The organism is Flavobacterium sp. N1719 (assembly GCF_025947045.1).
Lineage (GTDB): Bacteria > Bacteroidota > Bacteroidia > Flavobacteriales > Flavobacteriaceae > Flavobacterium > Flavobacterium stagni.
The window spans coordinates 1-230,686 of the sequence record NZ_CP109993.1 but is presented as its reverse complement, the minus strand read 5'-3'; the positions used below and the strand labels follow the sequence as shown (position 1 = coordinate 230,686).

Annotated in this window: 159 protein-coding genes, 4 tRNA genes, 1 pseudogene and 1 riboswitch (1 of these 165 cut by a window edge); of the genes and pseudogenes, 117 read left to right on the top strand and 47 right to left on the bottom strand. The window is 40.5% G+C overall.

Translation table 11 applies throughout. From position 1 onward, the window contains the following. From OLM45_RS00825 to OLM45_RS00805, 5 genes are all read left to right on the top strand, one after another. On the top strand, window positions 1-718 hold the 3' portion of the coding sequence (locus tag OLM45_RS00825) for a carboxypeptidase-like regulatory domain-containing protein (protein WP_264511154.1). It extends 437 nt beyond the left edge of the window; the window shows 718 of its 1,155 coding nt (coding positions 438-1,155); its start codon lies beyond the left edge, outside the window; it ends in the stop codon at window positions 716-718. A 76-nt stretch (window positions 719-794) separates the two neighbouring features. Then, window positions 795-3,059 (top strand): family 20 glycosylhydrolase, encoded by a 2,265-nt coding sequence (locus OLM45_RS00820; RefSeq protein WP_264511153.1) that lies wholly within the window; start codon window positions 795-797, stop codon window positions 3,057-3,059. Further along, window positions 3,060-4,058 (top strand): isoaspartyl peptidase/L-asparaginase family protein, encoded by a 999-nt coding sequence (locus OLM45_RS00815; protein WP_264511151.1) that lies wholly within the window; start codon window positions 3,060-3,062, stop codon window positions 4,056-4,058. It begins immediately after the preceding gene. Next, on the top strand, window positions 4,055-4,726 hold the full coding sequence (locus tag OLM45_RS00810; RefSeq protein WP_264511149.1) for a copper homeostasis protein CutC: 672 nt from the start codon (window positions 4,055-4,057) through the stop codon (window positions 4,724-4,726). Before OLM45_RS00815 ends, OLM45_RS00810 begins: the two co-directional genes overlap by 4 nt. Then, window positions 4,719-7,184: a beta-mannosidase gene (locus tag OLM45_RS00805; protein ID WP_264511147.1), complete on the top strand. Its 2,466-nt coding sequence runs from the start codon at window positions 4,719-4,721 to the stop codon at window positions 7,182-7,184. The genes OLM45_RS00810 and OLM45_RS00805 overlap by 8 nt, the downstream gene beginning before the upstream one ends. Window positions 7,185-7,225: 41 nt before the next feature. On the opposite strand, the gene OLM45_RS00800 is transcribed toward OLM45_RS00805, so the two are convergent. Next, window positions 7,226-7,840: a deoxynucleoside kinase gene (locus tag OLM45_RS00800; RefSeq protein WP_129461697.1), complete on the bottom strand. Its 615-nt coding sequence runs from the start codon at window positions 7,838-7,840 to the stop codon at window positions 7,226-7,228. Then, window positions 7,840-8,628 (bottom strand): hypothetical protein, encoded by a 789-nt coding sequence (locus tag OLM45_RS00795; protein ID WP_264511146.1) that lies wholly within the window; start codon window positions 8,626-8,628, stop codon window positions 7,840-7,842. Before OLM45_RS00795 ends, OLM45_RS00800 begins: the two co-directional genes overlap by 1 nt. Before the next feature lie 121 nt (window positions 8,629-8,749). On the opposite strand from OLM45_RS00795, the gene OLM45_RS00790 reads away from it, so the two are divergent. Further along, complete coding sequence (locus OLM45_RS00790) at window positions 8,750-9,685, top strand: GLPGLI family protein (protein WP_264511144.1); 936 nt, start codon at window positions 8,750-8,752, stop codon at window positions 9,683-9,685. A gap of 24 nt (window positions 9,686-9,709) precedes the next feature. After that, complete coding sequence (locus OLM45_RS00785) at window positions 9,710-12,415, top strand: carboxypeptidase-like regulatory domain-containing protein (protein WP_264511142.1); 2,706 nt, start codon at window positions 9,710-9,712, stop codon at window positions 12,413-12,415. A gap of 57 nt (window positions 12,416-12,472) precedes the next feature. On the opposite strand, the gene metK is transcribed toward OLM45_RS00785, so the two are convergent. Next, window positions 12,473-13,723, bottom strand: coding sequence for a methionine adenosyltransferase (gene metK / locus OLM45_RS00780; protein WP_129461693.1), 1,251 nt, complete (start codon window positions 13,721-13,723; stop codon window positions 12,473-12,475). Between the two features lie 277 nt (window positions 13,724-14,000). Further along, a riboswitch (SAM riboswitch) is annotated at window positions 14,001-14,110 on the top strand. Window positions 14,111-14,159: 49 nt separating this feature from the next. Here metK and OLM45_RS00775 point away from each other — a divergent pair. The 6 genes from OLM45_RS00775 (at window position 14,160) to OLM45_RS00750 (ending at window position 23,080) form a co-directional block, all read left to right on the top strand. Further along, window positions 14,160-15,170 (top strand): homocysteine S-methyltransferase family protein, encoded by a 1,011-nt coding sequence (locus OLM45_RS00775; RefSeq protein WP_264511140.1) that lies wholly within the window; start codon window positions 14,160-14,162, stop codon window positions 15,168-15,170. Window positions 15,171-15,177: 7 nt separating this feature from the next. Then, window positions 15,178-17,886 (top strand): methionine synthase, encoded by a 2,709-nt coding sequence (metH, locus tag OLM45_RS00770; RefSeq protein ID WP_264511138.1) that lies wholly within the window; start codon window positions 15,178-15,180, stop codon window positions 17,884-17,886. 237 nt (window positions 17,887-18,123) lie between these two features. Then, window positions 18,124-19,080, top strand: coding sequence for a methylenetetrahydrofolate reductase [NAD(P)H] (gene metF, locus OLM45_RS00765; RefSeq protein WP_264511137.1), 957 nt, complete (start codon window positions 18,124-18,126; stop codon window positions 19,078-19,080). A gap of 178 nt (window positions 19,081-19,258) precedes the next feature. Beyond that, entirely contained in the window at window positions 19,259-20,845 is a 1,587-nt protein-coding gene (locus OLM45_RS00760; RefSeq protein WP_264511135.1) for a T9SS type A sorting domain-containing protein, read from the top strand. 401 nt (window positions 20,846-21,246) lie between these two features. Continuing rightward, a complete protein-coding gene (locus OLM45_RS00755) occupies window positions 21,247-22,335 on the top strand; it encodes an acyloxyacyl hydrolase (protein ID WP_264511133.1) in 1,089 nt (362 codons plus the stop codon). Between the two features lies 1 nt (window position 22,336). Next, window positions 22,337-23,080: a head GIN domain-containing protein gene (locus OLM45_RS00750; protein ID WP_264511131.1), complete on the top strand. Its 744-nt coding sequence runs from the start codon at window positions 22,337-22,339 to the stop codon at window positions 23,078-23,080. Here OLM45_RS00750 and gldA read toward each other — a convergent pair. After that, window positions 23,077-23,982: a gliding motility-associated ABC transporter ATP-binding subunit GldA gene (gene gldA / locus OLM45_RS00745; protein ID WP_264511129.1), complete on the bottom strand. Its 906-nt coding sequence runs from the start codon at window positions 23,980-23,982 to the stop codon at window positions 23,077-23,079. The two genes, OLM45_RS00750 and gldA, sit on opposite strands and share 4 nt — an antisense overlap. Before the next feature lie 346 nt (window positions 23,983-24,328). On the opposite strand from gldA, the gene OLM45_RS00740 reads away from it, so the two are divergent. From OLM45_RS00740 to OLM45_RS00660, 17 genes are all read left to right on the top strand, one after another. Continuing rightward, a complete protein-coding gene (locus OLM45_RS00740) occupies window positions 24,329-25,246 on the top strand; it encodes a M28 family metallopeptidase (protein WP_264511127.1) in 918 nt (305 codons plus the stop codon). A 232-nt stretch (window positions 25,247-25,478) separates the two neighbouring features. After that, a complete protein-coding gene (locus OLM45_RS00735; RefSeq protein ID WP_264511125.1) occupies window positions 25,479-26,303 on the top strand; it encodes a prephenate dehydratase in 825 nt (274 codons plus the stop codon). Then, window positions 26,300-27,448 carry a pyridoxal phosphate-dependent aminotransferase gene (locus OLM45_RS00730; RefSeq protein WP_264511123.1) on the top strand — a complete coding sequence of 383 codons (1,149 nt, stop codon included), beginning with the start codon at window positions 26,300-26,302 and terminating at the stop codon, window positions 27,446-27,448. The genes OLM45_RS00735 and OLM45_RS00730 overlap by 4 nt, the downstream gene beginning before the upstream one ends. Next, window positions 27,445-28,296, top strand: coding sequence for a prephenate dehydrogenase (locus OLM45_RS00725; protein ID WP_264511121.1), 852 nt, complete (start codon window positions 27,445-27,447; stop codon window positions 28,294-28,296). The genes OLM45_RS00730 and OLM45_RS00725 overlap by 4 nt, the downstream gene beginning before the upstream one ends. 5 nt (window positions 28,297-28,301) lie before the next feature. Further along, entirely contained in the window at window positions 28,302-29,387 is a 1,086-nt protein-coding gene (locus OLM45_RS00720; protein WP_264511119.1) for a bifunctional 3-deoxy-7-phosphoheptulonate synthase/chorismate mutase type II, read from the top strand. 82 nt (window positions 29,388-29,469) lie between these two features. Beyond that, window positions 29,470-31,131 (top strand): hypothetical protein, encoded by a 1,662-nt coding sequence (locus OLM45_RS00715; RefSeq protein WP_264511117.1) that lies wholly within the window; start codon window positions 29,470-29,472, stop codon window positions 31,129-31,131. A 67-nt stretch (window positions 31,132-31,198) separates the two neighbouring features. Next, window positions 31,199-32,164 carry a ribosome small subunit-dependent GTPase A gene (rsgA, locus tag OLM45_RS00710; protein ID WP_264511115.1) on the top strand — a complete coding sequence of 322 codons (966 nt, stop codon included), beginning with the start codon at window positions 31,199-31,201 and terminating at the stop codon, window positions 32,162-32,164. A 114-nt stretch (window positions 32,165-32,278) separates the two neighbouring features. Beyond that, the gene (dtd, locus tag OLM45_RS00705; protein ID WP_264511113.1) at window positions 32,279-32,731 is read left to right on the top strand and encodes a D-aminoacyl-tRNA deacylase; all 453 of its coding nucleotides are present in this window, start codon (window positions 32,279-32,281) and stop codon (window positions 32,729-32,731) included. A 47-nt stretch (window positions 32,732-32,778) separates the two neighbouring features. Beyond that, window positions 32,779-34,680: a DUF3857 domain-containing protein gene (locus OLM45_RS00700; RefSeq protein WP_264511111.1), complete on the top strand. Its 1,902-nt coding sequence runs from the start codon at window positions 32,779-32,781 to the stop codon at window positions 34,678-34,680. A gap of 5 nt (window positions 34,681-34,685) precedes the next feature. Further along, window positions 34,686-36,692 (top strand): DUF3857 domain-containing protein, encoded by a 2,007-nt coding sequence (locus OLM45_RS00695; RefSeq protein WP_264511109.1) that lies wholly within the window; start codon window positions 34,686-34,688, stop codon window positions 36,690-36,692. Window positions 36,693-36,695: 3 nt separating this feature from the next. Then, window positions 36,696-38,684, top strand: a complete 1,989-nt coding sequence (locus OLM45_RS00690; RefSeq protein ID WP_264511108.1) for a DUF3857 domain-containing protein — start codon at window positions 36,696-36,698, stop codon at window positions 38,682-38,684. A gap of 2 nt (window positions 38,685-38,686) precedes the next feature. Next, window positions 38,687-39,013, top strand: a complete 327-nt coding sequence (locus OLM45_RS00685; RefSeq protein WP_264511106.1) for a nucleotide pyrophosphohydrolase — start codon at window positions 38,687-38,689, stop codon at window positions 39,011-39,013. An 84-nt stretch (window positions 39,014-39,097) separates the two neighbouring features. Next, a complete protein-coding gene (locus OLM45_RS00680) occupies window positions 39,098-39,430 on the top strand; it encodes a DMT family transporter (RefSeq protein ID WP_264511104.1) in 333 nt (110 codons plus the stop codon). Next, a complete protein-coding gene (locus OLM45_RS00675; protein WP_264511102.1) occupies window positions 39,423-40,682 on the top strand; it encodes a 3-phosphoshikimate 1-carboxyvinyltransferase in 1,260 nt (419 codons plus the stop codon). Before OLM45_RS00680 ends, OLM45_RS00675 begins: the two co-directional genes overlap by 8 nt. A 92-nt stretch (window positions 40,683-40,774) precedes the next feature. Next, complete coding sequence (gene queA, locus OLM45_RS00670) at window positions 40,775-41,824, top strand: tRNA preQ1(34) S-adenosylmethionine ribosyltransferase-isomerase QueA (RefSeq protein WP_264511100.1); 1,050 nt, start codon at window positions 40,775-40,777, stop codon at window positions 41,822-41,824. Between the two features lie 186 nt (window positions 41,825-42,010). After that, window positions 42,011-43,294 carry a kynureninase gene (gene kynU / locus OLM45_RS00665; protein WP_264511098.1) on the top strand — a complete coding sequence of 428 codons (1,284 nt, stop codon included), beginning with the start codon at window positions 42,011-42,013 and terminating at the stop codon, window positions 43,292-43,294. Between the two features lie 262 nt (window positions 43,295-43,556). Next, the gene (locus OLM45_RS00660; RefSeq protein ID WP_264511095.1) at window positions 43,557-45,947 is read left to right on the top strand and encodes a penicillin acylase family protein; all 2,391 of its coding nucleotides are present in this window, start codon (window positions 43,557-43,559) and stop codon (window positions 45,945-45,947) included. 30 nt (window positions 45,948-45,977) lie between these two features. On the opposite strand, the gene OLM45_RS00655 is transcribed toward OLM45_RS00660, so the two are convergent. Genes OLM45_RS00655 through OLM45_RS00640 form a run of 4 tightly spaced genes read right to left on the bottom strand, consistent with a single transcriptional unit; the run spans window position 45,978 to window position 49,557 of the window. Beyond that, complete coding sequence (locus OLM45_RS00655) at window positions 45,978-47,516, bottom strand: cryptochrome/photolyase family protein (RefSeq protein ID WP_264511093.1); 1,539 nt, start codon at window positions 47,514-47,516, stop codon at window positions 45,978-45,980. After that, the gene (locus tag OLM45_RS00650; protein WP_264511091.1) at window positions 47,504-48,781 is read right to left on the bottom strand and encodes a DASH family cryptochrome; all 1,278 of its coding nucleotides are present in this window, start codon (window positions 48,779-48,781) and stop codon (window positions 47,504-47,506) included. The genes OLM45_RS00655 and OLM45_RS00650 overlap by 13 nt, the downstream gene beginning before the upstream one ends. A 1-nt stretch (window position 48,782) precedes the next feature. Beyond that, window positions 48,783-48,920 carry a DUF2256 domain-containing protein gene (locus OLM45_RS00645; protein WP_264511089.1) on the bottom strand — a complete coding sequence of 46 codons (138 nt, stop codon included), beginning with the start codon at window positions 48,918-48,920 and terminating at the stop codon, window positions 48,783-48,785. A gap of 1 nt (window position 48,921) precedes the next feature. Beyond that, window positions 48,922-49,557 (bottom strand): flavin reductase family protein, encoded by a 636-nt coding sequence (locus tag OLM45_RS00640; RefSeq protein ID WP_264511087.1) that lies wholly within the window; start codon window positions 49,555-49,557, stop codon window positions 48,922-48,924. Window positions 49,558-49,700: 143 nt separating this feature from the next. On the opposite strand from OLM45_RS00640, the gene OLM45_RS00635 reads away from it, so the two are divergent. Next, window positions 49,701-51,047 carry an FAD-dependent oxidoreductase gene (locus tag OLM45_RS00635; protein WP_264511084.1) on the top strand — a complete coding sequence of 449 codons (1,347 nt, stop codon included), beginning with the start codon at window positions 49,701-49,703 and terminating at the stop codon, window positions 51,045-51,047. A 137-nt stretch (window positions 51,048-51,184) separates the two neighbouring features. On the opposite strand, the gene OLM45_RS00630 is transcribed toward OLM45_RS00635, so the two are convergent. Genes OLM45_RS00630 through OLM45_RS00620 form a run of 3 tightly spaced genes read right to left on the bottom strand, consistent with a single transcriptional unit; the run spans window position 51,185 to window position 53,477 of the window. Continuing rightward, window positions 51,185-51,547, bottom strand: a complete 363-nt coding sequence (locus OLM45_RS00630; protein WP_264511082.1) for a cupin domain-containing protein — start codon at window positions 51,545-51,547, stop codon at window positions 51,185-51,187. Window positions 51,548-51,603: 56 nt separating this feature from the next. Continuing rightward, the gene (locus OLM45_RS00625; RefSeq protein WP_129461654.1) at window positions 51,604-51,972 is read right to left on the bottom strand and encodes a DMT family protein; all 369 of its coding nucleotides are present in this window, start codon (window positions 51,970-51,972) and stop codon (window positions 51,604-51,606) included. Further along, window positions 51,972-53,477 carry a DUF853 domain-containing protein gene (locus tag OLM45_RS00620; RefSeq protein ID WP_264511080.1) on the bottom strand — a complete coding sequence of 502 codons (1,506 nt, stop codon included), beginning with the start codon at window positions 53,475-53,477 and terminating at the stop codon, window positions 51,972-51,974. Before OLM45_RS00620 ends, OLM45_RS00625 begins: the two co-directional genes overlap by 1 nt. A 380-nt stretch (window positions 53,478-53,857) precedes the next feature. Between OLM45_RS00620 and OLM45_RS00615 the strand changes: the two genes are divergently transcribed. From OLM45_RS00615 to OLM45_RS00580, 7 genes are all read left to right on the top strand, one after another. After that, window positions 53,858-54,676, top strand: a complete 819-nt coding sequence (locus tag OLM45_RS00615) for a MotA/TolQ/ExbB proton channel family protein (protein ID WP_129461652.1) — start codon at window positions 53,858-53,860, stop codon at window positions 54,674-54,676. A 36-nt stretch (window positions 54,677-54,712) separates the two neighbouring features. After that, window positions 54,713-55,342 carry an ExbD/TolR family protein gene (locus tag OLM45_RS00610; RefSeq protein ID WP_129461651.1) on the top strand — a complete coding sequence of 210 codons (630 nt, stop codon included), beginning with the start codon at window positions 54,713-54,715 and terminating at the stop codon, window positions 55,340-55,342. Window positions 55,343-55,354: 12 nt separating this feature from the next. Then, window positions 55,355-55,921 (top strand): ExbD/TolR family protein, encoded by a 567-nt coding sequence (locus OLM45_RS00605; RefSeq protein ID WP_264511078.1) that lies wholly within the window; start codon window positions 55,355-55,357, stop codon window positions 55,919-55,921. A 32-nt stretch (window positions 55,922-55,953) separates the two neighbouring features. Then, window positions 55,954-56,757, top strand: coding sequence for an energy transducer TonB (locus OLM45_RS00600; RefSeq protein WP_264511076.1), 804 nt, complete (start codon window positions 55,954-55,956; stop codon window positions 56,755-56,757). A 229-nt stretch (window positions 56,758-56,986) separates the two neighbouring features. Beyond that, window positions 56,987-57,928, top strand: coding sequence for a PstS family phosphate ABC transporter substrate-binding protein (locus OLM45_RS00590; protein ID WP_264511074.1), 942 nt, complete (start codon window positions 56,987-56,989; stop codon window positions 57,926-57,928). A gap of 12 nt (window positions 57,929-57,940) precedes the next feature. Continuing rightward, a complete protein-coding gene (locus tag OLM45_RS00585; RefSeq protein ID WP_264511072.1) occupies window positions 57,941-59,602 on the top strand; it encodes a tetratricopeptide repeat protein in 1,662 nt (553 codons plus the stop codon). A gap of 135 nt (window positions 59,603-59,737) precedes the next feature. After that, on the top strand, window positions 59,738-62,521 hold the full coding sequence (locus OLM45_RS00580; RefSeq protein ID WP_264511070.1) for an outer membrane beta-barrel protein: 2,784 nt from the start codon (window positions 59,738-59,740) through the stop codon (window positions 62,519-62,521). A gap of 181 nt (window positions 62,522-62,702) precedes the next feature. Here OLM45_RS00580 and OLM45_RS00575 read toward each other — a convergent pair whose 3' ends face one another. The 6 genes from OLM45_RS00575 to OLM45_RS00550 are packed head-to-tail and all read right to left on the bottom strand — an operon-like array spanning window position 62,703 to window position 66,219. Next, window positions 62,703-63,503: a TPM domain-containing protein gene (locus OLM45_RS00575; protein WP_264511069.1), complete on the bottom strand. Its 801-nt coding sequence runs from the start codon at window positions 63,501-63,503 to the stop codon at window positions 62,703-62,705. Further along, window positions 63,500-63,937 carry a TPM domain-containing protein gene (locus OLM45_RS00570; protein WP_264511067.1) on the bottom strand — a complete coding sequence of 146 codons (438 nt, stop codon included), beginning with the start codon at window positions 63,935-63,937 and terminating at the stop codon, window positions 63,500-63,502. The genes OLM45_RS00575 and OLM45_RS00570 overlap by 4 nt, the downstream gene beginning before the upstream one ends. 9 nt (window positions 63,938-63,946) lie before the next feature. Then, the gene (locus OLM45_RS00565; protein ID WP_319799982.1) at window positions 63,947-64,549 is read right to left on the bottom strand and encodes a LemA family protein; all 603 of its coding nucleotides are present in this window, start codon (window positions 64,547-64,549) and stop codon (window positions 63,947-63,949) included. 52 nt (window positions 64,550-64,601) lie between these two features. Then, window positions 64,602-64,880 (bottom strand): hypothetical protein, encoded by a 279-nt coding sequence (locus tag OLM45_RS00560; RefSeq protein ID WP_264511065.1) that lies wholly within the window; start codon window positions 64,878-64,880, stop codon window positions 64,602-64,604. Window position 64,881: 1 nt separating this feature from the next. Then, window positions 64,882-65,214: a MerR family transcriptional regulator gene (locus tag OLM45_RS00555; RefSeq protein ID WP_264511063.1), complete on the bottom strand. Its 333-nt coding sequence runs from the start codon at window positions 65,212-65,214 to the stop codon at window positions 64,882-64,884. Between the two features lie 24 nt (window positions 65,215-65,238). Further along, window positions 65,239-66,219 carry a M23 family metallopeptidase gene (locus OLM45_RS00550; protein WP_129461640.1) on the bottom strand — a complete coding sequence of 327 codons (981 nt, stop codon included), beginning with the start codon at window positions 66,217-66,219 and terminating at the stop codon, window positions 65,239-65,241. Window positions 66,220-66,497: 278 nt separating this feature from the next. Here OLM45_RS00550 and alaS point away from each other — a divergent pair, with 278 nt between their 5' ends. The 8 genes from alaS (at window position 66,498) to OLM45_RS00510 (ending at window position 76,998) form a co-directional block, all read left to right on the top strand. Continuing rightward, entirely contained in the window at window positions 66,498-69,134 is a 2,637-nt protein-coding gene (gene alaS, locus OLM45_RS00545) for an alanine--tRNA ligase (protein WP_264511061.1), read from the top strand. Between the two features lie 63 nt (window positions 69,135-69,197). Then, complete coding sequence (locus OLM45_RS00540; protein ID WP_264511060.1) at window positions 69,198-70,142, top strand: GSCFA domain-containing protein; 945 nt, start codon at window positions 69,198-69,200, stop codon at window positions 70,140-70,142. An 81-nt stretch (window positions 70,143-70,223) separates the two neighbouring features. Then, the gene (locus OLM45_RS00535; protein WP_264511058.1) at window positions 70,224-70,595 is read left to right on the top strand and encodes a hypothetical protein; all 372 of its coding nucleotides are present in this window, start codon (window positions 70,224-70,226) and stop codon (window positions 70,593-70,595) included. Window positions 70,596-70,619: 24 nt separating this feature from the next. After that, window positions 70,620-72,422, top strand: coding sequence for a PQQ-like beta-propeller repeat protein (locus OLM45_RS00530; RefSeq protein ID WP_264511056.1), 1,803 nt, complete (start codon window positions 70,620-70,622; stop codon window positions 72,420-72,422). Between the two features lie 65 nt (window positions 72,423-72,487). Next, window positions 72,488-73,894, top strand: a complete 1,407-nt coding sequence (locus OLM45_RS00525) for a hypothetical protein (RefSeq protein ID WP_264511054.1) — start codon at window positions 72,488-72,490, stop codon at window positions 73,892-73,894. A gap of 68 nt (window positions 73,895-73,962) precedes the next feature. Then, window positions 73,963-74,226: a hypothetical protein gene (locus OLM45_RS00520; RefSeq protein WP_264511052.1), complete on the top strand. Its 264-nt coding sequence runs from the start codon at window positions 73,963-73,965 to the stop codon at window positions 74,224-74,226. Window positions 74,227-74,394: 168 nt separating this feature from the next. Then, entirely contained in the window at window positions 74,395-76,347 is a 1,953-nt protein-coding gene (locus OLM45_RS00515) for a sensor histidine kinase (RefSeq protein WP_264511050.1), read from the top strand. Between the two features lie 3 nt (window positions 76,348-76,350). After that, window positions 76,351-76,998: a response regulator gene (locus tag OLM45_RS00510; RefSeq protein ID WP_264511048.1), complete on the top strand. Its 648-nt coding sequence runs from the start codon at window positions 76,351-76,353 to the stop codon at window positions 76,996-76,998. Between the two features lie 34 nt (window positions 76,999-77,032). Here OLM45_RS00510 and OLM45_RS00505 read toward each other — a convergent pair whose 3' ends face one another. After that, a complete protein-coding gene (locus OLM45_RS00505; RefSeq protein WP_264511047.1) occupies window positions 77,033-77,344 on the bottom strand; it encodes a rhodanese-like domain-containing protein in 312 nt (103 codons plus the stop codon). Window positions 77,345-77,435: 91 nt separating this feature from the next. Between OLM45_RS00505 and OLM45_RS00500 the strand changes: the two genes are divergently transcribed. From OLM45_RS00500 to OLM45_RS00425, 16 genes are all read left to right on the top strand, one after another. Further along, complete coding sequence (locus OLM45_RS00500) at window positions 77,436-78,020, top strand: TetR/AcrR family transcriptional regulator (RefSeq protein WP_264511045.1); 585 nt, start codon at window positions 77,436-77,438, stop codon at window positions 78,018-78,020. 89 nt (window positions 78,021-78,109) lie between these two features. Next, the gene (paaE, locus tag OLM45_RS00495; RefSeq protein ID WP_264511043.1) at window positions 78,110-79,183 is read left to right on the top strand and encodes a 1,2-phenylacetyl-CoA epoxidase subunit PaaE; all 1,074 of its coding nucleotides are present in this window, start codon (window positions 78,110-78,112) and stop codon (window positions 79,181-79,183) included. Window positions 79,184-79,395: 212 nt separating this feature from the next. Then, complete coding sequence (paaA, locus tag OLM45_RS00490) at window positions 79,396-80,352, top strand: 1,2-phenylacetyl-CoA epoxidase subunit PaaA (RefSeq protein ID WP_129461618.1); 957 nt, start codon at window positions 79,396-79,398, stop codon at window positions 80,350-80,352. Between the two features lie 35 nt (window positions 80,353-80,387). Further along, a complete protein-coding gene (gene paaB / locus OLM45_RS00485) occupies window positions 80,388-80,669 on the top strand; it encodes a 1,2-phenylacetyl-CoA epoxidase subunit PaaB (RefSeq protein ID WP_073364158.1) in 282 nt (93 codons plus the stop codon). A gap of 77 nt (window positions 80,670-80,746) precedes the next feature. Beyond that, window positions 80,747-81,499, top strand: a complete 753-nt coding sequence (gene paaC, locus OLM45_RS00480) for a 1,2-phenylacetyl-CoA epoxidase subunit PaaC (protein WP_264511041.1) — start codon at window positions 80,747-80,749, stop codon at window positions 81,497-81,499. A gap of 16 nt (window positions 81,500-81,515) precedes the next feature. After that, window positions 81,516-82,004: a 1,2-phenylacetyl-CoA epoxidase subunit PaaD gene (gene paaD / locus OLM45_RS00475; RefSeq protein WP_264511039.1), complete on the top strand. Its 489-nt coding sequence runs from the start codon at window positions 81,516-81,518 to the stop codon at window positions 82,002-82,004. A gap of 84 nt (window positions 82,005-82,088) precedes the next feature. After that, on the top strand, window positions 82,089-82,874 hold the full coding sequence (locus tag OLM45_RS00470) for an enoyl-CoA hydratase-related protein (protein WP_264511037.1): 786 nt from the start codon (window positions 82,089-82,091) through the stop codon (window positions 82,872-82,874). 61 nt (window positions 82,875-82,935) lie between these two features. Beyond that, complete coding sequence (locus OLM45_RS00465) at window positions 82,936-84,156, top strand: 3-hydroxyacyl-CoA dehydrogenase NAD-binding domain-containing protein (protein ID WP_264511035.1); 1,221 nt, start codon at window positions 82,936-82,938, stop codon at window positions 84,154-84,156. Between the two features lie 74 nt (window positions 84,157-84,230). Beyond that, complete coding sequence (locus OLM45_RS00460) at window positions 84,231-84,605, top strand: hotdog fold thioesterase (protein ID WP_264511034.1); 375 nt, start codon at window positions 84,231-84,233, stop codon at window positions 84,603-84,605. Between the two features lie 144 nt (window positions 84,606-84,749). Continuing rightward, entirely contained in the window at window positions 84,750-85,952 is a 1,203-nt protein-coding gene (pcaF, locus tag OLM45_RS00455) for a 3-oxoadipyl-CoA thiolase (RefSeq protein WP_264511032.1), read from the top strand. 157 nt (window positions 85,953-86,109) lie between these two features. Next, window positions 86,110-88,608 carry a phenylacetic acid degradation bifunctional protein PaaZ gene (gene paaZ / locus OLM45_RS00450; RefSeq protein WP_264511029.1) on the top strand — a complete coding sequence of 833 codons (2,499 nt, stop codon included), beginning with the start codon at window positions 86,110-86,112 and terminating at the stop codon, window positions 88,606-88,608. A gap of 146 nt (window positions 88,609-88,754) precedes the next feature. Next, window positions 88,755-89,504 (top strand): enoyl-CoA hydratase/isomerase family protein, encoded by a 750-nt coding sequence (locus OLM45_RS00445; RefSeq protein ID WP_264511027.1) that lies wholly within the window; start codon window positions 88,755-88,757, stop codon window positions 89,502-89,504. Window positions 89,505-89,623: 119 nt separating this feature from the next. Next, entirely contained in the window at window positions 89,624-90,220 is a 597-nt protein-coding gene (locus tag OLM45_RS00440) for a transferase hexapeptide repeat family protein (protein WP_073364173.1), read from the top strand. An 81-nt stretch (window positions 90,221-90,301) separates the two neighbouring features. Continuing rightward, the gene (locus OLM45_RS00435; protein WP_264511025.1) at window positions 90,302-91,597 is read left to right on the top strand and encodes a dihydrolipoamide acetyltransferase family protein; all 1,296 of its coding nucleotides are present in this window, start codon (window positions 90,302-90,304) and stop codon (window positions 91,595-91,597) included. A 16-nt stretch (window positions 91,598-91,613) separates the two neighbouring features. Beyond that, window positions 91,614-92,669, top strand: coding sequence for a branched-chain amino acid aminotransferase (locus OLM45_RS00430; protein WP_264511023.1), 1,056 nt, complete (start codon window positions 91,614-91,616; stop codon window positions 92,667-92,669). Between the two features lie 25 nt (window positions 92,670-92,694). Beyond that, entirely contained in the window at window positions 92,695-94,740 is a 2,046-nt protein-coding gene (locus tag OLM45_RS00425; RefSeq protein WP_413614189.1) for a thiamine pyrophosphate-dependent enzyme, read from the top strand. 430 nt (window positions 94,741-95,170) lie between these two features. On the opposite strand, the gene OLM45_RS00420 is transcribed toward OLM45_RS00425, so the two are convergent. From OLM45_RS00420 to OLM45_RS00365, 12 genes are all read right to left on the bottom strand, one after another. After that, the gene (locus OLM45_RS00420) at window positions 95,171-95,860 is read right to left on the bottom strand and encodes an NYN domain-containing protein (protein ID WP_264511021.1); all 690 of its coding nucleotides are present in this window, start codon (window positions 95,858-95,860) and stop codon (window positions 95,171-95,173) included. Between the two features lie 980 nt (window positions 95,861-96,840). Then, complete coding sequence (locus OLM45_RS00415; protein WP_264511019.1) at window positions 96,841-97,419, bottom strand: hypothetical protein; 579 nt, start codon at window positions 97,417-97,419, stop codon at window positions 96,841-96,843. A gap of 323 nt (window positions 97,420-97,742) precedes the next feature. Continuing rightward, window positions 97,743-98,573: a hypothetical protein gene (locus tag OLM45_RS00410; protein ID WP_264511018.1), complete on the bottom strand. Its 831-nt coding sequence runs from the start codon at window positions 98,571-98,573 to the stop codon at window positions 97,743-97,745. 77 nt (window positions 98,574-98,650) lie between these two features. Then, window positions 98,651-99,418 (bottom strand): hypothetical protein, encoded by a 768-nt coding sequence (locus OLM45_RS00405; protein WP_264511016.1) that lies wholly within the window; start codon window positions 99,416-99,418, stop codon window positions 98,651-98,653. Further along, entirely contained in the window at window positions 99,411-100,343 is a 933-nt protein-coding gene (locus tag OLM45_RS00400; protein ID WP_264511014.1) for an ATP-grasp domain-containing protein, read from the bottom strand. The genes OLM45_RS00405 and OLM45_RS00400 overlap by 8 nt, the downstream gene beginning before the upstream one ends. After that, window positions 100,343-100,546, bottom strand: coding sequence for a hypothetical protein (locus OLM45_RS00395; protein WP_264511013.1), 204 nt, complete (start codon window positions 100,544-100,546; stop codon window positions 100,343-100,345). The genes OLM45_RS00400 and OLM45_RS00395 overlap by 1 nt, the downstream gene beginning before the upstream one ends. A gap of 12 nt (window positions 100,547-100,558) precedes the next feature. Then, window positions 100,559-100,762 carry a hypothetical protein gene (locus OLM45_RS00390; RefSeq protein WP_264511011.1) on the bottom strand — a complete coding sequence of 68 codons (204 nt, stop codon included), beginning with the start codon at window positions 100,760-100,762 and terminating at the stop codon, window positions 100,559-100,561. 288 nt (window positions 100,763-101,050) lie between these two features. Beyond that, window positions 101,051-101,614, bottom strand: coding sequence for a tetratricopeptide repeat protein (locus tag OLM45_RS00385; RefSeq protein WP_264511009.1), 564 nt, complete (start codon window positions 101,612-101,614; stop codon window positions 101,051-101,053). A gap of 116 nt (window positions 101,615-101,730) precedes the next feature. Then, window positions 101,731-102,441: a polysaccharide deacetylase family protein gene (locus tag OLM45_RS00380; protein ID WP_264511007.1), complete on the bottom strand. Its 711-nt coding sequence runs from the start codon at window positions 102,439-102,441 to the stop codon at window positions 101,731-101,733. Between the two features lie 135 nt (window positions 102,442-102,576). Beyond that, window positions 102,577-103,116 carry a DUF4136 domain-containing protein gene (locus OLM45_RS00375; RefSeq protein ID WP_264511005.1) on the bottom strand — a complete coding sequence of 180 codons (540 nt, stop codon included), beginning with the start codon at window positions 103,114-103,116 and terminating at the stop codon, window positions 102,577-102,579. A gap of 45 nt (window positions 103,117-103,161) precedes the next feature. After that, window positions 103,162-105,147 carry a urocanate hydratase gene (locus OLM45_RS00370; RefSeq protein ID WP_264511003.1) on the bottom strand — a complete coding sequence of 662 codons (1,986 nt, stop codon included), beginning with the start codon at window positions 105,145-105,147 and terminating at the stop codon, window positions 103,162-103,164. Between the two features lies 1 nt (window position 105,148). After that, the gene (locus OLM45_RS00365) at window positions 105,149-105,349 is read right to left on the bottom strand and encodes a DUF5522 domain-containing protein (protein ID WP_073364196.1); all 201 of its coding nucleotides are present in this window, start codon (window positions 105,347-105,349) and stop codon (window positions 105,149-105,151) included. Between the two features lie 27 nt (window positions 105,350-105,376). On the opposite strand from OLM45_RS00365, the gene OLM45_RS00360 reads away from it, so the two are divergent. Then, window positions 105,377-105,703, top strand: a complete 327-nt coding sequence (locus OLM45_RS00360) for a hypothetical protein (protein ID WP_129461600.1) — start codon at window positions 105,377-105,379, stop codon at window positions 105,701-105,703. Here the strand turns inward: OLM45_RS00360 and OLM45_RS00355 are convergent. Then, on the bottom strand, window positions 105,700-110,448 hold the full coding sequence (locus OLM45_RS00355; RefSeq protein ID WP_264511001.1) for a pre-peptidase C-terminal domain-containing protein: 4,749 nt from the start codon (window positions 110,446-110,448) through the stop codon (window positions 105,700-105,702). The genes OLM45_RS00360 and OLM45_RS00355 overlap by 4 nt on opposite strands. A 157-nt stretch (window positions 110,449-110,605) precedes the next feature. After that, window positions 110,606-115,363 (bottom strand): T9SS sorting signal type C domain-containing protein, encoded by a 4,758-nt coding sequence (locus tag OLM45_RS00350; RefSeq protein WP_264511000.1) that lies wholly within the window; start codon window positions 115,361-115,363, stop codon window positions 110,606-110,608. Window positions 115,364-115,828: 465 nt separating this feature from the next. Here OLM45_RS00350 and OLM45_RS00345 point away from each other — a divergent pair, with 465 nt between their 5' ends. The 4 genes from OLM45_RS00345 to hemL are packed head-to-tail and all read left to right on the top strand — an operon-like array spanning window position 115,829 to window position 120,862. Beyond that, entirely contained in the window at window positions 115,829-117,658 is a 1,830-nt protein-coding gene (locus tag OLM45_RS00345) for a T9SS type A sorting domain-containing protein (protein WP_264510999.1), read from the top strand. Between the two features lie 46 nt (window positions 117,659-117,704). Further along, complete coding sequence (locus OLM45_RS00340; RefSeq protein WP_264510998.1) at window positions 117,705-118,598, top strand: 1-aminocyclopropane-1-carboxylate deaminase/D-cysteine desulfhydrase; 894 nt, start codon at window positions 117,705-117,707, stop codon at window positions 118,596-118,598. Beyond that, entirely contained in the window at window positions 118,591-119,574 is a 984-nt protein-coding gene (locus tag OLM45_RS00335) for a glucosaminidase domain-containing protein (RefSeq protein WP_264510997.1), read from the top strand. The genes OLM45_RS00340 and OLM45_RS00335 overlap by 8 nt, the downstream gene beginning before the upstream one ends. A 1-nt stretch (window position 119,575) precedes the next feature. Then, window positions 119,576-120,862, top strand: a complete 1,287-nt coding sequence (gene hemL, locus OLM45_RS00330; protein ID WP_264510996.1) for a glutamate-1-semialdehyde 2,1-aminomutase — start codon at window positions 119,576-119,578, stop codon at window positions 120,860-120,862. A 54-nt stretch (window positions 120,863-120,916) separates the two neighbouring features. Here hemL and OLM45_RS00325 read toward each other — a convergent pair whose 3' ends face one another. Beyond that, the gene (locus OLM45_RS00325) at window positions 120,917-121,270 is read right to left on the bottom strand and encodes a hypothetical protein (protein WP_264510995.1); all 354 of its coding nucleotides are present in this window, start codon (window positions 121,268-121,270) and stop codon (window positions 120,917-120,919) included. A gap of 71 nt (window positions 121,271-121,341) precedes the next feature. Further along, window positions 121,342-121,782, bottom strand: a complete 441-nt coding sequence (locus OLM45_RS00320; protein WP_264510994.1) for a hypothetical protein — start codon at window positions 121,780-121,782, stop codon at window positions 121,342-121,344. Window positions 121,783-121,845: 63 nt separating this feature from the next. Here OLM45_RS00320 and OLM45_RS00315 point away from each other — a divergent pair, with 63 nt between their 5' ends. The 4 genes from OLM45_RS00315 (at window position 121,846) to OLM45_RS00300 (ending at window position 125,174) form a co-directional block, all read left to right on the top strand. Continuing rightward, a complete protein-coding gene (locus OLM45_RS00315) occupies window positions 121,846-122,229 on the top strand; it encodes a hypothetical protein (protein WP_264510993.1) in 384 nt (127 codons plus the stop codon). Between the two features lie 106 nt (window positions 122,230-122,335). After that, window positions 122,336-123,136: an MbnP family protein gene (locus OLM45_RS00310; protein ID WP_264510992.1), complete on the top strand. Its 801-nt coding sequence runs from the start codon at window positions 122,336-122,338 to the stop codon at window positions 123,134-123,136. Between the two features lie 47 nt (window positions 123,137-123,183). Then, the gene (locus tag OLM45_RS00305; protein ID WP_264510990.1) at window positions 123,184-124,215 is read left to right on the top strand and encodes a cytochrome-c peroxidase; all 1,032 of its coding nucleotides are present in this window, start codon (window positions 123,184-123,186) and stop codon (window positions 124,213-124,215) included. 2 nt (window positions 124,216-124,217) lie between these two features. Then, on the top strand, window positions 124,218-125,174 hold the full coding sequence (locus OLM45_RS00300) for a transporter (RefSeq protein WP_264510988.1): 957 nt from the start codon (window positions 124,218-124,220) through the stop codon (window positions 125,172-125,174). A gap of 29 nt (window positions 125,175-125,203) precedes the next feature. On the opposite strand, the gene OLM45_RS00295 is transcribed toward OLM45_RS00300, so the two are convergent. Both OLM45_RS00295 and lysS read right to left on the bottom strand, forming a co-directional pair. Further along, complete coding sequence (locus tag OLM45_RS00295) at window positions 125,204-125,539, bottom strand: hypothetical protein (RefSeq protein ID WP_129461588.1); 336 nt, start codon at window positions 125,537-125,539, stop codon at window positions 125,204-125,206. A 64-nt stretch (window positions 125,540-125,603) separates the two neighbouring features. Beyond that, window positions 125,604-127,292, bottom strand: coding sequence for a lysine--tRNA ligase (gene lysS / locus OLM45_RS00290; RefSeq protein WP_264510986.1), 1,689 nt, complete (start codon window positions 127,290-127,292; stop codon window positions 125,604-125,606). A 153-nt stretch (window positions 127,293-127,445) separates the two neighbouring features. Between lysS and lipB the strand changes: the two genes are divergently transcribed. Beyond that, window positions 127,446-128,141 (top strand): lipoyl(octanoyl) transferase LipB, encoded by a 696-nt coding sequence (lipB, locus tag OLM45_RS00285; RefSeq protein ID WP_264510984.1) that lies wholly within the window; start codon window positions 127,446-127,448, stop codon window positions 128,139-128,141. Here lipB and OLM45_RS00280 read toward each other — a convergent pair. Further along, window positions 128,138-128,743, bottom strand: a complete 606-nt coding sequence (locus tag OLM45_RS00280) for a ribonuclease HII (RefSeq protein WP_264510982.1) — start codon at window positions 128,741-128,743, stop codon at window positions 128,138-128,140. The two genes, lipB and OLM45_RS00280, sit on opposite strands and share 4 nt — an antisense overlap. A gap of 200 nt (window positions 128,744-128,943) precedes the next feature. On the opposite strand from OLM45_RS00280, the gene OLM45_RS00275 reads away from it, so the two are divergent. From OLM45_RS00275 to OLM45_RS00255, 5 genes are all read left to right on the top strand, one after another. Continuing rightward, the gene (locus OLM45_RS00275) at window positions 128,944-131,991 is read left to right on the top strand and encodes a SusC/RagA family TonB-linked outer membrane protein (protein WP_264510980.1); all 3,048 of its coding nucleotides are present in this window, start codon (window positions 128,944-128,946) and stop codon (window positions 131,989-131,991) included. A gap of 12 nt (window positions 131,992-132,003) precedes the next feature. Further along, on the top strand, window positions 132,004-133,599 hold the full coding sequence (locus OLM45_RS00270; protein ID WP_264510977.1) for a RagB/SusD family nutrient uptake outer membrane protein: 1,596 nt from the start codon (window positions 132,004-132,006) through the stop codon (window positions 133,597-133,599). Between the two features lie 109 nt (window positions 133,600-133,708). Next, complete coding sequence (locus tag OLM45_RS00265; protein ID WP_264510975.1) at window positions 133,709-135,568, top strand: S8 family peptidase; 1,860 nt, start codon at window positions 133,709-133,711, stop codon at window positions 135,566-135,568. A 211-nt stretch (window positions 135,569-135,779) separates the two neighbouring features. After that, window positions 135,780-137,645 (top strand): putative porin, encoded by a 1,866-nt coding sequence (locus OLM45_RS00260; protein ID WP_264510973.1) that lies wholly within the window; start codon window positions 135,780-135,782, stop codon window positions 137,643-137,645. A 156-nt stretch (window positions 137,646-137,801) separates the two neighbouring features. Continuing rightward, entirely contained in the window at window positions 137,802-139,163 is a 1,362-nt protein-coding gene (locus tag OLM45_RS00255) for a pyridoxal-phosphate dependent enzyme (protein WP_264510971.1), read from the top strand. A gap of 31 nt (window positions 139,164-139,194) precedes the next feature. On the opposite strand, the gene OLM45_RS00250 is transcribed toward OLM45_RS00255, so the two are convergent. Then, complete coding sequence (locus tag OLM45_RS00250) at window positions 139,195-140,847, bottom strand: PNGase F N-terminal domain-containing protein (RefSeq protein WP_264510969.1); 1,653 nt, start codon at window positions 140,845-140,847, stop codon at window positions 139,195-139,197. Between the two features lie 93 nt (window positions 140,848-140,940). On the opposite strand from OLM45_RS00250, the gene OLM45_RS00245 reads away from it, so the two are divergent. The 30 genes from OLM45_RS00245 (at window position 140,941) to OLM45_RS00100 (ending at window position 210,142) form a co-directional block, all read left to right on the top strand. Further along, entirely contained in the window at window positions 140,941-142,212 is a 1,272-nt protein-coding gene (locus OLM45_RS00245) for a DUF2851 family protein (RefSeq protein ID WP_264510967.1), read from the top strand. 28 nt (window positions 142,213-142,240) lie between these two features. Further along, complete coding sequence (locus OLM45_RS00240) at window positions 142,241-142,462, top strand: PspC domain-containing protein (RefSeq protein WP_129461579.1); 222 nt, start codon at window positions 142,241-142,243, stop codon at window positions 142,460-142,462. A gap of 4 nt (window positions 142,463-142,466) precedes the next feature. Further along, window positions 142,467-143,339: a ComEA family DNA-binding protein gene (locus OLM45_RS00235; protein WP_264510965.1), complete on the top strand. Its 873-nt coding sequence runs from the start codon at window positions 142,467-142,469 to the stop codon at window positions 143,337-143,339. 27 nt (window positions 143,340-143,366) lie between these two features. Next, window positions 143,367-144,539, top strand: a complete 1,173-nt coding sequence (locus OLM45_RS00230) for an acyl-CoA dehydrogenase family protein (RefSeq protein WP_129461577.1) — start codon at window positions 143,367-143,369, stop codon at window positions 144,537-144,539. A 209-nt stretch (window positions 144,540-144,748) separates the two neighbouring features. Beyond that, window positions 144,749-144,943 (top strand): 30S ribosomal protein S21, encoded by a 195-nt coding sequence (gene rpsU / locus OLM45_RS00225; RefSeq protein ID WP_073364309.1) that lies wholly within the window; start codon window positions 144,749-144,751, stop codon window positions 144,941-144,943. Window positions 144,944-145,012: 69 nt separating this feature from the next. Further along, on the top strand, window positions 145,013-145,906 hold the full coding sequence (locus OLM45_RS00220) for a tyrosine-type recombinase/integrase (RefSeq protein WP_264510963.1): 894 nt from the start codon (window positions 145,013-145,015) through the stop codon (window positions 145,904-145,906). Between the two features lie 30 nt (window positions 145,907-145,936). Continuing rightward, on the top strand, window positions 145,937-146,239 hold the full coding sequence (hpf, locus tag OLM45_RS00215) for a ribosome hibernation-promoting factor, HPF/YfiA family (protein ID WP_129461575.1): 303 nt from the start codon (window positions 145,937-145,939) through the stop codon (window positions 146,237-146,239). 91 nt (window positions 146,240-146,330) lie between these two features. After that, window positions 146,331-146,404 (top strand) — tRNA-Thr (locus OLM45_RS00210). 48 nt (window positions 146,405-146,452) lie between these two features. Beyond that, window positions 146,453-146,537 (top strand) — tRNA-Tyr (locus OLM45_RS00205). Window positions 146,538-146,610: 73 nt separating this feature from the next. Continuing rightward, window positions 146,611-146,682, top strand: a tRNA-Thr gene (locus tag OLM45_RS00200). A 55-nt stretch (window positions 146,683-146,737) separates the two neighbouring features. Further along, window positions 146,738-147,925 carry an elongation factor Tu gene (gene tuf, locus OLM45_RS00195; protein WP_129461574.1) on the top strand — a complete coding sequence of 396 codons (1,188 nt, stop codon included), beginning with the start codon at window positions 146,738-146,740 and terminating at the stop codon, window positions 147,923-147,925. A 65-nt stretch (window positions 147,926-147,990) separates the two neighbouring features. Next, window positions 147,991-148,061 (top strand) — tRNA-Trp (locus OLM45_RS00190). A gap of 18 nt (window positions 148,062-148,079) precedes the next feature. Beyond that, window positions 148,080-148,274, top strand: a complete 195-nt coding sequence (gene secE, locus OLM45_RS00185) for a preprotein translocase subunit SecE (protein ID WP_129461573.1) — start codon at window positions 148,080-148,082, stop codon at window positions 148,272-148,274. A gap of 13 nt (window positions 148,275-148,287) precedes the next feature. Continuing rightward, entirely contained in the window at window positions 148,288-148,839 is a 552-nt protein-coding gene (gene nusG, locus OLM45_RS00180) for a transcription termination/antitermination protein NusG (protein WP_264510961.1), read from the top strand. Between the two features lie 64 nt (window positions 148,840-148,903). Next, entirely contained in the window at window positions 148,904-149,347 is a 444-nt protein-coding gene (gene rplK, locus OLM45_RS00175) for a 50S ribosomal protein L11 (RefSeq protein WP_129461571.1), read from the top strand. 6 nt (window positions 149,348-149,353) lie between these two features. Then, a complete protein-coding gene (rplA, locus tag OLM45_RS00170; protein ID WP_129461570.1) occupies window positions 149,354-150,043 on the top strand; it encodes a 50S ribosomal protein L1 in 690 nt (229 codons plus the stop codon). Between the two features lie 23 nt (window positions 150,044-150,066). Next, window positions 150,067-150,567, top strand: a complete 501-nt coding sequence (rplJ, locus tag OLM45_RS00165; protein ID WP_264510959.1) for a 50S ribosomal protein L10 — start codon at window positions 150,067-150,069, stop codon at window positions 150,565-150,567. A 54-nt stretch (window positions 150,568-150,621) separates the two neighbouring features. Then, window positions 150,622-150,993 carry a 50S ribosomal protein L7/L12 gene (gene rplL / locus OLM45_RS00160; RefSeq protein WP_073364273.1) on the top strand — a complete coding sequence of 124 codons (372 nt, stop codon included), beginning with the start codon at window positions 150,622-150,624 and terminating at the stop codon, window positions 150,991-150,993. 267 nt (window positions 150,994-151,260) lie between these two features. Next, window positions 151,261-155,073 (top strand): DNA-directed RNA polymerase subunit beta, encoded by a 3,813-nt coding sequence (gene rpoB, locus OLM45_RS00155; protein ID WP_264510957.1) that lies wholly within the window; start codon window positions 151,261-151,263, stop codon window positions 155,071-155,073. Window positions 155,074-155,144: 71 nt separating this feature from the next. Further along, on the top strand, window positions 155,145-159,446 hold the full coding sequence (gene rpoC, locus OLM45_RS00150; RefSeq protein WP_264510955.1) for a DNA-directed RNA polymerase subunit beta': 4,302 nt from the start codon (window positions 155,145-155,147) through the stop codon (window positions 159,444-159,446). 2 nt (window positions 159,447-159,448) lie between these two features. Continuing rightward, window positions 159,449-159,757 carry a DUF3467 domain-containing protein gene (locus tag OLM45_RS00145; RefSeq protein WP_129461566.1) on the top strand — a complete coding sequence of 103 codons (309 nt, stop codon included), beginning with the start codon at window positions 159,449-159,451 and terminating at the stop codon, window positions 159,755-159,757. A gap of 180 nt (window positions 159,758-159,937) precedes the next feature. Further along, on the top strand, window positions 159,938-166,105 hold the full coding sequence (locus OLM45_RS00140; protein WP_264510953.1) for a YDG domain-containing protein: 6,168 nt from the start codon (window positions 159,938-159,940) through the stop codon (window positions 166,103-166,105). Window positions 166,106-166,260: 155 nt separating this feature from the next. After that, window positions 166,261-170,076: a T9SS type A sorting domain-containing protein gene (locus tag OLM45_RS00135; protein WP_264510951.1), complete on the top strand. Its 3,816-nt coding sequence runs from the start codon at window positions 166,261-166,263 to the stop codon at window positions 170,074-170,076. A gap of 952 nt (window positions 170,077-171,028) precedes the next feature. Beyond that, complete coding sequence (locus tag OLM45_RS00130) at window positions 171,029-180,745, top strand: fibronectin type III domain-containing protein (protein WP_264510949.1); 9,717 nt, start codon at window positions 171,029-171,031, stop codon at window positions 180,743-180,745. Window positions 180,746-181,193: 448 nt separating this feature from the next. After that, on the top strand, window positions 181,194-185,345 hold the full coding sequence (locus tag OLM45_RS00125) for a T9SS sorting signal type C domain-containing protein (protein ID WP_264510947.1): 4,152 nt from the start codon (window positions 181,194-181,196) through the stop codon (window positions 185,343-185,345). A gap of 301 nt (window positions 185,346-185,646) precedes the next feature. After that, entirely contained in the window at window positions 185,647-189,267 is a 3,621-nt protein-coding gene (locus tag OLM45_RS00120) for a T9SS type A sorting domain-containing protein (protein WP_264510945.1), read from the top strand. Window positions 189,268-189,463: 196 nt separating this feature from the next. After that, window positions 189,464-195,277 carry a fibronectin type III domain-containing protein gene (locus tag OLM45_RS00115; RefSeq protein WP_264510943.1) on the top strand — a complete coding sequence of 1,938 codons (5,814 nt, stop codon included), beginning with the start codon at window positions 189,464-189,466 and terminating at the stop codon, window positions 195,275-195,277. Window positions 195,278-195,480: 203 nt separating this feature from the next. Beyond that, window positions 195,481-195,792, top strand: coding sequence for a hypothetical protein (locus tag OLM45_RS00110; protein ID WP_264510941.1), 312 nt, complete (start codon window positions 195,481-195,483; stop codon window positions 195,790-195,792). Window positions 195,793-196,099: 307 nt separating this feature from the next. Beyond that, window positions 196,100-201,460, top strand: coding sequence for a beta strand repeat-containing protein (locus OLM45_RS00105; protein WP_264510939.1), 5,361 nt, complete (start codon window positions 196,100-196,102; stop codon window positions 201,458-201,460). Window positions 201,461-201,613: 153 nt separating this feature from the next. Beyond that, complete coding sequence (locus tag OLM45_RS00100) at window positions 201,614-210,142, top strand: GEVED domain-containing protein (protein WP_264510936.1); 8,529 nt, start codon at window positions 201,614-201,616, stop codon at window positions 210,140-210,142. 148 nt (window positions 210,143-210,290) lie between these two features. On the opposite strand, the gene OLM45_RS00095 is transcribed toward OLM45_RS00100, so the two are convergent. Both OLM45_RS00095 and OLM45_RS00090 read right to left on the bottom strand, forming a co-directional pair. Then, the gene (locus OLM45_RS00095) at window positions 210,291-210,509 is read right to left on the bottom strand and encodes a hypothetical protein (protein WP_264510934.1); all 219 of its coding nucleotides are present in this window, start codon (window positions 210,507-210,509) and stop codon (window positions 210,291-210,293) included. Between the two features lie 117 nt (window positions 210,510-210,626). Further along, entirely contained in the window at window positions 210,627-212,216 is a 1,590-nt protein-coding gene (locus tag OLM45_RS00090) for a peptide chain release factor 3 (protein ID WP_129461332.1), read from the bottom strand. 205 nt (window positions 212,217-212,421) lie between these two features. Between OLM45_RS00090 and OLM45_RS00085 the strand changes: the two genes are divergently transcribed. The 5 genes from OLM45_RS00085 to OLM45_RS00065 all read left to right on the top strand — a co-directional run bounded on the left by OLM45_RS00085 (window position 212,422) and on the right by OLM45_RS00065 (window position 219,598). Then, window positions 212,422-214,389: a peptidylprolyl isomerase gene (locus OLM45_RS00085; RefSeq protein WP_264510932.1), complete on the top strand. Its 1,968-nt coding sequence runs from the start codon at window positions 212,422-212,424 to the stop codon at window positions 214,387-214,389. Between the two features lie 5 nt (window positions 214,390-214,394). Further along, window positions 214,395-215,795, top strand: coding sequence for a peptidylprolyl isomerase (locus OLM45_RS00080; protein WP_264510930.1), 1,401 nt, complete (start codon window positions 214,395-214,397; stop codon window positions 215,793-215,795). A gap of 25 nt (window positions 215,796-215,820) precedes the next feature. Next, the gene (locus OLM45_RS00075) at window positions 215,821-216,774 is read left to right on the top strand and encodes an AAA family ATPase (RefSeq protein WP_129461335.1); all 954 of its coding nucleotides are present in this window, start codon (window positions 215,821-215,823) and stop codon (window positions 216,772-216,774) included. Beyond that, complete coding sequence (locus tag OLM45_RS00070; protein WP_264510928.1) at window positions 216,774-217,133, top strand: hypothetical protein; 360 nt, start codon at window positions 216,774-216,776, stop codon at window positions 217,131-217,133. The genes OLM45_RS00075 and OLM45_RS00070 overlap by 1 nt, the downstream gene beginning before the upstream one ends. A 197-nt stretch (window positions 217,134-217,330) precedes the next feature. Beyond that, window positions 217,331-219,598: an aconitate hydratase gene (locus OLM45_RS00065; protein WP_264510925.1), complete on the top strand. Its 2,268-nt coding sequence runs from the start codon at window positions 217,331-217,333 to the stop codon at window positions 219,596-219,598. Between the two features lie 92 nt (window positions 219,599-219,690). Here the strand turns inward: OLM45_RS00065 and OLM45_RS00060 are convergent, their stop codons facing one another. The 4 genes from OLM45_RS00060 to OLM45_RS00045 all read right to left on the bottom strand — a co-directional run bounded on the left by OLM45_RS00060 (window position 219,691) and on the right by OLM45_RS00045 (window position 223,864). Next, window positions 219,691-220,107 carry a hypothetical protein gene (locus OLM45_RS00060; RefSeq protein WP_264510923.1) on the bottom strand — a complete coding sequence of 139 codons (417 nt, stop codon included), beginning with the start codon at window positions 220,105-220,107 and terminating at the stop codon, window positions 219,691-219,693. A gap of 219 nt (window positions 220,108-220,326) precedes the next feature. Further along, window positions 220,327-220,722 (bottom strand): hypothetical protein, encoded by a 396-nt coding sequence (locus OLM45_RS00055; protein WP_264510921.1) that lies wholly within the window; start codon window positions 220,720-220,722, stop codon window positions 220,327-220,329. A 152-nt stretch (window positions 220,723-220,874) separates the two neighbouring features. Further along, window positions 220,875-222,323 (bottom strand): glyceraldehyde-3-phosphate dehydrogenase, encoded by a 1,449-nt coding sequence (locus OLM45_RS00050; RefSeq protein WP_129461340.1) that lies wholly within the window; start codon window positions 222,321-222,323, stop codon window positions 220,875-220,877. A gap of 152 nt (window positions 222,324-222,475) precedes the next feature. After that, window positions 222,476-223,864, bottom strand: a complete 1,389-nt coding sequence (locus OLM45_RS00045) for a S1C family serine protease (RefSeq protein WP_264510919.1) — start codon at window positions 223,862-223,864, stop codon at window positions 222,476-222,478. Between the two features lie 134 nt (window positions 223,865-223,998). Here OLM45_RS00045 and dapF point away from each other — a divergent pair. From dapF to OLM45_RS00020, 5 genes and pseudogenes are all read left to right on the top strand, one after another. Next, a pseudogene (gene dapF / locus OLM45_RS00040) lies at window positions 223,999-224,782 on the top strand (diaminopimelate epimerase). After that, the gene (locus tag OLM45_RS00035) at window positions 224,782-225,309 is read left to right on the top strand and encodes a GNAT family N-acetyltransferase (RefSeq protein ID WP_264510917.1); all 528 of its coding nucleotides are present in this window, start codon (window positions 224,782-224,784) and stop codon (window positions 225,307-225,309) included. The pseudogene dapF and the gene OLM45_RS00035 overlap by 1 nt, the downstream one beginning before the upstream one ends. Before the next feature lie 10 nt (window positions 225,310-225,319). Further along, window positions 225,320-226,354, top strand: a complete 1,035-nt coding sequence (gene mltG / locus OLM45_RS00030) for an endolytic transglycosylase MltG (protein WP_264510915.1) — start codon at window positions 225,320-225,322, stop codon at window positions 226,352-226,354. 3 nt (window positions 226,355-226,357) lie between these two features. Continuing rightward, window positions 226,358-227,266, top strand: a complete 909-nt coding sequence (locus tag OLM45_RS00025; RefSeq protein WP_264510913.1) for a YfiM family protein — start codon at window positions 226,358-226,360, stop codon at window positions 227,264-227,266. A 98-nt stretch (window positions 227,267-227,364) separates the two neighbouring features. After that, window positions 227,365-228,000: a lytic transglycosylase domain-containing protein gene (locus OLM45_RS00020; RefSeq protein ID WP_264510911.1), complete on the top strand. Its 636-nt coding sequence runs from the start codon at window positions 227,365-227,367 to the stop codon at window positions 227,998-228,000. Between the two features lie 28 nt (window positions 228,001-228,028). On the opposite strand, the gene OLM45_RS00015 is transcribed toward OLM45_RS00020, so the two are convergent. From OLM45_RS00015 to dnaA, 3 genes are read right to left on the bottom strand one after another with little or no spacing between them, the layout of a single operon-like run. Then, entirely contained in the window at window positions 228,029-228,751 is a 723-nt protein-coding gene (locus OLM45_RS00015) for an SAM-dependent methyltransferase (RefSeq protein ID WP_264510909.1), read from the bottom strand. Continuing rightward, window positions 228,751-229,212 (bottom strand): low molecular weight protein-tyrosine-phosphatase, encoded by a 462-nt coding sequence (locus OLM45_RS00010; RefSeq protein ID WP_264510907.1) that lies wholly within the window; start codon window positions 229,210-229,212, stop codon window positions 228,751-228,753. The genes OLM45_RS00015 and OLM45_RS00010 overlap by 1 nt, the downstream gene beginning before the upstream one ends. A gap of 46 nt (window positions 229,213-229,258) precedes the next feature. Next, window positions 229,259-230,686, bottom strand: a complete 1,428-nt coding sequence (gene dnaA / locus OLM45_RS00005; protein ID WP_129461349.1) for a chromosomal replication initiator protein DnaA — start codon at window positions 230,684-230,686, stop codon at window positions 229,259-229,261.

Genomic DNA, 230,686 nt, shown 5'->3' with positions numbered 1-230,686 from the left:
ATCCATTACACATAACGATCTAGCCAATTATGCCACCATTTCACAATACGATATTATCTTTTTGAATTGTGGGGGCAAACAAAATACACTTAATGCACAAATTGATACGAATCTTGCCAATTTTGTAACCAATGGTGGTAGTTTGTATGCTTCCGATTGGGCTGTTGCTTATTTAACCGGTGGTGGCACCAATTCCAATTCGTGTAACTTACCTTTTGGATTTATCTCCGATGATAAAATGTGTGCCATCAATAACGGAGCTTCAGGGTTCGTCAATGGTGCCACCATTCCCGATGCAAACTTAGCAGCAGCCATCGGATTTTCAACATTAAATATTGATTACGATCTCGGAAGTTGGGAACAAATCAATGCTTATGACCCTTCATTTTGGGAAGCTTTGGTGATGAATCCTTCCAATAACCAACCTTTAATGGTTCGCAATTCGGATTTCTCGGGTGGAGCCGTAGGTACACCTGTTGGTGGCGACGATACGGGTTGGGTAACCATCTGCCATCACGATGAGGCGACAAATTCTAATGTAACAATCACCATTAGTGCTTCAGCTTGGGCAGCTCATCAAGCCCACGGTGATACACTCGGACCTTGTCAAGGGAATGCCAATAGTGGAACCATTTATTATACAACTTTCCATAATCATGCTTCTGGAAATATCGGAAACACTTCCTATATCTTGGAATATGTGATTTTGAATTTATAATCGTATTTGATTTCAAATAGGCCTCACTTCGGTGGGGCTTTTTTTTTATATTTACCTAAACAATATAAACTAAAAAATGCGTACGCAACTTTCTTTGCTTTTTGTTCTTCTAGCCTCATGGGTATGGTCTCAAACCAATTATCCTTTGATACCAAAACCGAATTATGTCGAATTTCACGATGGTTTTTTTACGGTTAAAGAAACCCTAATCATTTCGGCTCCTATGGACATGGATGCCGAAGCCGAACCGTTAATGAAGGAAATTCGTCTGCGAAAAAAAGCATTGTACATCACCAACAAAGCGGGAATTGTAGAAGATGCCATTGTCGTGCAAATCGAACCTAAATTAGCTCCTGAAGCCTACGAAATTCAGATCAACCCCAAAGTTATTTTTCTAAAAGCAGCTGATTATACCGGCGTGCAATACGGATTTCAAACCTTAACCCAACTACTCATTAATGTTCCGAAAGATCAGTTGCAATTTCCTTGCGGAATTATTCAAGATGCCCCCAAATTTAAATGGCGCGGTATGCACCTTGATGTGAGTAGGCATTTCTCTCCAAAAGAAGCCATCTTTAAATACATCGATTACCTCGCGGCCTACAAATACAATACGTTTCATTGGCACCTCACCGATGACCAAGGTTGGCGAATCGAAATTAAAAAGTATCCCAAACTTACCGAAGTAGGTGCGTGGCGCAACGGTTCGATGGTGGGTCATTACAACGATCAAAAGTTTGATACCGAACGTTATGGCGGCTATTACACCGAAGCTGATGTTCGCGATGTGGTCGATTATGCGCGTATCCGACATATCACGATTGTACCCGAAATTGAAATGCCCGGACATGCACGTGCTGCTTTAGCGGCCTATCCGCAGTATTCATGTACGGGCGGACCTTTTGAAGTGGCCCAAGAATGGGGCGTACTCGAGGATGTTTTTTGTCCCAAAGAAGAAACCTTCACTTTTTTACAAGATGTATTGACAGAGGTCATGAATTTATTCCCCGGACAATTTATCCATATTGGTGGTGACGAATGTCCGAAAACCCGTTGGAAAGCCTGTCCCAATTGCCAAAAACGGATGAAGGAAAATAACCTAAAAGACGAACACGAATTACAGAGTTATTTTATCCAACGTATTGAGAAATTTGTCAATGCTAAAGGCAAAAAAATCATCGGTTGGGACGAAATTCTCGAAGGTGGTTTAGCCCCGAATGCAGCCGTGATGAGTTGGCGGGGAACCGAAGGCGGAATCGCTGCCGCAAAACAAAAACATCAAGTAGTGATGACGCCCGGCTCACATTGTTATTTTGATCATTATCAGGGCGAACCCAAAAATGAACCCTTGGCGATAGGCGGGTATACACCGTTGGAAAAAGTGTACAGCTATCAACCCATTCCTACCGAACTCAATGCGGACGAAGCACAATATATTTTAGGCGCACAAGCGAATGTTTGGACGGAATATATTCCCACCTTTGAACAGGTAGAATACATGATTTTCCCAAGGATGACGGCACTTGCTGAGGTGTTGTGGGGAACGGCTAATGCTAAAGATTACTCCAATTACTTTAACCGTGTGACCCAACATTTTAAAGAATGGGAAACCAAAAAAATCAACTTCAGTAAAGCAGTATTCGAAATTACTGCGGAGGTCATGCCAAATCCCGGTGGTGAAAATGGTGTATTGTATGTGTTGAAATCCAACCAAAACCAAGCTAATATTCATTATACGGTGGACGGGAGTCAGCCCACTGCACAATCGCCAACTTTTTCCAATGCGCTAACTGTAAAGCAATCCCAAACCGTGAAAGCGGCCTATTTTGAAGAAACTACCCAAAAAAGTGCGCTTTCTGAACAAGCCTTCACCATACATAAAGCTACCAGTTGTTTGGTCAATCTTCAAAATCAACCCGATAAACGCTACAGTGCTGGAGGTGGTTTTGCTTTAGTGAATGGTATCAAAGGCGATACCCAAAAGTTCGGTCGCGATTGGTTAGGGTTTTGGGAAAAAGATATGGTAGCTCTTATCGATTTGAGTAAAAAACAAACCATCACGCACTTGAATGTTGGGACACTCGAGAGTCCGTCAAGCTGGATATATTTTCCCAATGAAGTTGTTTTCGAAGTGTCTACTGATGGTATTAAATACGAAACTATTCAAACTTTTTCCCAATCAGATATTCAACAAGCCAAAGGGAATGTGGATTGGAAAGGGAAAAAAGTAAAAGCACAATTCGTGAAAGTAACGGCCAAAAATAAGGGTAAAATTCAAGACGGAAAGCCCGGTGCCGGCAATGGTTCTTGGCTTTTTGTGGACGAAATAATCGTGGAATAAATGGAAAATACACGTCGTAAATTTTTAAAATCAGCCGCGCTGGGAACGGTTGGCTTATCGCTAACTTCTTGGCAAATTGAGGCTGCTGAACGGTCCAATAATCCTTCTTTAGTAGGAACAAAACCCATCGTACTCTCTACGTGGAATTTTGGTTTACAAGCCAACGAAGCCGCTTGGGAAATTTTAGCTAAAAAAGGTCGCGCCCTCGATGCTGTGGAAGCCGGTGTGCGCATTCCTGAGGGTGATCCCAACGAACGCAGTGTGGGATATGGCGGTCGTCCCGATCGCGATGGTAAAGTGACCCTCGATGCCTGTATCATGGACGAATTATCCAATATCGGTTCGGTTGCGTGTCTCGAACATATCAAACATCCTATTTCCGTTGCGCGTGCCGTTATGGAAAAAACGCCGCATGTGATGTTGGTCGGACAAGGAGCGTTGGATTTTGCTTTGTCGCAAGGATTCAAAAAAGAGAATTTATTAGTCGAAGCCTCTGAAAAAGAATGGAAAGAGTGGCTGAAAACAAGTCAGTACCAACCCAAAGTCAATATTGAAAACCACGATACGATTGGCATGATCGCTCTTGATGCGGCCGGAAATCTATCAGGCGCTTGTACCACGAGTGGTATGGCCTATAAAATGCACGGTCGTGTAGGGGATTCGCCGATTATTGGCGCCGGACTCTATGTCGATAACGAAATTGGTGCTGCTACAGCTACCGGACATGGTGAAGAAGTGATTCGAATTGCTGGATGTCATTTGGTGGTCGAACTCATGCGCCAAGGGAAGTCGCCGCAACAAGCTTGTGAAGAAGCCGTGATGCGCATCGTGAAACTGACCCAAAACCGGAAAAAGAATTTAAAAGATATTCAAGTGGGATTCATCGCGCTGGACAAACAAGGAAATTACGGTTCCTATTGCGTGCAAGGGGGATTCAATTATGCCGTGCATGACAACACTGGTAACCGTTTGGTTGACGCTAATTTTTATTTAAAATGATCCAACTCGAAATCGCTTGCTTTAATCCCGAATCGGCTATTATCGCTGCACAAGCCGGTGCCGATCGCATCGAATTGTGTGACGGAATCGAAGTAGGAGGAACTACTCCCGATTTAGAAACCACACAAAAAGTCCTGACCCAAGTGCCCATTACTGTTTATGTGATGGTGCGGCCAAGAGGCGGTGATTTTGTATATACCGATGCAGAATTTCAGGCTATGAAAGACAGTATTGCGGATTTTAAAAAACTGCAAGTCCATGGTTTGGTATTCGGAATTTTAAAGGAAGATGATACGCTGGACGAAGAGCGCAACCGACTATTAGTCGCACTAGCGCATCCCATTCCGTGTACGTTTCACCGTGCTTTTGACCGTATGTCCAATTGGGAAACCGCCTTGGAACAAATCATTGATTGTGGTTTTACAACAATACTCACTTCAGGAACAAAAGCCAATGTGGTAGATGGAATACACGAACTCCAAGCAATGCAACAAAAAGCAGCGGATCGTATTACCATCATGCCTGGTGGCGGACTCCGTTCTTCCAATGTTCGCCAAATTGTAAATACAACAGGTGTGCATTTTGTACATTCTTCAGCAATTACGGATGGAGGAACTGTTGCTAATCCTGAAGAAGTTATAGCTTTAAAAAAGGAATCGAATGCATAAAAAGTGGTTGTTTTTTCTTCTTTGGTCAATCGGACTCACCGCTCAAGTACTGGAAAAAGACTTGAGTCAGTTGTCATGGACAGTTCATCAATGGGGGAAGAATGAAAAATTAAAAGCGACGGTTCCTGGAACTATTCATACCGACTTGCTCGCCAACCAACGTATTCCCGATCCTTTTTTGCAATCCAATGAAAAAGAGGTGCAGTGGATTGAAAACGAAGATTGGGTGTATGAAACCGAATTTGTATTGACCCCTGCCGAACTCCAAAACGAGCATATCGAACTCCTATTTGAAGGTCTCGATACCTATGCCTCGGTTTTTTTAAATGGCCAATCCTTGCTCGATGCGGATAATATGTTTCGCACCTGGCGTGTGGATATAAAACCTTTCGCGAAAGCGCAAAATCATTTAAAAATCCAGTTTAAATCAGCAGTGCAACGTACCAATGCATTAGCCAAAAAAATACCCTATCAACTCCCGGATGATAATCGCGTTTTTGCTAGAAAAGCGCCCTATCAATTCGGTTGGGATTGGGGACCGCGCTTGGTAACTTGTGGCATTTGGAAGCCTGTCAAATTGCAGTTGTGGGACGATGTGCGCATCCAACATGTATTTCACGAACAAAAAAACATCACTCAAGAACAAGCGGAAGTTATTGTTCACGTAGCATTGGAAGCAAGCAAAGCAACCACAGTGTCGCTCTTGGTTAATCATCAAAAACGTAAGGTTCACGTGCAGCCCGGAACTACGGTTGTTGATTTTCCTATAACTATTGAAAATCCCAAATTATGGTGGTGCAACGGTTTGGGTACGCCCCATTTATATTCCTTTCCGATTTCCCTTGAACAAAAAAGAAAAACACGCGATAGTCGTGAACTTAAAATAGGTATCCGCACGATCGAACTCGTTCAAGAACCCGATGCCCAAGGGAAAAGTTTCTACTTCAAACTCAATGGGCAACCCGTTTTTATGAAGGGTTCGAATGTGATTCCTCCCGATAGTTTTGTGCCGCGCACGACTACCGCACAATGGGAAGCTTTGGTAGAGAATGCCCGACTTTCCAATCAAAACATGCTGCGCGTTTGGGGTGGAGGCGTCTATGCCGATGATGCATTTTATGCCGCTTGTGATGAAAAAGGGATTTTGGTATGGCAAGATTTTATGTTTGCTTGCGCCATGTATCCGGGTGATGAACCCTTTCTCCAATCGGTTGAAAAGGAAGTCGAAGATCAGGTCAAACGTTTGCAAAACCATCCCTCACTAGTTTTGTGGTGTGGTAATAACGAAAGCGACGAAGGATGGCACAATTGGGGTTGGCAAAAACAATACAAGTATACTTCTCAAGATTCTGCCCGTATTTGGAAGGATTATCAGCAGTTGTTTCACCAACGAATTCCTAATACGTTAAGTCGATTATTGCCTTCAAATGAAAATCGGTATTGGCCATCCTCGCCGTCTATCGGTTGGGGAAAAAAGGAGAGTCTGACTCAAGGTGATTCCCATTATTGGGGCGTGTGGTGGGGATTGGAACCTTTTGTAAGGTATGATACAAAAGTGGGCCGATTCATGAGCGAATATGGTTTTCAAGGGATGCCTTCACTTCAAACATTACGCATTTTATCGGATGGAGAACCGTTAGCACTAACCTCAAATGCCATTCGTCACCATCAAAAACATCGGACAGGTTTTGAAACTATTGAAACTTACCTAAAGCGGGATTACCAAAACCCCAATTCATTTGAAAATTACGTTTATGTTTCACAACTTTTGCAAGCTTACGGTTTGCAACTAGCCATTGAAGCCCATCGACGCAACCGCCCCTATTGCATGGGAAGTTTGTATTGGCAATTGAACGATTGTTGGCCGGTGACTTCGTGGAGTTCGATGGATTATTTTGGCCATTGGAAAGCCGCGCAGTATCAAGTGAAACGAAGTTTTGCTCCGCAATTGATTGTGCCAAAATGGAAAGACAATGCATTAGAAATTAATTTGATTAATGATGCAAATACTGTTCATGAGGGAGAAGTCCAACTCAAATGGTTCTCGATGCGTGGTGTGCTGTTAAAAGAGAAACGACTAAACGCGACAATGTCGGCCAGTGGTGTCAATACAATACCTTTAGAAAAAGAAACCGATTGGCCAAAATTAGACGGAACGGTCGTTTTACAAATTAATTTCAAAGCGCCTGAAATGCAACTAAATGCAATTGATACCGGAGTTGCTCCCAAAGATTTGCAATTGCAAAAACCTCGAATTTCGTTAGAAAAAATCAATGCCACTACGATTGCCATTCAAACCGATGTGTTTGCGAAAAATGTAGCATTAATCAGTTCCGAAAAAGTGCTATTTAGCGATAATTATTTTGATTTGCTTCCCAGGGAAACCAAGTACATTACGCTTGACAAACCACTTTCTTCTTCGGTGATAGTGAAAAGTCTTTGGGATACCTTGCCATAAAAAAACCTGCCGTGAAGCAGGTTGGGTGTATTTTTTTGGTTTTAGAATAAACCGTTGATTTCAGCGTCAATGCGGTTGAGAATTGTCCCCAAATCTTCGGGATTATTCACAAAATCAATGTTGTCTACATCAATAATCAATAATTTTCCTTTGTCATAAGTTTGAATCCAAGCTTCATAGCGTTCATTCAAACGGCTGAGGTAATCAATGGAAATGGTGTTTTCGTAGTCACGACCGCGCATGTGGATTTGTTTCACCAAATTCGGAATCGAACTGCGCAAATAAATCATCAAATCCGGTGCTTTCACCAAGGCTTCCATTAATTCAAACAACGAACTGTAGTTTTCGAAATCGCGATTGGTCATCAAACCCATCGCGTGTAAGTTGGGCGCGAAAATATGTGCATCTTCGTAAATGGTACGGTCTTGTATGATTTTTTTACCGCTTTCGCGAATTTGTAAAATCTGACGAAAACGACTATTCAAGAAGTAAATTTGAAGGTTGAACGACCAACGCTCCATTTGGTGGTAAAAGTCGTCCAAATAGGGATTGTCAACTACATCTTCATAGTGAGGTTCCCATTTATAATGTTTCGCTAAATAACGCGTCAACGTCGTTTTTCCAGCGCCAATATTTCCTGCTACAGCAATATGCATTACGGTAATGTTATTTTATAGTTTGTGATTCCTTTGTCCGTAAAAATAGATAAAATTTGTTCTTTACAATATATTTTTTTGATGGATTTCTCAACAATTTCGACCTTGTAGGTTTTGTTTGTTTCGAAGGATTTATAGTACAGTTGATCCGCTTCAATATAAAAGAAGTTTTTTCCTTCTATAAATTGAACGAGTCCTTTGGGAACAACACCATAATCAGCAATTTGACCATAAATCGAGACACTTTTCCAATGGTTTTTCGCGTCAATCCATTGCAAGGTATTGAACGAAAATTGGGCATAAAGCCAAATGCCTTGCATCGGATTTCCAATTGGTGTAAAGGTGTTAGTTGTCAAGCTAAACAAGCCTATTTGCTGTTGCAAGCTATCGTATACCCACAAACGGTTTTGATTCGACATGCCCACTGCATTCACAACCAGCGGTGGAGTCGTATTTGAAAAATTAATCGTTTGGATTTCATTCAAATAATTGTCCAAAATCACCACCGTATTGAACTGTTCGTAAAAAACTACGGGTCGCAACGGGTTGGTTAAGTCCACCGATTTTACAGGGCCCAGAGGTAAATTTTGGTATTGAATTTTTGAAGTGCCGTTGTCTTTATAGACAATAGTGTTGGTGCTGTAAAAGTAATTTCCCAATCCGTCAAATCCCCAATATTGATCCGCTGTAAGGGTTCGTTCATCCAATTTCTCAACAGTAATTGTAAGTTCCTGACTCCAATTGGAGAAAGGGAAAAGAAAAAAGACAACGATGAGGTGACGTAACATACGGCTAAGATACTTTAAACCATTTGATAATAAAAATGTCCAAAGGTTGAATTTAACAAAACCTTGGTAACAAATTGGCGGGTATTTCGTCATATTTGTTTTCCTTAAAACAACTATAATAATGAAACAGTTTTTTCTTTTTGCATCACTTCTTTTTTGTTCTACAACTATTTGGGCACAAAAAGATTTTCAAGGAATGGCGGTGTACGAATCCAAAACAAGTACAGCCGATTTCAAATCCCGTTTTGAAGGGAATAAAAACATTACCCCAGAAATGCAAAAAATGATTGAAGAGCGCATGAAAAAGATGTTTGAAAAAACATTTGTGCTTAATTTCGATCGTCAAGCATCCATTTATAAAGAAGAAGAAAAATTAGACGCACCCGGACAAGGCAATGGCGGTTTCCGTATGATGGCCTCTGTGATGGGCGGCGGAGGAACGTATTATAAAAATGTCAAAGACCAAATGTATACCGTAGATAAAGAGTTTATGGGGAAAGAGTTTTTGGTGAAAGATACCTTGACTCATTACAAGTGGCAAATGACCGGGGAAACCAAACAAATTGGTGGTTATAATTGCATGAAAGCGACTTGTGTGATTCCCGCAAGCAAAACCGATTTCCGCAATTTCCGACCCCGTCGCAATGCAGAGAAAAAAGAAGGAGAAGCCAAATCTGAAGAAAAAGAAACTCCAAAAACAGAAACAGCTTCTGCGGAGAAGAAAGAAACCCGTACTAATTTTATGGAGGATTTTGATCTTCCCAAAGACATCACCATCACGGCTTGGTACACCCCCGAAATCCCTATTAATCAAGGTCCGGAAGGCTACTGGGGCCTGCCCGGTTTGATTTTAGAAGTGAATGATGGAAAGACGATTGTATTGTGTTCTAAAATTGTATTGAACTCCAAAGACAAAGTTGAAATCAAAGCCCCTACCAATGGAAAAGAGGTGAAACAAAAAGAATACGACGATATTGTACTTAAAAAAATGGAGGAAATGCGTGAGATGAATAGCGGCCCTGGAGGAAACCGTATGGAATTCAGAATGGGACGATAATTTTTATTCATTTCAAAGACAAACATGAAAAATATATACTACCTCTTACTACTTTGTAGTTCTGGAATCCTTTTTGCGCAAAACATTCGTGTTGAAGGAACGGTTACTGAATCGGGAAAAACACCTTTGGAAATGGCCAACATTATGGCTGTCAATCAAGAAACCAAAGGCGTCGATTCCTATGCCATTACCAATGATAAAGGGAAATTTGCCTTGACTTTAAAAGCCAATACGACTTATGTACTCAAATTGAGTTACATCGGGATGCAAAACAAAGAAATCACTTTGCAAACCAAGGCTGAGAACATGACCCAAAACGTGGCCATGGAACCCGGCGGAATTCAGTTGGATGGCGTGGAAATCATCAAAGAAATGCCCGTTTCCATCAAAGGTGATACCATCATGTATAACGCCGATTCGTTTAAAAACGGTACGGAACGCAAGTTGGAAGATGTCTTGAAAAAGCTCCCCGGTGTTGAAGTCAATGCCGACGGAGAAGTGGAAGTGGAAGGAAAAAAAGTAACTAAATTAATGGTGGAAGGCAAAGATTTCTTTGACGGAGATACTAAACTTGGGGTGAAAAACATTCCCGCCGATGCCATTGATAAAGTACAAGTGTTACGCAATTACAATGAAAATTCGATTCTTAAAGGCGTAGAAAACAACCAAGACAATGTGGCGATGAACATCAAATTGAAAGAAGGTAAGAAAAACTTCTGGTTTGGTGATGTAACGGCTGCAGGCGGGTTCCAACCCCAAACGAAGTTCGATCGCTACAACGTCAATCCGAAGTTGTTTTATTACAATCCCAAATACAGCATTAATGTGATTACCAATATCAATAATATTGGGGAATTGCCCTTGACCATTCAAGATTATTTTAAAATGACAGGAGGCTTTCGAAACATGATGTCCAAAGGCGGAAGTAGCTTTAATGTGGGTTCGAATGACCTCGGAATTGCCATGTTGCGCAACAACCGTGCTAAAAGTATAGACACTAAATTTGGCGCCGTGAATTTTGCCATCAATCCTTCTAAAGCATGGACCATAAGTGGTTTCGGAATTTATTCAGGTTCGAAAACAGAAATGCTAACCCAAACCAATACGACCAATTTTGCCAACAATACCATCGCTAATACCACCGATTTATCCAAGCAAAACAGCAAATTTGGGTTGATGAAAGGAAGTGCAAGCTACAAGCCAAGCACCAAATTTCAAATGGATTATGATATTTTGGCAAAGCGTTCCGACCAACTTGAAAATGGGAATTTGAATCGGAATACCGTATCGGGAACATTTTCTTTTGATGAAAATATTAATACAGCCAAAAACCAACAGCCGACTTCCGTAAATCAGAATTTTGCCATTTACAGTACGCCCTCTGAAAAGCACGTGATTGCCTTTGAATTACAGCATTTGTATCAAAATGAAGATCCGTTTTACAATGCTAATTTGGCCACACAACCCTTTGCATTGAATGGCTATATTCCGCAAACTCGTAACGATTACAATCAGAACCGTTTGGTAAAAACCAATAAAGTGGATGCCAAAGTGGATTACTATTATATGGTTACCCCAAAAGCGAATTTGAATCTAACTCTTGGTAACACGTATTCGTACCAAAGTTTCAATTCGGCGATTTATCAAATTTTGGATAACGGTTCAGTCAATAATTTAACAGCGCCCGAGAATAACAATAACGTGACCTACAATTTCAACGATGTATTTTTAGGGGTGCATTATAAAATGTTGTACAAAAAATTCACGTTCAATCCGGGGGTAAGTTTCCATTATTACAACATGAATAATGTGCAGTTGGGTTCCGATTATAAGCAAAATTTTACGCGTATCTTACCTGATTTCTTCGCCCTTTACCAAATCAAAAAGGCAGAAACGCTAACTTATAATTTTGCCATTACCAATACATTTACGGATATTTCAAGATTGGCTGAAGGCTATATATTAAACAATTACAGCAGTTTGTCAAGTGGGAACCGTCGTTTGGAAAATGCCATGGCGCAAACCCATTCCTTGCGGTATTTCAAATACAACATGTTCAATTTCGAAAATATTTCGGGCTTTATTAACTACACTCGAAGTATTGATGCGATTAAATCACAAACGGTATTTAGTGGCGTGAATCAAATTTCGTCCCCGTTGAACAATTACAATTATGTGGATGAAACCTTAAGTGGAGCGGGTTCTTACGGTCGTTCGTTTTATAAATACTACAAAGCGTCTTTTTCAACCAATGTTAACTGGTCGAAGTTTTATAATTTCTTAGGAGGAACAAGTGCGTTATCGAAAAGTATCGCTCAAAACCACACGATTAAATTGGCAACCAATTACAAAAAAGTGCCCAATTTAGAAATTGGTTACACTTATTCAATTAGCGAATTTGAAAATCCCCGCAGCAAAACCAAATTCTTTACCGACAAACCTTTTGTGCGTTTGGAATACTATTTCTTGGATGCGTTCTCTTTGGTGTCAGAATATGAATTCTATCATTATTACAACGGCGATAAAACCGTCGATAATGAATACGATTTCTTGTCGGCCAGTTTCACCTACCAAAAGAAAGACAGCAAATGGGAATATAAAGTTTCAGCAACGAATATCTTGAACACCAAGGCGCTAAATGATAACTCGTTTGACCAATTCCGAGTGACCAATTCGCAATATTTCGTACAGCCACGTTATGTAATGCTTACGTTGAAATACAACTTATAAAAACAAAAAACCTGACTTGAAAGAGTCAGGTTTTTTTATGAACGTAATAACTAAGTGTTATAAATTAAAAGCCGCTTTTACTTTTTCAACGTGGTCTAATTTTTCCCAAGTAAACAATTCAACTTCTACGGTTTTCGATTGTCCATCAGGCGATTTGAAGGTTTTAGTCACCACTTCAGGCGTGCGTCCCATGTGACCATAGGCAGCCGTCTCACTGTAAATTGGGTTACGCAATTTCAAACGTTGTTCGATGTAGTACGGACGCATATCGAAAATCGTTTCTACAATTTTGCTAATGTCACCGTCTTTTAAGTCAACTTTAGCCGTACCGTAAGTGTTTACATTGATAGAGGTTGGTTTCGCTACACCAATCGCATACGATACTTGTACCAAAACTTCATCACACAATCCAGCAGCTACCAAGTTTTTTGCAATATGACGCGTAGCATACGCTGCAGAACGGTCTACTTTACTTGGGTCTTTTCCAGAGAATGCGCCACCACCGTGTGCCCCTTTTCCACCGTAAGTATCTACGATGATTTTACGACCTGTTAATCCCGTATCTCCGTGAGGTCCACCGATAACGAATTTACCCGTAGGGTTGATGTGGTACGTAATGTCGTCGTTGAATAAATGAGCGTATTGTGGGTATTTTGCTTTCACACGTGGAATCAAGATTTCAATCATGTCTTTCTTGATTTTTGCTAACATCGCTTCTTCTTGATCGAAGTCGTCGTGTTGGGTCGAAATCACAATCGCGTCAATACGTTGGGGTTTGTTATCGTCTGAATATTCCAAAGTTACTTGCGACTTTGCATCCGGACGTAAATACGTAATTTCATTGTTCTCGCGACGTAAATTTGCTAATTCGATCAACAAAGCATGCGATAAATCCAACGCCAACGGCATGTAATTGTTGGTTTCGTTTGTCGCATAACCAAACATCATCCCTTGGTCACCAGCCCCTTGCTCTTCTTTCGTCGCACGGTCTACCCCTTGGTTGATGTCAGCCGATTGTTCGTGAATGGCAGATAAAACCCCGCAAGAATTGGCTTCAAACATGTATTCGCTTTTGGTGTAACCAATTTTTTTGATCACATCACGAGCGATTTGTTGAACGTCTAAATAGGTGTTTGATTTTACTTCACCGGCTAAGATTACCTGTCCGGTCGTTACCAAAGTTTCACAAGCTACTTTGGATTCAGCATCAAATGCCAAAAAGTTGTCGATTAATGCGTCAGAAATCTGATCGGCTACTTTGTCTGGGTGTCCTTCACTTACCGACTCAGAAGTAAATAAATAAGCCATAATTATAACTTTAAAATTTTGTTTTATTAAGCTAAGAAGGGAAGGAAATGCGGTTGCAACAACTAAAGAAGGATCACTGCTTTAGCATTTTTTTACGAGGTTGCAATCAGATCAAATTTCTCCTCTTCTGTTTTTCGACTGCAAATTTATGAAAATCAATTTCAATAAATCTAAATATATCTTTAAATTTTTCGCAAACGTTTGCGCTTTTTTTCAAATTTTTATTTTGAAATCCCCGATTTCTTGTCTTACCTTTGCGATGTTCTTAATAATAATGGCGTTATCACGAAAGCGGGAGGGAATAGACCCTATGAACGCTTAGCAACCCCTCATTCCCTGAGGAAGGTGCTACATTCTATTCTGACCATGTTCAGAAAAAGATAACTTTGGAAATACCTCTCTTTCCTGATAACGCAATACAAGATTAGTTATCAGTATGCGTGTAAATATTAATGAAATTCTAAAACAGCGAATCCTCGTCCTCGATGGCGCCATGGGTACGATGTTACAACGCAATCAATTTGAGGAAGCCGACTTCCGAGGTGAGCGTTTCAAAGATTTTCCTCATCCTTTGAAAGGGAATAACGACTTGCTTTCCATTACCCAACCCGAGGCGGTAAAAGCCGTGCATCGTGCTTATTTTGAGGCCGGTGCCGACATCGTGGAAACCAATACCTTTTCGGGAACGACTATCGGGATGGCCGATTACCACATGGAAGATTTAGTCTACGAACTCAATTACCAATCCGCTAAAATAGCACGTGAGGTTGCCGATGAGTTTACCGATAAACCGCGTTTTGTGGCAGGTTCTATCGGTCCGACCAACCGTACTGCCAGTATGAGTCCGGATGTCAACGACCCTGGCTATCGTGCCGTAACCTTCGACGATTTGCGAATGGCTTACCGCCAACAAGTGGAAGCACTTATGGATGGGGGAGCCGACCTACTTTTGGTCGAAACCATATTTGATACACTGAACGCGAAAGCCGCCTTATTTGCTATCGAAGAAGTAAAAGAAGAACGCCAATCCGACATTCCCGTAATGGTTTCTGGAACCATTACCGATGCCTCAGGACGAACGTTGTCCGGGCAAACGGTGGAAGCGTTTTTGATATCGATTGCACACATTCCTTTGTTGAGTGTAGGCTTCAATTGTGCACTCGGAGCTGATCAATTGAAACCGTATTTAAAACGCTTGGGCCAACATACCCAACTCAATATTTCGGCGCATCCCAATGCCGGTTTGCCCAACGCTTTCGGTCAGTATGATCAAACACCCGAAGAAATGCAAGCTTTAATTCGCGAGTATTTGAATGAAAACTTGGTGAACATTATCGGTGGCTGTTGTGGGACTACCCCTGAGCATATTCGTGCGATTGCACAAGTGGCTGCCGAATTTAAACCGAGAACCGAGAGCAGTTTACAGTCATCAGTAGCCCGTTTATAAGTGCATTATGAGTAAGGAGATACCGACAACCGACAACCGACAACCGATAACCCAATATTTGCAATTATCCGGGTTAGAACCACTAATCATCACTCCAGAAACCAACTTTGTGAACGTAGGGGAACGGACCAATGTGACGGGTTCGCGTAAGTTTTTACGTTTGATTAAAGAAGGGAATTATGAAGCCGCCGTAGATATCGCACGCGCCCAAGTAGAAGGTGGTGCGCAAATCATCGACGTCAACATGGACGAAGGAATGCTTGATGGGGTAGAAGCCATGACCAAATTCCTAAATTTAATTGCCGCCGAACCCGATATTGCACGTGTTCCCGTGATGATCGACAGTTCGAAATGGGAAATTATTGAAGCCGGACTCAAAGTCATTCAAGGAAAAGGCGTCGTGAATTCGATTTCCTTGAAAGAAGGGGAAGCTGCTTTTATCCATCATGCCAAATTGATTAAACGTTACGGCGCTGCCGTGATTGTCATGGCTTTTGATGAGGTGGGACAAGCGGATACTTACGAACGTCGAATCGAAATCTGTAAACGCAGCTACGATATCTTGGTGCATCAAGTGGGTTTTCCGGCTACCGATATCATTTTTGATCCCAATATTTTTCCCGTTGCTACCGGTATGGAAGAACACCGCCGCAATGCGTTGGATTTCTTTTTAGCGACAAAATGGATTCGTGAAAATCTGCCTTATGCCCATGTTTCGGGTGGGGTGAGTAACGTGTCGTTTTCCTTCCGTGGGAATGACAAAGTGCGTGAAGCCATGCACTCGGCCTTTCTTTACCATGCCATCCAACACGGCATGACGATGGGTATTGTGAATCCGGAAATGCTGGAGATTTATGACGAAATTGACCCCGATTTACTCACCTATGTTGAAGATGTTTTGCTCGACCGTCGTGACGATGCGACAGAACGTTTGCTTGACTACGCCGAAAACTTAAAATCGGATACCAAAACCACGGATAAGATTGTTCAAGAATGGCGCAACGGTTCAGTACAAGAACGCCTTACGCATTCTTTAGTGAAAGGTTTGGACGAATTTATAGAGCAGGATGTGGAAGAAGCACGTCATTTGGTTGATAAACCCATCCAAGTCATCGAACAACATTTGATGAATGGGATGAATGTAGTCGGCGATTTGTTTGGATCGGGAAAAATGTTCTTGCCGCAAGTGGTGAAATCGGCTCGAGTCATGAAAAAAGCTGTAGCCTATTTGTTGCCATTTATTGAAGCCAGCAAAGACGGTCAGTCGGCAGGGGCTGGAAAAGTGCTCATGGCTACTGTAAAAGGCGACGTACACGATATCGGAAAAAACATCGTATCGGTGGTGTTGGCCTGTAATAACTTTGAAATTATCGACTTGGGGGTGATGGTACCGCCTGAGAAAATTATACAAACTGCTGTCGCTGAAAATGTAGACATCATCGGATTGAGTGGTTTGATTACACCGTCTTTGGACGAAATGGTCTATCTCGCCAAAGAGATGGAGCGCTTGAATATTTCCATCCCGATTATGATTGGAGGCGCAACGACTTCGCGTGCCCATACTGCCGTGAAGATTGCCCCCGAATACACGGGAAGTGTGGTGCATGTCAACGATGCCTCGCGTGCCGTAACAGTTGCGAGTAATTTGTTGCAACCCGAAAATAAAGTCACTTATGCCGAACAAATTCGGGAGGAATACGATCAATTGCGCGAAGGGTATTTGAACCGCAGTCGCGAAAAGGAGTTTTTGCGTCTCAGTGAAGCACGTGCGAATAAATTGCTTTTGGATTGGGACCAATACCAACCGGTACAGCCCAATTTTATTGGGGTACAAGAAGTGAAGGTAACCTTGGTAGAATTGGTGCCGTTTATCGACTGGACGCCGTTCTTCCATTCGTGGCAGTTGTTTGGGAAATATCCTGCGCTATTGAACGATGATGTTGTGGGCGAACAAGCGCAACAGCTATTTGACGATGCTCAAAAAATGTTGGCCCAAATCGTTGAGGAAAACTGGTTTACCGCCAAAGGATTGGTAGGTATTTTTCCCGCAAATACCGTCAACGATGATGATATCGAAGTGTTACCAACAACCGATAACCCACAACCTACAACTTTCCTCACCCTGCGTCAGCAGTCGAAAAAAACGGCGGGTGCGCCGAATATCGCGTTGGCCGACTTTATCGCACCCAAAGAAACGGGTGTGCAAGATTATATCGGGTGTTTTTGTGTGACGACGGGTTTTGGAGTGGATGAAAAAGCAGCCGTGTTTGAACAGGATTTGGACGATTACCAGGCGATTATGGTCAAAGCCTTGGGCGACCGATTGGCGGAGGCGTTTGCTGAATATTTGCATTGGAAGGTTCGGAAAGAAATTTGGGGCTATGCCAGCGACGAACAGTTGGATAACTTAGCCTTGATTGCCGAAGATTATAAGGGGATCCGACCCGCACCGGGCTATCCCGCTTGTCCCGACCATTTGGAAAAACCGACGATTTGGAAACTTTTGCAAGTGGAAGAGCGCATTGGAGTGACCTTGACCGAAAGTATGGCGATGTGGCCAGCGGCTTCGGTGTCGGGGTACTATTTTGCCCATCCAGAAAGCAAGTATTTTGGATTGGGGAAAATCAAAGCCGATCAGGTGGAAGATTACGCTCAGCGTCGTGGCGTTTCGGTGGAAGTGGCGCACAAATGGCTGGCGCCGAATGTGGCGGATTAGTGATTAGTGACTAGTGACTAGTGATTAGTAATTAGTGATTAGTAATTAGTGACTTGTTCCTATTCATCAGGAGTGATTGGTGCAGGGATTGCGCGAGGGGTAGAAGCAAGGTGCCGTGCACCGCGGATAACCCGACCCTGTGGGCGCAGTTTTACGAAATGAAGACCAAGGTGCTGCCACAGGGACGCGCCCAAAAAAACATTGAACATTAAACATTAAACATTAAACAAAAATTTCATGAAGGTAACCCAACATATCGAAAATGCCCAAGGAAAACCGTTGTTTTCTTTTGAGATTTTACCGCCGTTGAAAGGGCAGAATATCCAATCGATTTTTGACGGGATTGATCCGTTGATGGAATTTCAACCGCCGTTTATTGACGTGACCTACCACCGTGAGGAGTACGAATTTAAGGAGTTGGAGAACGGTTTGTTGCAAAAGAAAATTGTAAAAAAACGTCCGGGCACCGTAGGAATTTGTGCGGCCATTCAAGGGAAATACGACGTGGATGCGATTCCGCACGTACTGTGCGGCGGCTTTACCAAAGAAGATACGGAGAACTTGTTGATCGACTTGGACTTCCTCGGTATTGACAATGTGGTGGCGTTGCGCGGGGATGCGTTGAAAACGGAAACTTATTTCAAACCCGAGAAGGACGGGAATCATTATGCTTCGGATTTGGTGGAGCAAATTAGTAATTTGAACCGCGGCATTTATTTGGACGAAGACTTGAAAAATACCGCCAAAACCAATTTTTGTATCGGGGTGGCGGGCTATCCAGAAAAGCACATGGAAGCGCCGAGTTTGGATTCGGATATCCATTTCTTAAAACAAAAGATTAAGAATGGCGCCGATTATATCATCACGCAAATGTTTTTTGACAACCAAAAGTTTTTTGACTTTGTGGACAAATGTCGGAAAGCAGGTATTGAGGTGCCGATTATTCCCGGACTCAAACCGATTGCTACGAAGAAGCAATTGAACTTGATTCCGCACCGTTTCAGTCTGGAATTGCCCGACAGTTTGATTATGGAAGTGGTGCGCGCCAAAGACAACGATGCCGTGAAACAGATTGGTATTGAATGGTGCATTGCGCAGAGTAAAGAACTCTTGGCTGCGGGCGTTCCCGTGTTGCATTACTATTCGATGGGGAAAGCCGACAACATAAAGGCCATTGCCAAAGAGGTGTTTTAATCGCTACTAACTAACCCCTTTATATTTGAAAACCTGTTGCACTTCGGTGGGGCAGGTTTTTTTTAGACTTTAGTCGTTGGACATTAGACGTTAGAGGGTTGGGGTTTTAACTCATAATTCATAACTCATAACTTTTTGACTAAAAGGAGTTTCTATTATATTTGTAAAAAAAAGCGCCATGAAAAAACGGATTACTTTACTTATTTTATGCTGTACGTCATTTACGTTTGCCCAGTTGCTTTTGGATCCAACTTATGGCAATGGCGGAATTGTTGATACGGGATTGCCCTCGGGAAATGCCTATAACAGTGGAATTAGTGGGGTGTCGAATGCGAGTTATTTTTATCAAGATAGATCGGTGTTGATTCCGTATTCGTTGAATCCAAATTTTAGTATTCAGTTTCCGAATTTAGCGCCTACCATTGGCGTGAAGAAATATTTGGAGAATGGAAGTCTAGACCCGTCTTTTGGAACTAACGGTACCGCTTTGTTTACGTCCAATAATCATGCGGAGCGCTTTGATATTTCAGGGATTACGGTGCAAAATGATGGTAAAATCGTGTTGGTAGGGCGCAGTCATAATTTAGGGGGATTTACCACCGATTACCGCGTTTTTATCTGTCGTTTGAACGCCAATGGAACAAAAGATACCAGTTTTGGAACCAACGGCGTGACGATTCTCAATACCTATGTAGAAACCAGTGCCGATCCCAACGATGAGCGTTTGACAGATGTCACCGTAGACAGTCAGGGCCGAATTCTAGCTGTGGGTTACAATTATTGGTATTTGGGCGGAACCAATTACGATGGCAGTGGTTTGGCGATTCGTTTTACGGCGAATGGAGCGGTGGATACTACCTTTGGAGTGAACGGTATTTTTGAATCACCACTGACCGGCACCGATAGTTTTTCAAATATATACGCCGCCGATAATGGCGATTTTCTGTTGTTAGGGAATGTCGTCCCTTCGAGCACGAGTTCGAACCTAACCGTCATGCGAATCAATAGCAACGGAAGTTTGACAACTTGGTTCGGAACCAACGGTATTACCCAAATCAACTTCGGTGGAAAGACGTATCCCGGAAATTTGTTTGTACAATTCAATGGGAGTTTGATGGTGGCCGGACTCAATGTTACGAGCGGGTTGGCTTTTGCCAAGTTGGATCCCAACGGCGTTTTAGATCCCTCATTTAGTGGGGATGGAATGAGTTTCACCAATATTGCGGTGCCCAATCATTACACCATTGGGGCTGAAAATTACCCTGGAATCAGTTCGGATTTAATTGAGCAAATGCCCAACGGGCAATACATTCTGTGCATGACCGTGCGTCAGAGCAATTCCTACAATTACATTATTGCGCATTTGAATGAGGATACTACCTTATATTCGGCTTTCATGACCAATGGTTATTATTTGAATGATGTAACCGCTTGGGATTGGGCGCGAGCAGCACATTTACAAAATGACAATAAGTTGGTTGTTATGGTCAGCGCGATATTGTACCGCTACCAAGATTATATTTCGCTCAGTTCGCCAGAGGTGTCGTCACCATTACAAGCGTTCTATCCTAATCCGACAAAAACCAGTTTAGAATTGGGACAAACCTATGATGAGGTTATCCTTTTTGACGCATTAGGGAAACAAGTCTTCACCCGTAAACATGTCGAAACACTTGACTTGTCTTCGCTTGAAGCGGGGGTGTATTATGTCCAGGTCCAACTTGCTACTGGAGAACGCGTGACACGGAAAGTGGTGAAGGAATAAGGATTTATTTTCAATTCATGTGAAGAACTTAACATATGCGTATATTTCTTAAAGTATAATACAAAAAGCCAATTAAAAGAAGGGGAACCACAATTAATACGAAAGATAAATTACGACATCGTTTAGGGTGCTGTAAATTCCATTGTGGAATTTTGTAGAGAATATAACCATTCAAAACAAAATGCAATCCTAACCATATCATGAATCCAATGCCATTTTTAAATAATACAGACGCAATAAAGGTCACCAAAAGAATTAAGTAAATATTTTGAGGTGGTGTAAAGTTTTCTTTCATAAAGTAAAAATACGAAGAGAGAACAGACTATGTTGTTTGCTCTCATTTAAAATTTCAAATTTCAAATTCCCAATTTCTTTTATATTTGCTTCACTAAATTCCACTCATGCGCAAGAGTATCGTATTGGTTTTCTTTACAATTCAGGCCCTTTTCGCCCAGAAAAACGCCAATACACCGTCTTTTGAAGTCCGTTTTTTCAGAGGAAATGTCTTGCCGCATACTCCCGATTTGTACCATTTGCAAGGACATCCCGAAGGCATTCAATTCAATTATAACTTGCAAACCCACGGCGCACAAGAATGGCATGCGGCTTATAATTATCCATCGTATGGCGTGTATTTGTTGTACCAAGATTTCAACAACCGGTTCCTCGGACACAGTTGGGCCACAGGGACATATTTCCGATTTAATTTTTTAAAACGGCACCTCCAAGTCCAAACAGCCGCGGGTGTGGCGTATATGAACCAGCCGTATGACAAGGTGACCAATTCCAAAAACAAAGCGTTTGGGAGTACGCTTTTGGCCAATATCAACATCGGACTCGAGTACCACCAACCGTTGTTTCATAACCAACTAGACGTGTCGGCCGGATTGTTATTCACGCATTATTCCAACGGCCGTTCGAAGTCGCCCAACAGTGGTATCAATACATATGGACTCACGATCGGACTCGCTTACAACCTTCAAAAACCCGTTTCTAATTCGCCCGACACAACCAAAGTGAAGACGAATTACCGTGAAAAATTGCACTATAATTTTGTGTTCCGCACGGGGTTTAATGAGAGTTCGGTCGTCAACAGCGGCCGCCATCCGTTGTATCACCTCGGGGCTTATATCGACAAGCGTTTGAATCGCAAAAGCGGTGTGCAACTGGGAGCCGATCTTTTCCTTACCCAAAGTTTCAAAGACTTTATCAAATACAAATCTGCGGCTTACCCCGAAGATCATATCGACCCCAATACCGATTACAAACGTGCAGGTATTTTTGCGGGCTATGAATTGTACATCAACCGCTTGTCGCTTGAGGCTCAGGTGGGGTATTATTTTTATGATCCATTGCATAACGAAATTCCGGTGTATGACCGCATCGGATTAAAATATTATTGGACACCCAAAGTCTTTTCCGCCTTGAGTTTGAAAACCCACATGTTTCTGGCTGAGGCTATCGAATTTGGTCTAGGAATCCGTTTATAAGATGAAAAAACTACTCGCACTTTTACTGGTCCTGCTTGTTGCTTGTGAAAAGCCCTCCGATTGTATTGAGTCGGAAGGTACAATCATGACCCGTGAAGTCCCCGTTACAGCGTTCACCCGAATCGAAGTCTATCGCGGCATTGGAGTCGAAATCACCCAAGGTCCCGAATACAAAGTCGTGTTGCAATCGGGTGAAAATTTTATCAATAACATCCAAGTTGTACAAGATGGGAACGTGTTGAAAATTCGGGACAAATCTACTTGTAATTGGGTGCGTGAATACGGTGTGGCCAAAGTAATCATTACCGCGCCCAATCTTGAAGAAATTTATTCCAAAACCGAACAAGATATCCGGTCTGTGGGGACATTAAATTATCCTTTGTTGCATATTTACGCCAACGATGCCCACGGTGACGGCGTGCCCGGTGCGGCTACAGGTGATTTTGTTTTGAATGTGAATACGACCGAATTCACCATCGAAAACAATAACGTCTCCCGTTTTTTTATTACGGGTCAGGCGCAAAATGCTTCCCTGATTTTCTGGGCAGGTGATGGCCGCATCGAAGCTCAAAATTTAGAAGTTCAAAATATGTACGTCTACAGTCGCGGGTCCAATGACATGCTCGTCAAACCCATGCAGTACATCCACGGCAGCATCGTGAGTACAGGAAATGTAGTGTTATTCCACACACCACCTACTATCGATGTGCAGCAAACCTACCAAGGACAATTGTTGTTCAATTAGTTTTTCTTGGCCGTTTTTTCGCGGAAAATTTGTTCGAGGTTTTTCGCTTTCGCTACAATTTGCAAGGCACGCAAACCATTAGCGGTAGCAAAGTCAAAAATACGGGCGCGCGGGTCTTCTTCGGTTTGGAACGTCAGTTCCCACAAATTGTCTTTCACGTTTTTCGTTTGGGTCAGTCCTTTGAGTTGGGCAAACAAATCAGCGTTTACCGCTTGATCAAATTCGACTTCCACCAATTGTACCGTTACCTCTTCCACCAGTTTATCCAGTTTCTTGTCGGTTACAATTTTCCCTTGGTTGATGATGATGACCCGGTCGCAAATCGCTTCCACTTCTTGCATGATGTGGGTAGAAAGGAAAACCGTTTTGTCTTTACCGACGTTGCGAATCACGTTGCGAATTTCAACCAACTGGTTCGGATCGAGTCCGGTGGTGGGTTCGTCCAAAATCAATACCTCGGGATTGTGGAGTAGCGCAGTAGCCAAGCCCACACGCTGGCGGTACCCTTTAGAGAGTTGCCCAATTTTCTTGTGCGCCTCAGGAGTGAGTCCGGTTAAGGTAATCACTTCCTCAATGCGCGAAGTCGACACTTTGTATACATCGGCATTAAACGCCAAGTATTCCCGCACATACAAATCGAGGTAGAGCGGATTGTGTTCCGGTAAATAACCCACCGAGCGTTGCACCTTTAGCGCATCGGTAGTCACATCATGTTCGTTCACCATGGCTTTCCCTTCATCGGCACTTAAAAACGTAGTTAAGATTTTCATCAAGGTCGATTTACCCGCACCGTTAGGTCCGAGGAAACCCACGATTTCTCCTTTTTTAACCGAAAAAGAAACCGAATCCAAGGCTTTTTGTGTGCCGTAATATTTGGAAATAGCGTGAACTTCTATAGACATGGTAGTACTAAATTTGACACAAAGGTACAGATTCTCATTGAATTTTTGGGCGTTCCCTTGTGGGGTGAAAAACAACACTGCGTGACTTGTTTTCCACCCCACAAGGTCAGGCTGTCGGCCGTCGCTGCCTTCGTGACCTCAGGCGAGCTTCGCAAGGCCTCCATCCTTAACGCAAATCTGTGCTAGAAAGTGTGTCTGATTAGCTGAATTCCAAAAAAAAAATCAAATGGTTCTATTCTACTTTATTCATAACTCATAATTCATAACCCCATTTTTGCCTACTAAAAATGTGTACTTTTAGCAGCAGTTATTGTTCTTAAATCATTCATCAAACAACAAAAACACCATGAAAAAAATCCTATTCCTGTGTGCCGCCACGATTTCATTCGCAACTGCACAAACTAATCCCACCATTTCCCAAACGGAAGTAACCCGAATTGAAAACGAACTCGCCGCCGATGCCATGCAAGGCCGTAAACTCTTTACGCCGGGTATAGATAAAGCGTCGGCGTTTATCGAACAAGAGTTTGCCAAAATCGGCTTAGGCTATTGGGGTACGTTGTCCAATTACCGTCAAGAATTCCAAATTCGAGGCAAAGCCGCCAACAACGTGATTGGAGTGATCCCCGGGAAATCCAAGCCCAATGAGTATGTGGTCTTTTCGGCCCATTATGATCACCTAGGTACAGAACCCACAGGGACAGATACCGTGTACAACGGCGCTAACGATGATGCGTCGGGAGTAACCGCTGTGATTGCTTTGGCACAATACTATAAAACCTTAAACAACAACGAACGCACTTTGATTTTCGTAGCCTTCACCGCTGAAGAAGTGGGCGGTTTCGGGTCGCGGTACTTCTCAAAGAACATCGCCGCCGATCAAGTGGTCGCGATGTTCAACATCGAAATGATTGGCACGGAAAGCAAATGGGGTAAAAACTCATGTTACATCACCGGTTTTGAAAAGTCCGATTTCGGGACTATTTTGCAACGCAACTTACAAGGGTCGCCATTTCAATTTCACCCCGATCCGTATCTCGCAGAACAGTTGTTCTACCGTTCGGATAACGCAACTTTAGCTGCTTTGGGCGTCCCTGCTCATACGATTTCCACCTCAAAAATGGATGCCGAACCCAATTACCACCAATTGAGTGATGAGGTGAATACCTTGGATTTAGCCAACATGACCGAAGTGATCAAGTCAATTGCTGTCAGTGCACAATCCATCGTGCAAGGGAAAGATACGCCGAGTCGGGTGAAATAAGTCTGCAATCGATTTCGTAACTTTTTATCATTTATGTCTAGCCCAAAAAAATATTTTTACTACATTAGCAAAAACAACAGAGCTGATGCGTAACACATTCACTACCTATTTTAATTATTTCTTTTATTTCTTCACACCGAAGGAAAAGGGATGGGTATTGTGTTATGTCAAGAAGTAAAAAATTAAGCAACCATACGAAAATCCCGATTCCCATCGGGATTTTTTTTTGCCCATGAAACAACAAATAGCCATACAAGGAATTCAAGGTTCGTTCCACCATCAAGTCGCTCTTGCGTATTTTCAAGATGCCTTTGAGTTGGTGGAATGCCTGTCATTTGAAGCAGTTGCCGACAGTTTACTGCGTGGTCACGCCACCCAAGCCGTCATGGCCTTAGAAAATTCGATTGCCGGAGCATTATTGCCCAATTATGCCCTGATTGATCGCAACGATTTTCATATTGTCGGTGAGCAGTATTTGGAAATCCAACAAAATCTGATGGCACTCCCCGGTCAGTCGTTGGCTTCCCTCCAAGAAGTCCATTCCCATCCCATGGCCTTGCTCCAGTGCATGGAGTTTTTAAAACAACATCCTCATCTCAAACTCGTTGAAGATAAAGATACTGCCGAAACCGCCCGCCGCATTCAAGCGCAGCGATTACAGGGTATAGCCGCCATTGGAAGTGTGGTAGCCGCTGAATTATTTGACCTCGAAATCATCGCGCCACAAATTCAAACCGTGAACAACAACCTTACGCGGTTTGCTATCGTGTCGCGCCAACCCAATGCGCCTTCGAATACCATCAATAAAGCGTCGGTGAAGTTCGAACTCCACCACCAACGCGGGAGTTTGGCCGCTGTGCTTAACGTAATGAGCGATTGCCGTTTGAACCTTACCAAAATTCAATCACTGCCCAAAATCGAGTCGCCGTTTACCTATGCCTTTTTTGTTGATGTAACCTTTGAAGACTATGGCGATTTTGAAAAGGCCACTGCCTTACTCAACCTAATGGCTTCTTCATTCAAATTATTAGGAATTTACCAAAATACATTACCATGATTACCCCCGCTGATCGCTTACAATCCGTACAAGAGTATTACTTCTCGCGCAAATTGAAAGAAGTTCAAGCCCTCGTGGCTCAAGGTCACCCCGTGATTAATATGGGCATTGGGAGTCCCGACTTGCCGCCGCATCCTTCTGTACAACAAGCCTTAGTCGAGGCACTTTCCCTTCCCAAAGCGCACGAATACCAGAGTTATCAAGGGATACCCGAACTCCGCGCTGGCATGCGTCGGTTTTACGAAACGCAATTTAATTTGGCTCCCGATGTCCCCGTTGATTTTTTGCCGTTAATGGGTTCCAAAGAAGGAATTTTGCACATTGCCATGGCGTTTCTAAACCCCGGTGATCAAGTGTTGTTGCCCAATCCGGGATATCCAACGTATGCCTCGGTAACGGAATTGGTGCAGGCTGAGGCGGTGTATTACGACCTACAACCCGAGCAGGATTGGTTGCCCAACTTTGCCACTTTGGAAGCATTGGATTTGTCTAAAGTAAAAATGATGGTCATTGGTTATCCCCACATGCCCACAGGGGTGCCGGGAAATTTGGAACTGTTGCAGCAATGGGTCGATTTTGCCCACAAACACCAACTGCTTTTGGTCAATGACAATCCGTACAGTTTTGTGTTGCACCACAACCCAATTTCAATTTTTAATTGTGAGGGTGCGGTCGAGGTGGCTATCGAACTCAATTCACTCAGCAAAACCTTTAATATGGCAGGTTGGCGTGTAGGTATGGCGGTTGGGAAACCCGAATTTCTCGATGCTGTTTTAAAAGTCAAAAGCAACATGGATAGCGGTATGTTTTTAGGAATACAAAAAGGTGCTGTGGCTGCTTTGGCATTGGGATCCGATTGGTTTAATCAACAATATAAGGTCTACAGCAAACGCCGCGAACTGATTTGGCAACTGGCCGATTTGTTGGGGTGTACGTATGATAAAAAAGGGGTCGGACTCTTCGTTTGGGCGAAGTTACCCGAAGGAAGTGACGCCGAAAGTTTGATAGATGAATGGTTATACCACTACCATGTATTTATCACCCCCGGTATCATTTTTGGCAGCAACGGAAAAGGGTACATTCGGTTTTCACTTTGTGTCACCGAAGAAAATATTAAAGAAGTAATCCAACGATTTACAAAATGAAAATAGCAGTTATCGGAATTGGTTTGATAGGCGGTTCGCTCGCTCGGGATATCCGTTTGATTTGGGATCAGGCGGAAATCATTGGGTTGGACGCCCATACGGGTCATGTGGAACAAGCGATCGAACTCGGTCTAGTGAACCGAGAAGGGAAATGGGAAGAAATTCCGCAAATGGATATGGTGATTGTATCGGTGCCCGTGGATAAAGCGCTTACTGTGGTGCCCCAAGTCTTGGATTTGGTCAACGAAAACACCTTAGTCTTGGATGTGGGTTCGACCAAGCAACCCTTATGCGAAGCCGTGCAACACCATCCCAACCGACGCAATTTTTTAGCAACACATCCCATTGCGGGAACCGAGTTTTCCGGACCAACAGCCGCCTTACAAGGATTGTTTGAAGGCAAAACGAATATCATTTGTGAAGTTGAAAAAACAGCCTTTGGGTTGCAAGAACGCGCCATGGAATTGTTTCGAAAATTAGGCATGCGCATCCGGTATATGGACCCGCAGTCGCACGACAAACACATTGCCTACGTCTCCCATTTGTCACATATTAGTTCGTTCATGTTGGGTAAAACCGTCATCGAAAAAGAGCAAGACGAACGCGATATTTTTGACATGGCAGGTAGCGGATTTGAAAGTACGGTGCGCTTGGCAAAGAGTTCGCCCGACATGTGGACGCCCATTTTTGGTCAAAACAAAGTTAATGTATTGGCAACATTAGAAGAATATATCCGAAATTTGTCCCGATTTCGGGAATTGTTGGAAGCCGATCAGTATGACGCCTTGTATCAAGAAATGCAACATACCAATCGCATCAAAGAAATATTAAACGGAATCAAAAAATAAGTCCTATGGAAAATAATAAAGAAATGCGCACCTGGCTGGATGATTTTCAATTGCCGCATCCGTTGGTAATTGCCGGACCCTGTAGCGCAGAAACCGAAAATCAAGTACTTCAAATTGCCCGCGAATTACAGGATTCCAAAGTGTCGATTTTTCGCGCAGGCATTTGGAAACCCCGAACACGCCCAGGAGGCTTTGAAGGTGTAGGTGAAATCGGATTGAAATGGTTGCAAAAAGCCAAAGCCGAAACGGGTTTGTTGATGGCGGTCGAAGTAGCTACAGCAGCGCATGTGAAATTGGCGTTGGAACACGATATTGATGTGTTGTGGATAGGTGCGCGTACAACAGTAAATCCATTTGCAGTACAAGAAATTGCGGATGCACTTCAAAATACAGAGAAGATTGTACTGGTCAAAAATCCGGTTAATCCCGATTTGGCCTTGTGGATTGGGGGTGTCGAGCGCTTGTACAATGCGGGAATCAAGAAATTAGGCGTAATTCACCGCGGTTTTTCGACCTATGAAAAAACCAAGTACCGCAATAACCCCGAGTGGCAAATTGCGATTGATTTTCAAAGCAAGTATCCCGATATTCCGTTGATTATCGATCCGTCGCATATCACCGGGAAACGCGATATGATTTTTCAAGTGACCCAACAAGCCTTGGATTTCAACTACGATGGGATGATTATCGAAACCCATTGTGATCCTGATAATGCCTGGAGTGATGCGGCACAGCAAGTGACTCCCGAGCGATTAAAGCAAATTATTTTTGATTTGGTCATTCGGAAAGAAGACGATGCCGACGGCGATTATTTGCAGCAATTGTCCAAATTACGGGTGAAAATTGACGATTACGATTCCAAATTATTGGATGTGATTGGACAACGCATGAAAGTGGCCGAAGATATTGGGGCGTTGAAAAAGGCAAAAAATGTCGCGGTTTTACAGAACAAACGTTGGAATGAGATTTTGGAACGTATGGTGAAAGAAGGCGAGCAACGCGGTTTAAGTGAAGAATTTATCGTTCAATTTTTCAAGGCGATTCATCAAGAAAGTATTTCGCATCAAGAGAAAGTGTTTAAAAATGAATAAGAAAGTCCCTACGGGGATTTTTTTTTGCTCCAAATAATTCCTTATCATTGTGGTCTTAATAACCTCTAATTATTAACTTTTTATGAAAAAACTATTTGCTGTAGCAGTGACAGCTTTGCTATGCTGTAGTGCTACGCTTGTATCTGCACAAAACAAAATTGAGAAAATTAACATGACCTACGGGGAGGAACTCCCAGATGACGGTGGTAAGATTGTTAAGATTGTAGGGGAAACCAAAGGAAAAATCTACGCTTTGGTTTTGAAAGGAAAATCCGATTATTTTTTGAAGATTTTTGAATCGGGAAGTATGAAACAACTTTCTAAGAATCCGATTATTTTTCCAGAATTAAAGGATAAAGAATTGGATTTTGAAGAAATGGTTTTGTTAAACGATAAATTGTACGTGATTGGAAGCGTGTTTGTGCGTTCCGATAAAACGTTCTCTTTAGTTGCAATTCCCATAGATGAAAAAGGGAAAATGTCGACCAAAACCACATTGATGTTTGAATCCAAAGTGGCTAATAAATCGGATCGTGGAGGATTCTATTTCCGCAAATCACCTGATGAGCAAGTGTTATTGGTGATGCACACTTCGTTGTTCGAAAAAGAAGATTCGATGAAATACGAAACCAAATTATTTGATGAAAACATGGCTTCGTTTTTTTCGGTTGAAGATGTTGTGAAATACGACGACAACAAAAAAGATTACGAGTTTACGATTTCTGATTTTGACGTTAATGTGAATGACGATGTGTTTATCGTAGTGAATGAAGGATACCGCGATAAGAAGAAAAAAGAAAAAGTTGAGAAAGTAGAGTTGCATTTGTACAAAAAAGCCAACGGCTATAAAAAAGACGTGGTGAAAGTGGACATTGTAGATAAAGAAATCATCAACTGTAAAATGTTGGCCACCAATAAAGGTACGGTAAAATTAACCGGTTTCTTTTCCAGCGTTCGCGAAAGCGGTAGAGCCAATAAAGAGTTGAAAGGGATTTACAACATCACCATCAATGTGGCGGATAATACCGTGGGAAAAAGTGTTTTCAATGAATTTGATTATGCGACAAAAGTGAAATTAATCGGTGAGCGTCGTGCCAAAAAAGGAAAAGACGTGAAGCCGTTGTACAATATTCAAACAATTATCGAAAAGAACGATGGCGGTTTGATTGTATTGTCTGAATACCAAATGGTAGTTTTTGGACAGCGTCAAGGAATTGGCCCCTTAGGATTTCAACCGATTACCTACATCACCAACGAAATTATTGTAACCAGTTTACGTCCGGATGGAACATTTGAGTGGGGGAATGTAGTGCCCAAAGAACAATCGGCTACCATTACTGCTATGTCTGTGAATTTATTTGCAGGAGGTTCGTCAGGGAGTTATAATGTGGCATTAGGAATGTCTATTCCTGTAGCGATGATGGGTAAAGGTCCGGAATACTTAAGTTTTATTCCGATTTACAAAAATGGACAGTTGAATATTTTGATCAATGATCACGTGAAAAATAAAGGGATAACCAATATTGAGGAAATTCGCTCCATGGGGAATTACAACAATGCGGTACCTTCATTATTTGTTTTTGATGCGCAAGGCAATATGTCCCGAAAAGATCCTGAAGAGGTGATAAAAAATGAATTGGTGATTCGCCCCGGTGTCTATTGCCGTAAAAACGAACGGGAATTCATTATTTATGCTTCCCGAAAATCGAATGATAAGTTAGGTCGAATGATTTTAGAAGATTAAAAATAAGAAAGCTGTTGAAAAACAGCTTTTTTTTATGTTTAGAAAGGATAAAATGTAATTTTGCATCATGACAGGATGGGTTTATAAATCAACGGGGAGTTATTACACCGTAAAAACCGCAACGGGCGAAGTATACGAATGCCGTATAAAAGGGAAATTCCGGATTAAAGGAATCAAAAGTACCAATCCTATTGCGGTAGGCGATGTTGTTGATTTTGAATTGGATCAGTCCACGGATGAAACCATGGGTCAAATCCACCACATCCACGACCGCAAGAATTACATTATTCGGAAATCGGTCAACCTTTCCAAGCAAGTCCATATTATTGCTTCGAATATCGATGTTGTTTTTTTGTTGGTGACCATCAATAACCCCACGACGACGACTTCTTTTATTGACCGATTTTTGGTCACTGCAGAAGCGTATGGTATAGAGGCGGTGCTGATTTTCAATAAAATAGATACCTATGATGAGGCAGCATTAGACGAACAGCTGTATTTACAGTATGTCTATAGTCAGATTGGTTATACTTGTTTGCGCGTTTCTGCACTGGAACATAAGGGATTGGAAGAATTAAAAGCGATGATGCAGGATAAAGTGTGTATGTTCTCCGGCCATTCTGGGGTGGGGAAATCAACCTTAGTCAATGCGTTAGAACCTGCGTTGGATTTACGCACTTCGGCTATATCCGACTCCCATCAACAAGGGCAACATACCACGACTTTTGCCGAAATGTTTGATTTGTCGTTTGGATCTAAAATCATTGATACGCCTGGAATCCGCGGGTTTGGGGTAGTGGATATGGAACCGCAAGAGGTGGGGGATTATTTTCCGGAGTTTTTTGCCTTGAAAGAAGACTGTAAATTCAACAATTGTTTGCATAAAGAAGAACCCCATTGCGCGGTTAAAAAAGCTTTAGACGCTGATGATATTGCTTGGTCAAGGTACCGAAGTTATATGCAAATATTAGAAGGAGAAGAAGAGCACTACCGCGGGGATCAGTATGCGGAGGAACGGCGGAATTTGCAGTGATCAGTCTGTAGTGGTCAGTGGTCACTGATCAAACCTGTTTTAAAGCAATTAGCTTGTATTATTCTTGTAACTCATAATTTAAAATTTATAATTCAAAATTTATAATAAAATATCATGCGCGCGGTCATTCAAAGAGTTTCACAAGCATCGGTTACAGTTGAGGAAAAATGTGTTTCCGAAATACAATCGGGCGTTTTGGTGCTTTTAGGTGTTGAAGAAGCCGACACGCAAGAAGATGTGAATTGGTTGGCGGCAAAGATTGCCAATTTGCGCATTTTTGGCGATGAAAAGGGAGTGATGAATGTCTCGGTGAAAGAAGCGGATGGCGATTGTATCGTGGTGAGTCAGTTTACCTTACACGCCATGACCAAAAAAGGCAACCGGCCCTCTTACATCCGCGCGGCACGACCTGAACAAGCTATTCCGTTGTATGAAGCGTTTATTCACCAAATGGAAAAGGTATTAGGAAAAAAAATTGGAACCGGAATCTTTGGTGCGGATATGAAAGTACGTTTACTCAACGATGGTCCCGTTACCTTAATTATCGACACAAAAAATAAAGAATAATTGTTGTTAATTTTTCTTAATATTTTATATTTGAGAAAAATTATAGTATGTACAAGCCATTCCTCCTAATGCTATTTGTAGCGGTGCAATCATTATATGCACAAAACAATACTTTTTCTACTTTATCCATTGCTGATAATCTAAAAGAATCAGCGAATAGTGTGGTTCGCGAACAAGAGATTGTAGTCGAAATCGTGTCTCAAAAATCGTACATTATTACAAAACGCGAAGCTTTAACCGTTTTGAATTCAAAAGGATTAAACAATCTAGACACCAACGAGCATTACAGCTCTTCAGAGAAAATTAATGCTATCAGCGCCGTAGTGTACAATGCCTTAGGTAAAGAAATGAAAAAAATCAGAACTTCTGATTTTAAAGACCAAAGTGTTGCCGATGGCTTTTCAATTTTGACTGACGATCGGGTGTTGTATTTGGATTATACCCCTACTGAATATCCTTTTACCATTGTTTTTGAAAGTGAAGTTAAATCCAATAATACTGCTTTTTTACCCGTTTGGGTTCCCATCAATGACTATTATGAAAGTGTTCAAAAGTCAAAAATTACATATCTCTATCCGTCTGATCTTCAATTGAATTTTAAAGAATATAATTTTGAAGGGTTAACAGTTCAAAAAAACCAATCAGCTGGAAAATTAGAATTACAAATCGAAAATTTGAATGCTATAAAACCAGAAGATTATACTCCATCTAAATCCAAATTATTACCAATGGTGCGATTTGCCTTGGATAAATTTAATTTGATTGGTGTTTACGGTGATGCGAAAACGTGGAAAGATCATGGTGTTTGGGTGTATAATACGCTTTTGAAAGAAACCGATGAATTGCCTGAGGAGACTGTAGCTAAGATGAAAGATTTGGTGAAAGATGCCAAAACAGCGGTAGAAAAAGCGCAACGAATTTACCACTATGTACAGAATAAAACCCGGTATGTAAGTATTCAGTTGGGTGTTGGCGGCTGGAAGCCTATGCTCGCTAAAGATGTAGATAAATTAGGATATGGGGATTGCAAGGCTTTAACCAATTATACACGTTCCTTATTAAAAGCAGTGGGTGTGGAGTCGTATTACACCGTAATTTTTGCCGGTAGAGAGAAAACCGATATTTCAGAAGATTTTGTGGCCATGCAAGGAAATCACGTGCTTTTGGCTTTGCCTAATGATGAAAAGTACACTTTCCTTGAGTGTACTAGTCAGGATAATCCCTTTGGTTTTCAAAGTGATTTTACTGATGATCGTTTGGCTTTAGTGATAAAACCAGAAGGAGGCGAACTAATCCGAACCAACAACTACAATGAAAAATTGAGTAGCCAACTTATCACTGGTACAGTGAAATTAAATGAAGACGGAACCCTTTCTGCTGATTTTATCCGAAAAAGTACGGGTACGCAATACAGTGCGAAAAATCATATCCAACAGCAATCTAAACAAGAAATTGTTGAGGATTACAAAGAAGAATTTTCGTGGTTAACCAACTTGAGTGTGGAAAAATACAAGCACAATGACGATAAAGAAAAGGTTGTATTTACGGAAGAGTTGTCCTTCACAGCTACGGATTACATTCGCAATAACGGGGGGTATTTAACTTTTCTTGTGAATCCTTTAAATCAGTTGACATCAATACCACAACGTTATCGCAATCGTAAATTTCCTTTAGAGATTTCAAGAGGTTTTTACGATGAAGAAAATTATACGATAGAATTACCGCAAGGATTAAAATGTGAATCGATTCCAGAACCGGTAAAGGTGGAAGATAAATTTGGAATTTATTCATTAACAATTAAAGAGAATAGTCCCGGAAAATTAAGTATTAATCGAAGTTTACTTATTAGAAAAGGAACATTTGACAAATCAGAATATGAAAATTTTAGAAAGTTCCGTGAACAAATAGCCCGTTTTGACGGAACAAAATTATTATTAATTAAAGCCTAACCAACATGAAAAAAATTGTATCGATTGCCTTACTTTTAATTGGAGCCACACTTCAAGCCCAAAAATATGATTTGGGGAAAGTTACTGTGCAAGAATTGAGTGAGAAAGTTTGTCCAATAGACTCTTCGGCTCCAGCCGCAGTCTTATTTAATGAAGCGAAAACGTCATTTATTTTCGAAGGTGAAGAAGGTTTTCGAATTGTTACCGAGATTATGACCAAAATTAAAATCTACAAAAAGGAAGGGTATGATTACGCCAATCACGTAGAGAAATATTATATCGGAGGCAATTCAAATGCGGAACAAGTGGTTTATACCAAAGCGGCCACCTATAATCTAGTGAATGGGAAAGTAGAAAAAACGAAGTTGTCGGGAGATGGTGAATTTCGGGAAGAATTGAATAAATACTGGGCGGTTAAAAAAATCACCATGCCCAATGTGAAAGAAGGTTCGATCATCGAATATAAAGTGACGATTACTTCAGTATATTTTCAAAATTTCCCTACATGGGAATTCCAAAAAGATATCCCTGTTTTGTATTCGGAATATACTACATACATACCGGAATATTTTTTATATAATAAACATGTTAAAGGGTTTTTAACTCCTCAAGCAGTTAAAACAAGTAAAGAGCGCACAGTTCAGTATTCGATAGTTCGTAACGCTCACCAAACAACATCTATTACAGGAAGAGATCAATATGCACAAACTTTTAATGAAGAAGCTACTACGTATGTTTTAGAAAATATCCCAGCGCTAAAAGATGAACCTTTCACCAATAATATCAATAATTACCGTTCGGCATTAATTCACGAACTTTCAGGAACGCGATACCCAGGACAAACGTATAAGAACTTTGCTACCGATTGGGATACAGTTGCTAAACAAATCTACAGTAATGATGATTTTGGGAGTGAATTGAATAAAACGGGTTATTATGAAAAGGATATAGAGACTATTTTAGCAGGGGTAACAGATCCAGAAGAAAAGATAGCCCTCATTTTTAACTTTGTGAAATCACGTATGAATTGGGATGATTTTGTTGGATATTCATGTAACGATGGCGTTCGCAAAGCGTACCAAAATCAAAAAGGAAATTCGGCTGAAATAAATTTAATGCTTACGTCAATGTTGCGATTTGCAGGATTTAATGCCAACCCTATTATTTTAAGTACACGAGGAAATGGGATTGCAATTTTCCCAAGCCGTACCGCATTTAATTATGTAATATGTGGTGTTTCCTTCCAAGATAAATTGTTCTTGTTGGATGCAACCGACAAAAATGCATTGCCCAATATTTTGCCGAATCGCGCTTTAAACTGGACCGGGCGAATGATACAAAAAGATGGAACGAATGCATTAATTAGCTTAACCCCTGAATTTACTTCCAAAGACATGATTACCATGATGGCAACCATTGATGAAACAGGTAAAGTAAAAGGGAAATTAAAAGAAATGTATTATGATTACGATGCATTCCGATTTAGAAATAACTATGCAGGTTTATCAGTGGATAGTCATATGGATCGCATTGAAAAAAATAATAAAGGAATTGAAATTCAAAATTATACAATTCAAAATGTAAAAGATTTGGCACAGCCAATAACAGAAGGATACGATTTTGAAGATACCAATTCAGTGGAAATTATAGGGGGTAAGTTGTATATTAATCCACTCTTATTTCAAACCTTAAATGAAAATCCTTTTAAACAGGACAATCGTGAATTTCCAGTAGACTTTATTTACCCCAATCAAAATCGCTACATGGTGGCTTTAACAATCCCAGATGGCTATAGCATAGAATCAATGCCACAGTCTAAAGCATTTGCTATGCCAGATAATAAAGCGAGTTTTAAATTTAATAGTACAGGTGACGGGAAAAATATCCAAATGATTTTGACTTTTGATATTAATAGTTCAATCGTTCCCGCAGAAGAGTACGTTTTATTGAAAGGATTAATGGGTGAATTGGTCAAGCTGCAAACCGAAAAAATAGTTTTGAAGAAAAATTAGTACATGATATTACGACTTGTATTGCTTGTTTTTTTTGTGCCTTTCCTTACGGTTGCACAATTCAATCTAGATAAAGTTACCAAAAGTCAGTTGGAAGAAAAGTTCTATCCAACTGACTCTTCTGCTCCTGCCGCATTTTTATTCAAAACGTGTAAATTTAAATTTGATTATAGTGGGAATAATGGATTTTCTTATGTTGCTGAATATACGTTAAAGTTAAAAATATATAAAGTAGAAGGACTATCTTGGGCAGACATTTCAATTCCTTATTATATTGGTTATAAAACATTAAACAAAGATCTAATTACAAATATAAAGGGGTATACCTATAATTTGGTAGATGGGAATATAGAACGTCAAAAAGTTACTGCTGAAGGCCGATCAAATATTAAATCCAGTGATTTTTGGGCGAAAAAAATCATCACTTTTCCAAGTGTCAAAGTGGGCTCTATCATCGAATTGAAATATGAAATACGCTCCCAAGATATTCAATCCATTGACTTGATTCAATTACAGCATGCTATACCTGTTTCGGCAGCATCTTTAAAAATTGAAATTCCGTTGTTTTTTACGTATAAAGTAATACGATTTGGTCAATTTCAATTTGATTTAAAAAGTAAAATTACTCAAGAATCGATAAATTATACTTCGAAATTAGAAGGCTCTTTTGTAAATAGAGATTATAATTTGCAATTTAACCAACTTGTTAGTGAAGCTGAAATTAAGAATATACCAGCGCTTAAAGAAGAACCCTACACAAATAATATTGATGATTATTATACAAAAATCGCTTTAGAATTAGAATCTGTTCAATTTCCAGATCAACCCCAAAAAAAATATGCCACGACTTGGGATGATGTTGCTAAAATGCTTAATGAGCATGAGAGTTTTGGGAAAGCAGTGCAAAAATCCGATTACTATATTGCCGATTATAATCGAATTGCAAAAGAAAATTTAGATCGAAAAGAATTTATGCTGGCCATTTTTGAGTGGGTAAAAAAGCAAGTGGTATGGAATAAAGTGAAGGGGTATTTTGCTTCTCAATCTTTATCTGAAGCCTATCAAAAGCGAACGGGATCTGTTGCGGATATCAATTTAATTCTGACTTCCTTTTTACGAATGGGTGGTTTTGAAGCACACCCCGTTTTGTTAAGTACAAGAGAAAATGGTGTTATTACTTTTCCAAGTTATTCCCATTTTAATTATGTTGTGGTAGGCGTCAAATTAGAAAATCAGCTTTACCTTTTGGATGCGTCACAGCATGCGGGGACATCTACTTTATTGCCCACTATGGCACTGAATGATAAAGGGCAAATGTTTTATGCAAATGGTAATGTTGAAACGGTAAACTTAATGCCTAGTGAATTGTCTTTAAAAAACACTACAGTACTAGCAAAGTTGGATTTAGATGGGTCTTTAATTGGTCAAGCGAAATGTGTCTATACTGATTATAAATGTTGGGGAGTTCTTGCCGAATATTCATCAAGTGATAAAGAAAATTGGATACAGCTTAAAGAGAAAAAATGGAATTTAGATGAAATTACCAATTATCGTATAAATGACATAAAAGATAAAGTTGTAGCAGAAGAATTATTTGATTATAAATCTCATGAATATATTGAAAATATTGGTGACAAAATTTTAATAACACCTCTGTTATTTCAGAGTATTTTTGAAAATCCATTTAAATCGGATATCCGTGAATATCCTGTTCATTTTTCGTATCCCAATAGAGAAAAGGCGACTGTAGTTTTTACAATTCCAGAAGGATATTCGATTCAATCATTACCCAAAGATGTTGCTTTTGCATTGCCAGAAAGCAAAATGGCGTACAAGTTTGCAATAGCTGTTAATGGAAATCAAATGACAGTTGTTCGAACTTTAGATTGTAATCAAGCTGAATTTTCTCCCGATTTGTATTCATCACTCAAAGAATTCCTAACTTTGGTGGTTTCAAAAGAAACGGAGAAAATCGTTTTGATAAAACAATAATTATGGATTTAAAAAATGCTCAATTAGACGTCGATAACTGGATTAAAAATCATGGAGTTCGGTATTTTAACGAACTCACCAATATGGCGCAATTGACCGAAGAAGTGGGTGAAGTTGCCCGAATAATCGCCCGCCGTTATGGAGAACAATCCGAAAAAGAAAGCGATAAAAATAAAGATTTAGGGGAAGAACTCGCTGACGTCGTTTTTGTTGTGCTTTGTTTGGCCAATCAAACAGGAGTTGACCTGCAAGCCGCTTTTGATAAGAAAATGGACTTGAAAACCCGACGCGATCACGATCGTCATCATAATAATGAGAAGTTGAAGTAGTAATTAGTGACTAGTAATTAGTGACTAGGGACTAGTATTTCATAACTCATAATTCATAACTCATAATTCATAATTCCTCACTCCTTGAATTGGTTCCTTTTAATCATTGCCGGACTCTTTGAAGTCGGATTTGCGACATGTCTTGGAAAAGCGCGAGAAGCACAAGGCTCGGCTACCGTGGGGTGGTACGTTGGCTTTTTGGTGTGTTTAACACTGAGTATGATTTTGCTTGTTAAAGTCACCAAAGAACTTCCCATCGGTACAGCGTATGCAGTATGGACAGGGATTGGCGCTGTGGGTAGTGTGCTTGTCGGTATTTTTGTGTTTAAAGAACCGGCTACTTTTTGGCGTGTTTTCTTTTTAAGTACCTTAATTTTGTCGATTATCGGACTCAAATTTGTCGCGTCACATGACTAATCATTTACTTCATTCAACGTTACTCAACGGGAAGCAAATTACGATTACTGGTTCCAAATCGGAAACCAATCGTTTGCGTTTGTTGCAAGCTTTGTATCCGCATTTGCAGGTTGAAAATGCTTCTAATTCCGATGACTCCGAAGTTATGTTAAACGCATTGGAACAATTAAAAACCGATAATCAAGACGTACTCCATATTGATGTCCATCATGCGGGAACCGCGATGCGATTTTTGACTGCTTATTTCGCCATTCAAGAAGGTAAAGAGGTTGTAATTACGGGTTCGTCCCGTATGCAAGAACGTCCGATTCATATTCTTGTGGAAGCCTTAAATCAGTTGGGCGCGAATATTTCCTTTGAAAAAAATCAAGGTTTTCCACCGTTGCGAATTCACGGAAAAAAACTAACACAGCACAAAGTCACATTGCCAGCAAATGTAAGTAGTCAATATATTTCAGCCTTACTTTTGATTGCGCCGAGTTTGGAAAACGGACTAGAATTGACCTTAGAAGGGGAAATTACCTCGGTGCCCTACATTCAAATGACGTTGGCCTTGTTGCATCAAATTGGTGTTACGACCACTTTTGAAGGCAACTACATTCATGTTGCTCCCTTAAAAATTTCAAATAGCGATACCCAAACGCTAACCGTGGAAAGCGATTGGTCATCGGCTTCCTATTGGTACAGTTTGATTGCGTTGTCAAAAGTAGGTACACAAATCACATTGTCAAGTTATCATCCCAAGAGCTTGCAAGGCGATCATGTTTTGGCCACATTCTTTGCCCAACTCAGTGTGGAAACCGAGTTTCTCGCTGATCACCAAATTCGATTAACCAAAGTAGCGATGCCTCCCGTTCGTCATTTTGAAGCGAATTTAATAGGGGCGCCCGATATAGCACAAACGATTGCCGTAACGTGTTTCGGACTCGGAATATCGTGTGCCTTAACCGGTTTACATACGTTAAAGATTAAAGAAACCGACCGTCTCGAAGCCTTAAAAGTGGAATTATCAAAGTTGGGTGCAACTGTAAAGGTAACCCACGAACAGTTACAATTGGAAGCTGCCACAACAATGAATGAAGGCATTGGAATTGCTACTTACCAAGATCACAGAATGGCCATGGCGTTTGCTCCTCTAGCCTTAAAAGTCTCGATTATCATCCATGATGCTGAGGTGGTTTCTAAATCGTATCCTTCCTTTTGGGAGGATTTGGAGCATGTGGGAATTCAAATGCAAATCGCTGAAAAATAAATCCCAATTTACTTGACAACGCACTCTCGGCGGTAGTATATTTGCAGCCGTTTGCTACTAGGCAAACCATGTAAACTAATACACTAGAAACAATGAAGTTATCCCATTTTAATTTTAATCTCCCTCAAGAGTTGTTAGCGGAATTTCCAGCTGAAAACCGCGACGAATCACGCTTGATGGTGGTGCACCGTAGTACAGGTAAAATCGAACACAAGTTGTTTAAAGACATTATCAACTATTTTGACGACGGTGATGTGATGATTTTGAACAATACCAAAGTTTTCCCTGCTCGTATGTACGGAAACAAAGAAAAAACAGGTGCTCGCATCGAAGTTTTCTTGTTACGTGAATTGAATGCAGAGCAACGTCTTTGGGATGTATTGGTGGATCCCGCTCGTAAAATTCGTATCGGAAATAAATTGTATTTCGGTGATGATGATTCGTTAGTTGCTGAAGTAATTGATAACACAACTTCTCGTGGACGTACCCTACGTTTCTTGTACGACGGTTCCTATGAAGAGTTTCGTTACAAATTAAAAGAATTGGGTGAAACACCCATCCCCAAATACATCAACCGTGAAGTAACGGAAGAAGATGCTGAGCGTTACCAAACCATCTATGCTAAAGAAGAAGGTGCGGTAGCAGCGCCAACTGCTGGTTTACACTTTTCTAAGCATTTATTAAAACGTTTGGAAATCAAAGGAATCAACTTTGCAGAAGTTACATTGCACGTTGGTTTAGGAACTTTCAACCCTGTTGAAGTAGAAGATTTATCCAAACATAAAATGGATTCAGAAGAGTTACGCATCACGCAAGAAGCCTGTGATGTGGTGAATAAAGCCATCGAAAACAAAAAACGCGTTTGTTGTATCGGAACCACTTCAATGCGTGCCATTGAAAGTTCGGTTTCTTCCAACAGAACCTTAAATCCGTATGACGGTTGGACCAACAAGTTCATCTTCCCGCCGTATGATTTTAGTATTGCTAATTGTATGGTGACTAATTTCCATACGCCAAAATCAACCTTATTAATGATGATTTCTGCGTTTTGTGGGCATGACTTAATGAAAAAAGCTTACGAAGAAGCAGTTAAAGAGAAATACCGTTTCTACTCCTACGGAGATGCGATGTTGATCTTATAATGAAATAATAAAAAGGCTGTCAGTAATGATGGCCTTTTTTAATGTGACAATTAGACAATGTGGCAATGTGTCGATGCAACTATTATAGAACCAGCACTTCATTCATAACTCATAATCCATAACTCATAACTCCTATTTTAATTCTCCTCCAAGATTACTACATTTACCGTCCAAACAAACTAACCCATGACATTTCAAAATACACGCGAGTTTGCACAACAACTCGATGCGCAAGATGGTTTGCGCGCATACCGCGACCAATTTATTTTCCCCCAGCACAACGGAAAAAATGTGGTGTACTTTACCGGGAATTCGCTCGGACTCCAACCGAAGTCGGCTTCTAAATTTGTTCAAGACGTGATGAACGATTGGGCAAATCTTGCCGTTGAAGGTCATTTTTATGCTGAAAAACCGTGGTGGGATTACCACGAACGTTTTGCTAATCCCTTGAGTAAAATTGTAGGTGCCTTGCCTTCAGAAGTGACGGTAATGAATACCTTGACCGTAAACCTACACCTCTTGATGGTTTCGTTTTACCGTCCTGAAGGAAAACGCCATAAAATCATTTGCGAAGAAAAAGCCTTCCCTTCTGATCAATATATGTTTCAATCACAAGTTCGTGTACACGGCTTTGATCCCAAAGATGCGATAGTTGAAGTGAAGCGCCGTGAAGGCGAACACAATATCCGCCACGAAGATATTATCGCTAAAATCAAGGAAGTCGGCGATGAGTTGGCTTTGGTTTTATGGGGTGGTGTAAATTATTACACGGGTCAGGTGTTTGATCTAAAAGCCATCACCCAAGCCGGTCATGCGGTTGGTGCTTATGTAGGTTTCGACCTGGCGCACGCCGCTGGGAATATCAAATTGAACTTACACGACTGGGATGTCGATTTTGCCGCTTGGTGCAGTTATAAATATATGAACTCCGGACCTGGAAATGCTTCCGGGTGTTTTGTACACGAAAAACACCACCATACCAATCTTCCGCGTTTTGCAGGTTGGTGGGGACATAATAAAGAACGTCGTTTTAAAATGGAGCCCGACTTTGATCCCGTTCATGGAGCCAACGGTTGGCAAGTGAGTAATTTACCCATTTTGTCGTTGGCGCCGTATTTGGCATCAGTCGAACTCTTTGACGAAGTGGGAATGGATCGGTTGATTGAAAAACGAAATCAATTGACAGCTTACCTCGAATTCGTTCTTCATGATATCGATAGTCAGTTGGATGGCGCCGATTTTGAAGTCATCACGCCTCAAAATCAAGATGAACGCGCCTGTCAATTGTCGGTGTACTTGCACGGTCAAGGACGTAATCTTTTTGATTATCTCATGCAAAATGGGGTGATTACCGATTGGCGCGAACCCAACGTGATTCGTCTAGCACCCGCTCCGTTTTACTGTTCCTATGAAGATATGTACGAATTTGGTCAAATTCTCAAACAAGGAATTACCGAATTAAAAAAATAAAACAAGCCAAAAGCCCTGAAAAATCAGGGCTTTTTTTGTGCAACTAAAAATCCTATAACAATTCCTGAAAATCTTGTAAAGCAATCGGTTACTTGTTGTGGTTACTTTGTCTAATAACTCAAAAGTAACAGAAAATGAAAAGCATAATTTTCTTCTAACCGAAAAAGAGGTGGACATCAGGGATGGTGTCGGCCTCTTTTTTTTGAATAAATGAAACAAAATTGCAAAGGGGTTGACTAAATTTGTTGTAATTCCTTGCATTATGAAAATCCTTAAGAAAATTCTATTCAGTATACTTGCCCTAGTTGTCCTTATCGCTCTGGGCGTTTTTATTTATTACAAATCCAAAGCCCCGCAATATGAAGGCGAACGGGAACTTACGGGTTTGTCCTCGGAAACCAAAGTCTATTTTGACGAATACGGTGTACCTCATATTTATGCCCAAAACCAAAAAGATGCGCTGCATGCATTAGGCTTTGTGCATGCCCAAGATCGGTTGTGGCAAATGGAATTAATGCGTCGAATTGCTCCAGGACGATTATCGGAATTGTTTGGGGCGAAAGCCTTAGAAAACGATCAGTTTTTTGCCGGAATCGGAATTGATGAAAATTCAGCACAAGCGGTAGCTAACTTAGACAAAAATTCGGAAGCCTACCAATTGGCGCAAGCTTATATCGATGGGGTAAATCAATATCTTGAAGAAGGAAAAACACCGATTGAGTTTGATTTGGTGGGTGTAAAAAAAGAACCCTTTACCATCAAAGACATGTACAATATCTTCGGATTCATGTCCTTTAGTTTTGCCATGGCACAAAAAACCGACCCGTTGCTTACGGAAATTCGTGACGAATGGGGCATGGACTATTTAGCTGATTTTGGTCTAGACGGCTCCTTAGCCAAAACCCGATTAAAATCCTATGACGGAAAAGCCAAGGACTATGCGGCCATTGCTAAGTCGGTTACCGCACTTTTGGAACAATCGCCCGTTCCACCCTTTATCGGAAGTAACAGTTGGGTGATTGGTGCCGAAAAAACCAAAAACAATAAAGTCATTTTTGCAAACGACCCGCACATTATGTTCTCCCAACCGGGCACATGGTATGAAGCGCATATTTCCTGTCCTGGCTATGAAATGTATGGCTATTATTTGGCTGGAACACCCTTTCCGTTACTCGGTCATAATCGCGATTATGCGTATGGATTGACCATGTTTGAAAACGATGATTTGGATTTTTTCCAAGAAGAAAATCATCCGCAAAATACCAAGCAATACAAAACAGCTACCGGGTATGCTAACTATACGGTGCGCACCAAGACCATCAAAGTCAAAGATACGGTAGATGTGCAACTCACTATTAAATCAACTCAACACGGGCCCGTGATGAATCGTTTGTTAAAAGGATTGAATGCCAAAAATCCGGTAACCATGTCGTGGATTTATACCCAACATCCCAATCATATTTTGGAAGCGGTGTATGGGTTGAGTCATGCCAAAAATTTGGACGATTTTCATCAGAAGGTCGGACTCGTGCATGCTCCCGGATTGAACGTGATGTATGGCGATGCTAAAAATAATATTGGATGGATAACCTCGGGGAAATTATACAAAATGCCTGAAGGCGTGAATCCTAATTTTATTTTAAATGGGGCCAATGGCAAAGACGATCAGCGCACGTTTTTACCTTTTGAAGAAAATCCGCATGCGATCAATCCCGATTGGCATTATGTGTATTCATCCAATAACCAACCCGAACCCATCAACGGGTATTTGTACCCGGGTTATTATTTGCCTCAAGACCGTGCGAAACGCATACAGTCGTTGCTTGAAACCAAAAGCAATTGGGAACGCGCCGATGTCGAACGCATGATTAACGACCATACGTCTTTAATTTATCCCGGCTTGGTGAAAAATTGGATGCAATGTGTAACCAAAGACGGATTGACATCCACTGAAAAAAGTGCCATAGAAACCTTGCAACAATGGGAAGGAACGCACGCGGTTTATGATATCGCTCCCACGATTTATAACAAATGGTTGTATTGTTATCTCAAAAATACCTTCCAAGACGAATTGGGAGAAGAGCGCTTTTCGTTATTCTTAGGAACGCATATGCTCAAACAAATGGTGGCTGGCCAAAGTGTCAATCCCAATTCACCGTGGTGGGATGATGTGAAAACCAAAGGAATCAAAGAAACCCGAGATCAAATTGTAAATCGTTCATTTCATGAAGCCATCAACGCTCTAGAAAAACAATTAGGACCTGAATACACGAATTGGCGTTGGGGAAAAGTACATACTTTGGAACACCAACACCCGTTGGGTAAAGTCGCTGCTTTACGTCCTTTGTTCAATGTCGGCACTTTTGAAGTACCCGGTGGTAATGAAGTCATCAATAACTTATTATTCTATTTGGCAGAGGATGGCCAATACAAAGTAGGAGGAGGCCCTTCAACCCGTCGTATCATCGATTTCTCCGATGTGGAAAATAGTGTGAGTATATTACCTACGGGTCAATCGGGTGTGCGCTCCAGTCCGCATTACAACGATCAAGCCGAAATGTATGTCAAAGGCCGTTTCCGAAAAATGAAACTCAACCGCAAAGAGATTGAAGCAACGTCAACGTTATTGGTTCTAAAACCCAAAGCCCACTAATTCAACATTTATAATTTATAATTTCTAATATCAAAATAGGTCGGGGTTTTCGATAATTTCGGAAGCCCTCTTTTTTATAGCATACAATTCTTCGGATTGGATTTTTCCCAATAAATTCAGCATCATGGCCATGCGTTGATTTTTGGCAAAATAGGCTTTTTTATCATCCAAAAAATTCCAATACAAACTGTTGAACGGACAGGATTGTTCCCCCGTTCGGGATTTGACATCATAGTGGCAACCCGTGCAGTAGTTGCTCATTTTTTGAATATAACTACCCGAGGAGACATAAGGCTTGGTAGCCAAAATTCCGCCATCGGCATACTGACTCATCCCGCGGGTGTTTGGGAGTTCGACCCATTCTAACGCATCCATATAGACCCCCAAATACCAAGCATCTACCGCATCGGGATGCCGCTGGGTGAGAAGCGAAAAATTGCCAATGACCATTAGTCGTTGGATGTGATGCGCATAGGCATTTTGCAAACTCAAGCCCAAGGCATGGTGCATGCAATTCATTTTGGTTTTTCCGGTCCAATACATTTCGGGTAACGGATAAGTATTGTCCAAAGCATTCTGTTGCGCATAGTCGGGCATGTGACGCCAGTAAATTCCGCGCACGTATTCGCGCCAACCCAGTATTTGTCGCACAAATCCTTCAACCTGCGATAGCGTGATAGTATCTTGGTTTTTGTAAAAATGCAGGACTACGCGGTCCACGACTTCCTTCGGACTCACGATTTTCGTATTCATCACAAACGATAAGCGGGAATGAAAAAGGAAGGCCTGTTCGGTATGCATCGCATCTTCATAATCGCCAAAATGTGGTAGCAAATGGGCACAGAAATAATCCAGTTGTTCCAAAGCTTCCTTTCGATTGGTTGGCCAAGCAAAAAAAGGAGGTTCGATATTGCCGAAGGTTTGCACGCCGGCTTGTTCTATTTCTTGGATAATAGAGGTCACATTTTTTGGGAAAACCGCCATGGGTGGCACGGGAACTTGATTTTTGTATTTCAAACGATTATCATGGTCAAAATTCCATTGGTTGCCCAAGGGTTCGTTTCCCACCATCAACACCTGATGTTTTTTCCGCATCATACGGTAAAAATTTTCCATCAAGAATTGCTTTTTCCCTTCAAAAAACTGACCCAATTCATCCCGAGTGGTGTAGAAATGTTCGCTGTCGAAAACTTGGTGCGAAATAGATAGTTCCTTGCAAAAGGTTTTCAATTGCTCATCCAATCGGTATTCATCAGGCAGTTGGTATTCAAAATGTTGAATAGAGTAAGTATCAAAACAATGTTGCAGGATCTCAGGCAAACTTTTTACAGTCAGTTCTTCTGTTATGCGAATGTAATGCACCTTATGCCCTTTGTTTTGTAACTCTTGCGCAAAATCACGCATCGCCAAAAAGAAGCCTGTTACTTTTTGAATGTGGTGTTTCACATAATCCGTTTCTTGACGCATTTCGGCCATCAAGTACAAAACGGAAGGGTCTTTTTGAGTGAACCACGAATGCTTTAGATTCAATTGATCACCCAAAATCAAGCGTAAGGTTACGTATTCCATAAATCTTGGTATTCGTTTTTTGGATCATACATTTCCGCTTGACGGCGTATATTAAATTTTCGGTCGCGGGGATCATTGCCTACACCCGAATTGTATAACCAATTCCCATAATTAGAATGCACATCGTAGTCGATTAATAGCGATTCAAACCAAGCGGCTCCTGCGCGCCAATCTTGTTCCCATTCTTTGGCCCAAAAACTCGCCACATTTTGACGGCCACGGTTGCTCATGAATCCTGTGGCCGCCAATTCTTTCATGTTGGCATTCACAAACGGTTCTGGGGTATTGCCCTTTGTCCATTTTTCAAATTTACGAGCGTTAAAATCCCAATCGTATTTTTGTTTGACAATGCCATCCAATTGGAAGATTTTATTCCCGTGTTTTTGAGAGATATACCGAAAATAATCCCGCCAAATTAATTCAAAAATCAACCAATAGGTATCTTCATTTTTGCACACTTCAGCTTCATACTGTTGCACTTCCCAATAGATTTTTCGCGGGGAAATGCAACCGTGTGCGAGCCAAGGGGAGAACTTCGAACTGTAATCCGCGCCCATTAAACCATTGCGGGTTTGTTTGTATTGGGATAAATTTTCGGTAGTAAAAAAATAATCTTCCAAACGCGCCAATGCTTTATTTTCGCCTCCTTTAAAAGGAAAGGCTGTCCGCTTGTCAGGTTGTTGCGGAGTAATACCGCACGATTCCAAAGAAGGAATTTCGGTTGTTTCAAAATAGTTGGAATCTGGCATCGGTTTGGGTTCGACCAAAGGTCTTATTTTCGAAAGCTTCTCACATTTTTTGCGAAACTCTGTGAAAATTTCGGGTACTTCTTTTGCTGAACCGTACGGAATATCGTCAGGATGAAACAAGAATCCGTCCTGGAGTTGCTGCAATTCGATGTGCGGACAAGTTTGTTGCAAGGCATTGGTAACTTTTACTTCCTCATCCGTCCATTCGTATTGGGAGAAAACGGTTTTTATACGGTAGGTGTTGACCAATTCAGGCAAATACACTTCGGGATGCCCATAATGCACAAACAATGGAATATTCAACGCTTTCAAATTGCGTTTCAATTCGCGCAAACTTTCCCATAAAAATTGTGCTCGAAAAGTACCTGTTTTGGGGAATCCATACGAAGTAGGAGCAAATTGTCTCGGGTCTATGCAATACACACCGATGACAAGTTCCGCTTGTTGTGTAGCCTTCCATAAAGCGTACTGATCTTCCGTGCGTAGGTCGTTTCGAAACCAAACCAAGTGTTTCATGTTATTTTTTGTTTTTGCGGCAGCGGTCACTGCAATATTTTACGGTTTCCCAATTCTTTTCCCATTTTTTGCGCCAACTAAACGGCAAGCCGCAAGTGATGCATGTTTTTTCAGGTAAAAAGGGTTTCTTATGACTCATGTTACAAAAGTGATTTCAGCGAATTACTCGGACGTGCATAGGCAAAGCGATCTTTCAGTTGGGGCTCAGCATAACCGTCCAATCCATTGATGGCGACAATATTTCCTTGGTCCAGCCGAATCCAGTAATCGTCTTCGAGAAGCGATTCGTTCACATAAATGGCTTCAATAGCAGCAATGACATGAATCGTATTGTTTTCAGTAATAGCATATTCATTCACATACTTACACAACAACTGCAACGGAGCACCCGAAACAAATGGAACCTCAATTCCCTCTTTATATTCCGATTCCAATCCAGTCATTTCAAATTCAGAAATCCCGTAATCATAAGCCGCCGAAGTTTGATGCGCTTGCGCAATAATGTCGCTGGTAATCGCATTCACGGTGAAGTATTCCGTAGTTTTAATGTTGTTGTAGGTATGCCGCGGTACTGAAGCAGGACGAACGATAATTCCCAACAAAGCGGGATCACTTCCCAAATGAGTGATACTGGAAAAAATAGCTACATTTTCAAAACCGTCAACCGAACGGGTGGCAATTAAATTCGCCGACTTGTACCCCATGCAACTGTTGATGAGATTTAGGCGAGGGACTTTAGGGAGTTCACTGAATTCGGATCGCGTAATTCTTTTCATCGCTTTTTTTGTCAAAGATATGTTTGTTTAACGAAATAAATAAAATATTAAACAAAATTTAGGTTTTGACGTAATTTTTGCCTTACAATTCGGTGACGTTCGGATAATATTGAGTACTTTTGTCCAACTTTTTTACAATTACAATGCAAACGCCACAAAGAATTGCCATTGTAGGCTCCGGATTAGTGGGTACTTTATTGGCAATTTACCTCAAAAAACAAGGGCATACCGTACATGTTTACGACCGTAGTGCAGATATTCGCACCGTAGAGTTTTCAGGTCGTTCCATCAATTTAGTGATGTCGGATCGCGGTTGGAAAGCACTCGCCGATATCGGTTTGGATGAGGAAATTAGGCGCATTGGAATTCCCGTTGACAAACGCGCCATTCACATGAAAGACGGCAATTTGACCTACCAAAATTATGGAAAGGAAGGAGAAGCCATTTTTTCGTTATCGCGCGGCGTTTTGAATCGCAAAATGATTGATTTAGCAGAAGCCGCAGGTGTGGAATTCTTTTTTGAATACCGCATTTGGGATGTGACTTTAGCCGAAGCAACGCTTCATATTGGGGAAACCGAAAAAGGACCATGGTCCGATTTAAAATACGATAAAGTGTTTGGTGCCGATGGGGCGTTTTCACGTATTCGCCACCGTATGCAACGCCAAAGTATGTTTGATTATTCGCAGGAATTCATGAAGATTGGCTACAAGGAATTGCATATTCCCGCCAATCCTGACGGTTCCCATAAAATTGATAAAAATTCCTTACACATTTGGCCCCGTGGTAACTTTATGTTGATGGCGTTGGCCAATTTAGATGGCACGTTCACCTGTACGTTATTTATGCCGTTTGAAGGGGAAAACTCCTTTGAACAATTAAACAATGAAACGGCTTTGGTAAATTTCTTTGCCGAATATTTCCCAGATACTGCAGCCGTGATTCCTGATTTGGTAAGCGATTTCTTCAAGAATCCGACAAGTTATTTGGCCATAATGAAATGCTATCCGTGGACATTTGAGGATAAAGTAGCTTTAATTGGCGATTCGGCCCATGCCATTGTGCCGTTTTATGGCCACGGAATGAATGCTGGTTTTGAAGACATTACCGTTTTAAACCAGTTGATTGAAGAATTGGGTGACGATTGGAAAGCCATTTTCCGTGCCTACGAGAAATCACGCAAACCCAATGCTGATGCCATTGCCGAGTTGTCCCGGCGCAATTTTGTGGAAATGAGTACCAAAACCGCCGATGCGAATTTCTTGTTACAAAAGAAAATTGAAAAATGGTTTTCCGACAAACATCCCGATAAATGGATGCCGCTTTACAGTCGGGTGACCTTCAGTTTACAGCCTTATTCCGAAGCCTTGGCCATTGGCGACTACCAAAATGCCATCATGGAGGAAGTGATGCAAATGCCAAATATTGAAGCGAATTGGAACAGTCCCGAAGTAGAGGCTAAAATTATTGCTTTACTTCAAAAAGGGTAATTTTTTGGGCGCGCCCCCGAATCCAGTTTAAGGTCAAAAACAAAATCCCTGTCGGGGTCGGGTCGTACACTGCAATCTTGGCTCCGTTTCCCTCCGCCAAGGATTTTCGTTGCCACCCCTCGCGCAAAACAAGTCTGTTATTCCTCGCGATGTACTTTTGTAAAATCAAATGCGGGTCGGCAAACCGAAATATATTCACATACTTCATCAAACGGATTCGAATATTGTACACGCGTATTTTCTGCAATACGGATGGATTGACCGGCTTCTAAAACTAAAGTTTCACCTTCAATTATAAATTGCTTTTTCCCCGAAATGATATAGGTGTATTCTTCAAATTCGGGTGTTTGAAAGGGTTCGCTCCAATGCGGTGGCGCAACCATGTGTGCAATCGAAATCGCTTCATTTTGGGTGGCCACCCGACCGTGATGTTCTTCAATTAATTTGCCGTCAGTAGTGGGAACTACAAAGGGTGTAGATTGGATTTGGTATTTTTTCATATTATAGGTTATTGCAATTTTTTATTACCAATTAATTGTTCAGATTATATTGAAAATTACTTTTTAAAAATAAAATACACAGCCAAAATCAAAAACGTAAAACCCACCAAATGATTCCACCGCAAACTTTCATTTTTGAAGAAGAGAAGCGAAAAAATCACAAAAATGACCAACGTAATCACTTCTTGAATCACTTTTAATTGGAGCAGTGAAAAAGGGCCGCCGTTGCCTTCATAGCCGATCTTATTCGCTGGCACTTGAAAGCAATATTCAAAAAAGGCCATGCCCCAACTTAATAAAACTATGGTGATTAACCCTGCGTTTTCAAACCATTTTAGTTCTTTAAATTTTAAATGACCGTACCAGGCCAGCGTCATAAAAATATTAGACAAAACCAAAAGGCCAATTGTGATGATGCTTTTCATTATTTCATTAATTTACTTAAAACACCAAAAACCCCACGAATGAAACTCGCACTTGTCACTACTTTAACTACCGATTTTCCGATGGTTTCCCCCATGGATGGTCCCTGTTCTTCTTTTTCTTCAACTTCTTGATTTACAGGAGCAGTGTAAGCCGATTCAATCTTTTGCGTAAGCAATTCATAAGCACTCTCCCGATCCAGATTCTCTTGGTACTTTTTTACCAATTTCGAACGTTGGTTGACAGCTTCAATTTCGTGCGGTTCAAGAATATTCATCCGACTCTCAGGCGCACGTAGTACCGTAGCGGCAAGCGGAGTGGGAATGCCTTTTTCGTTTAATGCCGTTACCAAGGCTTCCCCAATTCCGAGGGAAGTTAGCAATTCTTCTGTATTGTAAAATTCAGTTTCGGGATAATTTTCAGCTGTTTCCTTAATCGCTTTGCGGTCGTTTGCGGTAAACGCCCGTAATGCATGTTGGATTTTTAATCCCAATTGTGCTAAAATCCCTTTGGGAATATCCATTGGATTTTGGGTGATAAAGTAAATGCCAATGCCTTTGGAACGAATCAATTTGATGATGGTTTCAATTTGGTCCAAAAGGGCATCGCTGGCTTCATCAAAGAGTAAATGCGCTTCATCAATAAAAACGACCAATTCGGGTTGGTCAACATCGCCGCGTTCGGGCATTTTTTGATAGATTTCAGCGAGCAAACTTAACATAAAGGTCGAAAATAACTTGGGTTTGTCCTGAATGTCGGTCAGCCGGATAATGTTGACATAGCCTTTGCCATTTTCATCAATGCGCATCAAATCTTCGATTTCGAATGACAATTCTCCGAAGAATATATCGCCGCCTTGTTGTTCCAATTCAATGATTTTTCGCAAGATGGTTCCTGTGGTTGCCGTTGAAATCTTGCCGTAATCGGCCGCGATGACTTCTTTTCCTTCCTCAGTGATATAATTGAGTACCTTTTTGATGTCTTTTAAATCCAACAAAGGCATTTTTTGATCGTCACAAAATTTAAAAATTACGGCCATGACGCCCGCTTGTGTGTCATTTAAAGAAAGAACACGGGAAAACAAAACGGGTCCAAATTCAGATACGGTTGCTCGAAGTCGAACACCATCTTGGGCTGATAGACTCATCAATTCCACCGGGAAACCATTGGGTGTGTAGGGGATTCCAATTTTACTGTGGCGTTCAGTTATAAAAGATTGCTCCGTTCCAGGTTGTGCAATCCCCGAAAAATCACCTTTGATATCCATCATCAATACCGGAATCCCTTGAGATGAGAGTTGTTCAGAAAGGACTTGTATCGTTTTTGTTTTTCCTGTTCCCGTAGCTCCCGCGATTAAACCGTGGCGGTTCATGGTGCGCAACGGAATTTCAATTTTGGCTTCCGGGATGATTTGACCGTTGTATTGCGCAGCTCCCAGCAACAAATTACTACCTTTAAAGGAATACCCTTCTTGGATTTTAGAGGCGAATAAAGTGGATGAATTCATAGCAAATTTCGTTTTGAATAGTAGGCTAATTTACTACAATATTGTGGTGCGTAAAATTTGATTTTTTAAAAATTTTTCAATTAGTATTCCAACCCTTTTGACAAAAAAAGGCTCTTTTAAATAATAAAGACGAATATCGAATCGTTTTAACAATGTTAACTTAAGGTTAAGCATAAAATTATTAGCACAATTATTAGTAAATCTTTAGAAAATCGGCAGATTTAGTCAAGTTTCTCACAATGAAGGGTATGATTTTAGAGAATGTTATAAAAGACCAAAAAAGTTTTTTTTTTTGAACTAAAAAATTAAATTTGCTCCAATTCAAGTTTATTTACAACTAATAGCTTATAAATTATTAAAAACTTAAAAATTTTTAAAAAATGGCAAACGCAAAAAACGCAAATGGGTCAAACGGCGGTAACTACTTTTCCGCAATTGTAATTGTATTATGTATTTTCGTAGGATGGATTGTATGGAATTTCATCATGGGTGCAGGTTCTAACTTCGAAGGAGGGACAAATGAAGGTCACCCATTACCTGGTAACTATTTAGCAATGGTATATAAGGGAGGTCCAATCGTACCTGTACTTATGGGATTATTGTTAATGGTAGTTACTTTTTCATTCGAAAGATTTTTCGTGATTTCTAAAGCAGCTGGAAAAGGAAACTTAGACACTTACTTAAAACAAGTTCAAGCAAGCATTGCTCAAGGAAACATTGATGATGCAATTGCAGCATGTGACAGACAACAAGGTTCAGTAGCGAATGCTATTCGTGCAGCTTTGGTTAAATATAATGATGTTAAAAAAGAAGGATTTAGCTCTGAAGAAGCAGCTGAAATGATTCACAAAGAAATCGAAGAAGCGACTTCATTGGAAATGCCAATGTTAGAGAAAAACATGACGATTTTATCGACTTTAGTTTCTTTAGGAACATTAGCAGGTCTTTTAGGTACAGTAACAGGTATGATTAAAGCGTTCGGGGCATTAGCAACTGCAGGTACTCCTGACCAAGCGATGTTAGCAAACGGTATCTCTGAAGCGTTGATCAATACAGCTACAGGTATCTCAACTTCTGCTTTAGCAATTGTAACTTACAACTTGTTTACTTCTAAAATTGATACCCTTACGTATTCAATTGACGAAGCAGGTACTGCTATCGTTAATCAATACCGTAAAATGAAAGGAAGCTTAAAATAATTTTTAGCGTAACCAAATAATCAAAAAGAAGTAATTATGGCAAAAGTTAAAATGTCCAAAAAAGCGGCGTCTATTGATATGACGGCGATGTGTGACGTTGCGTTCCTTTTGCTTACATTCTTTATCCTTACGGCTACCGCTAAAAATCCGGAACCGCTTCCAGTAGAAACACCAAATTCCACCGTACAATCAAAATTGCCTGAAGATAATTTGGCAGTGATTACTATCGGTGACGGAGACAAAGTGTTCTACGGAATCAAAGGAAGAGAAGTTCGCAAAAGAACTCTTGAATTGATGGGTGACATGTACAATATTCAATTTACCGACAAAGAAAAAGATGAGTTCGCGTTGATTGAAGAATTTGGTGCTCCAATTGAAGCATTAAAGCAAGTTATCGCCATGAAAGGAGCAGATCGTAACAAAAAAGGAGTACAACCGGGTATTCCTCACGATACATTAAATGATAACAAGGAAAATCAGTTGAAAGACTGGATTTATACATCACGTCAAGCAAATATTGATGTTCAACAAGAACAATTGAATTTTGCAATCAAAGGCGATGCGAAAGAGCAATATCCAAAAGTGAAACAAATTATGGATGAGCTTCAGAAACAAAAGGTGAATAGCTTTAGCTTAGTAACCGGTTTAAGAGGTAAAAACTATTAATCCCAAGAAGAAATGGCTGAATTAAATACCAACGACGGTGGTGGCAAGAAAGGCGGGGGCAAGGTTCGCAGTAAAAAACAAAATTCCAAAGTAGACTTAACAGCTATGGTGGACTTGGCGTTCCTTTTGATCACGTTCTTTATGTTGACAACCACCTTGTCGAAACCTCAGGCAATGGATTTGGGGTTGCCGGATAAAGAGGATGATCCTAATCAAAAGAAAACGGATATTAAAGTAGACCAACGTCGTACAATGACCGTTATTCTAGGAGCCAACAATAAAATTGAATGGTTTCATGGATTGTTAGAAGCTCCTGAGCCTGGAGGGAAACCTACAGAAACGACGCACGGTCGTGAAGGAATTCGTAAAGAAATTTTAAAACGCGTTGCTTCGGTTCCTCAAGTAACAGGGAATAAGGATAAAGGATTGATTGTAATTATCAAACCAACAGCTAAGTCTTCTTATAAAAACTTAGTGGATATTTTGGATGAAATGGCGATTTGTTCGGTTCCTACCTATGCAATTGTAAATGATTTTTCTCCAGAAGAGAAAGCATTAGCTGAAAAGTTAAATAAGTAATAACCACTCTTGCAGTACAAAATTTATAACGTATGAAACTAGACTTGTTAAAAAAACAATGGTTGGACATCGTTTTCGAAGGACGTAACAAGAGTTATGGTGCTTACGATTTACGTATGAAAGACGGGAATACCAATATGAAAGCTTTCATTATTGGTGCTGTCATTTTTTCTGTGGCTGTTGCAACACCAAAAATCGCTGAATTTATCAGTTCTGCAACAGCAGATGATAGTGCGACTATGGATACCAAAATTAGAACGGTAAAATTGCCTCCCAAAGAAGAAAAACCCAAAGAGAATCTTCCACCACCACCACCGCCACCTCCAAAAGTGGACCAGGTGAAATTCGTGAAGCCTGTAGTGGCAAGAACCGAAGAGATAACCGAAGAGCCTCCAAAAATGGACGACCTAAAGGATAAAAACTTGGGGAAAGAGGATATCAAAGGAGATCCGAATGCTGTTCTTACAGTTGAACCTCCAGGAAATGGTCCTGCACAACAAGAAGTTGTAGAAGATAATACCATTTATAGCTCAGCAGGTATCGAGCAAAAACCTGATTTCCCGGGCGGTATTGCTAAGTTTTACAGTTTTATTCAGAAAAACTACGTGGCTCCAGACGAGCCGGGCTTGAAAGGTCAGGTATTCGTTTCTTTCGTAGTAGAGAAAGACGGTTCTTTGACGGATATCAAAATTTTACGCGATATTGGTTACGGAACAGGTAAAGAAGCGGAACGTGTGTTGCGCAAATGTCCACGTTGGACACCCGCTGAACAAAATGGTAAAAAAGTTAGATGTTCGTACCAGATTCCAATTAAAATTGAAACTCCGGAAGAATAATTTATGCTTGATACATTTAGATCAAACTATAAGAAGAAATCGCTTAAAGGGCGATTTCTTCTATTTATAGGAATTTTGTTCTTTTTGATTTATTTAACATTAGGGTTAATGATCATATTTTGGGAAAAAATTCCGCTCCGCATGGAACAAAATTATCGGTATGCTTTTGGCGGACTCTTAATTGTCTATGCTTTTTTTAGATTTATTCGTTATTTAAGTCCGAACTCTGATGAAGAGGAACAATAAGAAAACGTCCTATACAACCTATATTTCAGCGTTGTTTTTACTGCTAATGTTGGGAGTTGGATTGTTTTTTTCATGTAAACAAAATGATCCTAATGCAAAAGATACCATTTTGCACGGAAAAGCAACAGTATATGTTGACGAATCCTTATTGCCGATTGTTTCTGATCAAGCATTGGTTTTTGAAACCACCTATGAAGCGAAATTGGACATACAACCCTTGTCAGAAAAAGAAGTAATTAATGCGTTGTCAAAGAAAAAAGCGGGAATTGCTATTTTGGCCCGTAAATTAAATACGAACGAAAATAAATTCTTTGCCGCTCATAAAATTGTTCCTCGCGAAACACCTTTTGCTTTGGATGCTTTGGCCTTGATTCGCAACAACAAAGAGCAAGATACCACCATCGTTTTACAAGATGTGCTGGATTACCTTAAAGGCAAAAAAAATACAATAAATGGATTGGTGTTTGATAATCCCAATTCGGCAAGTGTGCGCTACATGATGGAACTAGCACAAATAACGGAATTGCCTCAAGAAGGCGTTTATTCTGTGAAGAATAGTAAAGAAGTCATTCAATATGTAGCGGAACATGAAGGATTAATTGGTGTAGTAGGAAGCAATTGGTTGTTTGAACCCGCAGCCGATCTCAAACCTTTTGTAGATCAAGTACACGAATTGGCTGTAAAAGGCGTTAATGGAAAGTATGTATATCCTACACAAGAAAGCATAGGAACCAATCAATATCCTTTGGCACGTGTTTTGTACATCGTCAATTGTCAAGGTTATGAAGGACTCGGAATTGGTTTCGCTTCTTTCATCGCCGGCGAGAAAGGACAACGCATCGTGCTAAAATCCGGCATCGCACCGGTTCGGGAACCCGGTCGCAAAATCGTCACCCGAAAACAAATCGAAAAAACACATAATTAAAATTTGAATACAATGAGCAAGATTAAATTTTTCAGCGTTGCGTTTCTTACTGCTTCAGCAATGATGCAAGCTCAAGATTTAGAGCAAGCCAAGAAAGCAATAGATGCTGAACAATATGATAAGGCAAAATCAATTTTGAAATCTATCATAAAGACAAAACCTGCAGATGGTAAAGCCGCTTTCCTTTTAGGAAATGTGTACTTAAAACAAAATGTAGGTGATTCAGCAAAAATTACCTTTGATAAAGGTCTTACTGCCGCTGAAGGCGGGAAATTTAACAACATCGGTTTGGGGCAATTGGATTTAGATTCAGGCAATGCTACAGCAGCAAAAGCTAAATTTGATTTGGCCATGCAGGGAATGCGTAAAAAAGAGGTTGAAGAATATGTATATATTGCTCAAGCTTACATCAATGCAGACAAACCCGATTATCAAGCCGCGTTAGCCATTTTGGAAAAGGCGAAGTTGGCAAATCCCAACGATCCTTTTGTAAAATTGTCAATCGGTGATGCTTATTTTGGCATGAAAAATCAAAATGAAGCTTATAGCGCTTATCGTGATGCCTATGCAACCGATAATTCAATCATTCGCGCGAAAATGCAGTTGGGTGTCTTGTTAAAAGGGGCCAAAGCTTTTGTGGAGGCAGTGAAAGCGTATGACGAAGTGATCGCTATCAATCCCAATTACGGTCCGGTATATCGTGAACTAGCAGAAACGTATTATTTGTGGGCGAACAATAAACCGCAAACCTATAAAGAGAATATTGCGAAAGCCTTGTCAAACTATGAGAAATACATGTCAATGACGGATTACTCTTTGTCATCGCGTATGCGTCATGCCGATTTCTTAATCTTAGCTCGTGACTACAAAGCTTTAGAAGCCGAAGCACAAGAAATGAAGAAATTGGATAAAGTGAATCCACGTATTTTACGTTATTTGGGTTACGCCGCTTATGAAAACGGAAATACAGATGAATCCATCAATGCGTTAACCGAATATTTAGCAAAAGGTACAAAAATCATTGGTGGTGACTACTACTTTTTAGGTTTAGCTAAAATCAAAAAATCGATTGGCGCTGACGGAAAAACAGTAGATCCCGTATTGTTTGCTGACGGTATGACCAATTTGAAAAAAGGGGTAGAAATGGATGCCAACTTAGCCAATGGATTGAATGAAATCGGGAAAGCGTATTTCGCTCAGAAGTTATACGGTGTGGCAGCTGGAATTTTTGAAGCCGCTATAATGAATACCACATCAAAAAACTTTTTTGAAGACAATATCTACTACGGTTTGTGTGTGCATACTGTAAACCGTGGAAAAGATGCAAAAACAGCCGATATGGTGGCTTTAGCTAATGCCGACAAAGCCATGGATAATGTGATCGCAGCAAAGCCTGAATATGCAGAGGCTTATTTGTACAAAGCACGATTAAACAGTGTGATGTCGAAAGACGATATCATGACTGAACAATATCAAAAATATGTGGATCTTGTCAGTGCAAAAGGTCCTGAAGAAGTGACTAAAAATAAAGCAAAAGTTACGGAAGCCTACAACAATATGGCTTCATTCTATGCCAACACCGATAAAGCAAAAGCCAAAGAGTTGTTGAATAAAACCTTAGCGTTAGATCCAACCAATGCGTATGCTACCGAATCGTTGAAAGTGTTGAAATAAGATAACTCATTGATAAACAAGAACCCGGATTTACTCCGGGTTTTTTATTGGTGTTAAAATTGTAAATTCTAAAATGGAATTGGCAATAATTAAAGTTATTTGTAGTTCTTCTTCTAACTAAAACCAATTCATTGTATGCCGAAAATTGTATTTACAACAGTTCTTTTATTTTTATGTTCACTCTTATCTGCTCAAAAAACCATTCAAATTAAAGGGAAAATAATAGACGAGGAATCCAAAGTTCCCATTGAATCCGCCACTGTTTATCTCACCAATCCCAAAGATTCTACCGTAATTGAATACTCCATTACCAATAAAATGGGAGTTTTTGATTTTAAATTAAAAAAAATAGCCCAACCGGTTATTTTAAAAGTCTCTTTCATTACCTATCAAGACCATAAATTAGAATTGAAGGAATTGACTAAAGACCATGATTTTGGAACGATTGCCCTTAAATCAGCGATAAATACCTTGGATGAAGTTGTAGTGAAAAATGAAACGCCGCCCATTCGAATCAAAAAAGATACCGTCGAATTCAATGCCGCATCGTTTAAAGTCCGCCCCGACGCCAATGTGGAAACCTTATTAAAGCAATTACCTGGAGTCGAAATTGACGCCGATGGGAAAATTACTGTCAACGGCAAAGAAGTGAATCAGATATTGGTCAACGGGAAGCCGTTTTTTGATAAAGATGGAAAAGTCGCTCTTCAAAATTTACCGTCCAACATCATCAATAAAGTACAAGTTTCCGACACCAAAACCAAAGAAGAACAAAAAACAGGATCGGCAGCAACGTCCAATAACGCTAGCATCAATTTAACCATCGACGAGAAAAAAAATAAAGGATGGTTTGGCAAAGTCATGGCCGGTGGCGGCTCCGATAAACGCTATGAAAGCAGTACGTTAATCAATTATTTTAACAACAAAAGAAAAGTCAGTGTACTGGCATCGTCCAACAATATCAACGCCACAGGTTTTTCCATGGACGAAATTTTTGACAATATGGGCGGTGGTCGTAATTCTTCTATATGGATGAGTGATAACGGTGGTTTTTCCATCAATGGGCGGCGATTTGGCGGAAATAATGGGATTACCCATTCCAATTTAGCGGGAGTCAATTACGCCGATGAATGGCTAAAAGATAGTCCGATGTCCATGAATTATTTTTTCAACGACCTGCAAACCCGCAACGAAAACCGAACCAAGCAACTCAATTTTTTGCCTTCTGGAAATTATGAAACCGAATCGTGGTCCAATTACAAAAATTCGGCTACAGCACACAACGCTTCAGGGGAATTCGAAATTGTCATTGATTCCACTATGAGTTTTGTTTTCGAACCCAAGTGGAGCCGTTCTTTGGGGCAAAATAAAAGCAATGCAACCCAACAATCCCGAGATGCACTGACCCAATTACTAAACGAAAGCACATCGGATAATTATTCGGAAAACACTTCAGATATTTTTGGGAACACCCTGTCATTTTCAAAATCATTTGCCAAAAAAGGACGGTATTTGAGCATTGTTTTTTCTAACGAACACCAAAAAGAGGACGCTACCAATTTTGTGAATTCCCGAACCCAGTTTTTTCAAAATGTCCAACCCGACGATGTGCGAAATCAGCGGAATTCGACGTACAATAAATACAATCAGTACAGCTATGATGTAAATTATTACGAGCCGTTGCGGGATTCGATCCGACTCAAAACCTCCATCTATCAAGAATTTGCGAATTCCAAAAACGGACGTTCTTCCTTTGAATATGATGCGATAAACCAAGATTATACCAATGCTAATGATTTCTTGAACAATGCCTATGCGTCGAAAGAACAAACCTTCCGACCCACAGCCGGTTTGAGTTCGGAGAAAGCAAAATTCAATTGGAGCTTTGACTTAGGTCCGCAATGGACAAAAATGAACAATGCGGTCGATTATTTGGGCATAAACACCCAATTGCAAAAAAACTTTTTTACCCCGTATGTGGAATCCTATATCAGTTATCGTTTTACCAAATCGCGTAATTTCTGGCTTAGTTATAATTACCAGAATGAAGTGCCCAATGCCAGCCAATTATTGCCTGTTGAAGATTTAAGTAATCCGCTGAATACAGTGATTGGAAATGCTAATTTGGATGCTTCGCGTCGTCATGGGGTGTATTTGAATTTTAGAGATTTTGATTACGCCACACGTTCAGGGTACGGGATGTATTCGGGCGGGAATTTTTACGATACACAAATCGTATCAGCCACCGCCTATGATGCCAACCGCAAACGAACAACCACGTATACCAATGTTGCGGGAACCTATAATTCTTGGTTCGGACTGTATTGGAATAAAAGCTATAAAAAAGAGGCGCACAAATTCCGTTATGAATTGCGTATGGCGACAAATTTTGGCCTGAGTAAAGGGATAACTGATGGGAATGTATACAAAGCACAAAGTGTAAGTTTGAATCCCCGGGTGAGTTTTACCTATGAATACGGTGAAAAATTGATTGTCAATCCGAGTTATCAATACACCCGAAATATCACCGATTATACCAATTATGTGGTGGAGTCAGCGGCCAATTACCTCCACCGATTCAACCTCCAAACAACTTTGTATTGGCCGAAGAATTGGGTGTTTGGGAATGATTTTGGTTATACGTACAATTCCAATATCGCCGATGGTTTTAAAAAAGACTTCTATTTGTGGAATACCAGTTTGTCCTATAGTTTTTGGAACAAAAAATTCACGGCAAAAGTCAAAGTTTATGACTTGCTAAACCAAAACCAAAACGCCACCCGAACCATCACGGCAACCACAATTCGCGACGAACAAAATGTCGTTTTAAAACGCTACGTCATGTTTTCCCTTACGTACAAGTTGGATAAATTTGGCGCCGGCGAAAAGAAAGAAAGCCGTCGGTTTATGATGTATTAATAGAAAAAGAAAAGGCGGAACTCAAGTTCCGCCTTTTTTATTTGAATACGTTTAATTTGATTGTAAACAAAATTCAATCTGAATAATTTCTGTTTACTAAAAACTGTTCACTACTTACTGTTCCCTGTATTCTGATTACTGAATACTGAATACTGACCACTGAATACTGACCACTGCAACTCTACCAACTCCCACTCGCGCCGCCGCCACCAAAGCCGCCGCCGCCGCCAAAGCCGCCCCAGCCTCCGCCAGAGGATGAACCGCCGCCCCAGCTACCGCCAGAACCGCCACGACCCAAACTGCTGAGTATGATAATGTCTGCTAAAGTAGATCCTGAGAAACCAGAACCGCCACGACCACCGCCACCGCGTCTGTTTTTCGAAGCAATCGCAATAATGAAAATAAATACAACCAGTAAAATCAAAAAGATACCAGCCCCTAAGGCTTTCCCTTTTCCTCCTTTACGGTCGTTTTTGTATTCGCCTTTTAAAACTTTGAAAATGGCATTCGTACCCGAATCAATTCCTCCGTAATAATCGCCCGCCTTGAAATAGGGTTTGATGTCGTTTTCAATGATGCGCCGACACATCGCGTCGGTCAACAAATGTTCTGTGCCATAACCCGATGCAATATTCATTTTGCGATCTTCTAAAGCTACTAGTAACACCACACCATTGTCTTTTCCTTTTTGTCCGATTTCCCATTTATGCCCCAAATCTGTGGCATAACGCGCTACATCTTCGCCTTGTGTGGTATTGACGACCATCACAAAGAGTTCTGTCGACGTACTATCGGAATAGACTTTTAATTTTTGGTACAAATCCTCCAACTGCGATTTGGACAAGGTTTGTGTACTGTCAATAATCGGAGGAATAAACGAAGGTTTCTCCGGAATTTCCGCTTGGGCCAATCCCAATTGATGCAATAACAGAAAAGTCATCAAAAGGAGCAATTGCGCTAGTTTAAAAACAATCTTGATCATCCTTTTGAAATTTCGTTACTCAATTCGTCTTGGTCATCCTCTTGATACGGGAAATAACTTTTCAATTGTTCTCCTGCCAAGCGAATGCCTTCACACAGTGCTTTGCAATTTTCGCCTTGACGGAAATAAGCTTGCATCACTTCTTTGGTGGCATCCCAAAAAGTAGCGGTCACTTTTTCATGAATGCCTTGGTCACCACAAATGGTAAACTGCCGACTCTCCACAGCTACATAAATCAGTACGCCGTTGCGTTGCGCCGTTGCTGTCATGTTCAGTTGATGAAACACCTCCAAAGCCCGCTCCATGGCGACTTTATCCAAGGTTTTCTCCAAATGCACACGGATTTCTCCCGAAGTCGCTTTTTCCGCGTCTTGAATCGCAGCCACGACTGCTTTCTCTTCTTCGGGAGTTAAAAATTGTTCTACCGTTGACATTGGTCAGATTTATTTTTTCTCGTCAAAAAGTTCACCAACGTTAGGTCTTTTTTCAGCACCTTCTTCGGCTTGGAAACGGGCCATTTCTTTAAAGCCAAATAATTTAGCGAATAGCACAGTTGGGAAGGTTTTGGAGGATATGTCATACTTGTTAACAGCATCATTGTAGCGATCACGAGAAATGTTGATTCTGTTTTCCGTGCCTTCCAATTGGGATTGTAATTCTTTGAAATTTTCAGAAGCTTTTAATTCAGGGTATTTTTCTACACTCACTAATAAACGAGAAAGTGTGCTGGAAACTCCTGCTTGGGCTTGTTGGAATTGCGCCAATTGATCCGGAGTAATGTTACTTGGGTCTATGGTTACGGCCGTTGCTTTCGCACGTGCATTTACCACAGCTTCTAAGGTCGATTTCTCAAAATTTGCAGAAGCCTTAACAGTACTTACTAAATTTGGAATCAAATCACTTCTTCGTTGATATGCACTTTCAACTTTGGACCAAGCGGTTTTTGCATCGGCTTCTTTGCCTACTAAACCGTTATACGATCCAATTCCGAAAAGGATTAACACTACAAGGATTATCGGAACAATCCATTTTTTAATATTTGTCATGGTTCTATTTTTTTAATTTATTTTTCAATTAGACGAACGTTGCAAGTTCTTGTTACGCGTTTTGCACAAATCGTTTTCTGCCAGCAATGATATATAAAAAGCCTACAATGGATCCCATAAAAATCAAGCCGAGAATCCAAATGAATTTGTTGACCCCTTCATTTTTGGAATTGGAAATTTCGAGGATGGCTTTGATTAGGAAAGTAGCATAGCATAAGGCTCCTAAAACCATTAATTTTGCGGCATGTTCATATCCATTCACTAATGAATATACGCCCAACAATGAAAATAGATACGATCCGATAAAGCCAATTACTACTAAATTTTTCATCTTACAAACCGTTTTTAATTTTGGTTAATTCAGCTTTGACACCTTCCAATTTGGCAATGATCTCAAACTTGTCCAAGGTCTTTTTTTGTTTTTCTTTCAAATGGGTTTTAGCGCCTTCCAACGTAAATCCGCGTTCTTTTACCAAATGGTAAATCAATTGTAGATTTTTGACATCCTCCTGTGTAAACATGCGGTTACCTTTCGCATTTTTTTTGGGTTTTAAAATGTCAAATTCTTTATCCCAAAAACGGATCAACGAGGCATTTACCCCAAAAGCCTTGGCCACTTCTCCAATGCTGAAATACAATTTGTCTTTTGATAATTCAATGTGCATACTGCGCTTATTTTTAAACTCAACCTAGTCGAGTGATTGGTTTTCTTGATTCGCAATTTTCGAAATCACCACATATTCTGCCGCCGAAATATTGCCGTAATAAAAATTAATCGGATTCACCGGTTTCCCGCCTTTGTGCACTTCATAATGCAAATGCGGGGCTTCACTGCGTCCCGTACTGCCCACATACCCAATAACGTCGCCACGCTTTACGCGTTGGCCGGGTCGCACTTTGTATTTGCTCAAATGGGCATACAACGTGAGGTAGCCATAGCCGTGACTGATTTCAATATGGTTTCCGAATCCCGACAAACTGTTGTCCGCGCGTTTCACCACGCCATCACCGGTAGCATAAATCGGTGTACCCGTTCGGGCCGTAAAATCCATACCTTCGTGCATCTTTCGTGCCTTAGTAAACGGGTCGCTGCGGTACCCAAATCCCGAAGCCATGTGTTTTAAATCTTCATTTTTTACCGGTTGAATGGCCGGAATCGAAGCCAATAATTTATCTTTCGCTTTCGCTAATTTTAAAATCGCATCCAACGATTGGGATTGTACCGCCAAAGCCTTACTGATTTCATCGACCTTTTTATGGGTGTTGATCACCAAATCGGAGTTGTTGTAGCCTTCCAGTTCGCGGTAACGGTCCTGGGTAATGATTCCCGAACGCCGCTTTTCAGTCGGAATCGGATTGGCGTTGAAATATACCCGATACAAATTGTTATCCCGATCTTCTAAACTCGCCAAAACCGCATCCAATTGCTCAATTTTTTTATTCAAAATCGAATAACTGATTTTCATGTTGTCGATTTCGCGTCGTAAAATTTTATCCTTCGGCGTCTCAAAATACGAGGTATTCATCAAAATCACAAAACTCAAAAATCCAAACAACGCCGATGCCGCTAGAAACAGTAAAGCGTACCCCACTTTGGTACGTTTTTTTGACTTTATCTTGCGATAAGCCAAACTCTCTGAATCATAATAATATTTTACTTTCTTCGACATCGGGTAATTTACTATTTTTGTGCCGGCTATCGCAGACGGTGGTTATACGAACAAATCTAAGAAATGTTTCGCACATACCTTAAATTTGTTCGCTGCGCAGCGTAGAGTGTCTGATTTTCAGGAGCATGATGCCCGATTATTTTTCAAGCTGCCACCTGCTACCGCCCGTCGCTTTGTCCGCTTCGCTACCAAGAGCTCCAACAAGGGCGGTATCAGGGCTAACAAACAAGCGTAGTGCACCAAAAAACGTTTAAAAAACCAACTTTATACCACATTCCATGAAATCTCAGGACATTCGTAAAGCGTATCTCCAATTTTTTGAAAGCAAAAATCACTTGATCGTACCCTCAGCACCCATCGTGTTGAAAGACGATCCCACCTTGATGTTCAACAACTCAGGGATGGCGCAATTCAAAGAATTTTTCCTCGGTAACGGAACGCCCAAAAGTCCGCGAATCGCCGACACCCAAAAATGTCTTCGCGTTTCGGGGAAACACAACGACCTCGAGGATGTAGGATTTGATACCTACCACCATACCATGTTTGAAATGCTCGGGAACTGGTCGTTTGGCGATTATTTCAAAAAAGAAGCCTTGGCTTGGGCTTGGGAATTCTTAACTGAAGTATTAAAGTTGGATAAAGATCGTTTGTACGTTTCTGTATTCGAAGGAAACCCTGCAGAGAATGTGCCTTTTGACCAAGAAGCTTTCGATATTTGGAAGCAATATGTGTCTGAAGACCGCATCATTCTCGGTAATAAAAAAGATAATTTTTGGGAAATGGGCGATCAAGGACCGTGCGGACCCTGTTCTGAAATCCATATCGATTTACGTACGGACGCCGAACGCGCAGCGGTTTCAGGACGTAGTTTGGTGAACGCCGACCATCCACAAGTCGTAGAGATTTGGAACAACGTATTCATGGAATTCAACCGCAAAGCCGACGGGTCATTGGAAAAATTACCTGCTCAACACGTTGATACCGGAATGGGCTTCGAGCGTTTGTGTATGGCTATGCAAGGTGTCACTTCCAACTATGATACCGATGTGTTTACCCCATTAATCCAAAAAGTGGAAAACATCACCGGATTGAAGTATACGAACAACGAAATTAAATCGATTTCTGAAGAACAAAATAAAATCAATATTGCCATTCGGGTAATAGTGGATCACGTGCGCGCTGTAGCTTTTGCCATTGCCGACGGTCAGTTGCCGTCCAATACCGGAGCGGGTTATGTGATTCGTCGCATTTTGCGTCGTGCGATTCGTTATGGCTTTACCTTTTTAAACCAAAAAGAAGCGTTCATCCATCAATTGGTGGCGGTTTTAGCCGATCAAATGGGCGAATTCTTCCCCGAAATCCGTTCACAACAACATTTGGTGACCAATGTTATCAAAGAAGAAGAAGCTTCGTTTTTACGAACGCTCGAACAAGGATTACAATTATTGGATAAAGTGGTTGCCGAAACGGCTGGTAAAGAAGTGAAAGGCGAAAAAGTTTTTGAATTGTATGACACCTTTGGTTTCCCAAAAGACTTAACGGCTTTAATCTTAAAAGAAAAAGGCTATTCATTCAACGAAGCCGAATTTGATTCGGAATTGGCCAAACAAAAAGCGCGTTCACGTGCCGCCTCTGAAGTAACTACCGACGACTGGAAAATATTCGTAGAAGGCAATGTAGAATCGTTTGTCGGTTATGATAAAACAGAAAATGAAGTAAAAATCACCCGCATTCGTAAAGTGGATTCCAAAAAAGACGGTGTTTTATACCAAATCGTTTTGGATGCGACGCCATTCTATCCGGAAGGTGGGGGACAAGTGGGCGACAAAGGAACACTTGTTTCCGCTAACGAAGTCATCGAAATCATCGATACCAAAAAAGAGAACAACCTTATTTTACATTTCGCCAAAAAATTACCGGAAAATGTAAATGCCGCTTTTGTGGCTAAAGTCAATACCGAATTGCGTACCGCGACCTCTAAAAATCATTCCGCGACGCACTTAATGCACTTGGCGTTGCGTACGGTTTTGGGAACCCATGTAGAACAAAAAGGGTCGTTGGTGAATCCGAACTATTTGCGTTTCGACTTTTCACATTTTGCCAAAGTCACCGATGCGGAGCTTCGACAAGTAGAAGACTTTGTTAATGCGCGTATTGCCGAACAATTGGCGTTGGTGGAATACCGTAACTTGCCGATTCAAGAAGCGATGGCTAAAGGGGCTATGGCGCTTTTTGGTGAAAAATATGGCGATACCGTTCGCATGATCGAGTTTGGTGAAAGCCGTGAGTTGTGTGGTGGAATCCATGTGAAAAACACGGCTGATATTTGGCATTTTAAAATTGTTTCTGAAGGTGCTGTAGCTGCGGGAATTCGTCGTATTGAAGCGATAACAGGAACAGCTGTAGCCGATTTCTTTGCTCAACAAGAAGCGGCGCTGACTCAAATCAAAGAAACGTTGAAAAACCCACAAGACACTTTGAAAGCGGTAGTGAGTTTGCAGGATGAAAACGCCAAATTGAAAAAGCAAATCGAGCAATTATTAAAAGATAAAGCCAAAAACTTGAAAGGTGAATTGGCGAGTCAATTACAATCGTTAAATGGCGTTCGTTTCTTAGCCACACAAGTGGATTTGGATGCCAACGGTGCCAAAGATTTGGCCTATGAAATGGGTCAAAATCAAACCGATTTGTTCCTGGTATTTGCCACAGTAACGGATGACAAACCGATGTTAACCTGCTACATTTCCAAAGAATTGGTGGATGGCAAAGGATTCAATGCCGGTCAGGTGGTTCGCGAATTAGGCAAATACATCCAAGGCGGTGGAGGCGGTCAGCCGTTCTTTGCCACAGCAGGAGGGAAGCATGCTGCTGGAATTCCAGAAGCCTTAGAAAAAGCGATAGCTTTTGTACAATAAATACAGCCTCCCTTCGGGGAGGTTTTTTTATGCCTGAATTCGTATTTTTGGAAAAAATAAATCATGCAGTTACACACAGTTGTTCCGGTTCAAAACTTTTCATCATCTCTAAATTATCAATCGAAGATAATGAGTATGGGTTCGTGTTTTGCCGAACATATAAGTGAAAAACTGGCGTTTCATGGCTTTTCTACATTAACCAATCCGTTTGGAATAATTTTTAACGCCGTTTCCATCCAGCGATTGGTGGAACGTTCAATAAATAGGGAATGGTTTTCTGCAGAAGATGTGTTTTTAAACAACGAACTCTGGCAATCCTATGAAGTGCATTCTGCTTTGAGTACTACCGATTCCGAAGCCTATTTGGCCCAGCTCAATGCCCATTTAAAAGTCACTCGTGAGTTTTTAGAAAATACCACCCATTGTATCCTTACTTTAGGAACTTCTTGGGTGTATACCCATCAAGGCAAAATAGTAGCCAATTGCCATAAAGTTCCCAATTCCCAATTCGAGAAAAAACTTTTAAGTGCTGAAGAAAATCAGAAGGCACTCCAAAAAATAAGGGATTGCATCCAACAAATTAATCCCAACATTCAATTCATTTTTACGGTTTCTCCCGTACGTCACATCAAAGATGGTTATTTAGAAAATCATTTGAGCAAAGGAAATTTATTACAAGCCATTTACAATTTACAACAAAACCCGAACAGTTATTATTTCCCCGCCTTTGAAATTGTCATGGATGAGTTGCGGGATTACCGTTTTTTTGCCGCGGATATGATTCATCCCAATTCCATGGCTATCGATTACATCTGGGAGCGATTCACAGCAAAAGCGATTGATAACGCTTGTGAACCAATCATGAAAGAAGTGGCCGATATAAAACGGGCGCTTCACCACCGCCCACAACATCAAAACACCCTAGCTTGGGCGCAATTTCAAAACCAATTGGAACAAAAGATTGCCCACTTCAAACAGCGCTTTCCAGAGATTCTTCTTGAACAGTAAATGTTAAAATACGATTTTTTACGTATTTCCATACGTAATTGAACGGACTAAGTTTGCCTTGTAACCAACACAAAACAAGGTATGCGAATTGTCAAGATTATTATCGGACTTACTTTTTTACTCCTCATTACACCTGCCCTTCAGGCGCAAAAACCCATACTTACCGACGAAGAACAAGTTGCCGAAATGGTGACCAAAGAAGTCGATGAGGTGTTCCATGATGAGGATTTTACCAAAAAGAAAAATAAAAAATTCCCAAACGCCAAAGGCACCATGGTAGTCGATATCAGCGTCATTCAAAATGGGAAAGTGTCCACCTTCTTCAAAGTGGAAAGTGATATTACTGACATGGATTTTATCAGTTTCATGTCGAAATATATTTTGGATCACAAATTCAAATTCAAACTGCAAAAACAGCAGCGGTATAAAATCCGCTACACGATAACCTTTTAAAAATCAACCTCTAATCAAACAACAATGAAAAAACTAGCACTCAGTGTGTTTGCCCTGTTAGCAATGGGAAGCACAAACAGTCATGCCCAGTTAGGAAAGCTTTTTGGTAAAAGTTCCGCGGGTAAAAAATCAGGTAGTTTTGCTACCGTATGGGAATCAGAATTTGAAAATAGAGCCACACGCTTGGCTGTAAACAACGGTGATGGATCTTATATTTTGGGAACCGATGACAACTCAGCCACGGTTTTGGATGCTTCGGGTAAAGTAATCTGGAGTGGTGATTACAAGAAAATTACCACCAACAAAACCAACAACAGCGAATACCAATATGTCATTTGGAAAGAAAAAGGCGGTTATTTGTTTTTGTTTGACGAACGAAAATTAGGTACCGACCGCGTAGCTGTCATCGATGTCGCCACCGGAAAAGAGCTTTGGAATTCCGAAGAATACCAAAACTTAATGCCTAAAGGAACCAAGTCGGAAGACGGTGCTGATCAGGGCGAACTCGAAACCGTGAAATACATCACGGAATTGGATGCATTTCTCATCTCTCAACGCAATTCCGTCATTTTAGTCAAAGCCAAAACCGGTGAAAAAATATGGGAAACCAACCGTTACAAAGGGGGAGTTGGAAAATACATTTATGATCCCAAACGCAACGAAATTATCATGGTAAACTTTAAACCTACCGCTTTGGGTGCTTTGTTTGCGGGGTTTAAAAATCAAATGGTGAAAATCAATGCCGCCAACGGGGAGATTCTATGGGATGCCACTTTTTTTGGAACGGTAGAAAAGGAATTAGTAACTCGACGTGCCATTTTAGATTTATGGATCAAAGGCGATAAAGTATTCATGTATTTGAACGGATTGCAGGTGTACGATATCAATACGGGTCAAAAATTATGGGAAGCGGTGTATGAAAACGATATGGATGGTGGAAAAGGTTTATTTTCCAATTCGGCCAATAAAAAATACTACCGAACTATCGCTGACCCCGTATTTACAGATGATGCCGTTTATATTGTGATGTTGGGAACTCGGGATCGCACCAAGTATGTGGAAAAACACGACTTGAATTCGGGGAAACTGTTGTGGGCTTCAGAGAAAATCACAGGTGCGTTTAGCATGCCTAGTTTATACAAAACGGGTAACCGTGTATTATTGCAAATAGGTGGAAAAGTACAAGTACAAGAATTGCGCTGGGAAACCCAAAGTAGCGCGATGGGCGGTAGTTACAAGCAATTAGTTCCCTACATTTATTGGGATTATAAAGCCCAGAAAAATGGCGTATTGTGTATTGATGACGCCAACGGACAAACGGCTTGGCGTTCTGAGCGCTTTGACAAACGCATCACCGATATCATTGTTGATCAAGACGGAAAAACGGCTTTTGTGGGCGATGGCGACGAGTTTTATGGCTACGACATTACTTCTGGAACACAATTATTCGATGTAAAACATAATGATGCCAAAGTAGGTCGCGCCTCGGATGTGATTGATTTTGGTGAAAATGTAGTCGTGTTATCCGAGAAAGGTTTGGCTTCTTACCGCAAAAAAGACGGGTCTCGCGTGTATGCCACTGAGAAAATCCGCGGGGTAGATTTCTTCTACGATATTAGTGGGAATTATTACTTAAGAGACCAACGCAACAGTAAAAATATCATCTACGGTATCAATATGGAAAACGGCGATACCAAAGGTTCGGTTCAATCCAAAGGAAAAGGCGGTAGTCCGCAATACGGAACCGGAATTGATATCACTGAAGATGGAGAATTCATCTTTGCCTTTAAAGGAAGAAAAGTAGAAAAAATCAAAGTGAATAATTAGAGGTTATATTGCTTTGTTCGGGGCTGTAATCATTGCATTACAGCCCTTTTTTTAAATGTAATTCGATGAGAAAAATAGGAATTTTGCTTGTGATGTTGGGGTGCCAACTTCAAGCACAAAATATACAGTTTGCTTCAAAATTGATCAAATATTCGAGTGATTTAGGGGGTAAGCAATTTGGGATAAAACGCATTTTAGGTAAACCCGATGTTTTTCCTCAAGGCGGATTTAGTGCCAATGCCTGGATGCCCAAAAATGCCTTGGACGGAAGAGAGATCGTTAGTGTAGGTTTTGAAAAAGCACAAACCGTGAAGCAAATTGCGATTTTTGAAAACCTAAATGCAGGTTGCGTGGTAGCCGTTTCCGTGTCTACAGATGGGGAGAAATTTCAAACTGTCTGGAGTCGGAGACCCGATTACAAAACCACAGTATACCGACGCACGTTAGGAAGCGATCGTTCGTATTATTTTGGTAGAAAACGAAGAAAAATCGGTGAGGTACCAGAAATCATCAATCCCGGAGTTGAACGCGTGTTATTGGAGCATCCGTCTGAAAATGTAATCGCCGTAAAAATCGAATTTAATTTTGCGCTTTTGCCCGGCGCTAAACAGATTGATGCCATCGGAATTTCGGATAGTGAACAACCCATTGAAGCGCAAATCAATAGTATTCCATCTTCCGCCCAACTTCCAAATCCAGTAGTAACTGGTACAAATAGTAGCATTCCCTGTGTGCAAAATGGGAATTATATGTATTTGACACAATATGAAAATAATCAGGAAGTTATTTATGGCTATCCGCTCAACCAAGGTACCCTGGGCACTCCTCAAAAAAGTGCCGTTTTCAATGGCGATTACTCTTTTAATTATATCGAATATGCTTCCGATACATTTCTGTTAAAAGGCGGATTGCCGTATACTAATGGTACCCAAGAGACCGGTTATGAGTTGTTTAAAAAACAAGACGGACAATGGGTATCAGAAGGGCCAATAAAAATAGCCGCTTACAGTAACTTTGATACGTTTTCAGACGCGACCATGACCCCTGATGCCCAAGTTTTAATCCTTTCCATTGAATCCGATTTTACACAAGGGGGCACTGATTTGTATTGGACCAAACGAAAATCCGACGGGACGTACGGGTTGTTGCAATCCTTAGGGAAAATAATCAATTCTGCAGCGGATGAATCGGCACCCCAACTGTTATCCGACCAAAAAACCTTGTTGTTCGCTTCCAACGGATTCAGTGGTTATGGGAGTCATGATTTGTATGTGTCTTACCGCTTGGATGATACCTGGAAAAATTGGAGCGAACCCCAAAATTTAGGTCCAGTAATTAATACTCTTGATTATGAAGTGCAGCCGTTTTATGATGAAACGAATGAGCGGTTGTGGTATACCACTTCTTCCGAAGAAGGCGTGCTTTTAAAATCGGTTGCTGTTCCAAAAACATTACTAATGACCACAAAATAAATACGCATTTTGTCGTATGGTTTAGCGTTTGGAAAAAGTCAAAATTTGTACGATATAACGCTTTCTTCATGACTTATGTATTGTCTTTAGTGGTAGTGATACTCTTGGTCGTTGTACTTCGACTCTTCTATGCCATTCGGCGTTTGAAAGGAAAACATGTACAACAACTGGCGTATTTTCAACAAGCTTTAGCGCTTTTAAAACAACAACAAATTAATTTGCAACAACGGTCTCAAGTCAATGCGGTTTACTCCGTCGATTTTAAACCCATCAGTGATGAAATTGTCACTTTGCAAAAAATGTTGTTTGAACAAATAGCTCGTGAAGGATAAAGTATAGAAACAAACGCTGAAAGGGACTTGATCGATGCATTCCAATCAAGTTCCTTTTTTTGTGTTAAAAAAAAGGGTCTTCATTCACCCATTTAAATGTTAAAATTGTAAATTTGAGTAAGGTCTTTCCGATAAAAAGGAGTCGACTTTACAAAAACCCTAACCAACATGATTCACCAATGTACTTCCAACGGCAGTAGACGTTACTTGCTATGGCTGTTCTTATTTTTCGGAATGGTTGTGCAAGCGCAAGACGTCAATGCGCTAATCGATAAATTGAAAACGGAATTACAATCCCATCCCGATGCGAAACGCACCGCGGTTATTTTTTCGGACTTGACTTGGTATTATTCCAATGTTTCCAGTGATTCTGCACTCGTTTATGGTGGAAAAGCCTTGCGAGAAGCGCAAAAATTAGGCGATTCGACCTTGATTGCCCAAGTCTATAGCGATGTGGGAGCCGTTCATTTTCGTAAAGGCGATTACCAACAATCAAAAGAAAACTACCTCAAATGTTTGAAAATTCGAAAAGCGCGAAAAGATACCAAAGGGATCGCCAAAGTGCAAAACAATTTAGGTAATATCTACGAGCGGACGTTTGATTATAAAAAATCGATGGAGTCTTTCTTAGAGGCATTGGCCTATTTTGAATCCATTAACGATCAAAAAAATACCCTCACCATCAAAGGAAATATCGGTTTGGTGCTTTTGAAATTAAAAGATTATCCCAAGGCTAAAAAATACATTCAAGAGGAAATTGACTTTGAAACCACAAACAATCTCAATGACGGACTCTGTGTTTCCTGCACCAATATGGGCAATGTATTGTTGAAAATGAAAGATACAACGGGTGCGCTTCACTATTATGAAAAAGCGTTGAAAGCGTGTCAATCGGTTGGGAATAACAAAGGAATTTCTTCGGCTTTGAGTAATATTGGAAGTGTCAAAGCCGATCAAAAAAAGTCGCAAGAAGCCTTGGCCTTGTATCAAAAATCATTAGAGGTTCGCCAACGCTTGAACTCGGATTTGGACGAAGCGGTATCCCAACTTAAAGTCGCCAAAGAAGAAGTTGCCCAAGGACAATTTAAAGAAGCAAAGTTTATTCTGAAATCAGTTGAACCTCTTTTTGAAAAACAGCATTTTAAAGATCACGCCTTGCAAACGTATCAATTGCTAGTAGCCGTATATGCGCATGAAAATTTAGGCGATAGTGTGATATATTATACCGAAAAATATACGGATGCCAAAGACCAAGCGCTGGAGGAATTTACCCTAAAAGCGACCAACGAATTAGAAACAAAATACCAAACCGAGAAAAAAGAAAAAGAGCTTTTACAGCAAGAAATCAAGAACCGTAAGAAAACGACTTGGTTAATTATTTTATCCCTGATCACCTTGTTTGTGGGGTTAATTGGGTATTTGATTTACCGTCAGCAGCGACTTAAAAACAGCCAACAAAAACAAGAATTTGAGTTGCAAGCTGCCATTGCTCAAATTGAAAGTCAGAATCAATTGCACGAACAACGGTTGGCCATCTCTAGGGATTTGCATGATAATATTGGAGCACAGCTTACTTTTATTATATCTACGGTTGAAAATTTGAAGTTTGGTTTTCCCAATGTTGAAGCCAAACTCAGTGCCCAACTCACCAAAATAAGCGACTTCAGTAAAACGACCATTCAAGAATTACGCGATACCATTTGGGCAATGAACAACGATAATTTCACCATGGAAGAATTGCGTTCCCGTTTGATGAATTTCTTGGAAAAGGCGCAAATGGCGCAAGATCAAGTGAATTTGCAATTTGTTATTTCTGCGGAATTAGATGCTTTTCATCTCACGTCGCTGGAAGGAATCAATTTGTATCGTTCCATTCAAGAAGCGGTGAATAATGCACTCAAATATGCCAAAGCCCAATCCATACAAGTATCGGCGCAACAGCATGAGAATGAAATTCTAGTTCAGATTACGGATGACGGCATTGGTTTTTTAGAAGCTACTGTTGTCAATGGAAACGGCTTGTACAATATGAAAAAAAGGATGGAGGAAATCGGAGGAACATGCACTATTGCGTCCAATGAAGGAACAGGAACTCAAGTAACTTTCACTTTAAAACGTTAGAAAATGATTCGTGTAGCCATAGTCGATGATAATATATTTTTGCAAAAAGCCATACTCGATAAATTGTCTTTTTTCGAAGATATTGAAGTGAAATTTCGGGCGTTTGATGGAACGGAATTGTTGGAGAAATTAGAGAAAAATCACCATCTCGATCTCATTTTAATGGATATTGAAATGCCTAAAATGAACGGCATCGAAGCCACAGAAGCGGTGAAAAATAAATACCCCCAACTCAAAATTATAATGTTAACCGTTTTTGATAATGATGAAAATATTTTCAAATCCATCAAAGCAGGTGCCGATGGGTATTTTTTGAAAGAAGTCAATCCCCAAGAATTGTACAACGGTATCGTAGAAACCCTCAATGGCGGTGCGGCAATGACGCCTTCTATAGCCTTGAAAACACTTAAATTGTTGCGCGAACCGGTCTCTTTTGATGAATCGGTTCATCGGGAAGAAATTACCTTGACTTCTCGAGAAATTGAAGTGCTCGAGCAATTAAGCAAAGGTTTAAAATACAACGCCATTGCTGAGAATCTCTTTCTTTCCGCAGGAACCATTCGTAAACATGTGGAAAATATCTACACCAAGTTGCAAGTCCACAACAAACTCGAAGCTATTCAGAAAGCCAAGTCGAATAAGCTGATATAAAAAAAGTCCCGATTTTACTCGGGACTTTTTCATACTAAGCCAATTCTCGATTCAAACCTTCCCAGCCACCGCCGTTCATGACTTCAATACCTTGTGCTTTTAAGATTGAAGCGGCTTGTGCACTGCGCATACCACTGCGGCAACACACAATGACGGGTTGGTTTAGTTTTTTAAGTTCAGCAACTTTACCGCTGATAATTTGCAACGGAATGTTTTTCGACCCTTTGATATGACCCGAAGCAAATTCTTCATAGGTGCGCACGTCAATGACCACGGCGCCTTTTGCCATAAATTCTTTCACACTTTCAGATTTTCCACCAAATCCTAACATATTCAATAGTCCCATACTGTTCTTTTTTTTGACAAAGGTAAAACGTCAATTGTATGTGTAGCGTAACTCAAGTTACCAAACGCAAAATTGTGTACATTTGACTCCCATGAAACCCACCGATCGCAAAACGGAAATTATCAACGTCGCGGCCCGACTCTTTAAAGAGAAAGGATACAGCGCCGTAACTGTGCGCGATATCGCCCAAGCCATGAACATCAAGGCGGCGAGTTTGTACAACCACATTGCATCCAAACAAGAAATTCTCGTACTCATCGTGATCACCATCGCCGAAGAATTTACAACCGTAATGGAAGAAGTACAGCAAAGTGAAGCTTCTGCAATTGCCAAAATCGAACGGATTATCCAATTGCATATCGATATCACCCTGCGCAATCCCGATGCACTTGCTTGTTTGAATAACGATTGGATGCATTTGGAGCAAGAAGCCGATTTGAAATATTTCTTAAAAATGCGCACCGAATACGAGGAAAATTTCCGACAAATTGTGAAAGTGGGTGTCCAAAACGGCGAAATCCAACACCGTAATCCCGAAGTGATTATCTTCTCCATTTTGTCCACTTTGCGCACGCTCTACATTTGGTACAACAAAACCAAAAGCCTCAGCGAAACCACCCTGCGCAACGATATGCGCAACGTGCTCCTCGACGGGATCACCGTAAACGCACGTTAAAAATTTACAACGATTTCGTAACCCATTAAAAAAATCACTAAATTTGTATCGTAAACTAACAATTGTTAGTTAAATTAGATTCGCAAATTATGGTTCAGTTTTACAAGGTAAAAGTTGCTGCTATTTACAAGGAAACCAAAGATTGTTCGGTGGTGACCTTGGATATTCCTGCCGAAATCCAACCGGCTTTCCAATTCAAACAAGGGCAACACCTCACGTTCAAAACCCAATTGAACGGCCAAGAAGTGCGTCGTTCCTATTCACTTTGTTCGGCACCACACGAACAAAAATGGCAAGTGGCGGTCAAACAAATTCCCGGCGGGTTGTTTTCCACTTATGTTAACGAACAGTTGCAAGCGGGGGACGAAATCGAAGTGATGGCACCCGATGGAAAGTTTTATGTGGAAACGCAAAAAGAAGCGGCTAAAAATTATATCGCTTTTGCAGCGGGTAGCGGAATAACCCCCATGTTGTCCATCATCAAAACGCATTTGGCCAACGAACCCTTAAGCACTTTTAAACTGTTTTACCTGAATCGTAGCGTAAAATCCATTATCTTTAAAGAAGAAATTGAACAATTGAAAAACACCTATTTCAACCGTTTTGAGATTTTCCATTTCTTGACCAAAGAACACCGCCATGCCGAGCTGTTCAACGGTCGTTTTACCCAAGAAAAAATACAAACGCTTACTAAGCGAATCATCGATATTCCCAACACGCATGACTGTTTCTTGTGTGGACCTGAGGAAATGATTCACTTGTTGCGTGACGAACTCACGGCCGCCGGATTGCCCAAAGAATACATTCATTTCGAATTGTTCAATACCGGGATTTCCGATGCCGATAAAGAACGCATCAGCAAAATCGTTGAGAAAAAAGTCGAAGGAACCGAAGTCACCATCATCGATGGCGGTAAAGAATTCCACTTTGTGATGGGCGATGATTTTGATAACATCCTCGATGGCGCGATTGCCGCGGGAGCCGACTTGCCCTATGCCTGCAAAGGAGGCGTGTGCAGTACTTGCCGTTGCATCGTCAAAGAGGGATCGGTCGAAATGAAATTGAACTACTCGCTGGAAGAAGACGAATTGGCCAAAAACTATACGTTGAGTTGTCAGGCTGTTCCAACTTCCAAGAAAGTGGTAGTGGACTTTGGGGTGTAATGAATTAAGGAGCAGCCGTTTCGCTTTTTTAGGAACGTAGCTTCCCGCTTTCGCCTTTATCTCTCCGCTTCGCTGCGAGGATACCGGCTCTATCGGGGCTAAACAACAAAATTGATTTTCAAATCACATTATCCCAAAAGGGAAAAACATAAAAACAAAAAAAACGATGTGCCTTCGGGATCATCAAGTTGTCTAACGAAAAGGATTCAACGATGTCAGAAAAAGAGATCAAAAACTTAGAAGAATTGTTTCAACGTCGCATCGATAACGACGAGAAAATTGAACCCAAAGATTGGATGCCGGAGAAATACCGTCAAACGCACATTCGTCAAATTTCGCAACACGCCCACTCCGAAATCGTAGGAATGTTGCCCGAAGCGAATTGGATTACCCGCGCGCCATCCTTGCGTCGTAAAGTAGCCTTATTGGCCAAAATCCAAGATGAAGGCGGACACGGCTTGTACTTGTACAGCGCCGCAGAAACTTTAGGCATTTCACGTGATGAAATGTACGAGCAATTGCATACGGGTAAAGCAAAATATTCCAGCATTTTCAACTATCCTTCCTTGACATGGGCCGATATCGGTGCCATCGGTTGGTTGGTTGACGGTGCCGCTATCATGAATCAAGTAGCTTTAATGGGAACCTCCTACGGGCCCTACTCGCGTGCCATGATTCGCATCTGTAAAGAAGAAAGTTTTCACCAACGTCAAGGCTACGAAATCTTATTAACGATGTCCAAAGGAACGCAAGAACAAAAGGATATGGTGCAAGATGCCTTAAACCGCTGGTGGTGGCCGTCTTTGATGATGTTCGGTCCCCGTGATGCCGAATCTCCGAATACTGAACAATCCGTAAAATGGAAATTGAAACGCAAAACCAACGACGAACTACGTCAGCAGTTTGTAGATCAAACCGTGCCGCAAGCCGAAATTTTAGGAGCAAAAATTCCTGACGCGAACCTAAAATGGAACGAAGACCGTAAACATTACGACTTCGGTGAAATCGATTGGGAAGAGTTCTGGCAAGTGGTTAACGGACATGGAAAATGCAACAAATTGCGTTTAGAAGCCCGTCGTTCCGCCTGGGAAAAAGGAACTTGGGTACGCGATGCCGCCATGGCCCATGCTGAAAAACAAACCCAACGCAATCTAGAAAAAGCTGTGTAACAACTCATAATTCATAATTCATAACTCATAATTTTATGAACAATTGGCCTCTATGGGAAGTCTTTATCCGTAGCAAAAACGGATTAGAACACCGCCACTGTGGTTCCCTTCACGCAACCGATGCAACCATGGCATTAGAAAATGCACGCGATGTCTATACCCGCCGTGGCGAAGGGGTAAGCATTTGGGTTGTACCCTCTAGCCAAATCACCGCCTCCAATCCCGAACACAACGGAGAAACCTTCGAACCGGCATTGGATAAAGTGTACCGTCATCCCACATTCTATGAATTGCCGGATGAGTTAAAGCATATGTAGAATGAGACATTAGACATTAGTCGTTAGTCTGTAGAAAAGTCTAACGTCCAACGTCAAACGTCTAAAGACAAAAAAACATGAGCAATTCAAAAATCAACTATATTCTGGGTATCGCCGACAACGCACTCATCCTTGGGCAACGCTTAAGCGAACTGTGTGGGCACGGACCCAGTCTGGAAACCGATATTGCCACGACCAATATCGCCTTGGACCTGCTAGGGCAAACACGCAGCTATTATCAATATGCAGCCGAATTGCAAGGCGGGGAGGCTACCGAAGATACCCTGGCTTTTTTGCGTAAAGAACGCGAATACAAAAACGTCTTGTTGGTAGAACAACCCAATACCGATTTTGGGTATGTGATGGCACGCCAATACTTGTTTGATGTGTTTCATCTGTTGTTGTTGGAACAATTACAAAACAGCAACGACGATGTGCTAGCTGCCATCGCGAAGAAAAGCATCAAAGAGGTGAGTTACCACAAGCGCTTCTCCGGCGATTGGATCAAACGCTTGGGCGACGGAACCGAAGAAAGTCATCACCGCATCCAAGAAGCTTTTGATAATCTGTGGACTTTCACCAACGAGTTGTTCCTAATGACCGCTGACGATACCGCCATGGTGGAAGCAGGAGTAGGCGTGGATGTTGCTGCTTTAAAAGCGGCTTGGACTCAAGAAATCACGGCCTTGTTGACGGAAGCGACCTTAACCGTGCCCGATTTGAAGTACTTCCTAAAAGGAGGTAAAGAAGGTATCCATTCCGAACACATGGGATTCATCTTGACCGAAATGCAGTACATGCAACGCACTTATCCTAACATGACTTGGTAAGAATATGGTAATTGAAATGAAAACAATAACTCCGCAGATCACCGCGATACTCGAATCGGTTTCCGATCCCGAGATTCCTGTCCTTTCCATTATGGACATGGGCGTGGTGCGTGAAGTTGAGGTGCAAGAGCGCGATGTTTTCATCAAAATTACACCCACCTACAGCGGTTGCCCTGCCATGGATACCATCGCCGATGATATCAAAGCGGCTTTCGCCAAAGAAGGGTACCAAGCCCAAGTCAAACTCATATTAGCTCCCGCTTGGTCCACCGATTGGATTACCGAGCGCGGGCGAAAAGCACTCGAAGCCTATGGCATCGCAGCGCCCCTTACCGAGGAAGCCGACAAAGAAGCGCTCCTCGGGAATAAAAAAATAGTGAAGTGCCCGCAATGCGGTTCCACCCACACCCGATTAGTCAGTCAGTTTGGTTCGACCGCCTGTAAAGCCTTGTTTCAATGCGAGGCGTGTCACGAACCCTTTGACTATTTTAAATGCTTAAAATAAAGTCCACCTGCACAATTTCGGTTGCTGCAGGTGTTTATATAACAAACAATAACGTAAGTCCGCTTACAACTAACCAATATACCGATGAGTACAAATTCAATTGAAAAAAAGATTGAAAACAAGGTCGCGTACCTACACTTGAACCGACCCGAAGTATTCAATAGCTTTAACCGCGAAATGGCCCTCTCCATGCAAACCGCTTTGGATGAGGTCGCCCAAAACCCTGAGGTGCGCGCCATCGTCATTACCGGAAACGGAAAAGCCTTTTGCGCTGGTCAAGACTTAAAAGAAGTGACCACACCCGAACTCAATCCGGGGTTCCGAAAAATCTTAGAAGAACATTATAATCCCATTATCGAACGTATTCGCGCTATCGAAAAACCCATTGTGGCTGCCGTTAATGGTGTTGCTGCGGGTGCAGGAGCGAATATCGCTTTGGCCTGTGATATTGTGGTTGCCAACGAACATGCGGCGTTCATTCAAGCCTTTAGTAAAATTGGTTTGGTGCCCGACAGTGCCGGAACATTTTTCTTACCCCGTTTAATCGGATTTCAAAAAGCATCGGCCTTGATGATGCTCGGCGATAAAGTGTCCGCCACTGAAGCCTATGAAATGGGAATGATCTACAAATGTTACCCCACAGCCTTGTTCGAAGAAGAAGTGCAAAAGCTTGCTTTAACGTTAGCTGATATGCCGACACATGCCTTGGCGCTTACCAAAAAATTATTGAACCGTTCCATGATCAATAACCTGCAAGAGCAATTGGCCATGGAAAGCGATTTGCAAATCGAAGCCAGTTCGTCCAACGATTACCGTGAAGGCGTTGCCGCTTTTGTCGAAAAACGCAAACCGGAGTTCAAAGGAAACTAGGGATTAACGATCGAAGATCAACGAAATCAGCTTGTAGAACTGATTTCCAAGAAGCATAACCATGATAGAAAGTAATAATCAAAAATCAACAATCGTTAATCAGCAATCGTTAATTAACGTTTCGATTATCGGTTCGGGAACCATGGGCAGCGGTATCGCGCAAGTAGCCGCCACCGCCGGGTGCTCCGTAAAATTGTTTGATGTAAACCAAGTGGCATTGGATAAAAGCAAAGCCGCACTCGAAGTGACCTTGTCCAAATTGGTGGAAAAAGAAAAAATCACCGCCGAGACGAAAGCCGGTATTCAAAATAGAACCGCATATGTGACGTCTTTATCCGACTTGTCCGATGCGGATTTGGTGATTGAAGCAATCGTGGAAAACCTTGAGGTAAAGCGTAAGTTGTTTGCCGAACTCGAAAGTATTGTGGCGCCAACAACGATATTGGCCTCCAATACATCCTCGCTGTCCATCGCATCCATTGCCGCTTCCTGCCAAAAAGCAGAACGCGTCATCGGGATTCACTTTTTCAATCCCGCACCCTTAATGCAGTTGGTCGAAGTGATTCCTGCGGTGCAAACGGCAGAAACCGTGTTGCAAACCGCGGTGGAAACCATTCGTTCCTGGAAGAAAGTCGTAGCCGTTGCCAAAGACACTCCCGGATTTATTGTGAATCGTGTGGCCCGACCCTTTTACAGTGAAAGTTTACGCATTTATGAGGAAGGGATGGCCGACTTTGCTACCATCGACTGGGCGTTGAAAACAGTGGGCGGGTTCCGTATGGGGGCGTTCGAACTCATGGACTTTATCGGAAATGATGTGAACTATGCCGTAACCGAATCGGTGTTTACCTCCTTCTATTTTGATCCGCGGTACAAACCATCGTTTACGCAAAAACGCCTTTCGGAAGCCGGATTCTACGGAAGAAAGTCGGGTCGTGGTTTCTACGATTACAGCACAGCAATGCCGCAACCCACTGAAGATACAGCGTTGGCACAATGCATTTTTCAACGGGTCATCGTCATGCTTATCAACGAAGCCGCCGATGCGCATTTCCTGAATGTCGCATCCGTACAAGATATCGATAATGCCATGACCAAAGGGGTGAATTATCCCAAGGGACTCCTCGCTTGGGCCGACGAACTCGGGATTCAATGGTGTGTCGACAAACTCGATGCGCTTTACGACGAATACCGTGAAGACCGCTACCGCTGCAGTCCGCTCCTCCGTCGAATGGCCAAAACTAATCAACGGTTTTATAAAAGAAACTCGTCCAACGTCTAAAGACTAAAGTCTAATGTCTAACTCTTAACTCATAATTCATAACTCTAATGTCGCCTTCCGAAATCGTCCATACCATGCTCTCCAACGACGCCTTTAGCCAATGGCTTGGCATTGAATTGGTGCACATTGACCACGGAACCTGTACCTTGTCACTCACTGTTCGTGCAGAAATGCTCAACGGATTTGGCATTGCACACGGAGGCATCACTTATGCGTTGGCCGATAGCGCTCTAGCGTTTGCCGCCAACTCCCACGGACGCCAATCGGTGAGCATCGATACGTCCATCAACCATGTGGAAACCCTCAAAGTCGGGGATGTGATTACCGCCACCGCCACCGAGGAAGCCCTCAAAAACCGCTTCGGATTCTATGCCGTAGCGATAACCAAAAACGAAACCACCGTCGCGCTGTTCAAAGGAACGGTTTTCCGTAGTGAACGCGAATGGTAGTTTTTTTTAGGAGCTTTTTCCCGCTTTCGCCTTTATCTCTCCGCTGCGCTACGAGGATATCGGCTCTATCGGGGCTAGGGGCTCCTGCTCAATAAAGTGAAACAATAAAAAACGATTGCCCAGTGCAATCATGAACAAAAAAATATGGAATCTTACATCATCGACGGCCTTCGAACGCCCATCGGAAATTACCAAGGAACGCTTGCTGCTGTGCGCCCAGACGATTTGGCGGCTCACGTCATCAAAGCCTTGGTGGAACGCAATGCACAAATCCCCACAGACGCCTATGCCGATGTGATTTTAGGCTGTGCCAACCAAGCCGGTGAAGACAACCGCAACGTGGCGCGTATGGCACTTCTTTTAGCGGGCTTGCCCTATACCGTTCCGGGAGAAACCGTGAACCGTTTGTGCAGCTCCGGACTATCGGCTGTGATTCATGCCCACCGCGCCATTCAAGCCGGCGACGGAAAGGTATTTATTGCAGGCGGTGTTGAAAACATGACCCGCGGACCACTCGTGGTGTCCAAACCTTCAGCCGCTTATGGAACCGATAGCAAAATGTACGATTCTAGTTTTGGATGGCGTTTCGTCAATCCCAAAATGCACGAAATGTACGGCACTGATGCCATGGGGGAAACCGCTGAAAATTTAGTGGACCAATACCAAATTTCCCGTGCCGACCAAGATGCCTTTGCCTTGCACAGTCAGCAAAAAGCAACCGCTGCTCAACAAAGCGGCCGCTTAGCACAAGAAATCGCTCCTGTAACGATTCCTCAACGCAAAGGCGATCCCATCGTTTTTGAAAAAGACGAGTTTATCAAACCCAATTCCTCTATGGAAGGATTGGCCAAACTCCGTCCCGCTTTCCGTAAAGACGGTAGCGTTACCGCCGGAAATGCCTCGGGATTAAACGACGGAGCCGCAGCCTTGATTGTCGCTTCAAGCGAAGCCGTAGCCGAATACGGGTTGAAACCCTTAGCCCGAATCGTCAGTTCGGCAGTAGTCGGGGTCGAACCCCGCATTATGGGTATCGGACCCGTAGAGGCGAGTAAGCAAGCCTTAGCGAAAGCGGGTTTAACGCTTGAGCAAATGGATGTGATCGAACTCAACGAAGCCTTCGCAGCCCAAAGCATCGCGTGTATTCGTGCCCTAGGGTTAGCCGATAACGATCCGCGCATCAACCCGAACGGAGGAGCTATCGCCATCGGTCACCCACTGGGTGTAACAGGTGCGCGCATTGCCTACTCTGCGGCTTTGGAATTGCAGCAAACGGGTAAACAATACGCCTTGATTACCATGTGTATTGGCGTGGGCCAGGGCTATGCAGTCATCATTGAGCGCGCGTAAAGAAATCGGGCGTGACGGTTTAGCCCCGATAGGAGCGGCATCCCCGGAACGCAGTGGAGGGATATAGCGGATAGCGGGACAATGCGTGTAAAGAACACTAAACGTCCTGCTCCAAAAAAATAAAAATCAAACGACGTCAAACGTCAAAAGATAAATTATGAATACAATTCAACATTACGTTTTGGGTCAGTGGACCACCGCCAAAGGGTCGGGAACACCCACTTACGATGCGGTTACCGGCGAATTCATCGCGGAGACTTCTGTAGAAGGATTGGACATCCCAGCCATTTTGCATTACGGTCGCACCAAAGGCGGTGAGCAACTCCGCAAAATGACTTTTCAGGAGCGCGGGAATCGACTCAAAAGTTTGGCGCTCTACTTGAACAAACGCAAAGAACAATTTTATGACCTGAGTTACCGCACGGGCGCTACCCGCGTGGATAGCTGGATCGATATTGAAGGGGGCTTCGGGAACTTGTTTGCCAATGCATCGTTGCGCAAATTATTCCCCAACCAACCCTATCACGTAGAAGGGGATCCCATCGACTTGTCACGTGGCGGTCGCTTTATGGCACACCACATCATGGTGCCTAAAAAAGGGGTTGCTATTCACATCAATGCCTTTAACTTCCCGATTTGGGGAATGCTGGAGAAATGTGCGGTCAACTGGATGGCGGGTATGCCTGCCGTGGTGTTACCTGCGCCATCGACGTCGTATTTAACCGAAGCAGTGGTGCGCGAAATCATCGCATCTAATATTCTTCCGGAAGGGGCGTTGCAACTGATTTGCGGTACCGTGACCAACATTTTTGATACGGTAGAAAGTCAGGACGTGATTACCTTCACGGGTTCGGCAGCCACCGGACGTAAATTGAAAGCCCATCCGCGCATCATCCAAGAAGCGGTTCCGTTTACTATGGAAGCCGACTCGCTTAACGCGTCTATTTTAGGCGCTGATGCCGTGCCGGGAACCCCCGAGTTTGATTTATTCATCAACCAAGCGCGTAGCGAAATCACCGTGAAGGCCGGACAGAAATGTACCGCCATTCGCCGTATGATTGTCCCCGAAAATTTGATGGACGACGTGCAAAATGCCTTGGCAAAATCCTTAGATAAAGTAACCATTGGTGACCCACGCCTCAAAGAAGTTCGCATGGGTGCTTTGGTGAGCAAACACCAAGTCGAAGTGTTGAAAGGGCGCGTGAACGAACTCGCCCAACACAGTCAGATCGTATACGGTGGCGATTGGGATGCGGTATCCTTAGTAGGTGCTGATACCCAAGGGGCGTTTGTCGCGCCTGTTGTGTTGCGTCAAGACCGACCTTTCGAACATACTGCTGTGCACGAAATCGAAGCATTCGGTCCTGTGTCGACCCTCATGCCGTATAAAAACCTCGACGAAGCCATCGAATTGGCCCAAATGGGGAAAGGTTCGTTGGTGTCTTCGATTGTTACCAACTCCGATGACATCGCCAAAGATTATGTGGTCAACGCAGCATCGCACCACGGCCGTATTCTCGTGCTTAACCGTGAAAATGCCAAACAAAGCACCGGTCACGGTTCGCCACTTCCATTACTCGTTCACGGCGGTCCCGGACGCGCTGGTGGCGGTGAAGAAATGGGCGGAGTGCGCGGTATCAAACACTATATGCAACGCTGCGCGATTCAGGGTTCGCCCACTACCTTAACCGAAATCACGGGCATCTACCAAGCCAATGCGAAATACAAGGAAGTGGACCAACATCCGTTCCAGTACCATTGGGAAGATATCCAGCCCGGAATGTCGTTGAAAACACACAAGCGAACGATCACCGATACCGATATCATCAACTTTGCAAACCTGACGTGGGATCATTTCTATGCCCATACAGATATCACCTCCTTGGACGGCAGTATTTTTGAAAAACGTACCGCTCACGGGTATTTTATTCTTTCAGCTGCCGCCGGATTATTCGTATACCCCAACAAGGGACCGGTAGCTGCCAACTACGGGTTGGAAGAATGCCGTTTCTTACGTCCGTTGTACCATAACGATACGGTGTATGTACGCTTAACGTGCAAACAAAAAATCGAACGTGATGTCGCTTCGGCTGAACATCCAAGCGGTATTGTGAAATGGTTTGTCGAAGTTTTTGACAGCGAAGACGAATTGGTAGCTGTGGCCACGATTCTCACCATGGTGCAGAAAAAACAAACCGTTTTTGTGGAAATGACTACCGAGAAAATCCAAGCCTGTTTGGACAAATTAACGGAAGCGTCCCAACCGAAATGGGGGATACTCACCGCGCAACATTTGATTGAACATTTGGAAGAAGGCTACCGCATCATGTCGGGCGAAAAGCAAGATTTCGAGATTGCCACCCCCGAGAAGATTTTGGATAAAGTCCACCATTCGTTATACAATTACGAACCCTTCCCGAAAGGAACTGCGTTCCCAACGATGAAGAAAGGGGAGTTGGAAGACTTGATCCACCCGGATCTCGCTACTGCCAAAGCCAAATTCTGGGAAGCGCGCGAGGCCTATGTAAGCTTCTTCAAGCAAAACCCCGAAGCCGTGATGAAGAATATGGTCTTTGGTCATTTGAACCGCTACGAGAGTTATTTACTCGAACGCAAACATTTGAACCATCATTTTGAACAGTTTGATGTACTCTAAGAATGAGGAGCTAATTCCCGCTTTCGCCTTTATCTCTCCGCTCCGCTACGAGGATATCGGCTCTATCGGGGCTAGGGCTTAAGCGAAGTAAGAAGCAAGAGGAAAGAAACAAGATGTTAGTCACTAATCACTAATCACAAAAAAAAATGGAACCTTACGTAAAACACCACATACAAGAAAACATCGCGACGATTGAGTTTTTTCATCCGGAACAAAATTCACTGCCAGGTGCCGTTTTAGCCGAATTGGCACAAACGATTACCGAAGTAGGACAACGCGACGATGTCAAAGTCATCATCCTGCAAAGCGGCGGCGACCGTACGTTTTGTGCGGGGGCAAGTTTCAAGGAACTTATCGCCATCAACGATGCCGCTACAGGAAAAGTCTTTTTCTCGGGCTTTGCCAACGTGATCAATGCCATGCGCAAATGCCCGAAGTTCATCATCGGGCGTATTCAAGGGAAAACCGTAGGCGGTGGCGTGGGTATTGCTGCGGCAACCGACTATTGTATGGCGACCCAGTTTGCCGCAATTAAGTTGAGCGAACTCAATGTAGGGATCGGACCCTTTGTGGTGTCGCCCGCCATTGAACGTAAAATGGGGGTTTCAGCTACCTCGCAAATTGCCATTGATGCCAATACGTTTTATGAAGCGTCTTGGGCCCGTGAGAAAGGATTGTTTGCACAAGTATTCCCTTCGTTAGAAGAATTGGATGCTGCGGTTTGGGCTTTTGCACAACACCTGTGCACCTACAATCCCGAAGCCATGCTCGAAATGAAGAAAGTCTTCTGGCGCGGCACCGACGATTGGGATACCTTACTCGCCGAACGCGCAGCCATCAGCGGCCGTTTGGTATTGAGTGATTTTACGAAACAAAAACTGGAAAAGTTTAAATAGAAGCAAGACCGCTTCGCTGCAAGAGCAAAGACCGCTTCGCTGAAAGAACAAAGTGGTTGCGATACTAAGATTTCTTTTTTCTTGCAATGCAATGGTCTTTATTCTTTAATCTAAAAACTATGATTTACGCATTCAAAGGATTCATTCCGGTCATTCACGAGAGTAGCTTTATCCACCCGCAGGCTTCGGTTACGGGGAATGTGATTATTGGGAAAAACGTGTATGTCGGACCCGGTGCTGCCATCCGAGGGGATTGGGGCGAAATCATCATCGAAGACGGATGCAACGTGCAAGAAAACTGTACGCTACACATGTTTCCGGGAAAGACGATGGTTTTAAAAGCCGGCGCTCATATTGGCCATGGCGCGATTATTCATGGTGCGAATATTGGGGCCAACTGCCTCATCGGAATGAATGCCGTGTTGATGGATGATGTGAATGTAGGCGACGAATGCATCATCGGCGCGTTGGCGTTTGTCAAAGCCGGAATGCAAATTCCCAACCGAAAAATGGTTGTGGGCAATCCCGCCGAAATCATTAAAGACGTTTCCGACGAGATGATCGCCTGGAAAACCAAAGGGACCCAATTGTACCAACAATTGCCCCAAGAATGTTATGAAACGCTGCAAGTGGTCGAACCTTTACGGGAAATCCCCAAAGACCGACCCACACAAGAAGCGTTTTATGCAACATTAAACGATTTTAAAAAGAAATAAATAGTCGGTTTTCGTTTTAATGGTTATTCCCTCAGTCGGGTGTAACTTGAAACCTGAAACCTGAAACCTGAAACTAAAAAAATGGTTGAATTTAGAATGCCCAAATTGGGGGAGAGTATTGCTGAAGCGACGGTCATCAGTTGGTTGAAAAATGTCGGGGACTATATCGCGGCCGAAGAGACCCTTTTGGAAGTCGCCACCGACAAAGTAGACAGCGAGGTACCATCACCCGTTTCGGGAATTATTAAAGAAATTCGTTTCCAAAAAAACGATGTGGTACCTGTTGGAACCGTGATGGCGTTGATTGAAGCGTCTGAAGGGGAGTCTCAGTTGCAGTCTCAGTCGCAGTCACAGTCGCAGACGCAGCAGTCCGCACAAGTCGCAGAACCGAGTTCGCCTTATGCCTCCGCCGCACCTTCATCCGTGGCGCAATTGCGTCAGGGAGGCACCACCTTTTTGTCGCCGCTTATCATTAGCATCGCACAAAAAGAAAACTTATCGATAGAAGAATTGCAGTTGATTCCGGGTTCTGGAGCTGACGGTCGTTTGCAAAAAAGCGATGTGTACCAGTATTTGAAAAACCGCAAATACCCGGTGCAAAGCAAACCCGTGGTTCAAAGTCCATCTACATCTTCCTATCCCAAACCGAAAATCAATTTTACCGAAGGGAAAGATTATATCATCGAAATGGACCGTATGCGCAAGATGATTGCCGATCATATGGTGTATTCAAAACAAACCTCACCCCACGTTACGTCCTATCTCGAAGTGGATGTGACCGATCTCGTGGCGTGGCGCAATAACCACAAAGAGGCCTTTCAAGCCAAAACGGGGCAGAAGCTTACCTTCACGCCGCTTTTTGTGGAGGCTGTTGCCAAAGCAATTCAAGCCTATCCGTTGATTAATGTCGCCGTAGAAGATACCAAAATCTACGTTCGTAAAGACATCAATATCGGAATGGCAACCGCATTGCCTACGGGGAATTTAATTGTACCCGTAGTGCGTAACGCCGACACCAAAGATTTAGCCGCTTTAGCTTCTGATGTAAATCAATTGGCCGAAAGTGCGCGCACCAATACCTTAAAACCCGAACAAATTCAAGGCAGTACTTTCACTATTTCCAATGTGGGTACGTTTGGAAGTTTGATGGGAACACCCATTATCAACCAACCCGAAGTGGCCATTTTAGCCTTTGGCATCATCAAAAAACGTCCCGAAGTGATTACCACCGCAAAAGGGGATGAGATTGCCATTCGCAGTATGATGTTCCTTTCATTATCGTTTGACCACCGCGTCGTGGATGGCTTCCTCGGCGGCTCGTTCCTGCGCAAGGTGGGCGATTACCTCGAACAATTTGATACCAATACAACCTACTAAATAAAGAATGATACCAATGACGCAAGAAATAAAAATTACGAAAGTAGCGCAGTCGCAAGCGGCCGGCGTGGATTTTCACAACATTGTCATGGGAACGCGATTTAGCGACCACATGTTTATCTGTGACTATGAAAATGGTGCGTGGCACAACCCGCGTATCGAACCCCTCGCTTTGATTCCGACGCACCCTGCCGCCATGGCGTTGCATTACGGTCAGGCGATTTTTGAAGGGATGAAAGCCACCCTTGGACAAGACGGAACGCCCTTGTTGTTTCGACCCGAAGAAAATGCGAAGCGCTTAAACCACAGTGCCGATCGTATGGGTATGCCCGCATTTCCAGAAGACTTGTTTGTGGAGGCTTTGAAGCAATTTGTGGCCCTTGAAAAAGAATGGATTCCAACCCAAGAAGGAAGTGCATTGTACTTGCGTCCGTTTATGTATGCCGATGAGGCGTTTATCGGAATGCGTGCGGCGACTTCGTATAAATTTATCATCATGGCTTCACCAGCCGGCCCTTTTTTCAGTCGTAAAATCAAATTGTACGCGGAGAAAAAATACGTACGTGCCGTTAACGGAGGAACCGGAGAAGCGAAAGCCGCAGGGAACTACGCTGCAGCCATTCGTCCTACTGAATATGCCAAAGCCCAAGGTTACGACCAAGTGTTATGGTTGGATGCCCACGATTTCAATTATATCCAAGAAGTGGGGACCATGAATATTTTCTTTAAAGTGGATGGGAAATTCATCACACCGAGTTTGAGCGGTTCTATTCTCAACGGAATTACCCGCATGAGTGTCATCGACTTGTTGCGTCACAAAGGGTATGAAGTGACCGAGCGTCCGATTACCATGGATGAAATCAAAGCGGCCCATGCAGCCGGACTCCTCGAAGAAGCCTTCGGAACCGGAACAGCAGTAGGCATCGCGATGGTGGAAGCCATTGGCAATAACGATTTCACGTTGACCTTGCCTGAAGCCAATCCCGTTTCGCACATGGTCAACGATACCTTGAATGCGATGAAAGTACAACAAGAAGCCGATCCGTTTGGATGGATTGTGCCCGCTCAATAATTTGCGCTTGACGCACCTCATGGATATGTTAGATAAAAAAATACTTGAAAAAGCGTTTACGACCTTAGTGACAGCCAAAACCATGGCCGAATGGTACGAAGCGAATTTTAAAACCGTTTCCAAATACGTTCACGCCACCTCGCGTGGTCATGAAGCGATACAGATTGCGGTAGCCATGCAATTGGGACCCCAAGATTATGCGTTTCCTTATTACCGTGACGACGCCATGTTGTTGGGAATCGGGATGCAGCCCTATGATTTAATGTTGCAATTGTTAGCCAAGCGTGACGATCCGTTTTCGGGGGGACGCACCTACTATTGCCACCCGAGTTTGCGCGATGCCGACAAACCCAAAATTCCGCACCAGTCGTCTGCGACAGGGATGCAAGCCATTCCCGCTACGGGGGCTGCCATGGGATTTTGGTACAAAGAAAGTATGGACTTACCGCAAGAGGCGGGTGATCTGCCTTTAGTAGTTTGTTCGCTCGGTGATGCCTCGGTTACCGAGGGTGAAATTGCGGAAGCGTTTCAAATGGCGGCCTTAAAGCAATTGCCGATCCTGTATTTGGTACAAGATAACGGCTGGGATATTTCGGCGAATGCCAAAGAAACCCGCGCCCAAAATGCCTTTGAGTATGCCAAAGGATTCCATGGTTTGGAAGCCATTAGTATTGATGGGGCCAATTTTATAGAAAGTTATACCGCACTGGAACAGGTTATCCAGACGATACGTACCGAACGCCGTCCGTTTTTGGTACATGCCAAAGTACCGTTGCTCAACCACCACACTTCGGGTGTGCGGATGGAATGGTACCGTGACGACTTGGACGAAGCCCGTTCGCGCGATCCGTATCCCGTTTTATGGCAGCAAATGCTAGATGCGGGATTCACAGCAAGCGATTTACAAGCGATCGAAGCCACCGTGCTGCAACAAGTGGAAGCCGATTATGAAAAGGCGATGGCCGCAGAAGATCCTCGTCCTGAAGATTTATTTACCCATGATTTTGCTCCAACACCCGTAACGGAAGAAGTCGGGGAGCGTTCCCCCCAACGCGAAGATAAAGTCGTCATGGTCGATTGCGCCTTATTTGCGGTCGAAGAACTCATGAAAAAACATCCCGAATGTTTGCTGTACGGTCAAGACGTAGGCGGACGCTTGGGCGGGGTTTTCCGTGAGGCAGCCACCTTGGCCCAGAAGTTTGGCGACAACCGCGTGTTCAATACTCCCATTCAAGAAGCCTTTATTGTAGGGTCTACGGTGGGGATGTCGGCCGTTGGTTTAAAACCCATCGTTGAGGTGCAGTTCGCCGATTACATTTGGCCGGGCTTGAACCAATTGTTTACCGAGGTGAGTCGTTCCAATTACTTAACTAACGGGAAATGGCCCGTGAGTATGATCTTGCGCGTGCCGATTGGCGCGTATGGAAGCGGCGGCCCTTATCACTCGTCGTCGGTGGAGAGTGTGTTGACCAATATTCGCGGGATTAAAATTGCCTATCCGAGTAATGGTGCCGACCTGAAAGGCTTGCTAAAAGCGGCCTATTACGACCCGAATCCGGTGGTGATTTTGGAACACAAAGGCTTGTACTGGAGTAAGGTGAAAGGTACGGATATGGCACGCGTAAACGAACCGTCAGAAGACTACCTATTGCCGTTTGGAAAAGCGAATGTCGTGCAAGAAATATGGCCCCAAGAAACCCAAGAAACCCTTACGGTGATTACGTACGGTATGGGCGTACATTGGGCGTTGAATGCCTCGGCGGGCATGGCGACGCAGGTGGAAATTGTCGACTTGCGCACCTTATACCCGTTGGATGAAGAAACCATTTTCAAATCGGTTCGCAAAGCCAAGAAATGTTTGGTGGTGACCGAAGAGCCGGTGAACAACTCGTTTGCACGAAGCTTGGCGGGTCGTATTCAAGAGGAATGTTTCCGCGACTTGGATGCTCCAGTAATGGTCATCGGTTCCGAAAACCTACCTGCGATCCCGTTGAACAGCACTTTGGAACAAACCATGATCCCGAATGCGGAGAAGGTGAAAGCGAAGATGGAGGAGTTGTTGCGGTATTAGTTTCAGGTTTCAGGTTTCAGGTTTCAAGTTTCAAGTTTCAAGTTTTCGGTGGAAATTGAAGTTTATGTTAGCTCAGTAGCTTAGCGTCTCAGTTGCTCAGCAGCTTTAATAAAGTTTCAGGTTTCAAGTTTAAAGTTTAAGGTTGTTCGTGGTAAATTGACGTTTGCGAAGGCTCAGCCTCTCAGCCTCTCAGTGGCTCAGAAGCTTTAAACGTCCTTTCGACGTAAGGAGAAATCCCATTCCATTCTTCACGTAACGATTGCTCAGGGGCTCAGCAGCTCAGTATCTCAGCAGCTTTAACAAAGTTTCAGGTTTCAAGTTTAAAGTTTAAGGTTTTCGTGGTAAATTGACGTTTACGAAGGCTCAGGAGCTTAGCGTCTTAGTGGCTCAGGAGCTTTATACCCAATCTTGTCCTTTCGACTGTATAATGTCATTTTTTCCAGTCAGCAGGTCGTGTGAAAGTTTTCTTCTCATTTTTCACTTCAAATGTCATTTTAGCATTCTTGAATTTATCTTCGTGTTTCTCAAGATAAACGACTTGTTTAAATAGTGATTTCAGCTCGTTTGAAGCTCTATTTGGAGGGAAGTATAGTTTTATTTTTATATGAGGAAATTTTTTTTGAATAAATTTTACGGTTGAAACCTGATCGCTATCGGCGGTTACAAGCACTATAACATCTACTTGATTGTCCATGCAATCTCCAACGATATTTAATGCTATATTGACATCCGTACATTTTTCTTCCGGTACTCGAAATGTTTCTTTACATGTTGCTAAGCAATCTATGTATTTATCGGCATAGTGACCGTTCAATACTTCAAAAGTGTCACCATTTATAACTTTATTTGCTCCAAATAAAGCACTTTGTTTACTTCTTTTTTGTAAATTAATTGGTGGAGCAGTAAAGTATTTTACTTTATGTAAGACTTGTCCATCATGAGCAAAAACAAACTGTGAACAAAATTTAACGAAGTCTATCCAGTAATAATTTTTCCAGTCTGGATTTGCACCCGTATAAGATTTAAACCCATGGTAAAAATTAAAACCATCAAAATAAAACACCACTTTTTTGGGCGGTATTTGTTCGGTTTTTTCAGCTTGTTTTATTTCTTCAGACATAAGGCATATAAAAAAAAAGCTCCCAGTAGGAGCAGGTTCATAATACTGAGATTATGAGGTGGCGTTAATTGATAACAAAAGTAAAACTATATTTTATAAAAACAATTTTTTTTAGTTTTTTTTGGGTTAAAAAAATACCGCTAAGGTTCCGCCACTAGCTTTCAGTAACGACCAAAGTAAAACAAGTATTTCTTCTTTATGTTTACGTTTTCATGAAAATATATGTCAACTTTAGACTTTCCATCCCTAGTCACAACTAACTATTATGTACAAGGAAAGAGCATGTCTTTAAGGATGATCAAGGCTACGAAGTCGGGAGACTTCGAGGAGAGAAAAAAATAAAAGTGTTTTTCGCTAAGCGAAAAAAAGGGGCCTGTCCTATGGGATTTCTCCTATCGTCGAAATGACAACAGGACGGGGTATTTTTTTAGCTAGCTAAAAACTTTTTATGTGCAAACTTGTCCTTTCGACGATAGGAGAAATCCCATTCCATTTTTCACGCAACGTTTGCTCAGGGGCTTAGTGTCTCAGTAACTCAGCAGCTTTAAACCCAATCTTGTCATTTCGACGTAAGGAGAAATCCCATTCCATTCTTCACGCAACGTTTGCTCAGGGGCTCAGGAGCTCAGCCTCTCAGCGGCTCAGTAACCCCCAGCATCATGTTTAGTAACACCCAGCATCATGCTTAGTAACCCCCAGCATCATGCTTAGTACTACCCAGCATCATGCTTAGTAACACCTAGCATCATGCTCGGTAATCCCCAGCATCATGCTCGGTAACCCCTAGCTTTAGGCTCGGTAAAACATGGATTCTATTGGTAGTGCAGTTGCTTACAACACTATACAAAAAAACCACACGGGGAGGTGTGGTTGTACTATAGTGGTTTTGTGATGATTCTTGAGTTATGGGAGTGGGTATTGTTGAGGCTACGAAGTCGGGAGACTTTGTGGAGCGGGGGTGGGCGTTTTTCTCTCTGTTGTCATAGTTCACGTTCACATTTAGTCCAAAATTCTGTCCAGCTTATTTCTGGTTGGTGATTTTCAAAATATTCTTTTATCTCGTCTTTCATAACTTGTCTTGCTTCTTCTAATATTGAAAAGTAATCAATAACAAGTCTTGGTTGGTTACACTCATCCTTTCTGAAGATTTCACGTTCAAAGTCAAACCTGTTCCCTTTGTCTGCCGTGTCATTTATAGCCTGTAAAATTTTTCCTGGGTGTTGGTGGTGTCCGCACTCAGAACTCATAAGTGAAGGTGCTGTGCAGTTGCCAATGAATTTCGGGTATAATGTTTTTCTCTGAAAAGTTGGATATGACTGTCTATAGTTTGAATAAAATGTTTGGTCAACCAAAACAGTCCAAAAAAGTGCGACTGCGAAAAGTCCTTGTCTGTCTTGTGGAATTATGTTTAAATACTTGTATTGCGGTGTCAAAAAGAAGTATTGAAAATTAAACTCGTTTTTGTCGTAATGCTTATTGCCTTCAATAGGTATTTGTCCTACGAAATTTAGAAGGTCTAGTTGGAAATACTGCTTGTAATATGTTTTAAAGTCTGTCAATGTGTTGTCGTCTTAAAATGCCCTATAACGTGCCGCCGCTAGCCGACTGTGGCGGTAAAAGCGAAACGATTTTTTCTTACTAAGATAAACGTTTTTGCTTTAAATGATTCGCTTTGCTCGTGTTGTTTTAACCCAACGTTGACTTTGCACCTGCCAATCCTAGCGACTGTTATAGCCCTAAAGCAGGACTGCTACGAAGTAGGGTGACTTCGCAGAGCGGGGCAAAGTTCAAGCACTTTTGCCTGCGAAGCGTTCACCTGTGTGTGAACGAAAGGATTCGCGCGGTAGCGGGGGTTTACTTTGCAGAGCGAGGTTATCTGCTGTTAATACTTTAGTATCCAGTTTTCTTTATTGAATGTATCTTTTATTTTTATTTTGAATAAAAGATGAATTAATTTTCCAATTATTATTTCCTTCATTGAAAGTGATTGGTAATCAGTTATTTTAGTTAATTCAACACAAAAAAACTTAATGTTATTTCCCCATAATCCATCATTTAATTCAGCATTTTCTTTAGGAGAATATTCAAGCTCATAAATTCGTTTATATTTAAGTTTTGAATACAAAGATTTATAGGAAAGTAAAACATAAAAAGAGCCATTTGATGTCTCGTCAAAGAATCTTTCTGGAAAAGTGTAAGGAGGTAGTTTATATTGATAAACTCCATTTTTGTTTAACGTTTCAACTTTCTTAATTCTTGTGTCGCAACAAACGTTCTGTGAATCACTTTTATGAAACATTGAAATTTTGATGTCTGTTGCTGGAAGATTCCCAATTTGTTTTAAATTAAACCAGTGTTCATCGATACAATTATTGGTGCAAACCTGTTCTCGAACACAGCAGCATCCTGGTGATTTATGTTCACTAAGCTTTTCATCAGAACTAAATTCAAGAAATTCAAATTCAGGTTGATTCATATACTCATTTGCAAATAGACTATCTTTTCTTTGTTGTTGCAATTGTAAAACTCCATATAATATCCCTAATACAGTTAAAACACTAGAGTATAAAGCAACTCGAGCCTCTCCTTCGGTTTTACTAATCCATTTAATATAAATTAAATACTCTTCTAATCGATGAGTAAGGTAAATCGATAATAATATTAATAGTCCTCCATAAACTATCGTTGGGATTTTCTTAAGAATTTTATTCATTTGTTTGAAGATGATTTGGAAAGCTTTACAGTTACAAATGATGTTGGCTACTTTTGCCAATACCGAGTTAGCAACTGTTATTTCTTTTCTTGATTGTCAATTTCTAAATTTTTTATGTCGTATTTTAACTCAAAAGTGTAAGGTATTTTCACGTCTATAGAGTCATTGACTTTTATTTTTATTTCCTTACTTATTTGGTATGTTTCTATGGTTTTGTCGTGTTTAGATAAGTAACTAAAGAAAATTGTAATAATGAAAAATGAGACAAATAAAATAATTCCATTTCTGATTAAAGTAAATGATGCGTAAGTATAGTTTGATAATTGAATATTAATTAAATCATTTTGCTGTTTGCTTTTAATCAATTCTTTAAGAAAATCACTATCGGTTTTTTTTGCTGTCAATTTAAAGTTGACCTCAGTTATTTCTATTGCCGTGTTGATAACGTTAAATTTTCTAATATTTAATGTTTGTAATGCCCTTATAGACGCTAAAACAAAATATACAATACTAACACCCAAAAGTATTAAAGCAATAGTTTGTGGAATATTTATTTCTAGGCTGTTAAGATAAGTTAACGAAAAAGTAATCGCTGTAATTGATACACTAATGATGAATAGTAGTGATTTGGCTTTGTCTTCAATTATTTTTTTTCGGTCGTGTTGTTCTTTTATATCTGCCTTAAGCTGTTCAATGTAATCTTTTTCTTGACCCGCTGTAATAGCACTTAAATCAACGTCAAAGTTTTGCTGTTTATCATAGTTTTTAGCAATAATCTTATTTGCGTATGTAGCATAAAACCCGGGGAAAATATGCTGTAATATGAAGTATTTTATGTTAGACATTATTTAACGACTTTACAATTAGTTTATCAAAATTATATCCTGTGTTTTTTTGTAACCAAGACCATTCGCCTGTTGGATTTATTTCAATGAAATAGTAATCATTCTTATAAATAATTAAGTCAATGGCACCAAATTTCAAGTTGAGTTTTTTTGTGTAGTTAATACAAAAGTCGTGAACTTCTTTTGGTAGCTCAAATATGGAATAAGTAAGATTGTCTTTGTATCTTCTCCAATCTTCATTAATTTTTTTATCGCTTGTAATCTTTATTGCAACTACGTCATTTTCTACAACTGTAACTCTGATGTCAATTTTAGGCACTAAACCTTGTTGTAAAAAAAATGGCGAAGTGTATTTAACTTCTTCTAATTCTTCCTTTTTGTAAATTTCAGTGTAAACAAAACCTTCGTTTTCTCCACTACTGACGATAGCTGTGTCAATTGATTTTATTGCTTGAAATTCAAAGTCGGAATTTCGAGTAACATTGGAAACTATTGTCTTTGGTATTTTAATTCCTAATTTGTTTGCAATAAATAATTGATATGGTTTTATTTCTGCTTTGTAAATTTCAGTCGGGTTGTTTAACCATTTTACATTTTCAAATACGCACAATGAACGAACGAAAGCTGACCATTGCGTTCTAATTAACTGTTCCTCTTCCGATAATCCTTCTTGGAAAATGTCTCTTAAAAATGTTGGAGCACGATAATAAATAGATTTTAGATATTCCGTAGAAATTGTAAAAGAATATCCATTATATGTTGCTTTTAATTCAGGTTTGATAGGGTCAAAGTCAATCGTGTAGTCTTTTAATTCATCACGATTAATTCTTATGAAGTCAATGCCTTGATTGGCTAATTCAACGGCAATAAAGTCCGTCGAAAAATCAAAACGATTTGATATTAGTAATACTTTTGGAAACTTCATTATTGCCCTTTTTGGTCTTCGCCTGTTTCAACATCTTCTTTCTTTGTTCCCAATGCTTTGAAGTCTTTTGCAAAAATTAGCAATGACTTGTCAATGTTGTTAACCCAAGCTCCTTTCAAACTGTCAAATGAAAAACCTATTGGGGCCTCAATTTCTTTTCTCTGTTTATATTTCAGAGCCTTTTGCAATAAGATATGTTTCATAATTTTACTTTTTTATTGTCCTTTATTGTCTTCGCCTGTTTCAACGTCTAATTTCTTTGTTCCTTGAGCTTTAAATTCGTCTGCAAATATCAATGGTAGTTTGCTGTTAACGTTAAACCATGCTCCTAAGATAGAATTGTAAACATAGTCCTTTGGCGGATTTATGTCTTTACGTTTTCTGTATTCAAATGCTCTGTTTAAAAGTATGTGCTTCATCTTTGTATGAGTTTCGTTTTACAATAGCTGCTAATAAATGAAAAAGTTAGATTAAAAATCATTCTTCTAAATTAAACATTCTTCTACAAACTCTATTAGGATTTTTCCTAGATTGCAAAAGTATTTTTCCTAGGTTTCAAAAATACGGTGTGGTGGTGGAGTGATTTTACGGGTTTCCGCAAAAGGGGTAAAAGCTGCTGAGTTGCTGAGCTTCTAAGCTACTGAGCAAGGGGAATGTTATGCAAATGGAGCAACCAAATGAAAGGTGTGTAGTCTATCATAATATTTCTAGAAAAGCAGTTGGTAAAAGGAGCATTCTTTTGCGAGTGCCGCTAATGGATAGCTTTTCAGTTCTTCTTCGGTAAGGACGATTGGGGCATAAAAGCAAAAAGTATACCCCAAGTCGTTAAGAGATACGCAATAAGTCGCATCAAATTGGGCTTTGTCGGGATTCAATTGTACAATTGCTTTTGTAAAGGCAGTGTTCACTTTTTGTAGGCCATGTTTTTTAATCAACGTGACGATCTTCAACGAATCCCGCTCCAAGCAGTTTACGCCAAAACTCGCGCCGTGTGTGGTGTCTAATACCCGCAAGGCATCGTCGTACCGTTTTTCTTGAAGTAATATTTGCGCTTCAATGAGGTTCATTCGGCTATGGGCTGTTGCCTCAGGGTTGCCACCATGAAAATCAACTTTTCGGGCGCTTTCCAAATAATCACGGGCTTGGGCTAATTTGCCTTGGGCTAACTTTCGTTGGGATTTCTCCATGTAGATATAGCCTTTTTTTGTATGGTCTTGAGCGTAGTGCGGAAGATAAATGAATAAGAGAATGAGTATTAGAGAGCGATTCATAAATTTTTGAGTTATGTTACCAATAAATCGAACTGGCAGTACTATTATCCTTTTTTCTTAGGATAACCGGTTGCTACCACGCCCAAAACCTGAAACCTGAAACTTGAAACTTTAAACTATTTAATAAACCCCTCCATCTCCCGCAACGTGTAAAACTTCATCTTGTTTAGCTTCATGTAATTGCAGACAAACTCTAGAGTTTCGAGTTGGGTTTGGTAGTTGCCCGTCACGTTGTCGACGACGTTGTGGGCGCACAATACGAGGATTTTGTTGTTTTTCTTGGCATAGTCGAGGAGTTCGAGCAAGTAGTGGTAACTAAAGTGCTTGTGGCTCTTGTCGATGTCAAAGGCGTACATAAACTTGGTGCCGCGAAAATAGCACCCTTCCTTCTCAGGTGCGTCCCCGCAAAAGGCGCGTCCGCGGATGATGTGGAAGCGTTTGGTGAGTGTCGAGTCCAAGGCATCGCTGCGTTCGCCATAGGGATAGGTGAAGGTGGTTACGTTGAACTTTCTGCGTTTCATTGCGGCCATCATGGGGTCGATTTCTTGTTGGAGGTAGGCTTGCATCCCGTTTTGATCGACAAACTTTACGGCATTGTAGTGGTGGTATCCATGTCCGGCAATCTCGTGCCCTTCGTTTTGGAGTTGGTGCAGCATGCGCTGTTGGGGTTCGCCAATCGAGTCGATGCGGCACACATTGAAAGTGGCTTTCCAGTGGTATTTTTTCAAGACTTGGTCGGCGCGGTACCATTCGTTGACGTAAGCATCGTCAAAGGTAATGATGACACCGGCTTCGGGTAGGGTTTCTTTTTTTGAAGTACACCCCAAGAAGGTGAGGAGGCAGAGGAGGAGGGCTATAGGTGATTGAAGTCGTTGCATCATGGCGAAATATTGGTTCTTAAAAGTACAAAAAAACCGGCGCAAAGTTTCCCTTGTGCCGGCTGAATTAAAACAATTTTTAACTTATTTTTTCAATTGTGGTGGGTATTGTTCGAGAATTGATTGCACAAACTCCTTGATGTTTTCATCCTTTTTCTCGGTGCGTTTGGTGAGTTCACCTTCCCCAACGCCTTGCCAAATCAATTCTTTAGTTTTTGCGTCAATGATGTTGATGGTGAGTACGCCTTCGGTGTAGCGGTAGGTCGAATTATAGCCGCCGCCCCACATCCAGGGGTTCCAGCCCCAACCCCAACCCCAACCGAAGCCCCAGTTGTTGTTGTAGACATTCACTTGCTCTTTTTCTTTGGTGAAAAAGGACACCAATACATCGGGAGATTCGCTTTTGGAAAACCCTTTGGTACTCATCGTTTCATCGATGGAGCGCAAAATCCGGCGCTTGTCCAAGTCGGATATCTCCGCTTTATCAATCACCGATTTTTGGTAAGCATACGTTTTGTATTGCTCAAATTTCACATTCTGATCATAGTCGGTATTGACACGAACAGCACTACAGGACGTTAAGAGTAACGTCAAAACTGCGGATAATAAAAAAAGTTTTTTCATAACAATTGGTATTTAGAGTGCAGCTTTTTTCGGAGTGGAAATCGGCTACAACAAGGTTTCGTCCACCAAATTGGGAAGGGTTACTTTTAAAAGCGGTTCCACTTCCATTGCGCGTTTGATTGCGAAAATAGCGCCTTTGTTTCGGGCCCAACTGCGGCGGGAAATTCCGTTGTTCACGTCCCAGAACAGCATGGATTTCAGGCGTCTATCACTGTCGGCAGTTCCATCAAGAACCATACCAAAACCGCCGTTCATCACTTCGCCCCAACCGACACCTCCACCGTTGTGAATCGACACCCAAGTCGCCCCACGGAAGCTATCGCCAATCACGTTGTGAATTGCCATATCCGAGGTAAAACGGGAACCGTCATAAATGTTGGACGTTTCGCGGTAGGGAGAGTCCGTTCCCGACACATCGTGGTGATCGCGGCCTAAAATCACGTAGCCAATTTCGCCACGGGCAATCGCTTGGTTAAAGGCTTCGGCAATTTTCATGCGGCCTTCGGCATCGGCATACAGGATGCGGGCTTGCGAACCGACCACTAATTTATTTTCTTGGGCCCCTTTAATCCATTGGATGTTGTCGGCCATTTGTTGGCGAATCTCCTCAGGAGCGGTTTCCATAATTTTTTCTAAAACGGCACATGCAATCGCGTCGGTTTTCTTCAAATCTTCGGGATCACCGGAGGCACACACCCATCGGAAGGGTCCGAATCCATAATCAAAACACATCGGTCCCATAATGTCTTGAACATAACTTGGGAATTTAAACTCACGGCCCAAGGTAGGATGGTCGTTCATCACATCGGCACCGGCACGAGAAGCTTCGAGTAAGAACGCATTACCGTAATCAAAGAAATAGGTGCCTTTGGCGGTGTGTTTGTTGATGGCTGCCGCATGACGGCGCAGGGTTTTTTGGACTTCCTCGCGGAACTTTTCAGGATGGTTGGCCATCAAGTCGTTGGATTCCTCAAAACTGTATCCCATGGGGTAATAGCCACCCGCCCACGGATTATGTAGCGAGGTTTGGTCAGAACCCAAGTCGATATGCAGGTTTTCTTCATCAAATCGTTCCCATACGTCTACAATATTCCCGAGGTAAGCGATAGAGACTACTTCTTTGGTTTCTTGGGCTTTGCGAACGCGAGTGACGAGTGCGTCAATATTTTCAATAATCTCATGAATCCAGCCTTGTTCGTGACGGATGCGGGTGATTTTGGGATTCACTTCGGCACAAACGGTGATACAGCCGGCAATGGTTCCCGCTTTGGGTTGCGCACCGCTCATCCCACCAAGACCTGAGGTGACAAAAAGATTGCCTGTCGGACTCTTTTTGATTTTTCGGAAGCCGTTGAGTACGGTGATGGTGGTACCATGCACGATACCTTGGGGTCCGATGTACATATAACTCCCTGCAGTCATTTGCCCGTATTGGGTAACGCCAAGGGCATTAAATTTTTCCCAATCATCCGGTTTGGAGTAGTTCGGGATCATCATGCCGTTGGTCACGACCACGCGTGGTGCGTCTTTGTGTGACGGGAAGAGTCCCATAGGGTGACCCGAATACATAACGAGCGTTTGTTCGTCCGTCATTTCGGATAAGTATTTCATGGTAAGTCGGTATTGGGCCCAGTTTTGGAACACGGCACCGTTACCACCATAGGTAATTAATTCGTGCGGGTGTTGCGCCACGGCATAATCCAAGTTGTTTTGAATCATGAGCATGATGGCTTTGGCTTGCTCGCTTTTTCCGGGGTATTCCGAAATGGGTCGGGCATACATGCGGTAATCGGGGCGAAGGCGGTACATGTAAATGCGGCCGTAGGTTTCGAGCTCCTGTTTGAACTCCGGAATGAGTTCGGCATGTTGGTGCGGTTCAAAATAGCGTAACGCATTTTTGAGCGCTAATTTTTTTTCTTCTTCGGTCAGGATTTCCTTGCGTTTGGGCGCATGGTTAATTTGTGGTTCGTACGCTTTGGGTTGGGGCAGTACAGCCGGAATTCCTTCGCGTATTTGTTCGTGAAAAGTCATTTTAGTTTTTAGGTTTGTTGGTTTGTTTGGTTCGAATGGTCCCGGTGCTTTTGTCAAAGCCGTAGGGGCAATGGCGGCAACCGGATTTGCAACAGTATCCGCGTTTCAAGTGGTAATGTTCGGTAAATACGCGATATCCTTCGGGACTCAGGTAATAATCGACACCTTCCACAAGATTATTCGGATTCAATTGGTCATTCATAACCACAAAATTAACAACTTTGCAGGAATGAAAGTCATCGTTTCCAAATATTTAACGCCTGTTGGATTTCGTGCCCTCACGATTTATCCCTTTGTGATTCTTCGCAATGCCAAAGATGCGGAGGACAGCGTATTGATCAACCATGAAAAAATCCATTTGCGGCAGCAGCTGGAGTTGTTGTGGGTGTTTTTTTTCGTATGGTACGGTGTGGAGTTTTTGGTGCATTGGATGCGGTTAAACAATAAATATGCGGCTTATAAGGCGATTTCCTTTGAAAAAGAAGCCTATCAAAACGAAAAAGACCTTCACTATTTGAAGCGAAGGTCTTTTTGGAATTTTTTGTGTTTTTATTAGAAAATAATTTTATCAGTGGTTACAGTGCCGTTGGCCAATTGGGTTTGAATGATCAACGGAACCTTGTTTTTGGGTGTATTGATTAATTCCACCGAATATTCGTTATTACCTTCAAAAGTCCCTAGCACACGACCCAATAGATCCCTAACGGTGATGGTTTCAATCGGAATGGTGGTGGATTGCACCGTAATCGTTTCGTTAGTTACGATAGCGATTTCATTGGATAGGGTGCTTTCTTCTTGGCGTAAGTTATAATCATAGATGATGATAAATCGGTTGGTACGGGTGCCGGTGGTGCTGTAAAAACGGTAAGGTCCACTTTTTAAATTGTGGATGATATTCAAATCCTTATCACGGATGTAAATATTCTGACTTTGGAACATACCATCCACAGCGGCTAAGGCAATGTTATAGAAACCAGCCGATGGCGTTACGATACCTACTGGGACTTCATCCATAGAGTTAAAGGGAAGTGCCCGACCTTGAATTTGGAATTTATCGGTTCCAATAAGTGTAAAAATACTCATGGCGCCTGTGGTTAGGGTATTGCTATCAAAGAAATTATCTTTTCCTTGTGTTGCTCCTTGAACGTAGCCTACAAGCGTGCGATCTGATACCAGATTGCTGTTAACGATATCCAACCAGAAACGGTGGCGTTCGATATTTACATTTACTGGCGGTTCGATAATGTAATCGGAAGAACGGTAAAAGTTACTGTTGTCATACGTATTGCTGCGTAAACCATTGTTGAAGGTTACGACATCACTGGTAGCGGGTCCGTCAATCATTTGTACAAAGAAACCTTGTCCGGCGCCAATGAAATAATCACTGGATGCAGCGGGACAACAACTCGTACCTGTAAAGTTGTAGGTCAAATAATCCCCAGGTGAATAGTTGTATTGGTAGGTATTGTAAAACGGACTCGCGATTTGAGAAGGTAGCGTTCCGTGGGTCCAAATCTTGATATTCCCCATGATTTTTGTTCGGTTGTTGAACAAAAATTGGCTGGCGCGAATCGAGGACGGGTAGGGGTTGCCTAGCAAATTCCAGTTGTCGCTATAGTTGTTGATTTCAGTGCCATTGGTTCCGGCATGATACGCAGTATTGGTGTCCGAACCTCTTGAGATGGCTGCTGTAATGGTACCATTATTGGGTACGCCAGTAAAAGTATTCACCAATAATGAGGCTGTTGTGTTGTTAAACGAATCGGGACCGCGAGCGATATAACCACGCGCTGTTGTCATGGTATTGCCAACGGCCATTTCCCAGTTACCTTGACCACCGTTGGTATTGGCAATCGTTGGATTCCATTTCCATATGTATCCTGTTGTTGTGGGTGCGCCGATATTGCTGGTGTTGAATCCAGCCACGGGAGACGACCAATAGACATAATCGAATTTTCGGATAAGAGCATTACGGGTATAGTTGATGTTTCCAGTATTGGCTACATTATTGATTTGAACTAAACTAGCATTGTTTTGAATGTTAAATGTTGCTGTTGGTTCGACAGTAATCCAGTCAGTAACCGTGAGTGAATTGTTGGAGACAACGGTTAGTGTTGCACCATTTCGAATAATTAAGTTGCCCGCATATGCTTTGTAATTACTGCCAGAAATTATAGGATTATTCGCTGTTACAGGAATAATAACACAATCATCATATTCAGGAATAGAGCTGTTAGGTGTCCAGTTGTTTGGTTTATTCCAATCTGTATCAACCGATCCATTCCACGAAAGAAGTTGTTCTACATTTACAGTGGTATCATCCAAGACATCCATTACCGCTCCATTACAAAAAGTATAGCGGATACGTGCTGTATAGGTAGTGGTTGCTGTAGGACAAACGTTGATCGTAGGAGTTGTGCCAACAACAGGGCCCGATGTTCCCGCGCCTTCAAACCATGTTACGGTAGTGATAGAAGGTCCAGCTGGCATAAAACGCCATGCTTCATTGGTAGTGGTCCAATCGGGATCTAGTGAGTTTCGGTTAGGTGCCACAACCGCTTGAGTTGCGGTATTGTTTTGAATACCGATAACGGCATTTCCACTATTCCATGTTGGACATACCCGTTTTTCACGTACGTAAACATCGATGATATTGGTGTTTTCATACAGTACAATCATTCCTGTATACAATAAATTGTTACAAGTTGAGGAAAACATAGGTACTTCATTCCAGCCAATAATCATAGCACGACAACCGGATGGCATGGTTACCAATTCCCAACCTACTTCTCCACCTTTACTGGGGTCAATATCGTGATAAACACCAAAAATGGAATTTAAGAATAGCGAGGTGCTGGGAAGGTTATTGCTGAATGACCAGTTGTTGTAACCGCCTGGGGTATTGTTGGTTGTGTTAAAAGATACCACTCCATTCGAACCAATAATTAGATTGCTGTATGTATTTCCATAAAAGCAAAAATTAAAAGGCAAAGTGATGAGCCCAGACCACACATCATCTACATTGATACTGATGGAATTTGCCAAACAGCCGTATTGATAAGGAGGCGCGTAAGGGATAGATGAAACGGTATACGTTGAAGTATTGCCTAAATCCTTGTAAGTGGCCTCTAATGTTGTACAAGAAGAAGTTCCACAAGCGGTGATAGGTGTAGGATCACTACCATTTAAGCCTAAACCACCGGCAACGTTGGTTGGACAGCCGGTTGAATTATTGCCATTGCCGCTACCAGGAAGACAAGGAGTGGTCACACAAATGGAGAACGTACCTTGTGATGCTCCAGTTGAAAAAGTGTATACGCGAATATAGTAAATGGTACCCACTGTTAGTCCTGTCAAAGTGATGCTTTCATTGGAAGCTCCAGTAGTATTATTAACACAGTTCATGCTAGTTAAAGCACCACATGTTCCACTAAAAACTTGAATAACTGCGTTGGCCATAGATCCGGGTGTTACTGTAATCATGTGATTTGTATCATAGGCTTCGAAAGTAAACCAAACATCATCATCGGCACCACCGACACAACCTGCCATGGATGAAGTTGCTCCAGAAGTTGTGCTATTAGTAGGAATTGTACAGGTTGTTGTTGGGTTTACAGCTAATGCAATTGCATTAGCACAATCATCGTTGGAAGGTGGGCCTGGAGTGGTCACACAAATTCCGAAAGTACCGTTATTGTCGTTTCCAAATTCCCAAAAACGAACATAGATAGTAGCGCCAGGAGTGAGTCCCGTTGCCGTTAATGAGGGCATGAGTCCGTTGGCACTCGAGTCGTCATCACAGGAAAGTAAATTCAATCCGCCGCAATTACCTGTGTATATAGCCATACCACCATCAGTGACACTTCCTGTTTGCGTATCTATGGTTACGATTCCTGTTGAAGGTACAATAATTTTGAACCAAACATCGCCACCTGAATAACTCGCACATCCTGGAGCGGGTACTCCAGAACTTGCAGTTGTTCCCGCATTCGTGTAGGTTACATAGTTGCAAAGTGAAGTCACTGGAAGAGTAATGGCGCCTGCACAATCATCATTTATAGGGGCAGGCACTGGGCAGTTAATAGTAAAACTTGCCGAGCCTCCTGTCGAACTTTCAGGGTCGAGTAAAAGGTAATATTGAGTTCCTGCTGTAAGTGCAAAATTAGCGCTTGTTGCTGCGCCCGTTAAATCATCGATACAGGTCCAACCGGTACTGCTACATCCACCCGATACCGCTTTAAATTGATAGTCGATATAACCAAAAGAGGCTGATTGAATGATGGAATAATTGCCTGAAACCGATGGGGTAAATGTGTAAATGATTTCTTTTCCAGGTGTAGTAAAACCACAAGCGGAAGTGCTGTAAGAACCATTTCCTGCAGCTATAGTTGCGGTAGTTGAAACCCCACAATCGCTGATATTTGCAATACTACTACACGGATTGTAAGTGGGTGTACAGGAACGAGAGATGGTGAAGTTTCCAGTGGTTGTTCCCGTTGTCCAATAAGCAATGTATATAAAATAATTTACTCCGGCTGTAGTAACAAAAGTATAGGTTTCTGTTCCACCTGAGAGTCCGCTATCCTGACAAGTTAAGTTTGTAAAACTTCCGCAAGTACCACTTGAAATAGACATTTCATGATCGTATCCCGCAGCAGCTGTGGTAGAAATAGTCGTTTCTTGTCCATCGCCAGTGAATTTGTACCAAACACCGTTGTTACTCATGCTACAAGTTGTACCATGATTGGTAGATCCGTTGGTTCCAATTGTGGTTCCAGCGAGATTGGTAGTGCCGCAATTTAAAGTGGTGGCATTGGCACAAGAATTATTGGCTGGAGCCGAAGTTACGCATAAACTTGTTAGAGTTAAATCGTTGGTCCCTACATTTAAAACACGGATATAATAGGTACCATTAGCAAGTGGTGAAGCCGTATTTAATGTTTCGGTTTGCGTTCCATTGGTGGTTGTCGCATTGGCACAAGCTATTTGAGTTAGGGAGCCACAGGTACCTGAGAGCAGTTGTAAGGCGATATTTCTGTTGTTACCTACACCCACAATAGATATGTTTTGGGGTCCCGCAGTTACTGTAAAAGTATACCATCCTTCACGAGTGATGGTTCCCGAACAATTATACCCCAAATTTCCATTTTCAATTGTGGTGTCAGTTAATGTTTTGTTAGTTGAACAAGCACCATTAATAGTAATAGAAGTTGCGGTAGCGCATGTAGTTGCTTGAGCATTGGTTAGGGTGGGTAGTAGGCATAGGAATAGTATTCCGATTAGGGCGTAAATGTTTTTCATGTGTTTTTGTTTCTATTCGTGTTTCTACCACAAAATTTAGCAAAAAAAAACGACTTTTAACAGAAACTCGATAAACGGTTATAATTTCAGACTAAGTACAAAATAATGAAGCCCCTGCTGGTGCAGAGGCTTCATTATTAACAATTTAAGTAAGGTGTTAATAAATAATTTTTTCCGTTTTAAAATCGCCATTCGCCAATTTTACTTGTACGATTAAAGGTTGGTTATTTCTAGGGATTGAGTTGATTGTAAATTCATTTTCTTTAATACCTTGAAATCTTCCCAATGTTCTACCTAATGTATCAAAAACGGTTATCTCTTCGATAGATTGTAGTGTGTTTTGTACTTCAATGTTTTCTTTTGCAATGATATACAATTCATCGTTTCCATTCATTTTGAGTGTCGTACTCGGTTGCGTGTTATAGATGATGATGAATCGATTCAATCGAGTCCCTGCATTGCCATAGAAACGGTACGGACCAACTCGTAAATCATGAATAATGTTCAAATCTTTATCTTTAATATAAATTGCTTGGTTTTGGAACATTCCGTCAACAGCTGCTAAAGCAATATTGTAGAAACCAGTACTCGGGATATGTACTCCTACTGCAACTTCATCATTAATGTTGAAGGGTAGGGAACGACCTTGGATTTGGAATTTTTCAGTTCCAATCATCGTGAAGATTGCCATGTTTCCGGAAACCATCGTATTACTATCAAAGAAATTGTCGTTACCATTGGTCGCTGTTTGAACATAACCAACAAGTGTACGATCAGAAACCATGTTTGCGTTCACTAAGTCCAACCAAAAACGGTGACGTTCTAAATTGACATTAGCAATTTCTGCATTGATATAGGAAGACGATCGGTAAAAAGTTGTATTGGCATACGTATGATTTCGCAATGAATTATCAAATAACAATGTATTTGTGGCCGCTGGTCCGTCAATCATTTGAACAAAGAATCCTTGTCCAGCTCCAATAAAATAATCGTCTGACATTGCTGGACAACAACTTGTTCCTGTGAAATTATACGTTAGATAATCACTTGGGTTGTAGTTGTATTGGTACGTGTTATAGAACGGACTAGCAATGGCAGAAGGCAAGTTGCCATGTGTCCAAACTTTAATGTTACCAAGGATTTTAGAACGGTTGTTGAACAAAAATTGACTCGCACGAATTGCGGATGGATACGGGTTGCCCACCAAGTTCCAGTTGTCACTGTAGTTGGTAATTTCGCTTCCATTCGTTCCTGTATGGTAAGCAGTGTTAATATCCGATCCACGAGCAATGGTATAAGAGATATTTCCGTTATTAGGTACACCTGTAAACGTTGTACTTAATGAAAGCGGCACAGCATTTCCAAAGGAATTAGGTCCACGCACTATATATCCACGTCCAAGAGTCATTGTATTACCTAAAGCAAATTCCCAGTTTCCTTGTCCTCCATTGGTATTTGCAATAGTTGGATTCCATTTCCAAATGTAGCTTGAAGTTGTAGGTGCGCCGATATTGCTAACATTATAATTAGCAACAGGGGATGACCAATAAACATAATCGTAACCACGGATAGAAACATTTCGTTTATAATTGACATTCCCCGTATTGGCTACATTGTCAATTTGAACAAGGCTTCCTCCGTTTTCAACGGTAAAGGTTGCGGTGGGTTCGATGGTTATGGTGTTTTTAACGGTAAGACTGTTGTTGGTGTCTACAGTTAGCGAAGCACCGTTGTATACAATAAGATTTTTAGCCTCCGCAAATGATTCTGTTTCAGAAATTAAAGGGTTGTTTGGCGTAACGGGTACCATAACACAATCATCCAATGTAGGAATAGCATTGTCTGGCGACCAGTTGTTTTGATCATACCAATCTGTACTTACTGATCCGTTCCATGTTTTACGATCCAGAACACTTACGGTGGTGTCATCCGTAACTTCTAAAATAGTACCATTACAGAATGTATAAGTAACTTTTGCTGTATAAGTTGTTGTTGCCACAGGACAAACGTTGATTGTGTTAGTCGTTCCCACAACAGGTCCGCTAGTACCCACGCCTTCATACCAAGTAATGGTTGAAATTGACGCTCCGGAAGGAGTAAATCTCCAAGCCTCATTCGTGGTATTCCAATCGGCGCTTAAAGAGTTTCTATTTGGAGCTACTACTGCCGCAGTTCCAGTTGCATTCTGAATACCAATTACAGCATTACCTGAATTCCAAGAAGCACAGGTGTTTTTTTCTTTTACATATATGTCAATGATGTTTGAATTTTCATACAATACAATCATCCCAGTATATAACAAGTTGTTACAAGTTGTTGAGAACATAGGTACATCTTTCCATCCAATAACCATAGCTCTACAGCCTGAGGGTAGTGTAATTAATTCCCATCCTACTTCACCACCTTTACTTGGGTCAATGTCGTGATATACCCCAAAGATGGTATTCAGGAACATAGCATTTGAGGGTAAGTTTGTATTAAAACTCCATTGACTATATCCTCCTGGAGTATTGTTTACTGTGTCAAATGAAACGGTACCATTGGAACCAATAATCACTTGGTTGTAATTGTTGCCATAATAACAGAAGTTGAAAGGTAATGAAATGTTGTTAGACCAAACATCATCTACATAAACACTGATTGAATTGGCTAAACAACCAAATTGATAAGGGGGTTGGTAAGCAATATTTTGGACAGTATAGTTAGTTGTTGTTCCTAACGCAGTATAGTTAGCTTCAAGCGTTGAGCAAGTTGAAGTACCACATCCTGTTACAGGAGCGGGATCAACCCCACCCGAACCTTGTGCACCAACAACAGCAGCAACACATCCGTTGGAATTGGTTCCAATCCCATTACCTAAAATACAAGGTGTTGCTACACAGATATTGAAGTCACCTTGTGATGAACCAGAACTGAAACTGTAAACTCGAATATAATAGGTTGCTCCAATTGTTAACCCTGTTAATGTTGTTGTTTCTGGAGTAGAAGCAGTTGTATTATTAATACAGGCTAAACTTGTTAAAGAAGCACACGTTCCACTGTATACTTGAAAAACAGCATTCCCTAAGGTAGTTGGAGTAACTGTTACAATATGACTGTCATCTTTAGCTACAAAACGGAACCAAACATCATCATCTGCTGTTCCTGAACATCCGGCAGAAGATAACGTTGCACCAGCGGTTGTTGAATCAACAGAGAATGTACAATTGATTGTTGGGTTTACATTTATTGTGGTCGCCCCTGAGCAGTTGTCATTTCCGGGGATTGGTGGTGTTGAAACACAAATTTCAAATGTTCCTGCTTCATTGTTGCCTTCATCCCAAATACGGATATATGCAGTAGTACCTGCAGCTAAACCAGTTGCATACAAATAGGGCATAGCACCATTCGAACTGGAATCATCGTCACAAGAATGTAAATTTAAGGTGCCGCATGAGCCCGTATATAATGCCATACCTAAATTTGACAAAGTACCAGTTTGTGTATCAATACTAATAATACCTGAAGAAGGTACAACAACACGATACCAAATATCGCCACCCATGTAATTACCACAAGAAGGTGACGCTACTGCGCTATTTGTTGCACTAACAAGTGTATAGTTTGAAAAAGTACAGGTCGAATTAACTGTCAAGGCGATTGCTCCAGCACATTCATCATTAGCAGGTGCAGTAGGCGGACAATTTACAGTGAAATTTACGCTACCTCCTGTTGTATTATTTGTATCTAAAATGAAATAATACTGCGTTCCAGCAATCAAAGAAAAATAGCCAGAAGTTGCAGCACCATTATAAGCACCGATACAGGTTAGCCCCGTTGCATTACATCCACTTGATGCCGTTTTGAAACCATAATTAATAGTTGAAAAGGAAGACGTTTGATTGATGCTATAATAGCCGCTTGTAGTGGGTGTGAAACTGTAAATTAACTCACGTCCAGTTGTCGTATTTCCACAGGCTGATGTTGCGTAGATGCCATTACCAGCACTTATTGTGCCTGAATTTGCAACGCCACAAGTAGTTATGTTCGTAATTGTGCTACAGGGATTGAAGATGGGAGCGCAAGTTCTTGAAATCGTAAAAGCGCCAGTAGTTGACCCTATAGCATTCGACGCTACATATACATAATAATTGACACCGGATGTTGTATTAAAAATGTAGGTTTCGGTTCCTCCTGCTACTGCTAAATCTTGACATGTAATAGTTGTTAAACTGCCACAAGAACCACTTACGATGGCCATTTCATGATTAAAGCCCGTAATGGCAGTGGTGCTTACAGTTGTTTCTTGTCCATCTCCAATAAAAGAATACCACACTCCATTATTACTCATTGTACAACCCGTATTGTGATTTGTTGCTCCAGTAGTTCCATAAGTACTACCGGGTAAAGCAGAAGTTCCACAAGGTAAATTTGTAGCTGTTGCACAAGTGATATTGGTAGGTGTAGGCCCAGTAATACACAAATTCGTCAAATTCATATTGTTATTGCTACCAACATTTAAAACTTTAACATAATATATTCCTGGAGTTAGTGATTGAGTAATTGATTCCGAGTGTGCACTATTTGTATCAGTAGCATTAGCACATGCAATTTGAGTTAATCCAGTGCAACTAGAAGAAGATGATATTAACATTAAAGCAAGGTTTTGATTGCTAGCAGAAGCTGATATTGTAATTGTCTGCGTAGATCCAGAAACTGTGAATGTATACCATCGTTCTCTTCTAAACGTGCCTGGACAAGTGCCATAATTTGGGGTGTTTTGAGTGTTATCACTCACCGTACCCGAAACACATGGTCCATTAATATACAGTGTTTGGGCTGTTGCACAATTGGTTTGGGCATTTGATACAACTGCTGTAAGTAAAAGGAAGAAAAAGAATATTCTATTCCAAGGGTGAAGTAGTTCTTTTTTCATGTCTTTAAGATTTTATGTTTTTGATTTAGGGTTTTGGAATTTTTTGCATTTTGTGATGAAAATAGTTCCATTGATTTGATTTTGTACGTCAAATATAAGGGCTATGGTTTTATATAATAACGACGAAATGCATAAAAAATCGATGAAATACACAAAAAGTATTTGTAATAATGAAAAAACTTACAAATAAAATACATTCACCTATAGATGAAAGTAAGAAAAAGATTATGAAGCAAATTAGTAGTAAAGGTCACTATTTTGCTTTGAATTCTTTTTTTTTCTTGTTTTATAGAATTCTAAGCAAAAATTTATAAATAATGAATAATTTTGAGTTGTTGAAACGTCTATATTTCAACGAATTAAAAGGGTTTTTACGTTAAAAGATGCATTTCATCGATTTTTTTGTATTTTTCATCGATTGTATTGAGATTATTCTTACTTTTACAATACCAAAACTATTTGATTATGAAAAGATTACTACTAATGCCCGTTATTATGTTGTTTTTCCTACCCAAAGGGAATGCACAATTGTATGTAAGTAATAATAGTTATGTGTTCAATAGGGGCACTTTACTATATTCTGGTAGCAACTTAGAACTAAATGGTAACAATAGCTACTTATATCTTAGAAATGGAGGCCAGTTTCTACAAGGTACTTCAGGATCTTCCTCCAATAAAGGAGTAGGTAAACTTTCTGTTTTTCAAGAAGGTACGTCAAATCAATTTGCCTACAATTATTGGTGTTCACCGGTAGGAAACGCCTCTGCTGGTTCAGGAAATGAGGATTTCGGAATTTCGATGTTAAATGTTCCCACCACAGTTACTACAAGTAACCCCGCAACATTAACCTCTGCTGGTTATGATGGAATTTCTTCCACTGGAGCAGTAACCATAGCATCGTATTGGATCTGGCGTTTTTTATCTTCAACTAACTACGCCCAATGGGTTCAATCCGGTGCCTCTACCAATATTGGTCCTGGACAAGGATTTACGATGAAAGGAGTTAGCGGTTCTGATGCCACGAATCCAAGTGAAGCTACTTCAAATAATCCAGGGAATAGCCAACGCTATGATTTTAGAGGAAAACCCAATGATGGAACTATCGTAGTCAATGTTGGTTCAGGGGCTTCTACTTTAACAGGAAATCCCTATCCCTCTGCTATTGATTTGAATGCATTCCTAACGGATCCATCTAATTCTGCCATCGACGGTACTGCCTTATTTTGGGAGCACGATAATACAGTAAATTCACATAACATTGTGGATTATCGTGGAGGTTATGGTGTGTATAATGGTTTGACGAGTGTCTATACTCCGGCTACTTTTTATACCTATGATTTAGGAGGAAATCCAGGCACTGTTTACAGTTCGCCAAATAATATGTATCAACGTCGCTTTTCGCCTATTGGCCAAGGATTTATGGTGCGCGGTGTCACTAATGGAAGTGTACATTTAAAAAACTCACATCGTGTATATGTACAAGAAGGTGTGGCTAATTTATCGCAATTCCAACGTAATGCTAATCAGACAAATTCTATTGGGGCAGTCAATTTTTGGGACATACCCAATGTGGCGGGTGTAGATTATACGCAGTTATCCATGGCACCAACACCCCATTTTACTGTAAATGCTTCTTTGGGTGGGAATGCAGTACGACAAATAGCCGTTTGTTTTTTACCCAATGCCATCGATGGAATTGATAAAGCCGATTCTAAATCTCCAGATGCGGCTTCCAATTTACCAGCGGATATGTATTTGGTGCTAGAAAATGAACCGTTTGTACATTCTACAACTTCATTTGATATTAGTAAGCGATTTAATGTTGGATTTAAATCCAATGCAGCTACAACGTTTACTGTAATGGTTAAAGATTTAATTAATTTTGACTTGGCAGAAAATATTTATTTGTTTGATAATACCACAGGATTATATCACGATATTAAAAATCAATCCTACAGCATCACCTTGCCTACTGGAACAATTAATGACCGTTTTCAAATTACATTTACCGATGAAGCGTTAGGGAGTACTACTTTTGATGCTGGAAAATTGGATGTGCTTCAGAATAACGCCAATCAAATGCTTACCATTAATAATCCAACGCAATATGAATTGGCCGAAGTGAGTTTGTACGATATGCTGGGTAAAATGATTTTTACTAAGAAAAATGTTGGTAATAATTCCACCTATGAATTTTCAACAAGCGGTTTGTCAGAAGGCATATATATTGCTCGTTTAAAAACCGCTGAGGGACATACCCTAAGTAAAAAAGTGATTATCGAAAGAGTTCAATAAGAAGAGGGAGCAATTAGCTCCCTTTTTTATTATAATTTTGCAACCCATGAAGGTTGAAACGAATTATATTGGAACATTCAATGATGTACAATTGTATGTACGGCGTGAAGATTTAATTCATCCGCTCATTTCGGGTAATAAATTCCGAAAACTCTTTTATAACTTACAATACATTCAAGAGCAGCAGTATACTTCAGTGCTCACTTTTGGGGGTGCCCATTCTAATCATATTGCGGCAACGGCTTTTGCTGCTTTTGAAAATAAGGTGAATACCATTGGAGTTATTCGAGGTGATGAATTAATGGATTCCAAGCTGTGGAGTCCGACCCTAATTCAAGCCCATCAATGGGGTATGCAGTTTGTTTTTGTCTCTCGTAATGATTTTAGAGTTTTAAAAACAAATACAGCTTATTGGCAATCGCTTTATCCTAAAGCTTATATTTTGCCAGAAGGGGGTACCAATTCGTTAGCCATAAAAGGGTGTTCAGAAATATTGACTCCAGAAGATATTTGCTATGATTTTATTGCCACAGCAGTAGGTACAGGAGGGACCATTTCCGGACTCATTCATGCAAATTTGGCCAATGTGAAAATTTTAGGTTTTCCCGCCTTGGTAGGTGATTTTTTACGGCAAGATATTTGTAGCTTTGCATCCGGAAACAATTGGGATTTAATAAACGGATACGAGTTTGGTGGATATGGTAAAATAACTCCAGAACTGATTGCGTTTATAAATACATTTTATCGCGATTTCAAAATACCGCTTGACCCCATTTATACAGGTAAAGCAATGTTTGGAATACTCGATAAAATACAATCGGGTTATTTTCCTAAAGGTTCGAAAATTCTCTTTATACATACCGGTGGTTTGCAAGGAATATCGGGTGTAAATGCAATTTTGCAAAAGAAAAAACAGCCCTTAATTCAAGTCTATGAATAAAGTCTTTCTTTTTTTATTGGTGTCATTTTTTGTGATGAGTTGCGGTACCTCTCATCCTGTAGTGCGTACAACAAAGCCCGTAGCACAAACCCCAAAAAAAACCGATCCACGAAAAGGGACACGTCCTAATGCTGCTCCCGTAAAACAGAATACTACTCCGGTTGCAACTACTGATAAACCGTCATCAACTTCTTCCCATTCGACGTCAAATTCCAAAGCAACAGCACCCGATAATAACGCGTCTACAGATTCGGTTAATCAACAGCCTACAGAAGTTCTTCAAGCTACTACAACGGTGAAAGTAACTACTGCAATGGTGTTGGCATACATTGATAAGTACAAAGAAATTGCCAAGAAAGACATGGTCGATTACGGCATTCCCGCTAGTATTACTTTAGGTCAAGGTATTTTGGAATCGGGGGCGGGGAGCGGACCCTTAAGTACGCAAGCCAACAATCATTTTGGAATCAAATGCCATAAAGAATGGACAGGACCAAGTGTGAGTTATGACGATGATTCCGCTGGCGAATGTTTTCGAAAATATTCTCATCCGCACGAATCATTTAAAGACCATTCGATGTTTTTAGTCTCACGAGAACGCTATGCTGCATTATTTCGTTTGGAACAAGACGATTACAAAGGGTGGTCAAGAGGACTAAAAGCCGCAGGATATGCTACTGATCCCGCTTATCCTACAAAATTAATTACCTTAATTGAAAAGTACCAATTGTATCGTTTTGACGCAGAAGTGTTGGGGAAACCTGTGCCCCAAATTATACAATCTAAAGATTCAATTGCCGTTGATAAACCTACTGTTTTTCCAGTGAAAACAATTGGTAATCAGCATGTGGTAACCAAAGGAGATACCTTGTTTTCCATCGCTAAAAAATACAATATGTCGGTGGATGATTTGAAAAAGAAAAATAACTTAACTGAAAACGCCATTTCCATTGGCCAAACCTTGAGTGTAAATTAATATGCAATACCAAAGAAGTAGTCAGCTTTTTGCACAAGCTGAACAAGTTATTCCCGGCGGTGTAAATTCGCCAGTTCGCGCTTTTAAAGGCGTTGGAGGAACGCCAATTTTTGTGTCCAAAGCCAAAGGCGCGTATCTCTATGATGAAGACGGAAACCGATTAATTGATTATATCAATTCTTGGGGGCCTATGTTGTTAGGTCATGCGTATGAGCCTGTAATTTCGGCAATAAAAGAACGTGCCGATCGCGGAACATCATTTGGAATGCCTACCGAACTCGAAACCCAAATTGCTGCATTGGCCATTTCGATGGTGCCCAATATTGATAAAATCCGTTTCGTAAATTCAGGTACAGAAGCTTGTATGAGTGCCATACGTTTGGCGCGCGGATTCACAAAACGCGATAAGATCATAAAATTTGCGGGTTGCTATCACGGCCATTCCGATTCGTTTTTGATTCAAGCCGGAAGCGGAGCAAGTACGTTTGGAACACCCAATAGTCCGGGTGTAACACAAGGTACGGCTAAAGACACTTTACTAGCCCAATACAACAATTTACAAAATGTCCAACAGTTGTTGGAAGCCAATCCCAATGAAGTGGCAGCAATCATTGTAGAGCCTGTGGCTGGTAATATGGGGTGTGTTCCACCGCTTGAGGGATTTTTAGAAGGTTTACGTGACCTTTGTACGGCACACGGTACATTGTTGATATTTGACGAAGTGATGACTGGATTTCGCCTTGCAAAAGGAGGAGTTCAAGAGCGCTTGCAAATTGCTGCTGATATTGTTTGTTTCGGAAAAGTGATTGGTGGGGGTTTACCCGTCGGTGCATTTGCGGCTCGAAATGAAATCATGAATTATTTGGCACCCGTCGGACCTGTTTATCAGGCGGGTACTCTTAGTGGGAACCCATTAGCGATGGCAGCGGGATATGCGATGTTGCAGGCAATCAATGAAGACGCAACACTCTTTGAACGCCTTGATGCAAAAACAGCTTATTTACACGAAGGCATGGATCAGGTGTTAAAAGCCTCAGGAATTGACTATACGATTAATCGATTGGGGTCCATGATTTCGGTTCACTTTGATGCACGACCTGTTATTGATTTTGATTCGGCAAAAAATGGCGACAATGAGCGCTTTAAAAAGTTTTTCCATGGATTGTTGCAGGAAGGGGTTTACATTGCTCCTTCAGCCTATGAAACATGGTTTATTACGGATGCGTTAACGTATGAAGATTTAGATTTCACAATTGAAGCTGTCGCTAAAGTGATAAAACAACTATAAATAAAAAAAAGCTCCTTTACGAGGAGCTTTTTTTATACAATATAAATTTCTTTTTTATTTCGTAGTCTTGGTTTTTGTTGCTTTTCCAACAAGGCGCTCAAAAACAGCGGTGTTAGCTTCTAAAGTAGCCATTTGTTGAGGCGACAACGTTCCTCTGATTTTAGCTTCAATTACATGACTCATCTCCGTTTTGCGCTCAACACTTAAATTCTTATTGGTTAAAACTTCATGTTTCATTTCAAACAAGTGGAAAAAATCCTCAATTTGCGTATCGGGTAATCCAACAAGCTGCGCCAATTCTACTGCATCTTTCTTAGCCAATTCTTGAACTGACAATTCTTTTTCTTGAGCATTCATGCTTAAGGTTGTTGCAAAAAATAAGACCAAAGCTGCAATTAATTTTTTCATTGGAAATTGATTTTGAATTGAATAATAAGTCAAAGATATACTTTTTTAGCTATAAACCAAAAAAAAGAAAGTTAAGGCTTTGCCTCTTTGGTAGGTTCGCCCAACTCAGTCCCATTTTCAGCCATCATTTTTCTTTTAGGACGCAATCCTTCTTCAAAAATTGTATACTGCTCAGGGGAAAGAATCTTTTTCATTTCTTCTTTAAACGCATTTTCTTCTGCATCCCGTTTTTGGCGAAGTTCGGCTAGTTCCGCTTTAGTTTTCAAAGCGCCGTTGTCTTTTTTACCTTTTAATTCGGCAATATGAGCCTCACGATTTTGGACAATTTTTTCAACTAAAGGAAGAATTTTATCTTTCTGTTCTGTAGTTACCGTTAATCCTTTTGTCAAACGATTGTACAAAATAGTAGTTTTTTCTGCAGTGGTTAATTTTGGAGGAGTCCCCGTTTTTTCTACTTGTGCATTCACGAAAACACAAGTGAAAAAGACCATGATAAACACGAATTTTTTCATTTCTCTCTTTTTTTAGAATATTACTAAATTAAAGTTTCAGGGTTTAAAATTACTTAAAATTATATGTATTTTTGCAAAGTGAAACAAAGTGTACTCATAATTGTTTTTTTATTGGTGTTCAAACCCGTATTTCCGGTGGTTGATTACTTTTTGAATTATGAGTATATTGCTAAAGTTTTGTGCGAAAATAAAGCGAAACCCGAACTGAAATGTAACGGAAGGTGTCACTTGATGAAACAATTGGCCAAAGCTTCCGAAACAGAAAAGTCTGAACAGAAAGACAAAAAAAGCAATGTCAAAGTAGAGTGGGAAATTCCATTTGTGCTAACTGAAGTTGAATCAGTTCGTATTCCAATTGAGCCCCTATATTATATTCCAATTCCTTCCTATTCCAATCAGTATTCGTATACATTGAATACAACATTTTTTCATCCACCAACCGTTTAAAAATTTTCTTAATCTTTTCATCCACATCACTGTGGATATTTTCACTATGTCTTCAACCAAGACATGGTGTACTCTATTATTATTTTTAAATTTTTAAACTGTTTATATGAAAGTTTTTTTCAAAAATATGGCGGTAGTTGTGACTATGGCCCTTACTTTACTATCTTGTTCAAATGATGATGCCAACTCCAATATCACTGGTGAAGGAACATTAAAATTAGAATTTGACAATGTTTATAAATCGGCTGATTTGGCCATGAATACAGCCTATACCAATTCCAATAGCGAAGTGGTTAAGGTTTCTAAATTGAAATACATTATTAGCAATATCAAACTCACAAAAGAAGACGGAACGGTTTTTACCTATCCCAAAAGTCAGAGCTACTTTATTGTAGATGAATTGACACCTACTTCATTACTTTTAAACTTAACCAATGTTCCCGCAGGTAATTATACGAAAGTAACTTTCGGTATCGGCGTTGATCAAGATCAATTTAATTTGGGCGCTACAGGTCAAGGTGATTTCTTAACACAAGCACAAAATGCAGGCATGATGTGGTCATGGAGCGCAGGGTATAAGTTTGTCGCTTTTGAAGGGACATTTACGGCTCCTTCAGTTTCTTCAGACACTTCGTTTATGGTGCATACAGGCCAAACAGGAACCGATTATAATTATGCTACGGTAACGTTGAACTTCCCGTCTAATGCCTTGGTTCGTACAAACATTACGCCTCAAGTGCACATTATGGCAGATGCATCACAATTGATTGATGGTACCAACACCATCTCTTTATCAGCCGCTAATGGTATGGGAATGGGTGCTATGATTATGGGTGGTTCCAATTTAGCATTGATTACTGCAAATTTGGCGAATATGTTCGAAGTCGAACACGTTCATAATGACTAAAAATGATAAAGGCGTTGCTAAGGTGACGCCTTATTTTCTTTTTTATCATGAAAAAGTTAGTAGTAATTATGATGATTGGAATGCTTTACAGTTGTTCCAATCAAGAGGTCTATGTAGATGTGCCGTTAGCTTTTAATAAGCCGTCAAATTTTCCTGACATAGTTTACAATTTGCAGAATAATCCTCCCACTCAGGCCGGATTTGAACTGGGGCGAAAATTATTTTACGAAGGACGATTATCTTCGGATGGATTGGTGTCCTGCGGATTTTGTCATATTCAAGCCGATGCTTTTACGCATCACGGACATTCCATCAGTCATGGTGTCAATAATGCACAAGGAACGCGGAATTCACCACCTATTCAAAATTTAGCCTTTCAAACGGCTTTCATGTGGGATGGTGCTACCACGCACCTGGATTTACAACCCATTATTCCGTTTACGAGTCCGATTGAGATGAACGGAAATTTTGATGCAGCATTGACCATGATGAAGTCGGATGTTACCTATAAAAAGATGTTTAAAAATGCCTTTACAGACGGGAAAATCAATTCCGAAAATATGCTAAAAGCATTGGGTCAATTTATGACCATGATGGTTTCTTCCAATTCGCGGTTTGATAAATACCGAAGAAATGAATTGGGTGGCGAATTAACTGCCACGGAATTGGCGGGATATGCCGTTTTTAATCAAAAATGTGCGACCTGTCACGCGACCGATTTATTTACCGATAATAGTTACAGAAATAACGGTTTGCCTATTAATCCACAAGTGAATGATGTGGGGCGTTATCGGGTAACCGAATTGGAATCAGATCGCTATAAGTTTAAAGTGCCCAGTCTTCGTAATGTTGAGTTGACAGCACCGTATATGCATGACGGGCGATTTTTTACCTTGGAAGGAGTTTTGGAGCATTACAATTCGGGAATGGTCAATACGCCTAATTTAGACCCGCTTTTCACAACGGGTGCTACATTAGGAATTCCTTTAAATACTACCGAGAAATCGCAATTAATTGCTTTTTTAAAAACCTTAACGGACATGGAATTTATTCATGATGTTCGTTTTTCAGAATTTTAGTTATGAAAAAAATATTTTTTTTGTTTTTCACGGTTACGGTTATGCATGCTCATGTGAAAGACACTCTGCCTTTTCCGAGTCCAACTGCTTTTCAATCTTTCAAGTTTACCATGGACGATTGTGATTCTTGTGGATGTTCCGCCAGTGGAGGCAGTATGGGCTTTGGTTCGTTACTTAATGCAAATTATTTAGGAATGCGTTATTTGTACCAATTTTATCGTACAAATGATGGATTGTATTCCAATTCCCCTTGGTACGATGAACAATACAATACGCTCCAAGTGTGGAGTCGGTTGCCATTGGGTAAAAAAATACAGGTTTCAGTTTTAGTACCGTATCATTTTCACCAACGCCAAACCAATACGGGTTCGCAGTCCATGCAAGGGTTAGGAGATATTACTTTATTGGGTAATTATCGAATATATCAGAATTTAAAAAAAGATAGTCTGACCGTTCAACACACCTTTATCGTTGGGGGTGGTGTAAAAATGCCTACCGGAGTTTTTGACCAAGCAAACAACGGAAGTGTCAATCCGGGGTATCAATTGGGAACAGGGAGTTGGGATGCTATTTTTTTAACAGATTATACTCTTCGCTACAGGCAATTTGGAGTGAATGCCGTGATGAATTATACAAATAAATCCGAGAATTCAAAAGGCTATCGTTTTGGGAATCAATTTAATTATGCGGGAACACTTTATTATATCTGGAATAAAGATAAAATGACTTTGGCACCTCAATTAGGAGTAAGCGGAGAAGTTTATGCGCACAATTACCAACACGGTCAAAAGTTGAAAGAAACGAATGGCTCGGTTTTATTTTCTAAAATTGGATTTGAAGCCGGAATAGGGAAGTGGTCTTTAGGCGCGAATGTAATGTTGCCTTTGCATCAAAATTTAATGGCAGGTAATGTGAATGCTCGAAGTCGTATCGGAATTAATTTGAATTATGCATTATAAAAAAAGAGGTCTACTACTGACCTCTTTTTTTATTTTTTATATACCATGATTTTGTTGTATAAATCTTTGTTAGCTTCTAGCTTAGCGCGTTGTTCTTCATTCAATCCCCACCATAATTTTTGAGCATACATATCAAAAATTTCTTTCTTTTTAGCTTCATCAGTAGTGCTTGCAATTTCTTGGGCGCGAAGTACAAATAAGGTAGCATAACTACTTTTTAAGTTGTCGTCCATAGGAACTGCTTTACTCAATGCTTCAATTTCAGAGGCAGCAACCACTTTAGGATTGGCTGTTTCCGTAGTTTTTTGAGCAGCTGCGATTTGGACTGCAAAAAACGTAAACAGGGCTATAGCTATTTTTTTCATAATTATCTTTATTTGGATGCTAATATAAAAATAAAATCCTTAGGATGAATAATGTGAGTGAAATTTAAACGAGTTGAACTGTTTTGCTTTCACCATCTACTACCACTTTAGTTAAGCCGTGTTTTGCTAAACCTTTCATGGCAGCGTCCCATTTTTTCCCACTTAATTGTGATTTTTCTTTTAAAACACCAAGCGGTTGATTGTCCTCTGCTTTTAAAAATCCGATAATTAATTTTTCATCTTCCGTCATTTCTACTTGTTTTTTCTCAGGTCGCATTTGAGGGAAGAAAAGCACTTCTTGGATAGAGGCGTTATTTGTTAAAAACATGATTAAGCGGTCCATTCCAATTCCTAAACCAGAAGTTGGAGGCATACCATATTCAAGGGCTCGCAAGAAATCTTGATCGATAAACATCGCTTCATCGTCTCCTTTTTCGGCCAATTTTAATTGGGCTTCAAAGCGTTCACGTTGGTCGATAGGATCATTCAATTCAGAATACGCATTGGCAATTTCTTTTCCGCAAACCATCAATTCAAAACGTTCCGTCAAATCAGGGTTGTCACGGTGTGATTTACACAAAGGTGACATTTCTTTGGGGTAATCTGTAATAAAGGTCGGCTGAATGAATTGACCTTCGCATTTTGCGCCAAAAATTTCATCAATTAATTTGCCTTTCCCCATTGTTTCATTCACCTCAATGCCCATAGATAAAGCCGCTTCGCGCAATTCTTCTTCTGATTTTCCAGTAATGTCAAATCCGGTGAAGTTTTTAATAGCGTCTGTCATGGTGACACGCGCATAGGGTGCTTTAAAATCAACTTGATGTTCTCCAAATGTTGCTTGCGTAGTGCCATTAACTTGTAAGGCACAATATTCCAATAAATTTTCGGTGAATTCCATCATCCAGTTGTAATCTTTGTAAGCTACATAGATTTCCATCGCTGTGAATTCGGGATTGTGTGTGCGGTCCATTCCTTCGTTGCGGAAGTTTTTGGAAAATTCGTACACTCCATCAAAGCCACCAACGATCAATCGTTTTAAGTACAATTCATTAGCAATACGCATATATAGAGGAATGTCTAATGAATTATGGTGGGTAATAAATGGTCGGGCAGAGGCACCACCCGGAATGGATTGTAATACAGGAGTTTCAACTTCCATGTAACCCGCTGTATTGAAATACGTACGCATGGCGTTGAATAATTTGGTGCGTTTGATGAAAATATCTTTGACTTCTGGATTCACCACCAAGTCAACATAACGCATACGATAACGCAACTCGGGGTCGGAGAATTTGTCATACACCTTGCCTTCTTCATCAACTTTGGGCATGGGTAGCGGGCGGAGTGTTTTACTCAAAAAAGTGAAATGGTCCACGCGAATGGATTTTTCGCCCACTTTCGTTAAAAACAATTCACCTTCTATTCCGATAAAATCACCCAAATCGGTGAGTTTACGAAAAACGGTATTGTACATGGTTTTATCTTCACCGGGACAAATAACGTCGCGGTTAAAATACAACTGGATGCGACCTTCGCTATCTTGTAATTCGGCAAAAGCGGCTTTCCCTTGATCACGAACACTCATCAAACGACCGGAAACAATTACCTTCTTCCCTTCTTCAAACGATTCTTTCACCTGTTTGGAAGTATGGTCCACAGGAAAAAGTTGAGCGGGATAAGGATTTATCCCCAAGGTACGAAGTTGGTTGAGTTTGTCTCTACGAATGAGCTCTTGTTCGGAAAGTTGCATAGAATTATTTTTAGCGTGCAAAGATAAATTATTAGTCAAAAAGAATCAATATTCAGAACAGATTAATTGGGTTATATAGATAAGGTTTCATTTTGCGCGATCAGGAAATGGCTTTTCGTATCTTTGCCGTAAAGAATTTGATTCAAAAATAACATGAATAAAAAGGTGCAACTTCAAAATTTAGGGCGTAAAGATTACAAGGAAACATGGGATTATCAGGAGGAGTTGTTTTCTAGTATCGTTGCAGATAAATTGCAAAAAAGGACACAGCCTGATATTGAAACAGCGAATTATTTTCTTTTTGTAGAGCACCCGCATGTTTATACATTGGGCAAAAGTGGTGATTTCTCTAATTTATTATTGAGTGAAAAACAATTAGAAGCTAAAGGAGCCAATTTTTACAAAATTAATCGGGGCGGAGATATTACTTATCATGGACCTGGTCAAATTGTGGGTTATCCCATATTAGATTTGGAGAATTTTTTCACAGATATCCATAAGTACTTACGATTATTAGAGGAAGCGATTATCATGGTTCTGGCAGATTACGGTTTAAAAGGCGTGCGTAGTGATGGTGAAACAGGCGTCTGGTTGGATGTAGGAACTCCTTTTGCTCGAAAAATTTGCGCTATGGGCGTGCGCGCCAGTCGTTGGGTGACCATGCATGGATTTGCTTTAAATGTAAATGCCGATTTGGGGTATTTTGATAATATTATTCCTTGTGGGATACGTGGTAAAGGTGTGACGTCTTTACATGTGGAATTAGGTAGGGCAGTGGATGAATTGGAAGTACAACAAAAAATAATCCGCTATTTTTCACAGCTTTTTGAAGCCGAGATTATTAATTAAATACCGAAATCCAGACTAAGTTGGTCGGGTAATAAGCGAAAACTTTTACGGTGGTATTTTGTGGTGCCGTAATTTCGAATGGCTTCTCTATGTTCTTCTGTAGGGTAGCCTTTATTTTTTTTCCAATTGTACATAGGATATTCTTCATGAATACGATCCATGTAGGCATCTCTTTCGTTTTTGGCCAAGACTGAAGCAGCGGCTATGCTCATGTATTTGGCATCTCCTTTTACAATCGTTTGAAAAGGGATGTCAAGAACGGGTTTAAATCGGTTACCATCGACAATAATAAATTGCGGTTGGGGTTGCAATTTTTTAATGCATTCCTGCATGGCTTTTATGGAAGCGTTTAAAATGTTGATTTCGTCAATGATTTCGGGTTCGAGATGAACAACGGCAAAGGATAAAGCTTGGGTTTCAATTTCCGGATGTATTAAGTGTCTGATTTTTTCAGAAAGCTGTTTGGAGTCGTTAAGTTGTTCTATGGAAAATTCCGGTTTTAAGATAATAGCAGCTGCGGTGACGGGTCCGGCCAAACAACCTCTTCCGGCTTCGTCGGTGCCGCATTCGAATTCAAAATCGGAAAAGTTAAATTTTAACATAACGTAAACAGAAATAAATTCTTAAAATTTTGACGCAACCTTTTGTAATTATTTACATCTTTAAAATGTGTTGCAACCACAAAGTTAAGCTATGTCTGATAAACTTTAACAATAGAAAACGGTAATATTCCGAAGTATTATTTGTTTTTTTAAGAATTAATTAGGAAGTTTGCGGAATAACTAACTCAAATAAATTTAATATGAGATCGAAGTTCAAATGGATTTTTACGCTATTCATGGCGTTAACAATGCAGTTTTCATTTGCACAAGAGAAAACTGTTACGGGTACAGTTTCCGATAGTAAGGCTACATTGCCTATGGCTAACGTGAAAGTTAAAGGTACCAACAATGGTGTGCAAGCTGATATGGAAGGTAACTTCTCTATCAAAGCAAAAGTAGGAGATGTACTTGTTGTTTCTTTTGCAGGTTATGAGTCAAAAGAAGTAAAAGTAGGTGCAGCTAACAGCTACAAAGTTTCGCTTAAAGAAGAAGCGCAAGTTTTGAAAGAGGTTGTTGTACAAGGGTACAAAACCATTGCTAAAGAAAAAGCAGTTTCTTCTTCTGCTTCAGTATCTAGTAAAACTATTGAAAACCGTCCAAATGCAAACGTAATGAATACGTTGCAAGGTCAGTTAGCAGGGGTTAACATTACTGCAGGTACTGGACAGCCGGGAGCAAAATCAACAGTAATCATTCGTGGTTTGGGTACAATTAATGGTAACTCAGATCCATTGTATGTAATTGATGGTTTCCCGACTAATGCGGACAACTTCCGTTCAATCAACCCTAATGATATTTCAAATGTAGAGGTGTTGAAAGATGCTGCTGCAGTAGCGGAATATGGTTCTAGAGGTGCAAATGGGGTTGTTGTAATCAAAACCAAAAAAGGTTCTTTTGGTCAAGATGCTAAAACTTCATTCCGTTATACTTCTCAAATTGGTATGACTGAATTGCAAACACCTCGTTATAACTACGCTAATTCTAGAGAGTTATTAACTATTGAGAAAAACTATGGTGTTGGTAGAGGTTCTACTTTAACAGATGCAGAAATTGCAGCTTATAACGTAAATACGGATTGGGTAAACTATTTCTTTAGAAAAGGGACTTCCGTTTCTCACAATTTAGCTATTGAAAATAGTGCTAAAAACATCAACTCATTTACTTCTGTTGGTTATTTTGATCAACAAGGGGTTTTGAATACGACTGGTTTAAAGCGTTTTACTTTAAGAAATAACATTAATGGAAAATCCAATAATGAGAAATTCAACTATTCGGTAAATACAGCTTTAGGTTTCTCTAAAAATAATGAAGCAACGAATTTAGGAGGTGGTGCAGTAAACCGTAACTATGCGTTAGGTGCTTATGCTTCTGTACCTTATGTTTCTCCTGATGAATACCAAAATTCTCAACAATTATTTGATTTGTATCAAGCAGATGGTACGTTGTTATACACACCATTATTCTTGGTTGACAAATTAAAAACATATACGAATTTAACTGATGAGATGCGTATGAACGTGTCTACAGAATATTCTTATAAGTTGTTAAAAGACTTAACTTTAAGAGGTAGATCTTCAGGTGAGTTGTTAACTACTCGTTTCCAACAGTCTGAGCACCCAATTTCTTTTAATGCGTTCTTGTTCTTAGCTGCAGGTCAGCAATATGGTGGTTTCGAAGATACTAACGCACGTCGTGAGTTCCGATATAACCAATTATGGCAAGTGGACTACAGCAAGTCGTTTGGTAAACATACTGTAGATGCAGACTTAAACATTGAGTACAACCACTCAAGAGTGCAAACAAACAATATGCGTCAACGTGGTTTGAATCCTCAAACTTTCGTTCCGGGTACAGGTGCGGGTTATTTAACTGATACGGCTGCTAATGACTTTTATGCTCCACAGATTTCAGCTTCTAACTTGCGTTTGAACATGATTTCATATTTTGGTTCTTTAAGTTATGATTACGATAGCAAATACGGTTTAGCAGCATCGATTCGTAAAGACCAATCAAGCCGTTTCTTGAAAACAAATAATGCTTCAAACTTCTGGTCATTAGGAGGTCGTTGGAATTTAGATAAAGAAGGATTTATCAAAAACAACTTGAAGTTTGTAAATATGTTGAAATTAAGAGGGTCTATCGGTACAGTAGGTAACCAACGTGTTGTTGATGGTACTGAATATGCAGGTATTATCCCTCCAGGATTTGCGGATATCTATTCATTAGCCAACAACGTTTACAACAGTGGTACAGGTTACGGAATTAGTTTTGGTTATCCTAACTTACGTTGGGAAACAACTAAACAATCTAACATTGGTTTCGATTTCGAAATGTTCAATAGAAGATTCCGTGGTACTTTTGATTACTACAACAAAAAAACAACTGATTTGTATTTAGGTAAACCAGTTTCTCCTTATGTGGGTACAACAAGTATTACACAAAATACTGACGCTTATGTATTAAACAAAGGGGTTGAGTTAAATCTTGCTTATGATTTAATTAAGAAAGATGACATGACCTTAACATTAAGAGGAAATGGTAGTTATAACCGTAACTTAGTAGGCGGATTACCTGGAACTGGTAAAATTCAAGTGGGTACGCAACCTGTTTACGTTACTCAAAATGGAGGGTTAATCGATGAACCTGTAGTATATCACTATGTTGGTGTTAACCAATCAAATGGTAACATGTTATTCCAAGCAGCTGATGGAACAATTACTGAAACGCCACAGGCAACCGATGCTGTAGCATCTGGAAAAAATAGAATTCCTGTTTACCAAGGAGGTTTCGGATTTGATTTTGATTATAAAGGTTTCTTTACTTCAGCAACATTCACGTATGCGTTCCGTGTTTGGAGATATGACTATGACTATCAAAACTTATTTGATCCAACTAACTTAGGTCAATTTACAGTAGGTTCTGAGTTGTTAAATGCTTGGACTCCAACAAATACTAATACTGATGTACCTTCATTAACAGCTTCTAACTATGGTGCTGTTGATAATTCAGATAAGTTTTTAATGGATGCTTCTTATGTTCGTTTAAGAAACTTGCAATTAGGTTACAGATTACCTAAGAAATTAATCGAAAAAACATTCATGAAAGACGTTTCGATTATGGTTCAAGGTGAAAATATCTTCAAAATTACAAGATGGAAAGGTTTCGATCCAGAAAGTGATCGCGATGCGGATGTTTACGGATATCCAACGCCTAGAATTTACACTTTGAGTCTTGATATTAAATTCTAAAAAAAATTGAAAATGAAAAAAGTACTTTTATTAATGTCAATCTTCACAGGTACAATGTTTGTATCGTGTGATGAAGGTTTGTTAGAACCATTTACTCCAGGTGCATTGACAGAAGATGTAGCAATTCAAACATCTACTGATTTACAAGGGTTAATGAATTCTACCTATGCCAATATGTTTTCTCGTGAAGACGCTGTGTTTACTTCAGTATTCACTGATGAGGCAGGTATTGGTTTTGCTAATGGAGGACAAGGTATAACTGATGATTATATCTTTTTCATGAATACTGCTGCTGCAGCTCCAAATAACATTTGGACAACGGCTTATTTTACTTTATCTCGTGCAAACCGAGTTATTGCATTTGCAGATCGTATTTTACCAAATGCTGTGGATGCTGATGATGCAGATAAAATTAACCGTTTGAAAGCAGAAGCTTTAGCTGTTCGAGCTTATTGTCATTTGAAATTAATGTCTTATTTCTCTACAGATGTAAAAGATAATAATGCATTAGCAGCAATCTTAGCAGATCGCGTTATTCCTTCTACGGAAACGAATTTACAACGTGCTACTAATGGTGTATTCTATACTTCAATTCATGCTGATTTAGATGCTTCAATTGCATTATTCAATGGATTGGGAGCTAACGCTTACAACGGTATCACAAATAGAACGTATTATGCAAATGCTAACTTCGCAAAAGCGATGAAAGCAAGAGCGTATGCTTTAAAAGGAGATTATACTAATGCTGAAACTTGGGCTGATACTGTAATTTCTACATCTGGTGTTGCTTTAGCGAGTACTTCAGAGTATACTAAAGTGTTTTGGACAGATAACGAAGCTGCAAATACTGAGGTTTTATTCCGTTTAAGAAGAACTCCAGCACAAAACAGCCAAGGTACAAATATGCACAATGGTTGGTGTTCAGTTCGTCCTAATGCTACAGGTTCTCCATTCTATGAAGTAAGCCGTGCATTGTTCAACTTGATGAATCCATCAAACGTTCCAGCAAATCAATTCAATACGATTTCTGATATTCGTTTAAGAACAATTACAGCTCCTTCTTCTGTAGTTGATGCTGCATATGCAACTTCTGCCGATTACAGAAATACGGATAAATTAATCATTCAAAAATACGGTGGTGCTGCTACAGGAACTCCATGGGCTTCAACTGCTGCTAATGGTAATAATAACGATTACAAAGTAGCTCGTATTTCTGAAATGTATTTAATTAAAGCAGAAGCTCGTGCTGCTGCTGGTGATTTAACAGGTGCTGCAAATGCAATTAAATCTATTTTGGATGCTCGTAATGGTTCAGCACAAACTGCTCCTACTTTTGCTAGTCAAACCGCTGCATTTGCTGAAATCTTAAAACAAAGAAGAATCGAGTTTGCTTTCGAAGGTTATCGTTTTATCGACTTAAAACGTTTAGCTTCAGCTGCCGGAGTTACTTCTTTAGATAGAGATCCTGCTGATTATAGTTCTAGCTCTGCTAACTATCCTGCAGCTAATCCATCAAACTTACCAATGAATAGTTACAAATGGGCTTTGCCAATCCCACAAGTTGAGATTAATGCAAACTCTGTAATTACTCAAAACCCGAATTACTAAGAATTAGTTATTCTATATAGTTAAAGGCCGAATATTTTATTCGGCCTTTTTTTATTTTGTTAACGTTTGATACAGAACTCTTTTTTTATATTTGAAGAAAATTACCACTATGAAAAGAATATTTCCTTTCCTTTTGTGTGCCTCTTTTGTTTTTGCTCAAAATTCAGAAGAAAGACAAAAGATTGTTTCAAAAACTAATCCCTATAAAAAAATCGAATTAACGGATAAGATAGCTTTAGAAGCAAAAAAGAATGCTGACGAAATTCAAGCTTATCTTCTTCAATTTCCCAATACACCCAATCCTCAAAATATTCAGTTTATATGGGATGGTAAGCCTGTTTATTATTCGCCTGATTATAATGCAGATTCAGTTGCAACATTAAGAGCGAATTCAATGTATCCTGGAGGGGTGCTAGGTCTTAATGTCACAGGAAGCGGTATGACTGTTGGGGTCTGGGATTCTGAAAAAGTAAGAACTACTCACAATGAATTAACAGGTCGTGTAACGGCTATGGATAATGCAACAGTACTTAATACGCATGCTACACATGTTACAGGAACTATTATTGCTACAGGTGCTGTAAATCTTAATCGCAGAGGTTTTGCGTACCAAGCACAAGCACGTACCTATGATTTCTCAGGAGATATTGGAGAAATGAATGGATTTGCTGGAGAAGGATTTTTGGTTTCAAATCATTCCTATGGACTAGTAGCTTCTAATTTATCCAATTACATGTTTGGTCAATATACTTCACAATCCTACAGTACAGATGAAGTTTTATACAATTATCCCTACTATCAAATAGTGAAATCAGCAGGGAATGATCGCGGTACAACAACCTTATCGCAAGTACAACAAAAACAAGGGTATGATTTGTTAACGGGCATGTCATGTGCGAAAAACGTATTAACCGTTGCTGCGGTAGAAGTGGATCTTGATTATACCGGACCAGAGAGCGTAATTATGGCTACTTTTAGTAATTATGGTCCCACGGATGATGGTCGGATTAAACCCGATATCGCTGCCATGGGGGTTATGGTAAATTCTTGTATTTCAACCTCCGATGCGGCATATGGTTTTCTTTCAGGAACCTCCATGTCATCGCCAGCTATTACAGGCCTTATTACCTTATTGCAAAAGCACTATAGCAATTTAAATAACGGCAATTTCATGTTGTCGTCCTCGGTGCGTACTCTATTATGTCAATCTGCGCGTGAAGCAGGAGGGAATAACGGTCCCGATTATGAATTCGGTTGGGGGTTGGCCGATGGTTATGCTGCGGCACAAATCATTTCAGGAAACAATTCCAATGCAATTTTGAATGAAATAACCTTAAATAACGGTCAAACTTTTACCCGTACTTTCACCATCAATTCAACCCAAGATTTGAATGTGGCTATTGGATGGACAGACCCAGCAGGTCAAGTTAATTCGGGTTCTACTCCAGATGTACGTACACCTCGATTGGTAAATAATTTAGATTTAAAAATCATCAAAGACGGTACAACGTATTATCCTTGGAAAATGAATCCTGATGATGTGTACGCTGCTCCAACAAATGATTCCGATAATGATGTCGATAATATTGAACGAATCAATATCTACGGTGCTACACCAGGTGTGTATACCATTCAAGTTACCCACAAAGGAACACTAACAGGTGGCTCACAAGATTTTTCTTTGGTGGCTTCTGGTTCGGCAGGACTAAATTTGGCTACCCAAAATTTTGAATCCGACAATACATTTTTTGTATATCCAAATCCTGCCACAACGGAAATTCATTTCAATAACCCAAAAGAGCTTACTTTGAATAGTGTAAATATCTATGATATCACGGGTAAATTGGTTGCACAATCCAGTTCAATTGTAAACAACACCGTTGATGTAAGTGCTTTACAAAGCGGAATGTATATGGTAAAAATCAGTTCTGAAAACGGCATCTTTGTTCGTAAATTCTCCAAAAAATAATTTGGTGTTATTATAGCCAACTCCAAAACGCCTATTTTAGGCGTTTTTTTTTGCTCCAAATTTTTGTTAAATCCGTCGCGACTCATAAACATTGTCTATTTTTGCCAAGTTGATGAAAACCATATTAATGAGAAATCTAATCATAGTTATTTGTTTCTTTTACTCGATTTTTTCTTTTGCCCAAAATCAAGAAGAAAAACCCGTGAAAAGTATGATTAAAACTACCGAGGAAAAAGCAAAAGAAGCAGCCCGTAAAGCCCCAATTTCTTGGTACAAAATCTATTCTCTTGAAAAAGACACCACTATTGTTGATACCACATTAACAATCAAAAAATATTACCAATACAATTACCAACGCAAAGATCGCTTCGGGCAATTGCAATACCCCAATGAAGGTCAAACCTATTCCTATTTGGATTTTAGCCAACAAATGAATTCCACGTTTCCTGAAATGGGTTTCAAAGGCAAACATTACGGATTTATGGAAGCCAACGATATCCGTTACTACCATGTTCCAACTCCCTTATCCGATATTTATTTTAAAACTGTAATGGAGCAAGGACAGTCCGTTGATGCTTTGGTAGCGATCAATACGTCCAAAAATGTAAATGTATCGGTAGCGTTCAAAGGACTTCGGTCGTTGGGGAAATACATCAACCAATTGTCAAGTACCGGAAATTTCCGTTTCACAACGTCCTATCGTATGCCTTCAGGTCGTTATACAATCAACGCTCACTTTGCAGGGCAAGATTTTTTAAATGGGGAAAATGGCGGAATTACTACTCTCTCTAATTTTGAAGGGAATGAAGCCATTTATAATAACCGTGCCCGTTTGCAAGTCTACCTCACCGATGCATTCAGTGTATTAAAAAGTAAGCGCCTCTTCTTTGATCATGCCTTGCGCATCAATACCAAGGACGCCCAAAATAATCTGGTATTATTGCACCGATTCAATTACGAACACAAATATTTCGAATTCAATCAAGCGACACTTTCGACTACATTAGCAGGTGAAACCACCTCTACTACCTTTAATCGCTTTGGCGATGCCGCAACGACTTCTAATATTAATGATCAACTGACCTACGATAAATTGTATAATCGAGTCGGAATTCAATTCGAAAACAAAACTCTCGGAATGCTTCGGGGTTTTATCGAGCAATTCAATTATTTCTACAATTTTCCCGGTGCAAAAACAGTGGGAACCGTCGAAATTCCCGGTCAACTCAAAGCGTCTATCGCTACCATTGGCGGTGAATACGAATACCGTAAAGGCGCATGGAAAGGAATCGCAACTCTTTCCAATTCCTTTACTTCACAATCCCTACGCAATTTTGAAGTGAAAGCGCGCTATACCGTAAACGACAAGAACAATTTTGTATTCCAATACCAAAACCAAAGTAAATTACCCAACAACAATTATATCCTCAATCAAAGCAGTTACAACAACTACAATTGGTTCAATAGTTTTAAAAATGAGAAATTCAACACGTTAAAAGCCGAAGCCAATACCCAATGGTTGCATGCTTCGCTTCAGGTGTCTAATATCTCCGATTTTCTTTATTTTCAAGATACCCAAAACGTTTCCAATCAACAGCTTGTCACACCCCACCAATTCGCCGAAAGTATTAATTATCTCGCGGTTAAAGTGGATCGCGAGTTCAAGTTCAGAAGTCTGGGTTGGGACATTACAGCACTCTACCAAAAGGTAGATCAAAGTCAGCCCGTACTCAACGTACCCGAACTCACCTTCCGCAGCAGTCTTTTTTATTCCAATCACTGGTTCAATCGCGCCATGTTCGTGCAAACTGGAGCTACCGTCAACTATTTCACAAAATTCTATGCCAATGATTATAACCCAATCCTCGGTGAATTCTTTGTGCAAACCCAAAAGGAAATCGGGAATTTCCCCGTGGTCGATGTGTTCTTCAATGCACGCGTGCGCCAAACCCGAATTTTCTTGATTGCCGAACATGTGAACTCACTCTTCGGGAAAAATAATTACTACGCTTCCCCCAGCATGCCGTACCGCGATTTTATTATTCGCTTCGGCTTCGTGTGGAACTTTTTCCAGTAATTTTTTTAAGGACCTATTTCCTGCTATCCGCTATATCCCTCCACTTCGTTGCGGGGATGCCGCTCCTATCAGGGGTAGGGGCTGTGTAATTCATAGACGACTAATTGCATAAACTATTGGCAAATTCCTATCTTTGCTCGCTTAATTTTTTGTACAATGAACTATTCAGAAAATATATTAGGAACCATCGGGAATACACCGCTTGTGAAATTGAACAAAGTGGTGGAAGGGATTGATGCCTTGGTCTTAGCCAAAGTGGAAACCTTCAATCCCGGGAATTCCGTAAAAGATCGAATGGCACTTAAAATGGTGGAAGACGCCGAAGCCGACGGTCGCTTAAAACCTGGAGGAACAATTATCGAAGGAACTTCAGGCAACACCGGAATGGGATTGGCATTAGCTGCCATCGTCAAAGGGTATAAATTGATTTGTGTGATCTCTGACAAACAATCCAAAGAAAAAATGGACATCCTACGTGCCGTTGGCGCCAAAGTAGTGGTTTGCCCTACTGATGTTGAACCTGATGATCCGCGTTCGTATTATTCGGTTTCGCGTCGTCTTGCCGAAGAAACACCTAACGCTTGGTATGTCAACCAATACGACAACCCCAGCAACGCTATCGCGCATTACGAACAAACAGGTCCAGAGATTTGGGAACAAACCGATGGGAAAGTAACTCATTTTGTCGTAGGTGTAGGCACTGGCGGAACGATTTCAGGGGTAGCGAAATATTTAAAAGAGAAAAACCCCAATATCAAAGTGTGGGGAATCGATACCTACGGTTCGGTATTTAAAAAATACCACGAAACCGGCATCTTTGACGAGAATGAAATCTATTCGTACATCACCGAAGGTATTGGTGAGGATATCTTACCCAAAAACGTGGACTTCAGTTTGATCGATGGCTTTACCAAAGTGACCGACAAAGATGCTGCAGTCTACACGCGTAAAATTGCTTTGGAAGAAGGAATCTTTGTTGGTAATTCGGCAGGTTCTTGTATCAAAGGATTACACCAATTAAAAGAACACTTCAAACCCGAAGACGTTGTGGTTGTTTTATTCCACGACTCGGGGAGCCGTTATGTAGGGAAAATGTTCAACGACGATTGGATGCGCGAGCGCGGTTTCTTGGATGAAGAAATCACCAAAGCCGAAGATGTAATCAAAGATCATTTGGATAAACCTTTAGTTACCGTTCGTACCGAGGAATTGGTTTCGCATGCTATCGATCGCATGCGTAAATATAAAATTTCTCAAATTCCGGTAATTGACACTACCGGATTTGTGGGTTCCGTGGACGAAACCGATTTATTCCGTAGTTATGTTGCTGACAAAGATGTGGCCAACAAACCGATTCGCGAAGTGATGAGTCAGCCGTATCCTATTGTGAATGCTGCGGCACCTATTGAGGAAGTTTCAAAATTATTCTCGAAAGACAATCAAGCGGTCTTAGTAGAATTGCCCAATAAGAAATTCCACATTATTACCAAACATGATATTATCGGTTCGATAAAATAAAAACAAAGGCTGTCTTTCCCGACAGCCTTTTTTATTTTCCTAATAACACCCCCGAAACATTCCAAGCGCTAAAGCTGTTGCCTTCGGTTGCGCCTTGTGGGATAATAACCTGAAGGGTGTGTTTTCCCGCTTTTAAATTACCCAAATCAATATAATAAGGATATGTAACCATTCCGGGACACCAATTGGATCTACTGTAGTCTGAAGAAGAAAGTCCGTTGTTGAAATTCCCCGAAGCCGGATTAAATAAACGGTACGAACCACAATCCTCGCGCCATGGGGTTACTTGAAAGACTTCCTTTCCATCCAAAAGTATCGTATTCTTCTTCGGAACAAATTCGTCCCCATTTTCCCAACCGCCATGACCTGTTGTGAGGTAACGCAAACGAGCGTTGGTAAGGTCTTTCTCCAAGGTGAATTCAACCACTAAACCTTTTTCATGATTGAACAAGGTCCCGTATTCTTGACCCGCCATTTCCATAATGTTCACCGTATTGAATAACGGCATCACCACACCGTGTCGGTTGGGCGCTTCCTCTTCAGGGTGGATAGTAATATTCATCGAAATTTTATGGCCGCCTTTATCATAATTCCCAATAAAAGCACCCACATAAACTTCTTTCCCTGAATAAGCCGAAACCAATTCACTGATGTCTTGGCGGTAAGGAACTTGCGTATGCCAAGATTTGTCTTTCAATTCGATATGATTGTACTTTTGAATACCAAAGGGAGTGAAAAAGCGCATCAATTCGATAAGGGGTTGAAACTGATCAGTAGCCACAATGCCTTGGTATTTTTTACCATTGCCGTTTTCATAGATGGGTAAGGTATTCGCACCCTGCTGCAATCCATCCCATAACGATTGCTTTTTATCCATAGGAATAATAAACACTGAACCGGTTCGGTCATAGGCATCACCGTTCGATTGTTCGACTAAATCCAAAAACACTTGACTTCCGGATTTAATTTCTGGAAATTTGATTTTACGAACGGCTATTGTTCCATTCGCAAAACGAAAAATACTGTCGTTGGAGGTAGAATTGTCCGAGAAATTTAGAATTTGATCCTTAAAAATCGGAATCGTTGTAAACCGACTTTTCCACAACATATCGCGATAGCTCAATAGGTCTAATGGTTTTTGAGCAATTTCTAGGGTTACAGGGGATTTACTTTTTTGTTTTTCGATTTTAATTGCCGTCGTATAAAAATTTCCATTGCGTCCAATTTCCAGGACGAGTCCGAGATTTTGTCCCAAAGTCGAGGGCGAACCTTTCACACCCAAAGCATCGGTATACCACAATTCCAGCGTATTGGAATTGATAATGGTTTTAGCCTTCTTACACGGATAGCCCAAAATGGTTTTGGTTTCGGGAAGCAGTTCAAAGGTTTGTTTGGCTAAGGCAATACTATCGACTGTAAGCGCCGTACGTTTTTCACCCAAATACCCTTTTTGATAGATTTTTTGTTGGGTATGATTCACCCAAGTTTCTTCAAATGGAAAAGCCGCTTTGCGGTCTTGAATGGAGGCTGTCGTAATTAACGTGGCGTTTTTATCGGTAAAAACAAGAGTCAAATCTTGGGGTTCGATGACTTTTCCGTTTGAGGCTTTTTGGTAAGTGATTTTATACGATTGGGCCGTTGCCAATTGCAGCGCGATCAAACAGAAGAATGTTATTTTTTGCATGGGTTTCCTTTTTTACAAAGATAAAAATTGGTTTTGCATGTGGAATTTTTTTAACTTCGTGGTTTCGAGACCATTTAGATTTTTATACGCCTTATGAAAGAAGATTTTTTGCACCACGTGTGGCGCTTTAAGCGTTTTGACGTTACACAATTATATACGACTTCGGGAGATTCCATTCAATTACTTCGAACAGGAGACTATTTGCAAACCGAAGGCCCCGATTTTTTTAATGCCCAACTCATCATTGGTTCCCAAAAATGGGCCGGAATGGTTGAAATCCATTTGAAGTCATCGGATTGGTATGCCCACCATCATGAACAAGATCCCAATTATGAAAATGTCATCCTACATGTGGTTTGGGAACATGACATGCCTGTATACCGAAAGAACAATACCGAGTTGCCTGTTTTGGAATTAAAGAATCGGGTTGAAGTAGGATTGCTCAACAACTATCTCGATTTGATGCAACGCAGAGAGTGGATTTCCTGTGAGCGTGAATTGCCATTTATTCCCCAGTTTGTTTTGCAAAATTGGCTAGAGCGGTTGTATTTTGAGCGATTAGCACGAAAATCAGAACCTATTTTGAAATTGTTGGAGGAGTATCAAAACGATTGGGAGTCGGTTTTGTTTGTGTTGCTCGCCAAGAATTTCGGATTGAACACCAATGGCGAAGCGTTTGCGCAAGTGGCACAATCCATACAGTTTTCAGTTATACGAAAAGAAGCCTTGGAAGTGCATTATTTGGAAGCCTTGCTATTTGGACAATCCGGTTTGCTTCCCGACGAACCCATGGATGTGAACACCCAAGAGTTGGTCGATTGGTATGCTTTTTTGCAACTCAAATACCGTTTGGAGAAACCGCAGGTGAATGTGCGTTTTTTCAAATTACGACCGGATAATTTTCCAACAATTCGATTGGCGCAATTGGCCATGGTTTACCACAAACGCAGGCATTTGTTTCAATCGGTATTGGAAAGAAACAGTTTGGAATCGTTGATTGACTTGTTTCAAGTTGGCGTGAGTACCTATTGGGAAACGCATTACAACTTTGATAAACCTTCACAGAAAAAGAAGAAACAATTGTCGGAATCGTTTATTCATTTATTACTCATCAACACTTTACTTCCTTTAAAGTTCGCTTATGCGCAACACATGGGCAAGTTTGAGGCAGAAGCGCAATTACTCTTGTTACAACATATTCCTCCAGAGAAAAATAGCGTGCTGGAAAAATTCAATCAATACGGAATTCAGGCAACAAATGCCCAACAATCACAAGCGTTAATCGAATTGAAAAAACAGTATTGTGATGTGAAGAAATGCTTGAATTGTTCGATTGGAATCGAGTTGTTAAAAAGAAATACGTAATTTTGAAAACAGAAAATTGAACAACCTGATGATAACGGATCTACGTCACTTTTTTGAACGACATGGCTTTTATGTATGCTCCCGCTTGGCGGATAAGTTGGGCATGCGCGCTACCAATGTTCGTTTGTTCTTCATCTACATTTCCTTCGTGACGGCAGGATTGGGTTTTGGATTGTACCTAACCATGGCTTTTATCTTAAAATTAAAAGATTTGGTGCGCGGGAAACGATCCTCAGTTTTCGACTTATAATGTCATGAACTTTATTTTTATACGCCAATTTATTCATTATACAAAAAGTCAACGCCTCGGAATTTTAAGTTTACTCATGACCATCTTTGTCTTGCAAGGAATTTACTTCTCGGGTGTATTGGAGCCCGAACTCGAGCCTGTTCCCCAAAATATCCAACAATGGTTAGCGGATACCCAGGAAAAGGATACCTTAGTAAAACAATATAAAAAACAACCGGTTTATCTGTTTAACCCCAACTTTTTAACCGACTATAAAGCCTACAAATGGGGAATGTCAACCCAAGAGTACCAACGTTTGGTCGATTTTCGAAAGCAAAATAAGTATGTGAATTCCGCGCAAGAATTCCAAACCGTTACACAAGTGCCCGATGCTGTGTTAAACAAAATGAAAGTGTATTTTAAGTTTCCAGCGTGGGTAAATGCAAAATCGAAACAGGAAAAGTTTATTTTCAATCAAAAGACATTCGTTGAAAAAAAGATGGTACCCAAAGACATCAATGCGGCTACTGCAGAGGATTTTGTTGCGATTCGCGGAATCGGTGAGGTGCTGGCAGAACGAATTTTGAAGTACCGAAGTTCGCTAGGCGCTTTTGTCTCCATGGAACAGTTGGACGAAGTGTATGGATTAAAACCCGAAGTGATCACGGAGCTCAACGAGCATTTTACCCTTTTAAAAGCCCCTGATGTGGTCAAAATTAAGATTAACGAAGCGACAATCAAAGAGTTAGGTCAGTTTCCGTATTTCCGGTATCCCGTGTCCCGAAATATTGTGGCATATCGCAGTATGAATGGGGATTTAACTATTGAGGAATTAACAAATGTCAAGGGAATAAATTTGGAAAAATTAAAAATTATTGCGCTATATTTGGAATTCTAAAAAAAGACACTAAAAAAACGGATAAAAATGAGTTCAGTATACTTTACAGAAGAACACGAATTGTTTCGCGCAAGTTTTAAAGATTTTTTGCAGAAAGAAGTAGTGCCTCATATTGAAAAATGGGAAAAGACCGGCACCATTGAGCGCTTCATCTGGAAAAAATTTGGAGAAATGGGCTTTTTTGGATTGCGTTATCCAGAAGCGTATGGGGGGATGAATTTGGATTTGTTTTACACCGTAGTTTTTTTAGAAGAATTACAAAAAATCCATTCTTCTGGATTTGCGGCGGCGATGTGGGCCCATGCTTACTTAGCCATGACGCATTTGAATGCAGAAGGAAGTGAGCGCATTAAACAAGATTATTTGGCGCCGAGTATTACGGGGGATAAAATTGGTGCTTTGTGTATTACCGAACCTTTTGGAGGAAGTGATGTAGCAGGTATGAAAACGACCGCAGTTAAAAAAGGCGACAAGTATATCATCAACGGATCGAAAACGTTCATTACAAATGGGGTGTATGCCGACTATTATGTAGTGGCCGCCAAAACAAGTCCGGAGCAAGGAAACAAAGGAATCAGTATCTTTTTGATGGATACAAATTTACCAGGCGTTTCTGCGACAAAATTGGATAAATTGGGTTGGCGTGCATCGGATACGGCTGAGATTGCTTTTGATAATGTCGAAATTCCGGCTGAAAATTTAATGGGTGAGGAAGGTAAAGGTTTTCCTTACATCATGCAGCACTTTGCTTTGGAGCGACTGGTGATGGCGATTAACGCTCATGCCCGCGCGGAATATGCTTTGGATTACACTATTGATTATATGTCCAAGCGTGAAGCTTTTGGAACAACTATAAACAAATTCCAAGCCTTGCGTCATACATTAGTGAATCACGCCACGGATGTGGAGCATTGTAAAATTTTCAACTATGCGGCTACGGCGCGTTTGAATCAGGGCGAATATGTGGTGAAAGAAGCTACAATGGCCAAATTGAAATCGACTAAAGTAGCTGACGAAACGATCTACAGTTGTTTGCAGATGTTGGGTGGATATGGGTATATGGAAGAATATCCGTTAGCTCGATTGTTACGTGACAGTCGTTTGGGTCCGATTGGTGGTGGAACTTCAGAGATCTTGCGTGAGATTTTGTCGAAGATGATTATTGATCAGAAAGATTACCAGCCGGCGGTAAAGGAATAAGATAGGAGCAGGGATTGCGTGAGGGGTGGAAGCGGAAAGCCCGGCTGCGAAGCAACGGACTTGCAGCGAACGACCCGACCCCGACAGGGAACTGGAGAGGTGCAAAAACGCGATTCGGGGGCACGCCCAAAAAAAAGTAAAAATTATAATTTATAATTCAAAATAATGTTTACCTTTGCGCCCACTAAATGAAGGGAGGTGTCCTGCTTATGTTAATTATACCTATTAAAGACGGAGAAAACATTGATAGAGCTTTAAAGCGCTACAAGAGAAAATTTGATAAAACCGGAACTGTACGTCAGTTGAGAGCGCGTCAAGCGTTTACGAAGCCATCCGTGGTTCGTCGTGCACAAATCCAGAAAGCTCAGTATATCCAAGGATTACGTGATGCAATGGAAGGATAGTCAATAGTTCCTATCAAAAATACAACTGCTGTACTGAAGTTTTCATAACTTTGTTACAGCAGTTTTTTTATGGAAAATTTGAACGCATTTCGGGAGTATTTGGCGCTGGAGAAAAAGTATTCGACGCATACGGTGATGGCCTATGAAAATGATTTGCTGTTTTTTCGGCAGTATTTAGTAGGGGCGTATGCTACTGATCAACTCGAAACGGCGCAGTATTCCATGATTCGGAGTTGGATTGTGAGTTTGGTTGATGACGGTATTTCGACCACGACCATTAATCGAAAAATAGCTTCTTTAAAAGCCTTTTACAAATTCTTATTGAAAACGGGGCAGTTGGAGGTGAGTCCGCTCCTGAAACACAAAGCCTTAAAAACTCCAAAAAAAGTACAGATTCCTTTTTCTGAAAACGAGTTGGATTTGGTGTTGAATCAGTTGCGATATCCCGACGGATTTGAAGGTGTGCGGGACAAGTTGATTATTGATTTGTTTTACACTACGGGCATTCGTCGTGCGGAATTGATTGGGTTGCAAGTGAAAAATGTGGATTTAGGAAGTGGTGTGATTAAGGTGTTGGGGAAAAGAAATAAGGAGCGAATTATTCCGCTATTGCCCATTATCGTTAAAGAAATTGAAGTGTATTTGAAGGAACGTGCTGACTTAGAAGTGATTGTTGATGAGGGGTATTTCTTTTTGATGTTAAAAGGCGTTAAATTGAATGAATCGTTTGTGTATCGATTGATAAATTCGTACTTTAGTAATGTCTCCGAGAAGGTAAAAAAGAGTCCGCATGTGTTGCGACATACGTTTGCGACTCATTTGCTGAATAAGGGGGCGGATTTAAATTCAGTTAAAGAGCTGTTAGGACATTCCAGTTTGGCGTCGACGCAAGTGTACACGCACAATAGTTTGGCAGAATTGCAAAAGGTGCATGGCACTGCGCATCCCCGTAACCGGAAGTAGCTCGCAAGTGTAACCTTAAAAATTAGAAGTATGAAGGTAAATGTAAATGCTGTAAACTTTTCAGTAGATCGTAAGTTGGTTGATTTCATTCAGGTTCGTTTGGATAAATTGGAAAAGTTTTTTGACAAGATTGTTGCTGCCGATGTGTTTTTGAAAGTAGATAATACGAGTGAGAAAGAGAATAAGTGTGTGGAGGTGAAAATTCATGTGCCGGGAGATGATTTTGTAGTAAAAAAACAGTGTAAAACTTTTGAGGAAGCGGCGGAGTTAGCAGCTGAATCACTTGAGCGATTATTAGTTAAACGGAAAGAGAAAATCCGTTCCCATATTTGATGAAATTTTTTTCAAAAAAATATTTTGATAGAAAAATAAATTCCCTACATTTGCAGTCCGTTAGAAATAGCGGACTTTTTTATTGAATATTGCCGGTGTAGCTCAGCTGGCTAGAGCAGCTGATTTGTAATCAGCAGGTCGTGGGTTCGAGTCCCTCCATCGGCTCTTTGAAATACTGAAAATACTGTTTTGGCTTCGGCTAAAACTTGGCTAGGGGAGATACTCAAGCGGCCAACGAGGGCAGACTGTAAATCTGCTGGTTACACCTTCGCAGGTTCGAATCCTGCTCTCCCCACCATTAAAAGTTTAAAAGTTTCAAGTTTCAAGTTTTAAAACCTGAAACTTCAAACCTGAAACAAAAAAACTTTACCGCCGGTGTAGCTCAGGGGTAGAGTGCTTCCTTGGTAAGGAAGAGGTCACGGGTTCAAATCCCGTCATTGGCTCAAATTTGAATTATTTGAACACTAATAAATATAACTAAGTTAAAAATTAATTAAAATGGCAAAAGAAAATTTTAGTCGTACCAAGCCACACCTTAATATTGGTACGATTGGTCACGTTGACCACGGTAAAACTACATTGACTGCTGCAATTACAAAAGTATTGTCTGATGCTGGTTATTGTCAAGCGAAATCATTTGATCAAATTGATAACGCTCCTGAAGAAAAAGAAAGAGGTATTACTATTAATACTTCTCACGTAGAATATGAAACTGCTAACCGTCACTACGCTCACGTTGACTGTCCAGGTCACGCGGATTACGTTAAGAACATGGTTACAGGTGCTGCGCAAATGGACGGTGCTATCTTAGTAGTTGCTGCTACAGATGGTCCAATGCCACAAACTCGTGAGCACATCTTATTAGGACGTCAGGTAGGTATTCCAAGAATCGTTGTTTTCATGAACAAAGTGGACATGGTTGACGATCCAGAATTGTTGGAATTAGTAGAAATGGAAATCCGTGATTTATTATCATTCTATGAGTATGATGGAGATAACGGACCAGTTGTTCAAGGTTCTGCTTTAGGTGGATTGAACAATGATCCAAACTGGGTTCCTAAAATCATCGAATTAATGGAAGCTGTTGATGCTTGGATTGAAGAGCCTGAGCGTGATGTTAACAAACCATTCTTGATGCCAGTTGAGGACGTATTTACAATTACAGGTCGTGGAACTGTTGCTACAGGTCGTATCGAAACTGGTGTTGCAAATACAGGAGATCCAGTTGAAATCATCGGTATGGGTGCTGACAAATTGACTTCTACAATTACAGGGGTTGAGATGTTCCGTAAAATCTTAGACCGTGGAGAAGCTGGAGATAACGTAGGTTTATTGTTGAGAGGTATTGACAAAGCTGATATCCGTCGTGGTATGGTTATTTGTAAGCCAGGATCAGTTAAGCCACACGCTAAATTCAAAGCTGAGGTTTATATCTTGAAAAAAGAAGAAGGTGGACGTCACACTCCATTCCACAACAACTACCGTCCACAGTTCTACGTACGTACAACTGACGTAACAGGTACTATTTCTTTACCTGCAGGAGTTGAGATGGTTATGCCTGGTGACAACTTAACAATCACTGTTGATTTGTTAAGCCCAATCGCTCTTAACGTAGGTTTACGTTTCGCTATCCGTGAGGGTGGTCGTACAGTAGGAGCTGGTCAGGTAACTGAAATCTTAGACTAATTCTTAAGAATTAAATAAAATAACCAGCAGAGTGTCTGTTAGATAACTCTGCTGGTTTTTAATAAACGGGTGTAGTTCAAGGGTAGAATAGCGGTCTCCAAAACCGTTGATGGGGGTTCGAATCCCTCCACCCGTGCAAAAAAGATACAATACGATGAAAGTATTCCAATATTTTTCAGAGTCTTTTGAAGAATTGAAATCAAATGTAACTTGGCCAGAATGGGCAGAAGTACAAAAGTTAACTATTGTGGTGGCTTTGTTTTCTGTGATCTGTGCTTTAGCAACTTGGGGTGTTGACGAATTATGTTCGAAAGCAATCACTGGTTTTTTCAATTTAATTAAAGGATAATCTCTACAGTACAATGGCTGATACAAGTGTGAAAAAATGGTATGTGGTACGTGCCGTAAGCGGTCAGGAAAATAAAGTTAAAAACTATATTGAAACTGAAATTAACCGTTTAGGTATGGCTGATTATATCTCGCAAGTTCTTGTGCCTACTGAAAAAGTGGTTCAAGTTCGTGACGGGAAAAAGATAGCTAAGGATCGTGTTTACTTTCCGGGTTATGTAATGATTGAAGCCAACCTTACCGGTGAAATTCCACACATTATTAAATCCATTACCGGTGTTATCGGTTTCTTGGGTGAAGTAAAAGGAGGAGATCCTGTACCACTTCGCTTGTCAGAAGTAAACCGTATGCTTGGTAAAGTGGATGAATTGGCTGTTAATGTTGATACACAATCGATTCCTTACAAAATGGGTGAAACGGTCAAAGTTATTGACGGTCCATTCAATGGGTTTAACGGAACGATTGAAAAAATTAACGAAGAGAAGCGTAAACTTGAAGTAATGGTGAAAATTTTCGGAAGAAAAACGCCATTGGAATTAAGTTTTATGCAAGTTGAAAAAGTATAATAACAATTAATTATAATCCTACATCTACGCTTCCAACTGTTAGATGTGCTAAATTTTGTAAAAAATGGCAAAAGAAATTAGTAAAGTAGTTAAACTACAAGTTAAGGGAGGTGCTGCGAATCCTTCGCCACCGGTTGGACCTGCTTTGGGAGCTGCTGGGGTTAACATCATGGAGTTCTGTAAGCAATTTAATGCGAGAACACAAGATCAACCCGGCAAAGTATTACCAGTTCAAATTACAGTCTATAAAGACAAGTCGTTTGATTTTGTTGTAAAAACTCCTCCTGCTGCGGTTCAATTAATGGATGCTGCAAAAATCAAATCCGGTTCAGGTCAACCTAACCGTAAAAAAGTGGCTAATGTTTCTTGGGATCAAATCAAAACGATCGCTGAAGACAAAATGCCTGATTTGAATTCATTCACTATGGAATCAGCTATGAGTATGATTGCCGGTACTGCTCGTTCAATGGGTATTACCGTAACCGGAGATTCTCCGCTAAAAAAATAATGAGTTATGGCAAAATTGACGAAAAAACAAAAAGAAGCTGCATCAAAAATTGAAAAGAATAAATTGTATTCTTTGAAAGATGCTTCTGCTTTATTAAAGCAAGTTTCTTATGCAAAATTTGATGAGTCAGTTGATATTGCTGTTCGTTTAGGAGTTGATCCAAGAAAAGCAAATCAAATGGTTCGTGGTGTGGTAACGTTACCTCACGGTACTGGTAAAGACGTTCGCGTATTAGCGCTTGTTACTCCAGATAAAGAAGCGGAAGCTAAAGCTGCGGGTGCTGACCACGTAGGTTTAGATGACTATCTACAAAAAATCAAAGATGGTTGGACGGATGTTGATGTAATCATCACCATGCCAGCGGTTATGGGTAAATTAGGTCCATTAGGTCGTATTTTAGGTCCTCGTGGTTTAATGCCTAACCCAAAAACAGGAACAGTAACTATGGAAGTAGGTAAAGCTGTTCAAGAAGTGAAAGCAGGTAAAATCGACTTTAAAGTGGATAAAACCGGTATCGTTCACGCTGGAATCGGAAAAGTATCTTTCGATGCTGACAAGATTGTAGATAATGCTCACGAAATTATTCAAACATTAATCAAATTAAAACCAACTGCAGCTAAAGGTACTTACATCAAGTCTATCCACTTGTCAAGTACAATGAGTCCTGCTATTGCTTTAGATCCTAAAGCAGTATAATTGGGTAGTTAAAAAGTTTTATTATGACTAGAGAAGAAAAATCAATCGCGATAAAAGACTTAACTGCAAAATTAGCAGAGGCGAACATCCTTTATATTGCAGATACGTCAGGTTTAGATGCTGAAACGACATCTAACTTACGCAGAGCTTGTTTCAAAGCAGGTATTAAATTAGAAGTGGTAAAAAACACGTTGTTGGAAAAAGCTATGGAAGCTTCTGAAAACGAGTACGGTGAATTACCAACTATTCTTAAAGGAAACTCTTCTATTTTAATTGCAACTGTTGCGAACCAACCTGCAAAAATCATCAAAGATTTCCGTAAAAAGTCGGATAAGCCTATTTTAAAAGGTGCTTATATCAACCAAGAAATCTACATCGGTGATAACCAGTTAGATTCATTAGCAGCGTTAAAATCGAAAGAAGAAGTTATTGGAGAAATCATCGGATTACTTCAATCTCCTGCAAAACGCGTACTTTCTGCTTTGTTAAACAACGCAGAGCAAAAAGGCGAAGCAGCAGAATAATTGAACGCACTTAATAAATAAAATAAATTTAAAAACATTTTAAAGATAGAAAAAATGGCAGATTTGAAACAATTCGCAGAACAATTGGTTAACTTAACTGTAAAAGAAGTTAACGATTTAGCTACAATATTAAAAGAAGAGTACGGTATCGAGCCTGCTGCTGCTGCAGTAGTAGTTGCTGCTGGTGGTGGTGATGCTGGTGCTGCTGAAGAACAAACTGAGTTCACAGTAGTATTGAAAGATGCTGGTGCTTCTAAATTAGCTGTTGTAAAAGCGGTTAAAGAATTAACAGGTTTAGGTCTTAAAGAAGCTAAAGATATCGTAGACGGAGCTCCTTCTAACATTAAAGAAGCGGTTTCTAAAGCAGAAGCTGAAGGCTTGAAAAAAGCACTTGAAGAAGCTGGAGCTGTAGTAGAATTGAAATAATTCTTCTCCGGTTAAAGAATAAGGTTTAGGTCTAGAGTCGTTACTCGAAGACCTAAACCATTTTTCGTATAATAAAATTATCAATTTTTAAAGGATCATTTTTTCCTTTAAAACCATAAAAAAAGATAGCCGAAACGAAGAAAAAAATAGACTATTTTCCTGGTTTGTTTTTAAAGATGTGACGGTTATTTCACCCAAGGAAAGTAACAAAACAACGTGTTAAACACAAAAAAGTACTTTTTTTAAAAATCAAAATTTTGTCCATTGATGATAACTAATCAGACTGAAAGATTGAATTTTGCCTCGACGAAGAACATTCCACAGTATCCCGATTTCTTGGATGTTCAAATCAAGTCGTTCAAAGATTTCTTCCAATTGGAAACGAAATCAGACGAAAGAGGTAACGAAGGGTTGTACAATACCTTCATGGAAAACTTCCCAATCACTGATACCAGAAATCAATTCGTGTTGGAATTCCTCGATTATTTCGTAGATCCACCACGTTACACCATTCAAGAGTGTATCGAACGAGGGTTGACGTATAGCGTTCCTCTCAAAGCTCGTTTAAAATTATACTGTACCGATCCGGAACACGAAGATTTCGAAACCATCGTACAGGATGTGTATTTAGGAACTATTCCTTATATGACGCCAAGCGGTACATTCGTAATTAATGGCGCAGAACGTGTGGTAGTTTCACAATTACACCGTTCGCCTGGGGTGTTCTTTGGACAGTCGTTCCACGCCAACGGAACTAAATTATACTCTGCGCGTGTCATTCCATTCAAAGGTTCTTGGATTGAATTTGCTACCGATATCAATAACGTGATGTATGCATACATCGACCGTAAGAAGAAATTACCGGTAACCACTTTATTCCGTGCGATTGGATTTGAACGCGATAAAGATATCTTAGAAATCTTCGACCTTGCTGAAGAAATCAAAGTATCTAAAACCGGATTAAAAAAATACGCTGGTCGTAAATTAGCGGCTCGTGTTTTGAACACATGGCACGAAGATTTCGTGGATGAGGATACCGGTGAAGTAGTGTCTATTGAACGTAACGAAATTATCTTGGATCGTGATACGATTTTAGATAAAGACAATATTGAAGAAATCATCGATGCAAATGTAAAATCGATCTTACTTCATAAAGAGGATAACAACCAAGCGGATTACGCGATTATCCACAACACGTTACAAAAAGACCCAACCAACTCTGAAAAAGAAGCTGTTGAGCATATCTACCGTCAGTTGCGTAATGCAGAACCACCTGATGAAGAAACGGCTCGTGGTATTATCGATAAATTGTTCTTCTCGGATCAACGCTACAACTTAGGTGAAGTAGGTCGTTACCGTATGAACAAAAAATTAAACTTGGATATCCCAATGGAAAAGCAAGTGCTTACCAAAGAGGATATCATCACCATTGTGAAATATTTGATCGAATTGATCAACTCTAAAGCTGAGATTGATGATATCGACCACTTATCCAACCGTCGTGTTCGTACGGTAGGTGAGCAACTTTCACAACAATTTGGTGTAGGTCTTGCGCGTATGGCGAGAACAATTCGTGAGCGTATGAATGTACGTGATAACGAGGTGTTCACCCCTATTGACTTGATCAATGCTAAAACCTTATCTTCAGTTATTAATTCATTCTTCGGAACGAATCAGTTATCGCAGTTCATGGATCAAACCAATCCATTAGCTGAGATTACACACAAACGTCGTCTTTCTGCATTAGGACCAGGTGGTCTTTCTAGAGAGCGCGCTGGTTTCGAGGTTCGTGACGTTCACTACACACACTACGGTCGTTTGTGTCCGATTGAAACCCCTGAGGGACCGAACATTGGTTTGATTTCTTCACTAGGAGTTTTCGCCAAAGTAAACGGAATGGGATTCATTGAAACGCCTTACCGTAAAGTTGCCAATGGTAAAGTAGATTTGGTTTCTGAACCTATTTACCTAAGCGCTGAAGAAGAAGAAGGTAAAATGATTGCCCAAGCAAACATTGAGATGGATGATCAAGGTACAATTACAGCAGAAAAAGTTATTGCTCGTGAAGAGGGTGACTTTCCAGTAGTTGAACCAACAGTTGTACATTATACCGACGTTGCACCAAACCAAATCGCCTCGATTTCAGCTTCATTGATTCCTTTCTTGGAGCACGATGACGCGAACCGTGCGTTGATGGGATCGAACATGATGCGTCAGGCCGTACCATTATTACGTCCTGAATCACCAATTGTAGGTACAGGTTTAGAGCGTCAAGTGGCTTCAGATTCTCGTGTATTGATTAATGCAGAAGGAAATGGAGTGGTTGAATACGTAGACGCGGATAAAGTAACCATCAAATACGACCGTACCGACGAAGAGCGTATGGTAAGTTTTGATACTGACGAGAAAACGTATCAATTGATTAAATTTAGAAAAACGAACCAAAGTACTTGTATCAACTTGAAACCAATCGTTCGTAAAGGCGATCGCGTAGTAAAAGGACAAGTACTGTGTGAAGGATATGCAACGCAAGCCGGAGAATTGGCGATCGGACGTAACTTGAAAGTGGCGTTTATGCCATGGAAAGGGTACAACTTCGAGGATGCGATTGTAATCTCTGAAAAAGTAGTTCGTGACGATATTTTTACGTCTATCCATATCGATGATTATTCGTTGGAAGTTCGTGATACCAAATTAGGTAACGAAGAATTAACGAATGATATTCCAAACGTTTCTGAAGAAGCGACAAAAGATTTGGATGAAAACGGTATGATCCGTATCGGTGCTGAAGTAAAACCGGGTGATATCTTAATTGGTAAGATTACGCCAAAAGGAGAATCTGATCCAACACCAGAAGAAAAATTACTTCGTGCGATCTTCGGTGATAAAGCCGGTGATGTGAAAGATGCATCGTTAAAAGCTTCACCTTCATTAAGCGGTGTGGTTTTAGATAAAAAATTATTTGCTCGTGCGGTGAAAGATAAACGTAAGCGTACGAAAGATAAAGACGATTTGACAGCATTAGAAATGGAATTCGAAGTGCGTTTCGTTGAATTGAAAGATAAATTGGTTGAGAAATTATTCGCTATCGTTGATGGTAAAACATCACAAGGGGTAATGAATGATTTGGGTGAAGAAGTATTGCCAAAAGGTAAAAAATATACCAAGAAAATGCTTCAAGCTGTAGAAGATTTTGCACACTTAACCAAAGGTCAATGGGTTGCGGATGATGAAACAAACCGTTTGGTTAATGACTTAATCCACAACTACAAAATCAAATTAAACGACCTTCAAGGTGCGTTACGTCGTGAGAAGTTTACCATTACAGTGGGTGACGAGTTACCAGCAGGTATCTTGAAACTCGCTAAAGTATACATTGCGAAGAAACGTAAATTGAAAGTGGGAGATAAAATGGCAGGTCGCCACGGTAACAAAGGTATCGTAGCGCGTATCGTTCGCCAAGAAGATATGCCATTCTTAGAAGATGGAACACCAGTGGATATCGTATTGAACCCACTTGGGGTACCTTCGCGTATGAACATCGGGCAGATTTATGAAACTGTATTGGGTTGGGCTGGATTAAAATTAGGGAAGAAATTTGCTACCCCAATTTTCGACGGTGCAACGTTAGATCAAATTAATGCATTAACGGATGAAGCGGGTATTCCACGTTTTGGTCATACGTATTTGTATGATGGAGGAACTGGAGAGCGTTTCCACCAACCGGCTACGGTAGGGGTTATCTACATGCTGAAATTAGGTCACATGGTGGATGATAAAATGCACGCACGTTCAATCGGTCCATACTCGTTAATTACGCAACAACCTCTTGGAGGTAAGGCCCAATTCGGAGGTCAGCGTTTTGGAGAGATGGAGGTTTGGGCACTTGAAGCCTACGGTGCATCAAGTACCTTACGTGAAATCTTGACGGTTAAATCGGATGACGTAATCGGTAGAGCTAAAACTTACGAAGCTATCGTTAAGGGTGAAGCAATGCCAGAACCAGGATTACCAGAATCATTCAATGTATTAATGCATGAATTGAAAGGTCTTGGATTAGATATCCGATTAGAAGAATAATATCAGTACCGGAAGGCCGATGCTGAGAAGGATCGGCCCCTTTAACTGTAACTATTTTAAAAACGACTAAGATGAACAACAGAAATAAAGATAAAAATACCATTAAAAGATTCGACAAAATCACGATCGGACTAGCGTCGCCTGAGTCTATTTTGGCAGAATCAAGAGGTGAGGTTTTAAAACCAGAAACCATCAACTATCGTACACACAAACCTGAACGTGACGGTTTATTTTGTGAGCGTATCTTCGGACCTGTAAAGGATTTCGAATGTGCTTGTGGAAAATACAAACGTATCCGTTACAAAGGTATCGTGTGTGACCGTTGTGGGGTGGAAGTGACTGAAAAGAAAGTACGTCGCGACCGTGTAGGACATATCAATTTAGTAGTGCCAATCGCTCACATTTGGTATTTCCGTTCCTTACCAAACAAAATCGGTTATATCCTTGGATTACCTTCCAAAAAATTGGATATGATCATCTACTACGAGCGCTATGTGGTAATTCAAGCCGGTATCGCTAAAAATGTAGATGGTGAGCCGTTACAAAAATTAGATTTCTTAACTGAAGAAGAGTATTTGAATATTTTAGATACCCTTCCAATGGAGAACCAATATTTAGACGATAACGATCCAAATAAATTCATCGCTAAAATGGGTGCTGAATGTATTATGGACTTGTTAGCACGTACCGATTTGGATGCTTTGTCATACGAATTGCGTCACTCTGCCAACAATGAAACGTCTAAACAACGTAAAACAGAAGCGTTAAAACGTCTTCAAGTAGTGGAGTCTTTCCGTGATTCTAATTTGAACCGTGAAAACCGTCCAGAATGGATGATCTTGAAAGTGATTCCGGTTATCCCACCAGAATTACGTCCGTTGGTGCCACTTGATGGTGGTCGTTTCGCGACATCCGACTTGAATGACTTGTACCGTCGTGTGATTATCCGTAACAACCGTTTAAAACGTTTGATGGAAATCAAAGCGCCTGAGGTAATCTTACGTAACGAAAAACGTATGTTGCAAGAGGCTGTTGACTCCTTGTTCGATAATACACGTAAAGCTTCTGCCGTTAAAACAGAATCCAACCGACCCTTGAAATCCCTTTCGGATTCTTTGAAAGGTAAACAAGGTCGTTTCCGTCAAAACTTATTGGGTAAACGTGTGGATTATTCAGCTCGTTCGGTAATTGTCGTTGGACCTGAATTGAAAATGTACGAATGTGGTTTGCCAAAAGATATGGCAGCTGAATTGTACAAACCATTCGTTATCCGTAAGTTGATTGAGCGGGGAATCGTGAAAACGGTTAAATCGGCGAAGAAAATCATCGATAAAAAAGAACCGGTAGTATGGGATATCCTTGAAAATGTAATTAAAGGTCACCCAGTATTACTAAACCGTGCCCCCACTCTTCACCGTTTGGGTATCCAAGCTTTCCAACCAAAATTAATTGAAGGAAAAGCGATTCAGTTACACCCGTTAACGTGTACGGCGTTTAATGCCGACTTTGACGGTGACCAGATGGCGGTTCACTTACCGTTAGGACCAGAAGCAATTTTAGAAGCCCAATTGTTAATGTTGGCTTCTCACAATATCTTGAACCCAGCTAATGGTGCGCCAATCACCGTTCCTTCTCAGGACATGGTACTTGGATTGTACTATATGACCAAAGAGCGTTTGTCTACTCCAGAATTAACTATTAAAGGAGAAGGCTTAACATTCTATTCGGCTCAAGAAGTAAATATTGCTTTGAATGAAGGACGATTAGAGTTAAATGCACGCGTTAAAATCAGAACGAAAGATTTCAACGAAAATGGCGAATTGGTATACAAAATTATCCAAACAACTGCCGGACGTGTATTGTTCAACGAAGTGGTGCCAGAAGCAGCGGGTTATATCAATGAAGTATTGACGAAAAAGTCATTGCGTGATATCATTGGTAAAATCTTAGCTACTACGAATGTACCTACTACGGCTGCATTCTTAGATGATATTAAAGATATGGGATACAAATTCGCCTTCCAAGGTGGATTGTCCTTCTCATTAGGAGATATTAAAGTACCAGAGAAAAAAGACGATTTGATTGCGGATGCTCGTGAACAAGTGGACGGAATTACCATGAACTATAACATGGGTCTTATCACAAATAATGAGCGTTACAATCAAGTAATCGACGTGTGGACTTCTACCAATGCTTTGTTGACTGAATTGGCAATGAAGAATATTCGTGAAGACCAACAAGGATTTAACTCAGTATACATGATGTTGGATTCAGGAGCACGTGGTTCGAAAGAGCAGATTCGTCAGTTAACCGGTATGCGTGGTTTGATGGCGAAGCCGAAAAAATCAACTGCAGGTGGTGGAGAAATTATCGAAAACCCGATTCTTTCTAACTTTAAAGAAGGTCTTTCGATTTTGGAATACTTCATCTCAACCCACGGTGCGCGTAAAGGTCTCGCGGATACGGCGTTAAAAACGGCGGATGCAGGATACTTAACACGTCGTCTACATGACGTTTCCCAAGATGTAATTGTGAACTCGGTTGATTGTGGTACATTACGTGGTATTGAAGTAACGGCTTTGAAGAAAAACGAAGAAATCGTTGAAACTCTTGGTGAGCGTATTTTAGGTCGTGTGACATTACATGATGTAATTAATCCGTTAACTTCTCAAGTAATTATTGCAGCAGGTGAAGAAATCACGGAAGCTGTAGTGCGTGAAATTGAAGAATCACCAATCGAAAGGGTAGAGGTGCGTTCTCCATTAACTTGTGAAGCAACGAAAGGAATCTGTGCAAAATGTTACGGAAGAAACTTAGCAACGGGTAAAATGACTCAAAAAGGTGAGGCTGTAGGTGTAATTGCTGCACAGTCCATCGGTGAGCCAGGTACACAGTTGACACTTCGTACTTTCCACGTTGGAGGGGTTGCAGGAGGTGTTTCTGAAGAATCATCAATCGTAGCACGTTTTGGCGGTCGACTTGAAATTGAAGATTTGAAAACGGTTAAAGGAGAAGATAGCGAAGGAAACCAAGTGGATATCGTAATCTCTCGTTCAACTGAATTAAAATTGATCGATGCTACAACAGGTATCGTATTAAATACACACAACATTCCTTACGGTTCTAGCATTTTTGTGAAAGATGGGGATGTAGTTGAAAAAGGAACTACTTTGTGTAAATGGGATCCATATAACGGGGTAATTGTATCTGAGTTTACAGGTAAAATTGCTTACGAAGATTTAGAACAAGGACAAACGTTCCAAGTTGAAATCGACGAACAAACCGGATTCCAAGAGAAAGTAATTTCTGAAGGAAGAAATAAAAAATTGATTCCGACCTTATTGATCTATGGAAAAGACGGAGAATTAATTCGTTCATACAACTTACCAGTAGGGGCACACCTTATGGTAGAAGATGGCGAGAAAATTAAAGCCGGTAAAATCTTAGTGAAAATCCCACGTCGTTCTTCGAAAGCTGGGGATATCACAGGAGGTCTTCCACGTATTACCGAGTTATTAGAAGCGCGTAATCCTTCAAATCCAGCAGTGGTTTCTGAAATTGATGGAGTTGTTTCTTTCGGTAAAATCAAACGAGGTAACCGCGAAATTATCATTGAATCTAAATTCGGTGATGTTCGTAAATACTTAGTGAAATTATCAAGTCAGATTCTAGTTCAAGAAAATGACTTCGTGAAAGCAGGTATGCCATTGTCTGACGGAGCGATTACTCCAGAAGATATCTTACGAATCCAAGGGCCATCGGCTGTTCAACAGTATTTGGTAAATGAAATTCAAGAGGTTTACCGTTTGCAAGGGGTAAAAATCAACGACAAACACTTTGAAGTGGTGATTCGTCAAATGATGCGTAAAGTACAAATCCAAGATCCAGGAGATACTTTATTCTTGGAAGAACAATTGGCGCACACTAGCGACTTTATGGTTGAAAATGACAAATTGTACGGAATGAAAGTGGTTGAAGATGCTGGTGATTCTGAGAATTTGAAACCCGGTCAAATTGTAAGCCCACGTGATTTACGCGATGAAAACTCCGTGTTAAAACGTAATGATAAGAACTTGGTTGTTGCTCGTGATGCAGTTATGGCTACAGCAACTCCAGTGCTTCAGGGTATTACACGTGCTTCGTTACAAACAAAATCATTCATCTCAGCAGCTTCCTTCCAGGAAACAACTAAAGTATTGAATGAGGCTGCAGTTGCAGGTAAAGTAGACCAATTAGAAGGTTTGAAAGAAAACGTTATTGTAGGTCATAGAATCCCAGCCGGTACCGGTATGCGTGATTATGATAACATTATCGTTGGTTCGAAAGACGATTACAACGAATTGATGGCTAACAAAGAAGAATACGTTTACTAATCATGAGCGAAGAATTGCAACCCGGACAGATCAACATCGAATTGGATGAGAAAACAGCGGAAGGAATTTATTCCAACCTTGCCATTATCAACCATTCGCCCTCTGAGTTTGTATTGGATTTTGTGACCATCATGCCTGGTGTGCCAAAATCAAAAGTAAAATCGCGAATTATTTTAACGCCTCAACATGCCAAACGGTTGTTGAAAGCGATGGCAGAGAATATTCATCGATTTGAACAAGCCCATGGAGAAATTAAAGAAACGGATTTACCGCCAACTCCTTTAAATTTCGGTCCGACAGGACAAGCCTAATACAGAAAAACTCCTCTAGAAATAGAGGAGTTTTTTTATTAAAATAAACTAAAATAACCGACAAAAAACCAATTTAATCGACGTATGAAACAGTTGCGGATTGTTAACAAAAAGCTAACATAAAATAGCTGTTTTCAGGGTTTTAGTTTTTAATTTTGTGCAAAATCAACATCTTTAATTATGCGTAAAAATCTACAATTTTTCAATAAGAACAAGTTTTTCTTGGTCTTATTGATGTTTCTTTTCCAATTGGGTCATGCTCAGTTGTTAACAGAAAATTTTAGTTATTCTACTGCCGGAGATATTACAACAGCTTCGGGAGGGAATTGGACTGCACATAGTGGTAGTACCTTTTATCCTCAGTTTACAACATCTGGTCTTACTTATCCAGGTTACCCAGGCTCAGGTGTAGGAGGGGCTGTTACTATCTCAACAACTGGGGTAGCTGACGTAAACAGAACTTATACAGCTCAAACTTCAGGTAATGTTTATGCAGCATTCTTGGTTAATGTAAGTTCTGCAACTACAACTGGAGATTATTTTATCCATTTGGGTACAGGTGCATCATCCTTTGTGGGAAGATTCTTTGTTAAAAGAGATGCTTCTAACAATTTGGCTTTTGGAATTTCCAAAAATGCAGCTGTAGCAAGTGCTACATTTACAGGTTTTACTTACTCGCTAAACACTACTTATTTAGTTGTAATTAAATACTCAATTATTTCAGGAACAACGAATGATACGGTAAGTGTGTTTATTAATCCAGCACTAAATGGTACTGAGGGTACTGCAAATATTACAGCTCCAGACCCTACAGCTGCCGATGTAAATCCAAGTGCATTTTACATTCGTCAGGGGACACCTCCAGGTGCTACAATTGACGGTATTCGAATAGCAACATCATGGGCTTCTGCAGTACCAAGTGCTGCTTCAATATCTTCAAGCACTACCTCTTTATTGGCATATTCAACTACTTATGGAGTTGCAACACCATCGCAAACATCTTTAATATCTGGTTCTGGTCTTTCTGCGAATATCACTGCAACTGCACCAACAGGATTTGAAGTGTCTTCGGATAATACCACATTTGGCACGACAGCCACATTCACCCAATCTGGAGGAACAGCCAATGGAACTTTATATATTCGTATGAGTGCAACTGCTACAGTTGGTGGTTCTTATAATAATCAAAATATTGTATTGTCTTCAACTGGAGCAACTGCAGTAAATATTACAACCGCAGCATCAGGGAATAGTGTTTCTAAAGCCACTTTAACCGCAACTGCCGGCAATCAAGCAGTAGCACAAGGAACAGCTGTGGCTACTGTAACTGGAGCAGGTACGTATTCCTTATCAGGTTTTTTCAATGGAGATACTAGTAGTGTTGTTTCAGGTACTGTTTCCTACACTACAAATTATACGGATACAACTCCAGCCGCAACAGCCGGAATTACAATTACTCCAGATGTTTCTGGATTAACAGCTGCGAATTATAATTTTGCCGCAGCGAATGGTACGATTACGATTACCTCTTCGCCTGTGCCAACAATCAGCAGTGCCTTAACGGCTACGGCAACTTATGGTACTTCTTATACCTATCAAATTGTTGCAGATAATTCACCTACATCTTACAATGCCACCAATTTACCTGCTGGTTTATCAATCAATACAGCAACAGGTGAAATTTCGGGTATTCCTACTGCTGCACCAGGTGTATATAACATTGGTTTAGTAGCTACGAATGCAGGTGGTGATGGAACGGCAACTTTGTCGTTGACAATTAATGCAAAATCCTTAACAATTTCAGGAATTGCAACAGTAGATAAAATCTATGATGCTACTACATCTGTGAGCTACACAGGTGGATCGTTGGAAGGAGTTTATGGTTCAGATACCGTATCATTTACAGGGTCGGCTACTATGGTTGATAAAGTTATAGGTTCAAATAAACCCGTAACTTTTGCATTGACCTTAAATGGTGCTCAAGCTGGTAATTATAGCTTGACACAACCTTCTGGTTTAACTGTAAATATTACAGCAAAAGAGTTAACTGTTACAGGTGCTGCTGCACAAAACAAGACTTTTGATGGGAATACTAATGCAGTAATTACGGGGACACTTTCGGGTATTGCTGGTTCAGATGTGGTGACACTTTCTGGAACAGGAACTTTTGCTTCATCAGCAATTGGTAACAATATCGCCGTGACTTCTACATCAACCATTGGTGGTGCAGATGCAGGTAACTATTATTTGACACAACCAACTGGTTTAACAGCCAATATTAGTCCTGCTATTGTTGCTTTATTACAATGGAATACATTTGGAAATGCGGGTACTGAAACGACAGAGCCAAGCACTTCTAATGAAGCAAATATTGGTTCAGCGTCTTTAAATTATACAGGAAGTACAGTTACTCCTGCTTCAAACGGTAACCGTTTAGGGGGAACCAATTGGACAGTAGGGGCAACTATTGATACTTCAAAGTATATCCAATTTACCGTAACTCCTAATGCCGGATTTACATTTACACCAACATCGTTTGAATTTATTTGGGATTTCTCTGGTAGCGGACCTTCAAGTGTAGCTTTACGTTCTTCAGTAGATGGATATGCTTCAAATATTGGAGCCGTTACTGGATTAACAGCAAACACTTCAGCAGTTCGTACAATTGCGATTTCTGGTTTATCAGCAATCTCAACTCCTACAACATTCCGTATTTATGGTTATCAAGCGACAGCCTTAACTGGAACAGGTGGATTCGATTGTGCTGTATCAACCAATAACGTGGTACTTAAAGGATATACAGGTGTGGCACCAGCGCCATCTTTCTCAACGAGTGGTTCTCCCGCCGCATTGTCTACAACTTATGGCACGGCTTCAACTGAAACTTCATTCACTGTTTCAGGTACTTATTTATTAAGTGGTGTAACAGCAACGGCTCCAGCGGGATTTGAAGTTTCTGCAACTTCAGGATCTGGATTTGGGTCGACAGCTACTGTAGGTGCTGCAGGAAACATCACAAACGTTCCTGTTTATGTGCGTTTAGCCGCTAATGCTTCAGTGGCAGGTTCTCCTTACTCAGGCGATATCGTATTGTCTACAACAGGAGCTACTTCTGTAAATGTGGCTACTGCTTCAAGTACAGTAACTCCAAAAACATTAACAATTAACGGAATTTCAATTGCGAATAAAGTAGTTGATGGAAATACCGATGCTACCATTACAGGTACACCTTCATTGGTTGGTGTTGTTACTGGTGATGAAGCCAATGTTATTTTAGGAGGAACTCCTGTAGCAACCTTTACTTCTTCAGCTGTTGCAACAGATATTCCCGTAACTGTAAGTGGGTATACTATTACAGGAAGTGCTTCTTCAAATTATTCATTAACACAACCCTCAGGTTTAGTTGCAGATATTACTTCAGAACCATCGCCTGTAATTTCAAGTGCTTTAACAGCAACAGTAACGTATGGAACTGCATTTAATTATTTTATTACTGCAACAAATGCTCCTTCATCTTATAATGCGACCAACTTGCCTGCAGGATTAACTGTAAATACAACAACTGGTGAAATTTCAGGTGTTTTGACTGCAGCGCCTGGGAATTATTCGATTATTTTGGAGGCTACAAATGTTGGAGGTACTGGTTCAGATGTATTAGTACTTACAGTAGAAGCTAAAGTGTTGACTGTTGATGGATTATCAATTGTCAATAAAATTTACGATGGCAATACATCGGCCACTTATACTGGCGGTACATTAAATGGTATTTACAATACCGATGTAGTGAGTTTCACAGGTGTTGCTACTTTTGGAACGAAAACAGTAGGTACTGCAAAACCAGTTTCATTAACATTGACATTGAATGGCGCAGCAGCTGGAAATTATACAGTAACTCAACTAACAGGTTTGACGGCTGATATTACTGCAAAAACGTTAACTATTACAGGTGCTGCTGCACAAAATAAACCTTTTGATGGTACTACTGCAGCTGTAATTACAGGTACACTTTCTGGTGTAGTGTCTGGAGATGTTGTTACCTTAAATGGAACAGGAACTTTTGCTACTTCAGCACAAGGAACAGGTATTGCTGTAACGTCAACCTCAACATTAGGAGGTGCTGATGCGGGTAATTATTCATTAACACAGCCAACAGGTTTAACAGCAAATATTACACAACCTGCTATTTTAATGTGGAATACTTTTAGTAACGCGGGAACAGAAACAACTGAGCCAAGTGTTTACAATAATAATTTTGTTTCATCATCCAATATTACAGTTGCAGGAATTACTACTGCAGGAAATGCGAACCGTCTAGGAGGTTCAAACTGGCCTTTAACGACTACAATTGATGCTACTAAATATTATCAATTTACAGTAACCCCTAATGCAGGTTATCAATTTACTCCAACATCTTTAAGTTTTGTTTGGGATCGTTCAGGTACAGGGCCAAGTTCAATTGCGATTCGTTCTTCGATCAACAATTATGCTACTGATATCGCCGTATTAAATGGGGTGACTGCAAGTACCTCTGCTTTCAATAGTCTAGTAATGTCTTCTTTAGGGGATGTTCAATCTGCTACTACTTTCCGTGTTTATGCATACAATGCTACAGGTGCAGCAGGAACTGGAGGTTTTGATACAGCAACGAATGTGAATAATATTATTCTTTACGGAACTACAAGTTTAATCACAGGTTCTACAGCAGCAACAATGAATGGAACTACTTCAATTTGTTCTGGAGATAGTGCTGTAATTAATGTTGCTATCACAGGAGGAAGAAGTCCTTATACATTAGTATATACTGACGGAACTAACAATTACACAGAATCCAATTATGTTTCTGGTTCAAGTATTGTTGTTACTCCAGCTTCTACTACAACGTATTCTATTGTTTCAATCACTGACGCAAATTCTTTAGTGGGTACAGGTAATACAGGGTCTGCTGTAATTACCTTGTTATCTAATACTACTTACTATGCTGATACCGATAATGACGGTTACGGTAATCCAGCAAGTTCTATTGTTTCTTGTTTGCCATTAGTTGGATATGTTGCTAATGATTTAGATTGTAACGATGCATCAAATACCATTTATCCTGGTGCTGTAGATGTATGTTATGACGGTATCGACAACGACTGTAACGGTAACATCGACAACATCGGATTGCCAGGTGGTTGTATTCCAATTTATACAACACCAGCGGTTACTGTTCCTAACTCAACCATCAGTTATGGTGCATCTATCATTACGAGTTTAGTGGCGAACTGTCAAGGATACCGTTATGTGGTTACCCGTGTGAATCCTGCAGATGATACACCAATGTCAGCTCCAGTAACTGTGGATATGGGTATGCGTAACTTGTTCTTGTCTAACTTGTCTAACTACGCATATGGTGCGAAGTTTAAAATTGAAACTACGGTTCGTATCAATAACGTATGGCAGCCGAACTATGCTCCTGCATTCTACGTGTTCACGCCAACACCATTAAGTACAGTGGCTTCTTGTGGTACTCAAATCTCTAATTTGACTACGCAAGTTACAAGTTCACCCGTTGCCTTAGTATCGGTTTACCGTTATCAAGTACAACGTTTGGATGCAAGTAACAACGTAGTAAGTACACAAGTAATTACAAGTGGATTACGTTACTTCTCATTCGAACAAGTAACCGATTTCCGTTACGATGCTAACTACAGCGTATCGTGTGCGATCCGCAACTTAGACGGTGTGTTTATGGCTTACGGTCCTGCATGTACTGTTCAAGCACCGAAACACCCAACTAGTGAAGTTCGCGCTACACAATGTAACGATTATCAAGTGTTGAACAATAATGAATTTATCTATGCGAACTTAGTTCGTAATGCCGTTCTATACCGTTACCGTTTGTATAATATTGATCAGGGCTATGACTATAGTGTAGACAGAAATGCCAACTTCTTCCGTTTATCGGATTTCCCAGGTTTAGTTCCTGGAGAAACGTATTCTGTTCAAGTAGCAGTGAGCATGCCAGGTCAACCTGACTTTGGTCCATTCGGAAAAACGTGTACTATCATTGCTCCAACTGCAGCTCGTACCATCGAGGATACACAAGCAGCTGAAGCAATTAGCTTCGAAGCGACGGTTTATCCGAACCCATTTGCAGAGAACTTCTATTTCAAAGTGAATTCAGCAAGCACAGCAGATTATACAATTCAAGTATATGATATGTTGGGTAAAATGGTGGAATCAAAAACCGTTTCATCCGATTCAGTGGAAAGCACAGAAGTAGGGGCTAACTTCCCAGCAGGGGTTTACAATGTGATCTTAACGCAAGGTGAGAATATCAAAACACTACGTGTGATTAAACGATAATTGATTTTTTTATCAAAACAATAAAAACCTCCTTCGGGAGGTTTTTTTTATGCAAATACGAAAAACGTCGTATTGCTGCCCAACAGCAAAGCCTGTAGTTTTGTCTCATAACCTCAAATCTCATAAGTAACCTAGTTAACCCTAAAATTCTTCTTATGAGACAAAAATTATTTTTTAAAGCAGGCCTGTTCTTGCTCTTATTCAGCGGATTACACGTTAGAAGTCAGTCGGCCGGATTCAATACCACGTATGTTGTATTGAATAATGGGAATGGAGATACCTTCTACGATCTTCAAGCCACAACAGCAAATCCCGATTTTGATAATGCACAGTTAGGAATATATTGTGCAGGATCTTCAGGCCTTTTTTTGAAAGGAGCTGAACATAACAATTGGAAATGTGGCGGATGTGACATTTCCAGTACGCATTTGTATTATCGGGTGTATTTAGTCAATGGAAGCAGCGGAGCATTTTCAGCTGTGGGACTTAATTTCACTTCTGATTTTGCCAATGGATGCGGCGGACGTGATCAACAATGGAGTGCTACCAACCTCAATGTGGATCTAACGTCTACTTTATCGCCTGGAAATTATGTGTTGGAAGTGTATTCCGATCAAGTAACAAGTTGTGCGGGGACGCAATACGCGAGTAATAATGGCGCTAATTTTAAAGCCAATTTTACAATAAATGCAGTCCAAACCTATTATGTCGATGCCGATGGTGATGGCTTTGGCGTTCCCTATTCGTCTACAACATCTTGTCTCGGAGCGCCTGTTGGTTATGTTGCCAATACAAACGACTGTAATGATAATCAACTCCAATATGTCGATGCCGATGGGGATGGATTTGGAAGTACAACCCTTACTGGCTGCGGTGTTTCCAATGCTGCCGATTGTGACGATTCCCAATTGCAATATTTAGACTTTGATGGCGATGGTTTCGGGAATGCTATATTAGTAGCTTGTGGTGTTACAAATGCATCCGATTGTAATGATAATCAATTGCAATATTTGGATGCCGATGGTGACGGTTATGGGAGTCAGGTGCTTGTTGCCTGCGGAGCCTCGAACAATGTAGATTGTAATGATGGCCAAATTCAATATTTAGATGTGGATGAAGACGGCTTTGGACGCAACGTTTGGGTAGCCTGTGGAGTGACCAATAATATCGATTGTAACGACAACGAACTCCAATACGTTGACGCTGATGGCGATGGGTATGGTGGAACAACTTTAGCCGCTTGCGGTCCCAATAATCATTCCGATTGTAATGATCACCAATTGCAATACCAAGATGCAGATGGTGATGGTTTTGGTCGCAACGTTTTGGTGGCTTGTGGGGTAGTTAATAATATCGATTGCAACGACAACGAACTCCAATACGTTGACGCTGATGGCGATGGTTTTGGAAGTACAACCTTAGCCGCTTGTGGCCCTAATAATAATTCTGATTGTAATGACAATCAATTGCAATACCAAGATGCCGACGGCGATGGCTTTGGTCGCAATGTTTTGGTGGCTTGTGGAGTGACCAATAATATCGATTGTAACGACAACGAACTCCAATACGTAGACGCTGATGGTGATGGGTATGGTGGAACTACTTTAGCCGCTTGCGGTCCCAATAATAATTCTGATTGTAATGACAGTCAGTTGCAATACCAAGATGCCGACGGCGATGGCTTTGGTCGTAATGTTTTGGTGGCTTGTGGGGTGACTAATAATATCGATTGCAACGACAACGAACTCCAATACGTTGACGGCGATGGCGATGGGTATGGTAGTACAACTTTTGCGGCTTGCGGTCCCAATAATAATTCTGATTGTAATGACAGTCAGTTGCAATACCAAGATGCCGACGGCGATGGCTTTGGTCGTAATGTTTTGGTGGCTTGTGGGGTGACTAATAATATCGATTGCAACGACAACGAACTCCAATACGTAGACGCCGACGGCGATGGGTACGGTAGTACAACCTTTGCTGCGTGTGGCCCTAATAATAATTCCGATTGTAATGATTTCCAATTGCAATACCAAGATGCCGACGGCGATGGCTTTGGTCGCAATGTCTTGGTGGCTTGTGGAGTGATCAATAATATCGATTGTAACGACAACGAACTTCAATACGTGGATGCTGATGGCGATGGGTACGGAAGTACGACCTTTGCCGCATGCGGTCCCAATAATAATTCCGATTGTAATGACTTCCAATTGCAATACATGGATGCCGACGGTGATGGCTTTGGCCGCAATGTATTGGTGGCTTGTGGGGTGACGAATAATATCGATTGTAACGACAACGAACTCCAATACGTAGACGCCGATGGCGATGGGTACGGCAGTACAATCTTTGCCGCTTGTGGTCCCAATAATCATTCCGATTGTAATGATTTCCAATTGCAATACATGGATGCCGACGGTGATGGCTTTGGGCGCAATGTTTTGGTGGCTTGTGGGGTAGTTAATAATAATGATTGTAACGACAATCAACTTCAATATGTAGATGCGGATGGTGACGGATTTGGAAGTATGATTTTTGCTCCCTGTGGTGTTGCAAATAATTCCGATTGCAATGATGCAAATCCGACCATAGGTGCAGGTTCGCCTTATTTTAGAGATGCTGATGGCGATGGTTTTGGGGATCCAACGGTTTCTGCTTGTCAATTTATGGCTGGCTATGTTACCAATAACACCGACTGCGATGATACACGTGCAAACGTAAACCCCGGAGCAGTGGATGTGTGTTACGATGGTTTAGACAACGACTGTAACGGTAACATCGATAACATTGGCTTATCCGGAGGTTGTATACCTGTTTATACAACACCCGCGGCAACAGTACCCAACTCAACCATTACTTATGGCGCTTCAATTATCACGAGCTTAGTTGCGAATGCACAAGGCTACCGTTATGTAGTTACCCGTGTGAATCCAGCCGATGACACCCCAATGTCAGCTCCTGTTACGGTGGATATGGGGTTACGTAATTTGTTCTTGTCCAATTTGTCCAATTATGCCTATGGTGCGAAGTATAAGGTTGAATCGACTGTGCGCATTAACAATGTATGGCAACCGAACTATGCGCCAGCTTTCTATGTGTTCACGCCAACACCATTAAGTACAGTGGCTTCTTGTGGAACTCAAATCTCGAATACAACAACACAAGTTACCAGTTCGGCAGTTGCCTTAGTATCAGTTTACCGTTACCAAGTCCAACGTTTGGATGCGAGCAACAATGTAGTAAGCACACAAGTGTTAACGAGCGGTTTGCGTTACTTCTCTTTTGATCAGGTGACCGACTTCCTTTATGATGCCAACTACAGCGTTTCGTGTGCGATTCGCAACTTAGACGGTGTATTTATGGCGTACGGTCCAGCTTGTACCATTCAAGCTCCAAAACACCCCAATACGGAATTGCGGGCCACGCAATGTAATGACTATGCGGTTATGAGTTATGCTGAGAATATCAGTGCGACTTTGGTTCGAAATGCGGTACAATACCGTTACCGTTTGTATAATGTGGGGCAGAGTTATGACTATAGTGTAGACAAAAATGCGAACTACTTCCGATTGACCGATTTCCCTGGCTTGGTTCCTGGTGAAACCTATTCGGTGCAAGTGGCGGTGAAAATGCCCAACCAACCTGATTTTGGATCGTTTAGTAAAACGTGCTCGATTCTAGTTCCTATGATTGCACGAGCAGTAGAAACAAGTGCGGAACCAATGGCTTTTGAAGCGACGGTTTATCCGAACCCATTTGCGGAGAATTGCTATTTCAAAGTGAATTCAGCAAGTACCGAAGACTATACGATTCAAGTGTATGATATGTTAGGTAAATTAGTAGAGACTAAAACCGTTTCATCCGATTCAGTAGAGAGCACAGAAGTAGGGGCAAACTTCCCAGCAGGGGTGTACAACGTCATCTTAACGCAAGGTGAGAATATTAAAACACTGCGTGTGATTAAACGATAAAGCATCTTTTATACATTGAAAAAGGGAGTTCGAAAGGGCTCCCTTTTTTTTGTGATATTTTCAATTGATCGGTTTAAAAGTGTATTCAATAAGTTATGTTATGTTTCAGGTTTCAAGTTGGATTCTAGTGAACTCAAGTTTGGAAATTCTCAGCAGCTCAGCGGCTCAGAATCTCAGCAGTTTTAAAAAGTTTCAGGTTTCAAGTTAGCTCGGTGTAAGCTGACGTTTTCTATTACTTAAAAGCTTAGTGACTTAGTGCCTTAGTGGCTAGAAGAGTTTCGGGTGGATGGGTTCAAAAGTTGAGGTTGTTTAAAAGTGGAATTGGGCCAGTGCATCACATTGACTCATTGACACATTATCATTCACTTTCCTTTTGTTTTCCTTCGAAACTTGTCCCATTTTCAAGCCTTACAAGATGCCTTTTTCCCAGGGTTTAGAGGCACAACTGTGGCACAACTGTGGCACAACCCCGAACCAAACCGCAACCAAACCGCAACCAAACCGCAACCAAACTAGAAGAAAATACACAGTGTTCAGTGTTAACTGATGACTGATCAATACCTTCCCAGTTTAGTTCCACACAACAAAAAAACGAGTGATTTACTTTAGTTATTTCATCATTTTTTGAAGGGTATACATCAGTATTTTAAAATATCGATAAACTGCACTTTTTTAACACTTCTCTACGGTAAAATTCTTACTTATATGCAAAAGTACTACAAGAAATTGTAGCGAAATTCGACACGAATTCCTCCATAAACTGCACAAAAAGAACGTTTTTGGGAATTGGCGAATGTTGTTGGTCGGTAAAAAAGGTTGTACATCGATTTTGTTTGAAATGTTAAAAAAACCGCTTGAAGAAATGGTTTTTTCACTTAATTTTACCACCCCCTAATTGAACTCATTTTCAATAGGGTATCAATTAGAAGTTACTCTAAAACTAATATGAATTATGGATAATTATTACCCAGCTTCAAATCAAAATCAATTCCAATTTCGAGGATTGAAAAAGTTGTGTACTGTTGTTGCACTACTTTTTTTAAGTGTGATGTCTTACGGACAAACTCCTTCTGTGTTGTATACAAGTTTGTCTAGTACTACACCTGCTCCTAGTAACTCTCGTTTTACATTGAATACAATGTCAGGAGTGTTTAAACAAGTTCGTTTTCAAGCAAATCAATCCGTTGCCTCTGGGGGATCTACTTGGGCATTTCACCAAGGTTCAACAGGAGCTCCAGATTATTCTAATAACTGGAGACCCTATACAGCCAATAATGTATTATCAGCCAATACCTATATTCCAGTTGGTTTTGCGAATGGTGCACGATATAATAGTGGTGGAGGTGGAGCTGATGGTCAATTGCCGGCAATTACCAATGGTAATTATTATACTTTTAATGTGACCAACAATGCCACTGCAGATAATATCATGCAGTTGTTGGAAACTACATACAATCCGGTTTCTGTAAGCAGTGTAACTCAAACTGCGGGAACTTTTGGTTCTCGTTTGGTAACGATTACCACTTCGGGAACACCCAATGCGTCAGAAAATATATATGTTCGTTACAGCACGAACAGCTACACGTCTTCTACACTGGTTCAAGCTACTGGTTCGGGTACTACTTGGACAGCAACCATTCCGTGGCAAGCTTCAGCTGTGAGTTTTTATGTGTATACAAGTAACAAAACATTATCACAAATTAATGGTGATGTTACTACTTATGGGCAAACCGCTCATGATATGTCGACATTAAATTTAAATAATAACAGTGGATCCAATTATTCTTGGACACCAGCTACAGGCGCCTATATTGTTACTTCAACAGGGGGTACTTCAGCTAACACAGCAGTAGGTTATGCTACATTAACTACAGCAACAACAGGATTATTTGCTGTATTGAATGCTGGTTCAGTGCATACGGGTACAGTAACTGTTTTAGTAACTGCCAATGTCACTACAGAACCCGGAACTACAGGGTTAAATAACTCTGCGGCTTGGACTGCCTTAACGATAAACCCCAATGGGGCAAGAACTATTAGTGGTACTGTGGCAGGAGCTTTAATCTCCCTAAGTGGTGCTGATAATGTAACAATAAATGGGTTAAATGCGAATGGAAATTCGTTAACAATTTCCAATTTATCAACGGCAGCTACTTCTGGAACTTGTACGTTTTCATTTACTGGCGATGCAACAAATAATACGATAACGAATTGTACAGTATTAGGTTCTTCTACAGTTCCAGTAGGTACAAATGGAGGGACAATATTTTTTGGTGCTAGTGCGGTGACCGTTGGTAATGATAATAATACCATATCCAATTGTAATATAGGTCCAGCTGGTGCAACCCTGCCTTCAAAAGCTTTTCACTTTGGAGGGACAAACACCACTTCAACATTAAACAACAGTGGTGTTGTTATTAATAACAATAACATTTATGACTATTTTCTGGCTGCAGCACAAAGCACGGGTATTTATGTAACTACGGGTACTACAGATATTAGCATTACTAATAATAAGTTTTATCAAACGGCTGCGCGCACTCAAACTACTGGTGCAAATCACTCTGCGGTTTACATAGTAAATTCAAGTGGTAATAATTATACAATTACAGGAAACACAATTGGATATGCATCTTCAAGCGGTACAGGTAATTATACAATAACTACAGTATCTGGAACAACATTTTATCCAATTAATATCAATACAGTAGGAACAACAACTGCCAGTACAATTTCGAATAATACCATTCGGAATATTGCAATTTCAGGGGCGAGTTCCGGAACTGGTAATACAGCCTCTCCATTTATTGGTATTCTTGTGAATACTGGATTGGCTAATACCAATTCAAATACCATTGGAGATATGGCTTCAACAGGAAACATTACCTATACTTCAAGTTCGATTTCCTCTTCTGAGATTTATGGTATGTACAATTTTAGTTTAAGCAACTGGACATCTAATTCCAATAATATAGGAGGTTTTACTGTATCGAATTCAAGTACGGGTTCTGTTTTGTTTTACGGATTACGTTGTAACACATCAAGCACTGCAACTTGGACTTGTAATAATAATGTGATTGGTGGAACTGTGGCAAATTCTATTAACAATACGAGTACTGCAACAGGTTCTTTATCAAATGGAATTCTTAATACTCTTTCTATTGGTTCTTTTACAGGGAATATTATCCGCAATATGACCATTGCAGGAGGAACTGGGGTGAATGCTTCAGCTTCAATTATTGGTGTTAGTATTCTCCCTTCTACAAATCATACCGTTACTCAAAATCAGATTTACAATCTAACCAATTCAAATTCGGGGGCTACTGCTGTATCGGTAATTGGAATTCGCAACGGATCTACATTGACAAATAGTTTTACTAGAAATAGTATATACAACCTTACAGCTAACACATCTGTTCCTTCAAGTATAAGTGGTATAACTATGGGAGTTGCTACAGGTACAAATACTATTACTAATAATATGGTTCAACTCGGATTTGATGCCAATGGAGCAGCAATAACTGGAGGACATTCGTTCATAGGTCTAAATTCAATTGGAGCCACTAACAACTTTTATTTTAACAGTGTATATGTTGGAGGTTCAGGTGTAACAGGCACCGCGAGCTCCTCCTGTTTTGTATCTAACGGTGCAACCACTCACGTGATAGATGTTCGCAATAATATCTTCTTTAATGCGCGCAGTAATGGAACGGGGACAGGAAAACATTATGCTATTAATTTTATTATTAATCCAAATACTAGAACGACCAATTATAACGATTACTTTGTTTCAGGAACAGGTGGATTGATAGGTTTCCTTACCTCTGATCGAACAGCATTAGCAGATTGGCAAACTGCAACAGCACAAGATGCAAATAGTGTAAGTGGTAATCCTCAATTTATTTCACCTACTTCGGCAACACCGGATTTACATATACATGCTACTAATCCTACACCCGTCGAAGCCTCAGGTGTGAGTATAGCTACGGTTACCGACGACTATGATGGACAAACCCGTTCGGGTTTAACTCCAACCGATATGGGAGCGGATGCAGGTAATTTTGTAACTTCAATTGTTCCATGTACTACACCAACTGCTCAACCCACATCGTTGACTTTTTCATCTGTTACTACCACTTCATTATCAGGGTCATTTACGGCGGCAAGTCCGGTACCTTCAGGCTATATTGTAATTCGTAGTACCGCATCAACTTTGTCAGGAAATCCTGTGGATGGTACTACTTACACAGCAGGAAACTCTTTGGGAGGTGGAACTGTAATTATTCCATCAGGTACAACATTTACGGATTCTGGTTTAACTGCTGGAACAACGTATTATTATTTTGTTTTATCTTATAACAGTACATCTTGTACAGGTGGTCCAAAATATTTAACCACTTCTCCATTAACGAACAGTCAAGCTACGGTTTGTTCGGCAGCTACTGGTTTAGCGGCTGGTACGATAACCTCAGGAGGTGCCACTTTAACTTGGACAGGTACTGGAAACTACATTGTAGAATATGGTGCTACAGGATTTACCCCAGGTACAGGTGCAACTGCGGGTACAGGAGGTACAATTGCAACAAGTACGGCTACTACACCATATGTTTTATCTGGTTTAACATCAGCCACAACTTACGATGTGTATGTGCGTCAAGTTTGTCCAGCTGGAGGTTTATATAGTGCCAACTCAACTAAAGTAACTTTTACAACTTTACAAACACCGGCTACACTTCCTTATACACAAAACTTTGCTACTAATGATTTTAGTTTTGTGAACGGTGCTGCTACGAATAAATGGGTTTATGGATCTGCTGCAGGGAATCCCGCCAATGCGTTATATATTTCTAACGATAATGGAGTTACCAATGCTTATACACTTACATCGGCGAGTATAGTTCAAACGTATAGAGATATTGCAATACCCGCAGGAACAACATTGACCACCTTATCTTTTGATTGGAAAGCCAATGGGGAATCAACTTTTGATTATTTAAAGGTTTGGTTAGTACCTGTTACATTCACCCCTACTGCTGGTACTGCAATTACTGCAGCTGCAGGAAGAGTTCAATTAGGAACCCTTTACAATTTGCAATCAACTTGGCAAACGTATACCAACACTGCTTTAGATTTATCAACATTTGCTAATACTACGATGCGTTTGGTGTTTGAATGGACCAACGATAGTTCAGCGGGTGCTCAAGCACCAGTTGCGATTGATAACGTTTCACTTTTCGTTCCAACTTGTGTTTCGCCAACTATTGCTGCAACAACGAATATTGCATTGACTACTGCTACGATAAACTGGACAGCACCAACGACTGCTCCTAGTGATGGGTATAATTATGAGATCAGAACTTCAGGTGCAGCAGGCAGTGGGGCAACGGGATTAGCATTGTCTGGTTCAGTTGCAGCAGGAATTTTAACTGCCAATGTTACAGGCTTAACGGCAGCTACGGCCTACTCGGTTTATGTTCAGTCTAATTGTGGTGTTAATGGTACAAGTATTTGGACAACTGCGGGAACGTTCACAACAGCTTGTGATATACCAAATAATCCAACTATGTCAGCATTTACTTCTGTAAGCGCTACTACAATTACAGTAAACTATGCCGCTGCTTCACCAGTACCTACTGCTTACGTAGTATTTAGAAGTACAAGTGCTGTAGCTCCTACACCTGTTAACGGTACAAGTTACACTACAGCGACCAATTATACATTTGGAGCCAATACGTACCGCTGTTTAGTTAATGGTACGGGTCTAACTTTCGCGGATACAGGATTGACAAGCAATACAACTTACTACTATTATGTGTTTTCAAGAAGCAATACAAATTCTTGTTTTGGAGCTCCATGGTATTCTACAGGTGTATCTGCTAGCCAAACCACATGTCCAGCGGCACCAACTGCATTTGTAAATTCTAATATTACAGCTAATGGTGCTACAGTTTCATGGACTGCTTCTGCAGTGGGAGGTAATGCGGCCTCAATTTCATATAGTTTAGAAGTTACAACTGATGCAGCATATACTTTGCCAATTTTAGGTTCACCTTTCTCAGTTGGAACTGCAGTGTTTTATGACTTGACAGGATTGATTCCTTCAACAACATATTATTATAGAGTAAAAGCAAACAATGGAGTATGTGATAGCGCCTATTTGAGCGCTGGTACATTTACTACTTCCTGCGTTGCTGTAAATGTGCCTTATAGTCAAAATTTTGACAGTGTAACAGTACCTGCAATGCCAACATGTTTTACCGTTGTGAATTCTAATGCGGACGCCTATGCATGGGTTACCTGTACAAGTACGTCACTTGGGAACACGACAGCTATTACTCCAAACTCAGGACTAAATCAAGCTGGTGTTCGATATAATGCTTCATTGGCAACTGACGACTGGATGTTTATTCCAGGTGTTAATTTAACAGGAGGTGTATCTTATCGTTATTCATTTTATGCAAGAGGTTATACAGGATTGACAGAATTGTTTGAAGTGAAATATGGTACATCACCTACGGCAGCTGGAATGACTAATGTAATTGCATCGTCTACAGCGATAACGGGAGGTGTGGCTTACACTAAATATACGTATGATTTCACACCGGCAACTACAGGAGTATATTATATTGGTATACATGGTATGAGTACAGCAAATCAATGGTATTTGTTTGTGGATGATATCGCATTAAATTTATCTCCTGATCCAATCACTGTTACACCATCTTCAGCTACAATTTGTAATGGGGATACAACTTCATTAACAGCGTCTAGTGTAGCAGCATATACATACACTTGGTCACCAGCTACAGGTTTAAATACCACATCTGGAGCTACTGTAAATGCAAATCCAACAACAACTACTGTTTATACCGTTACCGGTACATTGGGTGCAGATTCAATAACTAAAACGGTAACAGTTACAGTTAACCCAGCACCTGGATCCGTAAATGTAAATTTAACAAGTGCCAATGTTTGTAGTGCTGATGTTACCACATTGACCGCTTCCTCATTATTGCCAGCTACGTTTACTATTGGAACAGCTGCAGCTTCGTCTGTAGCTGCGAATACCCCCTATCGTCAGGCTGTATCTTCTGCCAATCAATCCCGTGTGCAATATTTAATAACTAAAGCGGAGTTAAATGCAGCAGGAATTACCTCTGCTTCAAATATTACTTCATTAGCCTTTACGGTGACAACTGCCGGTTCAGGGACAATGTCTACCTACAGTATCAGTATGGCGCATACCAATTTAACGGCATTTTCTGGTACCACTTATCAGTCAACCGGTTTCACTACTGTGTACAGTGGTACAAATATATTACCTGTATTAGGTGTAAATACCTATACATTTGACACTCCATTTGCATGGGATGGGAATTCGAATATTATAATAAACGTTTGTCACCAAGGTACTGGCGGTACAACTTCAGTAGTATCAGTATCAACTCCTACTGCAGTTAGTACTATGTCAGGAGGTGGAGCTTCTCAATGTACAGTGAATACTGGAGGAACTACCAATGCCAATAGACCTATGATGATTTTAGGAAGTTTTATATCAACTCCTATCACATGGTCTCCGACAACTGGTTTGTTTACTGATGCTGGAGCAACTACCGCTTACACAGGGGCATCTGCTAACACAGTTTATGCAAAGCCAACTGTAAATACGACATATACTGCAACTGCAACTATTGGTTCATGTTCGAAAAGTGCTACTAGTTCAATTAGTTTGAAACCAGATACAGTAATTGTAACACAACCGCAATCTCAAACAGTTTGTCAGTCAGATGCGGTAACATTCTCCGTTGTAGCAGCTAATTCTCCAAGTGGTTATTTGTACCAATGGAAAAAAGATGGCAATGTTATTACAGGTGAGACGAATTCAACATATACAATTTCGAACGTAGCTTTAGCCGATGCGGCCACCTATACGGTTGAGGTATTGGGCGAATGTGGCGGTGTACTCATTTCGAATGGTGCAGTATTAACCGTTAACCCAAGTTTACCAGCTTCTGTTGCTATAGCTGCATCCTCGACTTCAATTTGTCCAGGTGATGCAGTTACGTTTACGGCTACACCAACCAATGGTGGTACATTGCCAACTTACCAATGGAAAGTCAATGGTACGGATGTGCCTGGCGAAGTGTTGAGTACATTTACGACGTCAACATTAGTAAACGGAGATCAAGTTACCGTAGTGATGACTTCTAACGCAACACCATGTTTGACAAATTCACCGGCTACTTCGGATACAATTACGATAACAGTTAATCCAACATTGACAGCTTCTGTTGTTATTTCAACAGCTTCAACTACCGTTTGTACTGGCAGTGCGGTTACATTTACCGCAACACCAACTAACGGAGGAACATCACCAACCTACCAATGGAAAGTGAACGGTTCCGATGTAGTAGGGGAAACGAATGCAACATTTACTACAAGTACATTGATGGATACCGATATTGTTACTGTGGTGATGACTTCGAATGCTACGCCATGTTTGGCAGGTTCACCAGCATTATCCAATGCATTAACTATTACTGTTACTCCATCTACAGTAGCTTCAGTAGCTATTGTTTCTACAGCAACTACGATATGTTTGGGAACTTCAGTAACCTTTACAGCAACCCCAACGAACGGCGGCACAACGCCTTCGTACCAATGGAAAGTAAATGGAAACAATGTGGGTACTGATAACGATATTTTCACCACAACGGCTTTAGCCAATGGTGATGTGGTAACGGTTGAAATGACTTCCAATGCGACACCTTGCTTAGTGGGGTCGCCAGCTACCTCGAACAGCATTACTATTACGGTAAATGATTTAGCAGCTGCTACGATTTCAGGGACTAACGGACCGGCACTTTGTCCGGGTAGTGATGTTACCTTTACCGTAACAGGAACAACGAATGCTATTTTGTATTATAATTTAAATGGAGGAGGTACTGCGTTTACCGTGTTAACAGGAGGTTCTGCTACCATTACTGTTACAGGAGCGACTTCAACCCAAACCTTGAATTTAGTATCTGTTGACAATGGAATTTGTCCAGTTACTTTGTCTGAATTCGCTTCAGTTACAATTGAAACAACTACATGGGATGGTACTGCATGGAGCAATGGTGCGCCTTCAGCAACCAAAGCAGCCATCATTGCGGGTAACATGACCATTACTTCTAATATGGAGGCTTGTAGTTTAACTGTAAATAACAATGCTGTGGTTACGGTAGCTTCAGGTTATAATGTAACCTTACAAAATGCGATTACAGTTGCTTCTGGAAGTAGCTTTACGGTGAATAGTAATGCCAACTTGATTCAAGTGAATCCAGCGGCTGTAAATAGTGGAAATATTGTGGTGAAACGTACGACAAACCCATTAATGCGTTTGGATTATGTATTGTGGGGTTCACCAGTAGCGGCGCAGAATATCTTTAATTTCTCTCCGTTGACTTCGGTTAATCCAACCATTCGTTTCTATTCGTACAACAGTGCAACCAATACATATAATTTTGTTTCGGATTATGCAACTCACATAATGAATGTTGGAAAAGGCTATTTGATTCGTTTACCGTTCAACCACCCAACGGCACCTGCTACTTGGACGGGTTCGTTTACCGGTGTGCCTAACAACGGTACGGTAACGGTTAACTTAGCGAATAATGGAGCAGGATTCCGATACAATGCGGTAAGTAATCCGTATCCTTCAACTTTAAGTATGGCACAGTTCTATGCGGATAACGTGAATAACATTGAGCCTACCTTGTATTACTGGAGAAAGACCAACAGTACGTTAAATCCTTCGTATTGTTCGTACAACTTATTTACCGATACATTTACTGATAACGGTCAGCCGTTTACAGAAAATCCAAATGGTGCTATTCAAGTGGGACAAGGGTTCTTTGTAGAAGCCAAAGATGCTTCAACCAGTGTCGTATTTAATAACGGGCAACGAATTGGTAACAATGCCAACCAAATGTTCCGTAATACAGTACCAAGCGCACAAACCATCGAGAAACACCGTATTTGGTTGAATCTTACCGGAGCGGCTGGCGAGTTCTCTCAAGCCATGGTGGGGTATTTCACGGGTGGTACTCTGGGTGCTGATGCTACTGATGCGAAGTTCTTTAATGATGGTACTGCGGTGTTGAATTCAAAAATCAATGGCGCAGAATATATTATGAATGGTCGTCCAGTGCCATTTGATGCGTCGGATATTGTACCGATGAACTTGAAAGTAACTACTGCGGGTACCTATACCATTGCTATCGATCACAAAGACGGATTGTTTGCGGATACAGCACAAGATATTTTCTTGAAAGATAATGAAACGTCAACGTATCACAATTTGAACAATGGTCCGTATACTTTCACTGCGCAAGCCGGTGCTTTTGAAAACCGTTTTGAATTGGTGTATCAGAATGCATTAGGAACAATCGATCAAACATTAGATGCAACTGCTTTTGCCGTGGTAAAATCCAACGGTAAAGTAAGTGTTAAAGCCAATACTACACTAGAAACCGTGTCTATCTATGATATTCATGGCCGATTAATTACACAAGTTACGAATGTGAATGCACAAGAAGTAACGGTACCGGTGCAAGTTGCGGACCAAGTTTTACTGGTTCAGGTAACTAATACCGATAAGAAAACAGGAGTGAAGAAAGCGTTATAAAAAATAACTCCCGTTAAATTAGAGCGAGAAAGAGCTGTCATTTTTGACAGCTCTTTTTTTGTAGGAAATAGTTTTAAAATAATTTTTAAAACTAAGAAGCGAATTGTTACGTATATGTATTAAAAATGTTAAAAGTTTGCGACCTCAATTACAGTACGTTATGCTATAAATGCTAAAATACTTACAAAAAACAAAGCTTGATTTGTAAGTGTTTTAGCGGGTTATTGCGTTAAAACACTGTAAATCAAAACCTATTAGGTGTTTGCTTTTAAGTTTTAGCCCTTTTTAGTCTCGGTTAAAAGAGAAAAATGTCGATGAAAATCAAAAAAAAAACTTAAAAAGTGGTCTTTATCGAGTTTTTGTAACATTTACCGTATGTTTGCGAACTTTAAACTACACCCGAATTAATTTTGTATTCAAATCGCTCTAATTAATTTATATAACGCAAATGGAAAAAATGTACACACAATTATCGAAGAGATGCTGTTATTTGTTTTTGTTGTTTTTGTTTTTTGGCAATGTGGGTCAACTTATGGCTCAGTCATCAACTTACAATGCTGATGGAACTTTTACAGCCCCACACAACACAAGTTCAGTTACTGTAGAGTGCTGGGGAGGTGGAGGACGTGGTGGATCCACGGCAAGTAACGGAACAGAAACTGGTGGAGGTGGAGGTGGTGCTTATGCCCGCAAAAATGCACAAGCAGTGACTCCTAATTCAAATTACACGGTTGTAGTGGGTGTTGGTAGTACAGGAACAACTGCTGGTGGTGATTCTTATTTTAACACCGCAGCTACTGTAATGGCCAAAGGAGGGAACTCAGTAGCCAATAATACTGCAGGTGGAGCAACCGGTGGATCTGCAGCTGCTTCAGTTGGTGATGTTAAATTTTCAGGAGGTAATGGAGCTAATGGTTCTAATGGTAACAATGGAGGCGGCGGCGGATCTTCTGCCGGAACTGCTGCAAATGGAACAAATGGAGGAAGTCCGGCTGGAGGTGTAGCGCCGACAGGTGGTGGAAATGGAGGAGCAGGACGTTCTGGAAGTAATGGAAATGGTAACGCAGGAAGTATTCCAGGCGGCGGTGGCGGTGGCGTACTATCGGGTAACACAAACAGTAGAACGGGTGGAGCAGGAGCGAATGGTCGTGTAGTCGTTTCATGGACATGTTCCAATGTATTGACATCAGGTACAGGTACAAATAATCAAACCATTTGTTTTGGTAGTGCGATTACAACCATTACGTATACATGTTCGGGTGCTTATGGGGCTACTTTTGCAGGATTGCCAGCTGGGGTTACAGGAACCTACACAGATGGTTCAATAGTAATTTCTGGAACTCCTACAGTTACGGGGGTATTTAATTATACCGTAACTCCTACAGGCAGTTGTACATCTTCGATAGTAACAGGTACGCTTACTGTGAATCCAAAGCCTACAGATGTTACAGCTACTGCAAGTCAAAGTTCAATTTGTGTGGGTAGTAGTGTAAATTTAACAGCTGCTGCTAATTCTAATATTTTCTCAACTCCAATTACTGTTTTTTCTGAGAATTTCAATGCAGGAACAAATAGTTGGACCTTAACCAATACTGGTACAGGTGGTACACCTGCATTAGCGGATTGGACTTTGCGTGCAAATGGGTATACAGTAAGTTCTGAGACTTTCAATAGTAATGATGCTTCACAGTTTTACATGTCCAACAGTGATGCACAAGGAAATGGATCTACAACTGCAACGATTCTTCAATCCCCTGCATTTAGCACTGTGGGAATGAATTCTGCAAATTTAACTTTTTATCATTACTACCGCTATAATGGTTCAGAAACTGGATTAGTTCAAATTTCTACCAATGGTACAACTTGGACAACGCTTTCGGGTCCCTATACAGCTACTCAAGGTACTTCTACCAATTTTAGTTTGGTGACTTTGAATATTAATGCTTATATCAATCAACCAACCGTTTATGTTCGTTTCAAATACGATGCAAGTTGGGATTGGTATTGGGCAGTTGATAATGTTACAGTAAGTGGTATTTCTTCTACACCAGATGATTGTACCTATGCATGGACTTCTTCTCCAGCTGGGTTTACTTCTTCGCTTAAAAACCCTTCAGGAGTTACGCCATCTGTAACTACAACGTATACAGTTGTTGCTACAAACGCGTTAGGTTGTTCAACATCGGCTTCAACAACGGTTACGGTAAATAATTACGTAACAGCATCAGTGAATATTGCGGCTTCTCAAACTACAATTTGTGAAGGTACAAATGTAACTTTTACTGCAACACCGACCAATGGAGGAACAACTCCATCTTATCAGTGGAAAGTAAATGGAAATAATGTGGGTACAGATAGTGCAACGTATGCTTCAACTAGTTTAGTTAATGGTGATGTAGTTACTGTGGTGATGATTTCTAATGCAACACCATGTGTTAATGGTACACCTGCTACATCCAATAGTATTTCAATGACTGTAATACCGAGTTTGCCAGCTTCTGTAAGCATTGCAGCTTCAACTACTACCATCTGTGAGGGAACTTCGGTCACGTTTACGGCTACACCAACTAACGGCGGTACAACACCTTCTTATCAGTGGAAAGTGAACGGCAATAATGTAGGTACAGATAACGCTTTGTATACGACTACCGCATTGCAAAATGGCGATGTAGTAACCGTAGTGATGACATCCAATGCTTCACCGTGTTTGACGGGTTCGCCTGCGACATCAAACAGTGTAACGATGACAGTAAATCCATTAGCGTCAGCGAGCATTACAGCCAGTAACGGTCCGTCCCAATGTTATGGAAGCGATATTAGCTTTACGGTAAGTGGAACAACCAATGCGATTTTATATTATAATTTAAATGGAGGAGGGACTCAATTTACCATATTAACCGGCGGTTCAGCAACCATTACGGTAACGGGTGCTACGGCCTCACAAACCTTAAACTTGGTATCGGTAGACAACGGTCAATGTCCGGTAACCCTTTCGGAAACGGCTACAGTTGCTGTAAATACCACAACTTGGGATGGAACATCATGGAGTGATGGTACTCCAGATGCTACCAAGGCTGCTTTTGTAACGGGTAACTTAACCATTGCAAGTAACCTTCAAGCATGTGCGTTAGTGATTTCAAACAATGCTATCGTTTCGGTGGCTTCGGGATCGAATGTAACCTTAGAAAACGCGATTTCAGTAGCTGCAGGAAGTAGCTTTACGGTGAATAGTAATGCGAACTTGATTCAAGTGAATCCGAATGCGGTGAATAGCGGTAACATTGTAGTAAAACGTACATCCAATCCATTGATTCGTTTGGATTATATTTTATGGGGTTCACCGGTGGCGGGGCAGAATTTGTTCAACTTTTCACCGCTGACTTCTGTAAATCCGAATATTCGATTCTACCAATATAATCCTGCAACAAATATTTACAATTCAATTGCTGACTATGCTACGCATACTATGCAAGCGGGTAAAGGGTATTTGATTCGTTTACCGTTTAACCATCCTACGGCAGCAGCAGTATGGAACGGATCGTTCACGGGAGTTCCTAACAATGGAACTTACAATGTAACTTTAGGAAATAACGGTGCTGGATTCCGATACAATGCGGTAAGTAATCCGTATCCCTCGACGCTAGATATTGCACAATTTTTCAGTGAAAATGCTTCAAACGTTGAGCCTACTTTGTATTTCTGGAGAAAAACCAACAATGCGACCAAACCTTCGTATTGTACTTGGAACATGGATACGGATACATTTGTGGATAATGGAGAAGCCTACACCGAATCGCCAAATGGCATTATCCAAGTGGGACAAGGATTCTTTGTAGAAGCAAAAGGCAGTGCGACATCTGTAGTATTCAACAATACCCAACGTGTGGGTAACAATGCCAACCAAATGTTTAAATCACAAGGTGTTACTACACAAAATGCAGAAAAACACCGTATTTGGTTGAATATTACCAGTGGGAATGATTTTGCACAAGCAGTAGTAGGTTACTTCAGCAATGGAACTTTAGCGGCAGATGCTACGGATAGTAAATTATTTAACGATGGGAATTTAGCATTAACTGCGCCTATTAATGGAGAGCACTATATTGTGAATGGTCGTCCAGTACCTTTTGATGCAGCCGATGTAGTACCCTTATCTTATAAAGCAACTACAGCTGGTACCATGACAATTACTATTGATCATGTGGATGGGTTGTTTGCAAGTGGTACACAAGACATATACCTCCATGATTTGACGAATAATACATATAACAGTTTGAATCAAGGGCCTTATGTGTTTCAATCTCAAGCAGGAACCTTTACTAACCGATTCGAATTGGTGTATCAAAATGCATTGAGTAATCATGCGCCTAGTCTATCTAATTTAGATTTTCAAGTGATTCGAACTCAAAATGTCATTCGTGTTCAAGCCCAAGAAATGATAGATCAAGTTTTAGTATTTGATTTACAAGGACGTTTAATTACCCAATTAAAAAAATTAAATCAGCAACAAGCTATTTTATCAGGTGTCTCACAAGATCAAACTTACTTAGTTCGTGTAGTCACAACATCGGGTAAAACAGGGGTTAAAAAAGTGATGTAATTTTAATACTATCCGAGTACAATTAACAAGCCTCTCTAGATTTTCTAGAGAGGTTTTTTATTTTATGTAAGAAAAAAATTAAGAAGTATAGGTGTAAAAATGTATTCATCGTCAATAAACTGTATTTTGTCGAAATAAAAAACTAGACAAATGGAAAAATAATCCGATAAAATTTGTTAAATTTTGTAAAAATGGCTTTTTAACGATTTTATTTTTAAGATATCGTTTTCTTTTTATCAGATAACTAGATGGTTATAGTTTTGCCTTGTACCCCAATACATCGTAAAACAAGTTTAAAAAAATGAAAACAACAGTACAAAACTTAACCTCGTCTTGGATTAATCTTATTTTTCTTTTAATGCTAACAGCATTGACGAATCCAACTAATGCGCAAACAAGAACTTTTACCTCTTCAGGTTCATTTACTGTACCTTTTGGTGTTACTTCAGTCACTGTAGAGTGCTGGGGTGGTGGAGGCCGTGGTGGTTCAACAATAAGTGATGGAACCGAAACCGGCGGCGGCGGCGGCGGCGCATATGCGCGTAAAAACTCGATTACTGTAATTCCTGGCAACACATACACAGTAGTGGTGGGGGCTGGAAGTACAACTACTGCTTCAGGCGGTGATAGTTATTTTATAAATACTACTACCGTACTTGCCAAAGGTGGTTCTTCAGGACAAAATAACAGTTCTTCTGGTGCCAATGGTGGACCTGCTTCCTCTTCTGTAGGAGATGTGCGTTGGAGTGGTGGTCGTGGTGCTAATGGTACAGACACAAGTAATGGTGGCGGTGGTGGTTCTTCAGCAGGTACTACAGCTAATGGAACCAACGCTTCAGGAAGAACAGGTGCAACAGCTCCAACTGGAGGTGGAAATGGCGGGAATGGAAGAAATAGTTCGAATGGAAACGGTTCTGCGGGTATCTCTCCCGGTGGTGGAGGTGGTGGAGTTCGTTCAGGAACCAATGATAACCGCACTGGAGGTGCTGGTGCAGCAGGACAGGTTGTTATTAGTTGGACTTGTGCCTCTACGCTTACTTCAGGAGCGGCTAGTGCTAATCAAACGGTGTGTTTGGGTTCTGTAATTACACCTATTACTTATAATGTTTCAGGAGCCTATGGCGCCACATTTTCAGGATTACCTTCTGGAGTTACAGGAGTTTATACCGATGGAAGTATTGTGATTTCTGGAACACCTACACAATCTGGTGAGTTTAATTACACAATTACCCCAACAGGCGGTTGTAATTCATCCACGTTAACTGGAAGAATTGTAATTAATCCAGCTCCTACACAAGTGAGTGCAGTAGCAAGTAGTACTGCAATTTGTTTGGGTTCTCCTTTGAACTTAATTGCAGGGGCAACTTCAAATTCAAATCCGAATGTTACCATATTAAATGAAAATTTTAATGCTGGTACTTCCTCATGGACTACAATAAATAACAGTACTTTAGGTACGCCAAGTGCTGCAGCATGGACTTTACGTCCGAATGGTTTTGTAGCCGGTACAGAAACTATAAACAGCAATGATGCATCACAGTTTTTCATCAGTGATAGTGATGCGCAAGGTAGTGGAGGTACTAGTGCTACAATTTTACAATCTCCTGCTTTTAGTACAGTTGGATTAAACGCTGCAACCTTAACTTTTTACCATTATTACCGTCATTTAAGTGGACAAACTGCCTTGGTTCAAATTTCTACAGACGGAACTAACTGGACTACTTTAGCTGGAAATTACACCGCTACTCAAGGGTCAGCTACTAATTTTGCTCCGGTATCTATTAATCTTAATGGGTACGTGAATCAACCTACGGTTTATGTTCGCTTCAAATTTGATGCGACTTGGGGATGGTATTGGGCAGTGGATAATGTAATGGTTACTGGAGTAATGACCAATGTTGAGGCAACCTATTCATGGACTTCTTCTCCAGCGGGTTTCACTTCAAACTTAAAAAATCCAATAGGATTGTTACCAACTGAAACGACTACATATACAGTAACAGCTACTAATTCTTACGGCTGTTCTTCAAGTGCTACAGTAACTGTAGTTGTTAATCAACCGTTAACTTTTAGCAATTTAACTGCAGATGCCAATGATATTTTAGCCAATGCTACAACAACGGTTCGTGCAAATGGTGTATCTGGAACAAATGCCAATGTATCTTGGTTTACTGAACCGAATGGTAATGGAAACTTTTTAGGAACAGGTACTGCATTAAATAATGTAGGTCCTGGTAAATATTATGCGCAAATTACAGGGTCTTGTGGTACAATGATTGAACAATCCATTGAGGTATATGGATTAAGCAGTTGGACAGGTGCGGTTAATACACTTTGGAGTGTAGCAGGAAATTGGGCAGAGGGAGTAGTGCCTAATGCGTATTGTAAAGTAACTATCGGGACAGGTAAAACTGCTGAGGTTCTTGAACAAGATGCTACAGCATACAGTTTGACTATCGCTGGAAATGGTGTTTTGACCGTTAAATCAGGAAAAAATATTACAGTAACGAATGCCATTTCAACCGTAAATGCTACCAATTTAATTGTAGAAAGTAATGCTAATTTAGTACAAGTTGATGCAGTTGCTAATACCACGGCTATTACCGTGAAAAGAAAATCAGCCGCTTTAAAACGTTTGGATTACATTTTATGGTCATCACCCGTTGTGGGTCAAAATGTATTGGCTTTTTCACCCTTAACATCGGTAAGTCCAACCTCACGTTTCTATACTTACAATACAGCATTAAATACGTACAATTCAATTGCGACTCCAAGTGCAGTTAATTTTGATGTAGCCAAAGGGTATTTAATTCGTGTGCCTAACAACCATCCTACAGCAGCAACCATTTGGAATGGACAATTTGCTGGAGTTCCAAACAACGGTAATATTACCTATACATTGACCAATTCAGCGGATGCTACAAAACGTTACAATTTAGTAGGGAATCCCTATCCATCAGCGATTAGTTTGTCAAAATTTATTGATGCAAATCAAAACAATATCAAAGGAACAGTATATTTCTGGAGAAAAACCAACGGAGCACCTAATAGTTCGTACTGGGCCATTTCAAAATACGGCTATTCTTCCAATGGAGAAGGGGTAAATCCCAATGGAATTATTCAAGTAGGACAAGGCTTTATCGTTGAAGCTAAGGCAGATGCGACACAAGTAGTGTTCACCAATGACATGCGTGTTTTGGATAATGCAAACCAAATGTTTAAAACAGGTGCCAATGCTACACAATCCCAATTGGGTCAAGAATCAGATCGTTTTTGGGTAAAAATGACAAGTGCTACCGGTTCATATTCACAAATTATGGTGGGTTATTTTCCAGAAGCTACAAATGGTTTGGATGCTGATATTGATGCCAAACAAATTGCGGATGGCGACATCTTATTAAGTACAGTAGTAAATACTGAAAACTATGCGATTCAAGGACGTGTTGCACCTTTTGATGCAGCTGATGTTGTTCCCATGAATTATACCGTAACTACAGCGGGAACGTACACACTTTCTCTAGATGCTTTTGAAGGTACTTTTAATGGAAATACAACCGTGTTTTTAAAAGATAATGTTGCAGGTACAATGGTTTCTTTACAAGATGGAAATTATACATTTACTACTGCTGCAGGAAGTTTTGCTAACCGTTTTGAGTTGCATTATCAAACTTTGTTAGGTCAAGTAGAATTGCCACAATCGGAATCAATTGGAATCAAATTTGTGAAAGGTAATTTGAAAGTTAATGTTGAAAATGATACTATTGATGAAGTTCAAGTATATGATTTAAACGGTAAAAAAGTAGCGACTTCAAAAGGAATTCACGCCGCTCAGTTTGAAATGAACAGTTTGCCAAAATCTACGGTATTGATTGTAAAAGTCAGTACAGAAAATAAAGCAGTTGCGGTACGTAAAGTAATGTAATTGAAAAATATAGCAGCGTAGCTGTTAACTTGTTAAAACGATGAATAAAGCCTGCTTATGCGGGCTTTATTGCATTTTGTCGAGGTTTTTACGATTTTATCGAATACACTATTTTGTTAAAAAAATATATTATATCTTAGACTTCTAAAACTTTAGCCGTTTGTAATTCAGGCTATTAAGTAACACTAGCTTTGCTATGCATCCAAACAATACTTTAGTTCGTCATTTCTTTTTGACCATAGTAGTTCTTATGGTTCTATCGGCAAAAATGAATGCGCAGGTAAGTGCTTATTCCTTTACACAGACCATTCCCGTTTCGGGATATGTACCATTATCGGGAGGAACGGTTGCATTTGCTGCGCCATGGGATGATGACGCTCCTGTTCAAGTGCCCATTGGTTTTAATTTTTCCTATGACAATACGGTATTTACAAATTGTTTCATCAGTCCGAATGGATTTATCACTTTTGGAGCAACGCCACCAACTGTAGCCAATTATACTCCAATGAGCACGGCTACAGTATACAATCCTGGAAATACAGGAGGAGCAGTGGCGGCAATGGGTGTGAATTTAAGTTCAAATGGTTCTCCAATTGAATATGGTGTAATTGGTTCGGCGCCGAATCGAACATTTATCGTGCAATGGAGCAATGCGAATCGCAAAACAACAGCGGTTGTGCCTGGTGATTTTGACTTCCAAATTCAGCTTTCAGAGACAACCAATGCTATTACATTTTCGTATGGAAACTGTGATACCACACAGTCCACAACGAGTGTCAATGTTCAAGTCGGTTTGCGGGGATTTGATAACAATTTAGTTCAAGGAAACGTATTTAATCGCGTTCAAGGAAGTTCCCAATTGTGGGGTAATTCAGGGGCTACTATTCAAGGTGCTGTCAACACGGCTACCTTATTCACGAATGGAACTGCCTATCCCAATTTTGGATTGCAATTTATATTTGCACCCGGTTCACCTTGTACAACTCCAGCCGAATTACCGACTGCTTTGGTGTTGGGAGGTGCATCCATTACCAGTACTTCTTTTGTTGGTAATAGTTTTACACCGCCAACCAATCCACCGTCAAAATATATGGTGGTTCGAAGTTTATCAAGTACACCACCCACTGCTGCTATTTTTGTCAACCGAACCTTTTATCCAGTGGGTACAACCGTTTCAGGATTTTTAGTAGTAGCCAATTCAAATTTGACCACTTTTAATCAAACGGGTTTGGCTTCCAATACCACTTACTATTATTGGGTTATTCCCTATAACGACAAATGTATTGGAGCACCTTATTACAATTTAACTACGCCATTATCTGGAAGTGCAACCACTTGCTTTGCTACAACTGTTGCAGGAGCTGCTACCAGTGTAGGAGGGAATGGATTTACAGCCAACTGGTCTGCGGTTACTGGCGCAACGAGTTATTCCATCGATGTTTCTACAAGCAACACCTTTGCTTCTTTTGTAACTGGATATAATAACTTGTCAATAGCAACAGGGACAACTTCCTTAGTAATTTCTGGACTATTACCCTCAACAACGTATTATTACAGAGTACGCGCAAACGGTCCAGGCTGTGTCGTGAATAGTGCTACAATTACTGCAACCACTACCTGTGGTTATTATACCATTCCGTATACACAAAATTTTGACACTACAACGGTTGGGACAGTTCCTGTTTGTTATAATGTTTTGAACAATAATGCCGATGCCAATCAATGGAAAGTGCAAGCTGTAAGTTTTACGTCTTCGCCAAGATCCATTCAAATTGATAACAATACGGCTGCGGATATGAATGATTGGTTTATTCTTCCGGGATTGAATTTAACAGGAGGCGTTTCGTATCGTTTAACTTTTAGATATAATACAGGTTCGGTTTCAGGGAATTCTGAAAATTTATCCGTGTTTTATGGAACTGCACAAACCAGTGCGGGAATGGTCAATAACCTAGTGAGTTTACCTGGTATCACCAATAATTTTTTTGAAACCCAAACGGTTGATTTTGCACCCGGAATTTCTGGAGTATACTATATCGGTTTTTATGGTTCGAGTTTAGCGAATCAAACATTTATTGCCATTGATGATATCAGTGTGACCTTGTCACCCTCTTGTTTGGATCCATCCAACTTAAACGTCACTACAATTGGATCTACGACAGCATCTTTGACATGGACAGCCGCTTCTGTCACTCCTTCTCAAGGCTATGAATATTATTTGTCAACAACGAGTACACCCCCAACAGGTGCAACTGTAGCTACGGGTTCAGTTGGGGCAGGAGTAACCACATTAAATTTATCAGGATTAAGTCCGAGTACTTACTATTGGATTTGGGTGAGAGGAAACTGTGGGCCCTCAGACAAAAGTATATGGACTACAGAAGAAACATTCAATACAGAATGTTCTACACCTACTATCACATCAACTATACCCGTAACCCGTTGTGGTTATGGTAATGGAACGTTAACGGCCAATTCTTCCGTAGGTTCAAGTATTCGATGGTACGCTACATCAACTGGAAGTACGGTAATAGGCACAGGAACTACCATTACGACGCCCAACACCTTAACGGATATTACCTATTATGCAGAGGCTAGAGCTTTTGGTGCAATTGCCAAAACGGGGCCTGTAAACCCTACGCTTCAGTTGGGAACTCGTACGGTTCAAAATTATACAGCAAAAGTAGATTTTACGGTCAATTCGAGTACCACTTTGCAATCGGTAGATATTTTCCCGATGGTATCCGGTCAAGCTGGACGTTTTATAGTTCGTACCATTGGAAATATTCCAGTGGCTACAATTAATTATACCACTAATGTTTCCGGGGGGAATACATTACAAACCATTGCCATCAATGCCAATTTGTTGCCCGGAAATTATTACTTATTTTTTGAAACCGTACCTACTTCAGGTATTCGGATGAATAGTACCAATGGTACTTATCCTTATTCGAGTTCAGTAGCTACAATTGATGGGAATGACATTAATCCTGTGTATTATATGGGGGCATATAACTGGAAATTCACAACCGAATGTTTGTCTCCGCGAACTCCTGTTACCTTAACGGTAACCGCTCCTCCAGTATTATCGTTAAGCGCAACTGATTTTACCATTTGTGAGGATGAAACTACACCTGTTGTTAATGTAATTGGAAGTGCAAATTACAGCTCATTTACTTGGAGTCCAACTACTGGGGTTTCCGGATCGATTGCAACAGGTTTTACCTTTAATCCAACAGTAACTACAACTTATACCTTGATGGCGACACAAAGTGGAGGTAGTCTTTGTGGAAATATAACTTCCATTACGATAAATGTTAAAGCGGCTCCACCTGCGGTTTCCATTTTGCCTGTCAATCCAACAATTTGTCAAGGTACAATATTGCAATTGTTTGGAAGTACGAGTGTGGCCACACCTTCGGTAGTTTTAAATGAAAATTTTAACAGTCCGGTGAATAATTGGGTAGTTGCCAATACTTCTTCGGGTGGAAATCCAATAGATTCACAATTTACATTGCAACCTTCTGGCTATAATTATATCAATGCATTCGGATGGGATGTTATTTTTACAAGTAATGATGCAAGTCAATTTTATTTAGCCAATTCTGATGCCCAAAGTGCGAGCTCTGGTACAACAACCCGAACTACATTAACTTCGCCCACTTTTGATTTGATTGGCTATACTTCGGCTAATATCAATTTCTATCATTATATTCGTTTTATTTCTGGGGATAAATTTTGGATTCAAGTTTCTACCGATTCAGGATCAACCTGGAATACCTTACAGTCATACACAGCTTCACAAGGTGTTGCTAATGCTTTTGCTAACAGTATAGTGAATTTGACTCCCTATTTAGGAATGTCCAATTTGAAAATACGTTTCTATTATGAATCCAATTGGGGCTATTGTTGGGCAATAGATAATGTCAAAATTTCGGGAACTTTATCTGCAGCGTTAACATGGTCGCCTGTTACTAATTTATATACTGATGCAGCTTGTACGGTTCCCTACACTGCAGGAGCTGCCCTAACCTCTGTATATACCAATTCCCCGAATACGATAACGTATCAAGCCACCTTAACGGGTTCCAACGGTTGTTCAAGAACCGGATTTAGTGCTATCACGGTTTCTCCACCAACAGTTGCAGGGGTCTTGGGTGATTCTCAAATTGTATGTACCTTAACTACCCCCGCGAATTTAGTGTTGACGGGCAATGTGGGGAATGTTGTTCGCTGGGAATCTGCAGATGATGCAGCATTTACACTAAATGTAGCCAATATCGCCAATACCACTACAACATTGACTGCTGCTCAAATGGGTACCATTAATCCTATAAAATATTACAGAGTACAAGTGAAGAGTGGAGCATGTAACGCCTTATATTCCAATGTGGTTTCGGTGGCTATTCCTGTTACAACTTGGAATGGAACAGCATGGAATAACGGCGCTCCCACATCGAGTGTGCGAGCAATTTTTGCTGGAAATTATACTTCGACAGGTGATTTAAATGCATGTTCTGTTCGGGTGAATTCAGGAACAATTACCTTTAATGCGGGTCATTCATTTATCGTGCAAAACGATGTAGTCGTGGCAGCAGGTTCCTTAGTGTTTAACGACACTGCTAGTTTGGTGCAAGTTGTCGATGGGGCTGTCAATTCGGGTAATATTGTTTATAAACGAACTGCCATGCCTATGCGTAAGTTTGATTTTACCTATTGGTCTTCACCAGTGGCGAATCAAGTTTTGAATGTATTTAGTCCGGTAACCCCTGCAGATAAGTTCTTTGTGTATGATCCTGTAAGTGTTAATTGGGTGAATGTATTAAATACGAGTACAATGACGCCCGGGAAAGGATACATTATTCGCGCACCAAGTTCATACAGTCCTGTGACAACTTCTATTTTTAATGGTACATTTTCAGGGGTGCCCAATAACGGGCCTGTAAATGCTCCGGTTGTTTTTAGTACTACAAATTATAATTTGATAGGAAATCCGTTTCCAAGTGCAATTAACGCCGATGCCTTTTTGTCTCATCCTAATAATATAGGTGTAATCGATGCCACCTTGTATTTTTGGACCCATAACACACCCATGACCAATAATAATTATACCAATAATGATTATGCCATTTATAATTATTTAGGGGGAACGGGTACAAGTGCTGCAGCGAATACAGGAGTAAACACAGCCATTCCTAATGGTAAAATTGCAGCGGGACAAGGTTTCTTTGTGAAAGCTTTAGTTTCGGGGAATGTTCTTTTTTCAAATAGTATGCGAATTGCTGGAAACAACAACCAGTTCTTTAGAATGCAAAATGGCAACCAAACACAAGTTTCAACAAACCATCGTTATTGGTTAGATGTAACGAATGGTTCAGGTGCATTCAAACAAACATTGGTTGGTTATGCAGCTGAAGCGACATTGGGATTGGACCGCGGTTATGATAGTGATTTTATAGATGTTGGTTTGCCGATGGCTTTATATAGTGTGTTGCCCGGTGGACAAACCTTATCTATCCAAGGTAGGGGATTGCCATTTGAAGTTGCTGACGTCGTGCCATTAGGATTCAAATCAACCGCTTTGGATGATTATACCATTCACTTGTCTGCCTTTGATGGGTTGTTTGATTTCCAAAGTATTTATTTGAAAGACCGTTACCTTAATATAATACACGATTTAAAAGCGGGGGATTATTATTTCCGTTCCAATGCAGGGACTTTTAACGACCGTTTCCAAATCGTTTATTCCACAGCGTTATTAAATACATCCGATTTGGAATATTCCAATTCAGTTGTATTATATCATCAAAACGATAAAATAACGATTCATTCACAAACAGAGTGGATTGACCGTGTCAATGTTTATGATGTGAGAGGTGTTTTATTGGCTACTCAAAAAGAGATCAATCAACAAGAGATCAGTTTTGATTTGGCCATACCCGATCAAGTTGTTTTGTTTGAAATTTGGACGAACGACGGCAAAAAGATAGTTCGGAAATATGTGAAATAGTTCAAAAACAGGCGCTTATCAACTAAGCGTCTTTTTTTTGTCCATGAAATGCACAAAAAAAGGATAAAAAACTTCGAGGTCGGTAATAAACGAGTTTTAGGGTATTTTATCGAATATATTTCAGTAGCGCTTGGTGTGGTTGTAGTTTTGACTCAGAAATAACAACAACGATGAACACCTTTTCACAAAATACTTCAAACACAATGCAAAAAAGAACTATCGTATTTTTCGTTTTATTTTTATTATCAAGCTTCGGAATGTTTGGTCAAGAAGTAAAGTCAGAAGAAAACACATTATCAACTACAGTTCCTGCAATTGAAGTAGCTTATGATTCAGAAGCGGATTTAGTAAACTGGTTCATGTCATCAAAACAAAATACAATGAACAATGAAGTGAAAGGGGAGTCTTCTACGACTACAAAAAAACAAATCATTACTTCAGGTTCTCAACCGAATAAAGTGTTATACCGCACATTCGTAAAACGAATTGCTTCTAAAGATACAGCTATAGTTTAGTTAAGTACTATACATCTGGTTAGTTTAAGTTTAAAGCCCTTCCTATGAAGGGCTTTTTTGTTGATAAAAAAATCACGATCATTTTCTTATCGATTGTAATTCTGTGTGTTACGTGTAGTTTTTTGATGTGATAACATGATTTTACTTACAGCAATTGGTGTTCATAACCTCCTAAAAATCATGTTTTTTACCGATGAAACCCTGCTTTTTATCGATTTGGGCTTTCTTCCTTTTTTGAATTGAAATTTTTACAAAAAAATAATGTAAATTTAGCGCCAAATACAAGGATTACCCTAAATAAATCGCTATGGCAAAAAAAATACACGTAAACGTTGTGAATAATGGATTCTTGCGATTCATTACTTTGATTGTGCTGTTCTTGAATATTGGAGTTCAAGCACAGAGTTATACCGTTACACAAACCAACTGGACAACCGGGTATACTACATTTCCATTGTCAGGTCGTACCACTTTGGCGGCTACAGGAGGGAATGTGGATGATGTTGTTTATCCCTTGACTATACCTTTCTCATTTGGATTTAATGGAGGGACTTATACCACGGTGAACATGTCAACCAATGGTTTCGTGTACTTTGGTACGGCAACAGGAACGCCTGCCACGGAATATTTTCCAATTTCTTCTTCGGCTACAAATTATACAGGCGGAGGCGCCATTTCGGTATATGGGCGCGATATGGATTTGATTGGTACAACTGCCACCGTAAATATGGGTTGGGTAGTTACAGGTACTGCACCGAACCGTATTTTTAAGATGGATTGGGTAACTCGTCGATCAATTGGTGCAAATGCTGTACCTGCTAGTGAAGCTTCTATGGTATTTCAATTGTGGTTGTATGAAACAACCAATGTGATTGAAATGATTTATAATAATGCAACGTTTACCAATACTACGGCGATTTTAACAGGGCAAATAGGAATTAGAGGTGCAACAAATACAGATTTTATTAACTTATCATACACAAACTCTGCGGCACAATGGCCGGGTTCGGCAACAACGCCCAACCAAATGGCATTAGGAACAGCTAATACAGACAGTGTAGTAACTAAAGGAAATACAGCAGCTTCGGCAACTATTCAAGCCACTTCCAATCGGTTGTTCCGATGGACGCCGGTATCTTGTTTTGCACCTACAGGGTTGACAGCTTCTAATATAACATTTAATAGTGTAGATTTAACTTGGCTAGCGGCTTCACCAGCTCCTGCCAATGGGTATGAATATTATGTAGGTACGACATCTCCTACGGGCGCTTCTACTGCTACAGGGTCTGTAGGTGCAGGTGTGTTAACCGCAAGTGCTACAGGCTTGGCTTCAGGAACATTGTATTATTATGCCGTACGTTCTGTGTGTAGTGGTGTAGATAAAAGTGCATGGACCACAGTAGGAACTTTTACCACTTATTGTGCGCCAACCAATATTACGTACTATGAAGGCTTTGATGGTCCTTCAGTAGTCGTGCCAGCTACTTCACCCAATCATGGAAACATTCCTTCGTGTACATACGCAGTGAATGCAGGTACGGGGAATCCATGGGTAACGACCTATGAAGATTATTACCCGGGCTTAAATATGTTTTTCCAAGGGAATTTTTTAATGTACAACGGTCAGAGTCCGTCCAATGGTAATACGGCCAATGCATGGTGGTTTACCAATGGTTTGAACTTAACTGCGGGTACCACTTATCGTATATCGTTTTTCTATAGTGGTACCGATACTCCTTCTACAGTGCAAAACAAACTTAAAATTGGTTTAGCCACTTCGCCGTTGGCGGCTGGTGTAACCACCATTTTAGATGATTTGCCCAATATTAAAGGAGGACCAAGTGAAAATGTAATCAACTTTACAGCGCCTTCTACGGGTGTATTCTACATTGGATTTAATGCGTATTCTAATCCGAATAATGGACAGTTAGCGGTGGATGATGTTACAGTGGCACCTGCGATTTGTTTGGCTGTCTCTAATGTAACCGTTGCTAATATTACAGCTTCTTCAGCTTTATTAAGTTGGACTTCTCCATCACCAGCTCCTGGTAATGGTTTTGTATACTATTATAATACTTCAGGCGTTGCGCCAACCAATGCGACTGTTCCGTCAGGATCTGTTGGGGTAGGTGTTACCAGTTTAAACTTAACCGGTTTGAATGGAAGTACCAATTATTATTTCTGGGTACGCACGTATTGCGGTGGCGGTGATTATGGCGAATGGGTAGCGTTGAACAATTCAGGTTCTGGATTTTTTACCACATTATACCAACCTCCTTTCTGTATACCGACTGTTTCGGCATCACCTAGTACAGCAACCTTCATTACTAATGTAACCACTACGGGTGGTACTGCCAACTTAAATAACAGCTCAGGATACTCAACGGGAAGTTACGGTGACTATTCCGCTCAATTAGTGGCACAGGCTCCTGGGTTTTCAGTAAACATGTCAATCGGATTTATTGCTGCAGGTGGGGTTGGAGTTGCGGTTTATGTGGACTGGAATAATGACGGGACGTTTGCGACAACCGAGCGTATGTACAATTCAGCAGCTTATTTATTTACCTCTCCAACCACAGCAACGATAAATGTTCCAGGAGCACAGGCTTTGGGTGACTACCGTATGCGTGTAGTAGCCGATTATTGGGCGACTAGTCCAAGTCCGTGTACCTATGGAGGTTCCACTTCTCGTTGGGAGGTGGAAGATTATACCTTCCGTGTAGTGACACCTCCACCACCATTGTCGATCAACATTACTTCGGATACACAATGTGCGGGTAATCCTTCGGTATTAGTTCAATTGACTTCTGCAATTTCTAATTATGATACATATTCATGGTCACCAAATGTTGGGGTTTCTGGAAATCCTGTAACAGGTTGGGTGTTTAATAATACAGTTACAACACAATATATTTTAACAGGTAATCAAATTACGGCCCCGTTTGGGACACGTCAAGTTACATTTACTTATAATGCGAATCAAACTCCAACACCGATCGTATTGTCACCGGCTACACCAACCGTTTGTGGTTCAGGTCCAGCGGTGCAATTAACATCAACAGGTGGTTTGGTTTCAGGTTTCCCTATATTGAGTGAGAACTTTAATACTGGGGCGCCAGGATGGTCGGCGACTACAACGGCTGCGCATACAGGAGGAAATGTGAACGCTTCTTTATGGCAAATTGTTAATTCACCCTATAGAGGTATAGTGAGTCCCGACTCTTCACAATATTTTGTTTCCGACTCAGACGCACAGGGATCTGCGGGTACAACTTTTGTTGAATTGACAACTCCAGCATTCAGTTTAGCAAGTTACACGGATGCTTCGCTTAGTTTTTATCATTATTACCGTCCATGGATTAATGGTACAGCAACTGTATCCATAACCACTAACGGTGGTACAACATGGACGCAGTTGAGACAGTGGACAAATACAGCCAATGGGGAAACAACACAAGGAACTCCAACGAATTTTGCTCTTGTGAACTTACCATTAGTTGCTTATGTAGGACAAGCCAATGTGCAAATTAAATTTTCCTACACAGCACAGTATGGTTGGTATTGGGCTATTGATAATTTCTTAGTTTCAGGTACAGCTTCTTCGGCTGTAAATTGGAACTTAACTACTGGCCCAGTAGCCAATGGGGTTGTAGTTCCAGGATTGTATACTACTGCTGCAGCTACACCTGGTTCAGAGTATATTGCAGGTACAGGTTCAGCATCAGTTTATGCATTACCAACAGCGACTACAGATTATACAGCAAGTGCAAGTACGCCAGCGCCTGTTTGTGCTACTAATAGTTCGATAACTGTAACGTTATCAAATGTAGGTGCTGGAACCGCATCATCCGATCAAACGATTTGTAGTGGGATGCCAGCGAACTTAACTTTGTCAGGTTACACGGGTACAATTACAAAGTGGCAATCGTCTACGACGGCTGCATTTACAACGCCGGTTGATATTGCTGCAAGTGCATCGGCAACCTTGACTTCTGTCCAAATGGGAGCAATAACGGCAACCACCTATTATAGAGCAGTAGTAACCAATGGAGGTTGTACAGGGTATTCAAATGTGGTTACTATTACGGTTAGTACGAGTACTTGGAATGGTTCAGTATGGAGTAACGGTGTACCGTCGTTAACTAAAGCAGCTATTTTTGCGGGTAATTACAGTTCGACAGGTGACTTGTCCGCTTGTTCGGTAACCGTACAAAGTGGAACGGTAGTATTTAATACGAATCATACGTTAACGGTTCAAAATGCGGTAACAGTAACAGGTGGATCGCTTACTTTTGAAGACGACTCAAGTTTGTTGCAAGTAACGAATGCGGTTAACTCGGGTAATATTACCTATAAACGTACAACGACACCTATCCGTAAGTTTGACTTTACGTATTGGTCATCACCAGTAGCGCCACAAACATTGGTGGCTTTATCACCATTAACGCAATTTGATAAATATTTCACCTTTGATCCTGTAATTGGTAACTGGGTTACTGTTGCCTCATCATCTTTAATGGTTGCAGGAAAAGGGTATATTATTCGTGGACCCAACAATTTTGACCCTGTGGTAGCTGCTCCATACAATGCATCCTTTGTAGGGGTTCCCAATAACGGAACCATTACAGCGCCAATTGCTTTGGGTACATCGGATGTGAATTTAATTGGTAATCCATACCCAAGTGCTTTGAATATTGATTTGTTTATGGATTACAATGGTAATACAGGATTGAACCTAGTGGATAAAACGATCTACATTTGGACACACAATACGGCCATGACCAACAATAATTATACGAATAGCGATTATGCGGTATATAATTATATGGGTGGAGTAGGAACTGCTGCAGCGCCGGGTTCAAATAATGCTGTTCCAACAGGTAAAATTGCTTCAGGGCAAAGTTTCTTTATTAAAGGTTTGGCCAATGGAAATGCTATTTTCAACAACACCATGCGTGTAGCTGGCAACAATGCGCAATTCTTCCGTTCAGCGGCTGATAAGAGTCGTGTTTGGTTGCAGATTTATGACGGTGCAGCCGGCTATAAACAAACTTTAGTAGGTTATGCAGATGGCGCTACTAACGGTATTGAAAGTGGTTTTGATGGGGATTTATTTGATGCTGGAAATGCAGTAACATTATATTCGTTGGTAGGTAATTCTAAATTGACTATCCAAGGTAGAGCTTTACCGTTTAATGTGAGTGATGTTGTGCCTTTGGGTTATAAGGCTACAGAAAATGGCAATTTAACAATCAGCTTACATAATTTTGACGGAGTGTTTACTTCACAAGCTATTTACTTAAAAGATAATTTGTTAAATGTAATCCAAGATTTGAAAGCAGGCGATTATACATTTGCTACTACAGCAGGTACTTTTGAAAACCGTTTCGAATTGGTTTATACTAACAATGCCTTAGGAATAGATACTCCTGAATTCTCAAATTCGGTTGTGGTGTATGCTCAAAATGGAGTGATTCATGTACAATCTTCTGCTGCCAATTTAGACCATATCGAAGTGTATGATGTGCGCGGTGCGAAGTTAGCTACGATGCAAAATGTGAACAGCACTACTGCTCAATTAACCCATGTAAGCAATGCGAATCAGTTGCTATTTGTTAAGGTGACGGATCAAAATGGCAATACTTTAACAAGAAAAGTACAGTATTAGAAAAAATATTGTCTTACTAATCCCTATAAAAAAATCGACAAGAGTGTATTTTGTCGATTTTTTTGTGTTTATATCGGTTTTGTTAATGTGGTGTTAACGTCATATTATTTCTTTTATTAATTTAACGCATTAATTAACCCAATTTTTTTAATTATGATGGATAACTACAATTATGATGTTAGTTTTAAAGAGGCTAATGTCAGAAAGAAGTTAAAGGAGTTTGAGAGTGTTGAAATAAACTCGAAGAATTCTTTTAATTCTTGGATTGTTGGTTGGTTGTTTGTTTTGTTGACGTTATTTGGAGTCAATGTAAACGCACAACTTACCAATTATTCCTTCAGTTCTACAAGTGGTACTTATACTGCTCTTACTGGAGGTACTCAATTGATTGCGGCCGCGACTGATTCAGGTGCATCCGCAGTAACTAATATTGGGTTCAACTTTGTTTTTGATGGGACTACGTATACGCAGTTCTCAGCTACAGCAAATGGTTGGATCAGATTAGGGGCAACTGCAGGGTCAACTACAAGTACAACTGCATTAAGTACATCAACAAACATGCCTTCAATTGCATTTTTGTCAAGAGATGGAAAAACCAATGGAGCTGTAACTTATTTGGTTACTGGTACTGCTCCTAATAGAGTTTTGACCATTGATTATCCAAGTTATTATGCGCATTGGAGTAGTACAACAGAGACTATCTCAGCGCAAATTAAATTGTATGAAACAACAAATGTTGTTCAAATCGTTTATGGTCCTTCAGCTGCTGTTACTTCAAGAACAGGGCAGGTTGGTCTAGCAGTTTCTACAACAAATTATTCTAATAGAACATCCACGACTAGTTGGAGTTCTTCTGCTGCGGGTACTGCTAATACGAATTCAATGACATTTTCAAGTACAGTACTTCCCGCAAACGGCTTAACTTACACTTGGACTCCTCCTACACCATGTACAGGTACCCCTGTAGCAGGAACTGTAACGCCGGCTACACAAAATTTGTGTTCTGGTACAACACCTTCTGCATTAACTGTTGCTGGATTTTCATCAGGAGTTACAGGAGTTACCTTCCAATGGCAGCAATCCAATGACGATATATCTTGGGGTAATGTTATTGCAGGTACAGGTGCTACAACAGCGACTTACACGCCAGCAGCTTTTGGCGGTACTACTATTTATTACCGTTGTCGTGTAACATGTTCTAATAGTGGTTTGTTTGCAGATACGCCATCTGTAACGGTAAATCCCCCTGCAAATCCATCGACACAAGCAACGGCATTAGCTGCTTCAGCGATTACCTATAATGGGGCTACTTTAGGGTGGACCAATGGTAATGGTGCGCGTCGTGTAGTATTCTTAAGTGATTCACCAATTGTAGATCCTGTTAATGGAAATATGGCGGCATATACTGCGAATACAGTTTATGCGGGTTCAGGTCAACAAGTTGTTTTTGATGGTACAACTGCTACTGTTTCAGTAACAGGATTGTCGCTTGGTACTACATATTATGTAAAAGTATTTGAATATTTGCGTTGTGGGGCGGGTCCTTATGATTATTATTTCAATTCAACTACGGGTACGAATAGTGTATCGTTTACTACATCGTCAGCAACTGCTGTTCCTTGGACAGAAAGTTTTGCTACAGCCACATTTCCTACCAATTGGGTAAATACCTCTTCTTGGACGTTATCCAATTCATTAACTGCTTTTGGCGGTACAGCGAATACAGCTTATTACTTGTATAAGAACTTATATTCATCTGTAACAACAGCTAATTTCACAACCTTAATTGCAGGTCCACTACCTTCAAATTATAGATTAACATTTGATTATAGATTGGCTAATTTTAGTTCACCCTATGCTTCTCCTGGGGCTGGTAGTGGTAACTTTGTAGTGGCTATCTCAACAAATAATGGGTCTACATATACAGATATTTTAACAGTTGCAAATAATTCCACTTTAGGATGGCAACCAATTAGTGTTGATTTGAGTGCATATGCAGGTCAAAATGTTCGTTTGCGTTTTACTGGGAACTGGATTTCTGGGGATTATTATTTAGCATTTGATAATGTTTCAATTAATCCAACCCCTACATGTTTTATCCCAACAGGTTTAACGGCATCAGTGACTTCACCTACTTCAGCGAATGTATCTTGGACTGCTCCTTCAACGGGTACTGCTCCAGTTCAATATGAGTATGCAGTTACTACTTCTGCAACACCTCCAACTTCGGGTACAATCGTTACAGGTACTTCGGCATCTGTTTCAGGTTTAACATCAAATACAACATATTATTTGCATGTTCGTTCTGAATGTTCTATAGGAGTGGATTATAGTTCATGGACTTCAAGTTCTTTTGCGACACCATTAGTAACTTCTGCACCTTGGACAGAAGGTTTTGCAACAACAGCTACACCTAATGGTTGGTCAAACACTGGAGGTTCATATGGTACAGCACGTGGTGCTACAGGTAATCCTGGTAATAACTGGTATTCTAATATCTGGTCTTCAAATACCTCTGCAAATACTTCTACGATTACGGTAGGTACTATTCCAGCAGGTATGCGTTTTAGTTTTGATTACCAATTATCAAACTATTCATCTCCGTATGCTTCACCAGCAGCGTCAGCTTGTTCTATTGCTGTTGAAATTTCAACTAATTTTGGATCAACTTACACAACATTAGAAACAATTGTATCTGATGGAACTTCAGGTTGGAAAACAAAAGCGTATGATTTGTCGGCTTATGTAGGTCAATTTGTGAAATTTAGAATCACAGGAACATGGAATTCTACAGTAGCAGGTGACTTTGACTTGGCTCTTGATAACTTCAGCGTAAATTATACACCAATTACAGTTGCTTCATTTGCACCAACGGCTGTTTGTTCAGCTGATTTGGCAACTTCTGTAATTACTTTAACGGGTACTAATTTTACAGGTGCTACTGATGTTCAGTTAAATGGTGTATCACACACGTTTGCTGTGGTAAATGATACTACAATTACCGTTAATTTAACTGGAACTTCTACTGCGGGTACTTTTACAGTATTCAATGCGTATACTTCAGGATCCAGTACAGGTTCTTTAACCATCAATGCTAGTCCTGTTGTTTCAGCAATTACAGGTCCTTCTAATGATTTGTGTATGCCAAATACTTTGGCGTTAGCTAACAATACAGCATTAGGGGTGTGGTCTTCTTCAGATACCGCTGTTGCTACAATCAACACTTTTGGTGAAGTTACTGGTGTTACAGAAGGTACTGCTACGATTTCGTATACAGTAACGGATAACGGATGTTCTACAGCAGTTACTTACACAGTGAATGTAAAAGCTCCTGTTGTAATTACTACTAACCCTGTGAATCAGTCTGTAGTAACAGGTAACAATATTTCATTTACTGCTGCGGCTACAGGTACAGGAGTATCTTACCAGTGGGAAGAATCTACTGATGGTGGTATTTCATATTCGCCAATTTCTAATGGCGGTGTTTATTCAGGTGCTGATACTGCAGTGTTAACATTAACTGCTGTGCCAGACACTATGAATGGCTATTTCTACCAATGTGTAGTATCAGGTACTGCTCCATGTGGTCCTGAAACAACATTAGCTGCAATGCTTACTGTAGGTAATACAGGTATTGCTACACATCCTTCTAATTTTACATTGTGTGACACTGGAACAGCTACTTTCTCAGTTGTTGGTTCGGGAACAGTTGACACTTATCAATGGTATCAAGATGCTGGTTTAGGACCAGAACCTCTTGTTGATGGAGCTGGTGTAAGTGGTGCTACTACTGACACATTAACCTTGACAGGTGTAGATACTTCATATAATGGATATACGTACTATGTAGATGTTGTTGGTCCAGCGAATACGGCACCTTCAAACTCAGCTACTTTATTTGTAAATACTCCAGCAACAATTACCACTGATCCAACGAATCAAACAGTTTGTTATTCTGGTGGAACTGTTTCATTCACTGCAGCAGCAGGAGGAACTTTCTCAGGGGTTCAATGGCAGTATTCTACAGATAATACATCATGGAATAATGTTGCCAATGGAACTCCAACAGGAGTAACTTACAATGGAGCTACAACGTCTACATTGAATGTGACAACAACTGCTGCAACTCCAATCGGTGGTACTTATTATTACCGTATGTTAGCAGACGCTACAGCACCATGTGTTGATGTGCCATCTGCTTCAGCCCAATTGTTGTTCAATAATCCTGCCATTACAACTGCACCAGCTGCAGCAACTGTATTAGCAGGTAACACTGCTACTTTTACTGTGGTTTCAAATGCTACAGGTACAGTAACCTATCAATGGCAACGTTCAACTACGTTGAATGGAACGTATACAAATGTAGTTAACGCAACTCCTGCGAATGTTACATATAACGGTGCAAATACGGCAACATTATCTGTAATTACAGGTTCAGGTGCAACTGCAGGGGCAAATAACTATTATAGAGTTATCGTTACTTCTGATGGATGTGCAGTTACTTCAACAGGTGCATTGTTAACAATTACTAATTACTGTAATTCAACTCCATCAAGTAATGACGCTTCTGGTATTACAGCTGTAGTATTAGGTGCAAATAACTTTACGATTCCTGATGTAACCTACTCAAATCAAACGGCTACACCGGTTTCATTTGTTCAAGGTTCAAGTGTAAACTTCCAAGTTACTTTTGCAACTGGATATACTTATGATAGTAATGTGTGGATTGATATGAATGATGATGGCGATTTTGTGGATGCAGGTGAGTTAGTGAAATCTGGTGTTTCATTGGCGACTAATCCTACTACATTGAATTTGTCATTCACAATGCCAATAACTACACCAGTGGGTAACCACAGAATGCGTTTGGGAACTGCAGACTCAGGTCAAGCTACTCCTAATCCTTGTTATACAGGTTCATTTGGTGTGACTATTGATTTTACAGTAACAATTACAGCTGCACCTCAATGTACAGGTACACCAGCAGTTCCAGTAGCTGCAACTAGTGCTTCAGCTACATGTGCAAACAGTTCAATTAACTTGACATTATCAGGTATTCCTGCAGAATTAGGATATACGTACCAATGGTATAGCAGAACATTACCTTCTGGTTCGTTTGCTCCAATTGCTGGTGCAACTACTTCAACGTATGCTTATACAATTTCAGCTTCTTCTGAAATTTACGCTACAATTACATGTACTAACTCAGGATTGTCTGCTAATTCAAATACGTTAACAGTTACAACTACTTTATGTAATTATACCGTTACACGTAATACGGGTATCACTTACAACTCTGTAATGACCACTGGTTCAACGTATACATCATTGTCTTCTGCGGATGATGGTAAAACGAATACGGTAAGTTTAACGGGTACTACATTCACTTACAATGGTGCAGTAGTGACAGGTTTCTATGCTACATCTAATGGTTGGTTGACTTTTGGAACAGCACAAACTTCTTCTACATATATTAACGATTTGACTTCTACAGGTCAGAACAACGTGTTAGCACCATTCTGGGATGACTTAGTAATTAAAGGTAACTTATTAGCAAATAAAGATATTTCAATGCGTTACCAAATTATCGGTACTTTAGGTAGTGGTTCTGCAGATATCGTTATCGAGTGGGCTGAAATGGAAAAATTCAATTATGGAGATCCTAATTTAAATTTCCAAGTTGTATTACACGAAGCTGATAATTCTATTGATTTCAACTACGGTAACATGCAGTTGTTCAATGGTGCTACTCAAAACACTTCAAATGGATACTATACGTATTCAGTGGGTATGAATGGTTCTGTACCATCTACAAATGCTACTACAAGTCGTATTATGTTACAAAACTATAATAACTACAATTTCAGTGCTACCGCTCAAAACAGTTTGACCGGTTCACCTGATTGTAATACGCAGTTGCATTTTGTGCCATCTGCAGCTCACGTAAGTGGTTCAGCTCCAGCTTCAGTTATTCCTGTGAATAACGAGCCAGCGGGTGCAATTACTTTAGCAGTAAACAATGACCCTTGTACATTAAACTGTGGTAATATTTATACAAGTAAAAATGCTACCGCTACTGCAGGAATAGGTGTTTGTACAGCTACAACTCCAGGTACTGCAGATGACGATGTATTCTTTACATTTACAACTAATTCTACAATTCAAAATTATAGAATTGAAGTTCAGGCATCAACAAACTACAACCCAGTTGTACAAGTGTTGGATGCTACTTTAACTCCAGTTGCTTGTTTCAATGCTGCAGGTGCTGGTTTGACAGAATTAGTATCTTCTGTAACCTTGTCTTTAAGTACTCAATACTACTTAAGAATTTATGATTCTGCTGCAGGTGCTGCAGGTGGAGCTTCAGGAAGTGGAGAGTTTGCGGTTTGTATTAGTCAAATCTTACCTCCTCCTGCTTATGATGAACCAGCCGGTGCATTATCATTAACTGTTGGAACTACATGTTCACCAGTTTCAAGTGTACCTGCAGAAATCTTGCGTTCTACTGCTACAGCAGGAATCCAAGTTTGTAATGCTACAACAGCAGGTACTCCAGATGATGACGTATGGTATAAATTTACTACACCAGCGGCTTCAACAGGAATTACTTATACAATTAACGTACAAGGTATCTCTACATTTAATCCAGTAGTTCAGTTGTTTGCTGGTACGCCAAGTACTGCTAACTCTGTAGTATGTGTGAATAGTACTGGAAATGGTGGACTAGAGACTATCTCAAATTCTGCTTTATTACCAAGTACAGATTACTATGTGAGAATTTATAACTCAGGAGCTGGTGCAGCAAATGGTTCTTTTACAGTTTGTGTATTAGCTTCAGTTCCAGGATGTGTATCTTCTCCAACAGCTCCTTCAAATGCATCTACAGCTTGTGAGTCTACTTCAGGCACAACATTATCTTGGGCTGCAGTTTCAAGTGCAACACTTTATGATGTATATTTCAATGGAAACTTAGTTTCTGCTGATCAAACTGCATTATCATGGACAACTCCTGTATTAACAGCAGGTTCTTACAACTGGAGTGTTGTTCCTAAAAATGCATACGGTGCTGCTTCAGGATGTACAGACTTTACATTTACAGTTTTAGCTAATGTAACGTACTATGCAGACTTAGATAACGACGGTTTCGGTAATGCTGCTTTTTCTGTAGTTAATTGTATTGCAATTGCAGGTTATGTAACCAACAATCTTGATTGTAACGATAACCAAGTTAGATATCAAGATAATGATGGTGACTTATTTGGTTCTTCTGTAAAAGTTCCTTGTGGCGGTGTATTGAATAGCACTGATTGTAATGATAACTTGTTAACCTATGTAGATGCTGATCTAGATGGTTATGGTACCACAACTTTAGCTGCTTGTGGATCTACATTCAATACAGATTGTGATGATACAGTTGCATCTACTAATCCAGGAGCTGTAGACGTTTGTTACGATGGTATTGACAACGACTGTAACAGTAACATCGATAACATCGGTTTACCAGGTGGTTGTACACCAATCTATTCGGTTCCAGCGGTTACTGTTCCTAACTCAACAATTAGTTATGGTGCTTCTATCATTACAAGTTTAGTGGCGAACTGTCAAGGATATCGTTATGTGGTTACCCGTGTGAATCCAGCCGATGATACACCGATGTCAGCTCCTGTAACTGTGGATATGGGTATGCGTAACTTGTTCTTGTCTAACTTGTCTAACTATGCTTATGGTGCGAAGTTTAAAGTAGAAACTACGGTTCGTATCAATAACGTATGGCAGCCGAACTATGCACCTGCATTCTTCGTGTTTACGCCAACACCATTAAGTACAATGGCTTCTTGTGGTACTCAAATCTCTAATTTGACTACGCAAGTTACGAGTTCACCAGTTGCCTTAGTATCGGTTTACCGTTACCAAGTTCAACGTTTGGATGCAAGTAACAACGTATTGAGTACACAAGTAATTACAAGTGGATTACGTTACTTCTCATTCGAACAAGTAACCGATTTCCGTTACGATGCTAACTACAGCGTATCGTGTGCGATTCGTAACTTAGACGGAGTGTTTATGGCGTACGGTCCTGCATGTACTGTTCAAGCACCGAAACACCCAACCAGTGAAGTTCGTGCTACACAATGTAACGACTACAATGTATCAAGCTATAACGAGAAGATCTTCGCGAACTTAGTTCGTAACGTAGTGTTGTACCGTTACCGTTTGTATAACGTTGCTCAAGGGTATGACTACAGTGTAGACAAGAATGCCAACTACTTCCGATTGACTGATTTCCCTGGTTTAGTACCTGGAGAAACGTATTCAGTACAAGTAGCGGTGAGTATGCCAGGTCAACCTGACTTTGGTCCATTCGGAAAAACATGTACGCTTGTAATACCAAACGTGGCACGTACTATCGAAGATACACAAGTGGCAGGAGCCATCAGCTTCGAAGCTACGGTTTATCCGAACCCATTTGCAGAGAACTTCTATTTCAAAGTGAATTCAGCGAGTAACGAAGATTACACTATCCAAGTGTATGATATGTTAGGTAAATTAGTAGAGACCAAAACGGTTGCTGCTGATTCAGTTGAAAGCACAGAAGTAGGGGCTAACTTCCCAGCAGGGGTTTACAATGTAATCTTAACACAAGGAGCGAATATCAAAACACTACGTGTAGTGAAACGATAATCTTTCTTTAAGATGATATAATTTAAGGCCTCTCCATTGGAGAGGCCTTTTTTTATTCTGATTGAAACTACACTTTAAAAAAGTTCAGGTATAAAAAAACCGTCATGCTTTTAAAAAGCATGACGGTTTAATATGTTTTGAAATTATCTTATTTCAAAGATAATCTATAGTTTCTCATTTTATATCCTGCAAAAATAACAGCTACAATAGTTAGAATAAATAGATTGGTATTGATAGGGGCAGGGGCTGGGTCACCACCTTCAAGACCACCATCACCAGTACCTCCTGGTCCACCTTGTGCAAACAAACTTACATCAGCACAAAATAAAGCACTTAACAAAAGTAATTGAGAAATTCTTTTTTTCATTTCATATCATTTTACGTCACAAATATAAAATCATTTTTTAAATTAAACCTATTTAATAGATTATAATCGATTAAATGATTGTTAATTGCTTTAAAATTGTAGTATTTAGTGATTTTTTTAATCAATTTCTGATGTAAAAAATAATTTTACTGTTGGATATTTACTTTGTGTCATTTGAATGGTAAAATCTGAATCCGCTAAAAATACTAATTGTCCATACTTGTCATGAGCTAGAAATTTTTGCTTGATTCGTTTAAATTCCAAAAACTCTTCATTTTTGGGATCTTCGGGTTTTACCCAACAGGCTTTATGAACGGGGAAATTTTCATACGAACATTTGGCACCATATTCGTGTTCTAAACGATATTGAATTACTTCATACTGAAGAGCGCCTACCGTTCCAATGACTTTTCGATTATTCATTTCTAAGGTAAATAATTGGGCTACTCCTTCATCCATTAATTGGTCGATGCCCTTTTCAAGCTGTTTGGCTTTCATCGGGTCAGCATTGTTAATGTACCTAAAATGCTCCGGTGAAAAACTGGGTATACCTCTAAAGTTCATGATTTCTCCTTCAGTCAAAGTATCTCCAATTTTAAAATTCCCCGTATCGTGTAAGCCAACAATGTCACCCGGGAAAGAAATATCAACAATTTCTTTTTTCTCAGCAAAAAAGGCATTTGGACTCGAGAATTTTAAACTTTTCCCTAACCGCACATGCGTGTAGAGTTTGTTGCGTTCAAAGGTTCCTGAAACAATTTTAATGAATGCCAAACGGTCACGATGTTTAGGGTCCATATTGGCATGGATTTTAAAAACAAATCCCGAAAGTTTGGTTTCTTCTGCAGCGACTAATCTTGTATCCGATTCTTTAGCTCTCGGACTTGGTGCAATTTCAATGAAACCATCCAATAATTCTCTTACTCCAAAATTGTTCAATGCCGATCCAAAAAATACTGGTTGCAGCGTACCATTTAAATAGCGCTCTCGGTCAAATTCAGGATAGACTTCTTGTATTAATTCCAATTCATCTCGCAATTTTGAAGCAGCTTTATCTCCAATTATTTTATCCAATTCTGGATTCTGAATGTCACTAATTGCAATGACATCTTCAATGTTTTTGCGACTATCACTGCTGAATAAATTGATGTTCTTTTCCCAAATATTGTAAATCCCTTGAAAATCATAACCCATTCCAATTGGAAAACTCAAAGGCGTAACTTGTAGTCCTAATTTTTTTTCAACTTCATCCATCAAGTCGAAGGCATCTTTACCCTCACGGTCTAATTTATTGATGAAAACAATAATTGGTATATTACGCATTCGGCATACCGAAACTAGTTTTTCAGTTTGCTCCTCAACCCCTTTAGCTACGTCAATCACAACAATAACACTGTCTACAGCAGTTAATGTGCGGTAGGTATCTTCAGCAAAGTCCTTGTGACCTGGCGTATCCAGAATATTGATTTTTTTGTCTTTATAATTAAAGGCCAATACAGAAGTCGCCACCGAAATTCCCCGTTGACGCTCAATTTCCATAAAGTCACTCGTGGCGCCTTTTTTGATTTTGTTACTTTTTACCGCACCCGCTTCTTGAATGGCTCCTCCGAATAAAAGGAGTTTTTCAGTTAATGTGGTTTTTCCAGCATCCGGGTGAGAGATAATACCAAAGGTTCGTCGACGTGCGATTTCTTGTAAAAAATTCATAACTTCTAAAATTGGCTGCAAAAATACTATTTATCATTCAATTATTTCCATTAATGCTGCTTCGAAAATCGCATTTGAAAAGTGTTAATAAATTTTTGTTAATAGTAAGGTGGCGACTTGTTTAATACCTGCGTTTTCTTACTTTTGTTGATTCGAACCTAACCTTTTTAGATACGTTGAACAAACGATAATTCGAGCTAAAATTATGAATTTAAGAAATTTATTTTTTGCCCTTTTGACCGGACTAACAATGTCGGCTCAACAACAAAATTCTGGCAAAGAAGTGCTTTTTACCATTGATAACAATCCCTATTATACCGATGAATTTATTCGAGTTTACAACAAAAACTTAGATTTGGTAAAAGATGAATCCCAAAAGAATTTAGATCAATATCTCGAACTCTTTATCGGATATAAACTTAAGGTTAATAAAGCGTTTAAATTAGGCTTGCAAAATGGAACCCAATACCAAAACGAGTTAAAATCGTACCGTACGCAATTGTCCAAAAATTATTTAATGGACTCAAAAGTAACTCAAGAGTTGCTTGATGAAGGGTATGAACGCCTCAAAAAAGAGATCAATGCTTCGCATATTCTTTTAATGGTGGATGAAAATGCAGCACCTGCAGATACTTTAGCCGCCTACAATAAAATTATGGCAATTCGTGATCGTATTGTGAAAAATGGGGAAGATTTTGGAACAGTTGCTATGGCTACTTCTCAAGATCCATCGGCGAAAGAAAATAAAGGAAATTTGGGGTATTTTACCGCTTTCCGTATGGTGTATGCCTTTGAAAACGGTGCGTATAACACGCCTTTAGGACAAGTTTCTATGCCTGTTCGTAGTCGTTTTGGCTACCATATCATCAAAGTTAATGATATTCGAAACAATAGAGGAGAAGTAGCGGTTTCACACATCATGATTCTGAAACCCAAGGAAGGTGAAGACCCAACCAAAGCAAAAACTACAATTGACGAGATTTACCAAAAATTACAACAAGGGGAGCAATTTGAGGAATTGGCGAAACAATTCTCCGAAGACAAATCCTCGTCCACCAAAGGCGGTGTGCTTAACAAATTTGCTTCGGGACAATTAAGTTCGGAAGAATTCGAAAATCAATCGTTTGCTTTAACCAAAGAAAATCCACTTTCTAAGCCTTTTGAGACAGCATATGGTTGGCATATTGTGAAATTGAACGACAAATTCCCGCTTCGTACTAAGGATGAAATGAAAGTGGAGTTGGAGAATAAAATCGCTCGTGATGATCGCTCCAAGAAAATAAGTGATGCTTTGGCGGTGAAACTGAGAAAAAAATATCCGGTTAAACCTGAATCTAAATTGTATAAAGAGATTGCCAAATCAGTCGATGATTCTTTTTACAAAGGAGAATGGAAAATGCCGGCTGATTTGAAAAAATTTGATGCTAAACTTTTTGTTGTTGGGTCAAAAGAAATCAAGGGAGGAACCTTCATGGATTATTTGTATTCTCAACAAAAAAGTGCAGTAGGTATCAAACCGGTTTCAAAATTAGTGGATCATTATTTTAGTCGTTTTGCCGATGAGCAACGCGCTGTTTTCAACAATGAAAATCTTGAAAATGAATACCCTGAGTTTGCTGCTGTCATGAGCGAATACCGTGACGGATTGCTTTTGTTTGATTTAATGGAAAAAGAAATTTGGCAAAAGGCAAAAACAGACAGTATTGGTTTGAAAGATTTCTATGAAAAAAACAAGCAAAAATACCTTTGGAAAACGCGTTTTGATGCAGAAATTTATTCTTCTACCAAACCCGATGTGATGAAAAAGGTGTTGGCTCTATTGAAGAAAGGGAATGATGCTAAAACTATTAAAGAAAAATTCAATAGTGAAAAAGAGTTGAATGTGATGATGTATGATGGCATCTACGAAGAAGGGGCAGATGCCTTACCTAAAAACATCAAAGCTGGTGAAACCTACACTGATATTTCGCAAAAAGGGGAATATTATTACATTGCAAAAATTCGAAAAGTGATTCCGGCAGGAGTCAAGTCTTTGGAAGAATGCAAAGGAAGAGTGACCAATGAATACCAACAGTTTTTAGAACAAAATTGGATTGACACGCTAAAAAAAGAATTCCAAATCAACATCAATAAAGACGTGTTTGAACGCGTAAAACAACAAATAAAGAAATAAAAACAATGCATACATTCAAATTAATCCGAATTCTTTTTTTAGGTTTATTTATAGCTACTCCAATGGTGGCTCAAGAAATCATTCCAGAAAAGCAACCTGAAAAAAAATCGGTGAATCCACCCAAAAAACAGCGTATTGATGGAATTGTTGCGACGATTGGAGATTACAATATTTTAGATTCAGATATTGATAAAACGTATTTGGAAATTGAAAGTCAAGGCCAGTCAACAAAAGATATTACGCGTTGTCAGATTCTGGGTAAATTAATGGAAGAGAAATTGTATGCGCACCAGGCCATTCAAGACTCTATCCAGGTAAAAGATGAAGAGGTTAAAGAGCGAATGAATCAACAAATTGATTACATGGTGGAGCAATTGAAGTCCATGGATGCCGTAGTCAAATATTTCAAAAAAGATAATGAAGATGAATTTCGTGCGGAGTTGTTTGATATTTTAAAACAACAGCAATTGGCCTCAGAAATGACCAAAAAAATTGTGGGCGCTGTGGAAATTACTCCAGAAGAAACGCGAACATTTTTTCAAAAATTATCTAAAGATGATTTGCCCTTAGTAGGTTCTGAAGTGGAAGTTGCCCAAATTGTAATTACGCCGAAAGTAAGCGATGAAGAAAAGAAAATCGTTATTGATCGTCTAAAAGAAATAAAAGCTGAAGTGTTAAACGGGGCCAGTTTTACCACCAAAGCCGTTTTATATACTGAAGATCCGGGTTCCCGTTCAAATGGGGGGTATTATAAAATAAACAAGAAAACACCTTTTGTTAAAGAATTTAAAGATGTAGCGTTTTCATTGCAAGAAGGCGAAATATCGGATCCTTTTGAAACTGAATTTGGTTTCCATATTATTTACTTGGAAAAAGTCAGAGGTCAAGACTTGGAAATTCGCCATATTTTGATGAAGCCCAAGGTGACTAGCACTTCATTAAAAGAAGCACGTGAACGTGCCGATTTAATTCGCAAGCGTATCATGGATAAAGAAATTACGTTTGCAGATGCTGCTCGTACCTTATCCGATGAAAAAGAAACCCGTGCGAACGGTGGTGCCTTAATCAATCCAAAAACGCAGGATACGCATTTTGAATTGACAAAAATGGATCCTGAATTGTACAGCCAAGTTTCTAATTTAAAAAGCGGTGAAGTGACTCAAGTGTTGTTTGATGATGACGGTCGTAACGGGAAACGCTATAAAATCATTACGGTAACTTCTAAATCAGACGAGCATTTAGCCGATTTTAGTAAAGATTATACCAAAATTCGCGAATTAGCTTTAAAAGAGAAGCAATTAAAAGCCATTGGAAAATGGTTTGATCAAAAAATTAAAGAGACCTATATTAAAATCAACAGTGAATACAAAGATTGTAAATTCACCAACAATTGGTTGAAAAATTAATCCCTAATTCTAGCACACTCCAACTATGTCAGATGTAACAGCGATTCAAAATTTAGTTCAAAAACGCAACGAACTTAAGACTGAAATTTCAAAAGTAATTGTAGGTCAAAATGCCGTGGTGGACCAAATCTTGTTGAGTATTTTTTCAGGCGGACATGCTTTGCTTGTAGGTGTGCCCGGATTGGCAAAAACGTTGATGGTAAATACCATTGCACAAGCTTTGGGCTTGGATTTTAAACGTATTCAATTTACACCCGATTTGATGCCATCCGATATTTTAGGAAGTGAAATTTTAGATGAAAATCGCCAGTTTAAATTTATCAAAGGTCCCGTTTTCTCCAATATTATTTTAGCTGACGAGATCAACCGTACACCACCCAAAACACAAGCCGCTTTGTTAGAAGCCATGCAAGAACGCGCAGTGACAATTGCGGGACACAATTACAAATTGGATTTGCCGTATTTTGTATTAGCAACACAAAACCCCATTGAACAGGAGGGAACCTATCCACTTCCTGAAGCCCAATTGGACCGTTTTATGTTTGCTATAAAATTGGAATACCCCACATTTGAGGAAGAAGTTCAAGTGGTGAAAAGTACGACCAATGACTCCAAACCCACCATCAATGCGTTGTTTACAGGTGAGGAAATCATTGAGTTCCAACATTTGATTCGTCGTATCCCAGTTGCCGATAATGTGATTGAATATGCTGTCGGATTGGTGAATAAAACCCGACCCAATGGAGCCATGGCTTCGGATTATGTGAAAAATTATTTGGATTGGGGCGCAGGGCCTCGTGCTTCGCAAAATTTAATTTTAGCTGCCAAAGCCCATGCCGCTTTCTCCGGTAAATATTCGCCTGATATTGAAGATGTCAAAGCGGTTGCTGAAGGGATTTTACGCCACCGTATTATCAAAAATTACAAAGCAGATGCCGAAGGAATCTCGGAAGAAATGATCATTCAAAAACTACTGTAATGATTAAAAAAGTATTGTGGTTTATCCCGGAATTTATTATCGTGTCCATTGCCCTTTTTTGGTTTTTGGAAAACTATTTAGAATCGGGACTGATCAATTACTACGCTCTCGTTGCTGCATTTTTAGTGGTTGTCGCAGCATTAAGTAAAGTCCGTTTGCTAGGCATGCTCATGGGCGTATTGACGGTTCTCTTTTCCCTATTTATGGGATTTCGGTTTTATACTATTTATACTGAGATAAAAGCCAATGCACACGCTTCAAGTCTCTCCTTTATATTGATGGGGATATTTGTGGTGAGTTTATTGAGCGGAATTCTTTTATTCTTCAAATACTACAAAAGAACCGAGCGCAAAGGCTAGTTTTGCAATCCTTCGTTTTGGTTAAAAAAATCAAGTATTTTTAATTTTTCTTCGATAAAATACTATTTTGGTAAAAATCATCTATTGATTTTATCTATTTGGCAAATTATTTCTGCCGATAAAGATAATTGATTAAATATTTTTTAAAAGTACATCGTTTTCGTAAATTTGCGTTGCAAACAAATAAACCTTTTTTTATGGCTTTTGATATTGAAATGATTAAAAAGGTGTATGCTAACATGCCACAACGTGTGGATCAAGCACGTGCGTTAGTGGGTCGTCCGCTTACACTTTCTGAAAAGATTTTATATGCGCATTTGTGGGAGGGTACTCCATCACAAGCGTTCTCTAGAGGTAAAGATTATGTAGATTTCGCACCAGACCGCGTGGCTTGTCAAGATGCCACTGCACAAATGGCTTTGTTGCAATTCATGCATGCAGGCAAATCTCAAGTTGCTGTTCCAACAACAGTACACTGTGACCACTTAATCCAAGCAAAAGTTGGGGCTACTACCGACTTAGCTGTGGCCAATTCACAATCCAAAGAAGTATTTGATTTCTTGTCTTCAGTTTCTAATAAATACGGTATTGGATTCTGGAAACCGGGTTCAGGGATTATTCACCAAATCGTTTTAGAAAATTATGCATTTCCTGGTGGAATGATGATTGGAACCGATTCACATACGGTGAATGCAGGTGGTTTGGGAATGTTAGCTATCGGTGTTGGTGGTGCAGATGCCGTAGACGTTATGTCAGGGATGTCATGGGAATTGAAATTTCCAAAATTAATTGGAGTAAAATTGACCGGTAAATTAAACGGTTGGACGGCTCCAAAAGATGTTATTTTAAAAGTGGCTGATATTCTAACTGTAAAAGGGGGAACTGGTGCTATTGTGGAATATTTTGGGGAAGGTGCTGAAAACATGTCTTGTACAGGTAAAGGTACCATTTGTAACATGGGAGCAGAAATTGGAGCTACCACTTCTACTTTCGGTTATGATGATTCTATGCGTCGTTATTTGATTGCCACCGGTCGTCAAGATGTAGTAGATGCTGCAGACCAAGTAGCGGCTTATTTGACAGCAGATGCTGAAGTGTATGCAAACCCTGAACAATACTTTGATCAATTAATTGAAATTAATTTATCTGAACTAGAGCCTCATATCAACGGACCTTTTACACCAGATCGTGGAACGCCAACTTCTAAAATGAAGGAAGAAGCGGAGAAAAACGGTTGGCCATTAAAAGTAGAGTGGGGATTAATTGGTTCTTGTACCAATTCATCGTACGAAGATATGGCGCGTGCTGCTTCTATTGTGGAGCAAGCAGTTGCCAATAACATTACCCCAAAAGCAGAATTCGGGATAAATCCAGGTTCTGAACAAATCCGTTACACGATTGAACGCGATGGTATTTTAGCCACTTTTGAGAAAATGGGAACTAAAGTGTTTACCAATGCGTGCGGACCTTGTATTGGACAATGGGATCGTGAAGGTGCAGATAAAGGTGAGAAAAATACGATTGTACACTCATTCAACCGTAACTTCTCCAAACGTGCTGACGGTAATCCAAATACCCATGCTTTTGTGACTTCTCCAGAAATGGTAGCAGCTTTAGCCATTTCAGGGCGTTTGGACTTCAATCCAATTACCGATACGATTTTAAATGATAACGGTGAAGCGGTTAAATTGACGCCACCAGTGGGAGACGAATTACCTTCAAAAGGTTTTGCCGTAGAAGACGCGGGCTATCAAGCACCAGCTGCTGATGGTAGTGGAGTGAATGTTGTGGTTTCGCCAACCTCTGAACGTTTGCAATTGTTAGATCCGTTCCAACCTTGGAATGGTCAAAATATTACTGGAGCTAAATTGTTGATTAAAGCGTTTGGTAAATGTACAACGGATCATATCTCGATGGCCGGACCATGGTTGCGTTTCCGTGGACATTTGGATAACATCTCCAACAACATGTTAATTGGTGCTGAAAATGCGTTCAATGGAAAAGCCAATTCGGTGAAAAATCAATTGACAGGAGCGTATGATGAAGTGCCAAAAGTACAACGCGCCTACAAAGCTGCAGGTATTGCATCAATTGTTGTGGGTGATCAAAACTACGGAGAAGGTTCTTCACGTGAACACGCTGCAATGGAACCAAGACATTTAGGAGTTTCTGCAGTATTGGTGAAATCATTTGCCCGTATTCACGAAACCAATTTGAAAAAACAAGGGATGTTAGCGCTAACTTTTGCTAACGAAGCCGATTATGATAAAATCCAAGAAGATGACACATTCAACTTTGTGGACTTGACAGCATTTGCTCCAGGAAAACCGTTGACATTGGAAGTCGTTCATGCAGATGGTTCTACGGATACAATCCTAGCTAACCATAGTTATAACGAAGGACAAATCGAATGGTTTAAAGCAGGTTCTGCCTTGAATCTTATTGCTGCCGCAGGTAAAGCCTAATCGGTTAGTAATACATTTTTGCATCAAAAAACGCCCCTTGCACAAAGGGGCGTTTTTCTTAATAACCTAAACAAAATAATAATATATGAGTGCTATTCTTCGACGGCTATAGCCGTTTGGGATAATGTGGGTGGGGATTTTCCCGGATTTACATAAACTTCTGTAATCCCGTTGTCCCATTCGACAGATTCATAATGAAATTCTATCGAAGTTAATTGTTCAATGCAGGTGATTTTACACGTTCCATTGACAAGAGCACCGCTAGTGCGCAATTGAATTCGTGTGCCTGATTTCGGTTTGTTTTCTTTGTAATAGTCAAATATCGCAATCGAAATCGGTTCAATCAAATCAGGTCGGGAATTAAAAGTGCTCACAATAATGGTCATACCACTTTTGTATTTCACAATATATTCCATACCATTCTTCCCATATTTGTAGGGAGCGGTAACCTGATTTTGTGCATTTCCATAGAGACTGACTAGTACAATTAAAAAAGCTAATTGTCGCATAGTCTAGTAGGTTGGTTTATAATAGATTTGGGGACTATTATGATGAACGTACTTTCTTTTTCTTGAATCAATATTACAACATTATATCGATAAAATACAAATAAAATCGATAAAATGCATTAAAAAATAATAAATGTAATATAAGTATTACATAAATGTTATTTTTGGGTATGAAAAAACCGCTGCAATGAGCGGTTGGTATTTTGTGTAAAGTAACGTTTATCCAAAAGTATTTCGGTATAATTCCGTAATTCCGTCTGGCCATTCTACTTTTTCATAGTGAAATTCAATCGTCGTCAACTTCCCTTTTTTGGTTACAATGCATTTTCCAGTCACTTTTGCTTGTTGCCCTTCAATAGTCAGTGTAATAGGGTCAGTCCCGTTTTTACGTAAATTTTCCCAATAATATTGAAAAATGCGTTGCGCTATATCTTCTTTTAAAATGAGTTTGGAATTATACGTACTCACAATAATGGTCTCTTTCGGAGTGTTTGCGATGAGTTCCATTCCGTTATAACCGTACCGATAGGTTTTGGTACATGCTTCTATATTGGCATCTTGTGCCAATACAAATTGGCCTGCTGAAAACAGCATAAGCATTAGTAATTTTTTCATGATCAAGTAGTTTGGGCTATTTTGATAAAGCGAATATAAAATATTTATTCATACATAATTCATTAACTAGGTGAATATTAAGACTATCTTAATTTATTTAACAAAAAAGTCCGGTTTTGGACCGGACTTTTTTAATGCTGAATTAATAACTATTAATAATAAGTGTATCGTCTTACTTTTGAAATGTATTTGGCTAATCGAATCACTTGATGACTATAGCCGTATTCGTTATCATACCAAACATATAATACAATGTTTTTTCCATCGGCAGAGACAATTGTCGCATTACTGTCATAAATGGATGGGGCAGAAGTGCCTACAATATCCGAAGAAACCAATTCGTTATTCAAAGAATATTTAATTTGTTCCACTAATTCGCCTTCTAAGGCATACTTTCGCATGATATTGTTTACTTCTTCAACCGAAGTCGTTTTTCCCACTTCTAAATTCAAGACCACTAAAGATCCGTTTGGTACGGGAACACGAATAGCATTAGAAGTTAACTTACCTGCCAAACTGGGTAATGCCTTTGCCACAGCACTGCCCGCACCGGTTTCTGTAATAACCATATTTAACGCAGCCGCTCTACCTCTACGGTATTTTTTATGCATGTTGTCCACTAAATTTTGGTCATTCGTATACGCGTGGATTGTTTCTAAGTGACCTTTTACTACTCCTAACGTATCTTCAACCGCTTTTAAAATTGGAGTAATCGCATTTGTTGTACACGAAGCCGCCGAGTATATTTTTACTTCATCGGGGTTGTATTCGTTGTGATTAACTCCGTGTACAATATTGGGAACACCTTTGCCTGGCGCCGTCAATAATACTTTTTCCACACCTTTGGATGTCAAATGACGTTTCAAGGCTTCTTCTGTAGTGAACGCACCAGTATTGTCAATCACCAAAGCGTCTTCAATGCCGTATTGGGTATAATCGATTTCCTCAGGTCCAGCTGCCGTGATAATATGTACTGTTGTGCCGTTGATTACTAATGCATTGTTGGCTACATCTGCAGCAACCGATCCTTCAAAATCACCATGAACAGAATCATATCGCAATAAGGACGCTCTTTTTTCTAAGGATTGTGCATCATTGCGGTCACGCGTCACAATCGCACGCAAACGTAATTGCTCTCCTTTTCCAATTTTACTCATCATTTCACGCGCCAATAAACGTCCGATTCGTCCAAAACCATAAAGCACGACGTCTTTAGGTTTGATTTCTTGCGACTTTTTCGAATCTTTCAAACGATCAATCACAAAAGCACGGGCATCGTGCATGGTGTTGGTGTCTAAATGAAATTCGTACGTCAATTTTCCAATATCGATACGAGAGGGCGGTAAGTCTAAATTAGAAAGTGCTTTGACAATTTCATCGGTATCAAAAACATTGATGGGTTTTTGAATGAATTCCCCTGCATATTCATGCAAGTTCATGATGTCACTGACGTTGCGGTTTAATAATGGATTACGGAAAAAAATCAATTCGATTGATTTGTCGTACCATAAATCGCTCACAATTTTAATAATGTCTACGGCCGCTTTTCTACGGTCAACTTGAAATGCCAGTTCTTTCTCGTATTGCTGGATATTCGTCATAAGTATTGGGTTAAGGTTGTGTTGTACATTTATTTAATCCGGTGCAAAAGTAATTAACTACAACGTTTTCGTAAAATATTTTGCCAACTTTTTTCCAAAAAAAAACCACCTCTTATATTGGAGGTGGTTTTGAGATTTATAATGTCTAAATATTAGATGATAAATCGTAAAACTTGTCCGTTTTTTGTGATTAATTGTACACTCGCACCCTCGCGATCGTCTTTGTTGCCTAATATTTTAGAAACCGTTTCAATATCCGTCGCATTGGCATTATCTATACGTAATATCACACTGCCAATCAACTCATCCTTGTAAGGCAACAATCGTTCGTTGGTAATGTCTTTGATTTTTACACCCGACTCGATATTGAATCGCTTTTTGTCCCCTGCATTAATGTTTTCCAATTCCATACCTCGGAATTCGGTATTCATCAAGTCGTTTTTAATCAACGTTACAGGAACAATTTTCGTTGCACCATCACGAATAATCGTCACATTTACTTTGTCATTCGGACGTTTTGTATTAATGTAACCGTTTAATTCAGAATAAGAAGTTATTTTTTGATTGTCCAATTTGACAATAATATCTCCTTTTTTAATACCCGCTTTGGCTGCTCCCGAATTTTCAATCACATTCGTAATGTAATAGCCTTCCGTTTGTTTTAATCCGAGTTGTTTTGCTGTTGTCCCATTTAATTCATTCCCCACAGCACCTAAAACTCCGCGTTGTACATTTCCAAATTCCATAATATCCTCAATGATTTTACGGGTAATATTGGAAGGAATTGCAAAAGAATACCCTGCATAGCTTCCCGTTGGCGAGGAAATCATCGTGTTGATACCCACTAATTCACCTTTTGTATTTACTAAGGCACCACCACTGTTTCCGGGGTTTACAGCCGCATCCGTTTGAATGAAAGATTGAATTCCTTTAGTGTCTAAATTTCTTGCCTTAGCTGAAACAATTCCCGCGGTTACAGTAGAAGTTAGGTTATATGGATTCCCCACGGCCAAAACCCATTCGCCAACTTTCACTTGATCCGAATCGGCAAATGTGGCAAATGGTAACTTTTCATCCGCATCAATTTTTAATAAAGCCAAGTCCATTTTGGCGTCGGTTCCAATTAATTTGGCTTTGTATACTTTTTTGTTGTTTAATGTGACTTCCAACTCAGAAGCATCCTTGATCACGTGATTGTTGGTCACAATATAGCCGTCTTGGGAAATAATGACGCCCGAACCTGTTCCAACTTGCTCTTGTTGAATGCCACCACGAGAACCGTAGAAAAATTCGCGAATAGGGTCGTAAACGGTTCTCACGGATACATTTTTAACGTGTACAACCGTATGCACTGCATTGTCTGCAGCTGCAGTAAAATCAATATTTTCAGCTCCCATGCCAACGGTTCGCGTTCCGTAATTGGGCGCTAACGTGACTATACCTTCACGTGAATTTCCTTTTTCAATAAATAGTTTATACGCTCCTAAAGTAGTTGCACCACTCAAAAGCGATACTAAAAACAAACTTGATAATCGTTTCATACGTCAAAAATTAGTTCACTATTTAACCTCAAAATTATTAAAATATTACCCGGACCCTTTTCCTTTAACGCTCGTTTAACATTGTTTAACGTGCTATTAATATTCGTAACTTTGTTCTTTATACAAAAGTAAAAATGCTGCTCAAATTTCAAAAATACCAAGGAACCGGTAACGACTTTATCATGGTCGACAACCGTACTTTATTTTTTCCCAAAAATGATACCAAACTTATAGAGCATTTATGCGACCGTCGGTTTGGCATTGGTGCCGATGGATTGATATTGCTGGAAAATGACACCCTGTCAGATTTCAAAATGGTCTACTACAATTCCGATGGAAATGAGAGTTCGATGTGCGGCAATGGTGGGCGTTGTTTGACCGCTTTTGCGAAAAGTCAAGGCGTAATTGAAAATAAAGCAACCTTCAATGCTGTCGATGGATTGCACCATGCGCATGTTGATTCCAATGGAATCATATCGTTACAAATGATTGATGTGAATACAATTTCACTACAACCGGAGTATGTTTTTTTTAAATACGGGTTCGCCCCATCATGTGACACTTGTCGATGATTTGTCTTCGTTCGATGTAAAAAATCAAGGAGCCGCCATTCGCTATTCGGATTTGTACGGCAAAGCGGGTAGTAATGTGAATTTTGTGCAGCCTTTAGGTAAAAATCATTTTCGATTGCGAACCTATGAGCGCGGTGTTGAAGATGAAACACTTTCTTGTGGAACGGGCGCTACAGCCACAGCCATTGCAATGCATGCATTAGGAAAAACCACAGCCCATGTCATCGATTTGGACGTGGAAGGGGGAAAATTGCAAGTAGCCTTCGAGGTTAACGACCGGAAGTACTCCAACGTACATTTAATCGGGCCAGCTACTTTCGTTTATAACGGTGAAATTGAAATCTGATGCAAACCTTACACGGAACTAATTTATACTTGCGTGCCCTCGAACCCGAGGATTTAGCCTTTTTATATGCTATCGAAAACGAGGAATTCATTTGGGAAGTAAGCAACACGATCACACCCTACAGTCGGTTTTTGATAAGGCAATACCTTGAAAACGCTCACCAAGATATTTTTGAAGCCAAACAATTGCGTCTCGCGATTTGCCAAAATGGAACGGAAGAAGCGATTGGTTTAATTGACTTGTTTGATTTTGATCCCGTCAATCGTCGCGCGGGAATCGGAATAATCATCAAAGAAGAACAAAATCGCGGAAAAGGTTGGGGGAGAGAAGCTTTACAATTGTTGGTGGATTATGCATTTACGCATCTTCAATTGCACCAAGTCTATGCAAATATTGGTGAAGATAATGCGGCGAGTATAGCCCTTTTTACTACATTTGGCTTCCAAAAAATAGGCGTTAAAAAAGATTGGATTTGTCGCAACGGACACTATTTTGACGAATCCTTGTATCAATTGATTCAAAATTAAAACAATAAAAATGTTCGCAAATAAGAAAAAATTACTGTACAGTATTGGTGGGTTAGTGCTTATCGTGGGGATCGGATTCTATCTTCGTTTTTTTGCATCGAATACAACTTTTAATGAAGAGGAAAAATGGGTAACTGTTCCAACAGGTTCCAATTTCGAAGAGGTAAAAAAAATAATTGCGCCTTATATCGACGGAATGGGCGGATTTGAAAACATGGCTTCGCTTCGTCGCTATGATCAAAATGTAAAACCCGGACGGTTTTTATTAAAAAAGGGTATGGGCAATTTCGGGATTGTTGCCGCATTACGCCACAATATACCCGTTAAACTGACTTTCAATAATCAAGAGCGTTTGGAAGATTTGTGTGTGCGTTTCAGTCAACAAATTGAACCCGATACAACCCAATTGATGAAAGTGTTTCGCGATTCTATTTTTTTAAAAGAAAATGGATTTACAAAAGAAAATGTAATCGCCATGTTTATCCCCAATTCCTATGAATTTTATTGGAATATTTCAGCCGAAAAATTTAGAGATAAAATGTTGAAAGAATATAAAAATTTCTGGAATACCGATCGTTTGGCCAAAGCCGAAAAATTAGGAATGTCTCCTGTAGAAGTGATTACTTTGGCTTCTATCGTGCATAAAGAAACGGTCAAGAAAGATGAACGTCCCCGCGTAGCCGGTGCATATTTGAATCGCTTGCAACAAGGGATGCCTTTACAAGCGGATCCTACGGTAATATATGCCTTGAAATTGAAGGATAATGATTTTACCAAAGTCATCAAAAGGGTATTGTATGGCGACCTTACGCTGTCTTCTCCTTATAATACGTATGTGCATGTAGGTTTGCCTCCAGGACCCATCGCTATGCCTGATATTACAGCTATAGACGCAGTTTTAAATCCCGAAAAACACAATTATATTTATTTCTGTGCTAGTGTAGATCGTTTTGGCTACCATGAATTCGCGGCTACTTATCCAGAACATCAGGTGAATGCCAAGAAATACGCCGATTGGATCAATTCTACAGGAACGACACGCTAACGAATGTATCGTTTTTTATACACAATACTATTGCTGTTCACCTTGAGTCTTCACGCTCAAAGTGAACAGTTTTCTTTTTTAAAACCCTCCGACTCGTTAAATAAACCGAGAAGAAATACGGTAGTGATAACTACGACAGGATTAGCAACCACTGCATTAGTCGGACTCCATCAATTGTGGTATAGCGATTACCCGCAATCCAAGTTTCATTTTATCAATGATAATGACGAATGGCTACAAATGGATAAAGCAGGTCATTTGCTATCGTGTTATCATCTTAGTCGTTTGAGTGCTGAATCTTTCCGTTGGGCCGGGATGTCGCAAAAAAGTCAGTTGCTCTATGGCGCTGCTTCGGCTTGGGCATTTATGTCGGTTGTCGAAGTGCTTGATGGTTATTCCGCAGAATGGGGCGCTTCATTGGGTGATGTAGTGGCCAATACAACCGGGACGGCTTTGTTTGTGAGTCAGGAACTGCTTTGGAAAGAACAGCGAATTCTTCCCAAATTTTCCTTTCATCAAACTTATTTTGCACCGCAACGACCCAATACGCTGGGGAACACATTCAACGAACAATTATTGAAAGATTACAACGGACAAACCTATTGGCTCTCTGCCAATCTTCAAGCCTTTACCAAAAGTAATTTAATCCCCAATTGGTTAAATGTAGCAGTAGGGTATGGTGCAAATGGATTATTAACCGGGAAAAGTGAAAATAATACCGTTTTAGGATTAAATAACTATCCACGGGAACGACAATTTTACCTCAGTCTTGATATAGATTTAACGAAAATTCGTACAAAAAATAGAATTTTAAAGACGGTATTTTCAACCATCAACTTTTTAAAAATTCCTGCGCCAACCCTTGAATATCAGGCGTCCGGAAAATGGAAAGGGCATTGGATTTACTTTTAACAAGTAATTAACTGCCTGATATTCAATATTTATTTCAAAAAAGGTCGTATATTCGCCCCCGCTAATCAAGTGGTGACAGGGCTTGGAAAACAAACTATATGATCAGAAAATGGACGTATTATCTTACCATTTTACTTGTAATCGGATTTATTAGTTCCGCATTTAAACCCTTAGACGTAAGCGACCACAATTGGTTTTACGTTGATGAGCAGGATGAATTAGTATACCAACTTCCTTCTCAAAATCCAAACGACTATAACAACAATACAATTCCATTCACAGGAAAGTATTTTATCGGTTTTAAAGAAGCTTTAGCTTTCAAAGAATCACAAGGGAATTACAAAAAAATCAATACCAAAGGGTTTATGGGGAAATACCAATTTGGTCCCCAAACCTTAGCCTCGATTGGTATTCACAATCCAGCAGCTTTTATGCGTAATCCTGAATTACAGGAAAAAGCATTTGTTGCCTTGTTGAAAAAACACAAATGGGTTTTGCGTAACGAAATCAAACGGTACCGCGGAAAAACAATTGGCGGTGTTTACATCACCGAATCCGGAATTCTAGCGGCTGCACACTTGGGTGGCCCTGGATCTGTTCGACGCTTTTTGAAGAGCAATGGCGAACGGAAATGCCGTGATGGGTACGGTACATCCGTGAAAACCTATATGAAACGATTTGGGGGTTATGAAACCCATAATCTTTTAGCAGAAAAAAATCCACAAGTAAAGTAAAAAAATAGCCTCCGAATTGGGGGCTTTTTTAATGGGTTTTATGCAGGATAAAAATCGCCGGACGTTTATCCAAATCTACCTTTTGTCTTTTCCAGTCGGTTATGCGTAGCGTTTTTATGTATTCTGTAGGAAGTGTGAGATCTGCTGCAATACACAGTAATGTATTGGGATGTAAATGCTGAAGTAAATCCTCCAGTAAACGATTGTTTCGATACGGTGTTTCAATGAATAATTGGGATTGGTTGCGTTCCAATGAAAGGCGTTCCCAGTTTTTTAAAGCCGTTTTCTTTTCTCCTTTGTCAATCGGTAAGTAACCGTTAAAAGCAAAACTTTGACCGTTCATACCACTGGCCATCATCGCCAATAGGATTGAGGAAGGTCCCACTAAAGGAACCACTTGTATGCCGCGTTCATGGGCGAGTTTGACAATGTCTGCCCCCGGATCAGCGACCCCAGGACAACCCGCTTCACTCATTAATCCTACATTTTTTCCTTCCATACAAGGTTGCAGCATGCTGCGGTGTTCACTTGCTTGAGTATGCTTGTTTAAAGTGCTGAGTTGTAAAGAAGGTTGGGGTTTTTCAGGTGTAATTTTTTTGATAAAACGACGCGCCGTTTTTTCATTTTCAACGATATAAATATCAATGACTTCGATAATACGTTGAACAGTATAAGGCAATACCTCTAGTGGATCATTTTCTCCTAGGGTTATCGGAATGAGATACAGTTTTCCTTTGGGAGTCGTTTCCATTATTTCTCCAATAAACGTTGGGCAATAATATCGGTGGCTTCATCCAGCATTTCGTATACCATATCAAAACCATTTTGTAGACCGTAATACGGATCGGGGACATCTACATTATCACCGGGGAACAAGGCGTCCAAAATCAATTGCACCTTTTGCTTTTGTGCCTCATTTTTGGCTAAAAAAACCACATCGTCATAATTGGAATTATCCATGACATAGATGTAATCAAAAGTGTCGAAATCTTTAGAAGTAAATTGACGTGCCTTTTGGTGTGAAATGTCTAAACCATTTTTATCAGCCGTAGCTATAGAACGATGGTCCGGTTGACGACCAACATGGTAGTTTCCCGTTCCAGCGGAATCAACAAAAAACTGATCTTTAGGCAATTTGGAGGCCAAAAGTCCTTCCGCCAATGGCGAACGACAAATGTTGCCCAAACATACCATTAAAATTTTAACAGGCATGATGGAAAAGTGTACTTAAATTTCGGCACAAAAGTACGAAACCCGACTACAATGACAACTTTTTGTTGATATCTTCCACAAACTTTTTGAACTGTTTGTCGGTGGCTACTAAGTTGTCAACTGTTTTACAAGCGTGAAGAACCGTAGCGTGATCGCGGTCACCAATTTGTGAACCAATATTTGCTAAAGAAGCTTTGGTGAATTTCTTAGCAAAGAACATGGCCAATTGGCGCGCTTGCACCACATGGCGCTTGCGGGTTTTGGATTGTAACGTATCGATGTCCAATTGGAAATAATCCGAAACTACTTTTTGGATGTAATCAATTGAAATTTCACGTTTTACATTTTTAACGAATTTCTCGACGATACTTTTCGTTAATTCAATGGTTACCTCTTTTTTGTTGAACGAAGATTGCGCAATCAAAGAAATGATGGCACCTTCCAATTCACGAACGTTGGATTTGATGTTTTGCGCCACATATTCTACAATGTCATTCGGCATTTCTACGCCATCACGGTACAAAATGTTGCGTAAAATCGATACGCGCGTTTCGTAATCGGGTTGGTGTAACTCCGCCGAAAGTCCCCACTTGAAGCGAGACAATAAACGTTGCTCAATATCTTGCATATCCACCGGCGCTTTGTCAGAAGTCAAAATAACTTGCTTGCCGTTTTGATGCAAATAGTTGAAAATGTGGAAAAACACATCTTGTGTTCCTGATTTTCCAGAAAGGAATTGCACATCGTCAATGATTAATACATCAATCAATTGATAGAAGTGAATAAAATCGTTTCGGTTGTTTTTCTTAACCGAATCAATATATTGTTGGGTGAACACTTCGGCTGAAATGTACAGCACGGTTTTTTCAGGATATTTGTCTTTGATTTCAACCCCAATGGCATGTGCCAAATGGGTTTTACCCAAACCAACGCCACCAAAAATCAAGAGCGGGTTGAATGAAGTTCCTCCCGGTTTATTCGCTACAGCCAAACCGGCTGAACGGGCTAAGCGGTTGGAATCACCCTCCAAGAAATTGTCAAAACTGTAGTTTGGATTTAATTGCGACTCAATTTTAACATTGCGAATTCCTGGAATCACAAACGGATTTTTTAACTCCGGATTCAAGTTTTTATACGGAGCATCAACGTTTTGTGATTTAATCGGACTGCGGTGCGCGCTTGGCAACTGCTCCGTGAACGGTTGTTTGTTGCCATAGGTGTTTTCCATCTTAATTTTATACAGTAACTTTGCGTTTTTTCCAAGTTCTCGGGTTAACGCCACCTTTAACAGTTTTACATAGTGTTCCTCGAGCCATTCGTAAAAGAATTTGCTCGGAACCTGAATGTACAATGCATTATCAGTAAGTTCAACGGATTTGATAGGTTCAAACCAAGTTTTGAAAGCTTGCTCCTGGATATTGTCCTTTATGAATGAAAGACAATTCTCCCATACTGATTGCGCAGTTTTACTCAT

Bases quoted from the DNA above. Each gene is read 5' to 3' on its own strand.
- rsgA (WP_264511115.1), top strand. From the start codon at position 31,199: ATGACAGGATGGGTTTATAAATCAACGGGGAGTTATTACACCGTAAAA.
- OLM45_RS00085 (WP_264510932.1), top strand. From the start codon at position 212,422: ATGAATTTAAGAAATTTATTTTTTGCCCTTTTGACCGGACTAACAATG.
- OLM45_RS00460 (WP_264511034.1), top strand. From the start codon at position 84,231: ATGCTCTCCAACGACGCCTTTAGCCAATGGCTTGGCATTGAATTGGTG.
- nusG (WP_264510961.1), top strand. From the start codon at position 148,288: ATGGCTGATACAAGTGTGAAAAAATGGTATGTGGTACGTGCCGTAAGC.
- OLM45_RS00255 (WP_264510971.1), top strand. From the start codon at position 137,802: ATGAACTATTCAGAAAATATATTAGGAACCATCGGGAATACACCGCTT.
- queA (WP_264511100.1), top strand. From the start codon at position 40,775: ATGAAGTTATCCCATTTTAATTTTAATCTCCCTCAAGAGTTGTTAGCG.
- OLM45_RS00430 (WP_264511023.1), top strand. From the start codon at position 91,614: ATGACGCAAGAAATAAAAATTACGAAAGTAGCGCAGTCGCAAGCGGCC.
- OLM45_RS00820 (WP_264511153.1), top strand. From the start codon at position 795: ATGCGTACGCAACTTTCTTTGCTTTTTGTTCTTCTAGCCTCATGGGTA.
- OLM45_RS00720 (WP_264511119.1), top strand. From the start codon at position 28,302: ATGGAAAATAATAAAGAAATGCGCACCTGGCTGGATGATTTTCAATTG.
- OLM45_RS00125 (WP_264510947.1), top strand. From the start codon at position 181,194: ATGGAAAAAATGTACACACAATTATCGAAGAGATGCTGTTATTTGTTT.
- OLM45_RS00635 (WP_264511084.1), top strand. From the start codon at position 49,701: ATGCAAACGCCACAAAGAATTGCCATTGTAGGCTCCGGATTAGTGGGT.
- OLM45_RS00370 (WP_264511003.1), bottom strand. From the start codon at position 105,147: ATGACTTTTCACGAACAAATACGCGAAGGAATTCCGGCTGTACTGCCC.
- OLM45_RS00240 (WP_129461579.1), top strand. From the start codon at position 142,241: ATGATAACGGATCTACGTCACTTTTTTGAACGACATGGCTTTTATGTA.
- OLM45_RS00775 (WP_264511140.1), top strand. From the start codon at position 14,160: ATGCGTGTAAATATTAATGAAATTCTAAAACAGCGAATCCTCGTCCTC.
- OLM45_RS00090 (WP_129461332.1), bottom strand. From the start codon at position 212,216: ATGAATTTTTTACAAGAAATCGCACGTCGACGAACCTTTGGTATTATC.
- paaZ (WP_264511029.1), top strand. From the start codon at position 86,110: ATGAATACAATTCAACATTACGTTTTGGGTCAGTGGACCACCGCCAAA.
- OLM45_RS00220 (WP_264510963.1), top strand. From the start codon at position 145,013: ATGGAAAATTTGAACGCATTTCGGGAGTATTTGGCGCTGGAGAAAAAG.
- OLM45_RS00810 (WP_264511149.1), top strand. From the start codon at position 4,055: ATGATCCAACTCGAAATCGCTTGCTTTAATCCCGAATCGGCTATTATC.
- OLM45_RS00500 (WP_264511045.1), top strand. From the start codon at position 77,436: ATGAAACCCACCGATCGCAAAACGGAAATTATCAACGTCGCGGCCCGA.
- OLM45_RS00315 (WP_264510993.1), top strand. From the start codon at position 121,846: ATGTATTTTTGCAAAGTGAAACAAAGTGTACTCATAATTGTTTTTTTA.
- OLM45_RS00580 (WP_264511070.1), top strand. From the start codon at position 59,738: ATGCCGAAAATTGTATTTACAACAGTTCTTTTATTTTTATGTTCACTC.
- OLM45_RS00650 (WP_264511091.1), bottom strand. From the start codon at position 48,781: ATGAAACACTTGGTTTGGTTTCGAAACGACCTACGCACGGAAGATCAG.
- OLM45_RS00425 (WP_413614189.1), top strand. From the start codon at position 92,695: ATGTTAGATAAAAAAATACTTGAAAAAGCGTTTACGACCTTAGTGACA.
- rpoB (WP_264510957.1), top strand. From the start codon at position 151,261: ATGATAACTAATCAGACTGAAAGATTGAATTTTGCCTCGACGAAGAAC.
- OLM45_RS00760 (WP_264511135.1), top strand. From the start codon at position 19,259: ATGAAAAAACGGATTACTTTACTTATTTTATGCTGTACGTCATTTACG.
- OLM45_RS00075 (WP_129461335.1), top strand. From the start codon at position 215,821: ATGTCAGATGTAACAGCGATTCAAAATTTAGTTCAAAAACGCAACGAA.
- OLM45_RS00600 (WP_264511076.1), top strand. From the start codon at position 55,954: ATGAAACTAGACTTGTTAAAAAAACAATGGTTGGACATCGTTTTCGAA.
- OLM45_RS00620 (WP_264511080.1), bottom strand. From the start codon at position 53,477: ATGAATTCATCCACTTTATTCGCCTCTAAAATCCAAGAAGGGTATTCC.
- OLM45_RS00690 (WP_264511108.1), top strand. From the start codon at position 36,696: ATGATATTACGACTTGTATTGCTTGTTTTTTTTGTGCCTTTCCTTACG.
- OLM45_RS00080 (WP_264510930.1), top strand. From the start codon at position 214,395: ATGCATACATTCAAATTAATCCGAATTCTTTTTTTAGGTTTATTTATA.
- paaA (WP_129461618.1), top strand. From the start codon at position 79,396: ATGTCAGAAAAAGAGATCAAAAACTTAGAAGAATTGTTTCAACGTCGC.
- paaB (WP_073364158.1), top strand. From the start codon at position 80,388: ATGAACAATTGGCCTCTATGGGAAGTCTTTATCCGTAGCAAAAACGGA.
- OLM45_RS00400 (WP_264511014.1), bottom strand. From the start codon at position 100,343: ATGAAGTTTCCAAAAGTATTACTAATATCAAATCGTTTTGATTTTTCG.
- OLM45_RS00435 (WP_264511025.1), top strand. From the start codon at position 90,302: ATGGTTGAATTTAGAATGCCCAAATTGGGGGAGAGTATTGCTGAAGCG.
- paaD (WP_264511039.1), top strand. From the start codon at position 81,516: ATGAAAACAATAACTCCGCAGATCACCGCGATACTCGAATCGGTTTCC.
- hemL (WP_264510996.1), top strand. From the start codon at position 119,576: ATGCAATACCAAAGAAGTAGTCAGCTTTTTGCACAAGCTGAACAAGTT.
- OLM45_RS00815 (WP_264511151.1), top strand. From the start codon at position 3,060: ATGGAAAATACACGTCGTAAATTTTTAAAATCAGCCGCGCTGGGAACG.
- OLM45_RS00235 (WP_264510965.1), top strand. From the start codon at position 142,467: ATGAACTTTATTTTTATACGCCAATTTATTCATTATACAAAAAGTCAA.
- OLM45_RS00535 (WP_264511058.1), top strand. From the start codon at position 70,224: ATGCGAATTGTCAAGATTATTATCGGACTTACTTTTTTACTCCTCATT.
- OLM45_RS00785 (WP_264511142.1), top strand. From the start codon at position 9,710: ATGAAAAATATATACTACCTCTTACTACTTTGTAGTTCTGGAATCCTT.
- OLM45_RS00685 (WP_264511106.1), top strand. From the start codon at position 38,687: ATGGATTTAAAAAATGCTCAATTAGACGTCGATAACTGGATTAAAAAT.
- OLM45_RS00465 (WP_264511035.1), top strand. From the start codon at position 82,936: ATGATAGAAAGTAATAATCAAAAATCAACAATCGTTAATCAGCAATCG.
- OLM45_RS00645 (WP_264511089.1), bottom strand. From the start codon at position 48,920: ATGAGTCATAAGAAACCCTTTTTACCTGAAAAAACATGCATCACTTGC.
- OLM45_RS00355 (WP_264511001.1), bottom strand. From the start codon at position 110,448: ATGAAAAACATTTACGCCCTAATCGGAATACTATTCCTATGCCTACTA.
- OLM45_RS00410 (WP_264511018.1), bottom strand. From the start codon at position 98,573: ATGAATAAAATTCTTAAGAAAATCCCAACGATAGTTTATGGAGGACTA.
- rpoC (WP_264510955.1), top strand. From the start codon at position 155,145: ATGAACAACAGAAATAAAGATAAAAATACCATTAAAAGATTCGACAAA.
- kynU (WP_264511098.1), top strand. From the start codon at position 42,011: ATGACATTTCAAAATACACGCGAGTTTGCACAACAACTCGATGCGCAA.
- OLM45_RS00365 (WP_073364196.1), bottom strand. From the start codon at position 105,349: ATGAATGACCAATTGAATCCGAATAATCTTGTGGAAGGTGTCGATTAT.
- OLM45_RS00060 (WP_264510923.1), bottom strand. From the start codon at position 220,107: ATGCGACAATTAGCTTTTTTAATTGTACTAGTCAGTCTCTATGGAAAT.
- OLM45_RS00230 (WP_129461577.1), top strand. From the start codon at position 143,367: ATGAGTTCAGTATACTTTACAGAAGAACACGAATTGTTTCGCGCAAGT.
- OLM45_RS00375 (WP_264511005.1), bottom strand. From the start codon at position 103,116: ATGAAAAAACTTTTTTTATTATCCGCAGTTTTGACGTTACTCTTAACG.
- OLM45_RS00350 (WP_264511000.1), bottom strand. From the start codon at position 115,363: ATGAAAAAAGAACTACTTCACCCTTGGAATAGAATATTCTTTTTCTTC.
- OLM45_RS00615 (WP_129461652.1), top strand. From the start codon at position 53,858: ATGGCAAACGCAAAAAACGCAAATGGGTCAAACGGCGGTAACTACTTT.
- OLM45_RS00700 (WP_264511111.1), top strand. From the start codon at position 32,779: ATGTACAAGCCATTCCTCCTAATGCTATTTGTAGCGGTGCAATCATTA.
- OLM45_RS00335 (WP_264510997.1), top strand. From the start codon at position 118,591: ATGAATAAAGTCTTTCTTTTTTTATTGGTGTCATTTTTTGTGATGAGT.
- OLM45_RS00015 (WP_264510909.1), bottom strand. From the start codon at position 228,751: ATGGAAACGACTCCCAAAGGAAAACTGTATCTCATTCCGATAACCCTA.
- OLM45_RS00055 (WP_264510921.1), bottom strand. From the start codon at position 220,722: ATGAAAAAATTACTAATGCTTATGCTGTTTTCAGCAGGCCAATTTGTA.
- OLM45_RS00035 (WP_264510917.1), top strand. From the start codon at position 224,782: ATGCAAACCTTACACGGAACTAATTTATACTTGCGTGCCCTCGAACCC.
- mltG (WP_264510915.1), top strand. From the start codon at position 225,320: ATGTTCGCAAATAAGAAAAAATTACTGTACAGTATTGGTGGGTTAGTG.
- metF (WP_264511137.1), top strand. From the start codon at position 18,124: ATGAAGGTAACCCAACATATCGAAAATGCCCAAGGAAAACCGTTGTTT.
- OLM45_RS00805 (WP_264511147.1), top strand. From the start codon at position 4,719: ATGCATAAAAAGTGGTTGTTTTTTCTTCTTTGGTCAATCGGACTCACC.
- OLM45_RS00585 (WP_264511072.1), top strand. From the start codon at position 57,941: ATGAGCAAGATTAAATTTTTCAGCGTTGCGTTTCTTACTGCTTCAGCA.
- pcaF (WP_264511032.1), top strand. From the start codon at position 84,750: ATGGAATCTTACATCATCGACGGCCTTCGAACGCCCATCGGAAATTAC.
- OLM45_RS00610 (WP_129461651.1), top strand. From the start codon at position 54,713: ATGGCAAAAGTTAAAATGTCCAAAAAAGCGGCGTCTATTGATATGACG.
- OLM45_RS00135 (WP_264510951.1), top strand. From the start codon at position 166,261: ATGAGACAAAAATTATTTTTTAAAGCAGGCCTGTTCTTGCTCTTATTC.
- OLM45_RS00675 (WP_264511102.1), top strand. From the start codon at position 39,423: ATGACTAATCATTTACTTCATTCAACGTTACTCAACGGGAAGCAAATT.
- paaE (WP_264511043.1), top strand. From the start codon at position 78,110: ATGGTTCAGTTTTACAAGGTAAAAGTTGCTGCTATTTACAAGGAAACC.
- OLM45_RS00250 (WP_264510969.1), bottom strand. From the start codon at position 140,847: ATGCAAAAAATAACATTCTTCTGTTTGATCGCGCTGCAATTGGCAACG.
- OLM45_RS00140 (WP_264510953.1), top strand. From the start codon at position 159,938: ATGCGTAAAAATCTACAATTTTTCAATAAGAACAAGTTTTTCTTGGTC.
- OLM45_RS00725 (WP_264511121.1), top strand. From the start codon at position 27,445: ATGAAAATAGCAGTTATCGGAATTGGTTTGATAGGCGGTTCGCTCGCT.
- OLM45_RS00625 (WP_129461654.1), bottom strand. From the start codon at position 51,972: ATGAAAAGCATCATCACAATTGGCCTTTTGGTTTTGTCTAATATTTTT.
- metH (WP_264511138.1), top strand. From the start codon at position 15,178: ATGAGTAAGGAGATACCGACAACCGACAACCGACAACCGATAACCCAA.
- OLM45_RS00065 (WP_264510925.1), top strand. From the start codon at position 217,331: ATGGCTTTTGATATTGAAATGATTAAAAAGGTGTATGCTAACATGCCA.
- OLM45_RS00265 (WP_264510975.1), top strand. From the start codon at position 133,709: ATGAAAAGAATATTTCCTTTCCTTTTGTGTGCCTCTTTTGTTTTTGCT.
- OLM45_RS00045 (WP_264510919.1), bottom strand. From the start codon at position 223,864: ATGAAACGATTATCAAGTTTGTTTTTAGTATCGCTTTTGAGTGGTGCA.
- OLM45_RS00070 (WP_264510928.1), top strand. From the start codon at position 216,774: ATGATTAAAAAAGTATTGTGGTTTATCCCGGAATTTATTATCGTGTCC.
- OLM45_RS00735 (WP_264511125.1), top strand. From the start codon at position 25,479: ATGAAACAACAAATAGCCATACAAGGAATTCAAGGTTCGTTCCACCAT.
- OLM45_RS00340 (WP_264510998.1), top strand. From the start codon at position 117,705: ATGAAGGTTGAAACGAATTATATTGGAACATTCAATGATGTACAATTG.
- OLM45_RS00440 (WP_073364173.1), top strand. From the start codon at position 89,624: ATGATTTACGCATTCAAAGGATTCATTCCGGTCATTCACGAGAGTAGC.
- OLM45_RS00360 (WP_129461600.1), top strand. From the start codon at position 105,377: ATGAAAGTCATCGTTTCCAAATATTTAACGCCTGTTGGATTTCGTGCC.
- OLM45_RS00050 (WP_129461340.1), bottom strand. From the start codon at position 222,323: ATGACGAATATCCAGCAATACGAGAAAGAACTGGCATTTCAAGTTGAC.
- OLM45_RS00405 (WP_264511016.1), bottom strand. From the start codon at position 99,418: ATGTCTAACATAAAATACTTCATATTACAGCATATTTTCCCCGGGTTT.
- dtd (WP_264511113.1), top strand. From the start codon at position 32,279: ATGCGCGCGGTCATTCAAAGAGTTTCACAAGCATCGGTTACAGTTGAG.
- lipB (WP_264510984.1), top strand. From the start codon at position 127,446: ATGAATAAAAAGGTGCAACTTCAAAATTTAGGGCGTAAAGATTACAAG.
- OLM45_RS00575 (WP_264511069.1), bottom strand. From the start codon at position 63,503: ATGATCAAGATTGTTTTTAAACTAGCGCAATTGCTCCTTTTGATGACT.
- OLM45_RS00025 (WP_264510913.1), top strand. From the start codon at position 226,358: ATGTATCGTTTTTTATACACAATACTATTGCTGTTCACCTTGAGTCTT.
- OLM45_RS00795 (WP_264511146.1), bottom strand. From the start codon at position 8,628: ATGTTACGTCACCTCATCGTTGTCTTTTTTCTTTTCCCTTTCTCCAAT.
- rplL (WP_073364273.1), top strand. From the start codon at position 150,622: ATGGCAGATTTGAAACAATTCGCAGAACAATTGGTTAACTTAACTGTA.
- OLM45_RS00540 (WP_264511060.1), top strand. From the start codon at position 69,198: ATGCAGTTACACACAGTTGTTCCGGTTCAAAACTTTTCATCATCTCTA.
- metK (WP_129461693.1), bottom strand. From the start codon at position 13,723: ATGGCTTATTTATTTACTTCTGAGTCGGTAAGTGAAGGACACCCAGAC.
- OLM45_RS00420 (WP_264511021.1), bottom strand. From the start codon at position 95,860: ATGTCTGAAGAAATAAAACAAGCTGAAAAAACCGAACAAATACCGCCC.
- OLM45_RS00345 (WP_264510999.1), top strand. From the start codon at position 115,829: ATGAAAAGATTACTACTAATGCCCGTTATTATGTTGTTTTTCCTACCC.
- OLM45_RS00010 (WP_264510907.1), bottom strand. From the start codon at position 229,212: ATGCCTGTTAAAATTTTAATGGTATGTTTGGGCAACATTTGTCGTTCG.
- OLM45_RS00445 (WP_264511027.1), top strand. From the start codon at position 88,755: ATGGAACCTTACGTAAAACACCACATACAAGAAAACATCGCGACGATT.
- OLM45_RS00275 (WP_264510980.1), top strand. From the start codon at position 128,944: ATGAGATCGAAGTTCAAATGGATTTTTACGCTATTCATGGCGTTAACA.
- OLM45_RS00145 (WP_129461566.1), top strand. From the start codon at position 159,449: ATGAGCGAAGAATTGCAACCCGGACAGATCAACATCGAATTGGATGAG.
- OLM45_RS00295 (WP_129461588.1), bottom strand. From the start codon at position 125,539: ATGAAAAAAATAGCTATAGCCCTGTTTACGTTTTTTGCAGTCCAAATC.
- OLM45_RS00550 (WP_129461640.1), bottom strand. From the start codon at position 66,219: ATGTCGAAGAAAGTAAAATATTATTATGATTCAGAGAGTTTGGCTTAT.
- secE (WP_129461573.1), top strand. From the start codon at position 148,080: ATGAAAGTATTCCAATATTTTTCAGAGTCTTTTGAAGAATTGAAATCA.
- OLM45_RS00515 (WP_264511050.1), top strand. From the start codon at position 74,395: ATGATTCACCAATGTACTTCCAACGGCAGTAGACGTTACTTGCTATGG.
- OLM45_RS00385 (WP_264511009.1), bottom strand. From the start codon at position 101,614: ATGAATCGCTCTCTAATACTCATTCTCTTATTCATTTATCTTCCGCAC.
- OLM45_RS00020 (WP_264510911.1), top strand. From the start codon at position 227,365: ATGATCAGAAAATGGACGTATTATCTTACCATTTTACTTGTAATCGGA.
- OLM45_RS00730 (WP_264511123.1), top strand. From the start codon at position 26,300: ATGATTACCCCCGCTGATCGCTTACAATCCGTACAAGAGTATTACTTC.
- OLM45_RS00270 (WP_264510977.1), top strand. From the start codon at position 132,004: ATGAAAAAAGTACTTTTATTAATGTCAATCTTCACAGGTACAATGTTT.
- OLM45_RS00800 (WP_129461697.1), bottom strand. From the start codon at position 7,840: ATGCATATTGCTGTAGCAGGAAATATTGGCGCTGGAAAAACGACGTTG.
- hpf (WP_129461575.1), top strand. From the start codon at position 145,937: ATGAAGGTAAATGTAAATGCTGTAAACTTTTCAGTAGATCGTAAGTTG.
- OLM45_RS00245 (WP_264510967.1), top strand. From the start codon at position 140,941: ATGAAAGAAGATTTTTTGCACCACGTGTGGCGCTTTAAGCGTTTTGAC.
- OLM45_RS00390 (WP_264511011.1), bottom strand. From the start codon at position 100,762: ATGAAGCACATACTTTTAAACAGAGCATTTGAATACAGAAAACGTAAA.
- OLM45_RS00325 (WP_264510995.1), bottom strand. From the start codon at position 121,270: ATGAAAAAATTAATTGCAGCTTTGGTCTTATTTTTTGCAACAACCTTA.
- alaS (WP_264511061.1), top strand. From the start codon at position 66,498: ATGAAATCTCAGGACATTCGTAAAGCGTATCTCCAATTTTTTGAAAGC.
- OLM45_RS00525 (WP_264511054.1), top strand. From the start codon at position 72,488: ATGAGAAAAATAGGAATTTTGCTTGTGATGTTGGGGTGCCAACTTCAA.
- rplA (WP_129461570.1), top strand. From the start codon at position 149,354: ATGGCAAAATTGACGAAAAAACAAAAAGAAGCTGCATCAAAAATTGAA.
- OLM45_RS00570 (WP_264511067.1), bottom strand. From the start codon at position 63,937: ATGTCAACGGTAGAACAATTTTTAACTCCCGAAGAAGAGAAAGCAGTC.
- rplJ (WP_264510959.1), top strand. From the start codon at position 150,067: ATGACTAGAGAAGAAAAATCAATCGCGATAAAAGACTTAACTGCAAAA.
- OLM45_RS00305 (WP_264510990.1), top strand. From the start codon at position 123,184: ATGAAAAAGTTAGTAGTAATTATGATGATTGGAATGCTTTACAGTTGT.
- OLM45_RS00715 (WP_264511117.1), top strand. From the start codon at position 29,470: ATGAAAAAACTATTTGCTGTAGCAGTGACAGCTTTGCTATGCTGTAGT.
- OLM45_RS00510 (WP_264511048.1), top strand. From the start codon at position 76,351: ATGATTCGTGTAGCCATAGTCGATGATAATATATTTTTGCAAAAAGCC.
- OLM45_RS00310 (WP_264510992.1), top strand. From the start codon at position 122,336: ATGAAAGTTTTTTTCAAAAATATGGCGGTAGTTGTGACTATGGCCCTT.
- OLM45_RS00520 (WP_264511052.1), top strand. From the start codon at position 73,963: ATGACTTATGTATTGTCTTTAGTGGTAGTGATACTCTTGGTCGTTGTA.
- OLM45_RS00470 (WP_264511037.1), top strand. From the start codon at position 82,089: ATGAGTACAAATTCAATTGAAAAAAAGATTGAAAACAAGGTCGCGTAC.
- gldA (WP_264511129.1), bottom strand. From the start codon at position 23,982: ATGTCTATAGAAGTTCACGCTATTTCCAAATATTACGGCACACAAAAA.
- OLM45_RS00095 (WP_264510934.1), bottom strand. From the start codon at position 210,509: ATGAAAAAAAGAATTTCTCAATTACTTTTGTTAAGTGCTTTATTTTGT.
- OLM45_RS00590 (WP_264511074.1), top strand. From the start codon at position 56,987: ATGAAGAGGAACAATAAGAAAACGTCCTATACAACCTATATTTCAGCG.
- OLM45_RS00555 (WP_264511063.1), bottom strand. From the start codon at position 65,214: ATGCACATTGAATTATCAAAAGACAAATTGTATTTCAGCATTGGAGAA.
- OLM45_RS00120 (WP_264510945.1), top strand. From the start codon at position 185,647: ATGAAAACAACAGTACAAAACTTAACCTCGTCTTGGATTAATCTTATT.
- OLM45_RS00115 (WP_264510943.1), top strand. From the start codon at position 189,464: ATGCATCCAAACAATACTTTAGTTCGTCATTTCTTTTTGACCATAGTA.
- lysS (WP_264510986.1), bottom strand. From the start codon at position 127,292: ATGCAACTTTCCGAACAAGAGCTCATTCGTAGAGACAAACTCAACCAA.
- OLM45_RS00790 (WP_264511144.1), top strand. From the start codon at position 8,750: ATGAAACAGTTTTTTCTTTTTGCATCACTTCTTTTTTGTTCTACAACT.
- dnaA (WP_129461349.1), bottom strand. From the start codon at position 230,686: ATGAGTAAAACTGCGCAATCAGTATGGGAGAATTGTCTTTCATTCATA.
- OLM45_RS00560 (WP_264511065.1), bottom strand. From the start codon at position 64,880: ATGAAAAATTTAGTAGTAATTGGCTTTATCGGATCGTATCTATTTTCA.
- paaC (WP_264511041.1), top strand. From the start codon at position 80,747: ATGAGCAATTCAAAAATCAACTATATTCTGGGTATCGCCGACAACGCA.
- OLM45_RS00755 (WP_264511133.1), top strand. From the start codon at position 21,247: ATGCGCAAGAGTATCGTATTGGTTTTCTTTACAATTCAGGCCCTTTTC.
- OLM45_RS00300 (WP_264510988.1), top strand. From the start codon at position 124,218: ATGAAAAAAATATTTTTTTTGTTTTTCACGGTTACGGTTATGCATGCT.
- OLM45_RS00105 (WP_264510939.1), top strand. From the start codon at position 196,100: ATGGCAAAAAAAATACACGTAAACGTTGTGAATAATGGATTCTTGCGA.
- OLM45_RS00695 (WP_264511109.1), top strand. From the start codon at position 34,686: ATGAAAAAAATTGTATCGATTGCCTTACTTTTAATTGGAGCCACACTT.
- OLM45_RS00750 (WP_264511131.1), top strand. From the start codon at position 22,337: ATGAAAAAACTACTCGCACTTTTACTGGTCCTGCTTGTTGCTTGTGAA.
- OLM45_RS00565 (WP_319799982.1), bottom strand. From the start codon at position 64,549: ATGACAAATATTAAAAAATGGATTGTTCCGATAATCCTTGTAGTGTTA.
- OLM45_RS00130 (WP_264510949.1), top strand. From the start codon at position 171,029: ATGGATAATTATTACCCAGCTTCAAATCAAAATCAATTCCAATTTCGA.
- OLM45_RS00505 (WP_264511047.1), bottom strand. From the start codon at position 77,344: ATGGGACTATTGAATATGTTAGGATTTGGTGGAAAATCTGAAAGTGTG.
- OLM45_RS00605 (WP_264511078.1), top strand. From the start codon at position 55,355: ATGGCTGAATTAAATACCAACGACGGTGGTGGCAAGAAAGGCGGGGGC.
- OLM45_RS00100 (WP_264510936.1), top strand. From the start codon at position 201,614: ATGATGGATAACTACAATTATGATGTTAGTTTTAAAGAGGCTAATGTC.
- OLM45_RS00655 (WP_264511093.1), bottom strand. From the start codon at position 47,516: ATGGAATACGTAACCTTACGCTTGATTTTGGGTGATCAATTGAATCTA.
- OLM45_RS00110 (WP_264510941.1), top strand. From the start codon at position 195,481: ATGCAAAAAAGAACTATCGTATTTTTCGTTTTATTTTTATTATCAAGC.
- rplK (WP_129461571.1), top strand. From the start codon at position 148,904: ATGGCAAAAGAAATTAGTAAAGTAGTTAAACTACAAGTTAAGGGAGGT.
- OLM45_RS00630 (WP_264511082.1), bottom strand. From the start codon at position 51,547: ATGAAAAAATACCAAATCCAATCTACACCCTTTGTAGTTCCCACTACT.
- tuf (WP_129461574.1), top strand. From the start codon at position 146,738: ATGGCAAAAGAAAATTTTAGTCGTACCAAGCCACACCTTAATATTGGT.
- OLM45_RS00660 (WP_264511095.1), top strand. From the start codon at position 43,557: ATGAAAATCCTTAAGAAAATTCTATTCAGTATACTTGCCCTAGTTGTC.
- OLM45_RS00280 (WP_264510982.1), bottom strand. From the start codon at position 128,743: ATGTTAAAATTTAACTTTTCCGATTTTGAATTCGAATGCGGCACCGAC.
- OLM45_RS00320 (WP_264510994.1), bottom strand. From the start codon at position 121,782: ATGAAAAAATTCGTGTTTATCATGGTCTTTTTCACTTGTGTTTTCGTG.
- OLM45_RS00395 (WP_264511013.1), bottom strand. From the start codon at position 100,546: ATGAAACATATCTTATTGCAAAAGGCTCTGAAATATAAACAGAGAAAA.
- OLM45_RS00260 (WP_264510973.1), top strand. From the start codon at position 135,780: ATGATTAAAACTACCGAGGAAAAAGCAAAAGAAGCAGCCCGTAAAGCC.
- rpsU (WP_073364309.1), top strand. From the start codon at position 144,749: ATGTTAATTATACCTATTAAAGACGGAGAAAACATTGATAGAGCTTTA.
- OLM45_RS00530 (WP_264511056.1), top strand. From the start codon at position 70,620: ATGAAAAAACTAGCACTCAGTGTGTTTGCCCTGTTAGCAATGGGAAGC.
- OLM45_RS00640 (WP_264511087.1), bottom strand. From the start codon at position 49,557: ATGAAAAGAATTACGCGATCCGAATTCAGTGAACTCCCTAAAGTCCCT.
- OLM45_RS00740 (WP_264511127.1), top strand. From the start codon at position 24,329: ATGAAAAAAATCCTATTCCTGTGTGCCGCCACGATTTCATTCGCAACT.